The 223,519-nt window shown below is 66.7% G+C and carries 200 protein-coding genes, 3 tRNA genes, 3 pseudogenes and 1 riboswitch; of the genes and pseudogenes, 89 read left to right on the forward strand and 117 right to left on the reverse strand.

Annotated elements, in window-relative coordinates:
* Positions 1–442: 442 nt before the first annotated feature.
* The gene (locus POR01S_RS04800; RefSeq protein WP_042134108.1) at positions 443–1,036 is read left to right on the forward strand and encodes a DUF1349 domain-containing protein; all 594 of its coding nucleotides are present in this window, start codon (positions 443–445) and stop codon (positions 1,034–1,036) included.
* An 11-nt stretch (positions 1,037–1,047) separates the two neighbouring features.
* On the opposite strand, the gene POR01S_RS04805 is transcribed toward POR01S_RS04800, so the two are convergent.
* Positions 1,048–1,821 carry an L-iditol 2-dehydrogenase gene (locus POR01S_RS04805; protein WP_042134110.1) on the reverse strand — a complete coding sequence of 258 codons (774 nt, stop codon included), beginning with the start codon at positions 1,819–1,821 and terminating at the stop codon, positions 1,048–1,050.
* A gap of 60 nt (positions 1,822–1,881) precedes the next feature.
* Positions 1,882–3,189, reverse strand: a complete 1,308-nt coding sequence (locus tag POR01S_RS04810; RefSeq protein ID WP_042134112.1) for an ABC transporter substrate-binding protein — start codon at positions 3,187–3,189, stop codon at positions 1,882–1,884.
* A 248-nt stretch (positions 3,190–3,437) separates the two neighbouring features.
* Here POR01S_RS04810 and POR01S_RS04815 point away from each other — a divergent pair, with 248 nt between their 5' ends.
* Positions 3,438–4,352 (forward strand): AraC family transcriptional regulator, encoded by a 915-nt coding sequence (locus POR01S_RS04815; RefSeq protein ID WP_037007812.1) that lies wholly within the window; start codon positions 3,438–3,440, stop codon positions 4,350–4,352.
* A 92-nt stretch (positions 4,353–4,444) separates the two neighbouring features.
* Here POR01S_RS04815 and mgrA read toward each other — a convergent pair whose 3' ends face one another.
* From mgrA to POR01S_RS04845, 6 genes are all read right to left on the reverse strand, one after another.
* Positions 4,445–5,482, reverse strand: coding sequence for an L-glyceraldehyde 3-phosphate reductase (gene mgrA, locus POR01S_RS04820; RefSeq protein WP_007161728.1), 1,038 nt, complete (start codon positions 5,480–5,482; stop codon positions 4,445–4,447).
* 534 nt (positions 5,483–6,016) lie between these two features.
* A complete protein-coding gene (locus POR01S_RS04825) occupies positions 6,017–6,991 on the reverse strand; it encodes a 5-oxoprolinase subunit C family protein (protein WP_027602291.1) in 975 nt (324 codons plus the stop codon).
* Entirely contained in the window at positions 6,988–7,860 is an 873-nt protein-coding gene (locus POR01S_RS04830) for a 5-oxoprolinase subunit B family protein (RefSeq protein ID WP_042134115.1), read from the reverse strand. The genes POR01S_RS04825 and POR01S_RS04830 overlap by 4 nt, the downstream gene beginning before the upstream one ends.
* Positions 7,857–9,230, reverse strand: coding sequence for an acetyl-CoA carboxylase biotin carboxylase subunit (locus POR01S_RS04835; protein ID WP_042134117.1), 1,374 nt, complete (start codon positions 9,228–9,230; stop codon positions 7,857–7,859). Before POR01S_RS04835 ends, POR01S_RS04830 begins: the two co-directional genes overlap by 4 nt.
* Positions 9,227–9,478, reverse strand: coding sequence for an acetyl-CoA carboxylase (locus POR01S_RS04840; RefSeq protein WP_027599349.1), 252 nt, complete (start codon positions 9,476–9,478; stop codon positions 9,227–9,229). The genes POR01S_RS04835 and POR01S_RS04840 overlap by 4 nt, the downstream gene beginning before the upstream one ends.
* A gap of 93 nt (positions 9,479–9,571) precedes the next feature.
* Complete coding sequence (locus POR01S_RS04845; protein ID WP_027599348.1) at positions 9,572–10,336, reverse strand: 5-oxoprolinase subunit PxpA; 765 nt, start codon at positions 10,334–10,336, stop codon at positions 9,572–9,574.
* 118 nt (positions 10,337–10,454) lie between these two features.
* Here POR01S_RS04845 and POR01S_RS04850 point away from each other — a divergent pair, with 118 nt between their 5' ends.
* The 3 genes from POR01S_RS04850 (at position 10,455) to POR01S_RS04860 (ending at position 13,044) form a co-directional block, all read left to right on the forward strand.
* The gene (locus POR01S_RS04850; RefSeq protein WP_027602295.1) at positions 10,455–11,372 is read left to right on the forward strand and encodes a LysR family transcriptional regulator; all 918 of its coding nucleotides are present in this window, start codon (positions 10,455–10,457) and stop codon (positions 11,370–11,372) included.
* 137 nt (positions 11,373–11,509) lie between these two features.
* On the forward strand, positions 11,510–11,761 hold the full coding sequence (locus POR01S_RS04855) for a helix-turn-helix domain-containing protein (protein ID WP_007161735.1): 252 nt from the start codon (positions 11,510–11,512) through the stop codon (positions 11,759–11,761).
* Complete coding sequence (locus tag POR01S_RS04860) at positions 11,758–13,044, forward strand: HipA domain-containing protein (RefSeq protein ID WP_042134119.1); 1,287 nt, start codon at positions 11,758–11,760, stop codon at positions 13,042–13,044. The genes POR01S_RS04855 and POR01S_RS04860 overlap by 4 nt, the downstream gene beginning before the upstream one ends.
* Before the next feature lie 24 nt (positions 13,045–13,068).
* Here the strand turns inward: POR01S_RS04860 and POR01S_RS04865 are convergent, their stop codons facing one another.
* A complete protein-coding gene (locus POR01S_RS04865) occupies positions 13,069–13,467 on the reverse strand; it encodes a hypothetical protein (protein WP_042134120.1) in 399 nt (132 codons plus the stop codon).
* A gap of 34 nt (positions 13,468–13,501) precedes the next feature.
* On the reverse strand, positions 13,502–14,515 hold the full coding sequence (locus POR01S_RS04870; protein WP_007161738.1) for a 1-aminocyclopropane-1-carboxylate deaminase: 1,014 nt from the start codon (positions 14,513–14,515) through the stop codon (positions 13,502–13,504).
* 159 nt (positions 14,516–14,674) lie between these two features.
* Here POR01S_RS04870 and POR01S_RS04875 point away from each other — a divergent pair, with 159 nt between their 5' ends.
* The gene (locus POR01S_RS04875) at positions 14,675–15,145 is read left to right on the forward strand and encodes an Lrp/AsnC family transcriptional regulator (RefSeq protein WP_027599344.1); all 471 of its coding nucleotides are present in this window, start codon (positions 14,675–14,677) and stop codon (positions 15,143–15,145) included.
* A gap of 47 nt (positions 15,146–15,192) precedes the next feature.
* On the opposite strand, the gene POR01S_RS04880 is transcribed toward POR01S_RS04875, so the two are convergent.
* Positions 15,193–16,173 (reverse strand): LysR family transcriptional regulator, encoded by a 981-nt coding sequence (locus POR01S_RS04880; RefSeq protein ID WP_217996691.1) that lies wholly within the window; start codon positions 16,171–16,173, stop codon positions 15,193–15,195.
* Positions 16,174–16,307: 134 nt separating this feature from the next.
* Here POR01S_RS04880 and POR01S_RS04885 point away from each other — a divergent pair, with 134 nt between their 5' ends.
* The gene (locus tag POR01S_RS04885; protein ID WP_042134123.1) at positions 16,308–17,360 is read left to right on the forward strand and encodes a Gfo/Idh/MocA family protein; all 1,053 of its coding nucleotides are present in this window, start codon (positions 16,308–16,310) and stop codon (positions 17,358–17,360) included.
* 98 nt (positions 17,361–17,458) lie between these two features.
* Positions 17,459–17,620 (forward strand): annotated as a pseudogene (locus tag POR01S_RS23645) (MFS transporter); the annotation flags it as partial.
* Between the two features lie 40 nt (positions 17,621–17,660).
* On the opposite strand, the gene POR01S_RS04890 reads toward POR01S_RS23645, so the two are convergent.
* The 7 genes from POR01S_RS04890 to POR01S_RS04920 are packed head-to-tail and all read right to left on the reverse strand — an operon-like array spanning position 17,661 to position 25,590.
* Positions 17,661–18,815 carry a M20 family metallopeptidase gene (locus tag POR01S_RS04890; RefSeq protein WP_042134125.1) on the reverse strand — a complete coding sequence of 385 codons (1,155 nt, stop codon included), beginning with the start codon at positions 18,813–18,815 and terminating at the stop codon, positions 17,661–17,663.
* Entirely contained in the window at positions 18,815–20,209 is a 1,395-nt protein-coding gene (locus POR01S_RS04895) for a M20 family metallopeptidase (protein WP_042134126.1), read from the reverse strand. The genes POR01S_RS04890 and POR01S_RS04895 overlap by 1 nt, the downstream gene beginning before the upstream one ends.
* A gap of 14 nt (positions 20,210–20,223) precedes the next feature.
* The gene (locus POR01S_RS04900) at positions 20,224–21,186 is read right to left on the reverse strand and encodes an ABC transporter ATP-binding protein (protein ID WP_027602317.1); all 963 of its coding nucleotides are present in this window, start codon (positions 21,184–21,186) and stop codon (positions 20,224–20,226) included.
* On the reverse strand, positions 21,183–22,178 hold the full coding sequence (locus POR01S_RS04905) for an ABC transporter ATP-binding protein (protein ID WP_007161745.1): 996 nt from the start codon (positions 22,176–22,178) through the stop codon (positions 21,183–21,185). Before POR01S_RS04905 ends, POR01S_RS04900 begins: the two co-directional genes overlap by 4 nt.
* Positions 22,179–22,192: 14 nt before the next feature.
* Positions 22,193–23,095, reverse strand: a complete 903-nt coding sequence (locus POR01S_RS04910) for an ABC transporter permease (RefSeq protein ID WP_042134128.1) — start codon at positions 23,093–23,095, stop codon at positions 22,193–22,195.
* A gap of 8 nt (positions 23,096–23,103) precedes the next feature.
* Positions 23,104–24,021 carry an ABC transporter permease gene (locus tag POR01S_RS04915; protein ID WP_007161747.1) on the reverse strand — a complete coding sequence of 306 codons (918 nt, stop codon included), beginning with the start codon at positions 24,019–24,021 and terminating at the stop codon, positions 23,104–23,106.
* A gap of 48 nt (positions 24,022–24,069) precedes the next feature.
* On the reverse strand, positions 24,070–25,590 hold the full coding sequence (locus POR01S_RS04920) for an ABC transporter substrate-binding protein (RefSeq protein WP_042134130.1): 1,521 nt from the start codon (positions 25,588–25,590) through the stop codon (positions 24,070–24,072).
* A 171-nt stretch (positions 25,591–25,761) separates the two neighbouring features.
* On the opposite strand from POR01S_RS04920, the gene POR01S_RS04925 reads away from it, so the two are divergent.
* The 8 genes from POR01S_RS04925 to atzF all read left to right on the forward strand — a co-directional run bounded on the left by POR01S_RS04925 (position 25,762) and on the right by atzF (position 36,626).
* Complete coding sequence (locus POR01S_RS04925) at positions 25,762–26,667, forward strand: LysR family transcriptional regulator (protein WP_027599337.1); 906 nt, start codon at positions 25,762–25,764, stop codon at positions 26,665–26,667.
* 177 nt (positions 26,668–26,844) lie between these two features.
* Positions 26,845–26,944, forward strand: a riboswitch (guanidine-I (ykkC/yxkD leader).
* Positions 26,945–26,995: 51 nt separating this feature from the next.
* Positions 26,996–28,060, forward strand: a complete 1,065-nt coding sequence (locus POR01S_RS04930; RefSeq protein ID WP_042134133.1) for a putative urea ABC transporter substrate-binding protein — start codon at positions 26,996–26,998, stop codon at positions 28,058–28,060.
* A 23-nt stretch (positions 28,061–28,083) separates the two neighbouring features.
* On the forward strand, positions 28,084–28,896 hold the full coding sequence (locus POR01S_RS04935) for an ABC transporter permease (protein ID WP_027599335.1): 813 nt from the start codon (positions 28,084–28,086) through the stop codon (positions 28,894–28,896).
* Positions 28,896–29,654, forward strand: a complete 759-nt coding sequence (locus POR01S_RS04940; RefSeq protein ID WP_042134135.1) for an ABC transporter ATP-binding protein — start codon at positions 28,896–28,898, stop codon at positions 29,652–29,654. Before POR01S_RS04935 ends, POR01S_RS04940 begins: the two co-directional genes overlap by 1 nt.
* Before the next feature lie 11 nt (positions 29,655–29,665).
* On the forward strand, positions 29,666–30,376 hold the full coding sequence (locus POR01S_RS04945; protein WP_042134137.1) for an urea amidolyase associated protein UAAP1: 711 nt from the start codon (positions 29,666–29,668) through the stop codon (positions 30,374–30,376).
* Between the two features lie 9 nt (positions 30,377–30,385).
* Positions 30,386–31,021, forward strand: coding sequence for an urea amidolyase associated protein UAAP2 (locus POR01S_RS04950; RefSeq protein WP_027599332.1), 636 nt, complete (start codon positions 30,386–30,388; stop codon positions 31,019–31,021).
* A gap of 191 nt (positions 31,022–31,212) precedes the next feature.
* Positions 31,213–34,812, forward strand: a complete 3,600-nt coding sequence (uca, locus tag POR01S_RS04955) for an urea carboxylase (RefSeq protein ID WP_042134139.1) — start codon at positions 31,213–31,215, stop codon at positions 34,810–34,812.
* Between the two features lie 11 nt (positions 34,813–34,823).
* Positions 34,824–36,626, forward strand: coding sequence for an allophanate hydrolase (atzF, locus tag POR01S_RS04960; protein WP_042134140.1), 1,803 nt, complete (start codon positions 34,824–34,826; stop codon positions 36,624–36,626).
* A gap of 53 nt (positions 36,627–36,679) precedes the next feature.
* Here atzF and POR01S_RS04965 read toward each other — a convergent pair whose 3' ends face one another.
* The 9 genes from POR01S_RS04965 to urtA all read right to left on the reverse strand — a co-directional run bounded on the left by POR01S_RS04965 (position 36,680) and on the right by urtA (position 45,528).
* The gene (locus POR01S_RS04965; RefSeq protein WP_042134143.1) at positions 36,680–37,714 is read right to left on the reverse strand and encodes an AAA family ATPase; all 1,035 of its coding nucleotides are present in this window, start codon (positions 37,712–37,714) and stop codon (positions 36,680–36,682) included.
* 24 nt (positions 37,715–37,738) lie between these two features.
* On the reverse strand, positions 37,739–38,782 hold the full coding sequence (locus POR01S_RS04970) for an aliphatic amidase (protein ID WP_042134144.1): 1,044 nt from the start codon (positions 38,780–38,782) through the stop codon (positions 37,739–37,741).
* Between the two features lie 31 nt (positions 38,783–38,813).
* Positions 38,814–39,161, reverse strand: coding sequence for an FmdB family zinc ribbon protein (locus tag POR01S_RS04975; protein ID WP_042134146.1), 348 nt, complete (start codon positions 39,159–39,161; stop codon positions 38,814–38,816).
* 49 nt (positions 39,162–39,210) lie between these two features.
* Positions 39,211–40,440: a formamidase gene (gene fmdA / locus POR01S_RS04980; protein ID WP_042134148.1), complete on the reverse strand. Its 1,230-nt coding sequence runs from the start codon at positions 40,438–40,440 to the stop codon at positions 39,211–39,213.
* Positions 40,441–40,627: 187 nt separating this feature from the next.
* Positions 40,628–41,317: an urea ABC transporter ATP-binding subunit UrtE gene (gene urtE / locus POR01S_RS04985; protein ID WP_042134150.1), complete on the reverse strand. Its 690-nt coding sequence runs from the start codon at positions 41,315–41,317 to the stop codon at positions 40,628–40,630.
* Between the two features lie 50 nt (positions 41,318–41,367).
* On the reverse strand, positions 41,368–42,132 hold the full coding sequence (urtD, locus tag POR01S_RS04990; protein ID WP_042134151.1) for an urea ABC transporter ATP-binding protein UrtD: 765 nt from the start codon (positions 42,130–42,132) through the stop codon (positions 41,368–41,370).
* Complete coding sequence (gene urtC / locus POR01S_RS04995) at positions 42,129–43,292, reverse strand: urea ABC transporter permease subunit UrtC (protein ID WP_042134153.1); 1,164 nt, start codon at positions 43,290–43,292, stop codon at positions 42,129–42,131. Before urtC ends, urtD begins: the two co-directional genes overlap by 4 nt.
* Positions 43,293–43,302: 10 nt before the next feature.
* The gene (gene urtB, locus POR01S_RS05000; RefSeq protein ID WP_017640174.1) at positions 43,303–44,220 is read right to left on the reverse strand and encodes an urea ABC transporter permease subunit UrtB; all 918 of its coding nucleotides are present in this window, start codon (positions 44,218–44,220) and stop codon (positions 43,303–43,305) included.
* 63 nt (positions 44,221–44,283) lie between these two features.
* On the reverse strand, positions 44,284–45,528 hold the full coding sequence (gene urtA, locus POR01S_RS05005) for an urea ABC transporter substrate-binding protein (protein ID WP_042134156.1): 1,245 nt from the start codon (positions 45,526–45,528) through the stop codon (positions 44,284–44,286).
* 295 nt (positions 45,529–45,823) lie between these two features.
* Between urtA and POR01S_RS05010 the strand changes: the two genes are divergently transcribed.
* Positions 45,824–49,219, forward strand: a complete 3,396-nt coding sequence (locus POR01S_RS05010; protein ID WP_042134158.1) for a hybrid sensor histidine kinase/response regulator — start codon at positions 45,824–45,826, stop codon at positions 49,217–49,219.
* Entirely contained in the window at positions 49,216–49,872 is a 657-nt protein-coding gene (locus tag POR01S_RS05015; RefSeq protein WP_042134159.1) for a response regulator, read from the forward strand. Before POR01S_RS05010 ends, POR01S_RS05015 begins: the two co-directional genes overlap by 4 nt.
* 18 nt (positions 49,873–49,890) lie before the next feature.
* On the opposite strand, the gene POR01S_RS05020 is transcribed toward POR01S_RS05015, so the two are convergent.
* On the reverse strand, positions 49,891–50,343 hold the full coding sequence (locus POR01S_RS05020) for an Lrp/AsnC family transcriptional regulator (protein ID WP_042134162.1): 453 nt from the start codon (positions 50,341–50,343) through the stop codon (positions 49,891–49,893).
* A gap of 103 nt (positions 50,344–50,446) precedes the next feature.
* On the opposite strand from POR01S_RS05020, the gene POR01S_RS05025 reads away from it, so the two are divergent.
* The 12 genes from POR01S_RS05025 to POR01S_RS05080 all read left to right on the forward strand — a co-directional run bounded on the left by POR01S_RS05025 (position 50,447) and on the right by POR01S_RS05080 (position 61,291).
* Entirely contained in the window at positions 50,447–51,058 is a 612-nt protein-coding gene (locus POR01S_RS05025) for a LysE family translocator (protein ID WP_081875162.1), read from the forward strand.
* 42 nt (positions 51,059–51,100) lie between these two features.
* A complete protein-coding gene (locus POR01S_RS05030; RefSeq protein ID WP_042134163.1) occupies positions 51,101–51,352 on the forward strand; it encodes a Rossmann-fold NAD(P)-binding domain-containing protein in 252 nt (83 codons plus the stop codon).
* The gene (locus POR01S_RS05035; protein WP_042134165.1) at positions 51,333–51,764 is read left to right on the forward strand and encodes an SDR family oxidoreductase; all 432 of its coding nucleotides are present in this window, start codon (positions 51,333–51,335) and stop codon (positions 51,762–51,764) included. Before POR01S_RS05030 ends, POR01S_RS05035 begins: the two co-directional genes overlap by 20 nt.
* Before the next feature lie 103 nt (positions 51,765–51,867).
* Positions 51,868–52,731: a LysR substrate-binding domain-containing protein gene (locus POR01S_RS05040; RefSeq protein ID WP_042134167.1), complete on the forward strand. Its 864-nt coding sequence runs from the start codon at positions 51,868–51,870 to the stop codon at positions 52,729–52,731.
* A gap of 116 nt (positions 52,732–52,847) precedes the next feature.
* On the forward strand, positions 52,848–53,891 hold the full coding sequence (locus POR01S_RS05045) for a putative 2-aminoethylphosphonate ABC transporter ATP-binding protein (RefSeq protein WP_042134169.1): 1,044 nt from the start codon (positions 52,848–52,850) through the stop codon (positions 53,889–53,891).
* A complete protein-coding gene (locus POR01S_RS05050; RefSeq protein ID WP_042134171.1) occupies positions 53,888–55,594 on the forward strand; it encodes a putative 2-aminoethylphosphonate ABC transporter permease subunit in 1,707 nt (568 codons plus the stop codon). Before POR01S_RS05045 ends, POR01S_RS05050 begins: the two co-directional genes overlap by 4 nt.
* Before the next feature lie 17 nt (positions 55,595–55,611).
* Positions 55,612–56,439, forward strand: coding sequence for a phosphonoacetaldehyde hydrolase (phnX, locus tag POR01S_RS05055; RefSeq protein ID WP_042134173.1), 828 nt, complete (start codon positions 55,612–55,614; stop codon positions 56,437–56,439).
* A 26-nt stretch (positions 56,440–56,465) separates the two neighbouring features.
* On the forward strand, positions 56,466–57,485 hold the full coding sequence (locus POR01S_RS05060) for a putative 2-aminoethylphosphonate ABC transporter substrate-binding protein (protein ID WP_042134175.1): 1,020 nt from the start codon (positions 56,466–56,468) through the stop codon (positions 57,483–57,485).
* Positions 57,486–57,501: 16 nt separating this feature from the next.
* Positions 57,502–58,626, forward strand: coding sequence for a TIGR03364 family FAD-dependent oxidoreductase (locus POR01S_RS05065; RefSeq protein ID WP_042134176.1), 1,125 nt, complete (start codon positions 57,502–57,504; stop codon positions 58,624–58,626).
* Positions 58,627–58,765: 139 nt separating this feature from the next.
* On the forward strand, positions 58,766–60,106 hold the full coding sequence (locus tag POR01S_RS05070) for a tetratricopeptide repeat protein (protein ID WP_042134178.1): 1,341 nt from the start codon (positions 58,766–58,768) through the stop codon (positions 60,104–60,106).
* Between the two features lie 76 nt (positions 60,107–60,182).
* The gene (locus POR01S_RS05075; RefSeq protein ID WP_042134181.1) at positions 60,183–60,590 is read left to right on the forward strand and encodes an antitoxin Xre-like helix-turn-helix domain-containing protein; all 408 of its coding nucleotides are present in this window, start codon (positions 60,183–60,185) and stop codon (positions 60,588–60,590) included.
* On the forward strand, positions 60,584–61,291 hold the full coding sequence (locus POR01S_RS05080) for an RES family NAD+ phosphorylase (RefSeq protein ID WP_042134183.1): 708 nt from the start codon (positions 60,584–60,586) through the stop codon (positions 61,289–61,291). The genes POR01S_RS05075 and POR01S_RS05080 overlap by 7 nt, the downstream gene beginning before the upstream one ends.
* Positions 61,292–61,297: 6 nt before the next feature.
* Here POR01S_RS05080 and POR01S_RS05085 read toward each other — a convergent pair whose 3' ends face one another.
* From POR01S_RS05085 to POR01S_RS05100, 4 genes are read right to left on the reverse strand one after another with little or no spacing between them, the layout of a single operon-like run.
* Positions 61,298–62,665, reverse strand: a complete 1,368-nt coding sequence (locus POR01S_RS05085) for a glutamine synthetase family protein (RefSeq protein WP_042134185.1) — start codon at positions 62,663–62,665, stop codon at positions 61,298–61,300.
* The gene (locus tag POR01S_RS05090) at positions 62,662–64,062 is read right to left on the reverse strand and encodes an aspartate aminotransferase family protein (RefSeq protein ID WP_027599327.1); all 1,401 of its coding nucleotides are present in this window, start codon (positions 64,060–64,062) and stop codon (positions 62,662–62,664) included. The genes POR01S_RS05085 and POR01S_RS05090 overlap by 4 nt, the downstream gene beginning before the upstream one ends.
* 40 nt (positions 64,063–64,102) lie before the next feature.
* Positions 64,103–64,858 (reverse strand): SDR family NAD(P)-dependent oxidoreductase, encoded by a 756-nt coding sequence (locus tag POR01S_RS05095; RefSeq protein ID WP_027599326.1) that lies wholly within the window; start codon positions 64,856–64,858, stop codon positions 64,103–64,105.
* Position 64,859: 1 nt separating this feature from the next.
* Positions 64,860–65,636 carry an SDR family NAD(P)-dependent oxidoreductase gene (locus POR01S_RS05100; protein WP_042134187.1) on the reverse strand — a complete coding sequence of 259 codons (777 nt, stop codon included), beginning with the start codon at positions 65,634–65,636 and terminating at the stop codon, positions 64,860–64,862.
* Between the two features lie 85 nt (positions 65,637–65,721).
* Between POR01S_RS05100 and POR01S_RS05105 the strand changes: the two genes are divergently transcribed.
* On the forward strand, positions 65,722–66,618 hold the full coding sequence (locus POR01S_RS05105) for a LysR family transcriptional regulator (RefSeq protein ID WP_042134189.1): 897 nt from the start codon (positions 65,722–65,724) through the stop codon (positions 66,616–66,618).
* Between the two features lie 5 nt (positions 66,619–66,623).
* Here the strand turns inward: POR01S_RS05105 and POR01S_RS05110 are convergent, their stop codons facing one another.
* The 17 genes from POR01S_RS05110 to POR01S_RS05190 form a co-directional block, all read right to left on the reverse strand.
* Complete coding sequence (locus tag POR01S_RS05110; protein WP_042134191.1) at positions 66,624–67,235, reverse strand: RraA family protein; 612 nt, start codon at positions 67,233–67,235, stop codon at positions 66,624–66,626.
* Positions 67,220–68,005: an IucA/IucC family C-terminal-domain containing protein gene (locus POR01S_RS05115; RefSeq protein WP_042134193.1), complete on the reverse strand. Its 786-nt coding sequence runs from the start codon at positions 68,003–68,005 to the stop codon at positions 67,220–67,222. Before POR01S_RS05115 ends, POR01S_RS05110 begins: the two co-directional genes overlap by 16 nt.
* Positions 67,996–68,793, reverse strand: coding sequence for an ABC transporter ATP-binding protein (locus POR01S_RS05120; RefSeq protein ID WP_042134196.1), 798 nt, complete (start codon positions 68,791–68,793; stop codon positions 67,996–67,998). The genes POR01S_RS05115 and POR01S_RS05120 overlap by 10 nt, the downstream gene beginning before the upstream one ends.
* Positions 68,794–68,803: 10 nt before the next feature.
* Positions 68,804–69,835, reverse strand: coding sequence for a FecCD family ABC transporter permease (locus tag POR01S_RS05125; protein WP_042134198.1), 1,032 nt, complete (start codon positions 69,833–69,835; stop codon positions 68,804–68,806).
* Positions 69,825–70,826: a FecCD family ABC transporter permease gene (locus POR01S_RS05130; protein ID WP_042134200.1), complete on the reverse strand. Its 1,002-nt coding sequence runs from the start codon at positions 70,824–70,826 to the stop codon at positions 69,825–69,827. The genes POR01S_RS05125 and POR01S_RS05130 overlap by 11 nt, the downstream gene beginning before the upstream one ends.
* A complete protein-coding gene (locus POR01S_RS05135) occupies positions 70,823–71,740 on the reverse strand; it encodes an ABC transporter substrate-binding protein (RefSeq protein WP_042134202.1) in 918 nt (305 codons plus the stop codon). The genes POR01S_RS05130 and POR01S_RS05135 overlap by 4 nt, the downstream gene beginning before the upstream one ends.
* Positions 71,730–73,580, reverse strand: a complete 1,851-nt coding sequence (locus POR01S_RS05140; protein ID WP_042134205.1) for an IucA/IucC family protein — start codon at positions 73,578–73,580, stop codon at positions 71,730–71,732. The genes POR01S_RS05135 and POR01S_RS05140 overlap by 11 nt, the downstream gene beginning before the upstream one ends.
* On the reverse strand, positions 73,577–74,353 hold the full coding sequence (locus tag POR01S_RS05145; RefSeq protein ID WP_042134208.1) for an HpcH/HpaI aldolase family protein: 777 nt from the start codon (positions 74,351–74,353) through the stop codon (positions 73,577–73,579). Before POR01S_RS05145 ends, POR01S_RS05140 begins: the two co-directional genes overlap by 4 nt.
* Positions 74,347–76,188, reverse strand: coding sequence for an IucA/IucC family protein (locus POR01S_RS05150; protein WP_042134210.1), 1,842 nt, complete (start codon positions 76,186–76,188; stop codon positions 74,347–74,349). The genes POR01S_RS05145 and POR01S_RS05150 overlap by 7 nt, the downstream gene beginning before the upstream one ends.
* Positions 76,185–77,591 (reverse strand): DHA2 family efflux MFS transporter permease subunit, encoded by a 1,407-nt coding sequence (locus tag POR01S_RS05155; protein ID WP_042134212.1) that lies wholly within the window; start codon positions 77,589–77,591, stop codon positions 76,185–76,187. Before POR01S_RS05155 ends, POR01S_RS05150 begins: the two co-directional genes overlap by 4 nt.
* Complete coding sequence (locus POR01S_RS05160; RefSeq protein WP_042134214.1) at positions 77,588–78,796, reverse strand: type III PLP-dependent enzyme; 1,209 nt, start codon at positions 78,794–78,796, stop codon at positions 77,588–77,590. The genes POR01S_RS05155 and POR01S_RS05160 overlap by 4 nt, the downstream gene beginning before the upstream one ends.
* The gene (locus tag POR01S_RS05165; RefSeq protein ID WP_042134216.1) at positions 78,789–80,561 is read right to left on the reverse strand and encodes an IucA/IucC family protein; all 1,773 of its coding nucleotides are present in this window, start codon (positions 80,559–80,561) and stop codon (positions 78,789–78,791) included. The genes POR01S_RS05160 and POR01S_RS05165 overlap by 8 nt, the downstream gene beginning before the upstream one ends.
* Positions 80,562–80,631: 70 nt before the next feature.
* On the reverse strand, positions 80,632–82,005 hold the full coding sequence (locus tag POR01S_RS05170) for a diaminobutyrate--2-oxoglutarate transaminase (RefSeq protein ID WP_042134218.1): 1,374 nt from the start codon (positions 82,003–82,005) through the stop codon (positions 80,632–80,634).
* Positions 82,006–82,333: 328 nt separating this feature from the next.
* On the reverse strand, positions 82,334–84,730 hold the full coding sequence (locus POR01S_RS05175; RefSeq protein WP_042134219.1) for a TonB-dependent receptor: 2,397 nt from the start codon (positions 84,728–84,730) through the stop codon (positions 82,334–82,336).
* Between the two features lie 71 nt (positions 84,731–84,801).
* On the reverse strand, positions 84,802–85,746 hold the full coding sequence (locus tag POR01S_RS05180) for a FecR domain-containing protein (protein ID WP_042134220.1): 945 nt from the start codon (positions 85,744–85,746) through the stop codon (positions 84,802–84,804).
* A complete protein-coding gene (locus POR01S_RS05185; RefSeq protein ID WP_027599308.1) occupies positions 85,740–86,252 on the reverse strand; it encodes a sigma-70 family RNA polymerase sigma factor in 513 nt (170 codons plus the stop codon). The genes POR01S_RS05180 and POR01S_RS05185 overlap by 7 nt, the downstream gene beginning before the upstream one ends.
* Before the next feature lie 130 nt (positions 86,253–86,382).
* A complete protein-coding gene (locus POR01S_RS05190; protein WP_042134222.1) occupies positions 86,383–87,312 on the reverse strand; it encodes a LysR family transcriptional regulator in 930 nt (309 codons plus the stop codon).
* 394 nt (positions 87,313–87,706) lie between these two features.
* Between POR01S_RS05190 and POR01S_RS05195 the strand changes: the two genes are divergently transcribed.
* The 11 genes from POR01S_RS05195 (at position 87,707) to POR01S_RS05245 (ending at position 99,380) form a co-directional block, all read left to right on the forward strand.
* Complete coding sequence (locus tag POR01S_RS05195; protein ID WP_042134454.1) at positions 87,707–89,227, forward strand: amino acid ABC transporter permease/ATP-binding protein; 1,521 nt, start codon at positions 87,707–87,709, stop codon at positions 89,225–89,227.
* A 29-nt stretch (positions 89,228–89,256) separates the two neighbouring features.
* Complete coding sequence (locus tag POR01S_RS05200) at positions 89,257–90,129, forward strand: phytanoyl-CoA dioxygenase family protein (protein WP_042134224.1); 873 nt, start codon at positions 89,257–89,259, stop codon at positions 90,127–90,129.
* 28 nt (positions 90,130–90,157) lie between these two features.
* Positions 90,158–90,997, forward strand: a complete 840-nt coding sequence (locus POR01S_RS05205) for an ABC transporter substrate-binding protein (protein WP_027599304.1) — start codon at positions 90,158–90,160, stop codon at positions 90,995–90,997.
* Positions 90,998–91,016: 19 nt separating this feature from the next.
* Positions 91,017–91,748, forward strand: coding sequence for a class II aldolase and adducin N-terminal domain-containing protein (locus POR01S_RS05210; RefSeq protein WP_042134226.1), 732 nt, complete (start codon positions 91,017–91,019; stop codon positions 91,746–91,748).
* Between the two features lie 80 nt (positions 91,749–91,828).
* The gene (locus tag POR01S_RS05215; protein ID WP_042134228.1) at positions 91,829–93,121 is read left to right on the forward strand and encodes a flavin-containing monooxygenase; all 1,293 of its coding nucleotides are present in this window, start codon (positions 91,829–91,831) and stop codon (positions 93,119–93,121) included.
* A 30-nt stretch (positions 93,122–93,151) separates the two neighbouring features.
* On the forward strand, positions 93,152–93,568 hold the full coding sequence (locus POR01S_RS05220; RefSeq protein ID WP_042134230.1) for a RidA family protein: 417 nt from the start codon (positions 93,152–93,154) through the stop codon (positions 93,566–93,568).
* A 9-nt stretch (positions 93,569–93,577) separates the two neighbouring features.
* The gene (locus tag POR01S_RS05225; RefSeq protein ID WP_042134232.1) at positions 93,578–94,255 is read left to right on the forward strand and encodes a DUF1028 domain-containing protein; all 678 of its coding nucleotides are present in this window, start codon (positions 93,578–93,580) and stop codon (positions 94,253–94,255) included.
* Entirely contained in the window at positions 94,252–95,403 is a 1,152-nt protein-coding gene (gene argE, locus POR01S_RS05230) for an acetylornithine deacetylase (protein ID WP_042134235.1), read from the forward strand. Before POR01S_RS05225 ends, argE (POR01S_RS05230) begins: the two co-directional genes overlap by 4 nt.
* Positions 95,404–95,719: 316 nt before the next feature.
* Positions 95,720–96,331: a glutathione S-transferase family protein gene (locus tag POR01S_RS05235; RefSeq protein ID WP_042134237.1), complete on the forward strand. Its 612-nt coding sequence runs from the start codon at positions 95,720–95,722 to the stop codon at positions 96,329–96,331.
* 45 nt (positions 96,332–96,376) lie between these two features.
* A complete protein-coding gene (locus POR01S_RS05240) occupies positions 96,377–98,428 on the forward strand; it encodes a 2Fe-2S iron-sulfur cluster-binding protein (protein ID WP_042134239.1) in 2,052 nt (683 codons plus the stop codon).
* A gap of 61 nt (positions 98,429–98,489) precedes the next feature.
* Complete coding sequence (locus tag POR01S_RS05245; RefSeq protein ID WP_042134241.1) at positions 98,490–99,380, forward strand: LysR family transcriptional regulator; 891 nt, start codon at positions 98,490–98,492, stop codon at positions 99,378–99,380.
* A 5-nt stretch (positions 99,381–99,385) separates the two neighbouring features.
* On the opposite strand, the gene POR01S_RS05250 is transcribed toward POR01S_RS05245, so the two are convergent.
* Genes POR01S_RS05250 through POR01S_RS05260 form a run of 3 tightly spaced genes read right to left on the reverse strand, consistent with a single transcriptional unit; the run spans position 99,386 to position 102,388 of the window.
* Positions 99,386–100,843, reverse strand: a complete 1,458-nt coding sequence (locus POR01S_RS05250; RefSeq protein WP_042134242.1) for an aldehyde dehydrogenase family protein — start codon at positions 100,841–100,843, stop codon at positions 99,386–99,388.
* A gap of 29 nt (positions 100,844–100,872) precedes the next feature.
* Entirely contained in the window at positions 100,873–101,262 is a 390-nt protein-coding gene (locus POR01S_RS05255; RefSeq protein ID WP_042134245.1) for a RidA family protein, read from the reverse strand.
* Positions 101,252–102,388 carry a DSD1 family PLP-dependent enzyme gene (locus tag POR01S_RS05260; protein ID WP_042134247.1) on the reverse strand — a complete coding sequence of 379 codons (1,137 nt, stop codon included), beginning with the start codon at positions 102,386–102,388 and terminating at the stop codon, positions 101,252–101,254. The genes POR01S_RS05255 and POR01S_RS05260 overlap by 11 nt, the downstream gene beginning before the upstream one ends.
* Before the next feature lie 95 nt (positions 102,389–102,483).
* Here POR01S_RS05260 and POR01S_RS05265 point away from each other — a divergent pair, with 95 nt between their 5' ends.
* The 5 genes from POR01S_RS05265 to POR01S_RS05285 all read left to right on the forward strand — a co-directional run bounded on the left by POR01S_RS05265 (position 102,484) and on the right by POR01S_RS05285 (position 107,698).
* Complete coding sequence (locus POR01S_RS05265; protein WP_027599293.1) at positions 102,484–103,392, forward strand: LysR family transcriptional regulator; 909 nt, start codon at positions 102,484–102,486, stop codon at positions 103,390–103,392.
* Between the two features lie 143 nt (positions 103,393–103,535).
* Positions 103,536–104,999 carry an NAD-dependent succinate-semialdehyde dehydrogenase gene (locus POR01S_RS05270; RefSeq protein ID WP_042134249.1) on the forward strand — a complete coding sequence of 488 codons (1,464 nt, stop codon included), beginning with the start codon at positions 103,536–103,538 and terminating at the stop codon, positions 104,997–104,999.
* 143 nt (positions 105,000–105,142) lie between these two features.
* The gene (gene gabT, locus POR01S_RS05275) at positions 105,143–106,432 is read left to right on the forward strand and encodes a 4-aminobutyrate--2-oxoglutarate transaminase (protein WP_042134251.1); all 1,290 of its coding nucleotides are present in this window, start codon (positions 105,143–105,145) and stop codon (positions 106,430–106,432) included.
* 55 nt (positions 106,433–106,487) lie between these two features.
* The gene (locus POR01S_RS05280) at positions 106,488–107,177 is read left to right on the forward strand and encodes an HAD family hydrolase (protein ID WP_042134253.1); all 690 of its coding nucleotides are present in this window, start codon (positions 106,488–106,490) and stop codon (positions 107,175–107,177) included.
* Between the two features lie 29 nt (positions 107,178–107,206).
* Positions 107,207–107,698: an Lrp/AsnC family transcriptional regulator gene (locus tag POR01S_RS05285; RefSeq protein WP_007161776.1), complete on the forward strand. Its 492-nt coding sequence runs from the start codon at positions 107,207–107,209 to the stop codon at positions 107,696–107,698.
* Positions 107,699–107,750: 52 nt separating this feature from the next.
* Here the strand turns inward: POR01S_RS05285 and POR01S_RS05290 are convergent, their stop codons facing one another.
* Complete coding sequence (locus tag POR01S_RS05290; RefSeq protein ID WP_042134255.1) at positions 107,751–108,464, reverse strand: cupin domain-containing protein; 714 nt, start codon at positions 108,462–108,464, stop codon at positions 107,751–107,753.
* A gap of 231 nt (positions 108,465–108,695) precedes the next feature.
* Here POR01S_RS05290 and POR01S_RS05295 point away from each other — a divergent pair, with 231 nt between their 5' ends.
* Positions 108,696–109,622 carry a 2-hydroxyacid dehydrogenase gene (locus POR01S_RS05295; RefSeq protein ID WP_042134257.1) on the forward strand — a complete coding sequence of 309 codons (927 nt, stop codon included), beginning with the start codon at positions 108,696–108,698 and terminating at the stop codon, positions 109,620–109,622.
* A gap of 15 nt (positions 109,623–109,637) precedes the next feature.
* Here the strand turns inward: POR01S_RS05295 and argE (POR01S_RS05300) are convergent, their stop codons facing one another.
* The 11 genes from argE (POR01S_RS05300) to POR01S_RS05350 form a co-directional block, all read right to left on the reverse strand.
* Positions 109,638–110,789 carry an acetylornithine deacetylase gene (argE, locus tag POR01S_RS05300; RefSeq protein ID WP_042134259.1) on the reverse strand — a complete coding sequence of 384 codons (1,152 nt, stop codon included), beginning with the start codon at positions 110,787–110,789 and terminating at the stop codon, positions 109,638–109,640.
* Positions 110,786–111,943, reverse strand: a complete 1,158-nt coding sequence (locus POR01S_RS05305) for an NAD(P)/FAD-dependent oxidoreductase (protein ID WP_042134261.1) — start codon at positions 111,941–111,943, stop codon at positions 110,786–110,788. The genes argE (POR01S_RS05300) and POR01S_RS05305 overlap by 4 nt, the downstream gene beginning before the upstream one ends.
* A complete protein-coding gene (locus tag POR01S_RS05310; protein WP_042134263.1) occupies positions 111,940–113,355 on the reverse strand; it encodes an FAD/NAD(P)-dependent oxidoreductase in 1,416 nt (471 codons plus the stop codon). The genes POR01S_RS05305 and POR01S_RS05310 overlap by 4 nt, the downstream gene beginning before the upstream one ends.
* The gene (locus POR01S_RS05315) at positions 113,340–113,645 is read right to left on the reverse strand and encodes a (2Fe-2S)-binding protein (protein ID WP_027599284.1); all 306 of its coding nucleotides are present in this window, start codon (positions 113,643–113,645) and stop codon (positions 113,340–113,342) included. Before POR01S_RS05315 ends, POR01S_RS05310 begins: the two co-directional genes overlap by 16 nt.
* On the reverse strand, positions 113,642–115,486 hold the full coding sequence (locus POR01S_RS05320; RefSeq protein ID WP_042134265.1) for an ABC transporter ATP-binding protein: 1,845 nt from the start codon (positions 115,484–115,486) through the stop codon (positions 113,642–113,644). Before POR01S_RS05320 ends, POR01S_RS05315 begins: the two co-directional genes overlap by 4 nt.
* A gap of 1 nt (position 115,487) precedes the next feature.
* Positions 115,488–116,390, reverse strand: a complete 903-nt coding sequence (locus tag POR01S_RS05325; protein ID WP_027599282.1) for an ABC transporter permease — start codon at positions 116,388–116,390, stop codon at positions 115,488–115,490.
* Positions 116,387–117,343, reverse strand: a complete 957-nt coding sequence (locus POR01S_RS05330; RefSeq protein ID WP_027602371.1) for an ABC transporter permease — start codon at positions 117,341–117,343, stop codon at positions 116,387–116,389. Before POR01S_RS05330 ends, POR01S_RS05325 begins: the two co-directional genes overlap by 4 nt.
* A 71-nt stretch (positions 117,344–117,414) precedes the next feature.
* A complete protein-coding gene (locus tag POR01S_RS05335; RefSeq protein WP_027602372.1) occupies positions 117,415–119,052 on the reverse strand; it encodes an ABC transporter substrate-binding protein in 1,638 nt (545 codons plus the stop codon).
* A gap of 439 nt (positions 119,053–119,491) precedes the next feature.
* A complete protein-coding gene (locus POR01S_RS05340; RefSeq protein ID WP_042134267.1) occupies positions 119,492–120,784 on the reverse strand; it encodes an NAD(P)/FAD-dependent oxidoreductase in 1,293 nt (430 codons plus the stop codon).
* A 27-nt stretch (positions 120,785–120,811) separates the two neighbouring features.
* The gene (locus POR01S_RS05345; RefSeq protein ID WP_027599278.1) at positions 120,812–121,483 is read right to left on the reverse strand and encodes a haloacid dehalogenase type II; all 672 of its coding nucleotides are present in this window, start codon (positions 121,481–121,483) and stop codon (positions 120,812–120,814) included.
* Between the two features lie 308 nt (positions 121,484–121,791).
* Positions 121,792–123,267: an aldehyde dehydrogenase family protein gene (locus POR01S_RS05350; protein WP_027602373.1), complete on the reverse strand. Its 1,476-nt coding sequence runs from the start codon at positions 123,265–123,267 to the stop codon at positions 121,792–121,794.
* A gap of 183 nt (positions 123,268–123,450) precedes the next feature.
* Between POR01S_RS05350 and POR01S_RS05355 the strand changes: the two genes are divergently transcribed.
* Positions 123,451–124,293, forward strand: coding sequence for a GNAT family N-acetyltransferase (locus POR01S_RS05355; RefSeq protein ID WP_042134270.1), 843 nt, complete (start codon positions 123,451–123,453; stop codon positions 124,291–124,293).
* Between the two features lie 162 nt (positions 124,294–124,455).
* On the opposite strand, the gene POR01S_RS05360 is transcribed toward POR01S_RS05355, so the two are convergent.
* The 7 genes from POR01S_RS05360 to POR01S_RS05390 form a co-directional block, all read right to left on the reverse strand.
* Positions 124,456–124,971, reverse strand: a complete 516-nt coding sequence (locus POR01S_RS05360) for an Lrp/AsnC family transcriptional regulator (protein ID WP_042134271.1) — start codon at positions 124,969–124,971, stop codon at positions 124,456–124,458.
* 23 nt (positions 124,972–124,994) lie between these two features.
* On the reverse strand, positions 124,995–126,350 hold the full coding sequence (locus POR01S_RS05365) for an aspartate aminotransferase family protein (protein WP_042134273.1): 1,356 nt from the start codon (positions 126,348–126,350) through the stop codon (positions 124,995–124,997).
* Entirely contained in the window at positions 126,334–127,431 is a 1,098-nt protein-coding gene (locus POR01S_RS05370; RefSeq protein WP_042134275.1) for a phosphotransferase, read from the reverse strand. The genes POR01S_RS05365 and POR01S_RS05370 overlap by 17 nt, the downstream gene beginning before the upstream one ends.
* Positions 127,428–128,129: a haloacid dehalogenase type II gene (locus POR01S_RS05375; protein ID WP_042134277.1), complete on the reverse strand. Its 702-nt coding sequence runs from the start codon at positions 128,127–128,129 to the stop codon at positions 127,428–127,430. The genes POR01S_RS05370 and POR01S_RS05375 overlap by 4 nt, the downstream gene beginning before the upstream one ends.
* A gap of 157 nt (positions 128,130–128,286) precedes the next feature.
* Positions 128,287–128,688, reverse strand: coding sequence for a hypothetical protein (locus POR01S_RS05380; RefSeq protein ID WP_027599272.1), 402 nt, complete (start codon positions 128,686–128,688; stop codon positions 128,287–128,289).
* Between the two features lie 69 nt (positions 128,689–128,757).
* Positions 128,758–130,092 carry a dicarboxylate/amino acid:cation symporter gene (locus POR01S_RS05385; protein ID WP_042134279.1) on the reverse strand — a complete coding sequence of 445 codons (1,335 nt, stop codon included), beginning with the start codon at positions 130,090–130,092 and terminating at the stop codon, positions 128,758–128,760.
* Between the two features lie 111 nt (positions 130,093–130,203).
* Complete coding sequence (locus POR01S_RS05390; RefSeq protein WP_042134281.1) at positions 130,204–131,262, reverse strand: tartrate dehydrogenase; 1,059 nt, start codon at positions 131,260–131,262, stop codon at positions 130,204–130,206.
* Positions 131,263–131,386: 124 nt separating this feature from the next.
* Here POR01S_RS05390 and POR01S_RS05395 point away from each other — a divergent pair, with 124 nt between their 5' ends.
* Complete coding sequence (locus tag POR01S_RS05395; RefSeq protein WP_027599269.1) at positions 131,387–132,310, forward strand: LysR family transcriptional regulator; 924 nt, start codon at positions 131,387–131,389, stop codon at positions 132,308–132,310.
* A 6-nt stretch (positions 132,311–132,316) separates the two neighbouring features.
* On the opposite strand, the gene POR01S_RS05400 is transcribed toward POR01S_RS05395, so the two are convergent.
* The 6 genes from POR01S_RS05400 to hmgA all read right to left on the reverse strand — a co-directional run bounded on the left by POR01S_RS05400 (position 132,317) and on the right by hmgA (position 139,318).
* On the reverse strand, positions 132,317–133,453 hold the full coding sequence (locus POR01S_RS05400) for a glycerate kinase (protein WP_042134283.1): 1,137 nt from the start codon (positions 133,451–133,453) through the stop codon (positions 132,317–132,319).
* A gap of 82 nt (positions 133,454–133,535) precedes the next feature.
* Positions 133,536–134,630: a CdaR family transcriptional regulator gene (locus tag POR01S_RS05405; protein ID WP_042134285.1), complete on the reverse strand. Its 1,095-nt coding sequence runs from the start codon at positions 134,628–134,630 to the stop codon at positions 133,536–133,538.
* 93 nt (positions 134,631–134,723) lie between these two features.
* A complete protein-coding gene (gene hppD, locus POR01S_RS05410; RefSeq protein ID WP_042134288.1) occupies positions 134,724–135,803 on the reverse strand; it encodes a 4-hydroxyphenylpyruvate dioxygenase in 1,080 nt (359 codons plus the stop codon).
* Positions 135,804–135,940: 137 nt separating this feature from the next.
* Complete coding sequence (maiA, locus tag POR01S_RS05415; RefSeq protein ID WP_042134290.1) at positions 135,941–136,579, reverse strand: maleylacetoacetate isomerase; 639 nt, start codon at positions 136,577–136,579, stop codon at positions 135,941–135,943.
* Between the two features lie 121 nt (positions 136,580–136,700).
* Positions 136,701–137,999: a fumarylacetoacetase gene (fahA, locus tag POR01S_RS05420; protein ID WP_042134292.1), complete on the reverse strand. Its 1,299-nt coding sequence runs from the start codon at positions 137,997–137,999 to the stop codon at positions 136,701–136,703.
* Positions 137,996–139,318 carry a homogentisate 1,2-dioxygenase gene (hmgA, locus tag POR01S_RS05425; RefSeq protein ID WP_042134294.1) on the reverse strand — a complete coding sequence of 441 codons (1,323 nt, stop codon included), beginning with the start codon at positions 139,316–139,318 and terminating at the stop codon, positions 137,996–137,998. Before hmgA ends, fahA begins: the two co-directional genes overlap by 4 nt.
* 98 nt (positions 139,319–139,416) lie before the next feature.
* Here hmgA and POR01S_RS05430 point away from each other — a divergent pair, with 98 nt between their 5' ends.
* Together POR01S_RS05430 and POR01S_RS05435 are read left to right on the forward strand one after the other, a co-directional pair.
* Complete coding sequence (locus tag POR01S_RS05430) at positions 139,417–140,196, forward strand: IclR family transcriptional regulator (protein ID WP_042134295.1); 780 nt, start codon at positions 139,417–139,419, stop codon at positions 140,194–140,196.
* A 168-nt stretch (positions 140,197–140,364) separates the two neighbouring features.
* The gene (locus tag POR01S_RS05435) at positions 140,365–141,396 is read left to right on the forward strand and encodes a GGDEF domain-containing protein (protein WP_042134297.1); all 1,032 of its coding nucleotides are present in this window, start codon (positions 140,365–140,367) and stop codon (positions 141,394–141,396) included.
* A 12-nt stretch (positions 141,397–141,408) separates the two neighbouring features.
* Here POR01S_RS05435 and POR01S_RS24230 read toward each other — a convergent pair whose 3' ends face one another.
* Together POR01S_RS24230 and POR01S_RS24235 are read right to left on the reverse strand one after the other, a co-directional pair.
* Positions 141,409–142,272, reverse strand: coding sequence for a methyl-accepting chemotaxis protein (locus POR01S_RS24230; RefSeq protein ID WP_439709722.1), 864 nt, complete (start codon positions 142,270–142,272; stop codon positions 141,409–141,411).
* A pseudogene (locus POR01S_RS24235) lies at positions 142,264–143,079 on the reverse strand (MCP four helix bundle domain-containing protein); the annotation flags it as partial. The gene POR01S_RS24230 and the pseudogene POR01S_RS24235, both read right to left, overlap by 9 nt.
* Positions 143,080–143,240: 161 nt before the next feature.
* Here POR01S_RS24235 and POR01S_RS05445 point away from each other — a divergent pair.
* A complete protein-coding gene (locus POR01S_RS05445; protein ID WP_042134302.1) occupies positions 143,241–144,431 on the forward strand; it encodes an MFS transporter in 1,191 nt (396 codons plus the stop codon).
* Here POR01S_RS05445 and POR01S_RS05450 read toward each other — a convergent pair.
* Together POR01S_RS05450 and POR01S_RS05455 are read right to left on the reverse strand one after the other, a co-directional pair.
* Complete coding sequence (locus POR01S_RS05450; RefSeq protein WP_027599258.1) at positions 144,428–144,691, reverse strand: hypothetical protein; 264 nt, start codon at positions 144,689–144,691, stop codon at positions 144,428–144,430. The two genes, POR01S_RS05445 and POR01S_RS05450, sit on opposite strands and share 4 nt — an antisense overlap.
* A gap of 50 nt (positions 144,692–144,741) precedes the next feature.
* A complete protein-coding gene (locus tag POR01S_RS05455) occupies positions 144,742–145,194 on the reverse strand; it encodes a MarR family winged helix-turn-helix transcriptional regulator (protein WP_007161805.1) in 453 nt (150 codons plus the stop codon).
* Between the two features lie 176 nt (positions 145,195–145,370).
* Between POR01S_RS05455 and POR01S_RS05460 the strand changes: the two genes are divergently transcribed.
* Together POR01S_RS05460 and POR01S_RS05465 are read left to right on the forward strand one after the other, a co-directional pair.
* Positions 145,371–146,603 (forward strand): MFS transporter, encoded by a 1,233-nt coding sequence (locus tag POR01S_RS05460; protein WP_042134304.1) that lies wholly within the window; start codon positions 145,371–145,373, stop codon positions 146,601–146,603.
* Between the two features lie 89 nt (positions 146,604–146,692).
* Positions 146,693–147,349, forward strand: a complete 657-nt coding sequence (locus POR01S_RS05465) for an ion channel (protein WP_027602391.1) — start codon at positions 146,693–146,695, stop codon at positions 147,347–147,349.
* Here the strand turns inward: POR01S_RS05465 and solA are convergent.
* The 9 genes from solA to POR01S_RS05510 all read right to left on the reverse strand — a co-directional run bounded on the left by solA (position 147,346) and on the right by POR01S_RS05510 (position 157,335).
* On the reverse strand, positions 147,346–148,515 hold the full coding sequence (solA, locus tag POR01S_RS05470; RefSeq protein ID WP_042134306.1) for an N-methyl-L-tryptophan oxidase: 1,170 nt from the start codon (positions 148,513–148,515) through the stop codon (positions 147,346–147,348). The genes POR01S_RS05465 and solA overlap by 4 nt on opposite strands.
* A 287-nt stretch (positions 148,516–148,802) precedes the next feature.
* Positions 148,803–150,086 carry a C4-dicarboxylate TRAP transporter large permease protein DctM gene (gene dctM / locus POR01S_RS05475; RefSeq protein ID WP_027599254.1) on the reverse strand — a complete coding sequence of 428 codons (1,284 nt, stop codon included), beginning with the start codon at positions 150,084–150,086 and terminating at the stop codon, positions 148,803–148,805.
* The gene (locus POR01S_RS05480) at positions 150,083–150,724 is read right to left on the reverse strand and encodes a TRAP transporter small permease (protein ID WP_027599253.1); all 642 of its coding nucleotides are present in this window, start codon (positions 150,722–150,724) and stop codon (positions 150,083–150,085) included. Before POR01S_RS05480 ends, dctM begins: the two co-directional genes overlap by 4 nt.
* Positions 150,725–150,779: 55 nt before the next feature.
* Positions 150,780–151,781, reverse strand: a complete 1,002-nt coding sequence (locus tag POR01S_RS05485; RefSeq protein ID WP_027602393.1) for a TRAP transporter substrate-binding protein — start codon at positions 151,779–151,781, stop codon at positions 150,780–150,782.
* A gap of 69 nt (positions 151,782–151,850) precedes the next feature.
* Positions 151,851–152,735: an HpcH/HpaI aldolase/citrate lyase family protein gene (locus POR01S_RS05490; protein WP_042134308.1), complete on the reverse strand. Its 885-nt coding sequence runs from the start codon at positions 152,733–152,735 to the stop codon at positions 151,851–151,853.
* Positions 152,732–153,931, reverse strand: coding sequence for a CaiB/BaiF CoA transferase family protein (locus POR01S_RS05495; RefSeq protein ID WP_042134310.1), 1,200 nt, complete (start codon positions 153,929–153,931; stop codon positions 152,732–152,734). Before POR01S_RS05495 ends, POR01S_RS05490 begins: the two co-directional genes overlap by 4 nt.
* A gap of 16 nt (positions 153,932–153,947) precedes the next feature.
* Positions 153,948–155,297 (reverse strand): MmgE/PrpD family protein, encoded by a 1,350-nt coding sequence (locus POR01S_RS05500; RefSeq protein ID WP_042134313.1) that lies wholly within the window; start codon positions 155,295–155,297, stop codon positions 153,948–153,950.
* Between the two features lie 10 nt (positions 155,298–155,307).
* On the reverse strand, positions 155,308–156,471 hold the full coding sequence (locus POR01S_RS05505) for an acyl-CoA dehydrogenase family protein (RefSeq protein WP_042134315.1): 1,164 nt from the start codon (positions 156,469–156,471) through the stop codon (positions 155,308–155,310).
* A 36-nt stretch (positions 156,472–156,507) separates the two neighbouring features.
* Positions 156,508–157,335 (reverse strand): HTD2 family dehydratase, encoded by an 828-nt coding sequence (locus POR01S_RS05510; RefSeq protein ID WP_042134317.1) that lies wholly within the window; start codon positions 157,333–157,335, stop codon positions 156,508–156,510.
* A gap of 124 nt (positions 157,336–157,459) precedes the next feature.
* On the opposite strand from POR01S_RS05510, the gene POR01S_RS05515 reads away from it, so the two are divergent.
* Positions 157,460–158,374: a LysR substrate-binding domain-containing protein gene (locus POR01S_RS05515; protein WP_042134319.1), complete on the forward strand. Its 915-nt coding sequence runs from the start codon at positions 157,460–157,462 to the stop codon at positions 158,372–158,374.
* A gap of 183 nt (positions 158,375–158,557) precedes the next feature.
* On the opposite strand, the gene POR01S_RS05520 is transcribed toward POR01S_RS05515, so the two are convergent.
* Positions 158,558–159,556: a fatty acid desaturase gene (locus tag POR01S_RS05520; RefSeq protein ID WP_081875164.1), complete on the reverse strand. Its 999-nt coding sequence runs from the start codon at positions 159,554–159,556 to the stop codon at positions 158,558–158,560.
* Positions 159,557–160,188: 632 nt separating this feature from the next.
* Here POR01S_RS05520 and POR01S_RS05525 point away from each other — a divergent pair.
* Both POR01S_RS05525 and POR01S_RS23965 read left to right on the forward strand, forming a co-directional pair.
* Entirely contained in the window at positions 160,189–161,412 is a 1,224-nt protein-coding gene (locus POR01S_RS05525; RefSeq protein ID WP_042134321.1) for an acyl-CoA dehydrogenase family protein, read from the forward strand.
* Positions 161,413–161,516: 104 nt separating this feature from the next.
* A complete protein-coding gene (locus POR01S_RS23965; RefSeq protein WP_255211796.1) occupies positions 161,517–161,651 on the forward strand; it encodes a hypothetical protein in 135 nt (44 codons plus the stop codon).
* A 43-nt stretch (positions 161,652–161,694) separates the two neighbouring features.
* On the opposite strand, the gene tauD is transcribed toward POR01S_RS23965, so the two are convergent.
* From tauD to POR01S_RS05550, 5 genes are all read right to left on the reverse strand, one after another.
* Positions 161,695–162,546: a taurine dioxygenase gene (gene tauD, locus POR01S_RS05530; RefSeq protein ID WP_042134325.1), complete on the reverse strand. Its 852-nt coding sequence runs from the start codon at positions 162,544–162,546 to the stop codon at positions 161,695–161,697.
* A 10-nt stretch (positions 162,547–162,556) separates the two neighbouring features.
* Positions 162,557–163,372, reverse strand: a complete 816-nt coding sequence (gene tauC / locus POR01S_RS05535; RefSeq protein ID WP_042134326.1) for a taurine ABC transporter permease TauC — start codon at positions 163,370–163,372, stop codon at positions 162,557–162,559.
* Positions 163,362–164,150, reverse strand: a complete 789-nt coding sequence (locus POR01S_RS05540; RefSeq protein ID WP_042134330.1) for a taurine ABC transporter ATP-binding protein — start codon at positions 164,148–164,150, stop codon at positions 163,362–163,364. Before POR01S_RS05540 ends, tauC begins: the two co-directional genes overlap by 11 nt.
* A 68-nt stretch (positions 164,151–164,218) precedes the next feature.
* The gene (gene tauA, locus POR01S_RS05545) at positions 164,219–165,205 is read right to left on the reverse strand and encodes a taurine ABC transporter substrate-binding protein (RefSeq protein WP_042134332.1); all 987 of its coding nucleotides are present in this window, start codon (positions 165,203–165,205) and stop codon (positions 164,219–164,221) included.
* Between the two features lie 205 nt (positions 165,206–165,410).
* Positions 165,411–165,782: a response regulator gene (locus tag POR01S_RS05550; protein WP_027599241.1), complete on the reverse strand. Its 372-nt coding sequence runs from the start codon at positions 165,780–165,782 to the stop codon at positions 165,411–165,413.
* A gap of 337 nt (positions 165,783–166,119) precedes the next feature.
* On the opposite strand from POR01S_RS05550, the gene POR01S_RS05555 reads away from it, so the two are divergent.
* The 10 genes from POR01S_RS05555 to POR01S_RS05600 all read left to right on the forward strand — a co-directional run bounded on the left by POR01S_RS05555 (position 166,120) and on the right by POR01S_RS05600 (position 181,993).
* Entirely contained in the window at positions 166,120–167,241 is a 1,122-nt protein-coding gene (locus tag POR01S_RS05555) for a mechanosensitive ion channel family protein (protein WP_037007798.1), read from the forward strand.
* A 348-nt stretch (positions 167,242–167,589) separates the two neighbouring features.
* A complete protein-coding gene (gene glgA, locus POR01S_RS05560) occupies positions 167,590–169,173 on the forward strand; it encodes a glycogen synthase GlgA (RefSeq protein WP_042134458.1) in 1,584 nt (527 codons plus the stop codon).
* Positions 169,174–169,332: 159 nt separating this feature from the next.
* A complete protein-coding gene (gene treZ, locus POR01S_RS05565) occupies positions 169,333–171,138 on the forward strand; it encodes a malto-oligosyltrehalose trehalohydrolase (protein WP_081875165.1) in 1,806 nt (601 codons plus the stop codon).
* A complete protein-coding gene (gene malQ, locus POR01S_RS05570; RefSeq protein ID WP_042134334.1) occupies positions 171,135–173,201 on the forward strand; it encodes a 4-alpha-glucanotransferase in 2,067 nt (688 codons plus the stop codon). The genes treZ and malQ overlap by 4 nt, the downstream gene beginning before the upstream one ends.
* Positions 173,198–176,005, forward strand: a complete 2,808-nt coding sequence (treY, locus tag POR01S_RS05575; RefSeq protein WP_042134336.1) for a malto-oligosyltrehalose synthase — start codon at positions 173,198–173,200, stop codon at positions 176,003–176,005. The genes malQ and treY overlap by 4 nt, the downstream gene beginning before the upstream one ends.
* The gene (locus tag POR01S_RS05580) at positions 176,002–176,508 is read left to right on the forward strand and encodes a DUF2934 domain-containing protein (RefSeq protein WP_027602408.1); all 507 of its coding nucleotides are present in this window, start codon (positions 176,002–176,004) and stop codon (positions 176,506–176,508) included. Before treY ends, POR01S_RS05580 begins: the two co-directional genes overlap by 4 nt.
* A gap of 250 nt (positions 176,509–176,758) precedes the next feature.
* Positions 176,759–178,948 (forward strand): glycogen debranching protein GlgX, encoded by a 2,190-nt coding sequence (gene glgX, locus POR01S_RS05585; RefSeq protein WP_244898821.1) that lies wholly within the window; start codon positions 176,759–176,761, stop codon positions 178,946–178,948.
* On the forward strand, positions 178,945–179,706 hold the full coding sequence (locus POR01S_RS05590; RefSeq protein WP_007161821.1) for an endonuclease/exonuclease/phosphatase family protein: 762 nt from the start codon (positions 178,945–178,947) through the stop codon (positions 179,704–179,706). The genes glgX and POR01S_RS05590 overlap by 4 nt, the downstream gene beginning before the upstream one ends.
* Positions 179,703–180,950 carry a cardiolipin synthase ClsB gene (clsB, locus tag POR01S_RS05595; protein ID WP_042134338.1) on the forward strand — a complete coding sequence of 416 codons (1,248 nt, stop codon included), beginning with the start codon at positions 179,703–179,705 and terminating at the stop codon, positions 180,948–180,950. Before POR01S_RS05590 ends, clsB begins: the two co-directional genes overlap by 4 nt.
* Positions 180,947–181,993 (forward strand): lysylphosphatidylglycerol synthase transmembrane domain-containing protein, encoded by a 1,047-nt coding sequence (locus POR01S_RS05600; RefSeq protein WP_037007058.1) that lies wholly within the window; start codon positions 180,947–180,949, stop codon positions 181,991–181,993. The genes clsB and POR01S_RS05600 overlap by 4 nt, the downstream gene beginning before the upstream one ends.
* 8 nt (positions 181,994–182,001) lie before the next feature.
* Here the strand turns inward: POR01S_RS05600 and POR01S_RS05605 are convergent, their stop codons facing one another.
* The 8 genes and pseudogenes from POR01S_RS05605 to POR01S_RS05635 form a co-directional block, all read right to left on the reverse strand.
* Complete coding sequence (locus POR01S_RS05605; RefSeq protein WP_027599231.1) at positions 182,002–182,727, reverse strand: polysaccharide lyase family 7 protein; 726 nt, start codon at positions 182,725–182,727, stop codon at positions 182,002–182,004.
* 89 nt (positions 182,728–182,816) lie between these two features.
* Complete coding sequence (gene glgB, locus POR01S_RS05610; RefSeq protein ID WP_042134341.1) at positions 182,817–185,036, reverse strand: 1,4-alpha-glucan branching protein GlgB; 2,220 nt, start codon at positions 185,034–185,036, stop codon at positions 182,817–182,819.
* Entirely contained in the window at positions 185,033–188,362 is a 3,330-nt protein-coding gene (gene treS, locus POR01S_RS05615; RefSeq protein WP_007161826.1) for a maltose alpha-D-glucosyltransferase, read from the reverse strand. The genes glgB and treS overlap by 4 nt, the downstream gene beginning before the upstream one ends.
* 133 nt (positions 188,363–188,495) lie before the next feature.
* On the reverse strand, positions 188,496–190,499 hold the full coding sequence (locus tag POR01S_RS05620; RefSeq protein ID WP_042134343.1) for an alpha-1,4-glucan--maltose-1-phosphate maltosyltransferase: 2,004 nt from the start codon (positions 190,497–190,499) through the stop codon (positions 188,496–188,498).
* Between the two features lie 456 nt (positions 190,500–190,955).
* On the reverse strand, positions 190,956–191,786 hold the full coding sequence (gene nadE, locus POR01S_RS05625) for an NAD(+) synthase (RefSeq protein WP_027599227.1): 831 nt from the start codon (positions 191,784–191,786) through the stop codon (positions 190,956–190,958).
* Positions 191,783–192,292, reverse strand: coding sequence for a CinA family protein (locus POR01S_RS23970; protein ID WP_027599226.1), 510 nt, complete (start codon positions 192,290–192,292; stop codon positions 191,783–191,785). Before POR01S_RS23970 ends, nadE begins: the two co-directional genes overlap by 4 nt.
* A gap of 165 nt (positions 192,293–192,457) precedes the next feature.
* A pseudogene (locus tag POR01S_RS23975) lies at positions 192,458–192,940 on the reverse strand (nucleotidyltransferase family protein); the annotation flags it as partial.
* 2 nt (positions 192,941–192,942) lie between these two features.
* Complete coding sequence (locus POR01S_RS05635) at positions 192,943–193,932, reverse strand: XdhC family protein (RefSeq protein ID WP_027602416.1); 990 nt, start codon at positions 193,930–193,932, stop codon at positions 192,943–192,945.
* A gap of 143 nt (positions 193,933–194,075) precedes the next feature.
* On the opposite strand from POR01S_RS05635, the gene ku reads away from it, so the two are divergent.
* The 6 genes from ku (at position 194,076) to POR01S_RS05665 (ending at position 200,656) form a co-directional block, all read left to right on the forward strand.
* On the forward strand, positions 194,076–194,951 hold the full coding sequence (gene ku, locus POR01S_RS05640; RefSeq protein ID WP_042134346.1) for a non-homologous end joining protein Ku: 876 nt from the start codon (positions 194,076–194,078) through the stop codon (positions 194,949–194,951).
* Between the two features lie 11 nt (positions 194,952–194,962).
* Entirely contained in the window at positions 194,963–197,530 is a 2,568-nt protein-coding gene (gene ligD / locus POR01S_RS05645) for a DNA ligase D (protein WP_042134347.1), read from the forward strand.
* 117 nt (positions 197,531–197,647) lie between these two features.
* Complete coding sequence (locus POR01S_RS05650) at positions 197,648–198,658, forward strand: acyl-CoA dehydrogenase family protein (RefSeq protein WP_376781447.1); 1,011 nt, start codon at positions 197,648–197,650, stop codon at positions 198,656–198,658.
* Positions 198,646–199,407, forward strand: coding sequence for a PIG-L deacetylase family protein (locus POR01S_RS05655; RefSeq protein ID WP_255211797.1), 762 nt, complete (start codon positions 198,646–198,648; stop codon positions 199,405–199,407). The genes POR01S_RS05650 and POR01S_RS05655 overlap by 13 nt, the downstream gene beginning before the upstream one ends.
* Before the next feature lie 8 nt (positions 199,408–199,415).
* A complete protein-coding gene (locus POR01S_RS05660; RefSeq protein ID WP_077173015.1) occupies positions 199,416–200,003 on the forward strand; it encodes a class I SAM-dependent methyltransferase in 588 nt (195 codons plus the stop codon).
* Complete coding sequence (locus tag POR01S_RS05665) at positions 200,000–200,656, forward strand: glycosyltransferase family 2 protein (RefSeq protein WP_027599219.1); 657 nt, start codon at positions 200,000–200,002, stop codon at positions 200,654–200,656. The genes POR01S_RS05660 and POR01S_RS05665 overlap by 4 nt, the downstream gene beginning before the upstream one ends.
* Here POR01S_RS05665 and POR01S_RS05670 read toward each other — a convergent pair whose 3' ends face one another.
* Positions 200,657–201,451, reverse strand: coding sequence for an AraC family transcriptional regulator (locus tag POR01S_RS05670; protein WP_081875168.1), 795 nt, complete (start codon positions 201,449–201,451; stop codon positions 200,657–200,659).
* 76 nt (positions 201,452–201,527) lie between these two features.
* Here POR01S_RS05670 and POR01S_RS05675 point away from each other — a divergent pair, with 76 nt between their 5' ends.
* The gene (locus POR01S_RS05675; protein WP_042134352.1) at positions 201,528–202,538 is read left to right on the forward strand and encodes a bile acid:sodium symporter family protein; all 1,011 of its coding nucleotides are present in this window, start codon (positions 201,528–201,530) and stop codon (positions 202,536–202,538) included.
* Between the two features lie 24 nt (positions 202,539–202,562).
* On the opposite strand, the gene gorA is transcribed toward POR01S_RS05675, so the two are convergent.
* Together gorA and galU are read right to left on the reverse strand one after the other, a co-directional pair.
* Positions 202,563–203,936, reverse strand: a complete 1,374-nt coding sequence (gorA, locus tag POR01S_RS05680) for a glutathione-disulfide reductase (RefSeq protein ID WP_042134354.1) — start codon at positions 203,934–203,936, stop codon at positions 202,563–202,565.
* Positions 203,937–204,062: 126 nt separating this feature from the next.
* The gene (galU, locus tag POR01S_RS05685; protein WP_007161840.1) at positions 204,063–204,893 is read right to left on the reverse strand and encodes a UTP--glucose-1-phosphate uridylyltransferase GalU; all 831 of its coding nucleotides are present in this window, start codon (positions 204,891–204,893) and stop codon (positions 204,063–204,065) included.
* A gap of 239 nt (positions 204,894–205,132) precedes the next feature.
* Here galU and POR01S_RS05690 point away from each other — a divergent pair, with 239 nt between their 5' ends.
* Together POR01S_RS05690 and POR01S_RS05695 are read left to right on the forward strand one after the other, a co-directional pair.
* Entirely contained in the window at positions 205,133–205,615 is a 483-nt protein-coding gene (locus POR01S_RS05690) for a hypothetical protein (protein ID WP_231501019.1), read from the forward strand.
* Between the two features lie 150 nt (positions 205,616–205,765).
* A complete protein-coding gene (locus tag POR01S_RS05695) occupies positions 205,766–206,140 on the forward strand; it encodes a hypothetical protein (RefSeq protein ID WP_042134356.1) in 375 nt (124 codons plus the stop codon).
* On the opposite strand, the gene POR01S_RS05700 is transcribed toward POR01S_RS05695, so the two are convergent.
* The 3 genes from POR01S_RS05700 to POR01S_RS05710 form a co-directional block, all read right to left on the reverse strand.
* Positions 206,106–206,462 carry an antibiotic biosynthesis monooxygenase family protein gene (locus tag POR01S_RS05700; protein ID WP_042134358.1) on the reverse strand — a complete coding sequence of 119 codons (357 nt, stop codon included), beginning with the start codon at positions 206,460–206,462 and terminating at the stop codon, positions 206,106–206,108. The genes POR01S_RS05695 and POR01S_RS05700 overlap by 35 nt on opposite strands.
* Positions 206,459–207,163 carry a CTP synthase C-terminal region-related (seleno)protein gene (locus POR01S_RS05705; RefSeq protein WP_042134360.1) on the reverse strand — a complete coding sequence of 235 codons (705 nt, stop codon included), beginning with the start codon at positions 207,161–207,163 and terminating at the stop codon, positions 206,459–206,461. The genes POR01S_RS05700 and POR01S_RS05705 overlap by 4 nt, the downstream gene beginning before the upstream one ends.
* A gap of 177 nt (positions 207,164–207,340) precedes the next feature.
* Complete coding sequence (locus POR01S_RS05710) at positions 207,341–208,378, reverse strand: NADP(H)-dependent aldo-keto reductase (RefSeq protein WP_042134361.1); 1,038 nt, start codon at positions 208,376–208,378, stop codon at positions 207,341–207,343.
* Positions 208,379–208,581: 203 nt separating this feature from the next.
* On the opposite strand from POR01S_RS05710, the gene POR01S_RS05715 reads away from it, so the two are divergent.
* The 6 genes from POR01S_RS05715 to tcyN all read left to right on the forward strand — a co-directional run bounded on the left by POR01S_RS05715 (position 208,582) and on the right by tcyN (position 213,946).
* Positions 208,582–209,721 (forward strand): glutathione-independent formaldehyde dehydrogenase, encoded by a 1,140-nt coding sequence (locus POR01S_RS05715; RefSeq protein ID WP_042134364.1) that lies wholly within the window; start codon positions 208,582–208,584, stop codon positions 209,719–209,721.
* Between the two features lie 167 nt (positions 209,722–209,888).
* Positions 209,889–210,542: a 7-cyano-7-deazaguanine/7-aminomethyl-7-deazaguanine transporter gene (locus POR01S_RS05720; RefSeq protein ID WP_042134366.1), complete on the forward strand. Its 654-nt coding sequence runs from the start codon at positions 209,889–209,891 to the stop codon at positions 210,540–210,542.
* Between the two features lie 69 nt (positions 210,543–210,611).
* Positions 210,612–211,604 carry a D-cysteine desulfhydrase gene (locus POR01S_RS05725; RefSeq protein WP_042134368.1) on the forward strand — a complete coding sequence of 331 codons (993 nt, stop codon included), beginning with the start codon at positions 210,612–210,614 and terminating at the stop codon, positions 211,602–211,604.
* A gap of 112 nt (positions 211,605–211,716) precedes the next feature.
* Positions 211,717–212,514: a cystine ABC transporter substrate-binding protein gene (tcyJ, locus tag POR01S_RS05730; protein ID WP_042134370.1), complete on the forward strand. Its 798-nt coding sequence runs from the start codon at positions 211,717–211,719 to the stop codon at positions 212,512–212,514.
* Positions 212,511–213,185 (forward strand): cystine ABC transporter permease, encoded by a 675-nt coding sequence (tcyL, locus tag POR01S_RS05735; protein WP_027599207.1) that lies wholly within the window; start codon positions 212,511–212,513, stop codon positions 213,183–213,185. The genes tcyJ and tcyL overlap by 4 nt, the downstream gene beginning before the upstream one ends.
* Complete coding sequence (gene tcyN / locus POR01S_RS05740) at positions 213,182–213,946, forward strand: L-cystine ABC transporter ATP-binding protein TcyN (protein WP_042134373.1); 765 nt, start codon at positions 213,182–213,184, stop codon at positions 213,944–213,946. The genes tcyL and tcyN overlap by 4 nt, the downstream gene beginning before the upstream one ends.
* On the opposite strand, the gene epsC is transcribed toward tcyN, so the two are convergent.
* Positions 213,937–214,881: a serine O-acetyltransferase EpsC gene (gene epsC / locus POR01S_RS05745; RefSeq protein ID WP_007161852.1), complete on the reverse strand. Its 945-nt coding sequence runs from the start codon at positions 214,879–214,881 to the stop codon at positions 213,937–213,939. The genes tcyN and epsC overlap by 10 nt on opposite strands.
* Before the next feature lie 116 nt (positions 214,882–214,997).
* On the opposite strand from epsC, the gene sseA reads away from it, so the two are divergent.
* The 6 genes from sseA to POR01S_RS05775 all read left to right on the forward strand — a co-directional run bounded on the left by sseA (position 214,998) and on the right by POR01S_RS05775 (position 219,703).
* Positions 214,998–215,849, forward strand: a complete 852-nt coding sequence (sseA, locus tag POR01S_RS05750) for a 3-mercaptopyruvate sulfurtransferase (protein WP_042134375.1) — start codon at positions 214,998–215,000, stop codon at positions 215,847–215,849.
* A 157-nt stretch (positions 215,850–216,006) separates the two neighbouring features.
* Positions 216,007–216,570 (forward strand): alkyl hydroperoxide reductase subunit C, encoded by a 564-nt coding sequence (gene ahpC, locus POR01S_RS05755; protein ID WP_007161854.1) that lies wholly within the window; start codon positions 216,007–216,009, stop codon positions 216,568–216,570.
* A gap of 83 nt (positions 216,571–216,653) precedes the next feature.
* On the forward strand, positions 216,654–218,213 hold the full coding sequence (ahpF, locus tag POR01S_RS05760; protein WP_042134377.1) for an alkyl hydroperoxide reductase subunit F: 1,560 nt from the start codon (positions 216,654–216,656) through the stop codon (positions 218,211–218,213).
* 213 nt (positions 218,214–218,426) lie between these two features.
* Positions 218,427–219,092 carry a gamma-glutamylcyclotransferase gene (locus POR01S_RS05765; RefSeq protein WP_042134379.1) on the forward strand — a complete coding sequence of 222 codons (666 nt, stop codon included), beginning with the start codon at positions 218,427–218,429 and terminating at the stop codon, positions 219,090–219,092.
* Positions 219,089–219,316, forward strand: coding sequence for a TIGR02450 family Trp-rich protein (locus POR01S_RS05770; protein ID WP_007161857.1), 228 nt, complete (start codon positions 219,089–219,091; stop codon positions 219,314–219,316). Before POR01S_RS05765 ends, POR01S_RS05770 begins: the two co-directional genes overlap by 4 nt.
* Before the next feature lie 126 nt (positions 219,317–219,442).
* Positions 219,443–219,703, forward strand: coding sequence for a hypothetical protein (locus POR01S_RS05775; RefSeq protein ID WP_007161858.1), 261 nt, complete (start codon positions 219,443–219,445; stop codon positions 219,701–219,703).
* 42 nt (positions 219,704–219,745) lie between these two features.
* On the opposite strand, the gene POR01S_RS05780 is transcribed toward POR01S_RS05775, so the two are convergent.
* The 6 genes from POR01S_RS05780 to gacA all read right to left on the reverse strand — a co-directional run bounded on the left by POR01S_RS05780 (position 219,746) and on the right by gacA (position 223,251).
* Positions 219,746–219,832, reverse strand: a tRNA-Leu gene (locus POR01S_RS05780).
* A gap of 107 nt (positions 219,833–219,939) precedes the next feature.
* Positions 219,940–220,013: transfer RNA gene (locus POR01S_RS05785), tRNA-Cys, on the reverse strand.
* A 36-nt stretch (positions 220,014–220,049) separates the two neighbouring features.
* Positions 220,050–220,125, reverse strand: a tRNA-Gly gene (locus tag POR01S_RS05790).
* 61 nt (positions 220,126–220,186) lie between these two features.
* The gene (pgsA, locus tag POR01S_RS05795; RefSeq protein WP_007161859.1) at positions 220,187–220,747 is read right to left on the reverse strand and encodes a CDP-diacylglycerol--glycerol-3-phosphate 3-phosphatidyltransferase; all 561 of its coding nucleotides are present in this window, start codon (positions 220,745–220,747) and stop codon (positions 220,187–220,189) included.
* 31 nt (positions 220,748–220,778) lie between these two features.
* Entirely contained in the window at positions 220,779–222,605 is a 1,827-nt protein-coding gene (gene uvrC / locus POR01S_RS05800) for an excinuclease ABC subunit UvrC (RefSeq protein WP_027599190.1), read from the reverse strand.
* Between the two features lies 1 nt (position 222,606).
* Entirely contained in the window at positions 222,607–223,251 is a 645-nt protein-coding gene (gene gacA, locus POR01S_RS05805) for a response regulator transcription factor GacA (protein WP_027599189.1), read from the reverse strand.
* Positions 223,252–223,519: the final 268 nt, after the last annotated feature.

The following is a 223,519-nucleotide window of genomic DNA, read 5'->3' on the forward strand; positions in this document are numbered from 1 at the left end:
GAGAAACCCAGGATTTTCAACGACTTATGAATGTTGGCACGGCGAGTGCTTTATTACTGGCACAAGAACAACAAGATGCGCCGCTAACCGCCCACAACAAGAACAAGACGGCCAAGGCTCGCGAACCGATCATTTTGGAACGCTCCAGAGCAACCAAAGTAATCTGTTCACTTCCCACCTCGTTGGTGGGGCGTACTAAAGATCGATGACGTCGACGTCCGACAACAAATACAAGAGGACAGCAGACGTACTTGAACAGGGGAGCCTCAGGGCTCCCTTTTTTCATGCCTGCAAAAAAGTCGCTGGAGGGCAGGTAATGGCCCCTGGCACAGCGCTCAGCACTCTGCTCGTGGTCCTCGCAGTACGATTTACCGTCTGGCTTTGGCGCATCGGGCATCCGTGATCTATCGTGAGCGCAGCCCATCCGCCATGGATACCTGTCATGACCCTTGCGAAGACCCTGCCTGCCCATTGGCTGAACGAGCCGACGCGCTGGTCCGATACGGACGGCCTGCTGCATATCAGCACCGATCGCGAGACCGACTTCTGGCAGAAGACCCAATACGGCTTCGAACGTGACAGCGGACATTTCCGGGGTTATGCGGCCGGCGCGGACTTCACCGTGCAGGTGCGGATCACCGGGACCTTTACCGAGCTGTACGACCAGGCCGGCCTGATGGTGCGGCAGGGCAGCGAGCGCTGGTGCAAGACCGGGCTCGAGATCAACGATGGCATCGCCCATCTGGGCAGCGTCCTCACCCTGGGGCATTCCGACTGGGCCCTCGGGCCGATGCCGGATGCGGTCAGGGGATTCTGGTTGCGCATGACGCTGAACGCCGAGGTGCTGCGCCTCCAGTATTCCCTGGATGGGCAGACCTGGCCGCTGTTGCGGCTGTGCCGCTTCGCGAGCGAAGAGGGTGCGGCCCTGCAGGTCGGGCCCTATTGCTGTTCGCCGCAGCGCGAGGGCCTGGAGGTCAGCTTTGCCGACCTGCAGATCGGGCCGGCGATCGTCAAGGAACTGCACGACCTAAGCTGACCGCGAGGCGATCAGCTCATCCAGTTGCCGCCGTCGACGTTGTAGGTCTGGGCCACCACGAAGTCGCTGTCACTGGATGCCAGGAACAGCGCCATGCCGACCAGGTCCTCGGCGGTTCCCATCCGGCCGTAGGGCACGGCTTCGCCGACCAGGCGCTTCTTCTCGCCCAGCGGTCGTTGCTCGTAATGGGCGAAGAGGGCGTCCACACCTTCCCAATGCTCGCCATCGACCACGCCCGGGGCGATGGCATTGACGTTGATGCGGTGCTTGATGAGGTCGAGGCCGGCCGACTGGGTCAGGCTGATCACCGCCGCCTTGGTCGCGCAATAGACCGCAACCAGGGCTTCGCCGCGGCGACCGGCCTGACTGGCCATGTTGATGATCTTGCCGCCATGCCCCTGGGCGATCATCTGCCGGGCAGCGGCCTGCAGGGTGAAAAGGGGGCCGGCCACGTTGATGGCGAACAGCCGGTCATAGCTTTCCCGCGAGATCTCGACGATGGGCGCCAGGTCGAACAGGGCGGCGTTGTTGACCAGGATGTCGAGCTTGCCGGCGGTAGCGACCACCTGGGCGATGGCCATGTCGATGGAGGCCTGGTCGGTGACGTCCATGGCCAGGGCGTAGGCGCGCTCGCCCAGTTCCTCGGCCGTTTCGCGGGCTCTTTCGATGTTGATGTCGGCGATGGCCACCGTCGCGCCTTCCTTGATGTAGGCCTGGGCGAAGGCCTTGCCGATCCCGCGCGCGGCGCCGGTGATCAGGGCGCTTTTTCCTTCCAGTCTGTTCATGGTCTTGGCTCCAATCGAGAGAAGCCGACCGCGCGGTCGGCTTTTTGGGGTAGAAAGGGATTACTTGAGATAGCCCGCGCGTTTCATCTCGCGGGTCGTCGAGGTCTGGGCCGCGTTGAGGGCCTGTTCGACGCTCATCTGGCCGGTGAGGGCAGCCGAGAACAGCTTGCCGACCGAGGTGCCGATGGCCTGGAATTCGGGAATGGTCACGTACTGGATGCCGACGTAGGGCACCGGCTTGGCCGAGGGATGGGCCGGGTCGGCGTGCTGCATCATTTCCAGGGTGATCTTGGCGAAGGGCGCAGCGCTCAGGTAGGCCTGGCTGTAGGTGGACTGGCGAGTGCCCGGCGGGACGTTGGAGATGCCGTCCTGCTCGGCCACCAGCTGGATGTATTCCTTGGAAGTCGCCCAGGTGATGAAGGTCTTGGCCGCCTCCTTGTGCTTGGCGCTCGCCGGGATCGCCAGCGACCAGGCATACAGCCAGGACGAGCCCTTGTCGGTGACCTCATGGGGCGAGGCGGCGAAGCCGACCTCGTCCGCCACCTTGCTCTGGCTCTTGTCGGTGGTGAAGGAGCCGGCGACGCTGGCATCCACCCAGAGCGCGCACTTGCCGCTGTTGAACAGCGCCAGGTTCTCGTTAAAGCCGTTGCTGGAGGCGCCGGGCGGGCCGTACTTCTTCATGTTGTCGACATAGAAGTTGGCCGCTGCCGTCCACTCGGGACTGGTCAGTTCGGGGTGCCACTGCTCATCGAACCAGCGCGCGCCGAAGGCATTGCCCATCAGGCTGAGCAGCGCGACGTTTTCCCCCCAGCCGGCCTTGCCCCTCAGGCAGAGGCCGTATTGCTCCTTGTCCGGCTGGTTGAGCTGGCTTGCGAACGCGGCGAGTTGCGACCAGGTCGGCTTGTCGGGCATCTGCAGGCCGGCGGCCTTGAACAGGTCCTTGCGGTAGTAGGTGACGGTGCTTTCGCCATAGAACGGCAGGGCATAGAGATGGTTGTTGACCGACAGCCCCTGGCGGACCGCCGGGAAGATGTCTTCGACGTCATAGCTGGCAGGCAGGTTGTCGAGCGGCTCCAGCCAGTTCTTGGCCCCCCAGAGCGGGGTTTCGTAGGTGCCGATGGTCAGGACATCGAATTGGCCACCACCGGTAGTGATGTCGGTGGTCAGTCGCTGCCGCAGCACGTTTTCTTCGAGCACCACCCAGTTGAGCTTGATGTCGGGGTGCTGTTGTTCGAACACCTGGGACAGCCGCTGCATGCGCACCATGTCGCTGTTGTTGACGGTGGCAACGGTGACCGATTCGACGGCCTGGGCAATACCGGTCAACCCGAGACCGGCCAACAGCAGCAAGGCGATAGGGCGCTTCATCTTCTTCTCTCCGTGACTGCCACAACGGGCAGCTTGTTGTTGTTATCAATGACTGGCCGCCGATATAAATCTGATCTCGACAGCGCAGCTGGAGAGGATTACAACAGCAGGGCCAAGCCGCTGGCTAACCTGGCACTGACCGATTACCGATACATTTTTGACCTGGATCGCCGAGCGCACCGAGGTCAAAAAAGCATCGATAGCCAGGCCGGCCGGTGCGGGCCTACAAGAACGAGCAGAGGTGCATCATGAAGGCGACCGCCTTCCTCGAGGCGCGGCCGGCAGAGCTGGAAGTGATCTTCGCCGCGCCCGACCAGAGCTTTCGCTGGTACGAGCACGACTATCCCTACGCCTTGGCGCGCTGGAATCATCATCCGGAATACGAGATCCACCTGATCCGCCAGGGCAGCGGCCGGCTGCTGGCCGGCGACTATGTCGGGCCCTTTGCCGCAGGTCATGTGGCCATGATCGGGCCGGATCTACCGCACGACTGGATCGGTGATCTGCCACCCGGCGAGGTGCTCGCGGGCCGTGACGTGGTCATCCAGTTCAACGGCGAACTGTTGCGCTCGCTGAGCGCCGTGGCGCCGGAACTGGGCGATTATCTGCCGTTGCTGGAACAGGCCCGACGCGGCCTGGAGTTCAGCGGCGACACGGCCCGCGAAGCGGCTGCCTTGATCGAGGCGATCGGCCAGGCCCAGGGCGCCGAGCGGCTACTCAGGCTGTTCGCCTTGCTGGGCTTACTGTGCCGGGCGCCGGGAAGCGAGAGGCTCGTCCTGGCCAGTGCCTGTTATGCGCCGGCGCTGGATGCCCGCAGTTCCGCACGGGTGCATCAGGCCTTCGACTATCTGCTGAGCGAACTCACCGAGGACATCCGGCTGCCGGTGATCGCCAGGCGCGTCGGCATGAGCGAGGCGGGGTTTTCACGCTTCTTCAAGAAGGTCACCGGCCACGGTTTCATCGAACTGGCGCGCAAGCTGCGCATCCAGCGAGCCTGTCGGCTGCTGCTGCAGGCGGAGCTGTCCATCGCCGCCATCTGTTTCGAGGTGGGCTATTCCAACCTGTCCAATTTCAACCGGCATTTCCGCAACGAGACCGGACGGACGCCCAGTCAGTATCGCCAGGAGCAAATCGGAACCCGGCGTCAGCAGCCGCATGGGTGAGGGCGGGCGAGGGTGGTCATGCCCTGGGCCGGTAGGCGCTCATAGAGGTAGGCGTACCTGGCCCTGGAGCGCCAGATACGCCGAACACAGCCTTATTCCGCGCTGGACGGCTTGGCCCAGAGGTTGATGTCGCCTTCGACCGCATGGGTGTCGATCTCGGCCAGTTCCTCGGCGGTAAAGCTCAGGTTGTCCAGGGCCGCGACGTTTTCCACGATCTGTTCGGGCCGACTGGCGCCGATCAGGGCGCTGGTGATGCGCGGATCGCGCAGGGTCCAGGCCAGGGCCAGCTGCGCCAGACTCTGGCCGCGGCGCTTGGCGATGGCATCCAGGGCGCGGACCCGGGCCAGGTTCTCGGCAGACAGATGGCCTTGCTGCAGCGACTGGCCACCGGGCTGATTGACCCGGGCTTCGGCCGGAACGCCATTGAGGTACTTGTCGGTCAGCAAGCCCTGGGCCAGTGGCGTAAAGGCGATCACGCCGCTGCCGATTTCCTCGGTCGCATCCAGCAGATCCTTTTCGATCCAGCGATTGAGCAGGTTGTAGGCCGGCTGGTGGATAAGCAGCGGGATCTTCCAGTCGGCCAGCAGCTTGGCCATTTCCCGGGTCTTGGTCCCCGAATAGGAGCTGATGCCGATATAGAGCGCCTTGCCTTGCTGGACCGCGGTGGCCAGGGCGCTGGCAGTTTCTTCCAGCGGCGTGTGTTCGTCGAAACGGTGCGAATAGAAGATGTCGACGTAATCCAGGCCCAGGCGCTTGAGGCTCTGGTCCAGGCTGGCCAGCACGTATTTGCGCGAGCCGCCACCTTGGCCATAGGGCCCGGGCCACATGTCCCAGCCGGCCTTGCTGGAGATGATGAGTTCGTCGCGATAGGCGGCGAAGTCTTCGCGCAGCAACCGACCGAAATTGATTTCGGCGCTGCCATAGGGCGGCCCGTAATTGTTGGCCAGGTCGAAGTGATTGATGCCCAGATCGAAGGCGGTACGCAGCAAGGCACGCTGACGATCCAGCGGCGTGGTGTCGCCGAAGTTGTGCCAGAGGCCCAGCGACAGCGCCGGCAGCACGAGACCGCTGCGACCCACGCGGCGGTATGGAATACGGTCATAGCGATCGGAAGCGGCTTGATAAGCCATTCAAAACTCCTCGGGATGGAATACTTGTTGGAAACCCAGGACATTCGCGCGTGGTGACACAGGCGGAGGCGCGACCATCGAAAAAGAGCTCCGGGAACGGACGCCATCCGATTAAAGCTGTCGACGGCATCTTGTACAAACGGCCGCTGCGGATTTTGCGCTGCAGGTGTGCGGTAAGCGGCGATCTGAATTCCTGAAGCGGTCATGTCTGGCAAACTGGCAAGGCGGTAGCGGATTTCAGAAAGCCGCCAGCGTGAAAAGGCAGACACTCGGGTGCAGCGCTCCATAACCATAACTTCGCATAATGTATATTATGTTAAATTGGATATGGACCTAGACTGACAACTGCCCTTTGCCATCCCCTCCAGTCTTTGACCTTATCCCTGATTCGGCCACCTGCTTCGACTCCGGCTTCCCTACCCTGGCCCTGTTGATCAGCGATCAGGATCTCCTTGCATGACGATCCTGAAAACGCGTCCGTTGCGAACGACGCCTTCAGGATCTCTCGACTGATCACCGGCTGCCATCGAGTCCCTAGCTCGCCAACAGCTGCTCCAGTCGCTGCAGGCGCTCCTTGTACACACGCCGTGCGGCCAACGCGTCCTCCAGGGTTACCGCCACGAATCGCGCCTTCTGGTTGGGCTGCAGCTGGCCGATCAGATCCAGGTCGCTGCTGATGACCGTGCCGATCATGGCGTAGCCGCCACCCGACACGGCGTCTCGGTGCAGGACGATGGGTTCGAGGCCGGCCGGTACCTGGATCGAGCCGATGGGATAACAGCTGTCGACGATATTGGACGGATCCGAGCCGGCGCCAAAGGGTTGTTCGCGCGGCGTGAATTGCAACGGCCGGCCGCCCTTGAATCTGTAGCCGATTCGATCGGCTTCGGAGCCCACCGTCCAGGTATCGGCGAAGAACGCCTCGGCGGCGTCCGCAGTCAGGCGGTGATGATAGAGACCCGGAACGACCCGCAGGGTCACCTCGCCACCGCAAGCCGACACCAGGTCGACTGGCAACCGGACGCCAGGCTTGGCGCCTGTCGCCGGGGTTCCGACAGTCAGTTCGTCACCCGCGGCGAGCCTTCGGCCCTGGAAGCCACCGAGGCCGCCCAGGGTGTACGTCGAGCGACTGCCCAGCACCTCGGGCACGGCGAAACCGCCCGCCACGGCCAGATAGCCACGGGCGCCGGCCTTGAGGTAATCGAACTTGAGCACCTGGCCGGCGCGCACGCTGAAGGCTTCGTCCAGTGGCATTTCGGCGCCGTCCAGGCGTGGCGTCATGCGCGCGCCGCTCAGGGCAACCAGGGCGTCTTCGGTAAAGTGCAGCTCCGGGCCGAGCAAGGTGCATTCCAGGGCGGCGGCGCCGGGTGCGTTGCCCACCAGCAGATTGGCCGCGCGCAAGGCATAGCTGTCCATGGCCCCGGACGGCGGGATGCCCAGGTGGTAGTAGCCTTCGCGACCAAGATCCTGGATCGAGGTGGCCAGGCCGGGTTTGAGTACCTTGATCATGCCGGCTCCTCCATTAGGGTGCGCGGATAGCCACGGGGATCATCGAGAAAGGCGTCCAGGGAAAAGTCCACCGGACGGATATTCAGGGTGAAGCTACCCTCCTCTACCTCGGCCAGCATCCGGTCGTATTCGGCGCGGTCGATGGCGCGGAAACGGACGATGTCGCCGGGCCGGAAGAACACCATGTGGTCCTGCAGGTAATCGAGGCGCTGGGCCGGCTCGTAGATGGGCGCCGGCGTCACGCCAAACATCTGGTAGCCGCCGGCGCCTCGTACCGAATAGATGCAGCCGAAGCAGCCGCCGTGGCCGAGGGTCTGCTTGGGCGTGTCGGTGCGGGGTCGCAGGTACTTGGGAACCTGCAGCTGCCGCTCGGCCTCGACCATCTGGAACATGAACGGCAATCCGGCGACGAAGCCCACCATGGAGACGAACCAGGGCGCGCCGCTGTGGGCCGCGATGAAGGCCTCGACATCGGCCAGGCCGTTGATACGCGCGGCGTATTCCAGATCGGTAGCGGTCGGATCCTGGTGGCGATCGCGAAAGCGCATCAGCGTCTCGTGGGTCCAGGGGTCGTTGTAGAGCACCGGGATCTCGATCAGCCGCGTGGCCAGTTGGCGCTCGGCCACCGCCTGGTCTTCCACGCCCTGGACGGCGGCCAGCAGCCGGTCGGGCGGCAGGACATCGGGATCGAAGCGGATCTGGAAGGAGGCATTGGCCAGGCAGATGTCGTGGATGCCGGGCAATTGCAGCGCCTGCACCGCACGGGTCATGGCCAGGCCACGGAAAAACGCCTCCAGGGACATGCTTTCGGACAATTCGACGAACAGGTGCTCGTCGCCGCCGAAGCTATAGCGGATCGCAGTCGTCATGCGGGAATCTCCTCGGCCAACCAGTGTTCCAGGGTACCGGTGTCGAAGCGGGCTTCGATCACCCAAGGTTCGTCCAGCAGGCGGCGATGCAGACTGGCGGTGGTAGCCATGCCGGTCAGACGCAACTGGTCCAGCGCCTGGCGAGCACGGGCCAGGGCCTCGCCGCGATCGGCGCCATGGGCGATGAGCTTGGCCAGCAGCGAGTCGTAATAAGGCGGCACTCGGTAGCCTGCATAGAGATGACTGTCGACGCGGATGCCCGGACCCTGCGGCCAGGCGAGCTGCTCGACGGTCCCGGGGCTGGGAAAGAAATTGCGCGCCGGATCTTCGGCGTTGAGTCTCAGCTCGATGGCGGCGCCCTGCAGATGGATGTCTTCCTGGCGCAGCCCCAGGGGTTCACCTCCGGCGATGCGCAACATGGCCTGGACCAGATCGATGCCGGTGACCATCTCGGAGACCGGATGCTCCACCTGGATGCGGGTATTCATCTCGATGAAGAAGAACTCGCCGCGGGCTTCGTCGAACAGGTATTCCAGGGTGCCGGCGCCCCGATAGCCGAGGCTTTCGGCCAGGCGTACCGCGCTGGCGCAAAGGGTCTCGCGCTGGGCGGCGCTCAGGACCGGCGATGGCGCCTCTTCCAGCAGCTTCTGCCGGCGCCGCTGCAGCGAGCATTCGCGCTCGAACAGATGCACGGCGCGCTGGCCATCGCCAAGGATCTGCACCTCTATATGCCGAGCGCGCTCGATGAAGCGCTCCAGATAGAGGGCGCCGCTGCCAAAGGCGGTCTGGGCTTCACGCTGGGCGATGGGAAACTCCCGCGCCAGCTCGGCGGCGTCGCGCGCCAGGCGGATGCCCCGGCCGCCTCCCCCGGCCGATGCCTTGATCAGCAGCGGATAGCCCACCGTCGCGGCTGCCGCTATGGCAGCCTCTATATCGGCCGGTTCGCCGGCAGAGCCCGGTACCACCGGGACGCCAGCCGCCAGCGCGGTGCGGCGCGCCTCGGCCTTGTCGCCCATGCGGCGGATGATGTCACCCGAAGGGCCGACGAAGATGGCACCGGCCTCCTCCACCGCATCGGCAAAGGCAGCGTTCTCGGCCAGAAAGCCATAGCCGGGATGCACCGCATCGGCGCCGCTGTCTCGCAAGGCCGTGAGCAGAGCCTCTATATTGAGGTAGCTGCGATCCGCCCGCGCCGGGCCGATCACCACCACGGCATCGGCCTGGCGCGCCGCCAGCGAATCCCGGTCAGCCTCGCTGCAGGCCAGTACCGTCTCGATGTCCAGCGCCTTGGCGGCACGCAGGATACGGACGGCGATCTCGCCGCGATTGGCCACCAGCAGACGGCGGATGCCGCCCCCTGTCGTATTCACGAGGCGGCCCCGTTCAGGGTGGCCAGCAACTGACCCGGCTCGACCGGATCCCCGTCCTCGACGGCGAAGGCCGTCAGGGTCCCGGCGACCTCGGCGTGAACCTCGGAGAATTGCTTCATCACCTCGACCAGGCCGATCACGGTGCCGGCGGTGACGGTTTCCCCGACATCCACATAGGGCGCCGCATCGGGCGTGGGTTTGCGATAGAACGTTCCGGGCAGGGGCGAGAGCACCGAATGTTCGGCCATGACGATTCCTCTTCTAGGCAATGTTGTCGGAAAGGCAGGCGTAGCTAAGGGCAGGAGGACCCGGCGTCTTGGCGCCGGTGTCCGCATGGAAAACTAGCCGGCGCCCGGGGCGCGGATGGCGATGCCGGCGGCCTCCAGGCGCTGGCGGATGGCCTGGGCCAGGCCCAGCGCCCCGGGGGTGTCGCTGTGCAGGCAGATGGATTCGAAGGCCACCTCGACCTCGCCTCCCTCCACCGTGGCGACCCGTCCCTGCTGGCAGGCTTTGAGCACCCGGTCGGCCACCGCCTGAGGATCCAGCGCGCCCATGCGCCGGACCAGGACGATGGAGCCGCTGGCGTCGTAGTCCCGGTCGGCATAGAACTCGCGTACCAGGGGCTGGCCCAGCTCGCGACCGATTCGCCAGGTGGCCGAATCGGGCAAGCAATAGAGCAGCAGCCCGGGTTCGAGGCGTTGCAGCGTCTCCACCAGCAGCCGGGCCGCCGCCTCGTCCCGGGCCAGGTGCATGAACAGCGCACCATGGGGCTTGAGGTGCTGCAGCCGCAGGCCATGCAGCCGGGCGAATTCACGCAGGGCGCCCAGCTGATAGACGATATCGGCCACCAGTTCGTCGGCGGGCATCTGCAGGGGCCGACGGCCGAACCCCACCAGGTCGCGATAGCCCGGATGGGCGCCGATGGCCACGTTGCGGGCCTTGGCCTGCTGCACGGTGCGCTGCATGAGGCCGGGATCGCCGGCATGGAAGCCGGTGGCGATATTGGCCGAGCTGACCAGGTCGAGCAGCTGGTCGTCCACGCCGTCGCCCAGCGTCCAGGCGCCAAAGCCCTCGCCCATGTCGGAATTGAAGTCCACCTCGATCATTGCGGTATTCCCTGGCAGCGGTGCGTTGTCCTCGACCTTAGGACTGCCCTGCCCCCTTGGGAAGATTTATTATCCAAAGCCCAGCGTTCGGAAAAATCGATACCTCAGGACAGTCGCCATGGCCCTCACCCTGCGCCAACTCCGTTATTTCACCGCGACGGCAGAACTGGGGCAGATCTCCCAGGCGGCCATCCACCTGAACATTTCCCAGTCGGCGGTGACCAGCGCCATCCAGGAACTGGAGGGCCTGCTGAGCACCAGTCTGTTCGTCCGTTCGGCGCAAGGGATGGCGCTGACCGATGCCGGTCGGCATTTCCTCAACCATGCCTACGGTATTCTGCGCGGCGTCGACGACGCCCTCAGCAGCGCCCTGCCCGATCACCGCGCCAGCGGCGAGTTGCGCATTGCCGCCAGCTATACGGTGATCGGCTACTTCCTCCCCCACCACCTGCAACGCCTGGCACAGCTCTATCCCGAGGTGACGGTGGCGGTACACGAGCAGGAGCGCCAGGCCATCGAAGAGGCGCTGCTGGACAGGCGCATCGACATGGCGGTGGTGCTGACCGCCAACCTGACCCACGAGGACATCGTCTCCGAGACGCTCTTCAATTCCGAACGCCGGCTCTGGCTGCCCAGTGGCCATCCCTTGCGCGATCGACCCAACGTCAGCCTGGCGGATGTCGCCCGCGAGCCCTATGTCCTGCTGACCGTCGACGAGGCCGAACAGAGCGCCATGCGCTATTGGCGCCAGGCCGGTCATGAGCCCCAGGTGCGGTTGCGTACCAGTTCGGTGGAGGCCGTGCGCAGCATGGTGGCCAACGGCAGCGGTGTCGCCATTCTTTCCGATCTGGTCTATCGGCCCTGGTCGCTGGAGGGCAAACGGCTGGAGACCCGCACCCTGGTAGAGCCCATTACGCCCATGAGCGTGGGGCTGGCCTGGCATAGGGAGCATCCGCTGACGCCGGCCATGCAGGCCTTTCGCAGCTACTTCCACAGCGCCTTCCTGGCGCCCCAGCAACTGGGCGCGCGACGGTGATTGCAGGGACAAATCCTCACGAGCGAAAGGATTCGATCCGTATAACCGTCTGAATAGCTAAAATCCTCACGATCTTGAGGATTGCACCGGCTATCCCTTTGGCGTTAGCCTGATCCTCACACTCGTGAGGATAAATCATGCAGGTGCTACTCAAGAATGCCGCCGACCTCGGTGCCCTCGTCCGCCAGGCGCGCAAGGCCCAGGCCCTGCGCCAGGACGACGCCGCCGGTAGCCTCGGCGTCAGTGAAAACTTTCTCGGCAAGGTCGAGCGCGGCGGCGAAACCGTCCAGTGGGGCAAGCTGTTTCAGGTACTGGAAGGCCTGGGCGTGCGCCTGATCGTGGATCTGCCCCCCGAGGTGGAAGCCCAGCCGGATACCCGGACACCATGAGGCGTGAACTCCTGGCCTGGATCGACGACCAGCTGGTGGGTCGGCTGGCTGACGAGAACGGTATCTGGTCGTTCCAGTACGAATCCGGTTGGCAGGCCTTCGGACTCTGTCCGCAATTGCCCTTGCAGCCAGAGCCGCTGATCGATGGCAGTTCGCAGCGACCGGTGCAGTGGTACTTCGACAACCTGCTACCCGAGGAAGGCCAGCGGCAACTGCTCGCCCAGGATGCGCGCCTGGAGGCCGCCGATGCCTTCGCCCTGCTCAGCTGGTACGGCGCCGAGTCCGCCGGCTCCCTTACCCTGCTCGCCGAAGGCCAGCGCCTGCCACCGGGGGATCGCCGCCCCCTGAGCGACGCCGACCTCTCCCGACGGATCAAGGCCATGCCGCAGCTGCCACTGACCCACGAGGCGCACAAGCGCATGTCGCTGGCCGGCGCCCAGCACAAGCTGGCGGTGATCCTTGATGAGCAGGGGCTGCAGGAACCCGTGGGCGCCCTGCCCTCGACCCATATCCTCAAGCCGGACCATCCCCACGAGGCCTTCGCCCATTCGGTGATCAATGAGTGGTTCACCATGCGCCTGGCGGGTATGGCCGGGCTGATCGTTCCTGCCGTCGAGCGCCGCTACGTACCCGAACCGGTCTATCTGATCAAGCGCTTCGACCGCGTCCGCACCCCGGGGGGCTGGCAGCGACGCCATGGCATCGACGCCTGCCAGGTGCTGGGGCTGGATCGTCATTTCAAGTACCAGGCAGGCAGCGTGGAGCGGTTGGCCGAGCTGGCACGGCTATGCGAAGCGCCCGCCGTGACCCGGACGCGGCTGTTCAATTGGCTGGCGTTCAACGTGCTGGTGGGCAATACCGATGCCCATCTGAAGAATCTCGGCTTTCTGGTCTCACCGCGGGGACTCGCCCTGGCGCCCTGCTATGACCTGCTCTGTACGGCGGTATACGAGAGTCGCGCCTTCGACCAGCAGCGCTGGCCGGACGTGACCACCCTCGCCTGGCCGATCCTCGGTGAAAACCGGCTGGCGGCCGTCGACCGCGAGCGATTGCTGGATGCCGCCGAGGTGCTGGGTATCAAGCGCTCGCCGGCCGCCGCCCAGTTGCAACGCCTGCGCCAGCGCCTGCCCTCCCAGGCCCAGCAGTTGCTGGAACAGACCGAGCGGGAGAATCAGGTTCTAGCCGCCACGCGACCGGAGTTGCGGGCAGTCTTCGCCGGCGAGTTGCGCTGCCTGCGGGCGATCAGGGCGCTGATCGCCGAACAGGTCGAGCGGCTGGCCTGACGGACCTGCTGCTGACGGCTACGCTCAAAGCGGCAACACCGCCAGCAGCCGCTCGCGTCTGAGCTGCTGCAGGCGAGCGATCAGCTCGCCCGTAGGCGTGCCACCAGTGAACCTTTGCAGGCGCTGACCGGCGACCGATCCCAGCCATTCCAGCTCGTTAACGCCTTCCGGCTCGACCGCCAGCAGCAGGCAGTCACCGCCCAGCCGGGACAACAACCCCACGATCCGGCTGCGTGGACCCTGCGCCAGCCACTCCTCGTGCAACCCGACGGCGCCCTCCAGTTGCAGCACCGGGAGGTCGCTGCAACCGGGCAAGCCGCTGCGCAATTCAGCCGTCACCGCAGGGTCGAGATCGCCATGCAGGATGACCAGCGCCACGGCCGGTCGAAGGTCGTCTACCGCTGTCCAGGGTTGGCTCGTCATGCTGGACCTCCTCGTGACCGGTCGAAGCCTGGGCTCAGGCGAAGGCGTTGTGATAGGCGTTGAGCGCCGGTGCGCCCCCGAGGTGAACATAGAGCACCCGGCTGCCCTTGGCGATCTCCCCACTGCGCGCCATGGCGATCAGCCCGGCCATGGATTTGCCCTCGTAGACCGGGTCGGTGAGCATCCCCTCCATCTGCGCGGTGTAGCGGATGGCCTCGACGGTGGGGCCATCCGGCAGGCCGTAGTCGGGGCCGCAGAAACGCGGCTCGATGATGACGTCCTCGTCGCGAATCTCCTTGTCCAGGCCAATCATCTCGGCGGTGTTGCGCGCGATCTTGGTCACCGCGGCGCGGGTCATCCCGGCGTCCGCCGCCGTGTCGATACCGATCAGGCGACGCTCGCGCTCCTGGGCGCGAAAGCCCACCACCATGCCGCCCTGGGTCGAACCGGTACAGGTGGCCGTGACCACGGTATCGAAGAAGAGGCCCTGGTCGCGCTCCTGCGCCGCCAGCTCGTCGGCGAAATGGGCATAGCCGAGGCCCCCCAGGGGATGGTCCGAGGCGCCGGCGGGAATGGCGTAGGGCTTGCCGCCTTCACGCCGCACCTCGTCCAGGGCGCGCTCCCAGGTCGCCTTCACCGCGGTGGAATAGCCCTCGCCTTCCAGCAGCGTCTGGGCGCCCATCAGCCGCGACAGCAGGATGTTGCCGACCTTGTCGTAGACCGGGTCTTCCCACTTGGTCCATTCCTCCTGGACCAGCCGGCACTTCATGCCCAGCACCGCGGCGACGGCGGCGACCTGGCGCGTGTGGTTGGACTGGATGTTGCCGATGGACACCAGGGTATCGCAGCCCTGCGCCAGGGCATCGGCGGCCAGCCATTCCAGCTTGCGCACCTTGTTGCCGCCATAGGCGAGACCGGAGGAAACGTCGTCACGCTTGGCCCAGAGTTCGATACCGAGGTCCTTCGACATGCGCTCCAGCTTGTGCAGGGGCGACGGGAAATAACCGAGCTTGACGCGGGGAAAACGCTTTTCGAGATCCAGGGACATAGCAGCGACTCCAGTGGTGAGAGAACGCCTTCAATGCTAGGGAAAACGTTGAAAAAGGTGCTTTCGAATGAGCGGTACGAAATCTGCTTTCCTTTTGGCTACCTCGATTTCCTCCCATAGACGTTCTTCCAGAGACCACTTTTCAAGGAGAATCTTTCGATGAGCGAAGCTGCGGAACTTACCTCGGTCGAACGCAAGATCCTGCGCGCTCTGCAACAGGACGGACGGCTCAGCAATGCCGAGCTGGCGCGCCAGGTTTCCCTGAGCCCGAGCGCCTGCTGGAACCACACGCGCAAGCTGTTCGAGAGCGGGATCATCACCGGTGTCAGGGCCCATGTGGATCCCAAGGCGGTGCAACGGGAGACCGCGGTGCTGGTGGGCGTGGTGCTGGACAGGTCGACCCCCGAATCCTTCCAGGCCTTCGAGGCAGCTGCACGCGCCCTGCCCCCGGTGCTGGAGTGCTACCTGGTGGCCGGCGACGTGGATTACTTCATCAAGCTCAGGGTCAAGGACATCGCGGCTTTCAATCGCCTGCACAGCGAGCGGCTGATCGCCCTACCCGGCGTGCGCCAGGTGCGCACCTTTTTCGTGCTGAACGAGATCAAGACCGATGGATTGTTGCCCATCTGATTAGGCGGGTGGCGCCTAGGGAGGGACGGGTACCGAGCGGCGCCCGTTCAGTACACCGTTGCCTGCGTGCTGTTGGTATCAGTGCCGGGCCCTGACAACCCGTTGGCCGTGGTCTCAGCCAAGAGTGCGTACGGGCCGGAACTCAGGTGATCACTCAAGAACTCCAGGCAGACCCTGATCTTCATAGACCCGGAAGCCCGAATCGTGGTGACGGCGGATACGTCAGCCGGCTGGTAATGTTCAGGTAGGACACGGACAAGCGTGCCATTTCTGATGCTCGGCGCCACGTCCCAGGTCGATGCCATGATGATGCCGAATCCTTCATGGGCCCACTCCCGAACGACATCACTGTGATTGGATGCCATTGGCCCTGTCACCTTTACCGACTCAAGGCCATTTGGCCCCTCCAGCCGCCATACACCGAAACTCTGATCCCTGCCACGAAACAATAGACAATCGTGGCGTTGAAGGTCGCTTAGCGCGGTTGGGCAGCCTCGTTCTTCCAGATAGCTCGGAGCGGCACAGAGAATCCGTTGGCTGTCTGCAATCTTGTGAACAATCAGGTTCTGCTCGTTGACTTCACCCACTCGGATATCGATGTCGAACTGCTCTGCAACCAAGTCAGTTCGACGGTCAACCAGCTCGAGCCAAACCTCCAACTTGGGGTAGCGTTTCCTGAGCAAGGCCAGAACAGGTGCGATGTGAAAGCGCCCCATCCGTTGGCTCGTGCTGATACGCAGCGTGCCTCTGGGTTCGACGCGGTCACCCAGCGACGTTTCAAGCATTCCATTGACGTTGTCCATGATCGTCTGTGCCCAGACAAGCATCGTCTCGCCATCCCTGGTGATCGAAACCCGCCTGGTTGTCCGGTTGAAAAGCTTGCAGCTCAGCGTCTCTTCCAGCGCCAGAACACGCTTGCTGACGTGAGCGGGAGAGATCCCAAGCTCTGTGCCAGCGGCGCTAAAACTGCCGCGTTTGGCAATCACGGAGAACAGGAGCAGATCCCTCAGGCAGGGATCATTGTTCACTAGTGGAGAATTCTGATTTTCCATGAAGGACAATTATAGCATTTGGAGTTGATAGTAGCCTTGATCCTGGCAGATCGAATCGCGACCCCAATTGCGTCGCGATTTACAACAATAACGCTCGCGAAGATCAAAGCATGTCCAAAATCAGAATTGCGGTAGCCGGTGCCGGCCTCATCGGGCGCCGCCATATCGAACTCATCAAGGCGAGTCCTTCTTGTGAACTGGCAGCGGTTGTCGATCCGCTTGAAATCGATGCCCAATACCTGGATTCACTAGGCGTCACGCACTATGCAGATCTTTCTGCCTGCTTCGCCGAAGACAAGCCTGACGGCGTAATTCTTGCCACACCTAACGCTCTACACGTCGAACAGACCCTGCAATGCATTGAGGCGGGTGTTGCCGCGCTGATCGAGAAGCCGGTGGCGCATAGCGTTGCGGAAGGTAAGCGGTTACTCGCGGTCGCCGACGCAACGGGTGCCAGGCTGCTAGTAGGTCATCATCGGGCGCATAGCCCCATCCTTGCCAAGGCGCGAGAGGTCATACGCGACGACATCCTGGGAGAGATAGTTGCTGTTCAAGGCAGCGCTTTATTCTACAAACCAGATGACTACTTCGACGCTGCCATCTGGCGGCGCCAGGAAGGCGGCGGCCCCATTCTGATCAACATGATCCATGAAATAGGCAACTTGCGTTCGCTGTGCGGCGAGATTGTTGCCGTTCAGGCGATGCAGTCCAGCGCAGCGCGCGGGTTTCCCGTCGAAGATACCGTGTGCATCGGCCTGCGCTTTGAGAGTGGAGCTCTCGGTTCCTTCTTGCTTTCCGACAGCTCTGGATGCGCCCGCAGCTGGGAACAAACATCGCAGGAAAACGCGAGCTATCCATCCTACGAAGATGAGGACTGCTACGTCATCAGTGGGAAAAACGGCTCGTTGTCAGTGCCCACTATGCGTCTCAAATACTACGAAAGGGTCGAAGACAGATCCTGGTGGAAGCCCTTCCAAACAGGCGTTGCTGGTGTTGAGCGCCACGACCCGCTTGAGATCCAGCTTGAGCACTTCTGCAACGTCATACGAGGCACGGAATCGCCACTGGTTTCTGTGCGCGACGGCCTGCGGAATCTCATCATCACCGAGGCTATCTCAGCAGCCGCGAAGAGCGGCTCGATCATGGAAATCGGCCCTATCTAAGTCTTTGGCATAGCGTCTAGTCATGCGCTGCCTTACGGGTACCACGGCTGTTTTCGCCGCCCTGCCCCATCTATAAAAACAATAACTGGAGTATTCAGATGAGCACGGCAACCGAGACAGAACAGCACCCTTCCAAGCAGGCCAGGAAGGCCACCGCGAGTGGTTGGATTGGCTCCGCTTTGGAATGCTACGACCTTTTCATTTATGCCCAAGCAGCAGCATTGATCTTTCCCCAGCTCTTTTTCCCTTCGCCTGATCCGAGCAGCCCTAAACATTGCCAAGAACTGAAGCGGCTCGTCATCAGACCTTTACGGCGAGGGCGAGGATGGTGGCGACCAGCGCCTGGGTGCGCGGAACCAGGGTGTCGAGCACCAGGAATTCGGCATCGGTATGCACCTTGCCACCGACCGGGCCCAGGCCACAGAGGGTGGGCACACCCAGGCTTGCGGTAAAGCCGGAATCGGCGCAACCACCGGTGAACTCCCCCTCCACGCTGAAGCCGATTGCCTGCGCTTCGCGCTGGTAGAGCGCCAGCAGGTCACGGCTCAGGTGCTCTTCCATGGGCAGGAACAGGCCGGTGATGGTGACGCTGGCCCGGGTTCCCGGCAGCTCTTCTTCGGCAACGATGGCCTCGATGCGCGCCTGCAGTTCGGGCCAGTCGGCCAGGGCCACGAAGCGCACGTCCAGCCGCGCGGTGGCGCTGGGCGCGACAGTGTTGCTGGACGTGCCGCCCTCGATGAGGCCGACGTTGGTGGTGATGCCGCGCCCGTAGTCGGTCAGGGCATGCAACTTGATCACCTTGAGCGCCAGGGCCTGGATCGCGCTGGCGCCCTCGGCGTGGTTGACCCCGGCGTGAGCGGCGCGGCCGTTCACCCTGAGGGTCAGGCTGGCACCGCCCTTGCGCGCCTTGACCACGTTGCCGCTGACCCGTCCGGGCTCGCAGTTCAGTACCGCCCGGGCCGCGCGCGCCGCGGCTTCCAGATGAGGACGCGCCGTGCCGGAGCCGATCTCCTCGTCACCGGTGTAGAGCACCCGTACCGGGAATGGCAGCTCGCCGGCACGCTTGAGCGCGCGCAAGGCGAAGCAACTCGCCACCAGGCCACCCTTCATGTCCGCGACACCGGGGCCGTAGGCCTGGCGGGCATCCTGGGTGAAGCCGCGGCTGGCCACGGTGCCCGGCGGAAAGACGGTGTCGCGATGGCCCAGCAGCAGCACCGCGGCGCCCGTGGCAGGCCCCACCTGGGCGGCGAGGATGTCACCGAAGTCGGTCACCGGCGTCCGGGCGACCTCGATGCCATCCTCGGCCAGGGCGGCGGTGAGCACGGCACCGACGGCATCCACGCCGGCCTTGTCGTAGCTGTTGGAATCGGTATCGACCAGGCGTTGCAGCAGGCGGGTCATCGGCTCGCGCTGGGTGGCGAGCCACTCCAGGGCGGCGGTCTTGGCAAGGGACATCAGCTGCGGCTCCAGCGATCGCCCAGGTCCCAGAACAGCCCGGCCATGAGTTGCAGCCCCTGCCGCACGACCGGGGCCAGGAGATGCTCGTTGGGCGCGTGCTGAGAGCAGGCGGGATAGGAATGGGGTACCCAGAGGGTGGGCAGTTCGAGGATGTCGGCAAAGATGTCATTGGGCAAGCCACCGCCGAAATTGGGCAGCAAGGCGGGCTTTTCGCCCAGGGTGTGGGTCAGGGACGTCAGGGCCCAGTCCACCCAGGGATTCTCCGGGTCCAGCCGCGAGGCGTGGAGGATCTCGTCCTTGGCACGGGTGACGCGCACCGCGGCGAAACCCCGCTCGGCCAGGTGCGCCTCGATCAGCGGAATGAAGGTCGTGCAGTCGCAGCCGGCGACGAAGCGGATCTGGCAGTGGGCACGCGCAGTACCAGGAATGGCATTGACCGGTGCCTCGGGGTTGCCGGTGGTGAAGGCCAGCAGTTCGAAGGTGTTCCAGCCGTAGACACGTTCGGCCGGGGTCAGACCGGGCTCGCCCCAGTGGGGATCGATGGCCGGATCGCCCGGCGCGCCGCCCACCTCGATGTCGGCCAGGGCACGGCGCACCGGTGCGGGCAGCTCGGTGGGCTTGAGCCCCGCGACCTGGATCTGGCCCTGGGCATCCACCAGGCTGGCCAGGGCATGGGCGAGGATGATCCCGGGATTGGCCAGCAGCCCGCCCCAGTTGCCGGAGTGATGGCCGCCTTCGCGCAGGTCCAGATGCAGGTCGAAGTTGAAGGTGCCCCGGGCACCCAGGAATAGCGTGGGCCTGGATGCCGAGACCCGCGGACCGTCGGAGGCGATGAACAGGTCAGCGGCAAGGGCCTGGCGCTGCTCCTGGCAGAAGGTGCGCAACCCGACCGAGCCGATCTCCTCGCCCATTTCCAGCAGCAGCTTGACGTTGTAGCCCAGGCGCCCGCCGCGCGCGGCGATCACCTGCTCCAGCGCCGCCAGGTTGAGCAGGTGCTGGCCCTTGTTGTCGGCGGTACCGCGGCCATACCAGCGCTCGCCCTGCTCCACCAGCGTCCAGGGCGCGAGGCCTTCGCGCCAGCGGCTGGCATCGCCGCGCACCACGTCGCCGTGGCCATAGCTGAGCAGGGTCGGCAGCGTCGGGTCCTCGATCCGCTCGGCGATCAGCAAGGGCCCCTTGCCGGCGACCGGGTTGTCCAGCCGGCGACTGGTGAAGCCGAGACTGGCCACGTAGGGGGCGATGAAGTCATCCAGGTAGCGGCCCAGCTCCGCCTGGCGCTCGGGTTCCTGGCTTTCGGTGGGATGGGCCACGGCGGTGGCGAGCCGGGCACGGAAGGCGCCGCTGTCGAAGTGCGCGGCGGCAAGCTCAAGGGCATGGGTACGGCTGGTCATGACGGACTCCGGGGTCAGGCGGGTTCGGGCAGATGGCAGCGCTTGCTGCCGCCGGGGATGGTTTCGCGTTCCGGATAGCGCTCGGCGCAGGGGCCGAAGCAGCGCGGGCAGCGGGGATGGAAGGCGCAGCCGCTGGGCGGCGAGATGGGATTGGGAAAGCTGCCGCCCAGGCCCAGCGCCGGGAGCCCCAGCGCTGGATCAGGGGTCAGCACCGCGTCCAGCAGCGCCCGGGTATAGGGATGCGCCGGCTGGGCGAACAGCGCCGCCCGCTCCCGCTCTTCGACGATCTTGCCGAGGTACATCACCGCCACCCGGTCGGCCAGGTGTTCCACCACCGCCAGGTTGTGGCTGATGAGCAGATAGGTCAGGCCGAATTCTCGCTTGAGTTCCAGCAGCAGGTTGAGGATCTGCGCCTGCACCGAGACGTCCAGCGCCGAGGTGGGCTCGTCGCAGATCAGCACGTCCGGGCGCATCACCAGGGCGCGGGCGATGGCCACCCGCTGGCGCTGGCCGCCACTGAGCTGACCGGGATGGCTGTCGGCCGCGCGGCGCGGCAAGCCCACCACGTCGAGCATCTCCGCGACCCGCCGTTGCTGCTCGGCGGGCGTGCCCAGGCCATGCACCTGGAGCGGCAGCGCCACGATCTGGCGCACCGTCTTGCGCGGATTGAGCGACGAATAAGGGTCCTGGAAGATCGGCTGGATGTGCCGGGCCATGCGCTTGCGGTCCACCCCGCGCAGGTGCTCGCCGCCGACCAGGATGTCGCCGCTGGTGGGCGCCAGCAGCCCCAGCAGCAGTTTGGCCAGGGTACTCTTGCCGCACCCCGACTCCCCCACCAGCCCCAGGGTCTCGCCGCGATAGAGTCGCAGCGAGATGCCATCCACCGCCTTGAGGGTGGCGGGCGGGCGGAACAGGCCGCGACCCAGGGTGAATTCGCGGCGGATGTCGCACAGCTCCAGGGCGATCTCGCGGCTCATCGCACACCTCCGACCCGGCGCAGGGGTTCGCTGGGCAGGGCGAAATGACAACGCGCCAGGTGCGCGCCCTCCTCCAGCAAGGGCACGCTGTCGGCGCAGGCCGCCACCGCCTGCGGGCATCTGTTGCGAAAGGCGCAGCCGTGCTGCTCGCCGACCAGGCTGGGTACCAGGCCGGGAATGGCGCCCAGCGGCTGCCCGGGACGGGTCCGGCCCGGAACCGGGATGCTCGCCAGCAGGCCACGGGTATAGGGGTGTCGCGGCGCGGCGAAGAGTTCGGCGGCCGGTGCCTGCTCGACGATCTGGCCGGCATACATCACGGCCACCCGGTCGGCGATGCGCGCTACCAGGCCCAGGTCGTGGGTGATGAAGACAATGGCCGTACCGAATTCCCGCTGCAGGTCGCGCAGCAGGTGCAGGATCTGCGCCTGGATGGTGACGTCCAGCGCCGTGGTGGGTTCGTCGGCGATGATGAGGTCCGGCTCGCAGAGCAGCGCCATGGCTATGACCACCCGCTGGCGCAGTCCGCCGCTGAGCTGGTGCGGATACTGGCGCAGGCGTTCGCCGGCGTTGCTGATGCCGACCTTTTCCAGCATGGCCTCGGCGCGGGCCCAGGCGGCCTTGCGGTCCAGCTTGCGGTGGCGGCGCAGCACCTCGGCGAGCTGGTCGCCGATGCTGTAGGCCGGATTGAGGGCGGTCATGGGCTCCTGGAAGATCATCGCCAGGCGATTGCCGCGCAGGTCGCGCATGCCCCTTTCACCCAGCGTCAGCAGGTCGTGCTCGCCCAGCGTCAGCCGCGCCGCCTGGCGCCGGGCCTGGCGCGGCAGGAGATCCATCAGCGCCAGGGAGGTTAGCGACTTGCCGCAGCCGGATTCGCCCACCAGGCAGAGCATCTCGCCCCGCTCCACCTGCAGGTCCAGGCCGCGCACGGCGTGCAGGGTGTCGTCCCCCAGGGGAATGTCGATGCGCAGGTCTTTAACGTCGAGCAGTGCCATGGTCAGTCCTCCGCTTAGTTGCGCCCGCTGGGCGCGGCAAGATCCCGGATGCCGTCGCCGACCAGGTTGATGGCCAGCACCAGCAGCATCAGGGCGATCCCGGGGATGGCGATCACCCAGGGCGAAAAGAACATGTAGGGCTTGCCTTCGGCGATCATCAGCCCCCAGGACGGCAACGGCGGCTGCACGCCCACGCCGAGAAAGGACAGGGTCGCCTCCAGCAGGATGGCGTGGGCCATCTCCAGGGTGATCACCACGATCAGCGCGCCCAGCAGGTTGGGCAGGATCTCGCCGACGATGACCCGCCAGGGCGAACAGCCAAGGGCCTGGGCAGCGGCGACGTATTCGGCGTCGCGGATCTGCTGCACCGCGGCGCGCACCACCACGGCGAAGCGATCCCACAGCAGGCAGCCGAGCAGGATCACCACCACCTTCAGCGAGCCGCCCACCAGCGAGGCGGCGGCCAGGGCCACCATCACCACCGGCAGGGCCAGGCGGGTGGTCACCAGGTAGCTCACCAGGGCATCGACCTTGCCACAGTAATAGCCGGCGAGCACCCCGAGCAGGGTACCGATGGCGCCGGAAATGAGCGCCGCGGCCAGGCCGATGAACAGCGAGATGCGGGCGCCATAGAGCAGGCGGGACAGGTAGTCGCGGCCGAGCTTGTCGGTGCCCAGCGGATGGGCCCAGGTGCCCTTGGCCATCCATACCGGTGGCTTCATCCGCTGCATCACGTCCTGGGCATAGGGGTCGTGGGGCGCCAGCCAGGGTGCGGCCAGGGCGGCGAACACGATGATGACCAGCAGCACGGCGCCGAGGGCGAAGCCGCGGTGGCCGAACCAGCGGCGCAGCTGGCGACCCAGGGTCGGACGCGGGGGCAGATAGTCGTCGAGCACGAAGGGATTGGCGACGGTCATGGGGCCTCCTAGCGCACGCGAATGCGCGGGTCGAGCAAGGCGTTGAGCAGATCGGCCAGCAGCGTCAGCACGATGTAGATCAACGCGATCAAGAGAACGATGGCCTGCACCACCGGGAAGTCGTTGCGGGCGATGGCGTCCCAGGCCAGCTGGCCAATGCCCTGCAGGGAGAACACCGCCTCGATCACCACCGAGCCGCCCAGCATGAAGCCGAACTCCACCGCGGCCAGGGCCACCACCGGGATCAGCGCATTGCGCAGGGCGTGCTTGAACAGCACCCGCGCTGGACTCAGGCCCTTGGCCCGGGCGGTGCGGATGTAGTCGGCGCCCAGCACGTCGAGCATCCCGGCGCGGGTCAGGCGCATCAGCGAGGGGGTGGCGTAGTAGCCCAGGGCGATCGCCGGCAGGATGAAGTGCTGCCAGCTGGTATTGCCGGACACCGGCAGCCACTTGAGGGTCACGGCGAAGACGACGATCAGCACCAGGGCGAACCAGAAGCTGGGCATCGCCTGGCCAAAGGTCGCCAGGGTCAGCGCCAGGCGGTCGATCCAGGTGTCGCGCTTGACCGCGGCCAGCACCCCGAGCGGGATGGCGATGAGCAGCGCCACCAGCAGCGCGATGGCGCCCAGGGTCAGGGTGATGGGCAGGCGACTGGCGATGAGATCCCGCACCGACTCCTGGAAGAAAAACGACTGCCCCAGGTCCAGCCGCAGCAACTGCCCGACCCACTCGACGTACTGGGTCGCCAGGGGTTTATCGAGTCCGTGCTGATGACGCACCACCTCGATCTGTTCGGCGGTGGCTTCGGGGCCGGCGATGGCGGTGGCCAGGTCGCCGGACAGGTGCAGCAGGAAGAAGCTGATGAGGGAAACGGTAAAGGCCACGGCCAGGGCGATACCCAGGCGGCGCAGGAGGTATGCGGACATGCTCGGCTCCTCGGCTAGGAGCGCCCCCGTGCGGGGCGCCGGGACGGATCAGTTCCAGTGGGCCAGGGCGAATCGCGGCAATTCGTCCGGATAGGGCTGGAAGGCCAGGTCCGAGGTGAAGGCGTAGTTGATGGAATAGTTGAACACCGGTGCCCAGTAGGCCTGCTCGGCGATCCGCTGCAGCGCCTTGCGGTAGTTCTCCTTGCGCACGGCCGGGTCCATGGCTGTGTCAGCCACCTTGAGCCAGTCGATCACCTGGGGATCCTTGGCCACGTCGTCGGCATTGCCCTTGAAATACACTCCCGTGGCCGCCGAGGCATCGGCGATGGAGAAGGAGCCCCAGGCGAGAAAGGCCATGGGCACCTTGCCGGCGCGCTGCTGGTCACGCAGCGCGGCGTATTTCAGATAGCGCAGCTTGGCGTCGATGCCCACCGCGCGCAGGTCGCCGATCAGCGCCTCGACCACGTCGCGGTCGCGGTAGGCGAAGATCTCGGTGCTGAAACCGTTGGGGTAGCCAGCGGCCTTGAGCAGCGCCTTGGCCTTGGCCGGGTCGTAGGGGTAGCCCGGCACCGCCTTGGCGTCGCAACCGAATTGCTCCGGATAGCAGGCCACCTGCAGCGGCTGGCTGCCGCCCCCCATGAGCTGACTGGCGATGGCTTTGCGGTTGATCGCGTAGTTGACCGCCTGGCGCACCTCGGCTTTGGCAAAGGGCGAATCCGGGCTGGAGGCGCCCTGGGCATCCATGCTGAGGAAGCCGATCCTCATGCTGGCCCCGCTTTCCACCGTGAGATTGGGCGCGGCCTTGAGTTGCTCGGCCTGGTCCGGCGCCACGCGCCAGGCCCAGTCGATGCCGCCGGTCATGAGTTCGGCGAGTCGGGTTTCGGCGTCGGGAATGACGCGGAACTGGATATGGCCGATGCGTGGCTGCCCCTGGGGGCTGTCCTTGAAGTAGTCGGGATTGCGTTCCAGCGTGACGCCCTGGCCGCTGGTGACCGCGACGATGCGATAGGGTCCGGTACCCACCGGCTTCTGCGCGAAGCCCGCCAGGCCTACTTTCTGGAAATACTTGCCGGGATAGATGGGCAAGGGATTGGCCAGGTATTCCAGCGCGGCTGGAAACGGCTGCTTGAGGTGCAGGCGGACCTTGTATTCGCCCAACTTCTCGGCGCTCTTGATCCAGTTGACGTTCTGCTGGGTGACCACCTTGCCCTCGGGCGAGGCCACGTAGTTGAAGGTGAAGACCACGTCATCGGCGGTGAAGGGATCGCCGTTGTGGAAGGTCACGCCCTGGCGCAGATCGAAGTCGAGGGTCAGCGGATCGACCTGCTGCCAGTGGGTGGCCAGCATCGGCTTGTATTCGCCGGTCTGGGGGGCGCGGTAGATCAGGGTGTCCCAGGCCAGGTGGGCGAGGATGACGCCTTCACGGGCATCGTTGTGATAGGGGCTGACGTTTTCGGGTTCGGTGTCGGAGGCGTAGACCAGGGTGTCGTTGGCCTTGCCGGCGAAGGCCTGGCCCTGGGCCAGGAAGAGGGAAAACGCGATGCCACAAGCGAAACCTTTGAGTCCCATGCCGTCTGTCTCCGGGGCGGTGGTTGGTCAAAGGCAGGTCCGCGAAGCGCGGGGAAGGAGTTCTTGCTGAAGCCTGTTATTGGTCTCTTGACCCGACTCTAGGTCTTGCCATCCCATGCCACAAGCAGAATATTTAGATGCAAGCCATGCCTTTTCGGCAAAGGAGGCTCCATGCAGCCCTACGGAATCCAGTCCACCGCCCTGCGCTATTTCCTCGAGGTGGTGCGTTGCGGCTCCATCAGCGAAGCCTCCCAACGGCTCAATGTCGCGGCCAGTGCCGTGAGTCGCCAGATCGCCAAGCTGGAACGCGAACTGGAGACGCCGCTGCTCGAACGCCGTGCTCGCGGGGTGGTGCCCAGCGCCGCCGGGGAGCGTCTGGCGGTGCATGCGCGAAAAGCGCAGCTGGCCAGCGAACAGGTCGCGGCCGAACTGCGCGGCCTGGCCGACCTGCGCCGCGGTCAGGTGCGCCTGGCCACCACCGAAGGCTTTTCGCTGGACTTCCTGCCCGAGGTGATCGCCGCCTTTCGCCAGGGCTACGCCGGCATCCACTTTTCCCTGGAGGTCTGCGCCCCCGCCGTGGTGACCCGCCGCGTCCAGGAAGGCGATGCCGACCTGGGGCTGACCTTCAGCCTGAGGCCCGAGCCGGATATCCGCGTCGAGGCCACCCTGAGTGGCGCCATCAAGGCGATCGTGGTTCCCGACCACCCGCTCGCCAGCCGCACCGGCCTGGCCCTGGTCGATCTGCAGCCCTATCCCCTGGCGCTGCCGACGCCGGACACGACGATCCGCCAGCTGTTCGACATCTGCTGTGGCGTCCAGGGCCTGTCCTTCGAGCCGGTGCTGGTGAGCAACAACATGCAGGCGCTCTATCGCTTCGCCGCGCTGGGCGCAGGGGTCGGCCTGTTCAGCGAGTTGAGCCTGCGCAGCCGGTTGCGCGAAGGTCAACTGGTGGCCCTGCCCTTGCTGGACGAGGGCCTGGCGGCACGGCGGATCGAGTTGCAGAGCATGGCGGGTCGCGAATTGCCACCGGCGGTCAATGCCTTCCGCCACGCGCTGATCGCGGCGCTGGGGCGCTGAGTCAAAGCGGTGCATCAAGCCACTACGATGCACTGCAACGGGGCGGCGCGACCGATAGCGCACCGCCGTCATGGCAAAGAACCAGCATGGCACGGGGCCTGGAGGCAACTGGCACGCATCTGGCAAAGACCATAGCGTGCAGGAGCACCGGTCAGCCGGTTTGATGCACCACAATCTGCAATGGATGACTAGGGTTCCGACTCGCTCGTGCGGGTGTCTGGTCCGAGAGTCGTCGACCTCTGATGGGGTTACACGGCGGGACAAAAGCCCGGGAGACACAGCGCCAGTCGCGTGCTCCTGTCCCGTCGTCCATCCTATTGGAGGTCCCATGCGCCATCCCCTGCTCGCCTCGCTCGTTCTCGGTTGTTCCCTGCTGCTTGGTGCCACCGCTCAGGCGGCGCCGCGCGACGACTTCAAGGTGTGCTGGACGATCTATGCCGGCTGGATGCCCTGGGGCGAAGCCCAGGCCCAGGGCATCATCGACAAGTGGGCCAAGAAATACGGCATCCACGTCGAGGTCGTGCAGCTCAACGACTACGTCGAATCCATCAATCAATACACCACCGGCCAGTTCGATGGTTGCGCCATGACCAACATGGACGCCCTGACCATTCCGGCCGCGGGCGGCGTGGACAGCACGGCGCTGATCGTCAGCGACTACTCCAACGGCAACGACGGCGTGGTGATGAAGGGCAAGGGCAAGACCCTGGCCGACCTCAAGGGCCAGCAGGTCAACCTGGTGCAATTCTCCGTCTCCCACTACCTGCTGGCGCGGGCGCTGCAGAGCGTGGGGCTGAGCGAAAGGGACCTGACCACCGTCAACACCTCGGATGCCGACATGGTGGCCGCCTTCCAGACGCCCGACGTGCGCAACGTGGTGACCTGGAATCCGCTGCTGGCCGAGGTCAAGGCCCAGCCCGACACCACCGAGGTGTTCGATTCCAGCAAGATTCCCGGCGAAATCCTCGACATGCTGGTGGTGAACACCGCCACGCTCAAGGATAACCCCGCCCTGGGCAAGGCGCTGACCGGTGCCTGGTTCGAGATGATGGCACTGATGCAGGCCCACGATGCCAAGGGCAAGGCCGCCCTGGAGGCCATGGCCAAGGCCTCGGGCACCGATCTCGCCGGCTTCCAGGCGCAGCTGGACAAGACCCGGCTGTTCGCCACGCCCGCCGAGGCCCTGGCCTTCGTCAAGGACCCCGCGCTGCCCACCACCATGCAGCGCATCGCCCACTTCTCCTTCGAACACGGCCTGCTGGGCCAGGGCGCGCCCAGCGCCGAGGCCATCGGCATCGCCTATCCGGGTGGCAAGACCAGCGGGGACGCGGGCAATCTCAAGCTGCGCTTCGATCCGACCTTCGTACAGCTGGCCGCCGACGGCAAGCTCTGAGCCCCGCCGCGAGGACGACGCCCATGCGCTTCATCAATCGGCATCCCGATCGGGGTGGCCGGCTCCTGCTGGTCCTGCTGCCCTTCGCCCTGCTCGCCCTGCTCTATCTGGTGGGCTCGGCCACCCGGCTGGCGGAAAATCCCAACGACAAGCTGCTGCCCAGCGTGGCGCAGATGGCCGATGCGGTGCAGCGCCTGGCCTTTACCGCCGACGTGCGCACCGGGGGTTATCCGTTCTGGCAGGACACCCTGGCCAGCCTGCAACGCCTGGGGCTGGGCCTGGGGATCGCCGCGCTGATCGCCTTGGTGGTGGGCATCGCCGCGGGCAGCCTGCCCCTAGTCGGCGCGCCGCTGTCGCCACTGGTGACGGTGCTCTCGATGATCCCGCCCCTGGCGATCCTGCCGATTCTCTTCATCGTCTTCGGCCTGGGCGAACTGGCCAAGGTGATGCTGATCGTAGTGGGCGTCACCCCGGTGCTGATCCGTGAGCTCGACCAGCGCGCCCGGGAGTTGCCCCGCGAGCTGCTGATCAAGGCCCAGACCCTGGGCGCCAACAGCTGGACGGTGATCCTGCGCCTGGTGCTGCCGCAACTGCTGCCGCGCCTGCTCATCGCCCTGCGGCTGCAGCTGGGCGCCGCCTGGCTGTTTCTCATCGCGGCCGAGGCCATCGCCGCCACCGATGGCCTGGGCTATCGCATCTTTCTGGTGCGGCGCTACCTGGCCATGGACGTGATCCTGCCCTATGTGGCCTGGATCACCCTGCTGGCCTGGCTGCTGGACGCCGGTCTGCGCCTGCTGACGCGACGCGCCTTTCCCTGGTACGGGGAGGGTCGCTGATGATCGAGGTCCGCAATCTCTGGCAACGCTACGGCGAGCAGGTGGTGCTCGAAGGCCTCAACCTGCAGGTGCGCGAAGGCGAATTCTGCGCCCTGGTCGGTGCCTCCGGCTGCGGCAAGTCCACCTTCCTGCGCCTGCTGCTCGGTCAGGAGCGCCCCAGCCGGGGCGAGATCCGCATCGATGGTCAGCCGCTGTCGGCGGAACCGGATCCCGAGCGGGGCGTGGTCTTTCAGCGCTATTCGGTCTTTCCCCACCTGAGCGTGCTGGACAACGTCGCCCTGGGCCTGGAATTGCCCAGGTCCCCGCTGCTCGGCCGGCTGCTGGGTACGGCCAAGCGCCAGGCCCGGGAACAGGCCGCCGCCCTGCTCGAGCGCGTCGGCCTGGGCCAGGCGCTGGGCAAGTACCCGGGGCAGCTGTCCGGCGGCATGCAGCAGCGCCTCGCCATCGCCCAGGCGCTGATCGTCCGGCCGCGCATCCTGCTCCTGGACGAGCCCTTCGGCGCCCTCGACCCCGGCATCCGCAAGGACATGCACGCCCTGCTGCTGGAGCTCTGGCACGAGCGCCCGCTCACGGTGTTCATGGTCACCCATGACCTGCACGAGGGCTTCAGCCTGGCCACCCGGGTGCTGGTGTTCGACAAGGTCCGCCAGGACCCGCAAGCCCCCGGTGCCTATGGCGCCCGCATCACCTACGACCTGCCCCTGACCGCCAAGACCCCGCCCGTACATGCGGCCGGGACGCGGCCGACCCTTATCTGACGAGGTTGCCCATGACTGAAGAACTGCTCTACCAGGAACGCGTCCCCGGCGGCGGTACCGCCTCCTTCATCCTGCGCCGCGGCCAGACCCTGCGCCTGACCGACGTGGAAGGCGGCGCCAATGTCAGCCTGCTGCTGTTCAATGCCGATGACCGCAGCGAGCGGCTGAATCTGCCGGATACCCTCAAGGGCCAGCACACCGCCCGTCTCACCGCCGGACACTGCCTCTATTCTGACATGGGACGGGTGCTGGCGGCCGTGGTACGCGACACCTGCGGCTGGCACGACAGCTTCGGCGGCGTGGCCAATGCCGCCGAGGTGGCCGAGAAATACGGCGCGGGTCGCTACCAGGAGTTGCGCAACGGCTTCCACCGCAACGGCACCGACAACCTGCTGGTGGAGCTGGCCAAGTGGGGCCTGGGGCTGGAAGACCTGCTGATGACCCTGAATCTGTTCAGCCGGGTGGACGTGGATACCGAGGGCGCCTTTGCCTTCGTGCCCGGCAACTCCCGCGCCGGCGATCTGGTCGAGCTCTATGCGCCCATGAACACCCTGGTGGTGCTCACCGCCCTACAGCATCCGCTGGACCCGGATCCGGTCTATGCGCCGCGCCCGGTCGATCTCGCCCAGTTGCGCGCCGCGCCCGACATGGCCGAGCGCTGCCGCACCTCGCGCCCGGAAAACGAGCGCGCCTTCCAGAACACCGCCCGCTACTTCCTCTGAGGCCCCGCCATGAATCTGATCGCCAGCACCAAACGCCCGGAAGATGCCAGCTACCGCGCCGTCCTGCCGGCCGGAGCGCCCTACCTCAAGGAGGTCAAGGCCGGCCAGACCCTGCGCATCCATGACCTGGAAGGCAACCAGGCGGTGGACACCCTCTTCTACGCCGCCGCCAATCCCCAGGAGCGCTACGATCCCCAGCGCACCCTGAGACGCCAGGGCCGGGTCTATCTGTCGACCGGCAGCGTGCTCTATTCCAACCTGGGCAATCCGCTGCTGACCATCGTCGCCGACACCTGTGGCCGCCACGACACCCTGGGCGGCGCCTGTTCCCAGGAGAGCAACACGGTGCGCTACGCCCTGGACCGCCGGCAGATGCACAGCTGCCGCGACAACTTCCTCTGCGCCGGTGGCCATGACGGGCGCCTGGGCAAGCGCGACATCGGCGCCAACATCAACTTCTTCATGAACGTGCCGGTGACCGCGGATGGCGGCCTGACCTTCGCCGATGGCATCTCCGGCGCCGGCAAGTACGTGGAATTGCGCGCCGAGACCGACGTCATCCTGCTGATCTCCAACTGCCCGCAGTTGAACAATCCCTGCAACGGCTGGAATCCCACCCCGGCAGAGGTGCTGCTATGGGACTGACCCGCGTACGCCAGCTCTGGCAGTGGCTGCGGCCGCACCTCTATCGGCTGTGTGAAGTCCGCGCCGGACGCTACGGCTACCGCGGCAAGCGCTAGACGCCGACTGACCCACCGCCCTCGCGCGGCCTCTTGGGGACGACCCCGAGAGCTTTTATCTGGCGGGACGGCCCGCCGCCTTCGAGGACGCCTCGAATGTTCACCACCCTGCTCATCGCCAACCGTGGCGCCATCAGCTGCCGGATCCAGCGCACCCTCCGCGACCTGGGCGTCGCCGCGGTCGCCGTCTACAGCGAAGCCGATCGCGCCAGCCGCCATGTCAGCGAGGCCGACCAGGCCTTCAGCCTGGGCGAAGGCGCCGCCGCGGCCACCTACCTGGACACCGCCAAGCTGCTCGAGGTCGCGCGCCAGAGCGGCGCCCAGGCCATCCACCCCGGTTATGGCTTCCTCTCCGAGAACGCCGCCTTCGCCGAAGCCTGCGAAGCCGCCGGAATCGCCTTCGTCGGTCCCACCCCCGAGCAACTGCGCACCTTTGGACTCAAGCACACGGCGCGAGCCCTGGCGCGCGCCCAGGGCGTACCGCTGCTGGAGGGCACCGAGCTGCTGGAGACCCCGGAGGCGGCCCTGGCGGCCGCGCGTGCGATCAGCTATCCGGTGATGCTCAAGAGCACTGCCGGCGGTGGCGGCATCGGCATGCGCGTGTGCCGCACGGACACTGAACTCGCCGAGGCCTTCGACGCCGTGCGCCGGCTGGGCCAGAACAACTTCAGCGACGCCGGCGTCTTCCTGGAGAAATACATCGAGCGGGCGCGGCACCTGGAGGTGCAGGTGTTCGGCGATGGTCAGGGCGAGGTCCTGGCGCTGGGCGTGCGCGATTGCTCGATACAGCGCCGCAACCAGAAGGTGCTGGAGGAAACCCCGGCGCCCAACCTGCCGGCCGGCATGGCCGAGGCGCTCTGCGCCGCCGCGCTGGAGCTGGCGCGCGCGGTGCGCTATCGCAGCGCCGGTACCGTGGAGTTCGTCTACGACAGCGCCGCCGACCGTTTCTACTTCCTCGAGGTGAACACCCGGCTGCAGGTCGAGCACGGCGTCACCGAGCAGGTCTGGGGCGTGGACCTGGTGCGCTGGATGATCGAACTGGCCGCCGGCGACCTGCCGCCGCTGGCAACCCTCGCCGCGGGGCTGCAGCCCCAGGGCCATGCCATCCAGGCGCGACTCTATGCCGAAGACCCGGGTCGCGACTTCCAGCCCAGCCCGGGCCTGCTGACCCAGGTCGACTTTCCACCGGCGGATGGCCGGGCGCTGCGCCTGGACACCTGGGTCGAGGCCGGCTGCGAGATCCCGCCCTATTTCGATCCGCTGGTGGCCAAGGTCATCGCCTGGGCCCCGGACCGGGACTCGGCTCGGCAGCGTCTCGACCAGGCCCTGGCCGCAACCCGGCTCTATGGCGTGGAAACCAACGGCGACTACCTGCGGCAGATCCTCGCCGCCGCGCCCTTCGCCAGCGGCCAGCCCTGGACCCGCTGCCTGGAAGGCCTGACCTACCAGGCCACCACCCTGGAGGTGCTCAGCGCCGGCACCCAGACCACGGTGCAGGACGCCCCCGGACGCCTCGGCTACTGGTCGGTGGGCATTCCCCCTTCCGGCCCCATGGACGACCGCGCCCTGCGCCTGGGCAATCGCCTGCTCGGCAACGACGGCCGCGCGGCCGCCCTGGAAATCACCCTGGCCGGCCCGACCCTCAGATTCAACACCGAGGCCGTGGTGGCGGTCACCGGCGCGGCGCTGCCGATCCTGCTGGATGACCAGCCCCAGGCCATGGACAGCGTCTTTCGCGTACCCGCGGGTGCCATCCTGCAACTGGGCGCCGTCACCGGTGCCGGCGCCCGCAGCTATCTCTGCCTGAAAGGCGGTCTGGACCTGCCCGAATACCTGGGCAGCCGCAGCACCTTCACTCTCGGTCAATTCGGCGGCCACGGTGGCCGCGCCCTGCGCGCCGGTGACGTGCTGCACCTGCACCCGCTGACCGACGCGCACACGGAGGCCCGGCTACCCGCCGCCCTGACCACCCAGCTCGCCGAGACCCGCACCCTGCGCGTCATCTATGGCCCCCATGGTGCACCGGACTATTTCAGCCCGGCCTATCTGGACCTCTTTCTCGCCACCGACTGGGAGGTGCACTTCAACTCCAGCCGCACCGGTGTGCGCCTGATCGGGCCCAAGCCGGAATGGACCCGCGAAGACGGCGGCGAAGCCGGTCTGCACCCCTCCAACATCCACGACAATCCCTATGCGGTCGGCGCCGTGGACTTCACCGGCGACATGCCGGTCATCCTCGGCCCGGACGGCCCCAGCCTGGGCGGCTTCGTCTGCCCGGTCACGGTGATCGAAGCCGATCTCTGGCAACTGGGCCAGCTCAAGGCCGGTGACCGGGTGCGCTTCCTGCCGGTGCACCTGGCCACCGCACGGCGTCTGCAGCTGGCACGCCTGGCCGAGGAAAGCAGCTTGCAGCCGCAGGCGGAGATCGCCATCGCTCCCGAGCGCGGCGATCCCGTGGTGCTGGACCTGGGCCAGGGCGCCGAGCGCCTGGTGGCGCGGCTTTCCGGGGATACCCATCTGCTGCTGGAGATCGGCCCACCGGAGCTGGACCTCGCCCTGCGCTTTCGTGGCCACGGCCTGATGCAGGCGCTGGCCGCCCTGGCGCTGCCCGGGCTGTGCGAGCTCACCCCGGGCATCCGCTCGCTGCAGGTGCACTACCAGCCCGAAGCCCTGCCCCTGGCCGAGTTGCTGGAGGCGGTCAGTCGCTGCTGGCAGGCGCTGGGCGATGCCCAGGACCTGCGGGTACCCTCGCGCATCGTCCATCTGCCGCTGTCCTGGGACGATCCGGCCTGCCGCCTGGCCATCGAGAAATACACCACCACGGTACGCAAGGACGCCCCCTGGTGCCCGAGCAACCTGGAGTTCATCCGCCGGGTGAATGACCTGGAGTCGCTGGAGGCGGTCAAGCGCATCGTCTTCGACGCCAGCTACCTGGTGATGGGCCTGGGCGATGTCTATCTGGGTGCACCGGTGGCTACCCCCCTTGATCCGCGCCACCGGCTGGTGACCACCAAGTACAACCCGGCGCGCACCTGGACCGCGGAAAATTCGGTGGGCATTGGCGGCGCCTATCTGTGCGTCTATGGCATGGAAGGCCCCGGCGGCTACCAGTTCGTCGGGCGCACCCTGCAGATGTGGAATCGCTATCGCGAAGTCGAGGCCTTCCACGGCCAACCCTATCTGCTGCGCTTCTTCGATCAGATCCGCTTCTATGAAGTCTCGGCGGAGGAATTGCTGCGCATCCGCGCCGACTTCCCCCTGGGTCGGGTACCTCTGCGCATCGAAGAGAGCGAACTGTCCCTGGCCGACTACCAGGCCTTTCTGGCCCGCGAAGCCGAGGGCATCGCCACCTTTCGCGGGCGCCAGCAGAGCGCCTTCGCCGCGGAGCGGCAACGCTGGATCGACTCCGGCCAGGCGCATTTCGACAGCCAGGAAGCCGCCGTCGAAGCGACCGAAGACGCCCCCCTCGCCAGCCACCAATTGGCCCTGGAAAGTCCGGTGGCCGGCAATCTCTGGCAGGCCCAGGTGCAACCGGGCGATCAGGTGGAAGCCGGCCAGCCGCTGCTGATCCTGGAGTCCATGAAGATGGAAATCCCGCTGCTCGCCCCCTGCAGCGGCCGGATCCACGACCTGCAGGTCCAGCCCGGCTCGCCGATCCGCGCCGGCCAGCGCCTGCTGGTCATCGACAAGACGTGAAGGAAGCCACCATGACATTCGATCTGCGCCTCGACACCCTGAGCGCCGCCTATGCCGCCGGTACCCAGACACCACGAGTCCTCATCGCTGAACTGCTGGAAAGAGCCGCCCAGCTCAATCCCGAGTACCGGCTGTTCATCCACCTGCTGACCCCGGCCGAGCTGGAGCCCTATCTCGCCGCCCTGGACGACCGCGATCCCGCCGAGCTGCCGCTCTATGGCATCCCCTTCGCCATCAAGGACAACATCGACCTCGCCGGCATCCCCACCACGGCGGCCTGCCCGGCCTATGCCTATGTGCCCGAGCGCTCGGCGACCCTGGTGGAGCAGCTGGTCGCCCTGGGCGCCGTGCCCCTCGGCAAGTGCAATCTCGACCAGTTCGCCACCGGCCTCAACGGCACCCGTTCGCCCTATGGCGCCTGCCGCAACAGCGTCCACCCGGCCTATCCTTCCGGCGGCTCCAGTGCCGGCTCGGCCCTGGCCGTGGCCCTGGGCGTCGCCAGCTTCGCCCTGGGCACCGACACCGCCGGGTCGGGGCGCGTACCCGCGGGGCTGAACAACCTGGTGGGCCTCAAGGGCAGCAAGGGATTGCTGTCCACCGCCGGCGTGGTGCCCGCCTGCCAGACCCTGGATTGCGTGACCTTCTTTACCGCCACCGCCGCCGAAGCCAGCACCCTGCTGGCGCTCACCGCCCGCCTCGATCCGCGCGACCCCTACAGCCGCGCCAATGCGCAGTGGAACGACGCCAGTGCCTTCGGCCGCCCGCGGCCCTTTCGCTTCGGCGTCCCGACCCAGCTGGAATTCCTCGGCTGCCCGGAAAGCCCGGCGCTGTTCGCGGCCGCCAAGGCGCAATTGGAAGCCCTGGGTGGCGAAGCCGTGCCGCTGGATCTTGCGCCCTTCCTGGAAGCCGCGCGCCTGCTCTATGAGGGTCCCTGGGTGGCCGAGCGCTACAGCGTGGCCGGCGACCTGATCGAGGCCGAACCGGACGCGGTGCTGCCGGTGATCCGCGCCGTGCTGGAAAAGGCGCCCGGCACCACGGCAGTGGACGCTTTTCGCGCCGGCTATCGCCTGCAGGCATTGAAAGCCCAGTGCGATGCCCTGCTGGCCGAGCTGGATTGCGTGCTCACCCCCACCTATCCGCGGCCGGTGACCCTGGCCGAACTGGCCGCCGAGCCGGTCGCCCGCAACGCCGACCTGGGCTACTACACCAACTTCATGAACCTGCTGGACTACGCCGCCGTGGCCGTGCCAGCCGGTGTCATGACCAATGGACTGCCCTGGGGCGTGACGCTGTTCGGCCGGGTCTTCACCGACCAGTACCTGCTGAGCCTGGCCGCGGCCCTGCAGGACGCCCAGGGCCTGCCCCTGGTTGGCGGCGCCCTCCCAGGCGCCAGCCTGCCGGCACGCCCTGCCCGCCATGACCGCGCCCGCCTGGTGGTCTGCGGTGCCCACCTGCAGGGACTGCCGCTCAACGGCCAGTTGCTCGCCCGCGGCGGCCGACGCCTCGCCCTGACCCGGAGCGCGCCGCACTATCGCCTCCACGCCCTGGCCGGCGGCCCGCCGCTCCGTCCCGGCATGGTCCGGGTCGCCGAAGACGGCGCCGCCATCGAGGTGGAAGTCTGGGAGCTGCCCAGCAGCGAACTGGGCAGCTTTCTCACCGGCATCCCCGCCCCGCTCGGCCTGGGCAAGGTGGAATTGGCCGATGGCAGTTGGGAAACCGGCTTCATCTGCGAGCCCTACGGCCTGGCCGGCGCCGAGGACATTACCGACCATGGTGGGTGGCGGGCGTGGTTGGCAAGTCGCAGCGCCCACTAGCGCAGCCCCAGGCTCGGGAACCCGGATCGGGTCCCGAGCCCGGTGGGAAGTCCTCAGCCGGCGTCTACCTCACGTACCACCAGACGCTCCCCCTCCTGGATCGCCAGCAACCGGACGGCCAGCGGCTGCGCCAGCAGACAGTCTGCCACTGCCGGCTCCAATAGCCGGCGCAGCCGCCGGACCAGATCGCGCGCGCCGAAGCGGACATCGTGACCACGCGTCAGGAAGGCCCTGGCGCTGTCGTGCAACTCCAGGCTTTTTCCCCGGCGGCCCAGACGCTGATTGAGCTTGTCCAGCTCGATGGCGAGCAGCCCGGGTAGCCAATCCTGGTCGATGTGCTCGAAGGCCAGGATCCGCTCGATACGATTGAGAAATTCCGGATCGAAGTGCCCATGCAGCGCCTCTTCCAGGATCGCGCCGGGATCCGCCGACAGCTTGAGCCAACGACGCCAGCCGCGCGCGAAGCGGGCATGCTGCTGCTGGACGGCGCGGGCGCCCAGGTTGCTGGTCATGAAGATGAGGCTGTTGCGAAAGTCCAGGCGCTTGCTGCCGGCGCTGAGCACCAGTTGGCCGCTGTCGAGCACGTTCAGCAGGGTACGGATGACCTGGCGATCGGCCTTTTCCAGCTCGTCGAACAGCACGATGCCAGGGCGGCCGTAGCTGCCGGCGATAGCCTCGGCATCGAACAGCGTGGTGCCTTCCTTGCTGCCCACGTAGCCGGGCGGCGCGCCGGCCAGGGCCGCAGCATAGTGCTCCTGGGCCAGGGTGTTCATGTCGATGCGGCAGAGGGCGTCCGCGCGGCCGTGGATGGCCTGGGCCAGCAGACGGACGATCTCGGTCTTGCCGACGCCGGTGGGTCCAAGGAACAGACTGACACCCAGGGGCCTTTCCGGATCGCCGATGTCGGCCTTGACCACCTTGAGCAGGGCTTCCACCTCATCGAGCACTCTGGCCTGGCCCAGGATGCGCGCTCGCAGCAGGGCCATGACCGCTGCCGGCTCGAACAGGAAGCGCGAGGGCAAAGGCCCCTGTCCCTCTCGGGCGAGCTGGCCACGGTTATGCTCGATCAGGTCATTGACGAAAGGCATGGCTCGCTCCTCGCGCCGCCAGCGCTAACCCAGCTGACGTTCCTGACCGGGATGCGGCAGCTCGCCCACCGGGCAGTCCGCCACCCCGATGGTGGAGCGAGTCATCCGCTCGACGTCCGCCTGGGCCTTCTGCGCATCCAGCACCCAGGTGCGATAGAAGTCGAAGGGACAGTCGGCCACGCCCTTGTCGCCATCGCCGGAGTTGTAGATCCCGGTGTAGCCGCGATGCAGCAACTTGAACAGGTGGTTCTGCGACTGGTCGTTCGCGCGCGCATCGCGGATCTGCGACACCGAAAGCTGGGCGTACTGGATGCCCATCTCCTCCTCCCCGCATTCGCCCAGGGTGCGGCCATCGAAGCCGATCAGCGCCGAATGGCCGAAGTAGCTGTACACCCCGTCGAAGCCGGTGGCGTTGGCCACCGCCACGTAGCAGTTGTTGGCCCAGGCCATGGTCTTGGCCATCAGTACCTGCTGCTCCTTGGCCGGGTACATGTAGCCCTGGCAGCGCACGATCAGCTCGGCGCCCTTCATCGCACAGTCGCGCCAGATTTCCGGGTAGTTGCCGTCATCGCAGATGATCAGGCTGATCTTCAGGCCCTTGGGACCTTCGCTGACATAGGTGCGGTCACCGGGATACCAGCCTTCGATGGGGCACCAGGGAATACACTTGCGGTACTTCTGCACGATCTCGCCCTGGTCATTGATCAGCACCAGGGTGTTGTACGGGGCCTTGTGCGGGTGCTCCTCGTGCCGCTCGCCGGTGAGGGAAAAGATCCCCCAGGTCCTGGCCTCGCGGCAGGCGGCGGCGAAGATCGCCGTCTCCTCGCCGGGAATGGTCGCGGCGGTGGCCATCATCTCGTCGCGGTCGTACATGATCCCCATGGTGCTGTATTCGGGGAACACCACCAGGTCCATGCCCGGCAGGCCGAGCTTCATGCCCTTGATCATCGCAGCGATCTGCTGGGCGTTGGCCAGCACCTCCGCCTTGCTGTGCAGGCGCGGCATCCGGTAGTTGACGACAGCTACGCCGACGGTGTCGGGGCTGCTGGAAATATCGCCATGGCGCATTGGGTTGCTCCTCGAAGGGATGACGCGGAGATCAGTGACTGATCATCCAGGGCCGATTGGACGGACTGGTCTTCAGCCCATGGGGATTGGCCTTGCTGCGCGCCACCGGCTTGCTCGGGGCGCAGCAACTGCAGCCGGCACCGTGGCTGCGCTTGGCCTTGTATTCCTCCAGCGATTGGGGGGCGTGGCGCGCACGTTCGTTGGTCTCGTGGGCACGGCGCTGGCCCCCGGCCAAGGTAGCCAGGCCGGGGGCACTGAGGATCACCCGAGGGCTGGGCGCGGCACAGTCGGGGCAGTTGCAAGGATCGTCGCGCTGGGCCATGGGCCGCAGCAGGGTGAAGTCACCGCAGTGCGGGCAGTCGTATTCGTAGATCGGCATGGCGAACTCCTGGCGGGCTGGGCACGGCGGAGGGCCGCGCCCGGGCGGCTCACTTGTCGTAGGCGATGGGCATGTCGATGCTGCCGTCCAGGTAGCGGGTAGGCCCGGCGGCAGTGGGGTTGATGTCGAATTCGAAGATGTCCGTCGGCAGCCAGAGGGTGGCGCAGGCGTTGGGAATGTCGACCACCCCGCTGATGTGGCCCTGAACCGGCGCCGAGCCCAGCAGCGAATAACCCTGGGCGCCGCTGTAGCCGAACTTCTTCAGGTACTCGATGGCATTCAGGCAGGCCTGCTGGTACGCCAGGTTGACGTCCAGGTAGTGCTGCTTGCCGGCGTCATCCACCGAGATGCCTTCGAAGATCAGGAAGTTGTTGTAGGTGGGCACGATGGGGCTGGGCTTGAAGATGGGATTCCTGATGCCGTACTTGGCCATGCCGCCCTTGATCAGCTCGACCTTCATGTGCACCCAGCCGGCCATCTCGATGGCGCCGCAAAAGGTGATCTCGCCGTCGCCCTGGCTGAAGTGCAAATCGCCCACCGAAAGGCCTGCGCCTTCCACATAGACGGGGAAGAAGATCTTCGAGCCCCGCGACAGGTCCTTGATGTCGCAGTTACCGCCATGCTCGCGCGGCGGCACGGTGCGTGCGCCGGTAGCGGCTGCCGCGTCGCGGGCCGCGCCAGTGAGCTTGCCCATGTGAGCGGTCGCGGCGAACGGCGGGTTGGCCAGGGGCGGTACCCGGGTCGGATTGCTGTCGATCAGCTCCTGCTCGCGGGCATTCCAGGCGGCCAGCAGCTTGGGATCCGGCAGGCAGCCGATCAGGCCCGGGTGAATCAGGCCGGCGAAGCGCACCCCCGGGATGTGGCGGCTCCTGGTGAACATGCCCTCGAAGTCCCAGATGGATTTCTGCGCCGATGGAAAGTAATCGGTGAGAAAGCCACCGCCGTTCTGCTTGGAAAAGAAGCCGTTGAAGCCCCACTGCGACTCGGCCTTGGCGCCGATGTCGAGCAGATCGACCACCAGCAGGTCGCCCGGCTCGGCGCCCTTCACGCCCACCGGCCCGGACAGGTAGTGCACGGTCGACAGGTCGACATCGCGCACGTCGCTGGCATCGTCGTCGTTCTTGATCGCGCCGCCGGTCCAGTCGTAGGTTTCCAGGATGAAGTCGTCACCCGGCTTGACCCAGCAGGCCATGGGGATGTCCGGATGCCAGCGGTTGTGGACGTTTTCGTTGTCGGTGGCGGCCTGGTTGAGGTCGACCTGGATCAGGGTGTCGGTCATCGCGCAGCTCCTGGCTGTTGGCGGTAGCGGGAGGGTTCCGGCTCAGTCTCGGGGCTGGGGTCGGGGCTGCAAATACGTTGGATGACGTAGGCGCAAGCCCAGGCGGGACGAGGCGCAGCTGACGTTTCGCGGGCATGCGCGAAGCGGCCGCCGTGCTGCTGCAGGGCGGCCGCGCAGAGCGCCGGAGTCAGACCGACAGATAGCGGCTGATGGTCGCCTCGTCGACCTTGTCGCGGGTTTCCTCGACCACGAAGCGGCCCTTCTCGATCACCAGGAAGCGGTCGGCGATGTCGAGGGTAAAGGACAGCACCTGCTCGGAGACCACGATGGTCAGGTCACGCATGCTGCGGATCTCCTTCAGGGTGCGGGCGATGTCCTTGATGATCGAGGGCTGGATGCCCTCGGTCGGCTCATCCAGTAGCAGCACCTTGGGATTGGTGGCCAGGGCGCGGGCGATCGCCAGTTGTTGCTGCTGGCCACCGGAGAGGTTGCCACCCTTGCGCTGGCGCATCTCGTGCAGCACGGGGAAGAGCGCATAGAGGTCGTCCGGTACCCGGCCCCGGGCCGAGGCCGGCAGGCCGGTCTGGATGTTTTCCAGCACCGTCATATGGGAAAAGATCATCCGCCCCTGGGGCACGTAGGCTATGCCGCGCTCGACCCGCTGGTGAGTTTCCAGTGCCGATACGTCTTGCCCGTCCACTGACACGCTGCCACTCCAGCTCGGCAGAATGCCCATCAGGCTGCGGAACAGGGTGCTCTTGCCCATGCCGTTGCGGCCCATGACGGCGACGATTTCCTTGTGCGCCACGTCCAGGCTGAGGTCGTGGAGGATGCGGCTCTGACCGTAGCCGGAGACGAGGTTCTGGATGGTGAACATGACCGGGATCTCCCGTGATCGACTGCAGGAAAAGGGCTGGAGGCGAAGGCTCAGTGCCCCAGGTACACCTCGATGACCTTGGGATTGCTCTGCACCGCCTCCATGCTGCCTTCGGCCAGCACCTTGCCCTGGTGCAGCACCGTGACCTTGTGGGCGATGCTCTTGACGAATTCCATGTCGTGCTCGATGACCAGCACCGAGCGCCCCTCGCTGATGCGGTTGAGCAGCTCGGCGGTCTGGGCCCGTTCGGACACGCTCATGCCCGCCACCGGCTCGTCGAGCATCAGGAGTTCCGGGTCCTGCATCAGCAGCATGCCGATCTCCAGCCACTGCTTCTGACCGTGGGAGAGCAGATCGGCCTGCTGGTGCAGCAGGTCGGCGAGAAAGATCTCCGCGGCCACCGCCTGCACCCGCGCGATCACCGCGGCGCTGCGCTTGAAGAACAGCGCGCCGAACACCTTGCGGCCTTCGGGATAGGACATCTCCAGGTTCTCGAACACCGTGAGATTCTCGTAGATCGAGGGGTTCTGGAACTTGCGGCCGACACCTGCGCGAACGATGTCGAATTCCTTCATCCGGGTCAGTTCCCGACCGTTGAATTCGATGCTGCCGGCGGTGGCGCGGGTCTTGCCGCAGATCAGGTCCAGTACCGTGGTCTTGCCGGCGCCATTGGGGCCGATCACCACGTGCACCTCGTTGCGGTCGACATAGAGATTGAGGTCGTTCACCGCCTTGAAGCCGTCGAAGGAGACGGTCAGGCCTTCGATGGCCAGTACCGGCTTGGCGAGCTGGAAACCGACGGGACTGGTATTCATGGCGTGGTCTCCAGGCGGGAGGCTTTGGTTGCCGTGGGTGGCGCTGACGAGGCGGCGGGCGCGCCCGCCGGCTGGCGTTTCAGACGCGCCACCAGACGCTGGCCATGGCTCTTCCACAGCCCGGCCAGGCCATTGGGGAAATAGAGGACGACCACGATGAAGAGCCCACCCATCAGGTACAGCCAGAGCTCGGGGAAGGACTCGGAAAAGTAGGTCTTGCCGAAATTCACCAGCAGCGCGCCGTACACCGCGCCCAGCAAGGACAGCCGCCCGCCGACCGCGGCGAAGATGACCATCTCGATGGAGGGCACGATGCCGACGAAGGACGGCGACATGAAGCCCACCTGCAGGGCGAACATGGCACCGCCCACCGCGGAAAAGGCCGCGGCCAGGCAGAACACGAAGATCTTGAAGCTGGCCACGTCGTAGCCGGAGAAGCGCACCCGCTCCTCCTTGTCGCGCATGGCCACCAGCAGCCGGCCCAGCTTGGAGGCCAGCACGAAGCGGGCGAGCAGGATGCAGCCGAACAGCAGGGCCGCGTTGACGAAGTAGAGCACCACCTTGGCGCTGTCCGAACGGATGTCCCAGCCCAGCAGCGTCTTCAGGTCGGTGATGCCGTTGACCCCGCCGGTGAGGCCCTGCTGACCGATGATGAGAATGGTCAGGATGGCGGCGATGGCCTGGGTGACGATGGAAAAATACACGTCCCCTACCCGCCGCTTGAACATCGCCAGGCCGATGATGAAAGCCAGCAACACCGGGACCGCGATCACCGCCAACAGGGTGAAGCCGAAGCTGTGGAACGGCTGCCAGAGCCAGGGCAGTTCGGTGATCTGGTTCCAGTCCATGAAGTCCGGGATGCCGGGCGTGGACTGGATCCGGGTGCTCTCCGGGTCCGAGGCCTCCAGTTTGAGGAACATCGCCATGCAATAGCCGCCGAGGCCGAAGAAGATGCCCTGCCCCAGGCTGAGGATGCCGCCATAGCCCCAGCAGAGCACCAGCCCGACCGCGACGAAGGCATAGGTCAGGTATTTGCCGACCATGCTCAGGCGGAAGATATCCAGGGTCAGCGGAAACACCAGCAGGATCAGCGCGGCCAGTACCAGCAGGCCGAAGGCGCCCTGCCGGCCACCGAGCAGGTTGTCGATTGCCTTGTTCATCATGGACTCCCTACTTGCGGACTTTTGCCGAGAACAGCCCCTGGGGCCGCAGCATCAGGATGAGGATCACCGCCGACAGGGTCAGCACCTTGGCCATGGAACCGGACAGGAAGAATTCCAGCAGCGACTGCGCCTGGGCGATGCCAAAGGCCGAGGCGATGGTGCCGAGCAGGCTGGCTGCCCCACCAAAGACCACCACCAGGAAGGTATCGACGATGTACAGCGAGCCCGAGGTCGGGCCGATGGAGCCGATGGTGGTGAAGGCCGCGCCCGCCACCCCGGCTACGCCGCAGCCCAGGGCGAAGGTCAGGCGATCCACGCGGCGGGTGTTGATGCCCACGGCGCGCGCCATCACCCGGTTCTGCATGGTGGCGCGCACCTGCAGCCCCCAGCGCGAGCGATACAGCATGAAGAACAGGGTCAGGGTCAGCAGCGCGGTCACGACCATGACGAACAAGCCGTTCTTGGGGATGTCGATGCTGGCGGTCGGACTCCAGGAGCCCATGATCCATTCCGGCAGTTCGGCGCTGACCTCGCGGGCGCCGAAGACCGAACGAAACACCTGCTGCAGGATCAGCGACAGGCCCCAGGTGGCCAGCAGGGTGTCCAGCGGGCGCTGGTAGAGCCGGCTGATCATTGCCCACTCCACCAGCCAGCCGATGGCCCCGGCGACGAAGAACGCCAGGATCAGCGCGAAAAAGAAGTAATAGGGCTGCAAGGCCGGAAACAGGTGCAGGGTCAGCGAAGACATCACGTAGGTGGTGTAGGCCCCCACGGTGAGAAATTCGCCGTGGGCCATGTTGATCACGCCCATCTGCCCGAAGATGATCGCCAGTCCCAGCGCCATCAGCAGCAACACGCAGAACACCGAAAGGCCGTTGAAGCCCTGCATCACGGCGATCGCGCCGAAGTCGGATAAGCTTTCCATGGAGATCTCCCCGCGAAGGTGGACGGAGGCGTCGGTGAGGCGACGCCTCCGGTCAGGCAAGGCTTATTGGTAGCCTTTGGGGAAGGGATTGGGCTCGATCAGATCGGCGGATTCGTGGACCACCTTGAAGGTGCCGTCCGGCTGGATCTGGCCGATACGCGAGCGACTCCAGAGGTGATGGTTCTCGTGGACCTTCACATAGCCTTCCGGGGCGGTTTTCAGCTCCAGGCCCGGAGACGCCGCAACCACCTTGTCGACATCGAAGCTGCCGGCCTTCTCCACCGCCATTTTCCACAGCCAGGGACCGAGATAGGCCGCCTGGGTGACGTCGCCCACCACCGCATCCTTGCCGTACTTGGCCTTGAAGGCCTCGACGAAGGCCTTGTTGTTGGGATTGTCCAGGGTCTGGAAATACTTCATCGAGGAGTAGAAGCCGGCCATGTTCTCGCCGCCGATGCCGAGCATCTCATCCTCGGTCACCGAAAGGGTCAGCAGATTCTGCTTGGCCGAGGTGATCCCAGCCGCCTTTAACTGCTTGTAGAAGGCGACGTTGGAGCCCCCGACGACCGCGGCAAAGACCACATCGGGCTTTTTCAGCTTGATCTTGTTGGTCAGGGAGCCGAACTGGGTGCCGCCCAGCGGGTAGTACTCCTCCCCCACCACCTCGCCATGCAGCACGTTCTCGATGTGCTTGCGGGCGATCTTCATCGAGGTCCGCGGCCAGATGTAGTCCGAGCCCACCAGGTAGAAGGTCTTGGCGCCCTTCTCCTTGGCCAGCCAGTCCAGCGCCGAGAGAATCTGCTGGGTGGCTTCCTGGCCGGTGTAGAAGACGTTCTTCGACTGCTCGAGGCCCTCGTAGAAGGTCGGGTAGTAGAGCAGGCCGTTGTCCTTTTCGAAGATCGGCAGCACCGCCTTGCGCGACGCCGAGGTCCAGCAGCCGAACACCGCCGCGACCTTGTCGGCTTCCAGCAGCTTCTTGGCCTTTTCGGCGAAGGTCGGCCAGTCGGAGGCGCCGTCTTCCTGGATGATCTTGACCTGCCGCCCGAGCACCCCGCCCTGGGCGTTGATCTGCTCGATGGCCAGCCGCTCGGCCTGGATGGCCCCGGTCTCGGAGATGGCCATGGTGCCGGTGGCGGAATGCAACTGGCCGACGGTCACGGTGGTATCGGTCACGGCAAGACCCGTGGTATTGGCGGCGTCCGCCATCACGCCCTGACTGAACACGCTGGCTGCCAACAGGGACAATGCCGCGGCGCCCAGTGCCAGGCGTCGCGGAAGACTGGATTTCACGCCCGCTGATCTGTGCATCTTGTCGCTCCTCTAGGTGATGTGCCGGTCGCCCCCGGGGACCGGGACTGCGGCTTGCGCTGCGGAGCAAGGATGAGCTGGGACAGCCGGCCCGGAACATACGCAGGATGACGTAACGGCCTACGTCATCTGACGTACAGCCCGCTGCAACGCCCTGAGGCATGCTCTGTCTGTCGCGCGCCCGCGCGGGGCACGCCAAGCCGGGCAGACCGTGGCCACGGAGGGGCAGGACGCCAGGACGACCGAGGCATGGAACTTGCCTGAACACCGCCACGCAGACCCCAGGAGCCCTGCCGTGCAGCAGACCGGGACGCAACGCATCGCCAAGATCCGCAGGGACTACAACAGCTGGGTGGCCGACGAGACGCTGGAAGACTACGCCCTGCGCTACACGCCCCGGTCGTTTCGCAAGTGGTCGGAATTCCGCATCGCCAACACCGCCTTGGCCGCCGTGTCCTTTCTGGCCCTGGAAGCCATCGGCGGCGCCCTGGCGATCAGCTATGGCTTCACCAATACCCTCTGGGCGGTGCTGGCGGCGAGCCTGGTGATCTTTCTCACCGCGCTGCCGATCAGCTACTACGCGGCGCGCTACGGGGTGGACATGGACCTGCTGACCCGGGGCGCCGGCTTCGGCTACATCGGCTCGACCATCACCTCGCTGATCTACGCCAGCTTCACCTTTCTGTTCTTCGCCCTGGAAGCGGCGATCATGGCGCTGGCCCTGGAACTGTACTTCCGCATTCCGCTGGCCCTGGCCTATGTCATCTGCTCGATCATCGTCATCCCCCTGGTGACCTATGGCATCACCCTGATCAATCGCCTGCAGCTCTGGAGCCAGCCGCTCTGGCTGATTCTGCTGCTGTTGCCCTATGCCATCGTCATCGCCAAGAATCCCGGGGCCCTGGCGGACTGGACCACCTTCGCCGGTCGCGAGGGCGAGGCCGGGGCCTTCAACCTGCTGTCCTTCAGCGCCGCCTGTACCGTGGCCCTCGCCCTGGTGACCCAGGTGGGCGAACAGGTCGACTACCTGCGCTTTCTGCCGGAAAAGACCGCGCAGAATCGCCGGCGCTGGTGGGCGGCGCTGCTGATGGCCGGTCCCGGCTGGATAGTGCCTGGCGCCCTGAAGATGCTGGCCGGCGCCTTTCTGGCCTTTCTCGCCCTGCAGCACGAGATTCCCCTGGAGCGCGCCGCCGAACCCACCCAGATGTACCTGGTCGCCTTCGGCTACGTGTTCGCCTCGCCTGGCTGGGCCATGGGGGCCATGGTGCTGTTCGTCATCGTCAGCCAGGTCAAGATCAACCTGACCAATGCCTACGCCGGCTCTCTGGCCTGGTCCAACTTCTTCGCCCGGGTCACCCACAGCCACCCGGGACGGGTAGTCTGGCTGGTGTTCAACGTGCTGATCGCACTGATGCTGATGGAGCTGGGGGTGTTCGAGGCCATCCAGGAGGTGCTCGGGCTCTATGCCAACATCGCCATCGCCTGGATCGGCGCCGTGGTCGCCGACCTGGTGATCAACAAGCCTCTGGGGCTGTCGCCCCGGCACATAGAATTCAAACGGGCGCACCTCTACGACATCAACCCGGTCGGCGTCGGCGCCATGCTGCTCGCCTCGCTGCTTTCCGGTCTGGCCCATGCGGGGCTGTTCGGCGCCCTGGCCCAGGCTGCCTCGCCCCTGGTGTCCCTGGTCTCCGCCCTGATCTGCGCGCCGCTGCTGGCCTGGCTCACCCGGGGTCGCTACTACATCGCCCGGACCAGCGTGCTGAAATTGCTGCACCCCGCGCAGGTCCATCTGGAATGCGTGCTCTGCACCAACGCCTTCGAGCGCGAAGACATCGCCTTCTGCCCTGCCTACGGCGCGCCCATCTGCTCGCTCTGCTGCGCCCTGGATGCGCGCTGTGGCGATCTCTGCAAACCCAGGGCGCGCCTGGCCGAGCAGGTCGACACCCTGCTGCGCTGGCTGCTGCCGAACACCTCGGTGCCGCGCCTGCATACCCGCCTGGCGCACTACCTGGGCGTGCTGCTGGTCTTGGTCGGGCTGATGTTCTGCGCCCTGGCGCTGATCTACAGCCAGGTTTCCCAGGGCTTGCAGGTCGATGAACGCCACCTGTTGTATCAGGGCTTCTTCAAAGCCTTCATGGTGCTCACGCTGTTTGCCGGCGCCCTCGCCTGGTGGGTGGTGCTGACCCGCGAGAGCCGCCATGTGGCGCTGGAGGAATCGAACCGGCAGACCGCGCTGCTGATGCAGGAGATCGAGGCGCACCGCAAGACCGACGAAGCCCTGCAGCGGGCCAAGGAGGCCTCGGAAGCCGCCAATGCCGCGAAGAGCCGCTATGTCACGGGCTTGTCCCACGAATTACGCACGCCGCTGAACAGCATCCTCGGCTACACCCAGATCCTGCAGCGCGATCCGGCCAGCAGCCACCGTCAGTTGGACTCCCTGGCCACCATCTACCGCAATGGCTCGCACCTGCTCTCGCTGATCGACGGCCTGCTCGACGTGGCTCGGATCGAAGCGGGCAAGCTGCAGCTAGAACCCTCGGAAATCCCCTTTCCGGAATTTCTCGAACAGCTGCAGCAGATGTTCACCCCCCAGGCCCAGGACAAGGGCCTGAGCTTTGCCCTCGAGGTCGACGGACGCCTGCCCGCCGTGGTGCGTGGCGATGAAAAGCGGGTGCGGCAGATCCTCATCAATCTGCTCGGCAACGCCGTGCGCTACACCGACCAGGGCGGCGTGATCATGGCGGTCACCTACGCGCGGGAAACCGCCACCTTCGAGGTCATCGACAGCGGCCTGGGCATCGCCGCGGAACAGCTGGAGCGGCTGTTCCAACCCTTCGAACGGGGCGATCCGCTGCGCCAGGACAACGGCCTGGGACTGGGCCTGACCATCACCCGCATGCTAGTGACGCTGATGGGCGGCGCCCTGGACGTGACCAGCACACCCGGCCAGGGCACCCGCTTCGTGGTGCGCCTGTTCCTGTCCGAAGTGCGGGTGCCCCGGGCGCTGGTTCACGTCGAACACAGCATCAGCGGCTATCAGGGCCCGCGGCGCCGGGTGCTGCTGGTGGACGACCATCTGGATCACCGCCGGGTGCTGGCCGGCATGCTCGAACCTTTGGGCTTCGAACTGGCGGAGGCCGCCAATGGCCAGGACGCCATCCGCCAGGTCGCCCTGTGGCAGCCGGATCTCATCCTCATGGATCTTTCCATGCCGCTGCTGGACGGGCTGGAGACCAGCGCGCTGATCCGCCGCCACGGCCTGTCCAGGGCGCCGATCATCGTCATTTCCGCCAATGCCTTCGCCGTCGATCGCGAACGCAGCACCGCGGCCGCCTGCGACGATTACCTGGCCAAACCGGTCCATACGCCGCAGCTGCTGGAAAAGATCAGGACGCACCTGGACCTGACCTGGCTGGAGCGGACCGCCGAACCGCCTGGCAGGCGATCGGTGTCGCTCCAATCACCGAGCGTTGCCAATCTGAAAGCGTTACAGGAGCTGGGTGCGCTGGGCTATGTGAAAGGCATCCACGCCTGCCTGGATCGAATCGAACGCGAGGAGCCAGCCAGCGCTGTCTATGTCGATACCCTGCGCGCACTGGTCAAACGCTTTCAGCTCAACGACTTCAACCGCCGGGTCAAAGACGCGCTGCAGCCGGCCGACCTGCCCCTGGAAGGAGAGAATCCATGACCGCCGCCCTACCGCCCAGCGTGGTGCTGATCGTCGACGACACCCCGGACAACCTCGCCCTGCTCTCCGACGCCCTGGACGCCAGCGGCTACATGGTGCTGGTGGCCCTGGACGGCGCCAGTGCCCTGGAGCGCATGCAGCGCCGCCGACCGGACGTGGTGCTACTGGATGCCATGATGCCCGGCCTGGATGGCTTCGAGACCTGTCGACGCATAAAGGCCCAGGCCGAACTGGCTGATATCCCGGTGCTGTTCATGACCGCCCTGACCGAAACCGAGCATGTGGTGGAGGCCTTCGCCGCGGGCGGCATCGACTACGTGACCAAGCCACTCAAGACCGATGAGGTCCTGGCACGGGTCGCGGCCCACCTGCGCACGGCGCGCGAACTCCAGGCGGCGCGCAGCCTGCCAGCGAGCCGCCCGCACGCCAGGACCGCGCTGGACCTGGCGCCGCTCAGCAGCCGCTACCAGCTGACCGGGCGCGAGGTCGAGGTGCTGCACTGGGTCGCCTGCGGCAAGACCAATCGCGACATCGGCGACATCCTCGGCCTCTCGCCCCGCACGGTGAACAAGCACCTGGAGCACGTCTACGTGAAACTCGGCGTGGAGACCCGTACCGCGACGGCCACATTGGCCATTGCGGCGTGTCGGTAGAAAAGAAACGAGGCGACGCTAGGCACGCTCGTCCTTGGCCGTGTCCATGACGATGTAGCTGACCACCGAGTTCACGTGCGGCAGCACGCCAAGTACCTGGGTATGGAAAGCGCGGTAGGCCAGCATGTCGGCCACCTCCACCCGCAGCAGGTACTCCACAGCGCCGGTGACGGTGTGGCACTCCACCACGGCGGCCGAATCGCTGATGGCCGCCTCGAAGGCATCCAGCTCTTCGCGACCATGGCAGGACATGCCCACGGCGACGTAGACGATGAAGCCGATGCCCATCCGCGTGCGGTCCACCACCGCCCGATAGCCCTTGATGATCCCGGAGCGTTCCAGCTCCTGCACCCGCCGCAGGCAGGCCGAAGGTGACAGGCCGACCCGCTCGGCCAGCTTCACGTTGGTCTGGCGCGCATCCTTTTCCAGCTCACGCAATATTCGACGGTCAAGACGGTCCAGATCAGTCATTCATTGCACCCGAGAAGTCTTATTACTTATTTATGCAATCTTAAACCGATGAGTGCGCAATAAAATAGCCATCCAATATCGTCACTCCACAACAATCTTGTCCATGACTGACCTCAGCGTTCTCCTGCCCTTCCTCCTTTTCGGCCTCATCATGACCGCTACGCCCGGACCCAATAACGCCCTGGTACTGGCCAGTGGCGCTCAGGTCGGGATACGCCGGACCCTGCCCCTGGTCCTCGGCATCGCCCTTGGCGTGGGCCTGCAGCTGGTGGTAATCGGCCTTGGGCTGGGCGCGTTTTTCCTGGCCCTGCCAGGGCTGCATCTGCTGGTGAGTGCCTTGGGACTCGGCTACCTCCTGCTATTGGCCTGGCGGATCGCGCGCAGTGGTCCGATCCGGCTCGACGCGGAACCTGCCGCGCCCATGGGATTGCTCGCCGGCGCGGCCTTTCAGTGGATCAATCCCAAGGCGTGGACGGTGTCGATCAGTACAGCGGCAGCCTATATCCCGGTCGAGCATCACGCCCCGAACGTGATACTGGCCGCACTGCTGCTGGCCATGCTGAGTCTTCCTGGCGTCGGTGTCTGGGCGCTGGTCGGCAGTGCGCTGCGCGGATGGCTCGCGGATGCGCGGCGCGCGCGCCGCTTCAACCTGGGCATGGCAGTCGCGCTGCTGGTATCGACCTTGCCACCGCTCTACCAATTGTTCGCCGCCTGAGTCTTCGCGAACGTCGCGCGCCTTCATACAGGAAACCGCCTAGTGTCCTGCCATACCCGCACCGCCCTTGTCTGCGAAGGTCACCAGGGCCTCGGCGGCCTTATCGCCGAAGCCTTGATCCGCAATGGTGTTAGGGTGATTCGGGCGTCCAGTGACCCCCTGGGCGCCGCCCAGACCGATAGTGTGCAGCTGGATTTCCTCATGCCCGCGTCGGTACGTCATTGCGCCGAGCACCTCGCGGCGATCGGCTGCCAACCGGACATCCTGGTGCTCAATGCCCCCTGCGCTGCCTGACGGCTACAGTGCCGGGCTGGACGACGCTGCCTGGGCGCGGGCGTGCCAGCTGTTGTGGACCGGACCTCTCGCGCTGGTAGGCCGGCTGCTACCGGGAATGCTCCAAGGTGGCAACGGCAGGCTGATCTGGCTCACCTCCTGCGCGGCGCATCGCTTCGTCGCGGGACAGGCCATCGCAACCTCGTTGCAGAGCGGCATCCATGGGCTGATACGCACCCTGGCCGCCGAATACGATGCCCAGGGCCTTAAGGTCAACGCCCTCATCCCGACCGCCAGGTCGTCACCAACCGCGCTGGCAGGCCAGCAGACCGCCTCCCTCGCCTTTGCTCGCTATGTGGCCTTTCTCGCCTCGGATGCGGCCGCCTACGTATCGGGGCAGTTGCTGGTCGCCGACGTGGATGCCGTCCCGTAGCTCAGCCGCAGCGGGTGGACTGCCTCTTCCGGGCCTGCGATCAGGCGGCTAAGGTGTGTGCCTCGTCCCTTTCCGTAGTCGTCTTTCCGGAGCCTGACCAACCATGCTCAGCCAGGAGCTCAAGGCGTTTCACATGGTCGCTCGGCTGGGCAGCATCACCCAGGCGGCCAAGAAGCTTGGCCTGAGCCAGCCGACGGTGACCACCCAGATCCGCAACCTGGAAGCCCATTACGGCATCGAGCTGTTCCATCGCGGCGGCCGGCGGCTGATGCTCAGCGAGGTAGGGGTGCAGTTGCTGCCCAGGGTGCAGGAGCTCCTGCAACGCGAAGCCGACATCGACTTCCTGCTCCGCAACAGCGGCCAGCTGCAGGGCAGATTACGTCTCGCCGCCACCGCGCCCTATTACATGCTGGATCTGCTGAGCGCCTTCCGGGCGCGTCATCCGCACATCGAGGTGACCCTGACCATCGGCAACTCGCAGCAGGTGGTGGAGGCGCTGGAAGACTATCGCGTCGATCTGGCGGCGTCATCGCAACTGGAGCAGGACCCGCGCTTCAGTCGGCTGGTCCTGGGCGAGGATCCGCTGGTACTGACGGTGCACCGCAGCCATCCCCTGGCCGGACGCCACCTTTTACCGCCCGCCGCCCTGGCCGGTGAGTGCCTGCTGTGTCGCGAAGCGGGTTCCGTCACCCGCCAGCTCACCGAGCGTTGGCTGGCGGCGGCCGGCGTGCAATTGGGCAGCCTGCTGGAGATCGGCAGTCGCGAATCGATCCGCGAGGCGGCGCTGCGTGGCCTCGGGGTGGCGGTGATCGCCCGGCACGAGGTGCCGGATCATCCCGCCCTGCGGGTGATCGAGCTGGAGCAAGCGCCCACCATCACCGAATACCTCTATTGCCTCAAGGAGCGACGCCAGGCACGTCTGCCAGCGGCCTTTCTCGCCGTGGCCCGGGAACGCGCCCAGCGCTGACCGGCGCTACCCAAATTCGCCGATACCACTATCGGCAGGTTTGGCTCAACTGCCATCAAGGCGTCGCGCCCGGCGCCCAGCATTGACCTCGTCTCCCGCTACCCGAGGTCACCGCCATGGCTACCGTCGATCTACGCCTGACTGGACTGCACAAGCGCTTCGAAGACTTCGTGGCGCTGGACGGCGTCGACCTGGAGGTCACTGCCGGCGAGCTGGTCTGCCTGCTCGGACCCTCCGGCTGCGGCAAGACCACCCTGCTGCGCTGCATCGCCGGGCTGGAGCGACAGGACGCCGGACACATCCTCTTCGGCGGACGCGACGTCTCGCGGCTGCCGCCGCAAGCCCGCGACTACGGCATCCTGTTCCAGTCCTATGCGCTGTTCCCCCACCTCGACGTGGCTGCCAACATCGCCTATGGCTTGCAGGGCTGGTCAAGAGCGGACATTCGTGCGCGGGTGGCCGAATTGCTGGAGCTGGTCGACCTCGGCGGTAGCGAGCGCAAGCATCCCGGCCAGTTGTCCGGCGGCCAGCAGCAAAGAGTCGCCCTCGCCCGGGCGCTGGCGCCCCGCCCTTCGCTGTTGCTGCTGGACGAGCCGCTGTCGGCGCTGGACGCCCAGGTCCGCGAGCGCCTGTGCGGCGAGTTGCGCGCCCTGCAGCGCCGACTCGGCATCACCACCCTGATGGTCACCCACGACCAGGACGAAGCCCTGCTGATGGCCGATCGCATCGCGGTGCTCAACCGGGGCCGGGTCGAGCAATACGCCGCCCCGGACATCCTCTATCGCCAACCGGCGAGCCCCTTCGTCGCCGCCTTCATCGGCCAGGGCAATTGGCTGCCCTTCGAGGGGCGCGCAGGCGTCGCCTGGATCGGCGAGCGCGCACTCCAGGTGGCGACGGCCCTGCCCACGGGGCCAGGGCGGCTGTTCTGCCGACCGGAGGCGATCCAGGTCAATCCGCCGACGCCTCAGCCCAATCTGCTAGCGGGTCGGGTGCGGGAGCGGGTGTTTCTTGGCAATCGCTGCCGCCTGGGCTTCGAACTGGATAGCCTGCCCGGCGTGCCGCTGACCGCCGAACTGCCGCCGGAGGCGGCCAGCCTGCTGCCCGGCGGCGCTCTGAACGTCGCCCTGCCCCCGCATGCCCTGCAGGTGTTCGCCCCATGATCCTCGCCCGGCGTCTTGCCCTGCCGCGTCTCTCGCGCCGCCCCGCCAGCGATCTGGCCGACCGGGTCTTCGTCCTGGGTGGCCAGGGCCTGCTGCTGGTCCTGCTCCTGCTCGCCGTGGTGCTGCCGCTGCTGGCCATCTTCTGGCGCGGCCTGGCCGGCGATCCGGGTCAGGGCGGCGGCCTGCCCAGTGCACTGGAGTTCCTTGTCAGCGCGCACTTCCGCTGGTTGCTGGGCAACAGTCTGGCCACTGCCGGCACGGTGGTCGCCCTGGTGGTGCCGGTGGCCTATCTGTTCGCCTATGCCCTGCAGCGCGCCTGTCTGCCGGCCAAGACACTCTGGCGGGGCTTGTCGCTGTTACCGCTGCTGGCGCCGTCCATGCTGCCCGGCATCGCGCTGATCTACCTGTTCGGTAACCAGGGGCTGCTGCGCGGACTGGTAGCCGACAACATCTACGGCTTCTGGGGAATCGTTCTGGGCCAGGCGCTCTATACCTTTCCCCATGCGCTCATGGTCCTGCTCGGGAGCCTGGCGCTGGCCGATGCGCGGCTGTTCGACGCCGCCACCAGCCTGGGTGCCTCGCCCTGGCGGGCCTTTCGTACCCTGGTGTGGCCGGCGACCCGCCAGGGTGTGTTTGCCGCGAGCTGCCTGGTGCTGAGCCTCTGCATCACCGATTTCGGCGTGCCGGTGGTGGTGGGTGGCAACTACCAGACCCTGGCACTGGAAGCCTACAAGGTGGTCATGGGCCAGCAGCAATTCGGCCGCGGCGCCCTGATCGGTCTCTGCCTGTTACTGCCGGCGCTGCTCAGCTTCGCCGTGGATCTCTGGCTGCGCCGCCAGCGCGGTGCCCTGGATGGTCGAGCACAGGTCTACCGCCCGCGACCGGCGCCACTGCGCGACGGCGGCCTGCTCCTGCTGGTGGTGCTGGTCTGCACCCTGCTGGTCGGGGTCTTCGGCACCGCGGTCTATTCGTCGCTGGTGCGCTTCTGGCCCTACGACCTGTCCCTGTCGCTGCACAACTACGCCTTTTCCGACCTGCCGGGCGGTTGGCAGGCCTATGGCAACAGCCTGGTCCTGGCCAGCAGCAGCGCCCTGCTGGGCGGACTGCTGATCTTCACCAGCACCTACCTGCTGGAAAAGACGCCCCAGACCGCCCTGACCCGTCTGTTGCGGCTGCTGTGCTTCATCCCCATGGCGGTACCCGGGCTGGTACTGGGACTGGGGTACGTCTTCTTCTACAACCTGCCGGCCAATCCGCTGCACGGGCTCTATGGCGGCCTGCCGCTGCTGGCGGTCTGTACGGTGGCGCACTTCCTCACCACGGCCCAGCTCACCGCCGCCACCGCCCAGCGCCAGCTGGATGACGAGTTCGAAGCCGTCGCCCGCTCGCTCAAGGTGCCCCTGGCCCTGCACTTCCTGCGGGTGACCCTGCCGCTGTGCCTGCCGGCGCTGCTGGACAGCATCCGCTACCTGTTCGTCTCGGCCATGACCACGGTATCCGCCGCCATCTTCCTCTACAGCCCCGACAGCCTGCTGGCCGCCATCGCCGTGCTCAATCTGGACGATGCCGGCAACGTCGGCGGCGCCGCCGCCATGGCCACCCTGATCCTGCTCACCAGCGCCGGCGTCTCGCTGCTGCTCGCCGGACTCTCCCGCGGGCTGCTGCGCCACACCCAGGCCTGGCGCGCCCCCACCGCTTCCTGACCCCAAGGACCTCGCCCATGGACTATCAAGCCCCCACCCGCCTGCAGGCCGCCATCCTGGACTGGGCCGGCACCGTGATCGACTTCGGCTCCTTCGCGCCCACGCGCATCTTCGTCGAGGCCTTCGCCGAATTCGACGTCGAACTCAGCCTCGCTGAGGCCCGAGTGCCCATGGGCCTGGGCAAGTGGGATCACATCCGCGCGCTCTGCGATCAGCCTGCGGTGGCCGAGCGCTTCGCCCGCCGCTTCGGCCGCCTGCCCAGCGATGCCGACGTGACGGCGCTCTACGAGCGCTTCATGCCCTTGCAGATCGCCCGGGTCGCCGAGCATTCGGCGCTGATTCCCGGCGCCCTGGAGGCCATCGCCGCCCTGCGCGCCCGCGGGCTGAAAATCGGCAGCTGCTCCGGCTATCCGCGCGCGGTAATGACCCGGGTAAATGAACTGGCCGCCGCGGCGGGCTATCGACCCGATCACGTGGTGGCCGCCGACGAGGTGCCCAAGGCCCGTCCCGGACCGGCCCAGGCGCTGGCCAACGTCATCGCCCTGGGCATCGACGACGTCGCCGCCTGCGTCAAGGTCGACGACACCGCGCCCGGCCTGCTCGAAGGCCGTCGCGCCGGGATGTGGACGGTCGCGCTGCGCTGCTCCGGCAATCACCTGGGCCTGTCCTGGGAGGACTACCAGGCCCTGCCCGCCGCGCGCCTGACCGCGGAGCGCACGCGGATCGACGCCCTGCTCGCCCCCAGTCGTCCGCACTACCAGATCGACACCCTTGCCGAGTTGCCGGTGGTGGTGGCCGACATCGACACCCGCCTGGCCCGGGGCGAAAGCCCTCAGGCCAGCTGACCAGCCCTTCCCGAGGAGATCCGACCATGTTCCTGCGTACCGCCCTGGCCGCTACCCTGGCCTGCGCCTGGCTGCTACCCGCCCAGGCCGCCACCGAACTCACTGTCTACAGTGCCCTGGAGGTCGAGCAGCTAAAGCCTTACCAGGAGGCCTTCGAAGCCCAGCATCCGGACATCCACCTCAAGTGGGTACGGGACTCCACCGGCATCGTCACGGCCAAGCTGCTCGCCGAGAAGGATCGCCCCCAGGCCGATGTCATCTGGGGCCTGGCCGCCTCGAGCCTGGCGATCCTGGAAAAGCAGGGACTGCTGCAGCCCTATGCGCCGCAGAACCTGGCGCAGATCGGGGCGCGCTATCGCGACGCGGCCAATCCGCCGGCGTGGGTGGGCATGGATGTCTGGGCAGCGACCCTCTGCGTGAACCGCGTCGAGGCGGAGCGCCAGGGCCTGCCGCTGCCCAAGACCTGGGAAGACCTCACCCGTCCCGAGTACCAGGGCAAGATCGTGATGCCCAACCCGGCTTCCTCCGGCACCGGCTACTTGGACGTCAGCGCCTGGCTGCAAATGTTCGGCGAGGCCAAGGGCTGGGACTACATGGATCGCCTGCACCGGAACATCGGCCAATACACCCATTCCGGCTCCAAGCCCTGCAAGCAGGCGGCAGCCGGCGAGTTTCCCATCGGCATTTCCTTCGAATACCCGGCGGTGCAACTCAAGCGCAAGGGCGCGCCCCTGGAGATCGTGCTACCCGCCGAGGGCCTGGGTTGGGAGATCGAGGCGACCGCCATCGTCAAGGGCACCGAGCATCTGGAGGCGGCGCGCAAACTGGCTGATTTCTCGGCGAGCTCGGCGGCCATGAATCTCTACAAGGCCAATTTCGCCGTCCTGGCACAACCCGGTATCGCCACGCCCATGGCCGAGCTTCCCGCCAACTACGAGCAGCGCCTGGCCCCCAATGACTTCGCCTGGGCCGCACAGAACCGCGAGCGCATCCTCGCCGAATGGCGCCAGCGCTACGACGGCAAATCCGAACCGCGCAAACCTTGAATCCGGGAGTCTTCTCATGAGTCAGCACGAATGTGATCTGCTGGTGGTCGGTGCCGGTATCCTCGGCCTGGCCCACGCCTGGGCCGCGGTTCGCCGCGGCCTCAGGGTAAGGGTCATCGAACGCAGCCATACGCCGCTCGGCGCATCCATCCGCAACTTCGGCCAGGCCCTGGTCACCGGTCAGGCGCCCGGCAACATGCTGGAGCTGGCGCAACGCTCGCAAAGGCTCTGGGCCGAACTGGCGGGTGCGGCGGGACTATCCCTGCTGCAGCGCGGATCCCTGCTGTTCGCCCGCACCCCTGCCGAAGAAGCCCTGCTCGACGCCTTCTGCGCCGGCCGCGCCCGGGAGCTGGGCTATCGTGTCGAGCTGCTGCGCGGCGCAGCGCTCGACCACCTCTACCAGGGCCGCTTCGCCCACCACCGCGCCGCCCTCCATGGCCTGGACGATCAGCAGCTCCATTCCCGCGCGGCGCTGCCGCAGATCGTCGAGTTCCTGCGCGGCCTGGGGGTGGAATTTCATTTCTCCACCCTGGTACGCGATGTGACACCGGGCGCAGCCCTGACAACTGCGGGCCGTTTCACCGCCGGCCACATCCTGGTCTGCTCGGGACACGACTACCAGACGCTGCTGGCCGAGCAACTGGCGACCCTGGAACCCCAGGTCTGCCGTCTGCAAATGCTGCGCGCCCGCTGTACCCGTCCACTGGATCTGCAGCACGCGGTGCTGACCGGGCTGAGTTGCGTGCACTACGGCGCCTTCGCCGATCTGCCGGAAGCCGCGGCGATCCGCGCGGAAATCCGCCAGCAACAACCGGAACTGGCGACCCTGGGCATCCACCTGCTGATGAGTCCCACCCCACAGGGCGACCTCATCATTGGCGATTCCCACGACTACGGCAGCGATGCGTCGCCCTTCAACGCCGAACACGTCGATCGTCTGCTGCTGGAATTGGCGGAACAGACGCTGGGCGACCGCCTGGAGGTGCTGGAGCGCTGGCAAGGCGTCTACGGTGCCCGTGGACCCGGGCCCTACAGCGTGCTGGAGGTCGATCCGCAGATCACCGCCGTATTGATGCATACCGGGCTCGGCATGAGCATCGGCCTGGCGCTGGGGGAGCGAACGATCGCCGAGTTGTTCTGAGCCCCCACCGGTATGAGGCGTTCTCACGCCCTGCGCCAATGAGCTGCAGTACCCTTCGGACGCGGGGCCTGCTATCTAGGCAGCATGAGCCGTCACGGCATGCTGCCGAAAACCCCCGTTCCGTTAGTCCAGGTTGAAGATGCCTTCCTTTCCCACCGACCGCTACGACCTTCTACTGTCCACCCCTTCCACTCACGCCGCCGAGCGCTACCAGGCCGGTGTCGACCTGCTGCTGTCGCTCTGGCCCGGGGCGGCCGAGGCGCTGGACGAGGCGATCGCGGCCGATCCTGATTTCGCGCTGGCGCTGGCAACACGGGCGCGGCTGCAGCTGATCGACAACCAGGCCGGCGCGGCCCGGGAGACCATCGCGCGGGCGCAGCGGCTGGTCGAGCGGCTTGGCACGGAGCGCGAGCGCAGCCATGTCGAGGTCCTGCGGCGACTGATCGGCGGGGAAGGCGCGCGGGCGCTGCAGGGCGCGCTGGAACATGCCGAGCGCTGGCCACGCGACATCCTGATCCTTGGCCTGCCGCTGGGGGCCTTTGGCTTGCTGGCGTTTTCCGGGCGGGCCGATCATAACCAGGCGCGGGTCGACCTCTGCGAACGCCATGCCCGCCATTTCGCCGCGGACGACTGGTGGTTCCTGACCTACCGCGGCTGGTCCCATGGCGAGAACGGCGATGTGGTCCGCGGTCGAGTGCTCACCGAGCGGGCGCTCGAGCTGCGCCGCCACAACGTCAATGCGGCCCATGCCCTGACCCATGTCCTGCACGAATCCGGCGACAGCCAGGCCACGCAGGCCCTGATCGCCGGCTGGCTGCCCGAGTATCCGCGCCACGGCACCCTGCATGGGCATATCGCCTGGCATGGCGCCCTGGTGGCCCTGGAACAGGGTGACAGCCAGGGCGCGCTGGACCTCTATCAGCGCTTCGTGGCGCCGGCGGCGTCCACCGCCGGCCCGCTCAATCGGGTCAGCGACAACGCCTCCTTTCTCTGGCGCCTGGGACTCTATGGCCATGAGGTGCCCGCCGAGCTCTGGCAGGCCACCGCCGCCAGTGCGGAGGGGCTGTTCCAGCAACCGGGACTGGCCTTCGCCGACGTCCATATGGCGCTGATCGCCGCAGCGATCGGGGATCGTCTGGCGGTGGAAGCCCGTATCGCTGGACTGGAAAGCCGCCTGCGCGACGGCGGCCTGGCCGCCGGACCGGTAGTCCCCCTGCTCTGCCGCGCCCTGCTGGCTTTTGCCGAGGAGGACTACCCAGGTTGCGCCCGGCTGCTGGAACCGCTGCGCGGGGACGTCGCCCGCATCGGCGGCAGTGGCGCCCAGCGCGAGGTCATCGAAGACACCCTGCTGGTTGCGCTCATGCGCGCCGGGGAGCACGCCAAGGCGCTCGCCCTGCTGGACGAGCGTCTGCATCGACGGTCCTCGCGGCGGGATGAGCAATGGCGGACGGCATTGGAGAGTCGCAAGCGCGACCACTAGAGAAGACGAGACCGACGGACTTTATCTGCAGACACAATATTGATATATTTAAATCTGCAGATTGAGGAGCATTGCCATGCTACAGGCGGCCATCGCGACAGCTGACTTTTCGAAGAGCCAAGGTACCGTTGGCCTCAGGACAGCGCTCAACATCCTCGACAGGTGGCAGGCCTCCAGCGAACAAAGCTGCCGCATCCTGCGTATCTCACGCAGCACCTATGCGCGCGCACTGCAGAAGGATCCGGCGTGGTCGGTCAGCCTGGATACCGATCAAGTGCAACGTATCAGCCTGGTTCTGAACATTCATTCCGCCTTGCGCGTGGTCTTCGACAATCCGGAAAACGTCTATGGCTTCGTCGCCATGGGCAACCACAACGACTTCTTCAATGGCCGGTCGCCCCTGGAGATCATGGCCCAGGGCGATATGATCGCCCTGTACGAAACCTTCCGGCGTATCGACGTGCTGCGAGGTGCAGGGTGGTAAAGCTGGAGGATCTGCCGCTGCTCAAGGGCGCGCCTCTGCAGGGACACCGGCTGGTCAACTCCAAGTTTCCACCCATCGCTCTATTCGATGACGTAGCCGATACCGAAGATTTCGAAACGCTCTACCAACTCCAGGCGCTGACCAACCCGCGTCTGCAGAACGAGCTGGGACGTCTGGAGCTGATCCCGCGTGACCAGATTCCCTTCGGCATTCCTGGCTGTTCCTATGCAACGGCCCCCTTCACCCACGTCAACCCTGCAGGTACACGCTTCAGCGATGGCAGCTTCGGCGTTCTTTATCTTGCCGATCACGCCGATACGGCGCTGGCCGAGGTTCGCCATCACCAGGAAGCCTATTGGTCGAAGGTGCCGACGCTGAAGTACGAGCGCTTCGTCTTCCGCAATCTGACGGTGAGCTTTTCCGACCAGGGACTGCGCGACGCCCTGGTGCTGGACGCCGCCGATCCCATCTATGAGCCCGACGACTATGGTGCGGCGCGCAGCCTGGGCGCCGCCGCCAAACGCACTGGCTGCCCGGGGCTGCGCTATCGCTCGGTACGCCGTGCCGCGGGTCATTGCTGGGCGCTACTGACTCCCCGGCTGGTCACCGCTGTCATCCAGGCGGCGCCGGTCGAGATGATCTGGAACGGCGGCATCATCGCCATCAACCGCATCACCGCCGTGCCGGGCGAGGCTGGCTGACCGCCCTCACGCGTGGGTCAGATACCAGCGCCAGTCCTGCTCGCCCACCTCGGCCATGAATTGCCGGTACTCCGCGCGCTTGATGGCGAGGTACACCTCGATGAAGCGCTCCCCCAGTGCCTCCCGGATCCAGCTGGAGCGCTCCAGCGCCTGTAGCGCGGTCAGCCAGTCGGTGGGCAGGAAGTCGGTGGCCTGCTCGTAGCCATTGCCGACAGTGGCCGGCCCCGGATCGCGTTCGTCACGGATGCCTTCATGGATGGCGGCGAGGATGGCCGCGGCCGCCAGATAGGGATTGGCATCGGCGCCACAGATGCGGTGCTCGATGTGGCGACCGCTGGCCGGACCGCCGGGTACGCGCAGGGACACGCTGCGGTTGTTGACCCCCCAGCTCTTGGCCAGCGGCGCATAGCTGTTGGCCTGGAAGCGGCGGTAGGAGTTGGCGTTGGGACAGAAGATCGCCAGGGCATCCAGCATCCGGTGCTGCATGCCACCGATGGAGTGGCGCAGCAGCGGCGTGCCCTGAGGGTCTTCGCTGGCATAGAGGTTGTTGCCCGCGGCGTCGGCGAGGCTGACGTGCAGGTGCAGGCCACTGCCGGCCTGGTCGCCGAACGGCTTGGCCATGAAGCAGGCCTGCAGGCCATGACGGTTAGCGACCCCCTTGACCAGGCGCTTGTAGCGAATGCCCTCGTCGATGGCCTGAAGGGCATCGACGCGGTGCAGCAGGGTCAATTCGAGCTGGCCGGGGGCGTATTCGGAGATGGCCGTGCGCACCGGCAGGCCCTGCACCTCGCAGGCGGCGTAGAGGTCGTCGAGAAAGGGCTGCAGCTGCTCCAGTTCGTAGACCCCATAGACCTGCGGCGAGCCGGGTCGTACGCCATTCATCTGCAGCGCCGGTTGCGGCCGGCCCTGGGCGTCGCGGGTGCGGTCGAGCAGATAGAACTCCAGCTCCACCGCCATCACCGGCTGGAAGCCGTCGGCCTGCAGCCGCTCGATCACCCGTACCAGGGCATGCCGGGGATCGGCGGGGGTGGCCGGCAGGCCCTGGGTCGGGTGCATGCTCACCTGCACCTGGCCGGTCGGGGTGCTGCGCCAGGGTTGCAGGGTCAGGCTGCCGGGCAGCGGATAGGTCCAGCAGTCGACATCGGCGACCTCCCAGACCAGGCCGGTGGCCTCGACGTCCTCCCCCTGCAGGGTCAGCGCCAGGATGGAGCTGGGCAGCGGCCGGCCCTCCTCGTAGATGGCCAGCAATTCGTCACGGTGCAGCAGCTTGCCGCGCGGCACGCCATTGGCGTCGATCAGCATGAGTTCGATGCTGCGCACCTCGGGGTGGGCGGCGAGGAAGTCACGGGCTTCCTGGGCGTCGGCGAAGTTCATGGCTGACACTCCCGGGCGCTGGGCAACGCCAGGAGCTCGCCAAGAGCCTGGTCGAGGGTGGCCAGCAGGCGGTCGACGTCCGCCGCTTCGAGATCCGGGCAGCACAGGGTCATGTTGTGGAAGGGGGTGATGAGGATGCCCCGGTTGATCAGGTAGAGGTGCAGCGCCTGCTGCAGGCTGTCGTGGAAGGCGGCTTCCGCCTCGGCGCCGGTGGTGGGCGGCGTGGCGCAGAATTGGAATTCGCAGCGGGCGCCCAGCTCCGTCACCGACCAGGCCAGGCCATGGCGGGCGATCACCTCGCGCAGGCCGGCGGCCAGTCGCGCCGCCAGCGGCAGCATCCGTGCATAGGCGGCCGGGGTCATGACCTCTTCCAAGCTGACGCGCAGGCAGCGCATGGCCAGGGCATTGGCCGACAGCGTCGTGCCCATGCCGCTGTGCCCATGGCCGTGGCTGGTCTCGCTGGCATGCTGCTGCGCCAGGCGCATGGCCTGCGCCATCTCGTGGCTGCAGCCATAGGCCGAACAGGGCACGCCACCGGCGATGGGCTTGCCGAAGGTGATGAAGTCCGGCTGGAGATTCCAGGCACGGGTGCAGCCGCCGGGACCGGTGGACAGGGTATGGGTCTCGTCGATGATCAGCAGGGTGCCGTACTGCCGGGTCAGGGCGCGGACCTGCTCCATGAACCCCGGGGCGGGCAGCACCATGCCGATGTTGGTCATGGCCGGCTCGCAGATCAGCGCGGCGACGTCGCCTTTCGCCAGTGCCGCCTCCAGCGCCGCGAGGTCGTTGAAGGGCACCGCCCGGCTGGTCTCGGCCAGGTTGTGGGCCTGGCCGATCAGGCCGCCGCGGTGCACGGTACGCCCCTCCTGATGGCGCACCATGACATCGTCGACGGTGCCGTGATAGCAGCCGTCGAACACCAGCAGCATCTTGCGATTGGTGATGGCGCGCGCCCAGCGGATGACATAGCGGTTGGCATCGGTGGCGGTGGTCGCTACCTGCCAAAATGGCAGGCCGAAGCGCTCGGCGAGCAGTTCCCCGGCGACCACGGCATCCTCGCCGGGCAGCATGGTGGTGAGTCCGCGGGCGCCCTGCTCGGCCAGGGCCCGGGCGATGGGCGCCGGTGAATGGCCGAACATGCTGCCGGTGTCGCCCAGGCAGAAGTCGATATATTCGTGGCCATCGACGTCATGGAAGCGCGAGCCCTGGGCATGGCTGACGAACAGCGCACTGGGCATCGACCAGTCGTTCATCCAGTGCATGGGCACACCGCCGAACAGCGAGTGCCGGGCGCGCTCGGCCAGGGCCAGGGACTTGGGATTGCGCGCCAGGAAGCGCTCGCGTTCGGCCGCGACGAAGCTCTGCACGGCGGCTTCGCTGATACCACTGGTGGTCATTTCGGACTCCTCTTGGGGTGGAGGGCGAATCGGCTCGGGCTCAGTGCCCGGCCGAGACGCCGCAATCGATGGCCAGGTCTGCGCCGGTGATGGAGCGGGCGGCGGGTTGGCACAGGAAAAAGGCCAGCTCGGCGACCTCCTCGGGCTGGATGAAGCGCGCCGCTTCACCTTGCGGATACTTGGCCAACAGGTCCTGCAGGTAGGCGGCGGGATTGCCGTCGCCATAGCGCTCGGCCTGAAAGCTCAGCATGGGCGTCGCCACATCGCCGGGGGAGATGCTGTTGCAGCGCACCCCGCTGGGCGCCAGATCCAGGGCCAGGGCCTTGGTCATCAGGGTCACCGCCCCCTTGCTGGCGCAGTAGACGGCGGCATTGCGATTGCCCTGGCGACCGGCATCGCTGCTCAGGTTGACGATGGCGCCCCGGGTGTCCCGCAGCGCGGGAATGGCCGCGGCGCAGAGAAAGAAGCTGGCCTTCAGATTGACGTCCAGCACCAGGTCGAAGTCTTCCTCGCTGAAGGTCTCGGCTGGGCCTTCGCGCCAGACACCGGCGCAATTGACCAAGGCGTCGAGCCGACCGAGGCGGTTGAGGGCGCTGGCGACCACCTCCCGGCTGGCGCTGGCCTGGCGCAGGTCGGCGGCGTGCTGGCCGGCAAGGCCACCTTCGGCCTCGAGCGCCGCCAGGGCCGCGCCATCGAGATCGGTACCGAAGACCCGCCAGCCGGCCTGCAGAAAGTGCGCACGCACCGCCTGGCCGATGCCCCCCAAAACCCCGCTGATCAGCACGACTGGCTGCATGTCAGGCCCCCTTGTTTTCGATGCGGCTGTTGCCACCGTCCACCACTAGGTATTCCCCGGTGATGTAGCTGGCCTCGGACGAAGCCAGGAAGGCCACCGCCGCGGCGACCTCGGCGGGACGACCGGCGCGGCCCACGGGCACCCGGGTCGCGGCCTGCAATTCTTCCGGCAGGCTGGAGGCGGTCTCGATCCAGCCGGGCGCCACGGCGTTGACCGTGATGCCCTGCCCGGCCACCTCCAGCGCCAGACTCATGTTCATGCCGACCATGGCCGCCTTGGCCGCGCTGTAGGCCGCGGCCTGCGGAATGCCCGCCCGGGTGCCGGTGGCGGAACTGACGTGGACGATGCGGCCATAGCCGCGCGCCTGCATGCCGGGCAATACGGCGCGGGTCAGCAAGAAGGCCGTGGTCAGGTTGCGCGCCAAGGTCAGATTCCAGTCGGCCAGAGTCATCCGCGCCACCTCGACCAGGGGCTCGGGACTGCCCTGCATGGCCATGCCGGCATTGTTGACCAGGATGTCGATACGGCCCCAGCGCGCCTCGGCCCACTGGCAGAACTCGCCAACGGCCGTCTCCTCGGTGAGATCCAGCGCCCGGCCTTCGGCGGTGAAGCCGGCGGCGCGCAACTCCGCCACCCGCTCGGCGATCCGGGCGCTGCTGGCGGTGACGATCAACCGCGCCCCCGCCGCGCCCAGGCGCCGGGCGATCGCCATGCCGATACCGGATTCGCTGCCGGCACCACTGATCAGGGCCACCTGGCCCGCCATCGACTCGCTCATGTGGCTGTCTCCGTTGTGGTCTGCTGGACTCTAAGCCGGTCTGACTGATACAAAAAGACGATCGTTATCAACGAAATTGACAACCATGGCCTTTACCAGCGAAGCGCTCCGGGTCTTTCTCGCCGTGATCGACGAGGGCTCCTTTTCCGCCGCGGCTCGCGTCCTGGGGCGGGTGCCCTCCGCGGTGAATATGGCGATCTCCCAACTGGAAGCCGAGCTGGACCTGGTGCTGTTCGATCGCGCCACCCGGAAGGCCTTGCCGACCCCCGCCGCGCGCGCCCTCGAACCCCAGGCGCGGCAGGTGGCCAGCCAGCTCACGTTGCTCGACGCCCATGCCCTGCAATTGCACGCAGGCCTTGAGCGGCGCTTCGTGCTGGTGATGGCGCCGGAGTTGCAGACCGGCGCCTGGAGCCGCCCGCTGGTGACCCTGGCCGAGGAATTTCCGGCCTTGGAAATCGAGATCCGCTCGGCCGCCCGCGCCGAGGCGATCCGCCTGCTGCACGAGGGCAGCGTGGACATGGCGCTGATCTTCGAGCGCCCGGGCATCAACGCGCTGGAAGGTTTCGCCGAGGCTGGGAGCCAGTTGCTCACAGCGGTGGCCGCGCCCGGCTATCCCGCCTCCCGCCAGGATCGGCCACTGGGCGAAACGCTGATGGCCGATACCCGCCAGATCGTGGCGGCCGGGGGCGACCGTAATGCCTCGGACCCGCAGATCGTGCTGTCGCAACGGGTCTGGCTGACCGACAGCTACCTGGCGACGCTGGACCTGGTGCAGGCCGGGCTGGGCTGGGCCTATCTGCCCCACCCGCTGGTGCGGCCGCTGATCGCCGCCGGCCTGCTCGAGCAGGTGCAATTCGACAACATGGCCAGCCAGATCCGCCGCTGGATCGACGTCATCTGGATCAAGAATCGCCCCCTGGGCCTGGGCGCGCGCCGCTACCTAGAGTTGTTGCGCGAGCAGATCGGCACCAAGCCGGAATAGCGGCTTCAGCGCCCTTCGGTCAGCCGCTGTAGCAGCTGCGCGCGCCGTGCCTGGTCCGCGGCCTCCTTGGCCAGCGCACCGGGCAGCAAGGCTGCGGCCCGCGCGGGCGACAGGACGAACAGGCCATCGTCGTCTCCGAGGGCCAGGTCACCGGGGCAGACGCGGGTCTCGCCGAGCTGCAGTTCGACGTTCAATTCGCCCAGCGCCTCGCCACCCTGGGTGGTGACGGCGCTGATACGGCGGTGGAAGACCGGCAGGCCGAGTTGACGAAGCGCCTGGACGTCGGTGATGGCGCCATTCACCACCACGCCGGCCAGGCCCTTGATCAAGGCGGCCAGGGTGCGCAATTCGCCCCAGCAGGCGCAGTGGGGATCGCCCACGGCCTCGATCACCAGGACGTCGCCCGGGCGACTGGCGATCAGAGCCTCGCGCAACAGGGCGCCATGGGGTAAGGGAATGCGCGCCGTCACCACCCGGCCCAGCAGACGCGTATTGGCCACCACCGGCATGAGTTCGGGCAGATAGCCCGTGCGCCCGAGATGGCCCAGGGTCGAGGCGGCTACCTCGGCGTACCCGGCGATCAGTTCGGCCGGCAGCTCGCTCAGGGGGCCGGGCATGCGGCCTCCCGGGGGCGGATCAGCGGGCAGTTGCTGCAGTATTCGGCGGGCGCCGTGGCCTGGTAGTAGAAGCAGCAGGTGCGCCGGAAGCGAACGGGGCGCCCAAGGGTATTGGCCGTCGCAGGCCGGCGGAACTGCGCCAGCGGATTGGTCTCCAGCCCAAGTTCCGCCGGCGTCGCCGCCAGCAGCCAGGCGAAATCCTCGGCGCAGCGGGCGCGAATGGCCGGATCATCGAGTTCGGCGAGGCGCCGGTCGTACAGCGAATAGAGCCGCACCGCGGCGTTCTCCCAGAGGATGCGGGGCGAGACGCGGCCAACCCGCGCCAGAGTCTCCCAGAGCGGCCGCAGCAGCTCGCCGAACAGGGTGCGGGCCAGTAGTGCTCGGGCCGTGGCGTGATCCTCCAAGGCGGGCAGCGGCCGGGTATCGCTCAACGGCAGGGCCGATCGCCAGCGCCCCTGGACGTGGCCATCCTCGATCCAGACATTGCCCGGCGTCAGGTCCAGGCACCGGTCATAGGCCGACAGGGCCTGGAAGGCCACCCCGGTGGTGAGAAAGCCCAGCCGTTTGGTCAACAGCGACGCCGCGACCCGCCGGGTAGGCGCTGCCATCCGCTCCGCCAGGTCGTCGAGCAACTCGGCGCAGCGTGCGGCGTCCAGCCAGGCGGCCACCGGCTGGCTGTGCTGCCCGTCGCGCTCACTGGCTTCGCGCAGGCCGAAGGTGGCGCGCAACTCGTCCCGCTGGGCGCTGTCGAGGGCGGGCCTCAGGCACATGGCGGTACCTCGCGACCAAAGGGAATGCACAGCGGCGTGCCGAAATAGGGATCGGCGATGATCCGGCATTCCAGGGCGAACACTTCCCGGACCAGGGCTTCCGTCAATACCTCTGCGGGTGCGCCCTGGGCGAAGGCACGACGCTGATGGACGGCGACCAGGTGATCGGCGTAGCGGCAGGCGAGATTGAGATCGTGTAGCACCATGACGATGGTCTTGCCCTCCTCCCGATTCAGCTGACGTAGCAGGTCCAGCACCTCGATCTGGTGCGCCAGGTCCAGGTAGGTGGTGGGCTCGTCCAGCAGCAGGCAATCGGTGTCCTGGGCCAGGGTCAGGGCGATCCAGGCGCGTTGGCGCTGACCGCCGGAGAGGTCGTCCACCGGCCGCTCCGCCAACGCCAGCAGGTCGGTGAGGCGCAGCGCCTTGTCCACCGCCGCGGCATCGTCCGCCGACCATTGGCGCATCCAGTTCTGGTAGGGATAGCGGCCCAGGCTCACCAGTTGCCGCACGCTTATGCCCTCGGGCGCCACCGGGGTCTGTGGCAGGACCGCCAGTTGCCGGGCCAGGGCGGCGGTGGACTGCCGGTGGATGTCCTGGCCGTCGAGCAGCACCTGGCCCTGGCGCGGTTCCAGCAGCCGGGCGCAGGCCTTGAGCAGGGTGCTCTTGCCGGAGCCGTTGCTGCCGATGAGAACCGAGACACGCCCCGGCGATAATTCGAGGTCGAGGGCCTCGATGATGGTCTGGGTGCCGTAGCCGAGGGTCAGGCCGCGGCTGGCCAGGGTTGCCATGAAGACTCCTTCAGGGACGCTGCCGGATCAGCAGGTAGAGGAAAAAGGGCGCCCCCAGGGCGGCGACGAAGATGCCGGCCGGCAGATCCAGGGGCAGGAACAGGGTACGACCCAGGAGGTCGGCGAGCATCACCAGCAACGCCCCCGCCAGGGCCGCCATCAGCGCCTGAGCGGCGAAACCCGCGGGCAGCAGGCGGCGGGCGATATGGGGCGCGATGAGCCCGACGAAGGCGATGGCGCCCCCCCAGGCGATGGCGACGCCGGCCAGGGCCACGGCCAGCGCCAGCAAAGCCGCGCGCTGCCGCTGCAGGCGCACCCCGAGGCCGCGGGCCAGGTCGTCGTCGAGTTGCGCCAGCACGGCGTGGCGCGCCAGGGCCGCCAGCGGCAGCAACAGGACCAGCCACCACAGCCCCAGGGCGCGCACCTCCGGCCAGCTGGCGCCATAGACGCTGCCGGTCAGCCAGACGTAGGCGGACAGCGTGGTGGTCAGCGGACTGAACACCAGCAGGAAGGTGGTGGCCGCGGCGAGCATGGCCGACACCCCTACCCCCACCAGCACCAGCCGCAACGGCGAGGCGCCATGGTTCCAGGCCAGGCCATAGACCAGCAGCGCCGCCAGGCCCGCACCGAGCATCGCGGCCAGCGGCAGAGCATGGGGCCCCAGGCTGCCGGCCAGAACCGCCAGATAGAAGACCGCCCCGGCGCTGGCGCCACTGGTGATGCCCAGCAGGTCCGGCGAGGCCAGGGGATTGCGCACCAGGCCCTGCAGCAGCAGGCCGGACACCGCCAGGGCGCTGCCGACCAGGGCGGCCAGCAACGCCCGCGGCAGGCGCAGCTGCATGACGATGAAGCTCAGGCCGCCATGCGCGTCGTCGGCCAAGGCGGCCAGCACCTGGGTGGGCGTCAACCAGACCTTGCCCAGGCAGAGGCACAGCAGCAAGGCCGCCAGGGCCACCAGCGCGGCGACGGCGAGCCGCCCCAGGGTGGCCGGGGCCAGGCGGCGGGAGAAACGGCCGAGCCGCCAGACGATCTCAGCGGCCATGACGGCCTCCTCGACGCGCCAGATGGATGAAGAAGGGCCCGCCGAACAGCGCGGTCATGATGCCCACGGGTACCTCCTGGGGCAGGATCACCACCCGCGCCAGGCTGTCGGCCAGCACCAGCAGCAGGGCCCCGCCCAGGGCGCAGCCGGGGATCAGCCAGCGATGCTCGTGTCGCGCGCGGGCCAACAGCCCGCGTACCAGGTGCGGCACCATCAGGCCGATGAAGCCGATGTTGCCAGCCAGGGCCACGGCGCTGCCGGCCAGGCAGATCACCAGCACCCCGGCCAGCAACCGGATCAGGCCGATGGGCTGGCCCAGGCCACGGGCCAGGTCGTCACCGGCGACCAGCACATCGAGCTGCCCGGCCAGGACCCCGGCGGCGGCCAGGGCCAGCAGGCTGAACACCAGCAGGGGCGCAGCCGTGGCGAGGTTGCGCTCACCCACCGAACCGGCCAGCCAGAACAGCACGCTGTCCAGGCCTTCCTGGTTGATCACCAGCAGCGCCTGGCTGAAGGCGGTAAACAGGGCCGCCAGGGCGGCGCCGGCCAGCACGATGCGCAGCGGTGTCAGGCGCGCCTGGCCCCGGTTGCCCAGGGTCCAGACCAGGCTGCCGGCCACCGCCGCGCCCAGCAGCGCGCAGAGTATCCAGCTTTCGGTGCTGGACAGCCCCAGCAGGGTGATGCCCAGCACCAGGGCGAAGGTGGCGCCGGCGTTGATGCCGAACAGCCCCGGCGAAGCCAGGGGATTGCGCGTCATGGCCTGCATCAGGGCGCCGGCCACCGCCAGATTGGCACCCACCACCAGGGCGACCAGCAGGCGCGTCAGCCGAGTGGTGTTGACCAGGGTGGCGTCCAGCCCCAGCGAGGGATCCTGCACCAGGGCCGCCACTACGCTAGTGGGCGCGATCCAGCGGGCGCCCACCGAGAGACTCAGCACGGCGATCAACGCCAGGGCCAGGGCGAGCAGCAGCAGTCTGAGGGGTGCGCTCATGCGGCCCCCTGTTCGGCCAGGACGCGCTGGATGTCGTCCAGCAGCAGATTCGCCGCCAGTATGCCGCCGCCCAGGCTCCAGGCCACCCCATCGACCCGCCAGACCTGACCGCGCCGGGGTGCGCTCAGGCGCTGCCAAAGCGGATGCTCCACCAGACGCTCGTAGTTGCGCTGCACCGCGGCCTGGTCGGCGCGCAGGAAGATGAAGAAGACGTCGGCCTCCACCACCGGCAGGCTTTCCCGGGAAGTCAGCTTGATCGAGGGCGCGGTGCTGCCCTGGCTGGCCGCCGGCCAGGCGAAGCCCAGCTCGCTGAGTACCCGCCCGGCGAAGCTGTCGGGCAGATAGCTGCGCAGGTGATCGGCGCGCACGTCCAGCACCGCCACCGTCGGCGGCCACTGGGGCCCGTAGTGCCGTTGCAGTGCCTCGCGCAGGTGGGCGATGCGCGCCTGCCAGGCCTGCAGCAGGGCCGTGGCCTCCGCTTCACGCCCCGCGGCGGTGCCCAGGGCCAGTAGGGTCTGCTTGAATTCGAAGACCTCCTCCAGCATCACCACCGGGCACAACTGCTGCAGCAAGGGTGCGATCCGGCCATGGCGAAAGCGCGAGGCGACGATCAGGTCCGGCGCCAGCAGCGCCAGGTCCTCCAGACTCGGCTGGGTTTCCAGGCCCAGCGAGGGCACCCCTGCCAGCGCCGGGCGCAGGTAGCGATAGACCGGTTTCTCGCTCCAGGACTCCACAACCCCGCAAGGCCTGAGCCCCAGGGCCACGGCGCTGTCGGTGGCGCCCTGGAACAGCGTGGCCACCCGGGTTGGCTGCGCGCGGGCCACGCCCGGCTGCAGCGCCAGGCCGGTGGCGAGCACGCCGCCGAGCCCGAGCAGGCGGCGGCGGGTTATTACAGAGGAAACACTAGGGGGCATGGCTCACCTGATGAAAGGGATTGACCACCCTGCCCTTGCCGAACGGCATGCTGCCGGGCCCACCGGCCCGCTCGATCATCGGGCGCAGCAGCCACTTCTGCGGCCAGTCCGGTGCCTCGAACAGCGTCTCCCGAAGCAGTGCCCGAGCCTCGGCGTCGAAGTCCAGGGCTGCGATGCGCTCCTCCAGCACCTCGCGCAGCAGCGTCCAGGCGGCGGTCAGCGGGACAGCGTAGCAGCTCGCGACGGTCTCGAAGATGGCCCTGAGGTTGACTTGGATGCCCAGGGTCTGGAACCAGAACAGCAGGTCGCGCGGATGCTCGTGATAGAGCGTCTGGGCATGACCGGGCTTGATCCGGTACTGCGGATCGGCCAGCCCCTGGCGCTCCAGCCAGGGCACGTACAGGCGCAGGGAATCGTGGTCGCGTAGCAGCAGACCCTGGATGCGTCCGGCGCGCCAGACCAGCACGGCGTTCTGCCCGTGCACCTCGCCGAGCAGGCCGAGGCGGAACAGCCGCAGGTTGAGATCGATGAAGCTGTGGCACAGCTCACCCAGCAACAGCTGGACATTGGCCGGGGTCGGCGCCAGCGCCCGGGCCGCGAGCCAGTCGTCGAAGAAATGCCGACGGCTGCCCGGCAGTGGCGTACCGAGCGCGGCCATGGGCAGCAGGCGGCAATCGGGATCGGCCAGCAGCGCCGCGGGATAGCCGCGCACCATGGCCGATAGATGCCGCGGTGCCTCGTCGAACAGGGTCGCTGCCGGTGGCATGAAGGCCCACCAGCGAGACTCGTCGCACAGGTGCAGGCTCTCGGCGAGCACCGGGTCCAGGGCGCGCGCCTGGCGCAGCAAGGCTTCGCTGCGCGAGCCGTTGATCATCTTCACCGCCGGCAGGTAGCGCGAGGCGCCCAGGGAATGCACCGCCATGGGCAACTTCAGCTGGGTCACGCCCGCGCCCTCCTCCATCAGCATGGATCGCAGCGACGAGGTCGCGTGGCAGCGAGCGCCGGCGTAGTCCAGCTGCTGGCAGACGCCGCTGGCGAAGGCCTCGTCCAGCCGACCCGGCAGACCCTCGGCGAGTTGCCAGGGGTGTACCGGCAGCGCCACGTGAGTCGCCGCCAGGCCGCGCTGCTGCAATTCGGCCTGCAATTCGGCCAGCGCCGCCGGGGTCAGCAAGTCGGCCCCCGGTCCCTGGGAAGCGGCCGCCACACCCTCTCCGCACAGCAGCTGATCGCGGCGCACCGCGACCCAGGCCAGGCGCACGGGTTGGCCGAATTCGGCCTGGTAGGCCTGGTAGTCGGCGTCGCTCAGCCCCAGCTTGGCCTTGGCCAGGGGGTGATAGGGTCGATCCCGCAGAGCCGCCCAGCGTTCCAGTTGCAGGAAGGCGGCCTTACCGTCGCCCTCCAGCAGCGGACCCGGGACCAGGGGTTGTTCCAGGGACAGCCGGGTCTGCCGCAGACTGGTGGCCAGGGTCTCGCGCAACAGCGCGATGCCCCGCGCCTGCTCTGGATCGGCGGCCACCTCGGCGAACACCAGGGTGACGAAGGCATCCGGCGTGAGGGTGCTCCAGGCGTCGCCCTGGCGCGCCAAGATCGGCGTACCGGGCACCTTCACCCAGGCCTGGGTAATGCCCGGGCGCACCCGCGCGGCGATGAAACGCTGCTCGCGGGAATCGCAGCAGCACTCCCAGAGGCGCTCCTCCGGGGCGGCCGGCTGCAGCGCGGCGGGATGTTCCGTGGTCGCGGCCGCCAGGGTCACAGGCATGGGGGCGAAGACGTCTTCGGCCAGCAGGCAGTCGAACAGGTCCTGCAGGATCAGGTCGGTGGCGAGGGTCTGGGCGTTCATGGGGATTCTCCGCAGGAATGGGCGGTCAGGCGGGCCTGCAGGGCCCGAAAGGCGATGCCGCGCTCGTCGCCGAGCACGAAGGTGGTGACGCCCCGGGCGCGCCAGAGGTCGAGGTCCTCCGGCTGCCGGGGGATGGCGCAGTAGGGTGTGCCCTGCCGCTGGGCGGCGGCCCAGGTCTGGCGCAGGGCTTCCTGCACCTCGGGATCGGCGAGGCGCCAGGGGCGGCCGAGGGACTGCGACAGGTCCGCCGCTCCTTCGAGCAGCAGGTCCACCCCGGGCACCGCGGCGATCTCAGCCGCCCGGGCGACGCCCGCGGCGCTCTCGATCATGGCGACTATCAGGATCTGCGCATTGGCGCGGTTCACGTAGTCGGCCAGGCTGGTCTTGCCGAAGGAGCCCGGGCGACCGGCGTTGAGGCTGCGCTCGCCCTCCGGGTGGTATTTGCAGGCGCGCACCGCGGCGGCCAGCACCGCCGGGTCCTCCACGCAAGGCAGCACGATCCCCTGGGCCCCGGCATCGAGCAGGCGCAAGAGGCGCTTGGGCTCGGCATCCGGCACCCGCACCAGCGGCGTGAGGTCGTAGCTCTCGGCGGTGCGGATCATGTTCTCCAGGGTTTCCGGATTGATCAGCACGTGCTCCATGTCGATGATCACGAAGTCGTAGCCGGCTTCGGCGATCAGCTCGATGCTGGCGGGCATGGGCAGCGAGGCGAACAGGCCGTGGCTGGGCGTACCGGCCGCCAGGGCGGCCTTGAGTCGATTGCGCCTCAGCATGCGGCGGGCCGATAGGGATGCAGGGGGTTGGCCACCGCCTTGAAGCGCCGCTCGCCGTCACCCAGCAGGCGCCGCTTGGTCAGCTCCTCCACCTCGAAGGTGGGGGCGAAGACGTCGAACAGCGCATAGCGGTCCCGGTGCTGGGGATGGGCGCGCTGGTAGTCGAGGATGACCGTGGCGGTCGCCTGCCAGAAGTCGGCCTCGGCCAGGGCGAAGTGCTGACGCAGGAACACCGCCAGCTCGCCCAGGGCGATGAAGAAGAAGGCATCGCAGGTGAAGTCGCGCACCGCCGCCACGTCCTCGGTGAGGATGAAGGAGTTGCGGTTGATCCGCGCATGGCTCGCCGGCAAGGGCTCCAGGGTCGGGCGCAATTCCGGGCGCGCCAGATGGCGCTCGGCGTAGCGCACACCATCGTGGAAGTCCTTGAGGGCGATGCGCAGCGGCCAGCCGTCGCGGTGGATCAGCACGATATTCTGGCCATGGGACTCCATGCCGATGCCTTCGGCATGGAGCATGTGCATGAGGGGCGTCACCGTGACCCTGAGCAGCTGCCGCAGCCAGGCGTCGAGGCCGTGGCGCTCGATCCAGGCGGCGACGAAGGGCCATGGCGCGCCCTGGCCGTAGCGATTCTCCACCTGAGTCAGGCCGTTGAAGGGTACCGCCTGTTCATCCGCGCGCAGATAGGCATGGATGCTCTCGCGCCAGACGGCGCCGAGGGTGCCGTAGACCTGCCCCGCCCGGCTGACCGGCAACGCACGACTGTCGTAGGCGGCGCCGGCGATCTCGCCGAGCACCACGAAGTCCAGGTCGCGGGCCGTGGCATCGGTTGCGATCAGGCGCTGCAGCCAGTCGGTGATGAGTGGGCCGTTGAGCACCGTGTGGCGCGCCAGGATGCGGGTGCTGGAGGTATTGGTCAGGCACATCGCCAGCTTGACGTAGGGCCGCTCGGGCGCGCTGCGATTGGCCAGGGTGCGGATGGACTGCTGGGCCGCGTACTGGTCGCGGGAGGTGCCCAGGTAGAGCAACTCGCCGCTCACCAGTTCGGGCTGAAACAGCGCGGCCAGGTGCTGCTCCCACTGCCAGGGATGCACCGGGATCAACTGGTAGTCGTCCAACGCCCGACCCTGTTCGCGCCACTCGGCGGCCAGGGCCGTCCAGCGCTCCACCCCGAACTCCGCGGCGATGAAGGCCGGAAAGTCCAGGCGGCCGGAGTGCCCCACCGAGGCCCGCGCGCGCGCCAGGGCCAGCCAGACCAGCTGGATCGGCTCGCCGAATTCCGGTCCGTAGCGGCGATTCTCGGCCAGGGAGAAGCCGATGCGCGACTTGTAGCAGGGGTGGTAGCCATGGGCGTCCATGAAGTGCCGCTCCAGGGCGTCCACGTCCAGCTCGTGGGCCGGGCGGGCGGGACGGTAGTCCTGGCGGCGGGACTGCAGATCCTTGAGCAGCGTCTGCTCCAGCTCCTGGACGAAGCGCGGCCACAGCGGCGAGTCGCTCTGCTCGCCGAGCAATTCGGCCAGGGTCTCGTGCAGCGTCGGCGCGCGGCTCCCCTGGGCATCCTGGCGCACTAGCTGCTGCGGATCCAGGCGGATCAGGCCGAAGCTGGCATCTGCGGGCGCATAGCCCAAGTACTGCACGGGTGTGCCATCGGCGGCGGTACCGGCCAGGCGATACGCTGCCAGCCCCTCGGCCAGCGGCTGGACCTCGGCCCTGAGCACCTCTTCGTAGATCAGCGTCTGCAGCAGCTGCGCCACCACGCGCTGCTCGACCTGGCGATAGAGAGCGGCATCGGCGGGCGACGGCCAGGGCTGCGCGGCAAGTGAAAGCTGAGCGGTCATGAGTACCTCCGAACGGAAAGGGGTTGAGCGGCGGGAAAGCGCCAGGCCCAGGGCAGTGCCAGCAGGATGAACAGGCCGGTGGCGATGAAGGCGTCCTGGATGGCGACGCCGGTGGCGGCCTGGCGCGGGCCCCAGCCGGCCGCGCCGCCCAGGCGCAGTTCCAGCCACAGGGAGGCGGCCACCACGGCCACCGAGGACACCAGGCGCCGGGCGATGTTGTTCATGGCCGCGCCCTGGGTGACCTGGGCATCCGGCAGGCTGTTGAGGCCTGCGGTGGTGGCCGGCATGTAGGACAGCCCCAGACCGACGCCCCGCAGCACCATCAGCGCGTAGATCCAGGCGAGTCCGGCATGGCTGCCGACCACACCGAGGGCCAGGGTGGCGAGACCGCTGAGCGCCAGCCCGGTGGCGATCACCCCGCGGGGTCCGCGGCGGTCGAGCAGGCGACCGCCGACCTGGCCGAACAGCGCCGCCGCCAGGGCGGTGCAGAGCAGCGCCAGGCCGGTCCATAGGGCGCTATGGCCCAGCACCAGCTGGACCAGCAGCGGCAGCAGCACCAGGCATTCGAACATGCCCACCGCCTGGACCACGGCGATGATGACGCTGGCCCGATAGCCGCGCAGGGCGAACAGGCGCAGCGGCAGCAGCGGCTGGCTGCGTCGCAGTTGCAACCGGACGAAGACCAGCAGGCACAGGACGCCGGCGGCCAGCGCGAGCAGATTGAGGGGGTCGGCCAGCGCCGCCAGCTCGCGCAGCCGGCCAAGGGTTACCAGCAGCAGCCCCAGGCCACTGGCGATCAGCAGGTAGCCGGCCAGGTCGAAGGGCTTGCGTTCGCGGGGGCCATCCGCGGGCAGCACCACCTGCCCTATGGCCAGGGCCAGCAGGCCCACCGGGACGTTGAGCAAGAACAGGGCGCGCCAGTCGAACACCTCCAGCAGCAGACTGCCGCACAACGGCCCCACCGCCGGCGCCAGCATCACCGCCCCACCCCACCAGCCGGTCACCCGGCCACGCTCCTCCTTGGGATAGACGGAAAAGATGATGCCCAGCGCCAGGGGAATCATCAGGCCGCTGGCTACCCCCTGGACCATCCGCGCCAGCAGCACGCCGGCGATGGAATCGGCCAGGGCGCCCAGCGCCGAGCCGGCGATGAAGGCCAGCAGCCCGAGGCGATAGAGTCGCCGCCGGCCGATGCGCCCGGCGAGAAAGCCGGTCAGCGGCATGGTGATGCCCATGGCTACCATGAAGCCGGCGACGATCCAGCTAGCCAGCAGCGGACCCAGGTCGAAGGCGGCGATGAAGGCCGGCAGCGCCGGATTGAGCGCGGTATTGGCCAGGCTGACGGTGACCGTGCCCAGCAGCACGTTCACCGCCACCCAGACCCGCGGGATCGCAACGCTCACGCCGGGACACTCCCGTTGCCGGCGAGGAACAGCTGCCGCGGGCGCGGATGGCAGAGGAAATCCGCGTGGGAGATGTTGTAGCCATAGGCGCCGGCCAGGGGCATCACCAGCAGGTCGCCGACCCGGACCTCACCCAGCGGCTGGCCGCGGCTGAGGATGTCCTTGGGGGTACAGAGCTGCCCCACCACTGTCCAGGCCTTGCCTCCAGTCGCGGTCGCCCGCCCCTCGCGGGGCAGGTGCAGCACCGGATGATCGTGCCCCTGGGCCACCGGCAGGCGGAACTGGTGGGTCCCGCCGCGACAGACCAGGAAGTGCTGGCCGTGGCTGGTCTTGGTATCCAGCACCTCCATGGCGTAGTAGCCGCAGAAGGCCGCGAGGAAACGTCCCGGTTCGAAGCGGATCAGCGGCGGCTGCGCCTGTTCGGCCAAGCGGGCGCGCAGGTGCCCGCACAGCCGCGCCCAGTCGAATCGCCGGCCTTCGCGATAGTCCACCCCAATGCCGCCACCGACGTTGAGCCGCACCACGCTTTCCGGGCGCCGGGCCAGGCCGCGCCAGTGCGGCCAGCGCTGCAGGTAGAAGTCCAGCAGTTGCAGATGGCGCTCCACCGAGTGCTGGTGCGACAGGGCATGCACATGGAAGCCCTGCAGCTGCAGGTGGCTGGCCGCCTCTACCGCCGCCACCGCGGCGTGCAGATCGGCTTCGTCGAAGCCGAAGGGCGTCGCCGTGCCGGCCATGGCCAGGGTGCTGGTCAGCCCGGCCGGCAATTGCGGATTGATGCGGATGTACACCGGCTGCAGCCGTCCCAGGGAAAGCGCCAGGCGTTGCAGGCGCTGGATCTCGCCGAGGCTCTCCAGGTGGATGGCTTCGACCCCGGCGCTCAGGGCGGTGCGCAGGTCGGAATCCAGCTTGCCCGGACCGGAGAAGATGAACGGCTTGCGCTGCGGGCAGGCGGCGAGGCGATCGATCTCGCCCCCGGAGGAGACCTCGAAGCCGTGCACCAGCGGCGCCAGGGCCGCCAGGACCGGTGCCTCGCTGTTGGCCTTGATGGCGTAGTACAGCTCCACGCCCGGGGGCAATTCGGCCATCAGCGCGGCGACGTGCCGCCGCAGGGCGTCGAGGTCATAGACGAAGGCCGCCAGGGGATCGCCGGACTGCGCCTGGGCCTCCACCAGGGCGGCGCGGACCGCGGCAGGTAGCTCAGCCATGACGCACCTCCGCGCCCCAGGGGCAAGGCAACTGCACGTAGCCGGCGTGGCGATCGGCCTGGGCGGCGAGGCGCACCTTGAGATTGGTCTTGCAGGGAATCGGCTGGCCGGCGATCAGCGCATCCAGCTCGGGCGCGGCGCGTTGCAGGTCCCGGCGGATGGCGATCAGCTCGGCTTCCACCTGCCGCCACAGGCGCGGCGCCAGGTGCGGACGCTCCCAGCTCAGCGCCAGCACCGCCTCGGCGAGGTTGTTGACGAACAGGCAATAGGCGATGCGCCGCCAGCCCTGGTCGCGACTGTAGAGCAACGACTGGCGCACCCGGGGCTGGACGTGGGCGTCCAGGGCCTCGGCGCCGAGGGTATCGGTCAGCTTGATGCCTTCGAAGTCGCGCAGCAGCAGTCGGACGGGCCGACCGTTGTCATGCACCAGCACGCAATTCTGCAGGTGCGGCTCCAGCACCACGCCGTGCTCGAAGAACAGCCGCAGCACCGGCCCCAGCAGCAGCCGCTGGTAGTCCTGGAACCAGGCCAGCCGGGTTTCGTCGCTGACCGGCTGGCTGCCGCAGCGGCTGAGGAAGTCCTGCAGCAGCGGCTGCAGGCGGGTGTCGCGGGCGAACAGGGTGCCGGCCAGCAGGCAGCAGTCGGCGCCATGCTCCAGGCAGAAATTCTCGCGCAGGATGGCGCCGGTCTGCTCGCGGAACCAGCGCTCGTCCTCGGCACTGGCGGCCGGCGGCGCCCAGCTCAGGGCACCCGGCTCGCGCACCATGTCCAGCCCCGCCACCCGCCCCTGCAGGCGCTGCATGAGGCGGTCGACGATCAGGGTGCTCTGCAGTTCGTACCAGGCGTTCTTGCGCACGCAATTGGTGATGCGCACGTTGAGCGAGCCCTTGATGAAGAAGGCATGGCCTGGGCGGTACCAGGTGCGCATGGAGGCGGTGGGACTGGCCAGGGCGCCGCTGGCGCCGAGGTCGCGGATCACCCCCTGGCTGACCAGCGCCTGGACCCGGGGATCGCCGAGGAACAGCTGCGCCTGGACCGGGTGCAGCACGATGCGCGCCCGCTCAGGGGCGGCCTGCGCCTGGTCCACGAAGCCCTGCAGCACCTGGGCGTCGCTCAGGCCGTTGCCGGCCACCTGCAAGCCGGCGCGGGGCACCTCCAGCACGTGCATGGCGGTGCTGGTGTGCAGCTCCGGGGCATAGGCCTCGGCCGGCAGGGGCTCCGGCCAGCGCCGTGCCTTGGGTGCCGGGTGATTGGGATGGCCGAACCACAGCCCCTGCTCGCTGGCCAGGTAGTCGCTGAGCGGCGCGGGATGGCGCGAGACCTGCACGTGGTCGACGATGGCCGCGGTCAGGTGCTGGCTCTGCAGGACCTGCTGCAGCAATTCGCCATTGTGGGCGCCGGCGAGTTCTTCGCAGGCCTCCAGCAGAAAATCGATGAAGGCGGCGAAGTCCGGGCAATGCCAGGCCTGGTTCCCGCGCCGGACATAGATATCGGAGAGATAGCGCTGGCTGCCGAGTTCATCCTGCCGATCGACGACGAGGAAGAACTGGCGGTCGCCGGGAAAGGCGATCAGCAGGGGCACGCCGCCGTCTTGCAACCAGCCGAGATAGTTGGCCGGGGCGATACCGCGCCGGTCTTCCGGCCAGGCATAAGACAGGCACCGCTCCGGCAGGGCGAATTCCTTGATGAGGCAATTCATCAGGGCGTGGGAAGACGCCAGCTCGCTGACGATGCGGGAAAGCAGCGTGGATTCTAGAGAAGTCATGGCAGTGTCCAAGAGGTTGCGCGTCCCTGCGGGCGATCCGGTGTCACGGCACTCGGGTGGTGCCTTGTGCTCAGCCACGGGGCTCGGCCAGGGCCGCCACGAGGGCCGCCTCCAGGCGTTCGAGCAGCACCAGGCAATGGCTTTCCTGGAGGATCAGCGGCGGCAGCAGCCGCACCACGTTGCCGTCCCGGCCGCCGCGTTCGAGCAGCAGTCCCTGGGCGAAACAGTGGCGCTGGATGGCCGCCGCCAGGGCGGGATCGGCCGGCAGGCTGCCGAGCGCATCCGCCGCGCCACCCGCCTCGACGATTTCCAGGCCCAGCATCAGCCCCAGCCCGCGGACATTGCCGATCGCGGGGAAACGCTCGCGTAGCCGCTCCAGATGGCGCCTGAGCCAGCCCCCGAGCTGGGCCGCATGGCTGACCAGGCCGTCGCGCTCGATGACCTCCAGGGTGGCGAGCCCGGTGGCCATGGCCAGCTGGTTGCCGCGGAAGGTGCCGGTATGGCCACCGGGCTCCCAGGCGTCGAACTCCCGCCGAATCGCCAGCAGGGCCAGCGGCAGGCCACCGCCCACGGCCTTGGACAGCACCAGGATGTCCGGCTCGATGCCGGCATGCTGGCAGGCGAACAGCGCGCCGGTGCGGCCGAAACCGGTCTGGACCTCGTCGACGATGAGCAGGATGCCGTGCTCCCGGGTGACCTGCCGCAGGGTCCGCAGCCAGGCCACCGGTGCGGGATTGACGCCGCCCTCCCCCTGCACCGCCTCGACGATCACCGCCGCCGGCCGGCAGACGCCGCTTTCCACGTCGCCGAAGAATCTTTCCAGATAGCGCGCCAGGGCCGCGACGCCCTGCTCGCCGCCCAGCCCCAGCGGGCAGCGGTACTCGTGGGGATAGGGCAAAAATTGCACCCCGGGCATCAGCCCGGCCACCCCCTGCTTGGGCGAGAGATTGCCGGTCACCGCCAGGGCGCCGTGGGTCATGCCGTGGTAGCCCCCGGAAAAGGCGACCACGTTGCTGCGTCCGGTGACGCGCTTGGCCAGCTTCAGCGCCGCCTCCACCGCATCGGCACCGGACGGACCGCAGAATTGCAGGCAGTAGTCTTCCGCGCGGCCCGGCAGCAGGCCCAGCAGGCGCTCGCTGAAGGCATCCTTGAGAGGCGTGGTGAGATCCAGGCTGTGCATCGGCAGGCCGCTGCCGAGAAAATCGGTGATGGCCTCGGTGACGGCCGGATGGTTGTGCCCCAGGGCCAGAGTGCCGGCTCCGGCCAGGCAATCCAGGTAAGTCTTGCCTTCGACGTCGGTCACCCAGATCCCGGCGGCCTTGGCGATGGCCAGCGGCAGCTTGCGGGGGTAGCTGCGGACCCTGGATTCGAAGCGCGCCTGGCGAGCGAGAAAGAAGGCGTTGTCGGCTGTTGCGGTATCGCGACTGAGGGATGGTTGAAGCATGGCGTCAGACCTCTGGACGTTTATCTTCGTAAACGATAATCAGTTTCATTCTCATCCTTCAACCGCCATTCCCGAAAAAGATCGAGTCTTTGAAGTCGCGCCACTTTCACCAAAATGCGGGCGATAAAGGGCCCGAACGCCCGGCGGGTCCGCCCTTGAAATCACGTGCCAAAACGCCTGATAGGCAGCTGTTCCCGCTCTGTATGCCGCTCACTCCTGCCGATGAATGACGCCTGAGGGGCCACCGTTCTGCCCCCGTTGGCGATGCGCGGAAGTCGCCCCTGCGCCGGGCGGCGACACGCCTAGCGCAGGGGTGGATAACGCCTGCTCAGAACGCCAGGGTGGTGGAAAAGACCAGGGTCCGCGGCGTGGAGATGGTCAGGCCCGGTTCGCTGTCGTCCGAGGCGCCGGCGGAGGCCCAGTAGCGCTCGTTCATCACGTTTTCCACCGAGGCACGCACGGTCACGCGGGTGGCGTCGACCTTGAAGGCGTAGCGCGCTCCCACGTCGAAGCGATGCCAGGCGTCGATTTCCTTGCTGTTGGCCTGGTCCAGGTACTGGGAGCTGGTGTAGATCCCCCGTCCGGTCAGGGTCAGGCCCGGCACCGCCGGGATGTCCAGTTCGGCGCCGAGGTTGGCATTGAGTCTGGGCGTGGCCGGGGCGCGGTTGCCATCGAAGGAGCCGCCGACGGTGTCCTTGAGTTCGCTGTCGATGTACATCAGGCCGCCGAGCACGCGGAAGCCGGCCAGCGGCTCGCCGAACACGCTCAGCTCCACCCCGTCGTTGACGCGCTTGCCGTTGGGACCGAAGACGCGGCTGGTGGCATTGGTCTCGTAGGCCGGCTGCTTGATGCGGAAGGCGCTGGCGGTCAGGGCCACCGCGCCGAAGTCGTACTTGGCCCCCACTTCCGCCTGGCGGCTGATGAAGGGCGGGAAGATCTCGTCCTCGTTCAGCGCGGTGGACGGCGCGATCTTGCCCTGGCTGAGGCCTTCCATGTAGTTGGCATAGAGCGACAGCCGCTCGGTGGCCTTGAACAGCACGCCCGCCGAGGGCGAGACCTTTTCCTCGTCGTAGGCGGTGGGTTGCTTCACGCCATCGGACCAGTCGTCCACCTTGACCCGCTGCCAGCGGGCGCCCAGGGTGACCAGCAGGCGGTCGTCGAAGAAGCCCAGGGTGTCGGCCAGGGCCACGCCACTGAAGCGGTTCTCGGTGTAGTCCTTGCCGTCGGAGCGGGTCTGGACGCCCGGCGCGGGCAGGTTACTGGGGTTGTACAGGTTGCTCGGCCCACTGGCATAGCGACCGCCGCCGTTCTCGAAGTCCATGTAGAAGTAGTCGGCGCTGACATTGAGTTCATGGCTGACCGGTCCGGTCTGCAGCCATTTGCGCGCGCCCAGGTTGGCGGTGCGCACGTTCTCGTCGCGGGTGAAATCGCGCGGCTGGACGCTGAAATCGCCAGCGTTGTTGGTGATGGAGACGTTGTGGCGGAGGAAGTCGTGATCGCTGCGGCGCGCGCCCACGGCGCCATAGACCATCAGCGAGTCGTCGACGTCGAATTCGCCGCGCAGGGCGCCGAAGGTGTCCTTGGTCTGGGCGCGGGTCCAGCGCTGGGCATAGTTGTGGCGCACGTCGTCGGCATCGGGTACCCGGGCGTTGGCCCCCACCAGCACCCGCTCCTGGGGCGCGTCGGTGTCGCGTTCGGTGTGGCCGAGATCGAGGCCCAGGCGCAGGCGCTCCACGCGATAGTCCAGGCCGAGCACGCCCATCTGGCGATCGACGTGCTGGTGATCCCAGGTGGTGTCGCCCGCTTGCTTGACACCGTTGAAGCGCAGGCCGAAGCGATTGTCCTCGCCGAAGCGACGACCGATGTCCACGGCCCCGCCCACCTGGCTGTCGGACGCGTAGCTGCCGGTGATTTCGGTGATGGGCTGATCGGTGGCGCGCTTGGGCACCACGTTGATGCCGCCGCCGACGCTGCCGCGGGGCGAGATGCCGTTGAGCAGCTGGCTCGGCCCCTTGAGGATGTCGACCCGCTCGGCCATCTCCATGTCGATGGAATAGGTCGGCAGCACGCCATAGAGACCGTTGTAGGCCACATCGCTGTTGAACAGGCTGAAACCGCGGATGGTGAATTGCTCGAAGCGACCACCCGACGGATTGGTGGAGCGCACCGAGGGGTCGCTGGCGATCAGGTCGGTCAGGGTGCGGGCCTGGAGATTCTGCACGGTCTGGGCGGTGTAGGACGTCTGGCTGAAGGGCGTGTCCATGAAGTCGCGATTGCCCAGCAACCCCTGGGAGCCTTGCCGCGCGACCTGGCCACCGGCGTAGGGGGCGTCGTCCGCCTGCAGGCTGGAGGCGACGATGGAGGTACTGGCCAGCTCCTGGACACCACTGTCCTGGGGGGCCGGCGCCAGGGTGAAGTCACGCTCACCCAGCGGCTGCAGCCGCAGCCCTGAGCCGGCCAGCAGCCGGCTGAAGCCCTCCTCCACGCCAAAGTCGCCATTGAGCCCAGCGCTGGCGCGCTTGCCCACCAGTCCCGGATCCACCGCCAGGTTGACGCCGGACTCCGCGGCGAAGCGCGTCAGCGCCTGGGCGAGACTGCCCGCGGGAATCTCGTAATGCCGGCGGGCCGCCTCCTGGGCCAGGGCCGAAGCGGCCCACCAGGGAGTACCGCTCAACGCCACCAGCAAGCCCGTGCGCAGCAACGGACGCAATACCAACGTCACCATCGAATCCCCCTCCTTTTGGTTGTCCTATGCCGTTAATGACCGACAGGTACGAAAAAGGGGACAGACTTTTTTCAGACGGTGACCGAACGGGGTATCAGGGTCACCCAGAAGCGGGTACGCCACTGCAGTTCCACCGGCAGCGTCGCGGCCAGCAGCGTCAGTACCCGGTCGGTATCGGCCAGCTGGAAGCTGCCGGTGACCCTGAGATTGGCCACCGCGGGATCCCAGCGCAGCAGGCCAGGACGATAGCGACTGAATTGCTGCAGGAATTCGCCCAGGGGTTGGTCCTGGGCGATCAGCACGCCCTGGCGCCAGCTCAGCAGGGTCGGCGAAAACGGCTCGATGGCGCCGATGCCCAGGGTACTCAGGCGCAACTGCTGGCCCTTGCCCAACGCCAGCCCGAGGCCCATCAGCGGCCGCACCTCGACGCTGCCGCTGACCACGCGCACGTCGCAGCCTTCATCGTCCTGCTGCACGCAGACCTCGGCCTGTTCCACCGTCAGGGTGCCGAAGCGGGTATCCAGCGTCAGCGCCTGGGTACCGGGTACGCGCAGCGAGAGCTCGCCGCGCACCAGGGTCAGGCGCCGCCGGGTCTGATCCAGGTCCACGGCGGTCGCGGTATTGAGTTGCAGCAGGCTGCCATCCGCCAGGGTCAGGCTGCGGCGTTCGCCCGTGGCGGTACTGAGATCGGCGGTCCAGGCGTCCAGCGGCAATTCCCGGCTCAGCCACCAGCCGGTCGGTACCACCACCGCCAGGCCCAGCAACTGGCGCAGGGCGGTACGCCGAGTGCGCTCGGCCGGCTGCAGACTGGCCATGGCCAGCCGCGACGGCACCGCGGCGAAGCGCTGTTGCAGCTGCAGGGCCGCCTGCCAGGCGCGCTCGTGCTCGGGATGGGCCTGGCGCCACGCCTGCAGCTGCTGCCGCTCGCGCTCGCCGGCGGCGCCGGACTCCAGCAGCGCCAGCCATTCCGCGGCCTCGCGGATCGCCCGCCGCCGCCGGTCCTGGCCGCTCAGCACAACTCCGCCAGCAGGCAATGCTCGTAGGCCTGCGCCATGTATCTCTTGATGGTGCGCTCGGAGACGTGCAGGCGTTCGGCGATCTCGCGGTAGGTGAGGTCCTCGAGCTGGCTGAGCAGGAAGGCCCGCCGCACCGCGGCGGGCAGGCCATCGAGCAGCTCGTCCAGCGCCTGCAGGGTTTCCAGCAGCAGCCAACGCTGCTCGGGCGACGGCACGCAGGCTTCGGGCAATGCCATCAGGGCATCGAGGTAGGCCTGCTCGAGGCTTTTGCGCCGCTGGAAATTGATCAGCAGGCGTTTGCCGATGGTCACCAGATAGGCCCGCGGCTCCTGCAGTTCACCGAGCACTTCGGGATTGCGCAACAGCCGCAGAAAGGCTTCCTGGCTGAGATCGGCCGCATCCCATTCGCTGCCCAGCCGCCGGCGCAACCAGGCCTGCAGCCACCCGCTGTGGTCGAGATAGAGCCGATGAAGGTGACGCGTGGACGCGAGAGCCATATCACTCATGACGGGTGCTACCTGCTCGTCGATGCTTAGATGATATTGATTCTACTTTACATGGATCATCCAGGACCAGTCCGGAGCCGTCTATTCCCTGCGCTTTCGCCCGAAAGCTGGGCAGTGGCCAGCATGGGCGTCAGCCCACCAGGGTTTCCGCGGGCGCAGGCGAGAGATCGACGCTCCGGCAGTAGTCCATGAACAGCCGCGTCGCCTTGGTCGGTTCGTTGTTGCGCAGGTAGGCCATGATGAAGGTGGAGGCCGGCATGTCGTCGTGGATGTTGACCTGGGCCAGGCGCTTGCCGTCGTAGGTCAGGTCGGTGGTCGGCCGGGTGACCAGCACGGAAAAGCCCAGGCCCTGCCCCACCATGCAGCGCACCATCTCGATGGAGGGCGAGCTGTAGGCCACGTTGGGGTGGTAGCCCTTCTCCCTGAAGATGTCGATGAAGTAGTTACGGCTGGGCACCACGTCCAGCAGGATCATGGGCTCGCGACTCAGCTCCTTGAGGGTCACCGCCTTCTTGCCGGCCAGGGGATGGGCGATGGGCAACAGCGCATAGGGCTTGTGCGGTGCATTGAGCTTTTCCTTGGTGATGGAATCACCCAGCTCCAGGTCGTAGAGAAACACCAGGTCGAAGCGTCCGCGGTGCACCCCGTGCATCAATTCGTGCTGCTCGCCATCGTGCAGCTGGATGGTGATCTCGGGATAGAGCCGCTTGAAACCTGCGACCAGCTTGGGCAGATAGAGCGGCGCCGCGGATTCGAAGCAGCCGATGGCCACGGTGCCCGAAACCAGCTCGTTTTCCGCCTTGGCGTTCTGTTCCAGTTCCTGGGACAGCCGCAACAGTTCCTTGGCCTTTTCATACAGCCGACGGCCACTGGCGGTGAGCGAAACGCCCTGGGCGTGATGGCGAATAAACAACTTCTGCTCGAAACTTTCTTCGAGGTTCTTGATGGCGACGGAGATCGACGGCTGGGATATATGCAGTTGTCGCGCGGCCTCGACGATGCTGTCTTCCTCGACCACCGCGACGAAATAGCGAAGTTGCCTCAGGGTAAAACGCGTCATGGCTCATCCATAGGATAAAACTTTGCAGAACGCATATCTGCATAGAGCAATCTGCCGAAGCGAAAGCCATGCCATCCGCCTGAATGCCACCGCGCGGCCCGCCTTTAGCGGTGCTGCACGCGCTGTGACGTGCCGACGAAAGCCCCTGCCGCACGGGTTAAAACGCACCAAAAGACTGCACTTCGAGTGCTTATGATTGCATCTTGCCCTGCCTTGGGGCGTATAGCGCGCAGAACAAGATGCCGCCTTCCACTACTTAGGAAAAGCCTATGCAACGACCTGTAATTTGTTAATTGACGATGAGTCTGGCGGACGCCAATTCTGTTCCTGGCAACAGTGCGAACGCTTCAGGAAAGTTCGCACTTTCTTTGAAATGGCGACGGGTTGGCTCACCATGACTTTCGACTGGAACTACATGTTCAGCCTCATTGGCGACACTCAATTCTGGCTGGCAACCTGGACGGTCATCAAACTCAGCACCCTCACCTGGATCATCAGCATCGCCCTGGGCTTCTTCATCGCCCTGGCGAAACAGTCACGGTATCCGGCGCTCAGCCTGCCTGCTCGCGGTTACATCTGGTTCTTTCGCAGCGTGCCGCTGCTGGTGCTGCTGATCTTCATCTACAACCTGCCCCAGGCGCTGCCGGCGACCTCGGTGGTGCTCGCGGATCCCTTCTGGGCCGGCCTGATCGGCCTGGTCATCAGCGAAACGGCCTATGTCGCCGAGATCCACCGCGGCGGCCTGCTGTCGATTCCCAAGGGCCAGGGCGAGGCGGCCCGGGCGCTGGGCCTGCGCTTTCTCGGCACCCAGTGGCGCATCGTCATCCCCCAGGCCCTGCGCGTGGCCCTGCCGTCGCTGGCCAACGAATACATCTCCATCGTCAAGCTCAGCTCGCTGGTCTCGGTGATCTCCCTCACCGAGATCCTGATGGTCGGCCAGCGGCTCTATTCGCAGAACTTCCTGGTCATGGACACCATGGTGGCGGTGGCCTTCTACTACGTGCTGATCGTCACCCTGTTCGACTTCCTGCTCAAACGCCTGGAGCGCTTTCTCGACGTCACCCAGCGCAAGGTGGTGCGGACCCCCGATGCCCAGGTGCTGGCCCTGGCCAACCAGGCCTCGACCGCCAGCGCCAGGCCGCAGTGGGATGCCGGCATCCCGGCGCTGCAGGCGGCGCGGCTGCACAAGGCCTACAACGACGTCGAGGTGCTGGGTTCGGTCAACCTGCGCATCCAGCCCGGCGAGGTGGTCTCGGTGATCGGCCCATCGGGCTCGGGCAAGACCACCCTGATCCGCCTGCTCAACGGCCTGGAGCAACTGGACAACGGCGAGATCCGCATCAACGGCCAGCCCTTCATCCACCTGCACAAGGACGGCGCCCAGAAGCCCCGCTTCGTCGAGCACAGCGAGCATCGCCTGGACATCGGCATGGTGTTCCAGAGCTTCAACCTCTTTCCCCACCTCACGGTGCTGGACAACCTGCTGCTCGCGCCGCGCTATCACCGCCTGGATGCTCCCGCGGCGCTCAAGCAGCAGGCCTATGCCCTGCTGCACAAGGTCGGGATGCTCGACCACGCCTGGAAGTATCCGCACCAGCTGTCCGGTGGCCAGCAGCAGCGCGTGGCCATCGCCCGGGCGCTGATGATGCGACCGCAGATCATGCTGTTCGACGAGCCCACCTCGGCGCTGGATCCGGAAAAGGTCAACGAGGTGCTGCAGGTGATCGAGGCCCTGGCCCAGGAGGGCATCACCATGGTGATCGTCACCCACGAGATGAACTTCGCCTTCAAGGTCTCGGACCGCATCGTGTTCATGGAAAAGGGCCGCGTGGTCTGCGACGACGCGCCCGCGGTACTGCGTAACGGCCAGCATCCGCGCGTCGAGGCCTTCCTCAAGGACGTGTCCCTGGCTTGACCCCCACCCTTGGCTTCTGGAGAACAGAGATGATCGAGCAAGCGCAAATAGACAGCTTCCACCGAGACGGCTACCTGGTGGTCGAGAACCTGCTGACGGCCGCGGAGATCGCCGCCCTGCAGAGCGACTTCGAACGCTGGGTGGAAGACAGTCGGAGCCACACCGAGGCCTGGGGCGAGACCCAGGACGGCCGGGCCCGCTTCGACGTGGAGCTGGACCACCGTCCCGACCACCCCTCCCTGCGTCGGGTCAGCTCGCCGACCGAAATCTCCGCGGCCTATCGCCAGGTCGCCTTCACCTCGCGGATGGCCCAGGTCGCGGCTCAACTGATCGGCGGCAGCGGCACGAGATTCCACCACAGCAAGATCAATTCGAAGCTGCCGCACACCGCCACCCAGGTGAAGTGGCACCAGGATTTCCTGTTCACGCCCCACAGCAATGATGACGTGGTCACCGCGCTGCTGATGGTGAGCGAGGTGACCCCGGAGAACGGTCCCCTCACCGTCATCCCCGGCAGCCACCGGGGTCCGCTCTGGTCGCACTGGCAGGACGGTCGTTTCACCGGCGCGGTCGACGACAACGTGGTGGCCGAGCATTGCGGCGAGCCCGTCGCCTGCTTTGGCCCGGCCGGCTCGGTGTGCTTCATGCACACCCGCCTGCTGCACGCCTCCAGCCCCAACCAGACCGAACTGCCGCGCACCCTGTTCATCAGCGTCTACGCCGCCGAGGACGCCCTGCCCTTTGGCGAGAATCCGCTGCCCAGCGAGCACGCCGGGGTGCTGGTGGCCGGCCAGGAAAGCGGACTGGTGCGCAGCGTGGCCAACAGCGTGCGGCTGCCGCAGAAACCCCGCGGCGCGTCCTTCTTCGTCCAGCAGGCCGGGCTCGACCAGGCTGCCGTTTGATCTTTCCTACCGCTCAAGGAGTTTCGCCATGCAAAGATTCAGCAGCGCCTCGCTTCGCATCCTCTCCACCGCCGTACTGGGCGCCGGCCTGGCGCTGGTCTCCAGCCTGGCCTCGGCCGACTTCCTGCAGCCGGGCAAGCTGGTCGCCGGTTCCGACCTGACCTTCTTCCCCTACGAATACGTGCAGGACAACAAGCCGGCCGGCTTCGACATCGAATTCGTCGACGGCCTGGCGAAGTTCATGGGCCGCTCCGTGGAGACGATCGACACCCGCTTCCCCAACCTCATCACCGGGCTGCAGGGTGGCCGCTTCGACATCACCAACTCCTCGATGTACATCACCGCGGACCGCCTCAAGGTGATCGACATGATCCCCTACCTGAAGAGCGGCGAGTCGATCATCGCGCTAAAGGGCAGCAGCTATCAGCCCAAGAAGCCGGAAGACTTCTGCGGCCACAAGATCGGTTCCATGGGCGCCACCTCCTGGCTGCAGCAGCTGCACAAGCTGTCCGACGAGTACTGCGTGAAGAACGGCCTCAAGCCCATCGCCGTGAGCGAATACGGCACCGATCCCCAGACCACCCAGGCACTGCTGTCCAAGGCCGTGGAGGCGCAGATCACCGACGCCGCCGTGGCCCGTGGCCTGGTGGAAAAGCTCGGCAATCGCGTGGTGATCTCCTCGGACACCCTGATCTATCCGGTGCTCAACGGCTTTGGCGTGAAAAAGGGCAACGACGCGGTCAAGACCGCCCTGGTGGATGCACTCAAGCAATACAGCGCCACCCCGGAGTACGCCGCGCTGCTGAAGAAATACAACTTCCAGGCGCCCACCGAGGCGGACATCGCCGCCCTGATGCCCAAGCCCTGAGCCTTACGGAGTCACGACCATGGCACTTTCTCACGAGGAACGGCTGCGCATCGATCTGGCGGCGACCTTTCGCGTCATCGCCCACCTCGGCATGCACGAAGCCGTCGCCAACCACTTCAGCGCCGCCGTCTCCGCCGACGGCAAGCGCTTCCTGATCAATCCGAAGTGGAAGCACTTCTCGCGCATCCGCGCCAGTGACCTGCTGCTGCTCGATGCGGACGATCCGCAGGGCGCCGAGCGGCCGGACGTGGATCGGACGGCCTGGTCGATCCACGGGCAGATCCATCGCCTGCTGCCGGAGGCCCGGGTGGTGCTCCACCTGCACCCGGTCTACACCACGGCGGTGGCCTGCCTGGCCAGGCCCGAGGTGCCGCCTATCGACCAGAATACCGCGCGCTACTTCAACCGTATCGCGGTGGACGAACTCTACGGCGGCATGGCCGACACCGAGGCCGAGGGCGCGCGCCTGGCCGGGTTGCTGGATGGCAAGCAGCGGCTGCTGATGGGCAATCACGGCGTCATGGTGATCGCCCCCACCATCGGCCAGGCCTTCGACGACATCTGGACCCTGGAGCGGGCCTGCCAGATCCTGGTCACCGCCTGGTCCACCGGCCAGCCGCTCAAGGTGCTGTCCGCCGAGGTCGCCGAAAAGACCGCCCGCGCCTGGGAAGGCATCACCGACTTCTCCGAGCAGCACTTCGCCGAGATGAAAGAACTGATGATCCAGCAGGACCCCTCCGTGCTGGATTGATCGTCGCGGAGCCTCTGCGCTCCGCCTTCCTACTGCTTAGATGACGGCCGCGCCCTGCGGAGCGGCCGAAGGGTACCCTCATGTCCACATTACCGACCACGATCGACACCCTGGTGATAGGCGCTGGCCAAGCCGGCGTCGCCATGAGCGAGCACCTGGGGCGCCTCGGCATCGAGCACCTGGTGCTGGAAAAGAACCGCATCGCCGAAGCCTGGCGCACCGGTCGCTGGGATTCCCTGGTGGCCAACGGTCCGGCCTGGCATGACCGCTTCCCCGGGCTGGAATTCCAGACTCCGCCGGATGGCTTTCCCGGCAAGGACGAGATCGCCGCCTACTTCGAGACCTATGCCCGGCAGATCGGCGCGCCCATCCGCACCGGCGTCGCCGTCACCCGGGTGACCCGCCAGACCGGCCAGGCGGGCTTTCTGGTGGAAACCTCGGCGGGCAGCTTGAATGCCCAGCGGGTGGTGGTGGCCACCGGCCCCTTCCAGAAGCCGGTGATCCCGGCCATCGCACCAACGGACGAGCGGCTCTACCAGATCCACTCCGCCCATTACTTCAATCCCCAGCAACTGCCCGACGGCGCAGTGCTGGTGGTGGGCGCCGGCTCCTCGGGGGTGCAGATCGCCGAGGAATTGCTGCGCGCCGGCAAGCGCGTCTATCTCTCCGTCGGCCCCCACGACCGGCCGCCGCGGGCCTATCGCGGTCGCGACTTCTGCTGGTGGCTGGGCGTGCTCGGCCTGTGGGATACCGAGACCATGCAGCCGGGTCGCGAACACGTGACCATCGCCGTGAGTGGCGCCCGCGGCGGCCATACCGTGGATTTCCGCCGCCTGGCCCAGGCCGGCATGACCCTGGTGGGCCTCACCGACACCTTCACCGACGGTGTCGTGCGCTTCCGCCCGGACCTCAAGCAGAACCTCGACGCCGGCGACGCCAACTACCTGTCCCTGCTCGACGCCGCGGACGCCTATGCCGCCCGCCATGGCCTTGACCTGCCCGAAGAGCCCTCAGCCCGCGAACGGGTGGCGGACGCCGCCTGCATCCGCGAACCGCTCAGGGAACTGGACCTCCAGGCCGCGGGCGTCAGCTCGGTGATCTGGGCCACCGGCTACGCCACCGATTTCAGCTGGCTACAGGTGGATACCTTTGGCGACAACGGCAAGCCCAAACATCAACGCGGGGTCGGCGCCGAGCCGGGCATCTACTTCGTCGGTCTGCCCTGGCTCAGCCGCCGCGGCTCGGCCTTCATCTGGGGCTGCTGGCACGACGCCCGCCATGTGGCCGACCAGATCGCCATCCAGCGCCGCTACCAGGACTACCGCCCGAGCGTCGAGACGACCGTCCACACCCAGCAGTCGCGTAGCGCCTGACGCCCTTATCGAGATCCGGAGACTCCCCGCATGGCCACCCCGACCCATACCCGCATCCGCATGTTCAACACCAAGGACACCTACCCCAACCAGAGCCTGGACAACGACCTCTGCCAGGCCGTGCGTGCCGGCAACACCGTCTATGTGCGCGGTCAGGTGGGCACCGATTTCGACGGCAAGCTGGTCGGGCTGGGCGATCCCCGCGCCCAGGCCGAGCAGGCGATGAAGAACGTCAAGCAACTGCTGGAAGAAGCCGGCAGCGACCTCAGCCATATCGTCAAGACCACCACCTACCTGACCGATCCGCGCTATCGCGAGCCGGTGTACCAGGAGGTCGGCAAGTGGCTCAAGGGCATCTTCCCCATCTCCACCGGTCTGGTGGTATCCGCCCTGGGGCAGCCCCAGTGGCTGATGGAGATCGACGTCATCGCCGTGATCCCCGACTGAGGCGCCGCCATGACCTTTTCCCTTACCGCCCGCTGCGCCGCCACCGGCCGGTTCGGCATCGCCATCAGTTCGTCGAGCATCGCCGTGGGCGCCCGCTGCCCCTGGCTGCAGCCCGGTGTCGGCGCGGTCAGCTCGCAGAACATAACCCTGCCAGCCCTGGGACCGCGCACCCTGGAGCGCCTGGCGCAAGGTCTGACACCCGCCGCGGCCCTGGCCGAGAGCCTGGCCGGCGATGGCTACGCCGAATATCGCCAGGTGACCGTCATCGACGCCCAGGGCCGCAGTGCCCATCACAGCGGTGCCCATACCCTGGGCGTGCACCAGGCCTTGAGCGGCCTGAACTGCGTGGGCGCCGGCAACATGCTGGCCAGCCCCGCGGTGGTGGAGGCGCTGGTGGCGAGCTTCGAAGCCACCCAGGGCGCCCTCGCCGAGCGCCTGTTGCTGGCCATGCAGGCGGCGATGGCCGCCGGTGGCGAGGCCGGTCCGGTGCATTCGGCGGCGCTGCTGGTGGTGGGCGAGCCCAGCTGGCCCATCGTCAATCTGCGCGTCGACTGGGCCGAGACCGACCCCATTGGCGAGCTGGCGGCCCTGTGGCGCGCCTATGAACCCCAGTTGCAGGACTATCTCGACCGCGCGGTGCGTCCGGATCTCGCCCCCGGCTACGGCGTGCCGGGAGACGACCGATGAGCGCCAGCCAGGAGTTGCTGGCGCAGCTGGTGGCCTTCGACACCACCAGTCGCGAATCCAACCTGGCACTGATCGACTTCGTCGCCGGCTACCTGGATGGCTTCGGCGTACCCTACGAACTGATCCATAACGCCGAGGGCACCAAGGCCAATCTCTTCGCCACCCTGGGGCCGGCGGACGTACCGGGCATCGTGCTCTCGGGCCATACCGACGTGGTGCCGGTGGACGGCCAGGCCTGGACCCGCCCCGCCTTCGAACTCAGTGAAGAAGAAGGCAGGCTCTATGGCCGCGGCACTGCCGACATGAAGGGCTTTCTGGCCTGCCTGCTGGCGCTAGTGCCCGCGGCCAGCCGCGCGGCCCTGCGCCGCCCGCTGCACCTGGCGCTGTCCTATGACGAGGAAGTCGGCTGCCTCGGCGTGCGTAGCCTGCTGGACCAGCTGGCCCAGCGCCCGGTCAAGCCGCTGCTGTGCCTGATCGGCGAACCCACCGAGCTCAAGCCCGTGCTCGGCCACAAGGGCAAGGTGGCCATGCGCTGCCAGGTGCACGGCGCGGCCTGTCATTCGGCCTATGCGCCCGAGGGCGTCAATGCCGTCGAATACGCCGCGCGTCTGGTCGTCGAACTCGGCCGGCTCGGCGAGGCGCTCAAGGCCTCGGAAGACCAGGATCCACGCTTCGATCCGCCCTTCTCCACGGTGCAGACCGGCCTGATCACCGGCGGCCAGGCGCTGAACGTCGTGCCAGAGGACTGCACCTTCGATTTCGAGATCCGCGCCCTGCCCGCCCAGGATCCCTATCAGGCGATCCACCAGCTCCAGGCCCATGCCGAGGCGACGCTGCTGCCGGCCATGCGCGCCATCAGCGGTCAGAGCGCCATCCGCTTTACCGAGCTGTCGAGCTATCCCGGCCTGGATACCGCCGTCGAAAGCGAGGCGGCCGAATGGGTCGCGCAATTCTGTGGCTCCCACGACTTCGGCACGGTGGCCTTCGGCACCGAAGGCGGTCTGTTCGCCGCGGCCGGCATCCCCACCGTGGTCTGCGGCCCCGGCAGCATGACCCAGGGGCACAAGCCCGACGAATTCGTCACCCAGGCGCAGCTGGACGGCTGCGATGCCATGTTGGGGCGGGTGCTGGCCTTCGCTTGTCGCTAGGTCCTGTACGAAATGTGCCTGCGCTCGGTGATGCTTCGTTGAAAAAGGCCTGGATCGCCAGCCCGGTCGCAATGCTCATTTACCGGTCGTAAACTCGAGCGCGAGCCCGGTCCGCTTCCTCAGCCTTTTTCGTGGGGCCGCCTAGGCCTCGCCTGACCTTCGCTCGGCGACTTTTCGTACAGAACCTAACCTGATCATTCCATTTTGCGGAATGCTGAACTGACGAGAAGGCCGATTCCCACGAAAGCGCTCTGACCCCAAGCTGGCAGCACGAATCGGGACCACCCTCGGCCCGATGCCTGCCAGGAGTTGGATCATGAAGCTCTACCACCTGCCGTTATCCGGTCATGCCCATCGCGCCGTGCTGTTCGCCTCGTTGCTGGGCCTCGCGCCCGAAATGGTCGAGGTCGACCTCGCGGCCGGCGAGCACCGCACCCCGGCGTTCCTCGCCCTCAACCCCTTCGGCCAGGTGCCGGTGCTGGAGGACGATGGCGTGATCGTCGCCGACTCCAACGCCATCCTCGTCTACCTGGCGAAGAAACTGGGCCGCACCGACTGGCTGCCGGAAGACCCGGCCGGGGCCGCCGCCGTCCAGCGCTGGCTGTCGGTGGCCGCGGGCGAACTGGCCTATGGCCCGGCAGCGGCGCGGCTGATCACGGTATTCGGTTCCCGCCTGAATCCCGAGGAAGTCATCGCCCGCGCCCATGTCCTGTTGGCGCGCTTGGAAGTCCATCTGGCCAACCGCGACTGGCTGGCCGCCGATCACCCGACCATCGCCGACGTCGCCCTCTACAGCTATCTGGCCGGAGCGCCGGAAGGCAACGTGGACCTGGCGCCCTACATCGCTGTGCGAGCCTTCCTGCAGCGGCTGGAAGCCCTGCCGGGCTTCGTGCCCTTCCCGCAGACGGCTGCCGGTCTGCGCGCCTGAAGCAGCTGGGTCACCCGCCTTCCCCCATCGCGAGGAGCCACCTCGATGAGCACGCCCCTGAACGCTCTGCCCACCTGGCACCCCGGCGAAACCGCCCTGCAGGAGCGCGTCGGCGTCCGCCAGCGGATGGCCGAGGTCGGCCCGCGGGTGATCCGCAGCTTCATGCCCGACCAGCATCGCGCCTTCTACCAGCAACTGCCCTTCCTGGTGCTGGGTAGCGTGGATGCGACCGGCGCGGCCTGGGCGACGATCCTGGAAGGCGCGCCGGGCTTCGTCAGCGCTCCGACGCCAACGCGGCTGGACATCACGGCCAGCCTAGCGGCAGGGGATCCGGCCGGCACCGGCCTGGCGGATGGCGCCGCCGTGGGATTGCTGGGCATCGAGCTGCACACTCGGCGGCGCAACCGCGTCAATGGCGAGGTCGAGCTGACGCCCCGGGGCCTGCGGCTGACCGTGGACCAGAGCTTCGGCAACTGCCCGCGCTACATCCAGCTGCGCGACCTGCAACCCAACCAACCACCGGATCAGACGCCCGCTCCGGCCGTCGAACCCCTGGAGACGCTGGATGAGGCGGCACGCCAGCTGATCGAAGGGACCGATATCTTCTTCGTCGCCTCCTATGCCGAGCAGGAGGGCCGGCGCCGGGTGGACGTTTCCCACCGTGGCGGCAAGCCGGGCTTCGTCCGGGTGGATGCCGAGGGCGTGCTGACCATTCCCGACTTCAACGGCAACCTGTTCTTCAACACCCTGGGCAACATCGCCGTCAACGGCCAGGCCGGACTGCTGTTCGTCGACGACGAGCGCGGCGACCTGCTGCAGTTGAGCGGCACCGCCGAGGTGCTGTTCGACTCGCCGGAGATCGCCGCCTTCGAGGGCGCCGAACGCCTCTGGACCTTTCGCCCGCAACGTATCGTCCGTCGCCGCGGCACCCTGACCCTGCGCTGGCAGGCGCGGGCCGGGGGCGAGTCGGACAGCAACCAGCTGACCGGCAGCTGGGCGCAGGCGCGCGAGCGCCTGCTGAGCCGTGAACTCGGCAACCGCTGGCGACCCTTGCGCGTCATCCGCATCGTCGAGGAGAGCGCCACCATCCGCTCCCTCCATCTCGCCGCGGCGGACGGCACCGCCTTGCCGCCCGCCCAGGCCGGCCAGTTCCTGCCGGTACGCCTCACTCCAGTCGCCGGCCAGGCCCCGGCGCTGCGTAGCTATAGCCTCTCCAGCGCGCCGGCCGACGGGCACTACCGCATCAGCGTCAAGCGCGAGGGGCTGGTGTCCACCTGGCTGCACGACCGGCTGCGCGAGGGCGATCTGCTCGACACGCGTCCGCCGGCGGGAGAGTTCACCCTGACCGCCGCCGACCAGTCCCTGGTTCTGCTGGCGGCCGGCATCGGCATCACCCCGCTGCTGGCGATGCTCAGGCACCTGGTCCACGAAGGACGCCGGACCCAGCGCCAGCGCCCGATCACCCTCTTCTACGGCGCCCGGTCGAAGGCCGAGCGCGCCTTCGATGCGGAACTGGCCGAATTGGTGGCCACCGCCGGAGGCTCGCTGCGCCTGGTGCGGGCGCTGAGCGATACCCGCGGGGCCGTGGCGGATACCGACTACGAGGTGGCCGGACGGATCGACCTGGGCGTGCTGGGCCGCTTCCTGCCCTTCGGCGATCACACCTTCTACCTCTGCGGCCCTGCGGCCTTCACCCAGGCACTGTACGACGGCCTGCGTGGTTACGGCATCGAGGACGCCCGCATCCATGCCGAAGCCTTCGGCCCGGCGGCGCTGCGCCGCATTCAGCCCCTGGAAGCGGCGGCTCCCGTGCGTCCAGCCGCGGCCACGGACAGCGTGCCGGTGGTCTTCACCGCCTCGCTCAAGGAAGCGCGCTGGACACCTGCAGCGGGCTCGCTGCTGGAGCTGGCCGAAGCCCGAGGCCTCGACCCCGCCTTCAGCTGCCGCGAAGGTCATTGCGGCAGCTGCCGGACACGGCTGCTCGGTGGTGCCGTCACCTATGCGCGGGAGCCAGTGGCGCGGGTCGCCGACGGCGAGGCGTTGCTGTGCTGCGCGGTGCCGGCGGCTGGCACCGACCGCCTGGAGCTCGATCTGTGATCCGTGCCGCCTGAAGTTGACTACCATGGAGCCTGGTCGACAAGACAGGACGGCGAGGCAGATGGATCGTTGGCAGGCGATGCGCGTGTTCGTGAAGGTGGCGGAAACCGAGAGTTTCGCCCGTACCGCCCGGGAGCTGCACCTGAGCGCACCGGCGGTGACCCGCCTGGTGGCGGCGCTGGAGGAGCTGGTCGGCGCGCGCCTGCTGGTGCGCACCACCCGTTCGGTCAGGCCCACCGAAGCCGGCGCCCGCTACCTGCAGGATTGCCGACGCATCCTCGCCGACATCGCCGAGGCGGAGCTGGCCGCGGCCGGCCACTACGCCAAGCCGGTCGGCACCCTGACCATCACCGCCCCGCTGCTGTTCGGGCAGCTGCACGTGCTGCCGCTGCTGCTGGACTATCTCGAACGCTATCCGCAGATGCGCGCCCGCACCTTCTTCGTCGACCGGCCGGTGAACATCGTCGAGGAAGGGATGGACGTCGCCCTGCGCATCGGTCACCTGCCCGATTCGGGCTTCACCGCCATCCAGGTCGGCCGCGTGCGCCGGGTGGTCTGCGCCGCCCCCGCCTATCTGCAGGCCCAGGGCGTGCCCGCTACCCCTGCCGCGCTGCGTGAGCACCGCATCCTGGTGTCCCACAGCGCCTGGTCATCACCGGAATGGCGCTTTGCCGGTGGGCAACGGGTGAGCGTCGATCCGCTGCTGCACTGCAACACCAACGAGGCCGCCATCAGCGCGGCCAGGGCCGGTCGCGGCCTCACCCGGGTCCTGCACTACCAGATCGCGCCGGCCCTGGCCGAAGGCACGCTGCAGATCGTCCTCGCCGAGCACGAGGAAGTGCCGCTGCCGATCCACCTCATTTACCCCGAAGGCCGCCAGGCACCGGCCAAGGTACGGGCCTTCATCGACCTGGCGGTGGCGGCGCTCAGGGACAATCCGCTGTTCGCCTGACACCCTCAGTGGCCGAGGATCGCCTTGGTCTCCAGGTACTCCTCCAGGCCGTGGACGCCATATTCGCGCCCGTTGCCGGAACGCTTGTAGCCGCCGAAGGGTGCCCAGGGGTTCCAGGCCGGATAGTTGAGATGGACCTGCCCGGCGCGCAGACGGGCCGCTACCGCGGCGACCTGGTCAGGGTCCCGACCCTGGACGTGGGCGCTGAGGCCATAGCGGCTGTCGTTGGCGATGGCGATGGCCTGGTCGAGCGAGCTGTAGGGCAGCAGGCAGAGCACCGGCCCGAAGATTTCCTCCTGGGCGATGCGCATCCCCGAGGTGACCGCCGAAAACACCGTGGGGCGCGCATAGAAGCCGGTGGTGCAGCCATCCGGGCGCCCCGGTCCGCCGCAGACCAGCCTGGCGCCCTCTGCCAGACCGCTCTCGATCAGCGCCTGCACCCGGGCGAACTGGGCGCCATTGGCCAGCGGGCCGAGGGTCGTCGCGGGCGCCTGGGGGTCACCGACCACGAGGCCCGCCACGGTGGCTGCCGCCAGGCGCTCCACCTCGGTCAGCCGGGCCTGAGGCACCAGCATCCGCGTCGGCGCGCTGCAGGATTGGCCGCTGTTGCGGAAGGCCGCCAGCACGCCCTTGGCCACCGCCTCCGGCAGATCGGTATCGGGCAGCAGCAGGTTGGGCGACTTGCCGCCCAGCTCCTGGGTCACGCGCTTGACCGTAAGGGCGGCGGCCTGGGCCACCAGGACCCCGGCGCGATTGGAGCCGGTGATGGAAATCATGTCGACATCGGGATGCTCGGCCAGCGCCGCGCCGACGGTGGGGCCGTCGCCGTTGACCAGGTTGAACACCCCCGCCGGGATCCCCGCGTCATGAACCGCCTGGGCGAACAGCAGGGCGCTCAGCGGGGCCAGTTCACTGGGCTTGAGCACCACCGTGCAGCCGGCGGCCAGCGCCGGCGCGACCTTGGCGGTGATCTGGTAGAGCGGCCAGTTCCAGGGCGTGATGAGCGCGCAGACGCCGATGGGCTCACGCCTGAGACGCAAGGCACCGTCGGCGCGCTCGAAGGCGTAGTCGCTCACCACCTCGCGTGCCACGCGCAGGTGTTCCAGGGCCAGGGGCACCTGCAGGGCCCGGGCCGCGGCGAGGGGCGCACCCATCTCCCGTGAAATCACCTGGGCGAAGGTGTCGGCACGCTGTGCCAGCAGGGTCTGCAGGCGCTCCAGCCGTTGGGCGCGAGCGGCCGGCGTCTGCCCGGACCAGGCGTCGAAGGCGCCGCGGGCGGCCTGCACCGCCTGGTCGACTTCCGCGGCGCCGCCAAGGGCCACCTCGGCGAGCGCGCGTTCGGTCGCGGGATCCGTCACCGTGGCGCGGGCGGCGCCAGGCACCGGCACCCAGCGGCCGGCGAGATAACAGCAGCGGGTCACTTGGGGATCGATCAACGTTTGCAACGAAGGGTCCAGCAGCATGAGGGGAGCTCCCAGATGGCGACGGGCGATCAGTCGGCGCGCGCCAGCGCCTCGATCTCGACGAGATAACCATGGTGCAACTGCGGCACCGGCACCACCGCCCGCGCCGGCCAGTGTTCGCCCAGGAATCCGGCATAGAGGCGGTCGAAGGTAGGCCAGTGCTCGATGCCGACAACATAGACGGTCACCTTGAGCAGATCCTGCGGCCCCCGCCCTGCCGCGGCCAGGATGGCGCAGAGGTTGTCCAGGGCGATCTGGGCCTGCTCAGCGAAACTCGCCGCGACCGCATGGCTGCCGTCGGGTCGTACCGGCAGTTGCCCGGATACATGGAGCAGCCCCTGGTAGGCCACCGCCTGGGAATAGTGGCCGCCCGGTAGCGCCGCGGCCGCGGTCTGGATGAAACGCGTATCAGCGGCCATGCAGGCGACTCCAGGGGGTGACCGCGCCGCTGGCGTCCACGGCGTGATAGCGCTCGAACTGGCCGCCGGTGGCGCAGGCATGGTTGGGCAGGATGCGCAGGCGGCTGCCCACCGGGAAGCGCTGCTCCAGATCATCTGGGCAGCCCCCGGCGAAGCTGACGATGCCATGCTCCTGGTTGGCACCGGTCAGCAGGGCCCCTTCGAGCCAGCGGCCGTCCAGGGTGCAGACCTGGCCATAGCTGAAGTCACGCCGCTGCCGCTGGGTGCCCCGGTCGCGACTGAGGGCCATCCAGCCGGCGTCCACCAGCACCCAGCCTTTCTCCACCTGATGGCCGATCACCGTGGTCAGGACGCTCAGCGCCAGATCCTCGGCCTGGCAGATGCCGACGTTATGCATCACTAGGTCCTGGAAGACGTAGACCCCGGCGCGGACCTCGGTAACCCCGGTCAGATCCAGGGCCGACAGCGCCGTGGGCGTCGAGCCAATACTGACCTGCGGACAGGCCAGGCCCTGGGCACGCAGCCGCTCGGCCGCCGCCACGCAACAGGCGCGCTCCTGCTCGGCCAGGGCCTGCAGCGCCTGGGGGTCGTCCAGCTCGTAGCTGGAGCCGGCATGGGTGAGCACCCCCGCCAGGCGCATGCCACCCGCGCTCAGCAGCTCGGCGATCTGCACCAGCCGGGGATCGTCCGGTTGCAGGCCCGCGCGATGTCCATCGCAGTCGATCTCCAGCCAGACCTCGAAGGCTTCGTCGTAGCGCTGGCCGGCCGCGACGATGGCCTGGGCCCCGGCCAGGCTGTCGGTCAGGATGCCTAGCCGACAACCCTGCCGCCGCAGCGTGCTGACCTGTTCCAGCCGCGCCGGGGCAATGGCCACGGCGTAGAGCACGTCGGTGATGCCCAGGGCGAAACAGGCTTCGGCCTCCTGGAGAGTGGAGACGGTCACGCCCTGGGCGCCCGCCGCCAGTTGCCGGCGGATGACCGCCTCGCTCTTGCTGGTCTTCACATGGGGCCGCAGGCGGACGCCGAGGGCGTCCATGCGCGCCTGCATGAGGTGGATGTTGTGCATCATCCGAGCTTCGTCGATGAGCGCGGCAGGGGTATCGAGGGTGAGCAGGGAAAGGGTCATGGCAAGGACTCGACCGGTGGGCAATGGGCGAACTGTAGCCGCCCTTCGTTAACCTGTGATTCAATCCTGCTGATGCATTCCTTTAGTCCAGATTAATGATCGCCATTGAAGACCTGCGCCTGGTGGTACTCCTGGCCCGCTGTGATTCCCTCAGCGCGGCGGCGCGCGCCCTCAACGTGTCGCCGCCCGCGCTCTCTACCCGCCTGCGCAAGCTGGAGGCACGGCTGGGGGTGGCCCTGGCCAATCGCGATGCCCGGCGGCTGAGTCTGACCCCCGACGGCGAGCGCTTCGCCCAGCAATGCAGCGAACTGCTCGAACGTCTGGAGGCCTTGCCCGACACCTTCGCCCGCCAGGATCGGCAGCTGGTGGGCACCCTGCGCCTCGCCGCGCCCTTCGGCTACGGCCGCCAGCGCATCGCCCCGCTGCTGGCGCGCTTCGCCGTGTTGCATCCGCAGCTACGCCTGCAACTGGACCTGCGCGAGACCCCCTGGCCCGACCGGCACGACAGCGATGCGGTCATTCATATCGGCGCCATCGACGACAGCTCCTGGATCGCCAAGACCCTGGCCCACAACGAACGCTGGCTGTGCGCCAGTCCGACCTACCTGGAGCAGCACGGCCTGCCGCAGGGGCCCAGGGCGCTGCTGCAGCACCGCTGCATCTGCATCCGCGAGAACGACGAGGACGTGACCCTCTGGCAACTGCGCAACGACCAGGAGCGCCAGACGCTGCGCATCGAACCGGCGCTGCTCACCAACGATGGCAGCGTGGCCCGACGCTGGGCCGAACAGGGTCTGGGCATCGTGCTGCGTTCCCAGTGGGACGTCGCCGATGCCATCGCACGCGGCGCCCTGGTCCGGCTGCTGCCGGAGTGGCGCTTCGACAGCGCGCCCATCACCCTCCTGGTCCCCGCCCGCAAACAGCGCAGTGCCCGCCTCCAGGCGCTGGCCAACTTCCTCGACCTGGCGGTGAAGGGGCTGGACGCGGGCGCTGACCCTCAGTAGCGGCAGGCCAGGAAGCCACCGCAGAAAGTGCGGCAACGTCGCCGCGAACGCGTTCGGCGCCGGGTCACAGCGGTCGATTTCGGCATTCGCCACCGCCACCCCTCCCTAGACTCAGGGCCTGACCTGCCACTGGGAGCGCCACCATGCCGCTGCACCTCGATCTGCGGGATCCCCGCCTGTTCAAAGCTTCCGCCTATGTCGACGGCCACTGGATCGCCGCCGACAACGGCGCCACCTTTGCCGTGGACAACCCCGCCACCGGCGAGACCCTCGCCCAGGTCGCCGCCCTGGAGGCTGGGGAAACCGCCCGTGCCATCGCCGCGGCGGAAGCGGCCTGGCCGGCCTGGCGCGAGCGTCCGGCCGCCGAACGCGCCGCGCTGCTGGAGCGCTGGCATGCGCTGATGCTGGAGCACCAGGAAGACCTGGCCCTACTGATGACCCTGGAACAGGGCAAGCCGCTGGCCGAGGCCCGTGGCGAGATCGCCTATGGCGCCAGCTTCGTCAAATGGTTCGCCGAGGAAGCCCGACGCAGCTTTGGCGATATCCTGCCCGCACCGGCCCGGGATCGCCGGGTGCTGGTGCTGCGGCAACCGGTGGGGGTCGCTGCCGCCATCACCCCATGGAATTTCCCCAACGCCATGATCACCCGCAAGGCCGCCCCGGCGCTCGCCGCCGGCTGCCCGGTGGTGATCAAGCCCTCGGATCTCACCCCGCTGTCGGCCCTGGCGCTGGCCGAACTGGCCGATCGCGCCGGCTTTCCGCCCGGCGTATTCAACGTGGTCACCGGGATGCCCGCCGGCATCGGCGGTGAACTGACCGGCAATCCGGCGGTGCGCAAGCTGTCCTTTACCGGCTCCACACGCATCGGCCAGCTGCTGCTGGCACAGTGCGCGGCCACGGTGAAGCGCACCAGCATGGAACTGGGCGGCAATGCGCCCTTCATCGTCTTCGATGACGCCGACCTGGATCTCGCCATCGCCGGGGTGCTGCAGAGCAAATTCCGCAACGCCGGCCAGACCTGCGTCTGCGCCAACCGCATCCTGGTGCAGGACGGCATCCACGACCGTTTCGCCGAGCGGCTCGCTGCCGAGGTGGCCAAGTTCAAGGTGGGCAACGGCCTGGAGGCCGGCGTGACCCTCGGTCCGCTGATCAATCGCCTGGCGGTGGACAAGGTCGCGCGTCATGTCGACGACGCCCTGACCCTGGGCGCCAAGGCCCTGTTCGGCGGCTTGCCCAGCGGTCGCGACCAGTTCGTCGCCCCCACGGTGCTTACCGGCGCCACGGCGGACATGCTGCTGGCCCGCGAGGAGACCTTCGGCCCGGTGGCGCCGCTGTTCCGCTTCCGCGACGAAGCCGAGGCGCTGGCGCTGGCCAATGCCACGCCCTATGGCCTGGGCGCCTACTACTACACCCAGGACCTGCGCCGCGCCTGGCGTGTCGGCGAGCAGCTGGAATTCGGCATGGTGGCGCTCAACACCGGCACCCTGTCGATGGAGGTCGCGCCCTTCGGGGGAGTGAAGCAATCCGGCCTGGGCCGCGAAGGCTCGCACCTGGGGCTGGACGAGTACCTGGAAGTGAAAGCCTGGCACCTCGGCGGCCTCGACTGAAAGCCACCGGCGGCAGGCAACCGAAAATGCCGCCACCCCCAAGCAAAACAGCCGATCACGATGCCGGGGCCGGCAACTTCAGCGTTACCGACCCTGCGGCCTGCGTAGGCTGGAACTCTCGCCCCTGCCTGGAGTATCGCTGCATGAATTCCGCTGCCAAAGCCACCGACCGCCTGCTGGGTCTTCGCGAACAAGGCGTTCCCCGCGGCATCATCACCGCCCATCCCGTCGTGGTGGCCCGCGCCCAGGGCAGCGAAGTCTGGGACGTGGACGGTCGCCGCTACCTCGATTTCGTCGGCGGCATCGGCGTGCTCAATGTCGGTCACAACCACCCACGGGTGGTGGAGGCCGTGCGCCGTCAGGTCGGGGAGATCTCCCACGCCAGCTTCCAGGTAATGGCCTACGAGCCCTACCTGGAGCTGGCCAATCGTCTCAACACCCTCATCGGCAACGGCGAAGCCTACAAGACGCTGCTGCTGACCTCCGGCGCCGAAGCCGTGGAAAATGCCATCAAGATCGCCCGCGCCCACACCAAAAGGCCCGGAGTGATCGCCTTTCGCGGCGGCTTCCACGGTCGCACCCTGCTCGGCGTGACCCTCACCGGCTTCGCCCAGCCCTACAAGCAGAACTTCGGCCCCTTCCCCGGTGACATCTACCACGCGCCCTACCCCGATGCCTTCCGCGGAGTGGACAGCCAGCAGGCCCTGGCCGGCTTGCGCGAGGTCTTCGCCACCCAGGTCGCGCCCGACCAGGTGGCCGCGATTCTGATCGAACCGGTGCAGGGCGACGGCGGCTTCCGCCCGGCGCCGGTGGAATTCCTCCAGGCGCTGCGCGCCCTCTGCGACCAGCACGGCATCGTGCTCATCGCCGACGAGATCCAGACCGGCTTCGGCCGCACCGGCAGCCTCTTCGCCTTCCAGCAGACCGGCGTCCAGCCCGATCTGGTGACGGTGGCCAAGAGCCTGGCCGGGGGCCTGCCGCTCTCCGGAGTGGTCGGGCGCGCCGCCATCATGGACGCGCCCCTGCCCGGCGGTCTCGGCGGCACCTATGGCGGCAACGCCCTGGCCTGCGCCGCGGCCCTGGCGGTGCTGGACGTATTCGAGGAAGAGGACCTGGTCGCCCGTGGCGTCGCCCTCGGCGAGCAGCTGCGCAGCGGTCTGCTCGCGCTGCAGCGACGGCATCCACGCATCGGCGAGGTGCGCGGCCGCGGCTTCATGCTGGCGGTGGAGATGGTCGGCGCCGATGGCCACAGCCCGGACGCTGCCCTCGCCCAGCAGGTCATCGACGGCGCCCGCCACGCGGGCCTGCTGGTGATCAAGTGCGGTGTCGAACGCAACGTCATCCGCTTCCTGGCACCGCTGGTGACCACCGAGGCGCAACTGGCCGAAGCCTTGCACATGTTCGGCCAAGCCCTCGCCCAGGCCGGTGCCTGAGGTTGAACGTAACGCCGCCTGGCATCGGCAGAGCGGCGCCAAGGGGAAACCGACCATGAGAATCACGCGTTACCAGGCCATAGGCTTTTCCTGCTACGGCACCCTCGTCGACCGCGAAGGGGGCATCCTCGAAGCCCTGCGCCCCCTTGTGGCGCAGGCGGGCCTCAGCACCCATCCCGACTGGCTGCTCGGCAGCTATCACCGCCTCGCCCGCGAGTTGCGCCAGGCCACGCCCAACGCCAGCCAGACCAGTCTGCACCTGCGTATCCACCAGCGTCTGGCGCAAGAGTTGCAGCAGGAAGCCGACCTGGATGCCAGCGTGGCCTTTGGAAACGCCACGTCGTGCTGGCCGGTGTTCGAGGATGCGCCGGGCGCGCTGCAGTACCTGAGCAAGTTCTATCGATTGGTGTTGCTGGCCTCGCCCGATGACGGCGACGCCGCAGCGGTCACGGCGCGGCTGCCCGAGGTGTTCGCCGCCGTGATCCCCAACCGCGGCGGCGATCTGCGCCTGGCGCTGGACAACACCCTGGAGGAGCTTGGCCTGGCGCGCGGGGATCTGCTGCCGATAAGAGGCAGCGAACCGGACGACCCCTGGAACCCCCTGGTGGATTTTCCGCTGTGTACCTTGCGCCGTGATCGCTCGCGGCCCTGGAACCTTTCACGGCAGGCCCTGGATGGCACGCGGTGCGAGTACGCGAGTCTCGCCGACCTGGTGCATGCGCATCAGACCGCCCTGCGTGCCTAGCCTGACGTTCACGACTGCGAGGAACGACGATGGACGCCGCAACAAAACTGGACCGCATCGACATCAACATCCTGGTGCAACTGCAGAAGGATGGCCGGATGACCAATGTCAGTCTCGCCGAAGCCGTGGGCCTCTCCCCCAGTCCCTGCCTGCAGCGCGTCAAGCGCCTGGAGGCGGCCGGCTACATCAGCGGCTACGAAGCCCACGTCAACCTCGCCAAGATCGCCAACTCGGTGACGGTCTTCACCGAGGTCACCCTTTCCGACCACAAGCGCGCCGACTTCGTGAAGTTCGAGTCCTTCATCCGCGGGGTCGACGAGATCCTCGAATGCCACCTCATCAGCGGCGGCTACGACTACCTGCTGCGCTTCATGTGCAGCAGCATCGGCCACTACCAGGAGCTGATGGAATCCATCCTCGACCGCAACGTCGGCATCGAGAAGTACTTCAGCTACATCGTCATCAAGTCGCCGGTGGTCAAGAACGCCCTGCCGCTGCGCAGCCTGATCAAGGCCGGCTGACCCCCCTCGCCGCGACGCTCCGCCAGCATCCCGCTGCCGGAGCGCCCTCTTCTCAGCGCAGGATGCAATAGAGCTTGCGCACCCGCTCCCGACTGTCCCAGGCCATCGGCGTATTAGCCGGTACCAGCACCGCCTCGCCCGCGTTGACCGTGCAGGTCGCTTCGCCCTCGACCGCGAGGGTCACGGCGCCGGCATAGAGCAGCATCAGCTCGCAGTGGGGATTGCTCACCGCCTTGCGCGTATAGGCCGTGCACTCCCACATCCCGACCCGCAGGGCCCCGCCACCGCTTTCGAACAGGTCGCAGCCGGTGGCCGTGGGCTCGGGACTGAGCAGTACGCTGGCCGCTGGCGGCGGCGAGGGTTCGCGCGGCGCCGAGGGATCCAGCAGCACGGGTGCCTGAGGCATGGGGCCTTCGCTGGCCCGGCCGGGAAAGGCCATGAACAGACGCCGCAATTCGCCGCCGTGACGCCAGCGGCAGCTCAGGCCACGCGGCAGGATGAAGGCATCGCCGGCCTTGAGGTGCAGGGCATTCCCCTCCCATTCCAGCTGCAACTCCCCGGCCTCGATGAGGCTGACTTCCACCCAGGGGTAGTCGTCCAGCCGGCAATCGGCGGAATGGGCGACGGCGCTGCCCATCACATAGCCCAGGTGGCCATCGTGCAGGTGCAATTCGCGGCCGGCGGCCAGGGGATCATCGTGCAGCGGCTGGAGCGCCCGGGGCAGCTGGCGGTCACCGGGCGGCTGGCAATAGTGCAGCAAAGGCATGGCGGATCCTCACGTCGAGAGGCGCGGCAGGGGCGCCGCGGACCCGGCCAGTATCGACTCGCAGGGCACCGGGGTTATGGCGTTTGCGCCCTGGGCCGGCACAGAAGCTGCCGTTTTTCCCAGATGCGGCGCAGTTTCCACCGCACCACCGATCATGGCGGCGGCAGCGGAGAATTCGGGACAAACTACCGCACGCTTGCGCCATCCTTGAGCTTTGCCGGAGACCTCCCCATGACGCTGCTCTACAAGGCCGATCCCGAACGTGGCCAGGCCTGGCGACGCCTGTTCCAGGAACGCGCGCCCGATATCGCCTTCCGCCAGTGGCCGGACGTGGGCAATCCCGAAGAAGTCCGCTACCTGGCCTGCTGGCAACCGCCGGAAGACCTGGCCAACCGCTTTCCCAACCTGGAGGTGCTGTTCGCCACCTCGGCCGGCGTCGACCAGTTCGACCTGAACCTGTTGCCGCCAGCGCTGCCCGTGGTGCGGATGCTGGATCCCGGCATCGTCGCCGGCATGGTGGAGTACGCCACCCTCATGGTGCTGGCGCTGCATCGCCAGTTGCCTCTCTATCTCGACCAGCAGGCCGCGGGACGCTGGCAGGAACATGCCCTGGTAACGGCGAACAACAGACGCGTCGGCGTGCTGGGTCTGGGCCAGATCGGCCAGGCGGTGCTGGAGCGGCTCGCCACCTTCGGCTTCCAGCTCTCGGGCTGGTCGCGCTCGCCCCATGAGCTGCCGGGGGTGCGCTGCCATGCCGGCGCCGAGCAGCTGCCGGCGTTCCTGGCCGATTGCGAGATCCTCATCTGCCTGCTGCCGCTGACCGGGGAGACCCGCGGCCTCCTCGACGCCCGCCTGTTCGCCGCCCTGCCCCGCGGCGCCAGCCTGATCAACCTCGGCCGTGGCGCCCAGCTGGTGGAAGCCGACCTGCTGGCGGCGCTGGACAGCGGTCAGCTGAGCCAGGCGGTGCTGGACGTGGTGGAGCCGGAACCGCCGGCAGCCGACCATCCCTTCTGGCAGCATCCGCGGATCTGGCTGACGCCCCACGTGGGCGCCATGACGGTGCCGGAAACGGCGTTCACCGTGCTGCTGGACAATATCCGCCGCCATCAGCGCGGTGAGCCCATGCAGGGTCTGGTGGATCGCCAGCGGGGCTACTGAAGAGACCGGGTGGCCTCAACCCAGGGCCACCCGCAACCGCCCAAGCAAGGCGTCACAGGCAGCGAGCTGGCTCAGTTCGACATACTCGTCCGGCTTGTGCGCCTGCTCGATGCTGCCGGGGCCGCAGACCACCACCGGGGTGTCCAGCCGGCTGGCGAAAAGGCCACCCTCGGTGCCGAAAGCCACCTTGAGCTGGGTGGTGCCCGGCTCGACCAGGGTCTGCAGGAAGCGCACGGCTTCGACGCTGGGATGGGTATCCAGTCCCGGATAAGCGTTGACCGTCTCGATCTCGATGGCGGCCTTGTCCGAGGTTTGCCGTGCCTCCCGGACCAGGCTGTCCGCCGTTTCCTGCAGCGCGGCGACCAGGATGGCGGGATCGTCCGCCGGCAGGTGACGGATCTCGAAGTCCAGGGTGCAGAGGTTGGGCACGATGTTCAGCGCCTTGCCGCCATCGATCCGCCCGACATGCAGGGTGGTGTAGGGAATGTCGTAGGCCGCGTCGTGGGCGCCCTCTTCCGCCAGACGCCGCTGGCTGGCGCGCAGGGCGCCGACCAGGTCGCTGGCCAGGTGAATGGCGTTGACGTGCAGCGGCGCCAGGGAGGAATGGCCCTCCTGACCATGGCAGTGGGCGCGCAGCGCAGCCTTGCCCTTGTGGCCGAGGGCGACCTGCAGGTCCGTGGGCTCGCCGACGATGCAGAGGAAGGGGCGCACCGGCGCCAGTTCCAGCACATCCAGCAGGCGGCGCACCCCGACGCAGCCGATCTCTTCGTCGTGGGACAGGGCCAGTTGCAGCGGTCGCTTCAGGGGCTCACCCCGGGCGGCGGCCAGCAGGGCCACCACGGCGCAGGCGACGAAGCCCTTCATGTCGCAGGCACCGCGCCCATAGATCCGACCGTCCTTCAGGGTTCCCTCGAACGGTGGCAGGGTCCAGGCCTGGCCGGCCACGGGCACCACGTCGGTATGCCCGGAGAGCAGCACGCCGGGCACGTCGCTCGGGCCGACGCTGGCGAAGAGATTGGCCTTGCGCCCGCTCTCGTCGAGCACCAGGCGGCAGGCGATGCCGGCAGCCTCCAGCAGACCCTGCACATGCTGGATCAGCGCCAGGTTGGAGTCGGCGGAAACGGTGGGAAAGCCGATCAGGGTGCGCAGCAGGTCCTGGCTGTTCATCCGGCGAGACTCTCGCTGCGGGGTTGCGCGAAGCGGCCGATGTCGAAGGCCGCCAGCGGCGTCTCGGTACGGCCGGTGGCGATCAGTTCGGCCATGGTGTCGCCCACGCCCGGGCCAAGCTGGAAGCCGGCGCCGCAGAAGCCGAAGGCGTAATAGAGACCGTCCACCTGGCTGCTCGGGCCCATGATCGGCAGGTCGTCGGCGATATAGCCTTCCACCCCGCTCCAGGTGCGGATCACGTTGACCCTGGCCAGGGCCGGCGCCAGGCGGCGCAGCTGGGTGAGCTGATTGAGCAGGCCATGGGGCTCGGCGCGGGCCAGACGGGTGTCCAGATCCGGGCGGGAGCGGAAGCAGCCGCCGAAGATCACGTTGCCGCGCGGGATCTGGCGGAAGTAGATGGTCTCGCTCACCAGCGGTGAAGAGACGCCCACCGCCTCCTTGAAGGCATAGGGCAAGGGCTCGGTGACGCCCATCTGGGGGCCATGGGTCTCGATGGGCACCGGCTCGCCGAACTGGCTCGACAACCGACTGCCCCAGGCTCCGGCGGTGATCAGCAGCCGCGGCGCCCGATAACGGCGGCCGTCGGCGGCCTGCACCAGGAAATCGCCGTCCGGCTTGGTGACCTGGGTGATCTCCACCCCTTCCTGCAGATTGACGCCCTCGCGCACCCCGGCGCGGGCAAAGGCCGGCGCGGCCAGGCGCGGATTGGCATGGCCATCGTGGGGCGCATAGGAGCCGGCCACCACCTCGGGGCCCAGGTAGGGAAACTTCTCGTGCAGGGCCGCGCCTTCGAGCACCTCCAGATCGAGGGCGGCGGTCTCCGGCGCCCGGGCATACTCGTGCAGCATGGCGATGCGACCGGGATCGTAGACCACCCGCAGATGGCCGCCGGGGATGAATTCCAGGTCATCGCCGATCAGCTCGGGCAGGCGACCCCAGAGGCCGCGGGAACGGTTGGACAGCGCCACCTGGGTCAGGTAGCGGCCCTGCCGGCGGACGTTGCCGAAATTGGTGCCGCTGGCGAAGCGCCCGACCTGGTCGCGCTCCAGCAGGAGCACCGACAGGCCCCGGCGGCGCAGGAAGAAGGCGCTGGCGCTGCCCATGATGCCGGCGCCGACGACGATGACGTCCGCGCGGTTGGCGGTCTGGTTCATGACGAAAGCTCCTCTTCGCTGGTGACGATGCCCAGCGGCAATGGCCGGACCGGTGCCTGGCCGCGCAGGCGGCCAACGGTTTCCACCGGCACCCCGGATTCGGCGGCGATGATCTCGGCGCCGGCCTGGGCGCAATAGCGACCCTGGCAGCGACCCATGCCGACGCGACTGAAGGCCTTGGCCCGATTGGCTTCCTGGGCACCCTTCTCGCGCACTACGGCGCGCAACTCTCCGGCGGTGATGCCCTCGCAGCGGCAGACCACCGCGGTATCCGGCAGGCTGGCCATCTGTTTCGCGGGCCAGGGAAAGGCCTCGGCCAGGCCCAGGCGAAAGCGCTCCTGCACCGTCAGCGCCTCGCGGCAGCGCTCGGCGAGGCCAGCGGGCGGGGTGCGACCGAGATCGGTCAGGACCGCGCAGGCGGCCAGTTGCCCGGCCAGCTCCGCCCCGTCGGCGCCCCGTACCCGGGCGCCATCGCCGGCGGCATAGACCCCCGGCGTGGAGGTGCGGCCGTCGGCATCCAGTTGCAGCACCCATTGGCCAGTGGCGCGCTCGAATTCGAAGGCGCAGCGGGCGAGATCGCCCAGCTGGGTCTCGGGGCGCAGGTGATAACCCAGGCCCACGGCGTCGCCCGCCACCTCCTGGCGCAGGCCACGTGCATCGGCGAAGGCCACGCCGCGCACGCCCTGTTCGGCATCGCCGAGGATCTCCAGCGGGGTGACGCCAAAGTGCAGCGGCACCCCAGCGCGCTTGAGCGAGGCCATGAGTTGCACGCCCTTCCAGGCCACGCCCGGGCGGGCCAGCAGTTTGGGCGTGGCCTGGGCGCGCAGGCGCAGCGGCGCGGTGTCGAGGACCGCGGCCACCGTGGCGCCGGCCTGCTGGTATTGGGCGGCGACCAGGTAGAGCAAGGGGCCGCTGCCCAGAAAGATCACCCGCCGGCCAATGGATACCGCCTGGGCCTTGAGGGCGATCTGGGCGCCACCGAGGGTATAGGTGCCGGCCAGGTTCCAGCCCGGTACCGGCAGCAGGCGGTCACCGGCCCCGGTGCAGAGCACCAGGGCATCGAAGTCCAGGGTGCGCTGGCGATTGCCCTGCACCGTGTAGAGGGTGCGCTCGTGCAGGTGCCAGGCCAGGGTGTCGGGGCGGTAGTCGAGGCGTCCGCGCAAGCCGTCGAAGGTGCGGTGCAGGCTTTCGGCCTTGCCCGCCTCGCTGCCGTAGAGAGTGGCATAGGGACGCTGGAAGCCCTCGGGCTGGCGCCGATAGATCTGGCCGCCGTCGCGGCGATTCTCGTCGATCACCACCGGGATAATGCCGGCAGCCAGCAGGGTTTCCGCGCAGCGCACGCCGGCCGGACCGGCCCCGACGATGACCACCCGCGGCGGGTTGCCGCCCCCTTTCGTTAGGCCCGATTCCATACCGCCTCCGGTTGCGTGGTGAGGATCTGCAGGCCTTCGCGGACCTCGGTGCCGCAGGCGCGCAGGCGCTCGCCGTCGGCGGTCCAGACCCAGCAATCCTGGCAGGCGCCCATCAGGCAGAAACCGGCGCGGCGCTCGTCGCCGAATTCCGACCGGCGCAGTGCCGGACCATTGGCCAGCAAGGCGACCATCAGGGTGTCGCCGGCCAGCGCCGTGACCGGCAGGCCATCGACGCTGAGGCTGACCTGGGGCCGGCCGGTCTCGCCGAGTCGCTGAAAGCGAGAAGTCATGCGCGAACTCCTTGGGTGTGCAGCAGGGCGCCACCCTGCAGGCGCTGCAGGGTCTCGCCATCATGATGACAGAGGATGCGGTTGCCCCCGGCGAGGGTCTGGGGCCGGGGCGGCACCCGGTCGCAACGGCCTTCGAGCCGTACCGGGCAGCGCTGCAGGAAGCTGCAGAGCCGGCCACTGGCGGGCGGCGACGAAACCAGGGGGACCGCGGTACGGATGGGTTGCTCTTCCAGCCAGCCCTGGCGCAGCGCCGGTACCGAGGCGGTGAGCAACTCGGTGTAGGGATGCAGCGGCGGATGCTGCAGCGTGGTCGGGGTGCCCAGCTCCACAGGCTGGCCGGCATAGAGCACCAGCACCTCGTCGCAGAGACTGCGGACCGTGGAGATGTCGTGGCTGATGAACAGATAGGCCAGCCCCAGCTCACGGCGCAATTCGGCGAGCAGATCGAGAATGGCGGCGCCGACCACGGTATCCAGCGCCGAGGTGACCTCGTCGCAGAGGATCAGTTCGGGTTCGGCGGCCAGTGCCCGAGCCAGGTTGACCCGCTGCTTCTGGCCACCGGACAACTCGCCCGGACGCCGGCTGGCGAGGCTGGCCGGCAGTTGTACCCGGTCGAGCAACTCGCGGACCTTGCGCTGGCGGGTGGCCTTGTCGAAGGCGTGATAGGTCTCCAGCGGGCGCATGAGGATGCGCTCCACGCTGTGGGCCGGATTGAGCGCCGTGTCGGCATTCTGGTAGACCAGCTGCACCCGGCGGAACTGCTCGCGGGTGCGGCCGTCCAGACCGGGCGGCAGCCATTCGCCACCCAGGCGCACGCTGCCCTGGGCCGGCGGCAGCAGGCCGGCGATCACCCGCGCCAGGGTCGACTTGCCCGAACCGGATTCGCCGATCACGCCCAGGGCCTGGCCAGCGCCGATGCGCAGGTCGATGCCCTCCAGCACCCGGTAGCGCGGCAGGCCATCGGCGCCGATGGGGCCGTAGCCGGCCACCAGGTCCTTGACCTCCAGCACCGGGGCGGCGGTCTCCACGGTGGGCAGGCCACGTTCCGCCAGGGGTTCCGGCCGGGCCGCGGCCAACAGGCTGCGGGTGTAGGGATGGCGGGCGCTGGCCAGCAGGCGCTCGGTGCGGCGATTCTCATAGACCTCGCCGCCGTTGAGCACCAGGATGCGGTCGGCCATCTGGGCCACCACGGCCAGGTCGTGGGAGACGTAGATGGCGGTCACGCCCCGCTCGCGCACCACCTGCTTGAAGACGCGCAGCACCTCGATCTGGGTGGTGACGTCCAGCGCCGTGGTGGGTTCGTCGAGGATCACCAGGGTCGGATCGGTGATCAGCGCCATGGCCGCCATCAGCCGCTGCAACTGGCCGCCCGAGACCTGGTGCGGATAGCGCTGGCCGATGTGCTCGGGATCCGGCAGCGCCAGCTCCTTGAACAGCTGCAGCGCCCGCGCCTCGGCTTCCCGACGCGTCAGGACGCCATGGATCAGCGCGCTTTCGATGATCTGCTCCATCAGCCGCCGCGACGGATTGAAGGCCGCCGCCGCGCTCTGGGCGATGTAGGCCACGGTGCGGCCACGCAGCCGGCGCAGGCCCGCGGCGTCCAGCTCCAGCACCTGGGTATCGCCGACGCGGATAGAGCCGCCGGCCAGTCGGCAGCCGGCGCGGGCATAGCCGAGCAGCGACAGGGCGATGGTGGTCTTGCCCGAGCCGGATTCTCCGATCAGCGCCAGCACCTCGCCCTTGGCCAGGTTGAAGCCGACGTCCTTGACGATGGTGGTTTCGCTGCCGTCTTCGCCCTGGGCGACCACGCGCAGGTCTTTGACTTCTACCAGCAATTCCATCTCAGCGCCCTCCCCGGCGCCGCGCGCCGAACCGGTCGATGAGCAGGTTGACGCCCACGGTCAGGGTGCCGATGGCCAGCGCCGGCATCAGCACCGCCGGGGCACCGTCGGCCAGCCCGCCAATGTTTTCCCGCACCAGGGAGCCGAGGTCGGCGTTCGGCGGTTGCACGCCGAGGCCGAGAAAGCTCATGCCGCTGAGCAGCAGCACGATGTAGACGAATCTCAGGCCCAGGTCGGTCAGCAGCGGCAGGCGCATGTTGGGCAGCATCTCGCGCAGGGCGATGTACAGCCGGCCTTCGCCACGGGTGCGGGCAACCTGGACGTACTCCAGCTCGGTGAGATTCATCGCCAGGCTGCGGGCGATGCGATAGCAGCCGGGGGCATAGCCCACCACCGCCATGACGATCAGCAGTGGCACCGAGGAGCCGAAGGCCGAGACCATCACCAGCGCCAGCATCTTGCTCGGCAGCGAGATCAGCGCATCGATCAGCCGCGACAGCGGCTCGTCCACCCAGCGTCCGGACAGCGCCGCCAGCAGACCGAGGCCGGTACCCAGGACGCAGGCCAGCACCGCCGCCACCAGCGCCAGCCCCACGGTGAAGCGGGCGCCGTCGAGGATGCGACTGAGCACGTCGCGGCCCAGGTAGTCGGTGCCCAGCAGGTGCGCAGGGCTATAGCTGGCCAGCACCGCGCTGTCGCCCAGGGCGCCCGGGTCATAGGGCGCCAGCCAGACGCCGAACAGGGCGATGAACAGCCAGAAGGCCACCAGGACGCCGCCGATGATGCCGGTCAGGGACCAGCGGGTGCGCCGACGGGTCCGCGGCGGTGACAGCTGGGCGTCGAGCGTCTTGCCATCCACCGGCACGACGGACGCGGCACGTACGGGAATCACGGGTCGGGTCATAGCGTTCTCAGCCTCGGATTGGACAGGATGGCGCAGAGATCCGCCAGGGTCATGAGCACCAGGTAGGCGCAGCAGAACAGCATGGCGCAGGCCTGGATCAGCGGCAGGTCGCGACTGGCGACGCCGTCCACCATCAGCTGGGCGATGCCCGGGTAGTTGAAGATGGTCTCGACGATCACCACCCCGCCCATCAGGTAGGAAAGACTCAGGGCGATGGAATTGGCGATGGGCCCCACCGCATTGGGCAAGGCATGGCGCAGGACGGCGCGCACCGGACCGACGCCCTTGAGCCGGGCCATCTCCACATAGGGACTCTGCAGTTGCTCCACCAGGGCGGCGCGGGTCATCCGCGCCATCTGCGCGACGATCACGCAGCACAGGGTGCCCACCGGCAGCGCATAGGCGCGCAGGAAGTCCAGGGGGCCGTCGATGTCATGGGCGAAGGTCAGCGCCGAGGTCCACTGCAGGTGCACGGCGAAGACCAGCACTGCCAGGGTCGCCACCAGGAATTCCGGCACCGCGACGATGCCCAGGGTAAAGACGTTGAGGGCGCGGTCCAGGCGACCGCCGGCGTTCATCGCCGAGACGATGCCCAGGCCCAGCGCCAGGGGTACCGACACCAGGGCGGTGACCCCGGCCAGCATCAGGGAGCCGCCCAGTCGATCGCCGATCATGGTGGAGATGGGCATCTGGCTGGCCAGCGACTGGCCGAGATCACCGTGCAGGAGGCCGCTCAGCCAGTGGACGTAGCGCAGCAGCGCCGGCTGGTCGAGGCCCATCTGGGCCCGCAGCGCGGCGACCTGCTCGGGTAGCGCGAACTGGCCCAGCGCCTGCTGCGCGGCATCGCCCGGCAACAGCGCGGAGACGAAGAACACCAGCAACGAGACGATGAGCAGGGTCAGCAACCCGCCCCCGAGGCGTCTGGCGATGAGGGAAAAGACGGAAAGGTCCAAAGCCACCTCCTGCTTGAGCGTGGAGCGGCGAGCCGGTCGCTGAGGAGCGACTCGCCGTGAGGCAACGAGCGTCAGGCCTCCAGCCAGACGTGCTCGGCGAACATGTAACCCATGAAGCCACCGATGGGGATGATTCCGTAGCCACCGAGCTTGGGCGAATGGGCATCGATGGAGCTGGTGAAGATCGGCAGGCCGATGCCGCTGTGCTGGTGGATCAGCAGCTGCATGTCGGCGTACATCTGCTTGCGCTTGGCGACATCCGTCTCGCCGCGGGAGGCCACCAGCAACTGGTCGAACTGTTCGTTCTTCCAGCCGGATTCGTTCCAGGGCGCATCGGACTTGAAGAATTGCGACAGCAGGATGTTGGCGGTGGGCCGGGCGTTGATGTTGCCGAAGCCCAGCGGGTCCTTCATCCAGTGGTTGTCCCAGTAGCCGTCGGCGCTGACCCGATTGACCATCAGGTTGAGGCCGGCCTGGCGCGCCGACTGCTGCAGCACCAGGGCCATCTCGTTAGCGTTGTCGGCGGCGGTGGAGGTCACCAGTGGCATCCGCGCGCCGGCGATGCCGGCCTTCTGGAAGAGAAACTTGGCCTTGTCCGGATCGTAGGGCCGCTGGGGCAGATCCGCCGCGTAATAGGGTGTGCCCGGCATGATCGGCTGGTCGTTGCCGATGGTGCCGTAGCCGAGGAACACCGACTTGAGGATCTGCTCGCGGTCGAACAGCAGCTTCATGCCCTCGACCACGTTGGGATCGTTGAACGGCCGGTTGGGAATGCGCATGATCAGGTCGGTGTAGCCACCCGAGGTGTTGGCCACCACCTTGAGCTTGCCGCTCTGCTTGAGACGTTCGGCGGAGCGCGGATCCACCGACACGGTGAGCTGGACGTCGCCGGCCAGCAGGGCGTTGACCCGCGAGGGCTCGTCGCCGATGCCGATCAGCTCGATCTCGTCCAGATAGGGCTTGCCGGACTTCCAGTAGTTTTCGTTGCGCACGCCCACGGTGCGCACGCCCGGCTTGAATTCCTTGACCTTGAAGGGCCCGGTGCCGTTGGCGGTGGAGAAATCCTTGGTGCCGTCGGCGATGATCAGGAACGGCGAGATGGCCAGCACCGCGGGCAGCTCGGAGTTCGGCGACACCAGGCGGATGCGCACCTCGTCGGGGGCCACCGCGGTGACCTCGGCGAACTGGTCGGCCAGGGCCTTGACCTTGGAACCCACCGCCGGGTCCTTGTGGCGCAACAGCGAGTAGACGACGTCGGCGCTGTCGAAGGTCTTGCCGTTGTGGAATTGCACACCCTGGCGCAGCTTGATCGTCCAGGTCAGGGCGTCCTGGGTATCGAAACTGGTGGCCAGCGCCATCTGGGGTTCGAGGTGGCTGTCGAAGACGGTCAGGCCGTTGTAGAAGAAGTATTGCCGGGCATAGTCGCCCGAGAAAGCGCCGCGGGCCGGATCGAGCGTATCGGCGGTGGACGACCCGGCCGCTGCGGCGCGCACCCGACCGCCACGGCGCGGGGTGCCGGTGACCGCATCTTCTGCGGCGAACGCCTGGCCGTCACGGCCGAGCAGACCACCCACCCCGGTCGCCAGCAACCCGGCGGCGCCCAGCAGGCGCAGCGCATCGCGCCGCGACAGCCCCCGATGCAGGGCCTCGAAGGCCCGAACGCTTTCAGCAGCTCCTATCAGGGGACTTCCAGTCTTTTTCTCGGTCATGTCGGCTCGCTCGTTGGGGGCTCGGTCACCAGTCCGTACACCCCTCCCCGGGCGCACGGCGCTGTCCTCTTGGCCGCCTTGTCATGCGGCCTGGTTCATTACAGCACCGGCCCCTCGCCGATTACCGTCGAATTGCCCCTGCGGCGAGACAGAAAAGACCGTTTTGACCAAGCCGCTCAGCATTGTTTGCGGTGTGCGTCGCGACGGCGCATCAGGGCCCGCCATGCCCGTCTTTGGCGCGCTGGCGCGGCGTTTCGCTTGGGGTGGCGGAGCGCGGTGCGGACCGCGACGGGAGACTGGATGGCTGCGAAAAACCTGCGGTGGCAGCAGGTTCTGCGCAGCGCCGCCGGTTTGCGCCCGCCGGGCTGCGGAAACGCAAAACCGCCCGCGCGGGCACTACGCGTGGCAGGACCCGGGCGGGCGGTTGCGGGAGCGACGGCTAGTGCAGGCGATCCTGGACCCGGTAATACAGCCCTACCAGCGGCAGGAACCACGGCTTGCCGAAATGCCCGGGAATGGCCGGCCAGTCCAGTACCCGCCAGGGATTGGCCTGGCTGCGGCCCTCCAGCACCTCGGCCATCACCCGGCCCATGTGCACCGACATCTGCACCCCGTGGCCGCTGTAGCCCATGGCGTAGAACAGGCCATCCTGCTCGCCGGCGCGGGGCAGACGGTCGGCGGTCATGTCCACCAGGCCGCCCCAGCAATAGTCGATGGGCGTCTGGGCCAGGCTGGGAAACAGCTGGCCCAGGGCGTTGCGCAGCACGGCGCCGCTCTTGGCGTCCTGGCGCGGATCGGACAGGGCGAAACGCGCCCGCCCTCCAAAGATCAGCCGGTGATCCGGCGTGGTGCGGAAATAGTTGCCGATGATGCGGCTGGTGACATAGGTGCGCCGATTGGGCAGCAGTTCGTCCAGCTGCGCCTTGGGCAGCGGCGCCGTGGCAATGATGAAGCTGCCCACCGAGGCGATGCGGCGGCGAAACCACTGGAAGGGGCCGACGCTGGCGTTGCCCGTGGCCACCAGCACCTGGCGGGCGCGCAACTCGCCCTTGGCGCTGATCACCCGAAAGCTGCCATCGGGCAGGCGCTGCAGATCGCTCACCGCCGCGCCCTCGTATACCTGGGCGCCCCGTCGCACCGCCGCATCGGCCAGCCCTACGCCGAAGCGCCCCATGTGCATCTGGGCACCGTTGTGCTGCAGCAGCCCCCCATGGAAATCATCTGACGCCACCTCGACCCGCACCTGGGCCGCGCTGAGCAATTCGACCTGCGGATCCACCTCCTGGCGGATCAGTTCGCAGGTACGCGCGAGGTTGTCGTAGTGCTGCGGCTTGGCCGCCAGTTTGAGCTTGCCGGCCTTGTGGAAGTCGCAGGCGATGCCTTCTTCGGCGATCACCGCCTCCACGCTGGCCACCGCATCGGCATAGGCCTGGTAGAAGGCCCGGGCTTTTTCGGCGCCCAGGCTGGCGTGCAGGGCCGCGTAGTCCTGGGCGACGCCGGTGTTGCAGTGGCCGCCGTTGCGCCCGGAGGCTTCGCCGATCACCCGACCGGCCTCCAGCACCGCCACGCTGGCACCGCGCCGGCGCAGGGCGACGGCCGCGGAGAGCCCGGTGAAGCCGCCGCCGATGATGGCGACATCCACCTCGCCCGCCACCGGCCCCGGGGTGGCCCCGGTAAAGCCCGGCGCGGTCGCGAGCCAGTAGGAATCGGACGATGCTGGGCCAAGACTCATGGGCAGGCGCTCCGGCAGCTCAGGGGGTTATTCGAGACCGACGACCGCGGCCAGGCCGCCGATGTCCTTGATCTCGGTGTTGCGGTAGAACGGCGTGCTCGGCTCATGGCCGCGATTCACGAACACCTTGTTCTTGATGTTCATGTAGTCGGCCGGAATGAGGTCGTAGCGAAAGCTCGACGACACGTGCAGCACGTCTTCCGGGCCGCAGCCGAGGTTGTCCAGCATGTATTCGAAGGCCTGCAGGCGCGGCTTGTAGGCCTGGCCCTGCTCGGCGGTGAAGACCCGGTGGAAGGGCACGCCCAGCTTGTCGACGTTGGACATGATCTGCTCGTCGGCGGCGTTGGAATAGATCACCAGCGGGATCTTGTCGGCGATCTTGGCCAGGCCCGCGGTCACGTCCGGATGCGGCCCCCAGCTCGGCACCGCCTCGTAGTAGGCATTGGCCTCGGCGTCGGTGAAGGAGATGCCCCAGCGCTTGCAGGTACGCTCCACCGCCGAGTACAGCACTTCCGAATAGGGTTTCCAGGCGCCCAGCACCTCGTCGAAGCGATAGCCGTTGAAGTCCTTGCAGAACTGGTCCATCGCCTCGGCCGGAATGCGGTCGGCGAACATCTCGCGGGCCATGTCGGACATGCGGAAACGGGTCAGGGTGCCGTAGCAGTCGAAGGTGATGTACTTGGGCCGAAAGGCGGTCATGGCAAGAGTCCTTTGACAGGGGTCGTGAGTGAGAGGCCGGGGCGCCAGTGGCGTCCCTGGCAAGCATTACAGCACCGGCGGGCCTGACAGTTGTCCGCTTTCAGGCGCCGCGGGAGACAGAAAAAACCGTTTTAGCGGTAGGGCCCAGCATTGTTTGCGGCGACCTCAGGCTTTGGCCGAAAAGTGCCTGCGCTCGGCCATGCTGCGTTAAAAATCATCTCGGAATGCTCATTTACCATTCGTAAACTCCGCTTCCTCGCTGATTTTTGCCTTGCCTGACCATCGCTCAGCGACTTTTCGGCCAAGCCTCAGGAGTGCTCCAGATCGATCAGTACGCTCTTGCTGCGCAGGGTCGCCTCATAGGCGGCGCGGCCCAGGTCCTTGCCGATGCCGGAGCGCTTGTAGCCGCCGGTGGGAATGATCCAGTCGTGGCTGCGGCCATAGCGATTGACCCAGACGGTACCGGCTTCCAGCGCCCGCGTCAGGCGCAACGCCCGGCCGAGATCGGCGGTGTGCACCCCGGCGGCCAGGCCGTAGGTGGGGTGGTCGGCCAGGGCCAGGGCCTCAGCTTCGTCGTCGAACACCTGCACGGTCAGCACCGGGCCAAAGATCTCTTCGCGCACCGCGGGATTGTCGGCCTCGACCCCGGTGATCAGCGTCGGCTGATAGTAGGCGCCGCCCATGCCCTCCTCCAGGGCACCACCAACCAGGATCTCCGCGCCGGCCGCCCGACTGCGCGAGACGATGTCCTGGATGCGCTGGCCCTGGCGGTGGGAAATGATCGGCGCCAGGGTGGCCTCCGCCGACCAGGTCGGCCCCGGGCGCAAGGCGGCGAAGGCCGCCTGGATGCCCTCCAGCATCGGCTCCAGGGCGGCCCGTTGCACCAGCAGCCGCGAGCCCGAAACGCACACCTGGCCGGCGTTGCCGGTGATGGCGGCGGCCACGCTGCGGGCGGTACGGGCCAGATCCGGGGCATCGGCGAACACCAGCTGCGGACTCTTGCCGCCCAGCTCCAGGGTCACCGGCTTGGGCCCGCTCTCCGCGCAGGCGGTCATGATGGCGGTACCGGTTCCGGTGGAGCCGGTAAAGGTGACCTTGCCGATGCGCGGATGGCGGCACAGGGCATCACCGGTGGTCCGGCCATCGCCCTGGACCACGCTGAGGATGCCGGCCGGCAGCCCCGCCAGGACGGCCAATTCGGCCAGGCGCAGAATGGAGAACGGCGTCAGCTCCGACGGCTTGATCACCACGGCATTGCCGGCGGCGAGCGCCGGCGCCATCTTCCAGCCGGCCATGCTCAGGGGGAAATTCCAGGGCGCGACGGCGCCCACCACGCCATAGGGCTCGGTGATCTGCAGCCCCAGGTGACTGGTGGCGGTGGCCGCCACCTCGCCGCCGTGCTTGTCGGCGAATTCGGCGAAGAAGCGGATGCCCTCGGCCACATAGGGGATGTCCCAGGCCAGCACCTCGCGCAGCGGACGGGTCGAACCCACCGCTTCCAGCGGGCCGAGGATCTCGCCATCGGCTTCGACCAGATCGGCCCAGCGGCGCATCACCCGCGCCCGCTCGCGCGGCGGCCGGCTGGCCCAGTCACTGGCCTTCCAGGCGCGCCAGGTGCCCTCCACCACCTCGTCCACCAGGTCCGCCGAGGCGCACGGCAGGCCGCTCTGGAAGCCGCCATCGGAAGGCCGGAACACCTCCAGTTCGGCGCGGGCGTCGCGGATGCGCCCCCCGCTGAAATGGGCACAACGAACCGCTATTGCTCTGGGGTCGAACGAGGCCATGGCGCGCTCCGCTAGGGCTGTGGGCTTGGCCCCATGCTAGGCGCGCGGGTCGCCATCTTTTGCCGAACTGGCAGGGGCCTTCGGCGCTGCGCAGTGGCGCATCCACCCCTCGGCAACCGAATCTGCCGTCGCGGCTTGCTAGGCTGACGCCTGAATCAGCCAGACCCGAATCGGAGCCCTGCCGTGTCCCACGCCACCCTAAGACCCCTGCGCGAAACCGACCTCGCCACCGCTCACCAGCTGTCCCAGGCGCTGCACTGGCCCCATCGCCCGGAAGACTGGCAGTGCCTGTTCCACACCGGCGAAGGCCTGGTTCTGGAAGACGACCAGGGCGTGTTCGGCACCGGATTCTGCGTGCCCCAGGGCGACTTCGCCACCATCGGCCTGGTGATCGTCGCCGACAGCCACCAGGGCCAGGGCCATGGCCGCCGCCTCATGGACGGCCTGCTGCAACTGGCCGGCAACCGCACGCCCCTGCTGGTCGCCACCCTGCGCGGCGCGCCGCTCTACCGCAGCCAGGGCTTCGATTCCTATGAGCGCATCTATCAGCACCAGGTGGCGAGTCTGCCGGCCATGGCTGAACGTCAGCCACTGGAAGACCAGGTCCGTGAGCTGAGTCCGGCAGCGGCGCCGCAGCTGGAGACCCTCGCCCAGGCGGCTACCGGCCTGGACCGCAGCGCCCTGCTGCAGGAATTGCTGCCCCAGGCCGAGCGCATCGTCGGCTTTGAGCAGGAGGGCCAGTTGCGCGGCTTCGCCCTGCTGCGCCCCTACGGCCGCGGCCTGTCGGTCGGCCCGGTGATCGCCGAATCCACCGACCAGGCCAAGGCGCTGATCCTCGCCCTGCTGCGCCACGCCGAAGGGCAATACGTGAGATTCGACGTGACGGCCCGCAGCGGTCTCAATCCCTGGCTGAGCGACATCGGCGTTCCCCAGGTCGATGAGGTCGAGCAGATGGCCCGGGGCAAGGCGCCGCTGTCCCGCGATGGCCTGGATCAGTTCGCGCTGCTGACTCAGGCGCTGGGCTGAGCGACCGTGGCCTCGCGCGAGCGGTATCACCGCGGCCAGCGCCGGCGGTCGCCTGACCGCTCTGCTGGGCGAAATCGGCGACCACCCCCTTACCCGTCCAGCCCCGCAGGCGCCCTCAGGGCACAGCCGTCTGCACCGTCAGGCCAGGGTTCCAGACGCTGGCTAGCGTCCTTCATCCGCCCAGCTGGGCCGCTCATTGACGAGGGTTTCCAAGGGATAGCCGCCTTGGCGAAGGGGCTGGCGCAGGACGATGCGGCTGGCAAATTTCTCGATACCGATATTGTCCTCCAGCAGTCGATCCATCAGGGCCTGCAACCAGTTGATGCTCGGCACTACGATCTTGAGCAGATAGTCGTAGCCGCCACTCACGTTGTGGCACTCGACGATCTCCTGATACCGGGTGATTCCGTCTTCAAAGGTGCGAAAGTCGGCAGGTCGATGGCTGCTGAGGGTGACCTCGGAAAAGACGATGACATGACTGCCCACCTTCTCCAGGGCGATATCGGCGTGATAGCCGCGGATCACCCCGGTCTCCTGCAGTCGCTTAGTGCGAAGCAGGCAGGGACTCTCGCTCAGCGATATCGCGGAAGAAAGCTCGACATTCGAACAGCGTCCCTCGCGTTGCAGATACACGAGAATCTTGATATCGAACGCATCGAGGGACGCCGGAGGTTGCATGGGTCTGCCTTGAACGGTGAGCGCTAGACGCGGGGAACTGCAGAGTGCGCTTCGGTCAGCGCCGCGTCGAGCGTCTCTATCACCAGGCCGGCCTGTTCCGCGGTGAGCACCAGGGGGGGGCGAATCTTCAGTACGTTGTGGCCCATGGCGCAGCCGCTGAGCAGGACACCCTTGTCGCGCATCAGGTTGACCACCCGGGTCGTCAAGGCTCGATCCGGCTCTCTTGTCAGCCGATCGGACACGAGCTCCACGCCGACGAACATGCCTACCCCCCGCACATCGCCGATGGCCGCGTGCCGGTGGGCGAGCGCCGCGATACCCTCTCGCAGGAGCGTGCCCACCTCGGCGGCATGCTGCACCAGGCGTTCCTTCTCGATCGTGTCGAGCACCGCCAAGGCGGCGGCGCAGGACACGTTATTGCCCCCGAAGGTATTGAAATACCGGGAGTTCCTACCAAACTCGGCGAGGACGTCAGCGGTGGCCAGCAGCCCGGCGACCGGTTGTCCGTTGCCCATCGGCTTGCCCAGGGTGACGATATCCGGGATCACACCGTGACGCTGAAAGCCCCACAGGTGCTCGCCGGTCCTGCCAAAGCCCGGCTGGACTTCGTCGGCGATGAAGATACCAACGGCCCGCTTGATCGCCTCGACCGCGCCCTTCAGCAGACCCGCCGGCTCGGGCAGGATGCCATCGCTGGTAAAGATCGAGTCCACGATCAGCGCCGCCGGCTTGATGCCGTGCCGTTGCAGGTCGCGGATCGCCGCTTCGACGTCGCGGGTGAAGCGCTCAGCGACATCCACCGCGCCGGCATGGTAGGCGCGCGGCGCCGGTACCAGCCGCACGTGGGCGCCGAGGTCCACCGTGACGCCCAGCGACGGCGAGAATTTCGCGACCGCATCGGTGAAGCCGTGATAGGCGGTCTCGGTAACGATCACGCCCGTGCCCCCCGTGCGCACCTGGGCGATCCGATAGGCGACGTCGTTTGCCTCGCTCCCGGTGCAGGTGAGCATGAGGTGCGCCAGCTCGGTCTCGGGCACGGTGGCGAGTAGGCGCTCGGCCAGTTCGAGAATGGTGTCGTGCAGATAACGGGTATTGGTGGCGAGGGTCTGCACCTGCCGGCAGATCGCCTCGGTCACCGCGGGGTGGCAATGGCCGAGCGAGGCGACATTGTTGTAGGCGTCCAGATAGCGGCGGCCCTCCGGATCGATCAGCCAGGCGCCCTCGCCCCGCACGATATGCAGGGGATGCTCGTACATCAGCCGATAGGCCGGCCCGAGCAGGGCGTCGCGGCGTTCGATCAGGGCGGCCGTCGCGGCGTTCAGTTTGACGCGGCCCGGTATGTAGGCGTTGACCATGTTGAGGTCAGGGGTGCTGTTCATGGCTTTGTCCTGTGCGTACGTCGGTAAGTAACAGCTCGCGTGCCTGATCTCGAGACAGATCGGCCAGCAAGGTCAGTGCCTCCCACGAGGCCGCGTTGTGGCGCATGATGTAGTCGTAGTTTTCCGGGTAGCGCCTGGCCCGCCATTCCGAGATCAGCACGGTGATCAGGTGACGCGTCGCCATGAGGTCGGCAACGATCTCCTGCTCGCTTTCGTCGAGCGGCAGCGTGGCGTGATAGGCGCCGAGGAATTGCGCGGGGCCCAGGAGTGGATCGGCAGGGCCGCTCCCGGCAGGGCCACTCATGTGGAAGGCAGCGGCGGTGGCGACCTCGCCCACCAGGGGCGCATGCAGCATGTCGCCGAAGTCTATGACTCCGATGATGCGCTCGTGGTCCTGGGGCGCCGCCAGCACGTTGTAGAGGTGGTAGTCGTTGTGGATGACCTGGGCCCTCAGGTGCGGCAACAGTGGCAGCACGTGCCGGTTGAAACGCGCCATGAACGTCCTGACCAGGGCGCGGCGCGGGCCTTCTTCGATGCTATCGACCTTGGCCGCCAGGCGATGGGCTGTGGCAACGTTCCACAGCAGATCGTGGGTCGCGGACGGGTGCTCGAAGTCGCGCAAGGCGAGGTTCAATTCGGCCAGGAAGGTGCCCATCGCTCGGCGCTGGGTAGCGGTACGGCGGGTATCGCGGACCTGCACACCGTCGAGATAGGTCAGCATCCGCACAGAGGTCGCCGATCCGTCCGGGAGCACCAGGGTAGCGTGCGTCTGCCCTCCCAGCGTCCGCACCACCCGAGGTACCGGAAGGCTGGGCGCCACGCAGCAAATATGGTCGAGCGCGGCGATCTGAAAATCCACCACCGCCAGGGATTCGGACGGATTGCTGATCTTGACCACGTAGCGCTCGCCCGCCGCCGTCTCCACACGGCAATTCTGATCCCGCTCACCCAACAGCAGGTCGACCCGGCCATCGATACCGTAGAGACGCCGAACGAGCTGCTGCACCTCGTCCGGCGCGAGGGTCGGTGGTGGCGTCTCCATGGTCGCCGAGACGCCTGGCTGTGCGGTGGCGACCATCATCCCTGCCTCGGCGAGGCGGTCTCGGCGAGGCCTGGCAGACCGAGCAGCCCCGGAAGCTGGCGGATATCGGTCAGGCGCTCGACGCCATAGCCGTCGCAGGCCGGCTCATGCCCGCGGTCGATGAAGGCCCTGGCCATGAAGCCCAGATCCGCGGCCGTCATCAGGTCGTAACGGAAGCTCGAAGAGACATGCATCATGTCCTGCGGCCCGCAGCCCAGCTGCTCGAACATGTACTCGAATACCTGCGCCCTCGGCTTGTAGGCGCGTGCCTCTTCCGCCGTGTAGACCGCGTGAAAATCCGCCTGCAGGTGGGCGACGCTGGCGGGAATCAGATCGACCATGGAGTTCGACAGGATCACCAGCGGTACCTGCGGGGCGATGGCCTTGAGCGTCTCGACGACATGCGGATGCGGCTGCCAGGTGGGCACGGCCTGGTACAGAGCCAGCGCATCGGCCGCGCGATAGTCCACGCCGTGCTTGGCGCAGGCGCGCTGAATGGCGTTTTCCACTACCTCGAAAAAGGGCTTCCAATCGCCCAGGACTTCATCGAGGCGATAGAAACGGAAACTGTCGAGGAAGGCTGGCATCCGCTCGCTCGGCACACGATCCGCGAACAGCCGCTTCGCGGTGGGTCCCATTTCGAAGTTGATGAGCGTGCCATAGCAGTCGAAGCTGATGAATTTCGGCTTGTACGTCATGTGTCGCGAACTCCAGCGCCTGGGTGAGGGGTGATGCCTCAAGCTTAGGGAGTTCGCGCCCGCTGGGATGCTCTAGAACAGGGACGCTCAGGCAGATTCCTGCGCAAATCGGCGCCTGCTGGCAGGATCTGCGGGGGGCTTTCCGACGACTCGCCGGTCAACGCCACTCGCATCCCGCTACGCGGTTGCAACTGGTACGGGCGCGGTCGCCCTGGGACGTGGAGAAGCGACTGATGACGTTCCAGCCCAGCTGCCGGGTGCGGCCCAGCCAGAGGTTGCCGTCGCTGGTCAGGCCGCTGAAGAACTGCAGTCGTCCCAGGCGGGTGCTGGTCTGCGCCCATGACAGACCCGAAACCGGATCGTAGCCCCGCATCAGGGTGTCGTTGCCCTGGACCGCCACCCCGTACCAACCCCCCTGCCCGTCCTGGCAACGCAACACGAAGGCGCTGCGCACGCAGGTGTTGGCCGGTTTGAGACTGGGAATGGCCGCCTGGACGGCAGGTACCAGCAGCAGAGCCGCGGCCAGCAGGCCGGTACGCAGGAGCGCAGACGAGGTCATGGCGGTAATCGGTCGGGAGCGGGACGCCCAGCATGAGGTAAATCCCGCAGCCCGACCAGCACTGGCGTGCTAGAGCGCCTTGCGACCCAGACTGGACAGGGCCGGCTCGGCCATCGCCACGCCTTCCTGAGCCTCCGGCTCCGAAGCGGGAATTGCCTGGCCATCCAGCGCGGCGTTGAGCCGTCCCATGTCCAACGCTCCCACCCAGCGCGCGATAACCAGCGTGGCTACGCCATTGCCAATGGTATTGGTGATCGCTCGAGCCTCGGACATGAAGCGGTCTACACCCAGTAGCAGCACCATGCCGGCCACCGGGATGGTGCCAAGACTGGCGAGGGTCGCCGCCAGGGTGATGAAACCGGAACCGGTGACGCCGGCCGAACCCTTGGACGTGAGCATCAACACAGCCATGATGATGAGCTGGTCGGTCAGGCTCAGCGGCGTGTTGGTGGCCTGGGCGATGAAGGTCGCGGCGGCGGTGTAGTAGATGGCCTGGCCGTCCGGGTTGAAGGTCAGGCCGGAGGGGATGACCATGCCGGCCACTGGCTTCGAACAGCCGGCGTTTTCCATCTTGCGGATCATCTGCGGCAGTACCGATTCCGACGAACTGGTGCCCAGCACGGTGAACAGCTCTTCCTTGAGGTACCTGAGCAGCTTCCACAGGCTGAAGCCGGCGACGCGGCAGATCGGGCCCAGCACCAGGGCGACGAACAGGATGCAAGTAATGTAGAAGCAGGCCATCAGCTTGCCCAGGGAGAACAGCGAGCCGAAGCCGTACTTGCCGATGGTGAAGGCGATGGCGCCAAAGGCCCCCAGCGGCGCCAGGCGCATCAAGATGTTGACGATGCCGAACATGCCGTGCATCAGGCTATCGAGGGTGCGGATGATCGGCTTGCCCTTGTCGCCGCAACGCGCCAGGGCCACACCGAGCAGGATGGAGAACAATAGGATCTGCAGGATGTTGCCCTTGGCGAAGGCATCCCCGAGGGTGTTGGGGATGATCTGCATCATGAAGGCGATGAAGGATTCATGCTTGGCGGCCTCGGTGTAGCTGGCGATGGCGGAACTGTCGAGGGTGGCTGGATCGATGTTCATGCCAGCGCCGGGCTTGAAGGTATCGACCACTACCAGCCCGACGATCAGTGCCAGGGTCGAGACCACCTCGAAGTAGATGAAGGCGCGGATGCCCACCCGGCCCAGCTCCTTCATGTCGTTCATCTTGGCGATACCGGTGACCACGGTAAGGAAGATCACCGGCGCGAGCAGCATCTTGATCAGCTTGATGAAGGCATCGCCGATGGGTTTGAGCGAGGTGGCGAAGTCCGGGTAAAAGACGCCGAGCAAGGCGCCGGCAATGACCGCGATGACGACCTGGACGTAGAGTTTTCCGAGTAGGCGCTTCATGGGATATCCATTGTTGTTCTTGTAATGGAAGCGACCGCGCCGGCGGGCGGTCGCCCGTGAAAGTGCTGAGGCCTTCCCACCCGCTGGCTCGCCGCGGGTGGGAACGCCGAGCTAGCGGGCGATCAGCTCCAGCACGGCGTCGGTGACCTGGCGCGTGGTGGCCGTACCGCCCAGGTCTGGCGTGTGCAGGCCGCTGGCGGTGACCTCCTCGATGGCCCGCATCAGATGGGCACTGGCCTCGCGCTCGCCTAGGTGGTCGAGCATCAGCGCCGCGGTCCAGAAGGTAGCGATAGGGTTGGCGACGCCCTTGCCGGTGATGTCGAAGGCTGAGCCGTGGATGGGCTCGAACATCGAGGGAAAGCTCCGGTCGGGGTTGAGATTGGCGGTAGGCGCGATACCTAGGCTGCCGGAGAGCGCTGCAGCCAGATCCGAGAGGATGTCGGCGTGGAGGTTGGTGGCGACAATCACGTCCAGGTTGCCGGGCTTGAGCACCATGGTGGTGGTCACCGCATCCACCAGCTCACGGGTAGTGCGCACGTCCGGATAATCCTTGGCCACCTCGGCGAACACCTCGTCCCACAACACCATGCCGTGGCGTTGGGCGTTGGACTTGGTGACCAGCGTCAGGTGCTTGGCCGGGCGGCTGCGGGCCAATTCGAAGGCGAATCTATGGATACGCTCGACGCCAACGCGGGTGAAGGTGGAGACCTCGGTGGCTACCTCGATGGGCAACCCCTGGTGGACCCGACCACCGCTGCCGGAGTATTCGCCCTCGGAATTCTCCCGCACGATCACCCAGTCAATGGCCTGCCCGTTGGTCAGCGGACTTTTAACCCCGGGTAACACCCGCGCCGGCCGCACGTTGGCGTATTGGTCGAAGCCCTGGCAGATCGGCAGCCGCAGGCCCCAGAGGGAAATATGATCCGGCACCTTCTGGCTTCCTACCGCGCCGAAAAAGATGGCATCGGCCTGCTTGATCTCGTCCAGCCCCCCTTCCGGGATGTAGTGACCATGCTGCAGGTAGTACTCCGAATCCCAGGGGTAGTGGCTGACATCAAAGGCGAAACTGCCCAGGCGCCTGGCCAGGCCTTCGAGGACCTCGAGGCCGGCGGCAATGACTTCGACCCCGATACCGTCTCCGGGAATGGCTGCGATCTTGTAGTTCTTCATGGCTGGGCCCTGTGCTCTGGTTCGTTGGATGAGACGCCGACTGGCAGCGCTGGGCCGAGTATAGGTAGTGAAACCTGAGCTAAGATTCACCTGAACTCATCACTTACGTGAACTGAGGTTGATAATGAGTCGCCCCCAGGATTTGACCTTTTTTCACCAACTGGCCCAGCAGGGCAACCTGGCCGCCACGGCTCGCGAGCTGGGCATCACGCCCTCTGCAATCAGTAAACGACTGACCGCACTGGAAAAACGGCTAGGCGTTCGGCTCGTCAACCGGACCACTCGCTCCCTGGGTCTCACGCCCGAGGGTGAGCTTTATTTCCGCCATGCCGGACGCATTCTCGGTGACATCGAAGCAGTGGAAGACATGGTCGCCAGTCGCCGGAGCCAGCCCAAAGGCCTGCTGAGGATCAACGCTTCCCTGGGCTTTGGCAGACGCTACATAGGCCCGGCGCTGGCAGCCTTCATCGACCGCTACCCGGAGGTGGAGACCCAACTGCTGCTCAGCGACCATCCCATGGAACTGGCTGCCCATGGTCTGGACCTGGGCATCCGCTTCGGCGTGGCCCCGGATGCGGGCTATCACGCCCGACGCATCGCCAGCAATCGCCGATTGCTCTGCGCCTCACCGCTTTATCTGGAGCGCTACGGTGCACCGCAACGGTTGCAGGATCTGGCAACGCACAACTGCATCTTCCTGCGACAGAACGACAGCATCCACGGCGTCTGGGAGTTTCTCGAAGGGTCGCGCACCCGCAGCATCAAGGTCCGCAGCAACCTGAGCTGCAACGATGGTGAGGTGGCGCTGAACTGGGCACTCGAGGGCCGCGGCATCCTGCTTCGGGCGGAATGGGACATCGCCCGCTACGTGCGTAGCGGGCGGCTACGTCGGGTTCTGGAGGACGCCAGACCGCCTTCGGCAGATGTTTATGCGGTCTATTCTGAACACCATCACCTATCGGCCAAGGTGCGCCACTTCATCGACTTCCTGGTGGAACGCTTTCAGCGTATCGACCACCTCGAAGACCCGGCCAGCGAAGTCGACTGATCGCTCTCAGCTCTGCGCCGCCTGCCACAGCCGACCGATATCGCGAGCGGTGCGTTCCAGCAGCCCTTCGGCCTGGGCCAGGGCCTCTTCCAGGCTGAGCGGGCCCGGTACCAGACTGAAGGCAGCGGCGAGGCCCTGCTGATAGAGGGCGTCGTAGCCTTCGCCCAGCGAGCCGGCCACGGCCACCACCGGCACGCCGTGGCGCTGGGCCAGGCGCAGGACGCCCGCCGGAGTCTTGCCCCTCAGGGTCTGGCCGTCCAGCCGCCCTTCCCCGGTCACTGCCAGATCGGCGCCCTCCAGGGCTTCTTCCAGACCTACCAGCTCCGCGACCACCTCGATGCCGGGCCGAAAGGTGGCCTGGAGAAAGGCCAGGGCGGCAAAGCCGACCCCACCGGCGGCGCCGGCACCCGGCTGCTCGCTGACATCACGGCCCAGGGTCGCGGCGGTGACCGTGGCGAAATGCGCCAGGGCCGCGTCCAGCTCCCGCACCTGCTCGGGGGAGGCGCCCTTCTGCGGCCCGAAGATCTGGCTGGCTCCCTGGGGACCACAGAGCGGATTGTCGACGTCGGCGGCGATGACCACCTCCACCGCCGCCAGGCGCGGATGCAGGTCCGTCAGGTCCAGGCTGGCCAGGGAGGCCAGCGCCGCACCGCCCGGTGCCAGCGCCTGGCCCTGCCCGTCCAGCAGCCGGACGCCCAGGGCCTGGAGTACGCCCGCGCCGCCGTCGTTGGTGGCGCTGCCACCGATGGCCAGCACCAGGCGCTCGGCGCCGGCATCCAGGGCGGCGCGCAGGAGCTCGCCGGTCCCGTGGGAGGTGGCGACCCGCACGTCGCGGCGGGCCTTGGGCACCAGTTCCAGACCGCTGGCACTGGCCATCTCGACCAAGGCGGTGCGCTGCTCGGCCAGCCAGCCCCAGCGGGCAGTCACCGGCTCGCCCAGGGGACCGGTCACCCGCACCTCGCGCACCTCGCCGCCGGTCGCGGCGAGTACGGCATCCAGGGTGCCTTCGCCGCCGTCGCCCAGGGGACATTCGCGGATTTCCGCCGTTGGCAGCGCCTGGCGCAGGCCACGGGCCAGGGCGCTGGCGACCCCGGCGGCGGACAGGCTTTCCTTGAAGGAATCGGGAGCGATGACGATTTTCATGGGGCGATTCTCCGTTGTTATGCGCCGAGTGTTTCCTGGATCGGGCACGGCAGCAACAGGACAGACGCCCAGTCTCGACAGGTCAGGACTGTGAATTCGCCCAGCCCTGATCCCATAGCAGCAAGGCGCAATACAGTTCGGCGGCGTCGGCGAAACGGCGTGGATCCCGTCCGGTCAGCGCCTGGATCCGCTCCAGTCGATGCCGCAGCCCATTGCGATGCAGCCCCAGCGCCTCGGCGCAGGCCTGGGGGCTGGCGTCCTCGGCGAACCAGCTGCGCAGCGTCGCCAGCAGCTGGCCGTCGCGATCGGCGCGGCGCAGTCTTGCCAGCGGTTCCAGCAGCCAGGCGCCGCGAGCGCACTCGGCCTGGCCCTGCAGCCAGGTCGGCAGGGCCAGGTCGTCCAGCGTCACCCGGATGAGGTCGGGCAGCAGGCGCCTGGCGACTGCCAGCAGGTCCAGCGCCCGCCGGGTCGTCTCGGCCAGCCCCGTCCAGGGTCGCGGCTCGGGGATCCAGACGCTGCGCTGCAACGACCAGCCCTGCCCCGGCAGTTCCTCCAGCAGCGCCTCGGGCGCCTGCGCGCCGGGTCGATACCACAGCCATTGCCGCTCTTCATGGGGCAGGCACCAGCTATGGACACTGCGCTGCTGTGCCCAGTCGCCAAAACCCGGCGCCGGCACGGCGAACTCCAGCAGCAGCACGTCCCGCGGCAGGACCGGCTTCAGGCCGAGCAGCGTGGCATGGCGCCCCAGTTCGGGTGCGGCGCCGGGCGCGAGCAGCTGCCGCAGCAGCGGCGTGGTCATGCGCGCGGTCGCGGGCGGCTGCCCTGCCGCCTGCTCAATCAGCATTTCCGCGGTCAGGCGCAGGAGTTCGGCGGGCAGGCGCAGCTGCTCGGCGTCCTCCCCGGACACGCCAAGCACGCCCACCAGCTCGCCCTGGTGATACAGCGGCAGATTGATACCGGCCTGGGCCCCCGCCAACGCCGCGGCAGCGCTGGCATCCAGCGCCACCGCGCGGCCTTCGGCGATGACCTGCCGCGCCCCGGCATGGTGGCTGAACAGCCGCGCCGGATCGCCCGAGCCGATGATCAACCCGGACGCATCCATGACATTGACGTTGCCGGGCAGGATGCGCATGGCGCGTTCGACGATTTCCTGCGCCAGGGTCTGGCTCAGCTCCATGGCCACCTCGGAGGTTGAAGGACGCCGGCATGGCGCGCCGTCACCTTAGAGGCGCCTCCACCGCTGGGCAAGCCGGTGGAGCCACGGGAGGGGCTACTCCGAGGTGCTCAGCACGCCACGGCGCACCTGGTCGCGCTCGATGGATTCGAACAGGGCCTTGAAGTTGCCCTCGCCAAAGCCGGTATCGCCCTTGCGCTGGATGAATTCGAAGAATACCGGCCCCAGCAGGGTCTGGGAGAATATCTGCAGCAGCAGGCGACGCTCCCCACCTTCGGAGGTACCGTCGAGCAGGATGCCGCGGGCTTTCAGCTCTTCCACCGGTTCGCCATGGTTGGGCACCCGGCCTTCGAGCATCTCGTAGTAGGTCTCCGGCGGCGCGGTCATGAAGCGGGTACCAGAGGCCCTGAGCCGATCCCAGGTGGCCACCAGGTCATCGGTGAGAAAGGCCACGTGCTGGATGCCCTCGCCGTTGAACTGCATGAGGAATTCCTCGATCTGCCCGGCCCCCTTGGAGGATTCCTCATTGAGCGGGATACGCACCAGGCCGTCCGGCGCGGTCATGGCCTTGGAGGTCAGCCCGGTGTACTCGCCCTTGATGTCGAAGTAGCGCAACTCGCGGAAATTGAACAGTCGCTCGTAGAAGTCTGCCCAGTAGGCCATGCGCCCGCGATAGACGTTGTGGGTCAGGTGATCGATCACCTTGAGACCAGCCCCCACCGGCTTGCGCTCGACTCCCTCCAGGAACACGAAGTCGATGTCGTAGATCGAGCTGCCCTCCTCGTAGCGATCGATGAGGTACAGCGGCGCGCCGCCGATACCCTTGATCGCCGGCAGGCGCAATTCCATCGGCCCGGTGGGCATGTCCACCGCCTGGGCGCCCAGCTCCAGCGCCTTGGCATAGGCGTGGTGGGAGTCGCGGCAGCGAAAGGCCATGCCGCAGACCGAGGGGCCGTGTTCGGCGGCGAAATAGGCGGCATGGCCGGTCTTTTCGCGATTGACGATGGCGTTGATGTCGCCCTGGCGAAACAGCACCACGTCCTTGGATCGGTGGTTGGCGACGTGAGTGAAGCCCAGGCTTTCCAGCACGGGTTCGATGACGTTGGGCGTGGGCGAGGCGAATTCGATGAACTCGAAACCCATGAGGCCCATGGGATTTTCAAACAGATCGGCCATGATTGGCTCCTTGACGGGTGACGTGACGGTCGTGGTCGGTAACCTGGGCTAGCAGCCCGTCAAGGGCGGCGCGCAGGAAATGCCACGCACGCTGCGCGCCAGGAAATCACCCAGGATGAGCTGACAGCCGAGCAGCTTCATGAGGCCACCCGCACCGGGGCATCGGGCTGCGCCTCGGGGTGTGCCTGCTGGAAGGCCGGATGCGCGCCAGCCAGGGCCTCTACCCGCTGGACGCGCGGATAGGACGCCAGGTCCACCTGGAAACGCCGCGCCGCATAGAGTTGGGGCAGCAGATAGACATCCGCCAGCCCCACCTCACCGAAACAGAAGCCACTGGAGCCGATCTGCGCCTCCACCGCCGCCAGGCCCTCACCGATCCAGTACGAGATCCAGTCGAGCACGGCCGGCTCTTCCAGGCCCAGCCCGCGCAGGCGGTTGAGCACCGAGACGTTGTGCAGCGGATGGACATCGCAGGCGATCAGGGCGGCGACACCCCGATGGCGGGCGCGCAGCAGCGGATCGGCCGGCAGCAAGGGCACGGCCGGATAGCGCTCTTCCAGGTATTCGAGGATAGCGGGCGACTGGATCAGCACCTCGCCGCTGTCGAGGCGCAGGCTGGGCAGCCGCCCCTGGGCATTGAGCGCCCGGTAGGGCGGCTGGTGCTGCGCGCCCGACAGCAGATTGACCGGTACGGCTCGGTAGTCCAACCCCTTCAGCGCCAGAGCCAGGCGGACCCGATAGGACGAGGTGGAACGGTAATAGGTGAAGAGGTCCATCGACACTGCCCCGCGCTTGCCTGTCGGCTTCTTATTATGCGTAAGCTGATTACGTTAAGTGGAATCTGCGCCGGCCCGGATGGCTTGTCAATGCCGCCCGGGCCGGCCAATACCCGCTCGCCTAGTCGGCCGCCACTACCCGACCGAGACATTCGCCGAAGCCGATCGTGGGCAGCCCGGGCCGCTGGCAGCGCGCCCGGAGGATGACCTCATCACCGTCTTCCAGAAAGGTACGGGTCTCGCCGCCTGGCAGCTGCAGCGGCTGCTTGCCGCCCTGGGTGAGCTCCAGCAGGCTGCCGCAGCTGTCGGCGTCCGGCCCGGACAGGGTGCCCGAACCAAAGAAGTCGCCGGGCTGCAGGGCGCAGCCATTGACGGTGTGATGGGCCACCATCTGCGCCACCGTCCAGTACATGTTCAGGGTGTTGCTCAGGGCGATCCGCTGGGCGGGGTGCCCCTGCTCCGCCATGCGCGGCGTGCGCAGCAGCACTTCCAGCTCGATGTCCAGGGCCCCCTGGGCCTGGTCATGCTCGTCGTACAGATAGGGCAAGGGCTGGGGATCCCCGGCGGGTCGTGCCGGCTGCGCCTGGCGATAAGGGGCCAGGGCTTCCGCGGTGACGACCCACGGCGACAGGGTGCTGGCGAAACTCTTCGACAGGAAGGGCCCCAGGGGCTGGTATTCCCAGGCCTGGATATCCCGCGCCGACCAGTCGTTGAGCAGGCAGAAGCCGGCGATATGCTCGGCGGCGTCACCGATGGCGATGGACTCGCCCTGGGCGTTGCCCGGACCGATCCAGATGCCCAGCTCCAGTTCGTAGTCCAGCCGCCGACAGGGGCCGAAGACCGGGGCGTCCTGTCCAGGCGGCAGCGTCTGGCCCTTGGGTCGCCGGAACGCCTCGCCAGAGACCCCAAGGGTCGAGGCGCGGCCGTGGTAGGCGATGGGCACGTGCTTGTAGTTGGGCAGCAGCGGATTGTCCGGGCGGAACAGCCGGCCGATCTGGGTGGCGTGGTGGATGCCGACATAGAAGTCGGTGTAGTCGCCGACCCGCGCGGGCAGGTGCATCCGGCAGGCGCTCTGGGGCACCAGCAGGTGTTCGCCCAGCTCCTCGAGGTGCTCGCGTTGCGGATGGTCGGCGCGCAGCAGCGCCTGCACGGCCTGGCGCAAGGCGATCCGCGCCGGCCGGCCGGCGGCGAAGAAGGCATTGAGCGTCTCCCGGGCAGCCAGTTCGGCGGCCCGCTGGGCTTCGCCACGGAACAGCCCGGCTTCGAGGGCGAAGCCCAGGTCGAGGATGAAGTCACCCACCGCCACGCCGCCGCGGGGCGTCTCTTCGCCGCGACTGAACACACCCAGCGGCAGGTTGTGCAGGGAAAAATCCGCATGGCCGTTGGCCGAGGCCACCCAGCTGGGCGATTCGTGGGTCATGCCGATTCTCCCGCGCCGGGCGCGACAAAGGTCTTGGTGAGGCCTGCCCAGCAGGCGTCGTAGTCGGGCTGCAGCAGCGGCGAGGCCAGGGCGTAACGGGTCGGCCGCAGGACACGGCCGGTTTCGAACATGAAGGCCATGGTGTTCTCGATCCTGTGCGGTCGGAGGTCGGCGGCGATGGCATTCCGGGTGGACACCTCGTCCGGGCCATGGGCGCTCATGCAGCTGTGCAGGGAGGCGCCGCCCGGCGCGAAGCCATCGGCCTTGGCGTCGTAGGCGCCCTGGATCAGGCCCATGAATTCGTTCATCAGGTTGCGATGGAACCAGGGCGGCCTGAAGGTGTTTTCCGCGACCATCCAGCGTGGCGGAAAGATCACGAAGTCGATATTGGTCACCCCCTCGCTGGCGCCCGGGGCCGTCAGCACGGTGAAGATCGACGGATCGGGATGATCGAAACTCACCGTACCCAGGGTATTGAAGTGGCGCAGGTCGTATTTGTAGGGCACGTTGTTGCCATGCCAGGCGACCACGTCCAGCGGCGAGTGATCCAGCTCGGTCTCCCAGAGTTCGCCGAGGAATTTCTGCACCAGCCGGGTGGGTCCCTCCAGATCCTCGAAGCGGGCCACGGGTGCCTGGAAATCCCGCGGATTGGCCAGACCGTTGCTGCCGATCGGGCCCAGCTCGGGCAGCCGCAGGGATCGCCCGTGGTTTTCGCAGACATAACCTCGTATCGGTTCGCCCGCCGCTACCTCGACGCGGAATTTCAGGCCGCGTGGAATCACCGCGATCTCCAGCGGTTCGAGGCGCAGCAGGCCCAACTCGGTCACCAGCTCCAGGCGTCCCTGCTCAGGCACGATCAGCAATTCCCCGTCGGCGTCGTAGAAGACGCCGGTCATGCTGGCATTGGCGGCATAGCGATAGAGGCTGACGCCTTCGGCCTGATCGGCTGCGGCGGTGGCGACGATCCGCTCCAGGCCGGCGAGAAAATCGGTGGCGACTGCCGGGATCGGCAAGGGATTCCAGCGCAGGCGATTGGGCGTGGGGGCGCCCAGTTCCGCGCCGGTCAACTGGACGGTGCGGCGCTGAAAGCGGCCATGGGCGGCCGACGGCCGGAGCCGATACAGCCAGGAGCGTCGGGCCTCGTGGCGCGGCACGGTAAAGGCCGTGCCGGAAAGTTGCTCGGCATAGAGACCGAAGGGCGCGCGTTGCGGCGAGTTCTGCCCGATGGGCAGGGCACCCGGCAGCGCCTCGGAGCTGAAGTGATTGCCAAAGCCGGACTGGTAGCTCACTGGCGGTGCTACTTGTTCTTGTTGGTTCAACGGGGCCACCCATTATGCGTAACAGGTTTACGCAAAAAGTAAATTGAACCTGGCGGAGCGTCAAGCTATAACGCTGCCTTTCCACGGCGAGCGAATCGATGACAGACATTCCCGAAGCAGCACCCCCACGGCGGCAGAAGGTGCAGGCGGCCGAGGTCGGCACCGATATCCTCAAAGCCCTCGCCGAGCTGGCACCCTCCACGTCCCTGTCGCGCCTGGCCAGCCACCTGGACATGCCCGCCAGCAAGGTGCATCGCTACCTGCAGGCGCTGATCGCCAGCGGTTTCGCCGAGCAGGATCCACGAACCAATCACTACGGACTCGGCCAGGCCGCCCTCTTCGTCGGTCTGGCCGCCCTGGGTCGACTGGATGTAGTGAAGCTGGCGGCGCCGGTGCTGGCCCACCTGCGCGACGAGGTCGGCGAGACCTGCTTTCTAGCGGTCTGGGGCAACAAGGGCCCGACGGTGGTGCTGGTGGAACAGGCGGTGCGCGCCGTCACCCTGGTGACCCAGGTCGGTTCGGTGCTGCCGTTACTGGGCTCGTCCACCGGCCTGGTGTTCAACACCTTCCTGCCGGATGCCGAGACCGCGGCGTTGCGTGCGGAAGAGTTGCGCCAACCGGCTGCGCCCAGCGCCGCGACCCTGGCGGAGGCCGCTCGCCAGCTAAGGGAAACCCATATCCAGCCGGTGCACGGCCTGCTGATGGCGGGGGTCAATGCCCTCTCCGCGCCACTGCTAGGAGCCGGCGGCCGGCTGGCCGGCGTGCTGACCGTGGTCGGTGCCGCGCCAGGCTTCCAGGCCGAGGTCGAAAGCGCCGCCGCGCTGCATCTGCGGGCAGCCGCCCAGGCTATCAGCGGGCGGCTGGGTGGAAAGCTCTGACGATTGGCGTCGCAGTGCAGCTTTCAGGAGCGCCGATGGTCGCGGCGGCGCTCCGCTTGATCCTTTCTACCCTCCATTCGGCTAAAGGATCCCCCAGACTGGCCGTTTGCCATTAAGCTTACTGTTAGCGCGTTTATCATTGGCGCACTGCTTTATGGTGATCCCTTCATGACTGCTCTTTCCTATCGTGATCGCAACCAGGCTCTCAACGACTCCCTGGGCAAATTCTGGCAGGTCGCCAAACCCGTGGTTCAGGCGGCCATGGCCATTCATGTCGCGTTGCTGGTCGTTTTCATCCTGCTCGACCAGATCCTGATGGCCTGGGCCAACGTGCTCAGCATCGCCGCCTACGTGGGCTGTCTGGCCGCCCTGCGCCAGCGACGCTATCGCATCGCCAGCCTGACCATGAGTTGCGAGATCGTCGCCCACGCCTGGATCGCCACCTGGCAACTCGGCTGGGACAGCAACTTCCACTACTACGTGCTGTGCATCCTGCCGATCGTCATCTACAACTACCGCACCGCGCCGATCCGCCATCTGCTGCTGGTCTCCGGCATCCTGGTGACCCTGGCGGGCGGCTATCTGCTGCACCCACCCGCCACCCTCGCGCCCCTGGCGATGAAGCTGTTCGGCACCATCAACATCATCAGCGCCCTGGGGCTGCTGCTCTACGGCACTGGCGCCTCCTTCCACCACAGCACCAAGATGCAGCTGGACCTGCTGCACTCCGCCAGCCACGACAGCCTCACCAACCTCTACAACCGGCGGCGGATTCTCGACCAGGCGGAAAAGCACAGTGGCGTGAGTGGCAGCCTCATCCTCTTCGACGTCGATCACTTCAAGCACATCAACGACCGCTTCGGCCACGACTGCGGCGATCTGGTGCTGCAGGGGATCGCCGACGTCATCCGCCGCGAGGTGCGCCATTCCGATCTGGCGGCGCGCTGGGGTGGCGAGGAATTCCTGGTGCTGCTGCCCCAGGCGCGAACCGAGGTGGCCTGGGGGGTGGCGGAACGCATCCGCCAGCGCCTGACCGAGGTCACCGAATCACTCGAACGCGGTCCCGCGCGGGTCACGGCCACCCTGGCGGTCTGCGAGATTCGCGACTGCGAAGCCTTCGCCAGCGCCCTGGAGCGCGCCGACCAGGCGCTCTACCGGGGCAAACAGGAAGGCCGCGACCGGGTGATGCTGGCGGCCTGAGCCCCGTCCGCCCTAGACCACGAAGCGCTGCAGGGCACCGTGCAGATCGGCGGCCAGGGCGGACAGCTGCTGGCTGCTGGCACTGGTCTGCTGGGCGCCGGCGGCGGTCTGGTTCGCCGCGTCGCGGATCAGCGTCAGATTGCGATCGACCGCCGCCGTGGTAGCCGTCTGCTCTTCGGTGGCCGCGGCGATGGCGTCATTGCGCTGGCCGATGGCGGTGATGGCCTGAGTGATGCCTTCCAGCACCTGCCAGGTGGCCTCGGCCTGGTCGCGGGTATGGCTGGCCTGGAGGCGACTCTGATCCAGGGCGATCACGGTCTTCTCGCTGACCTGCTGCATGCCGCCGATCAGGCCTTCGATCTCGCGGGTGGAGTCGCCCGTACGGCTGGCCAGCCCACGCACCTCGTCGGCCACCACGGCAAAGCCACGCCCGGCTTCCCCGGCACGGGCCGCCTCGATGGCGGCGTTGAGCGCCAGCAGGTTGGTCTGCTCGGCGACGTTGCGGATCACGTCGAGCATCTTGCTGATGCCCTTGGACTGCGCGGCCAGCTGGTCCGCCTGGTTGGCCGCATCGTCCACATTACCCACCAGCTGGGTGATGGCGGCCAGCGTCTGCTTGACCTGCGCCTGCCCCTGCTTGGCCTGATCGACACAGCGCTGCGATTCGGCGGAGGTGGAGGTCGCGTGCTCGCACACCGCCTGGACCGCCTGATTGAGCTGGGTGACGGCATTGGCCGCATGCTGGATATCGGTCGTCTGCTGCTCCAGGTTGCGGCAGCTGTCATCCATCACGGCGCTCACCTGGGTCGAGGCCGAGGCCAGCTGCTCGGAGGCATTGCCGGTGTGGGCCAGCACCTCGCGCAGATTGCCCTGCATACGCTCCAGCGCCAGCAGCAGCATGGCCGCCTCGTCGCGTCCCTCGGGCTGGATGTTCTGCCGGAGGTCACCCGCGGCGATGCCGCCGGAGATGTCGAGCGCCTGGCGCAGCGGCTGCACCACGCTGCGGGTCAGGCGCCAGGCCAGCAGTAGCAGAAGCAGAATGGCACCACCTATGACCGACCAGACGATGGCGCGGGCCTGGACGAACTGGGCGTTGGCCACCTCCTTGGCCTGGGCGGCGCCCTGCTTGTTCAATTCGCGCAGGAGTTGCACCTGCATGTCCATCAGATCGCCCTTGAGGCCGACCACGGTATCCAGCTGTACCCGCGCGGCCGGGATCTGCTGCTGCTCGATCAGCCGCACCTCCTCGCGCAGCCCTTCCACGAAGGGCTGGTAGGCGTCGTGCAGCGCCTTGATCGAGTCACCCTCGGTCGCGTCGGTGACGACCGGCGCATAATCCCGGAACAGCTGGTCGGTCTCGTTGACCAGTTGCTCCAGGGTGACGCGGCTCATGGCCACGGCGCCCGGATCCTCGGCATTGAGCAACACCACCGAGGCCTGGTTGCGCAACTTGCCGAGGTTGATCGCCAGGGAATCGGCAATGGCGATGCTGGGCAGCCAGTCCTGCTCCATGCTCAGGGCCTGTCGGCGCAGCTGCTGCATTTCCCACAGCGAAAAGCTGCCCAGCCCGGCGAGCAGCACGGCCGCAAAGGTAAAGGAACACAGCATCCGCGGGCCGGTCTTGAGTGTTCGCAACCAGGAGCGGCGGGACAGACGGCGAAAGGGGGCAAGGATACGAAGCATGGGGGCGTCACTGCATGAAGACGGTCAAGCACAGGAGCCTAGGCAAGCAAGATGTCGGACTGATTACAAAATGCCTTCATCCAGATAAATCTGACGATTGCGGCAAAAGATAACTGGGGCTAAGGTCCGCCCCTCTGTCCGCCAACCCGCCCGCCGCTGTCATGACTACCCCTACCGCCAAGGCTTCGTCCTTCCAGATCCTGCTGCTCGGCATCGCCCAGATCCTCGTCTGGGGCGGCTCCTTTTTCATTCTCGCGGTGCTCGCCGATCCGGTGGTCCGGGAAACCGGCTGGTCCCGGCAGTGGGTCTATGGCGGACTTTCCCTCGGGGTGCTGGTGTCCGGCCTGCTGGCACCGGCGTGCGGCCGCCTGATCGCCCGCCAGGGGGGCCGCACCTTGCTGTCGCTGAGCGGCCTGGGGGTGGCGGCCGGGCTGGTGCTGATGGCCAGCGCCCAGCAGTTGCCGGTGTTTCTGCTCGCCTGGGTGGTGATGGGCATCGGCATGGCCGCCGGTCTGTACGATGCGCTGTTCGCCACCCTGGGCACCTGCTACGGCACCCAGGCCCGTTCGGCCATCAGCGGTATCACCCTCGTATCGGGCTTCTGCACCGCCATCACCTGGCCCGTTGCCGCCTTCCTGGTCAGTCACCTCGGCTGGCGCGGTGCCTGCCTGGCCTATGCGGCCGTCCTGTTGCTGACGATCTGGCCGCTCTATCGCCGCGCCCTGCCCGCACCGGTCCTCGCCACCCAGGCACCCCGGACCGGCCAGGCGGCATCGGCCGTGCCGGTCAACCGGGCGCTCTACACCGTGCTCACGGCACTCTTCACCCTGGGCGCGATGCTGATGACGGCCATTTCCGTCCAGCTGATCACCCTCCTGCAGGGGCTCGGCTACAGCCTGGCGAGTGCGGTGGCGCTGAGCACCTGCCTGGGGCCGAGCCAGGTGGCCTCGCGGATCATCGACCTGCTCAACCGCAATGGTCACCCGTTGTGGACGGCCCTGGCCTCGGTGGTCTGCACGGCCGCCGGCCTGCTGTTGGTGACCCTGGGGCCTGGCCTGGTCTGGGTGACGGTCGTGGGTCTGGTGATCTTCGGTGCGGGCAATGGCCTGCGGGCGATCATTCGGGGCGCCCTGCCGCTGGCGCTCTGGAATCCGGCGGAATACGCCACCGTCCTGGGCCGCATGGCGCGCCCGGCGCTACTCGGCCAGGCGGCCACGCCCCTGCTCTGCGGCTATGTGCTGGAACATCACGGCCCCCAGGCGGTGCTGGCCCTGCTCTGCCTGCTGGCGCTGATCAACGTGGCCCTGGTCGCCTGGCTGTTCAGAGCGCTGTTCGGCCGTGCCCCGGCCTAGTCGCAGGCGATTTCCAGAGGGACCAGGCGCAGCTTGATACCGGTGCGGCGCAGGGTAAGGATATCGCCCTCGCGCTGTCCGACCTCGTCGCCCAGGGTACTGCGGAGCGTCTCGCCGAGCAGCCGCGCATAGGTCCGCGGGTCCTCGCCTTGACAGCTCTCGGCGATATGCAGCTCGCCCTGGAGCAACTTGCCGGCCGTGCGCCCGCTGGTGAGATCCACAAGCAGGTAATCCTGGTCGGGCTGATAGTTGAAGGTCATACGAATTCCCCGGCGACTGTAGCCATGGGAACCGATCAGGGCGGGTTGGTTCAGGACGTCGGGTTGCCTTCCTCGTCCAGGCGGTTGCGCAACATGACCAGGGTCTCGCGCAGATCGTCCAGCCCGGCATCGCCCAGCGCGCAGACCTGCCGCACCCGGCTGTTGACGCCGTTGGCCTGGTCACGCAGCGAGCGACCCGCTGGCGTCAGTTCGATCGACAGGTTGCGCTCGTCCTCGGCGCTGCGCCGGCGCGTGACCAGCCCGGCCGCTTCCAGGCGCTTGACCACGGGGGTCAGGGCACCGGAATCCTGCCGCAGTCGATTGGACAGTTCCTTGAGCGTGAGGCCGTCATGCTCCCAGAGCACCAGCATGATCAGGTACTGCGGGAAGGTCAGGCCCATGCTCTCCAGCAGGGGTTTGTAGAGTTGCGTCATCGCCAGCGAAGCCGAATACAGGGAAAAGCACAGTTGCTGGTCAAGGAGCAGTGGATCTTTGGCTGTCATGGGATCTGCCATTACAAAACGTGAAAAGAGTGGAAGGTGCAAGCGCCCCAACGCGAGCCGAAAGGCCGCCTGGCGTGAGTTCGGTTGCCGGAAACATCCGGTAACTGGCACTGGATTCCGATACCACAGGATGCCACAGTGAGCGGCTGGACATAAATAATAAGGGTAATACCTGCATGGCCGTTTCCTCTGCCACGCCAGCCGTTCCTGGCGAAACCCCCACCGCCGCCCTGCCCGGCGCCTCGCCGATGGTGGCGGGCATTCTGGCCTCCTGTGCTCTGGCCCACCTGATCAACGACCTGATCCAGTCCGTCCTGCCCTCGATCTATCCCATGCTCAAGGATAGTTATGGTCTGACGTTTACCCAGATCGGTCTGATCACCCTGGCCTTCCAGATCACCGCCTCGCTGCTGCAACCCTGGATCGGCTTCCATACCGACCGCCATCCTAAACCCTATCTGCTGCCCGCCGGCATGGTCTGTACCCTGATTGGTGTACTGCTGCTCGCCTTTGTCGGCAGCTTTCCCGCGATCCTGGCCGCCTCGGCGCTGATCGGCGTCGGCTCCTCGACCTTCCATCCGGAAACCTCGCGGGTAGCGCGCCTGGCGTCGGGCGGTCGCTTCGGCCTGGCGCAATCCACCTTCCAGGTCGGCGGCAACGCCGGCACCGCCATCGGCCCCCTGCTGGCCGCCGCCATCGTCATTCCCTATGGCCAGACGCATGTCGCCTGGTTCGCGCTCTTCGCGCTGTTCGCCATCGGCGTGCAGTACGGACTGTCGCGCTGGTATCGCAATCACCTGCGCAGCGCCAAGGGGCGCAAGGCCGCCGCGGTCAGCCATGGCCTGTCGCGCGGTCGGGTGACCTTCGCGCTGATCGTGCTGGCGCTGCTGGTGTTCTCCAAGTACATCTACATGGCCAGCATCACCAGCTATTTCACCTTCTATCTCATCGAGCGCTTCGGCCTCTCAGTCGCCAGCTCCCAACTGCACCTCTTCCTCTTCCTGGGTGCGGTCGCGGCCGGTACCTTCTTCGGCGGCCCCATCGGCGATCGCATCGGCCGCAAGGCGGTCATCTGGTTCTCGATTCTGGGCGCGGCGCCCTTCACCCTCGCCCTGCCCTACGTCGACCTGTTCTGGACCAGCGTGCTCAGCGTCATCATCGGCTTCATCCTGGCCTCGGCCTTTTCGGCGATCGTGGTGTACGCCCAGGAACTGGTCCCGGGCAACGTGGGCATGATCGCCGGCATCTTCTTCGGCCTGATGTTCGGCGTCAGTGCCATCGCCGCCGCGGGCCTGGGCAACCTCGCGGACCACCACGGCATCGAATACGTCTACCAGCTGTGCTCCTACATGCCGCTGCTCGGGATCCTCACCCTCCTGCTGCCCTCCACCCGCCGCAAGGCGGCCTGAGGTGCAGGCCACGGGAGCGCAAGGCTCCCGTGGCGAAGCGCTGCGCCACCCGCTACGCTGGCCGCCCCTGAGTCTTTCGCCGAGTCGCGATGAAGAGTCCCCTGCACTACCTGGTCCGTTATCCTTCCGCCAACCTGCTGTTCATCCAGCTCCTCGGCCTGCTGCTCTACCCGCTGGTGGAACAGGAAGAGCATGGCCGCGCCATCATCGGCGCCTTCGGCATCATCGTCCTGGCCACCGCCCTGCGCATGGTGCGGCGCAGTCCGACCATCCAGTGGCTGGGGTTCATCCTCGCCGGCTGCATCCTGGTGCTCACGGTGCTGGTGGAATGGCACGGCAATCCCCACCTGGTGGTATCCCTGGCCATTCTTGACTCGGTCTTCTACTTCTATGCGGCAGGCAGTCTCATCGCCTACATGATGGAAGACCAGCGCGCGACCACCGATGAACTCTTTGCCGTGGGTGCGACCTTCACCCTGCTGGCCTGGGCCTTCGCCCACGCCTACTCGGCCTGTCAGATCCTGCAGCCCAACAGCTTCACCGCGGCCAACGACCCCCTGGCTGCGCGGACCTGGACCGAGCTGCTCTATGTCAGCTTCGCCATCCTCTCCGGCGTCGGCCTGAGCGATATCTATCCGATCAAGCCGATGGCGCGCTCGCTGGTGATGCTCGGCCAATTCTCCGGCGTCATGTACATCGCCCTGGTGGTGACGCGACTGGTCACCCTGACGGTGCGCAGCCGCTAGCCGAATCGCGCGAGGCTGAAGCTGTCGAGATCAATGTCGCTGCGCCCGGTGGTCACCCGCTGGGCGAGCGCCTCGCCCAGCGCCGCCGAATGCTTGAAACCATGCCCCGAGCAGGCGCTGACCACGGTCACGCCCGGCAGCGCCGGATGTTCGTCGACGATGAATCCGAAGTCGGGTGTCACGGTGTAGGCGCAGACCGCGCTGCGCACCGCCCGGTCTGCAAGACCGCCAACCCACCTTCCCACTTGATCACTGAACAGCTTGCTCGATTCTTCCGGGTGAATCGACCGATCAATGCCTGTTGGGGTGGTATTATTCCGGTACTGCTCCGTGGCGACCTTGACGGCGTTTTCGCCTGGCAAGGGAGGAAAGCCGTAGAAGAGATCGCTGTCACCACTGCCATGGGCGAGGATGAAGCTGGGTGAATCCGCCGGAAAGAGCCCGGGCCTGGCGACTTCGAACCAGTGCAGCGTCTGCCGACAGACGCGCAGCAGCCGGTCGAAAGGTGCGCCCAGCAATTCAGCGCTCCACATGCCGGCGGCGACGATGACCCGCTTCGCCCGCCAGCGGCCTTGCGCCGAATGCAGCAATACGCCCTGCTCGTCCGCTTCCAGGCGCTCGATGACGGTATCGGTATGGACCTGGGCGCCCCGCTCGCGCGCCCCGTCCAGTTGCGCCTGGATACAGGCTTCCGGATAGAGATAACCGCCGCCTGGTTCGAAATAGCCCAGGGCATCGTCTGCCACGCGAAATTGCGGAAAGCGCTGGCGAATGGCGGCGCCGTCCCAGGCTTCATGAGGGATCCCGTACTGGCGTGCCAGCTCCAGGGTGGCCCGGGTGAAGTCCGGGCGGCCATGATGGGAGGTCGCCGTCGCGGTGGCGGTCATGATCAGCACCCCGCATTGCTCGAACAGCCGGACGCCCCGCTCCGCCTCCAGCTCGCGCCAGAGGTGCTGCGAACGTATCGCCAGCGGTACATAGGCCGCGCCCTCGCCTACGGCCTGGCGGGTGATGCGGGTGGCGCCGTGGCTGGAGCCCAGGTCGTGGGGCGGCGCATAGCGATCGATGCCCGCGACCCGGACCCCACGCTTCGCCAGCTGGTAGAGCGTGGCCGCCCCCATGGCGCCCAGGCCCAGGACAATGACGTCATGAGTCGCGCTGGTCATCTTATCCCCTGCTCTTTTTCGCTTATCGAGCGGCGAACGCTAGCAGGGCGAGCTGTCCAGGGCCAAGGGCGGAGTCAGCAATGGGCGGTCATCGTCTCCATAAGGTGTTTGCGCGAGAAGAGTCGAACGGTAGAAGCTCACCCTATTTGGGGTGGTATTGAGCAACGATCGATGCAGGCCGTGTAGCGACGAGGACGGTTCCGGCAAATCGTGCTATGCGTGGTGCCGCCTCAACCACCAGGTGAAGAGTCCGGTTGCCAGACTCTTCACCTGGTCACCCCCCTACCTCAGGTCATGCCCAACCAATTCGGCAAGGCCAGGGACAGATAAGGCACATAGGTCACCAGGATGAGGAAGGCCAGCATCACCAGCAGCCAGGGGGAAACGGCCCGGATGGTCGTGGTGAGCGGCATGCCGGTCACCGCTGAGGTGACGAACAGATTGAGGCCCGTCGGCGGCGTGATCAGCCCGATCTCCATGTTGACCACCATGATGATCCCCAGATGGATCGGATCGATCCCGAGCTGCACGGCGATCGGGAACAGGATGGGGGCCAGGATCAGGATGATCGCCGACGGCTCCATGAAGGTGCCCGCGATCAGCAGCACAATGTTCACCACGATCAGGAATTCCATCGGCGAGAAGCCCTGGTCCACCACCCAGCGGGTGATCGACTGGGGAATCTGCTCGGTGGTCAGGACATGGGCGAAGAGCATGGCGTTGGCGATGATGAACATCAGCACCACGGACAGCTTGGCCGCGTCGATCAGCACCCGATGGCACTGCCGCAGCTGCATGTCCTTGTGCACGAAGACCGCGACGATGGCCGCATAGATCGCCGAGACCGCCGCCGCTTCCGTGGGCGTGAACATGCCGGAATAGATGCCGCCAAGGATGATCACGATCAGCATCAAGCCCCAGATGGCGCGCCGTCCGGTCCGCAGCACCTCCTTGAAGGAAGCTCGCGGTAGCGCCGGAATGTTCTTGATGCGGGCGATGATGTAGATGGTCACCATCAGCACCAGGCCCAGCAGCAACCCCGGCACCACCCCCGCCATGAACAGCTTGCCCACCGAGGATTCGGTGGCCGTCGCATAGACCACCATGACGATGGAGGGCGGGATGAGGATCCCCAGGGTGCCGGCATTGCAGACGATGCCGGCGGCGAATTCGCGCTTGTAGCCCGAACGGACCATGCCGGCGATGACGATGGAGCCCACCGCGGCCACGGTGGCTGGCGACGATCCGCAGAGGGCGGCGAACAGCATGCAGGCCAGGATCGCGGCGATGGCCAAGCCGCCCCGGATATGGCCGACGCAGGCGTTGGCGAACTCGATCAGCCGATGAGCCACCCCACCCGTGGTCATGAAGGCTCCGGCCAGGAGAAAGAACGGGATCGCCATCAGGGTGTAGTGCTCGCTGGTCTCGAACAGCTTGATGGCCAGCGAGCGCACCGAGTCGTTGCTGAACAGCAGGATGGTGAGGGCACCGGAAAGCCCCAGGGAGACGGCCACCGGAATGCCGATGAACATGAGGGCGAACAGCGCCAGGAACAGGAAGGTAATGGTCATGGCTGGCGCTCCGTGCCGTGCTGGCCGTCGACGAGTCGGAGGGCATCCTCGGCTTCGCTATGGCCCCCGAAGCCGCTCTGCTCGTTGCGCAGAATGCGCAGGAACACCTCGACGAAGCGGATCAGCATCAGGGCGAAGCCGATCGGAACGATCATGACGATATGCCACTGACGCAGACCGAAGCGGTCGAGATCCTCGGCGCCGATGTTGGCGTTCATCAGCGCCGCTACCCATTGTTGGCTGGAATAGGTCATCAGCCCGCAATAGAAGATACAGATGCCGACCGCCAGCAAGGCCACCGCCTTGCGCAAGGCGGGCGGAAAGGTCTTGACCAGCAGATCGACCCCCAGGTGAGCGCCGATGCGCACGCCCCAGGCCAGACCGATGAAAATTAGCCAGCCGAACACCGCCTTGGTCAGGGCGATGCTCCAGGTCATTTCCTGGGAGACGAAGAGCAGGCCGTCCCCCATGGCCAACAGGGGTTCTTCCAGGAAGGCGCTGCGATCGGCCAGATAATAGAAAACGGCGTATACATTGTTGACCACCACGTAGACGAAGGTGATCAGGGTCATGACCGCCAGCAGGAAGGCGACGAGCGCTTCCTCCAGCCGGCACCAGAGACGGGTCACGGCAGACATACGAACCTCCAACAGGCACTGACAGGGGGCGAAAGAAGGACGCGCTCGCGGGTCTTCAGCTGGCCTTGTTGGCGTTGACGGCTGCCTCGATCACCTCGCTGCCGATCTCTCCTTCGAACTTCTTCCAGACCGGCTGCATGGCCTTGCGCCACTCCTCGCGTTGCGCGGGAGTCAGTTCGATGATCTCGCTGGTGCCGGCTTTGGCGATGGCGCCGCGAGCCTCGTCATTGAGTGCCTTGGCCTGACGGTTCACCTCCAGGGTGACCTCGCCCATCACCTTATTGAGCTCGGTGCGCACGTCCTCGGGCAAGCCCTGCCAGAACGTGGTGTTGGTGATCACCATGTAGTCGATCAGGCCGTGGTTGGACTCGGTGAAATAGGGCTGGACCTCATGGATCTTCTGGCTGAAGTAGTTGGACCAGGTGTTTTCCGTGCCATTGACGACCCCGGTCTGCAGGCCCTGATACACCTCGGCGAAACTCATCTTGCGCGGCGCGGCGCGCAAGGCCTTGAACTGCTCATCGAGGACGGCGGAGGCCTGGACCCGGAACTTCAGACCGCGGGCATCCCTGGGTTCACGCAGCGGCTTGTTGGCCGAGAGCACCTTGAGGCCGTTGTGCCAATAGGCCAGACCGGTGATGCCCTTGCCCTCCATGCTGGTCAGCAGCGCCTTGCCCTGGGGCCCGGCCTGGAAGCGGTCGACCGCGGCCATGTCATCGAACAGGAAGGGCAGATCGAAGACCTGCACCGCCTTGGCGTAATGCTCGAATTTGGCCAGCGAGGGGGCGAGCATCTGGACGTCGCCCAGCAGCAGGGCCTCCATCTCCTTGCCGTCGCCGAACAGCGAGGAGTTGGGGTAGACCTCCACCTTCACCCGGCCGGGCAGGCGCTCTTCCGCCAGCTTCTTGAACAGCACGGCGCCCTGCCCCTTGGGCGTGTGCTCGGCGACCACATGGGCGAACTTGATGGTGATGGGCGCTTCATCCGCCGCGTACAGCGAACCGGCGAAGGAAAACACGGCGGCACAGAACAGCGTCTTGAACGGAAACGTGGGCATGGCGACACCTCATCTTGTTTTTGTAATCAGGTCGGGGTTATTAAACGCGCCCCCTCCGCGGGGCGGAATTCAGCATTGCCCAACAGGGCCTTCAGCTCCGCCTAACACGGGAGCCGCCTTTTCCAGGCGTCCGAGCAGACGGCGCGCGCGCCCTATCACGGGCGCATCGATCATCTTTCCGTCGACGACGAAGACCCCCTGCTCATCCTGACTCGCTGCGATCACCCGCTGCGCCCAGTCGATTTCCGTGGCCGTCGGCGCCAGGGTGCCATGCACCACGGCGACCTGGCGGGGATGAATGCACAACAGCCCGGCGAAACCCTGGTCACGGGCACTGGCGGTGGCCGCCGCCAGCCCGGTCAGGTCATCGATGGCCGGAAAGACGCTGTCCAGGGGTGCGGGCAACCCGGCCAGTCGGCCTTCCAGCAGGAGTCGAAAGCGTGCCTGGTCCAGCAGCCGTTCCGCTGCCGCGGTACCGCTTTCCAAGCCGAGATCCAGGCCCAGATCCAGACCGCCGAGCACCAGGCGCTCCACCCCGGCAGCCCCGGCGATCTCCTTGAGTCGATCCAGACCCCGGGCGCTCTCGATGATCGGCCAGACGGGCTTGCCCGTCTCGGCATGGACGCGGTCGACCTGGGCGGCGCTTTCCGCCTTGGGCAGGACGATTCCGCGCACCTGCCCCAGGCGTTGGCACAGCGCCAGGTCGTCGCCATGCGCCGGGTGGGCGGCGGCATTGATGCGGATCCAGACCCGGAAGTCAGGCGCGGCGAGCAGTGCCTGTTCGAGGGCGTCACGTGCGGCCGTCTTGGCGGCTTCGGCGACCGCATCCTCCAGGTCCACGATCACCACATCGGCACCACTCGCCAGGGCCTTGCCGATTCGCTCCGGGCGCGTCGCCGGGACGAACAGGGCGGAGCGAGGATCGGCGGGAAGCGTGTCGGCGCCGGGGATCATGGCGCACCTCGCTGGGGCGCCGCGGCCAGGGCTACGGGGTCATACCCCAGCTCCCGCAATACCGCTTCGGTGTGCTCGCCCAGCGCGGGAATCGGATCCATCCGCGGCTCGAAGGCACTGTTGCTCGCCGGTGGCAACAGGGCGGGCAAGGGACCGGCCGGGCTGCCAACCTCACGCCAGCGATCGCGCTCGCGCAGCTGGGGATGCGCCCAGACCGCCGCCATGTCATTCACCTGGGCATTGGCGATCTGCGCCTGCTCCAGACGGGCGATGACCTCTGCGGTCTCGAGCTGGGCGAACGCTTCGACGATCAGGTCGCGCAGCGCGCCGCGATTCGCCGAGCGTTTGAAGTTGGCGGAAAATCGCGGATCCGTGGCCAGCTCCGGTTGCAACAGCACCTGCTCGCAGAAGAGCTGCCACTCCCGCTCGTTCTGCAGGCCCAGCATCACCGTGCCGCCATCGCCCGCGGGAAAGGGCCCGTAGGGGTAGATGGTGGAATGGGCGGCGCCGGCGCGTGCGGGCGGCGGCATGCCGGCATAGGCGTAATACAGCGGATAGCCCATCCACTCCACCAGGCTCTCCAGCATGCTGACCTCGACGCGACTGCCCTCCCCCGTCCGCTCCCGCAACAGCAGCGCCGACAGGATGCCACTGTAGGCATACATGCCGGCCGCGATGTCGGCGATGGAGCAGCCTGCCTTGGCCAGCTGGTCATCGTCAGGTCCCCCCGTCACCGAGAGAAAACCCGCCTCGCTCTGAATCAACAGGTCGTAGGCTTTCTTGCGTTCATAGCTGCCACCGCCGCCATAGCCGGACACGTCGCAGACGATCAGCCGAGGAAAGCGCGCGTGCAGGACGTCGAAATCCAGCCCCAGCCGACTGGCCGCGCCCGGCGCCAGGTTCTGCAAGAGGACGTCCGCCTTGGCGAGCAGCCCGTCCAGCACGGCGAGGGCGTCGTCCTGTTTGAGATCCAGGGCCACGCTCTCCTTGGAGCGATTGGTCCAGACGAAGTGGGAGGCGAGTCCGGCGACACGCTCGTCGTAGCCGCGGGCGAAATCGCCACTGCCCGGCCGCTCGATCTTGATGACGCGGGCGCCCAGGTCGGCCAGTTGCCGGGAGCAGAACGGGGCCGCGATCGCATGTTCGAGACTCACGACCGTGATGCCATCCAGAGGACGAGGTTTTTCGACAGCCATCTTGGTTCACTCCAGGTCAGGTGAAGCAGTAGAGATCCACGCACTCGTGCAGCCGCCAGGCCCGGGCGATCAGGGCCTCGGCATCGGCGGGCGTGCGCTTGCCGGAGAAGGCGACCAGCCGGCGGAATTTGTCTTCCAGTTCAGCCCTGTCGAGGGTATTGCCGGGATCGCCCTTGGGCTCGTCGATCCGTCCCTGCAGAACAGCGCCCTGGCGGGTCGTCACCTCGACCCTGCCCAGCCAACGCTGGGGATAGGCGGCGTCGACCTCGGGGTCCAGCCGCATGCCGACGCGTGCGCGGAAGGCCGCGACCGCGGGATCGTTCAGCGCGGCAGTCGCGAAATCACCCAGTTGCGCCTGGCCGTGGACGGCGATCAACCCCAGTACCGTGCCCATGGAAAACTTCGCCTGGTGCACGGTACGCGGCACCTCGACGCGACCGAGCACGTCCAGGGCGCCCTGGTGGACCCGCGCCGTCACCTGGGCGATGTCGTCGGGCGCCAGGCGTTCGCGCTGCATCAGGTCCAGCAGGGCATCGGCCGCAGGGTGGGTATGGCGGCAGGACGCATGGAACTTGAAGGAGGTTTCCAGCAAGGCCCAGCGCTGTCCCAGGCGATCGCTCAGCCGGCGGGCGTCGGCGTCAGTGGAGAGACCGGCGGCCAGGCCCTGCTCGCCCTCCAGGATGTTGCGCGCACCGGTCAACCCCTGCGCTGTGAGATAAGCCGCCAGCAGCCCATCCGCCGCCGCCTTGGCGGTATGCAGCTGCTTGGAATCCGCCGCGTCGCGCAGGAACTCCCAGAGCCCTGCCGCCTGGGTGCCCGCGTTGCCGAGCACCTGGATGAATTGCTCCCGGTCGAAGTCCAGCAGCTTGCCCACCGCCACCGCCGCGGCCAGGGTGCCCACGGTGGCCGTGGTATGGAAGATCCGATAGTGCGAGCGCCCGAGGAATTCTCCGATGCGGATACCTGCCTCATAGCCGGCGACCGCGGCGAGGATCAGCTCCTGTCCGCTCTTTCCCAGGTCCTGGGCCGCGGCCAGTGCGGCGGAAAAGACCACCGTGGCCGGATGCAGCACCGAGCTGTTGTGCAGATCATCCTGCTCCACCAGATGAGAGGCGGCGCCATTGACCAGCGCGGCGAAGTAGGCTGAGGTGCCGTAGGGCGCGACCAGTACCCGGGCACGCCCCTCGGTGGGGCCCATGCTCTGGGCATAGGCATGGAACAGCGGTATGGGATGGCTGCCATCGCTGGCCAGCACCGAGCCCAGCCAGTCGAGAAACAGCTCTTCGGTCCGCGTCACGACGCTGGCCGGCAGATCCGCATAGGCCAGCTCGCCGAGAAAGGCCGCCAGACGTTCGGTATGGGTCATGGCGGTCACCCTAGAAGGAGCGCGGCAGTTCGAGCAGGTGCTCGGCCACGTAGGAAAGAATGAGGTTGGTGGAGATCGGAGCGACCTGGTACAGGCGCGTCTCGCGAAACTTGCGCTCGACGTCGTACTCGGTGGCGAAGCCGAAGCCTCCGTGCGTTTGCAGACAGGCGTTGGCCGCCTCCCAGCTGGCCTTGGCCGCCAGGTACTTGGCCATGTTGGCCGCCGCGCCGGCGTTTTCGCCGCGGTCGTACAGGTCGCAGGCGTGCCAGCGCATCAGATCCGCGGCTTCGATTTCGATATGGGCCTCGGCGATGGGAAACTGCACGCCCTGGTTCTGCCCGATGGGGCGACCGAACACCACCCGGTCGCGGGCATAGTGACGGGCCTTGTCGACGAACCACCGGCCATCGCCGATGCATTCCGCGGCGATCAGGGTGCGTTCGGCATTGAGACCGTCCAGGATGTAGCGAAACCCCTTGCCCTCCTCCCCGATGAGGTTGCTGGCAGGAATTTCCAGCTCGTCGAAGAACAGCTCGTTGGTCTCGTGATTGACCATGTTGGGGATGGGCCGAACGGTCAGCCCCTTGCCGATGGCCTCGCGCAGATCCACCAGAAAGATGGACATCCCCTCGGACTTGCGCTGGACGGCTTCCAGCGGCGTGGTCCGCGCCAGTAGGATCATCAGATCGGAATGCTGCACCCGGGAGATCCACACCTTCTGCCCATTGATCACATAGCGATCGCCCCTGCGCACCGCCGTGGTCTTGATCTTGGTGGTATCGGTGCCGGTGGTGGGCTCGGTGACGCCCATGGACTGGAGGCGCAGCTCGCCGCTGGCCAGCCGTGGCAGATAGGCGCTCTTCTGCTCGTCGCTGCCGTTTCGCAGCAGGGTGAACATGTTGTACATCTGCCCATGGATGGTGCCGGAATTGCCGCCGCAGCGATTCACCTCCTCCAGAATGATGGACGCCTCGGCCAGGCCCAGCCCCGAGCCGCCATAGGCTTCCGGAATCATGGCGGACAGCCAGCCCGCCTCGGTCATCGCCCGGACGAAGTCCTGGGGAAAGCCCTTCTGCTCATCAATGTGGCGCCAGTACTCGGCCGGGAAGCCGGCGCAGAGGCCACGGACGCCGCCGCGAATGGCAGAGAATTCTTCTTGTCGTTCGTCCAGCATGGGAGTTTCTCTCTTGTCGTTATAGGGGCACCGCTGTCACTCGAATCGCAGCTGAGCCACCTGGGCTGCACCGTCGCCATTTCCAGCCCACAGCTCCGCCTCGCCGGGCGCGATGACCTGACCACTGAGCGTGAAGGGAGCGGGCGCGATCAGCGGACGAACGCCGCGATAGCTGAACTGCCGTATCCGCGCGGTCGGATGAGCGCGACGGAAGCTGCGCAGCGACAGGGTCGCGATGAGCGGGCCATGGACGACCAGACCGGCATAGCCCTCCTGCTGGGTCGCGTAGGGCCAGTCGTAGTGGATGCGATGACCGTTGAAGGTCACCGCCGAATAGCGGAACAGCAACGTCGGCTCGGGTACCACCGACTCCGCCCAGCTGCCGAGCGCAATGGCTTCGCCGCTGCCGGCCTTGGGCGCACCGGGCTCGCGATAGACCAGGTCCTGCTCTTCGCGCAGCACCAGTTCGTCCTGTTGGAAATAACGGTGCTCCACGGTCACGAACAGCAGGCTGCCGCTACGGCCCGTCTTCTCCTCGACGCGCAGCAGCGTCGAGACGCAGCGCGCCCGCTCGCCAACGTGCAGCGCGCCGAGAAAGTCCAGGCGCCCGCCTGCCCACATGCGATTACGCCCTTCCGCCGGCGGCAGGAAGGTACCGCGCGCCGCATGCCCATCGGGCCCGAGCTGGGCCCCTGCCACCGGGTTGTCGAAGAAGGCCCAGTGCCAGAGCGGCGGCAGCGCCTCGCCCGCCGCCAATGGCGGCTCATCGAAGGTGTGGGCGATGCGCGCGACTTGGCGTTGCCCCAGAAAATCCTCTGTTTCGAGGGTTCGTCCCACCCAGGCAGTGGCTGACGTCGCGTTCATGCTTGACTCCCATCGATAGGCTCATCGCCAGCTTGCGGGGAGTTGTTTCGTTCTGTGAATTTACATTTGCGTAATCCGGCATTCGGCTAGGCTGAACGCCAAAAAACGCACGGAGCACGCGAGCATGCATTTCGACCTGGCTGACCTGCGGCTTTTCATCCATATCGCCGAGTCGCCCAGCCTGACCCAGGGCGCACGCCGCGCGGCCCTGTCGCCGGCCGCCGCCAGCGCGCGAGTGAAGGCCCTCGAAAGCCAGTTCGGCATTCGCCTGCTCTACCGTGACAGTCGCGGCGTCGAGCTCACGCCAGCGGGTCAGCGCCTGCTGAAGCATGCCCGTCTCATCATGCGCCAGGTCGACTTTCTCAAAGGCGAATTCACCGAGTACCGCAGTGATGCCACCGGCCATATCCGCATCTTCGCCAACACGACCGCGGTCACCGAGTTCCTCCCCGGATTGCTCGCCGTCTATCTCGCGGATCGCCCGGGCGTGACGGTGGATCTGCAGGAGCGCCTCAATCGTGACATCGTCAGGGGGGTGATCGACGGGGCAGCGGATCTGGGCATCACCGCCGGACTGATCGAAGCGAGCAATCTGCAGATCCTGCCCTACAGCATGGATCGCCTGACGCTGGTCGTGCCCACCGGGCATCCCCTGGCCAGCCAGCCCCAGGTCACCTTGCGAGAGACCCTGGACTACCAGCATATCTGTCTGCGCGAGGGCACCAGCCTGCTGAATTTCCTGCGGGATCAGGTGGAACGTCTCGGTGCCACCCTGAATCTGCGTATCCAGCTCTCCAGTTTCGAGGCCGTGTGCCGTATGGTCGAAGCCAAGGTGGGCATCGGCATCCTGCCGGAATCCGCCGCCCGGCATCATGGCCGAAGCATGGCGATCCGGACGGTGAGGATCGAGGAACCCTGGGCGGTTCGCGAGCGAAACATTCTGGTCAGGGATCTGGAGGCACTCCCGGAAAGCGTCCGCGCCCTGGTCAGGCTCCTGCAGGATTCCGCGGGGAGTTCCGACGCCCCAGGACATCTGTAAACGCGCTCCTTCCCCAGGCGTCAACAGGCTTCCCAGGCAGCGGCTGGTGCCCGAACTGGCGGCGCTGCTCCATCAGCCCTTCTGAACCGCCCGGCATCGCAACGATCTGGCTTGGTCTCGCCTTGATTACCCGGGCAGGGAGAATCAATCCCAAAGCGATCCAAAAAAGAGGGGTGGTATTATCTAGCGGCAGGCAGATATCAATGAAGGCTGACCGGCCGGGAGATGGCTGGGAGGCCTTGCTTCAGCGCCGGGATGCCTGGGTGCATCCACGGCTCGCCAGGCGAAACGTCGACCCAGCTCGCGATAGCCGGAAAACACGAAGCCTCCGCTGCGCGCCTGATAGGCACTGCGCCTGGCGCGGTAGACCCGCGGAATCAGATACCAGGGCAAGCCCGGCAGATCGTGGTGGACCAGGTGCAGGGTATTGTTGAGAAACAGCCAGCGCAGCGCCCCGCCGCTCTCGTTGAGCACGCACCTTTGCGCCGGATCCAGCGCCGGGCGGTGTTCGTAGAAGGACCTGATCAGCGCCAGGGCCAGCGCCGGCCAGGCCACTCCCAGCACATAGATCGCCAGGGGCATGCCAGACAGCCCGTGGATCGCCAGGAGCAGCCCTGCACAGAGTGTCAGGTGGATCAGCCAGACACCCAGCACGCCCCGCTCGCCACGCCGGCAGCGGCGTACTTCGAACTCCAGCATGCCGTGCAGCGACAGCACCGGTCCCACCAGAACACGCCCGAGCAAGGTCTTGTCCAGCCAGAGCAACGCCCGTCCGGCCTGCCCTCTTCGCTCCCAGACCTCGCCATCCACATAGCGGCTCTCGGGATCCAGGTCAGGGTCGGTGAGGTTCTCGCGTCGATGGTGCGCCAGATGGCTGTCCCGATAGAGCGGAAAGGGAAACCAGAGGCCGAGGGGTGGATAGGCCAGCAGGGCATTTACCCGGGGCCAGCGCGTAGGATGACCGTGAATCAACTCGTGCTGCAGCGACTGGTGCAGCACGACGACCAGAATCAGCGGTGGCAGGGTCCAGTAGCCAAGCAGCGGCCAGGCCAGGACGAGCAGGAGCCAGCTTGCGTAGACCCCTGCGACCAGCCCCCAGGTAGGCCATTCGCTGCGGGCGGTGAACGTATGCAGGAGCAATTTGACCAGGCGGCGATGCCGCGTATCGAGATAGACAGTCACTACAGGGCCCTGATAGCCAGAAATCAAAGCCGACCTTAGAAAAAGAGCATCCCGAAGTGAAATATCGTTAAGGCATTACTTCATGAACAAGTGGTTGTCCGCTGCCTTCAGCCATGCAATGGCTCAATACTCAACGTCTTGCCGCGATAATTCCGCAGCCCATCTAACGATCATTCAAGCGACCAATAAAATCATAAGCTTATAAAAATTATCCACACCAAGACCCAACTGTTGCGGGAACAACACTTCTGGCAAGGAATAATTCGAGACATATCCTTAGCACTTTTGACAACTGGCCAATGGCTCGAAGTGCCTTTTAGACTTGAGCCAACTCTGCACTTGTCAAAGTCCGCCATGTTTTTATCCAGCAAGATGCTCCGTACGGGTGAACCTGCACCCACTTCCCCGATAAAGATTCATGCGAGGCCGGCGGGCAGGCAGCAAGACGAATGGGCTCCGTCCACCCGCTACCGTCCCGCAGCGCCGGTAGCGGTCCTGAAAACCTTGGGCCGCCGTCTGCTGGCGGCGATCGCCCTGATCGGCCACACCCGCGCCGCCCAGGCCGAGATGGCCCGTCTCGGTCTCGCCCGTCCCGAATCTCTCCCGACAGCATTAGAAGGATCTCCATTCCCATGAGCATCATTTCCGCAGGCTGGGGCGCCGGCCCTTCCGCGCGCCATGCCGACCTCTCCGCGCGCTTTCAGCCGCTGTTCCAGCGCATCCGCGCGGGCGCCATCCAACGCGAGGTGCAGCGGCGGCTGCCGGTCGAAGAGCTGGACTGGCTGAAGGCGGCGGGCTTCACCGCCCTGCGGCTGCCGGTCGAGCACGGCGGCGCGGGCGTCACCCTGCCGGAACTGTTCGCCCTGCTCATCGAACTGGGCGAGGCGGATTCCAATCTGGTCCAGGCCCTGCGCGGCCACATGGGCTTTGTCGAGGGCCTGCTCAACAGCGACGACCCGGCGCGCCGCAGCCGCTGGTTCGCGCGCATCGCTGCCGGCGAGACAATAGGTCCGGCGTCCAGCGAAGTCGGCGATGCCCGGCGCGCCGAGTTCAGCACCCGCGTACGCCGCGAGGGCGACGCCCTGCTGCTCTCCGGCACCAAGTTCTATACCACCGGTTCGCTCTATGCCGACTGGATCGACGTGGGCGCCACCGACGAGGCCGGCAATCGCGTCATGGTCACCGTCCGCCGCGATGCCCCCGGCGTCGAGGTGGTGGATGACTGGAATGGCTTCGGCCAGACCCTGACCGCCAGCGGCACGGCGACCTTCACCAATGTGCGCGTAGAGCCTGCGGACGTGGTGGCGGTGGGCGAGCGCTTCCGCTATTCACCCGGCTTCTTCCAGGTCTTTCACCTCGCCAATCTGGCGGGCCTGGGACGGGCCATGAGCAGCGAGGTAGCGGCCGCGGTCGCCGCTCGCACCCGCACCTTCACCATCGGCAACGCCGACCGTGTCAGCCAGGATCCCCAGGTGCTGGCCGTGGTAGGCCAGGTACGCAGCGCGGCCTACTGCGCCGGGGTGATCGCCCTGAAGAACGCCGAGGCCTTGCAGCGGGTGCATGACCTCAGGCAGACGGACGACCAGGCCGCCGAGGATCGCGCGGTGGCGCTGGCCGAACTGGAAGTCTGCCAATCGCTCAATGTGGTGACGGACCTGATCATCGAGGCCTCCGGACGCCTGTTCGACGCCCTGGGCGCCTCGGCCACGCTGAGACCCCAGGGTCTGGATCGCTTCTGGCGCAATGCCCGCACCCTCGCCTCCCACAATCCGCGCATCTACAAGGATCGAATCGTCGGCGACTTCGCGGTCAACGGCACCCCCCCGCCGCCGCAGTGGAAGATCGGCGTCGCCTAGGCCGCCGAACCGGCCGGAAACCCCGACGAGAGCCGCCCTGCCCGGCTGGCCGCCGCCCCCGGCGATGCTTTAAGCTCGCCGGCCTTACCCCCTGGAGCGGTGTCATGGAAAGGTCTCGCAGCAATCGTCAGGCCATGTGGAAGGCCATCAAGGATCCGCGCTTCATCCCGGTCGCGGTGGCGGCCGTGTGCATCGTGCTGTTCTTCGTATTCGGGCTGATCGACGTCCTGGGCAACTGATCTTCCGCCGGGACGCCGGCCTATCCCTGCTGCGGACAGGCCATCATCCCTGCTCGCCCGGCCCGCGGGGACGGTCGCCCAGGATGGTCGCCCGGTGCATCACGCGCCGCTGCGGACGATAGTCGTCACAGGCGTAGTGCTGGGTGATGCGGTTGTCCCAGAAGGCCAGATCGCCCGCCTGCCACTGCCAGCGCACCTGGAATTCAGGTCGGGCGGCATGGGCGAACAGCAATTGCAGCAGCGCCTCGCTCTCGGCTTCTTCCAGCTCGACGATCCGGGTGGTGAAGCCGGCGCTGACGAACAGCCCCTTGACCCCGGTCTCCGGGTGCACCCTCACCACCGGATGACGCACCGGCGGGTTGGCCGCGCGTGCCGCATTGAAACGCTGCAAGCCTTCCGGCGTCTGGCCGAAGCGCTCCAGCGGAAAGGATTTGCTCAGGTCGTGCCAGGCACTGAGACCGTCGAGCAGCCCGCGAAGCGGTGCGGACAGCGCCGCATAGGCCGCGGAATTGCTCGCCCAGAGGGTATCGCCGCCATAGGCAGGCACCTGGCGCGCGCTGAGCAGCGACCCCAGCGGCGGCGTCTGGATGAAGGTCACATCCGTATGCCAGAGCGCGTTGTCCCTCAGGTCGTTCAACTCGGTATCCAGCACCAGGATTTCCGGCTGCTCGGGATGCTTGGGATAGATCGGGTGGATGTGCAGATCGCCGAAATGAGCCGCCACGTCCCGTTGCTGGCGTGGCGTCAGCAATTGGTCACGCAGAAACAGCACCTTATGCTCCAGCAGCCCCTGGTGGAGTGCCGTGTGGCTGGCGGCGTCCAGGGGCTCGCGCAGATCCATGCCATGGACGCGTGCCCCGAGGGCGGGGCTCAGACGTTCGAAGGTAAGGGGCATGGACGTCTCCCTACTGCCAGCCGGCATAGCGCCGCTGCAGGGCGCGCAGGCCCAGTTCGATGGACAGGGCGATGCTGGCGATCAGCAGGATGCCCACCACCACCACGTCGGTGGCCATGAACTGGGCGGCCGATTGCACCATGAAGCCCAGGCCCCGATTGGCCGCGATCAACTCAGCGGCCACCAGGGTCGACCAGCCCACCCCCAGGGCGATCCGCAGGCCGGTGAGGATGTCGGGCAAGGCACTGGGCAGGATGACGTGCCGCACCACCTGCCCTCGCGAGGCGCCCAGGCAGCGCACTGCCTGGCGTCGCGCCGGATCGACCCGGCGCACCCCACCCACGGTGGCGATCAGCAAGGGCGCGAACAACGCCAGATAGATCAGCAGCACCTTGGACAGCTCGCCGATGCCGAACCAGATCACCATCAGCGGCAGGTAGGCCAGCGGTGGAATCGGCCGATAGAACTCCACCAGGGGGTCCAGCGCGGCGTTCAGGGTCGGGTTGAGGCCCATGGCGATGCCCAGGGGTACCGCGGTCAGCACGGCCGCCAGCAGCGCCGCCAGCACCCGCAGCAGGCTGGTGCCCAGGTGCTGCCAGAGGCTGGCATCCAGATAGCCGTCGGCGAGCAGTCCCTGCAGAGCGACCAGCAGTTGTTCGGGCGACGGCAGGAACAGGGTATCCACCCAACCCAGATGGGTCGCGCTCCACCAGAGCGTCGCCACGCCTGCCAGGGTGCCCAGCGCTACCACGCGGCGGCGGTCCAGGTGCAGTCGACGGCGTTCCCGGGTATCGCGCAGGGAGGTTGTCAGGGTGTCAGAGGACATGATCGGGAGACTCCTGCAGAAAGAGGTCGAGCAACTCCTGGCGCAGCTCGGCGAAAAGGGGATCGGCCTTGATCGCGCGAACGGGCTCCCCCGCCAGATGGCGGCGGGCGAAAGGCACCTCCAGGCGGCGGACGATGCGCGCGGGCGGTCCGTCCAGCACCAGCAGCTCGGTCGCCAGAAACAGCGCCTCGTCGACGCTGTGTGTGATGAGGAACAGACCCTTGCCGGTGCGTTTCCATACCTCCAGCAACAGCACCTGCATGCGTTCCCGGGTCAGGGCGTCGAGGGCGCCGAAGGGTTCGTCGAGCAGCAGGAAATCCGGGTCCACCGCCAGGGCGCGGGCCAGACCCAGGCGTTGGCGCTGACCACCCGAGAGTTCGCCGATGGCGTGCTCGGCATGCTGCGGCAGCCCCACCAGCTCGAGCATCTCGCGGGCCCTGGCCTCGCGCTCGGCACGACCCAGCCCGCGCAGGCGCAGGCCCAGGGCGACGTTGTCGAGCGCATTGAGCCAGGGCATCAGGGCGTCGTCCTGGAACACCACGCCGCGTTCGCCGCCCGGCCCTGCCAGGGTCCGGCCATCGAGCTGCACGCGCCCTTCATCCAGGGATTGAAAACCGGCGAGCACGTTGAGCAGGCTGGATTTGCCACAGCCGGACGGACCCAGCACGACCAGGGAGGCGCCCTTCTCCACCGCGAGGTCGAGACGCTGCAGGATCGGTTGACGACGGCCACGGCGGACGAATCCGAGGCTGGCCTGTTCCAGGGTGAGTCGACTCATGACCGGCTCCTGTCGGCTGGGAAAAAAAGCCCCTCCGGAGAGGGGCGAATCGTGGCGTGAGAGGATCGCTATTGAGCCTTGCGGACGTATTCGGCGCTGACATAGGGCGAGTAGTCGTCGAGCACCGTGGGAATGCGCTTCTGTTCCTTGAGAAATTCGGCGGTGTGGGCGATGGCCTTGGCCGTGCCGCCACCGAGCAGATCGGGCCCGAGTTGCGCCTGGGCATCCGGATAACGTGAGCCGGCCAGTAATTCGGGGATGTCCGCGGCGTCCGCGCCGGTCAGGCGAGCGATCTTTCTGGCCTGCTCGGACTGCGCATCCCACGCCTTGCCATGGGCCTGGTAGTCGGCGAAGGCCTGTAAGGTGACCTTGGCGTACTGGGCGATGATCTCGGGATGCTTTTCGGCGAAGTCCTTGCGCGCCACCCAGACCTCGAAGGTTGGCGCACCCCAGCTGCCCACCTGGGCGGCATCGGCGAGCACCTTCCCGTTCTTCTTGATCTCGCCCAGCGCGGGTGACCAGACGAAGGCGCCATCGATGTCACCGCGGCGCCAGGCAGCGGCGATCTCGGTAGGATTGAGGTTGACGATCTTGACCTTGGCCGGATCCACGCCCCAGTGTTTGAGGGCTCCCAGCAGGCTGTAGTGGGAGGTGGAGACGAAGGGCGTGGCGATGGTCTTGCCGACCAGTTGCTCGGGTCTGTCGATCCCGCTGCCATCGCGTACGACCAGGGCTTCGGCGGAATCGATTTGCGCGGAGACGAGGAAGGTCACCAGCGGCAGCTTGCGGGAGGTGGCCGCCGCCAGCGGGCTGGAGCCGAGATTGCCGATCTGCACGTCACCCGACGCCAGCGCGGCGACGACCTCGGGACCGCTGTTGAAACGGCGCCAGTCGATCTTCTGGCCAATCGCCTGATCGTAGCGGCCATCGGCCTGGGCGACCTTGGAGGGATCTACACCGGTCTGGTAGCCGACCACCAGATCGGCAGCGGTCGCCTGCACCGCGAGCGTTGCCAGGCCTGCAGCCAGCGCCAGGGATTTTAACAGCGAATTCATGAAGGCCTCCTTGTCGGCAGGCACGCCGGAGCGCGCCCTCGGCATCGACTCGATGCCTGTCGGAGGCCAAGCTAAACGATCTAAGTATCGTCAGATAAATAACGAAAAGGAATCAGCTTAGGCAGGGTGCTGGACGGTTGCGGACAGCGCCCGCTTCCACCACAAAGGAGAGTACGGCCTGGAACCAGGCCGCAGAAGGCAGCAATCAGCCCTTGCGCTGATTGAGGAAGCGGAAGCAGCCGGCCAGCAGGTCGTCGAAGCGCCAGGGCTTGGGCAGGTAGTAGATGTCCGGGGCGCGCTCGGGCTGCAGCTCTTCGAAATAGCCCGAAGAGACGATGATGGGCAGACCCGGCAGCTGCTGCTTGACGCGGCGCGCCAGCTCCAGGCCGTCGATGGCACCCGGCATACGGACGTCGGTGATCAGCAGATCAGGCGTCGGACGTGCACTCGACAGGTATTCCCAGGCTTGATCCGCGGTGCCGAAGGTGTGCACCTGAAAGCCTTCGCCTTCGAGCACCTCTTCCATCAGCCCGAGCAACATGTTCTCGTCTTCGACGACCACTACCACTGGTTTCATAAATCCGTCTCGATCTCCGCAGGTCCGCCATCTGACTGGACGTATCTCGTTGGGGCGCGAATTCTACTCCTATCCGGCGTCCGCTGCGCACTCTCCTCTGAGCTTAGACGCGAGGTGCGACATCCTGCCCCACTGATCGACAGAAAAAAGCCAGCACTGCGCAACAGGCATCGCGCCTATTGGGGTGGTATTACTACCCAGGAACCGTTTGCCGGACATCCGGGGAACCGTGGCGAAGCCCCTCAGTCGGAAAACAGGTGTCTCGAAAGGCTCCCCGCGATTCCGGCGCGTCAGCTTTTCTGGATCACGGGGAGCCGTCTGCCTGAGGAAATTGCGCATGACGGCCATCGACTGGACGGGTTGGCTCAACGCCCCCTGGATCACCACGCTGATCGCGGCGGGGGTCGCCCTGCTGATCAGCAGCGTCGCCCTGACCCTGGCGTTCGCGGCCATCCGCCGCCTGGCCAATCCCTTCCTGCTGGCGCGCAACCTGGTCAAGTACGCCGAGAAACCCGCGCGCCTGGCCGTGCCCCTGGTGGTGTTGCAAGGTGTCTGGAATTCCGCACCCGATGCCCTGCCGCTGTTGCGTGCCGTACAGCACCTCACCGGTCTGCTGAGCATCGCCGCCTTTACCTGGCTGGGCCTTCGAGCGGTCAAGGCCGTCGGCGCGACCATCGCCCTGCGCAATCCCGTGGATGTGGCGGACAACCTGCGGGCCAGGCGGATCCAGACGCAGAATCGGGTGCTGGTGCGCAGCCTCAGCTTCATCGTCCTGCTGGTGGGCATCGCCCTGATGCTGATGACCTTCCCGGCGGTTCGCCAGGTGGGGGCGAGCCTGCTCGCCTCGGCCGGGGTCGCGGGCCTGGTCGCGGGTATCGCTGCGCGACCGGTCCTGGGCAATCTCATCGCCGGCCTGCAGATCGCCGTGACCCAGCCGATCCGGCTGGACGATGTGGTCATCGTCGAAGGCGAATGGGGCCGGGTGGAAGAGATCACCGGCACCTACGTGGTGGTCCGCATCTGGGACGACCGCCGGCTGGTGGTCCCGCTGCAATACTTCATCGAGACGCCCTTCCAGAACTGGACGCGCTCGTCTTCCAGCCTGATCGGGTCAGTCTTCATATGGGTTGACTATTCCCTACCCCTGGCACCCATCCGCACCGAATTGGAACGCGCCTGTGCCGAGGTGCCCCATTTGTGGGATGGCCGTGTCTGCGTGCTGCAGGTGACCGATGCGTCCCACGATTCCATCCAGCTGCGCGTACTGGTGAGTTCGGGCGATTCCTCCAAGAACTGGGACCTGCGCTGCTTCGTGCGCGAGCGGCTGATTACCTACATCAATCGCGAATTCCCCCTCTGCCTGCCCAAGCTGCGGACCGAACTGGGACGCCGTGACGTCCACCCCGCGCCACTATCCGACGAAAGGCAAGAGCCGGTCGTTCGTCAGCCAGAAGTCTGATTTTTCGGCCAATTGTCGCGATCAGGTGACCATCAAGCGGTTCACCTGGCGGTTATTCAGAGGTGCCGGCCCGAACCGCGACGGCTTTCGGGCATGCATCTGGCAATACGAAGCAAGACCGCAACATTCGAGCGGGAAACTTGTGACGTTGTCCGTGAGTCAGTGCGAGAGCAATCTGGAAATCCGCGAAGCAGTTCTCGCCCAGATCCAGACATCTCAAGAAGAGGTGACCGGCAAAAAGGCTGTAGCAGCTCGGCTGTAGGCGTTTTTGAACCAGGAGCATCGAGCTTCAGGAAAGAAGCATTCAGGTAAACCTCAGTCTCGAACTTGCTGCATTGGGAGCGCACCATGGCAAATGCCGTCGTGGGGAAATTTGGGGCTCTGGAGCCCGTTGAAACTGCCACTCGCACCACCAGATCCAGCTCTCTCCGCAAGCGCACGGACGAGCCTCAGCTGACGCTGAGCTCCGTCGTCGAAAGTCGCAAACGCATTCTCTTCGTGACCCCGGAAATTTCCGACTTCGTCAAGGCCGGTGGCCTGGGCGAGGTATCGGGCGCCCTGCCGCGCGCCCTCGCCGCCTCCCACGACGTCCGGGTGTTGATCCCTGGCTATCGTCAGGTGATGGCCGCGATCAAGGATCGCGTGCAGATGGTTGGCCGCATCGCCGCCCGCGCCGCCATGCCGGCCTGCGAGATCGGTCGCGTCAATCTGGAAGACGGCCTGGTCGTCTATGTGCTGATCTGCCCCGAACTCTATGAGCGCCCGGGCAACCCCTATGGCGACCTGAACGGTGCCGACTGGGCCGACAACCACATCCGCTTCGGTCGCCTGGCCAGCGCTGCCGCCGACTTCGCCCTGGGCGACGCCTCCATTCGCTGGGTGCCGGACCTGCTGCACCTCAACGACTGGCAGACCGGCCTCGCCGCCGGCTACCTGCGCTGGAAGGGTGCCAGCACCCCGTGCCTGACAACCATCCACAACCTGGCGTACCAGGGTCTGTTCCCGGCGTCGGTCATGGCCGATCTGGACATCCCCGCCCACGCCTTCCAGATGGAGGGCCTGGAGTTCTGGGGCAAGGTGTCCTTTCTCAAGGCCGGTCTGGTCTATGCCGACCACATCACCACGGTCAGCCACACCTACGCCCAGGAAATCACCACCGCGAAATTCGGTTGCGGCCTCGAAGGCCTGCTGCAGGTCAAGGCCCGTGACGGCAAGCTGACCGGTCTGCTCAACGGTATCGACGATGGCTGGAGCGCCTGCAGTGACCCGCACCTGTGCCAGCAATTCACCGAATCGGACTGGGACGGCAAGGCGGTCAACGCCGCGCGCATTCGCGAGGAATTCGGCCTGGAGCCCTCCAACGGCCCGCTGTTCGCCGTGGTCTCCCGACTGGTCCAGCAGAAAGGCATCGACCTGACCATCGAGGCGGCCGATCACATCGTCGCCCGCGGTGGCCAGCTGATGATCATCGGTTGCGGCGAGCCGCACATCGAGCGCCAGGTACGGGCCCTGGCCCTGCGCCATCCCGGTCGCGTCAGTGCCCACATCGGCTTCTGCGAGACCGAGGCACGGCGCATGTACGCCGGGAGCGACTTCCTGCTGATGCCCTCGCGCTTCGAGCCGTGCGGTCTGAGCCAGATGTACGCCCAGCGCTTCGCCTCCCTGCCGATCGCCACCCGCACCGGCGGCCTGGCCGACAGCATCGAGGACGGCACCACCGGCTTCCTGTTCGCCCCACTGTCGCTGGAAAACTACATCAGCGCCATCGACCGCGCCCTGGGTGTGTTCGAACGTCAGGACCTCTTGCTGGCCATGCGTCATCGCGCCATGCAGGGCCCGTTCTTCTGGTCCGAATGCGCCAAGCCCTATGCCTCGCTGTACCTCGATCTGCTCCAGACCACCGCTCACCAGGAGCGTCACCTCGGCGCCTGAGGCGCAACCTGACTACCAAGCGCTTTTCCCTCGGCAAAAGGCCGACGAAAAGCGCTTTCCCCGCCTAACTTTGCGCAACTCTCACCGGTCATAACAGCAACTGCGGCCAACTGGGCCGCAGCGTCTTTTCTGCCGTCCGGTTTCGGGAGTTCTCTATCCATGACTGATATTTCGCGCGACGCAGCCGCGGTGACCGGGGGCTATGCCTGGCAGACCCGTGCCGGTGCCACTCTGGTGAACAAGGAACGCACCCTCTTCCACTTCTGGGCGCCCAGCGCCGACGCCGTGTCGGTGGTCCTGGAAGGTGGCATGACCCTTCCCATGGAAGCCGAGCAAGACGGCTGGTTCGCGGTGGAGGCCCAATGCGGTGCCGGCACCCGTTATCGCTACCAGATCAAGGACCTGCTGGTCCCCGACCCGGCCTCCCGCGCCCAGGCCGGCGATGTGCACGAGCCGAGCATTGTCATCGACCCGACCACCTACCACTGGCAGACCGTCGAGTGGCAGGGCCGTCCCTGGCACGAAAGCGTCATCTATGAATTGCACGTCGGCACCCTGGGTGGCTTCGCCGGCGTCGAGAAGCTGGTGCCGCGCCTGGCGGCACTGGGCGTCACCGCCATCGAGCTGATGCCGCTGTCGGAATTTCCCGGCGATCGCAACTGGGGCTATGACGGCGTGCTGCCCTATGCGGTGGAAGCCTCCTATGGCACCCCGGACGACCTCAAGTCGCTGATCGACACCGCCCACGGCCATGGCGTCATGGTCTACCTGGACGTGGTCTACAACCACTTCGGACCGGACGGCAACTACCTGCACGCCTATGCCGAGCGCTTCTTCCGCGAAGACATCCATACGCCCTGGGGCGCGGCCATCGATTTCCGCCAGGACGCGGTACGCCGCTACTTCATCGACAACGCCCTGATGTGGCTGATGGAATATCGCTTCGACGGCCTCAGATTCGATGCCGTCCACGCCATCAACGACAAGGGCTTCCTCGAAGAGATGGCCGAGGAGATCCGCAGCACCGTCGAGCCGGGTCGCCACATCCACCTGATGCTGGAGAACGAGGACAACACGGCCACGCTGCTGGGTGGCAAGCACTACAACGCGCAGTGGGCGGACGATTGGCACAACGTCATCCACCCCATGCTGACCGACGAGAACGAAGGCTACTACCAGGACTTCACCGAGGATGCCACGGCCAAGCTGGTGCGCTGCCTGGGCGAGGGCTTCATCTACCAGGGCGAGCAGACCCGCCATGGCAAGGCCCGTGGTGAACCCAGCAAGGACCTGCCGGCCTCGGCGTTCGTCATCTTCCTGCAGAACCACGATCAGGTCGGCAACCGCGCCTTCGGTGAACGCCTGACCCGTCTGGCGCCCGAGCCGGCGCTGAAGGCCGCCACTGCCCTGCTGCTGCTCAGCCCGATGATTCCGCTGCTGTTCATCGGTGAGGAATGGGGCAGCCGCCAACCCTTCCTGTTCTTCACCAGCCACAACGACGAGCTGGCCGAGCTGGTCCGCGACGGCCGTCGCAACGAATTCAAGGACTTCGATTTCTTCACCAGCGAAAAGCATCGCCAGCAGATCCCCGACCCGAACGCCGCCAAGACCTTCGAAGATTCCAAGCCCAATTTCGGCGAGGCCGATCAGCCCGATCACGCCGCCTGGCTGGGGCTGTATCGCGAGCTACTGGAAATCCGCCGCCGCGAACTCTTCCCGCGCCTGGAAGGTGCTCGCCCCATGGGCGCCGAAGCCCTGGCCGAGCGCGCCGTACGGGCGCGCTGGAGTCTCGCCGACGGCAGCCGCCTGACCATCGAACTCAACCTGAGCGACAAGGCCGTACCGGTGGACGAGGCTCCCCAGGGCGAGCTGTTGCACAGCAGTGACGCCAGCGCAACGCCGACCCGCGAGGACGGCACCCTGGCCGCTCACTCGGCACTGGTCTGGCTGGAGAAAAAGGCATGAGTGGAGATCGTCTGGAACAACTGGCGGAGGCCGCGGGCATCGCCATCGAATGGACCGCCTACGACGGCAAGCGCCAACGGGTGAGCCCCGAGGCGCTGCGCAATCTGCTCAAGGCCATCGAGTTGCCGGCGGACAGTGACGACGAGATCGACACCAGCTTGCGCAAGCTGGCCGAGGTGGGCGACAAGCACCATCTGCCGCCGCTCATCACGGCGGTGGTCGGCAAGCCGGTCGGGGCGCCGGACCAGTTCAAGCGTGGCGTCCGCTACCAGGTGCAGCTGGAAGATGGCGAGCGTCTGGACGGTCAGGTCGACGACCGCGGACAGCTGGCGCCGATCAGCGCCGCCGGTTATCACCAGGCCGAGGTCGATGGCGAAGCCCTGACCCTGGCCGTGGCGCCGGAACGCTGCTTCACCATCGCCGACGCCACCGGTAACGAGCAGGCCCGTCTCTGGGGGCTGGCCGTGCAGCTCTACAGCCTCAGGCGCGAAGGGGGCAGCGGCGCCGGCGATCTGCAGGGCCTGGTGCATTTCGCCAAGGCTGCGGGCAGCAAGGGCGCCGACGCCCTGGCCATCAGCCCGCTGCACGCCATGTTCAGCGCCGACGGCAGTCGCTACAGCCCCTACTCCCCGTCGAGTCGGGTGTTCTTCAACGTGCTCTATGCCGCGCCGGAGCTGGTCCTGGGTGCCGAGCCGGTGCGCCAGGCCATGCAGCGCGCCGGCCTGCAGGCCGAAGCCGAGCGCCTGGAGCAACTGGAACTGATCGACTGGCCGGCCCTGGCCAGGCTGCGGCTGCGCTTGCTGCGCACCCTGCACCTGGATTTCCGTACCGCTGGCGGTGAGCTGCGCGAGCGCTTCGAAGCCTTCCGCCGCGACGGTGGCGACGCCCTGGAAAACCATTGCCGCTTCGAAGCCCTGCATGCCTCCTTCACCCAGGGCGATGCCTCGCCCAGCTGGCAGCATTGGCCCCAGCAGTATCGCGATCCCAAGAATCCGGCCGTGGCCGAATTCGCCGAACGCCATGCCCAGGACGTGGAGTTCTATGCCTTCACCCAGTGGCTGGCCAGCGAAGGACTGTCCGCGGCCCAGGCGCAGTGCCGCGAAGCAGGCATGAAGATCGGCCTGATCGCCGACATCGCCGTAGGCGCCGACGGTGGCGGCAGCCAGGCCTGGAGTCGCCAGGAAGAGCTGCTGGCCTCGGTCACCGTGGGTTGTCCGCCGGATCTGCTCAACCAGAAGGGCCAGGGCTGGGGCATTTCCGCCTTCTCCCCCACCGGCATGGTCAAGCATGGCTTCCGCGCCTTCATCGAGATGCTCAGGGCCAACTTCGCCCATGCCGGCGGCGTGCGCATCGACCATGTGATGGGGCTGCAGCGCCTCTGGCTGGTGCCCGAGGGTGCCTCCCCGGCCGACGGCGCCTATCTCTCCTATCCGATCGACGACCTGCTGCGGCTGGTGGCGCTGGAATCCTGGCGCTATCGCTGCGTGGTCATGGGTGAAGACCTGGGCACCGTACCCGAGGGCTTTCGCGAGCGGCTGGCCGAGCGCGCCATCATGGGCATGCAGGTGCTGTTGTTCGAGCGCGATGGCGACGCCTTCAAGCCGGCCGCGCAGTGGTCGGACACGGCCATGGGCATGACCACCACCCACGACCTGCCGACCCTCACCGGCTGGTGGCAAGGCCGCGACGCCGACTGGCAGGAAGAACTCGGACTGCTGCCCGACGGCACCTCGCGCCAGGATCGTCTCGACGAGCGTGCCAAGGATCGTCAGCAGCTGGCCAAGGTGCTGAAGCTGGACGACACCCGGGAAAGCAATGTCGAGTCCGCCGTCGATGCCGCCATCGACTTCATCGGCCGCACCCCGGCGCCGCTGATCATCCTGCCGGTGGAAGACGCCCTGGGTCAGCTGGAGCAGGCCAACCTGCCCGGCACCACCAACGAACACCCCAACTGGCTGCGCCGCTGGGATGACCCCGCCGAGCGCCTGCTGGATGCCGCTACCCCTGAACGACGCCTACGCGTGCTGAGCACTGCTCGTAACAATCCGGAGAACACTCGATGAGTCGCTTGCGCGCTACCGTACGCCTGCAGTTCCACAAGGATTTCACCTTCGACGACGCCCTGCCCCTGGTGGAGTACTACGCCAAGCTGGGCATCAGTCATTTCTATGCCTCGCCCATCACCACCGCGCGCGCCGGTTCCGTGCACGGCTATGACGTGGTCGATCCGACCCGGGTCAACCCGGAGCTGGGCGGCGAAGAGGCGCTGCGGCGCCTGGTCGCCCGCCTGCGCGAACACGGCATGGGCCTGATCGCCGACTTCGTGCCCAACCACACCAACGTGGGCGGCTCGGAGAACGCCTGGTGGCTGGACATCCTCGAATGGGGTCGCCAGAGCCGCTACGCGGGCTTCTACGACATCAACTGGTACGGGCCCGACCCGGATCTGCAGGGCCAGGTGCTGCTGCCCTTCCTCGGTGACGCCTATGGCAACGTGCTGCAGGCCGGCGAACTCAAGCTGGTATTCGACGCCGAGCAAGGCGCCTTCCGCGTCGAGTACTACGCCCACCACTTTCCGATCAATCCGGGTACCTACGGCCAGATCCTGCGTGAGAGCGACCTGCCCCAGCTGAGTCTGTTCGCCGATGCCTTCTCGGCACGGGCCAAGGACCTGGAAGAAGCCCGCGGCGCCCAGCGCCAGTTGGCCGATGCCGCCAAGGACCCCGCCGTCGCCGCCGCCATCGACAAGGCGGTAGCCGCCTTCGACGGTAGCCAGCCGGCCAACCAGGAGCGGCTGCACGCCCTGCTGGAGAGTCAGCACTATCGCCTGGCCAGCTGGCGCACCGCCTCGGACGACATCAACTGGCGGCGCTTCTTCGACATCACCGAACTGGGCGGCCTGCGCATGGAGCGCCACGAGGTGTTCGAGGAAACCCATTCGCTGATCTTCCGCCTGATCAGCGAAGGCCTGCTCGACGGCCTGCGCCTGGATCACATCGATGGTCTGGCCAATCCGCGCGCCTATTGCCGCAAGCTGCGCCGTCGCGTCGACGACCTCTGCGCCAGCCGCAGCGGCGGTGCGCCGGAGGACGGCTTCCCCATCTACATCGAGAAGATCCTCGCCGAAGGCGAGCAGTTGCGGGAAGGCTGGGGCATCGACGGCACCACCGGCTACGAATTCATGAACGAGGTGTCGGCGGTGCAACACGCCGCCAGCGGCGAAGCCCCGCTGCGCCAGTTCTGGGCGGAGCGGACCGGCCGCACCGAGGACTTCCTCGAAGAGGTGCGGGAAGCGCGGCGCCTGGTGCTCACCACCGCGCTGAACAGCGAATTCGAATCGGCCGTGCATACCCTGCACCTGCTGGCGCAGCAGGATTGGCGCACCCGCGACACCAGTCAGGGCGCCATCCGCCGGGTGCTGCTGGAGCTGATCGTGCAGTTCAAGGTCTATCGCACCTACGCCGGCGCGGCGGGCTTCGTCGGCAACGACGCCCAGTGGTTCGATACCGCACTGGAAGCTGCCCGCCCCCACGTCAGCGAGGCGGAGCAACCACTGCTGGAACAGCTGCGCGCCTGGCTGGGTGGCGACGCCCCGCGTCACAAGCCCGTGGGCAGCGTGGCCCGGCGCGAGCAGCGTCGTGCCATCACCAAGTTCCAGCAACTCACCTCGCCGATCGCCGCCAAGGCGGTGGAAGACACGGCCTGCTATCGCTCCGCGCCGCTGCTGTCGCGCAATGACGTGGGCTTCGATCCGCAGCATTTCGCCCAGCCGGTCAGTGCCTTCCACCAGGCCAGCGGTTGGCGCGCCGAGCACTTCCCGCGCAACATGCTGACCACCGCGACCCACGACCACAAGCGTGGCGAAGACACCCGCGCGCGCCTGGCAGTGGTCTCGGAACGCCCGGACGCCTATATCGCCCAGGCCACCCGCTGGATGGAACAGGCCGCACCGTTGCGCGGCCAGTGGAACGACGCCCCGGCGCCGACGCCGGGCGATGAACTGATGCTTTACCAGACCCTGCTCGCCAGCTGGCCGCTGCAGCTCCAGGCCGACGACCAGAAGGGTCTGGAGGCCTATCTGGAGCGGCTGCTGCAGTGGCAGGAAAAGGCCCTGCGCGAAGAGAAGCTGGAGTCCGATTGGTGGGCGCCGAATGGCGACTACGAGGCGGCCTGCAAGGCCTTCCTGGAAGGTCTGCTCACCGACGACAACTACCGCGCCCTGCGCGGCGAGATCGTCACCGCGGTCCGCGAACTGGCTCCGGCCGGTGCGCTGAACGGCCTGGTGCAGATGCTGCTGCGCAATACCGCGCCCGGCGTGCCCGACCTCTACCAGGGTGGTGAATTCTGGGACTTCAGCCTGGTGGAGCCCGACAACCGCCGTGCCGTGGACTACGCCCCACGGCAGCAGGCGCTGGCCAAGCACGCTTCCGTCGAGGCTGCCCTGGATGCCTGGCAGAACGGCGAGATCAAGCAACAGGTACTGGCTGCCGTCCTGCAGCTGCGCAAGCAGCAGCCGCAGCTGTTCACCGAAGGTCGCTACCTGCCCCTGACCGTAGTGGGTGCCCATGCCGATCAGGTGCTGGCGTTCGCCCGGACCTGGGAGCAACAGGCGGTGATCGTCATCGTACCGGTGCATGCCTCCGACCTCATGCAGAACGATGGAAATCTCCGCTTTTCCGCAGAGGCCTGGCAGGACACCCGGATAAAACTTCCGGAAACCTTGTCCATGTACCGCTTTGGGGAAACTTTTGCCCCGGCATCTGTCCATGACCAGAAGAAAGAGCTTTCTGTCGGCGAGGTTCTGGCACGTTTTCCGCTTGGATTGCTCAGCACACAAGACATCACTCAAGGAGCCGCACCGCAATGACCCAAAAAGACGAACGCATCCAGCAGCTCGCCTATCAGATCTGGGAGTCCGAAGGACGGCCGGCCCACGAACACGATCGCCACTGGGAGATGGCGACTCGACTGTACGAAGCCGAACAGGAAGGCGTGGCCAAGAAGACCGCGGCCAAGAAGCCTCGCGCGACCAAGGCTGCGGCAGCGAGCGCGGAAAAGCCCGTTGCCAGCAAGCCCCGCACCACCGGCAAGACCAAGAGTGGCAGCGAGAAGGCCGCTACCGAAGCCGCAGCGGCCGGTGAGTCGGTAACCGAGAAGGTGGAATCGGCGGCCAAGAAGGTTGCCTCCAAGGTCAAGCAGGCGGTCAAGCCCAGTGCAGGCAAGACCGGCGCGAGCAAGACCACCGCCAGCAAGGCCAAGGCCGATGCCAATGTCGAGGCAACCGGCGTAGGTGTGGCGCCGGCCACGCCGAAGAAGCCGCGCGCGTCCCGCGCCAAGGCGGCCACGACCAAGCCCGCCGCCACCGAGTGATGTGATGTTTCGGCCTGGCCGTCCGGCCAGGCCTTCCCCCCGCCGCCTCGCTGCGGTGTCTGCGTTATCACTGTTTTCCTGATTTTTTCCTGAAAAAACAACGCTTTGTCGGTTCGCCATCAGGACTCGGAACTGCGCTGCGTCGGGCCTTTCATATGCAGGTAGCCGGATCTGTATCGATTCAGCCACCGGCAGGTATTGAGAGCCGAGTCAGAGCTACTTCCTTCCTAGCTATCCCGAGAGCGTCGAAATGACTTCAACCGAGTCCAACAAGCCGTTAACCGAAGCGACCACTTTCATCAGCAAGTCCAAGTCTCGTGTTCGTGAAGGGCTGCCCTACCCCCTGGGCGCCACCTGGGACGGCTCCGGCGTGAACTTCGCCATCTTTTCCGCCAACGCCACCAAGGTGGAACTCTGTCTCTTCGACGACGAAGGCAAGGAAGAAATCGAGCGTATCGAACTGCCGGAATTCACCAACGAGATCTGGCACGGCTATCTGCCCGACGCCCGTCCCGGCACCCTCTACGGCTATCGCGTGCATGGCCCGTACGAGCCGCAGAATGGCCATCGTTTCAACCACAACAAGCTGCTGATCGATCCTTATGCCAAGCAGATCGTGGGCGAGCTGGAGTGGAACGATGCCCTGTTCGGCTACACCATCGGCCACCCCGATGGCGACCTGTCCTTCGACGAGCGTGACAGCGCGCCCTTCATGCCGCGCTGCCGCGTCATCGACCCCGCCTTCACCTGGGGCAACACCACCCACCCGCGCGTGCCGCGTGATCGCACCGTGTTCTACGAGACCCACGTCCGTGGCTACACCATGCAGCACCCGGCCGTCCCGGAAAGCGCCCGCGGCACCTTTTCCGGTCTGCAGGAGAGCGAGGTCATCGACTACATCAAGTCGCTCGGCATCACCTCGGTCGAACTGATGCCGATCCACTACTTCCTCGATGACAACCACCTGCTGGAAAAGGGCCTGAGAAACTTCTGGGGCTACAACACCCTGGCCTTCTTCGCCCCGCACTCGCGCTACATGGCCAGCCAGTCCATCGGCGAATTCAAGGTGATGGTCGCGCGCATGCACAACGCCGGCCTCGAGGTCATCCTCGACGTGGTCTACAACCACACCGCCGAAGGCAACGAGATGGGCCCGACCCTCTCGCTCAAGGGCATCGACAACGCCAACTACTACCGCCTGATGCCCGATGATGCGCGCTACTACATCAACGACACCGGCACCGGCAACACCCTGAACATGAGCCACCCCTGCGTGCTGCAGATGGTGACCGACTCGCTGCGCTACTGGGCCACCGAGATGGGCGTGGACGGCTTCCGCTTCGACCTGGCCACCATCCTGGGTCGCGAGCCGGACGGCTTCGACGAGGGCGGCGGCTTCCTGCACGCCTGCCGTCAGGACCCGATCCTGGCCGAGACCAAGCTCATCGCCGAACCCTGGGACTGCGGCCCTGGCGGCTATCAGGTGGGCAACTTCCCGCCCGGCTGGATGGAGTGGAACGACACCTTCCGCGACACCGCCCGTGCCTTCTGGAAGGGTGACGAGGACAAGATCGGCGACTTCGCGAAGATCTTCCTGGGCTCCGGCGACAAGTTCAATCGTCGCGGTCGTAAGCCCTATTCGTCCGTGAACTTCGTGACCGCTCACGATGGCTTCACCCTGGCCGATACCGTGTCGTACAACGACAAGCACAACGAGGCCAACGGCGAAGACAACAACGACGGTCACTCCCACAACCTGTCGTGGAACTGTGGCGCCGAAGGCGAGACGGACGATCCGGAAATCATCGAGCTGCGCTATCGCCAGATGCGCAACCTGTTGGCCACCCTCTTCCTCTCCCAGGGCACGCCGATGCTGCTGGCCGGCGACGAATTCGCCCGGACCCAGGGCGGCAACAACAACGCCTACTGCCAGGACAGCGAGATCGGCTGGGTCAACTGGGAGATCAGCGAGAAGAGCGCCGAACTGCAGGAATACGTGCGCAACCTGATCGACCTGCGTCGTCGCTATCCGCTGCTGCGTCGTAGCCGCTTCTTCACCGGCGCCTACAACGAGGAACTGGGCGTCAAGGACGTCACCTGGCTGCAGCCCGGTGGCAGCGAGATGGGCGATGAGCAATGGCAGGACGGCAGCAACAAGTGCATGGGCATCCTCCTGGATGGTCGCGCTCAGCCGACCGGCATTCGTCGCAAGGGCGCGGATACCTCGCTGCTGATTCTGGTCAATGCTCATTATGACGTGGTGGATTTCACCCTGCCGGAAGTCCCCATGGGCGAGCATTGGTCCCTGCAGCTGGACACCAATCAGCCCGATCTGGATGCCGGCGACGTCTTCAATTTCGGAGATACCTATCAGGTCACCGGACGCTCGGTATTGCTGTTCGAGCTGACCCAGACCAAGCGGAGGAAGCGCCAGGCATGACGGACGCGCAACAGGGTTTTTCGTTCAAGGTCCTGACCATCAACACGCACAAGGGCTTCACGTCCTTCAACCGCAAGTTCATCTTGCCGGAATTGCGTGAGGCGGTGCGGACGGTGTCAGCGGACATTGTCTTCTTGCAGGAGGTGTTGGGTACCCACGAAAAGCACCCGTTGCGCTTCGAGAACTGGCCGGCGGCGCCGCAGTACGAGTTCCTGGCCGATTCCATGTGGACCGATTTCGCCTACGGGCGAAATGCGGTCTACCCGGATGGCCATCACGGTAATGCGGTGCTGTCGAAGTTTCCCATCGTCAGTTACGACAACTTCGACATTTCCATTGCCGGACCGGAAAAGCGCGGGATGCTGCATTGCGTCCTGCGTGTTCCGGATCAAGGTGTGGATCTGCACGTGATCTGCGTGCACCTGGGATTGCGGGAAAAGCACCGCCAGATGCAGATGAAGCTGATCTGCGAACACATCAATTCCCTGCCCAGCGACGCTCCTGTCGTGGTGGCGGGGGATTTCAACGACTGGCGCCAGAAGGCCAACGACATCCTTGGCCAGGGCGCGGGCCTCGAAGAGGTGTTCATGAAGACCGCGGGGCGCCTGCCCAAGACCTTCCCAGCAAAGCGTCCCCTGCTCTGCCTGGATCGCATCTATACCCGTAACGTCAGTGTCGGGCGCCCACAGGTGCTAGGCAATCAGCCGTGGTCGCACCTTTCCGACCACGCTCCCCTGGCTGCGGACTTCCACCTATGAACTTCGAATGGCGGGACGGAAACCGCATCGCCTTGCTGGAAAACGGCGAGGACTTCTTTCCGCGGGTCTTCGAGGCGATCCGCGAAGCCGAGCGCGAGGTGATCATCGAGACCTTCATCCTATTTTACGACAAGGTCGGCAAGGCCTTGCAGGAGGAGTTGGTCGCGGCGGCCAAGCGCGGTGTCCAGGTGGACATCACCGTGGATGCCTACGGCTCGCCGGACCTGCCGCAGGCCTTCATCGACGAGATGGTCCATGCCGGGGTGCGCTTTCGCTACTACGATCCGCGCCCCCTGGTTATGGGCATGAGGACCAACCTCTTCCGCCGCCTGCATCGCAAGATCGTGGTGGTGGACGCCCGCCTGGGTTTCATCGGCGGCATCAACTACTCCGCCGAACACCTGGGCGACTTCGGGCCCGAGGCCAAGCAGGATTATGCCGTCGAGGTCGAAGGCCCCATCGTCGACGACATCCACCGCTTCGCCCGCGACGCCATCAACTCCCCGGAGGAGACCCATCGCTGGTGGGGCAAGCGCTCGCAGAAGCCGGCCGACAATCGCAATCCCGGCAATGCCCAGGCGCTGCTGGTATTCCGCGACAACGACGAGCATCGTGCCGATATCGAAAAGCACTACCTGGAGATGCTGCGCAACGCCAAGCGCGAGGTGGTGATCGCCAATGCCTATTTCTTCCCCGGCTATCGGCTGCTCAGGGAGATGCGCAATGCGGCGCAGCGTGGCGTCCGCGTGGTGCTGATCGTCCAGGGCGAACCGGACATGGCCATCGTCAAGGTCGGCGCCCAGATGCTCTACAACTACCTGGTCAAGGCCGGGGTGGAGATCTACGAATATTGCCTGAGACCCCTGCACGGCAAGGTGGCGACCATGGACGAGCATTGGTCCACCGTGGGTTCGAGCAACCTCGACCCCCTGAGTCTCTCGCTCAATCTCGAATGCAACCTGATCTTCCACGACCATGCCTTCAACCGTGAATTGCGCGGTCGCCTGGAAACCCTGATCCAGAACCACTGCGAGCACGTCGACAGCAGCAAGGTGCCCAAGCGCACCTACTGGCACCTGGCCAAGACGATGCTGGTCTTTCACTTCCTGCGCCACTTTCCCGCCTGGGTCGGCTGGCTGCCCGGTCATACCCCCAAGATCGAACTGGTGAGTCCGCCGGTGCAGCCCGAGCTCGAAACCCAGGACCGGGTCGATTCCTCGATCTCAAGGTATCCGCAACGATGAGCAGCCACAGCGACACCCTGGACCACGCCGACGACGAGGCGGACCAGCAGGCCGCCGACAAGCCACAGAACAAGCACTGGGTGCTGGCCAAGAAGATCCTGACCTGGGTGTTCCTGATCGCGGTGGTGGTGCTGCTGGTGATCTATGCCCGCAAGGTCGACTGGGGCGAAGTCTGGAAGGTCTTTACCGGCTACAAGTGGACCACCCTGGCCATGGCCGGCGGCCTGGTGGTGCTGTCCTATATCATGTATGGCTGCTACGACCTGATCGGGCGCGCCTATTGCGGCCACAAGCTGGTCAAGCGCCAGGTGTTCCTGGTGTCCTTCATCTGCTACGCCTTTACCCTGACCCTAAGCACCTGGGTCGGCGGCATCGGCATGAGGTATCGCCTCTATTCGCGGCTGGGCCTCTCCAGCGGCACCATCACCCGGATCTTTTCCCTGAGCATCGCCACCAACTGGCTGGGATATGTCCTGCTCGCCGGCGGCATCTTCGTCAGCGGCGTGGTGGACATGCCGCCCAACTGGTTCGTCGGCGACACCACCTTGCGCCTGATCGGCTTTGGTCTACTGGCCTTCATCGTTTTCTACCTGGGCGTCTGCGCCTTCGCCAAGCAGCGCGAATGGACGGTGCGCAAGCAGCGCCTTGCCCTGCCCTCGCTGCGCATGGCCTGCCTGCAGCTGCTGGTGTCCTCGATCAACTGGATGGCCATGGCCGCCATTGTCTATCTCTTCCTCGGCCGTCAGGTGGACTATCTGCATGTACTCGGCGTCCTGCTGCTGTCCAGCATCGCCATGGTCATCGTGCATATCCCGGCCGGGGTCGGGGTGCTGGAGACGGTGTTCATCGCCCTGCTGGCCAACGACGGCCTCTCCCAGGGCAAGATCATCGCCGCCCTGCTCGGCTACCGGACGCTGTACTTCATCGTCCCGTTGCTGATCGCCGCCGTGCTCTACTTCGCCCTGGAGAGCCGCGCCAAGAAGCTCAAGGTCAGCAACGACCGCCGCGAAGAGCGCAAGCAGCAGGAAAAGCACGCCACCTAGGACGTGCCCTATCTGTTATTGGGCTGGTGCATGGAAATCAGCCGGTAGAACAGCACACGCCCGCCCTCGGTGGCGGGCCCTTCCCCATCGCGCAAGCGGGCGCCCGCCTTGAAATACAGGTGATGGCTGCTCCAAGCGCTGTCCAGTTGCAGACCCAGGTCTCCGTTGCGCGAACCGGCGCCATGGGCACGTACCGTGAGCACCCCGGTACGCGCCAGCTTGATGTCATAGCTGAAGCGACTGTTGAGCGGTAGATGCTCCAGCAGGATGACGTCCTTGGGACTGTCGGTGGGGCTTTCCCGCAACCGGGCGATGAGTTGGCCCTGCTCGACCTGTCCCTTGGCAGTGGCCGCGCTTTCCACGCGGTAGACCAGTTGCAACAGTGCCTGGGACGCTTCAGGCGCGGCGGTCTGGTCCTCGATCTGGCTGATGATGACCTCGGGGCGTGAGGGCACCTGCTGCACCGCCGCTTCGGCCTGCAGCAGGGCATCGGCCTCGCGATACTTCCAGGCATAGGCGCTGCCGTCCGGACGCGTTTCGCGCAACTCGGTGGCGGGATAGCTGTTGAAGGGTTGCGGGGTTCCGGTCACGGGGACCCAGAACAGCAGCGACCCTCCCTCACCACGCATGAGATAGGGGCTACGAAAGGCGCTGCTGTTGAGTTCGGCGGTCTGTACCTGGGCCACGGGCATGGGTACGGGAACCGTCAGATTCCATTCGGCGAGATCGATCATGGTGCTCTCGGTTGCCAGATGCCTGACAAGCATCGCCCAGAACGGGGATGCCTGTCAGCGCAGCGCGTCCCTTGCGGGACGCTCCCGGATCAGCCCTGCGGCTTGAACACCAGCACACCGAGGGGTGGCAACTGCAGATTCAGCGAGGCCGGCTGACCATGGGCGCCGATCTCCTCGGCGTTCACCCCACCGCCGTTGCCCAGGTTGGAACCACCGTAGCGCTCGGCGTCGCTGTTGAAGATCTCCTGCCAATGGCCCAGCGAGGGCACGCCCACCCGGTAGTCATGCCGCGGTACTGGCGTGAAGTTGGCGATCACCAGCAAGGGCCGCTGCTGAGCATCCTTGCGCAACCAGGCAAAGACGCTGTTGCCATTGTCGTCGCCGACCACCCAGTCGAAACCCTCGGGCAGGTGATCGCGCTCGTGCAGTGCCGGCTCATGGCGATAGAGCTGGTTGAGATCGGCCAGCAATTGCTGCACACCGCGGTGGGTGCCGTGCTCCAGGAGGAACCAGTCCAGCTCGCGGTCATGACTCCACTCGCGCCACTGGCCGAACTCGCAGCCCATGAACAGCAGCTTCTTGCCCGGGTGGGTCCACATGAAGCTCAGGTAGGTGCGCAGATTGGCGAACTTCTGCCAGACGTCCCCTGGCATCTTCTCGATCATCGAGCCCTTGCCGTGCACTACCTCGTCGTGGGAAATGGGCAGCATGAAGCGCTCGGACCAGGCGTACACCAGGCCAAAGGTCATCTGGTGGTGATGGTACTGGCGATAGACCGGATCCTCTTCCACATAGTGGAGGGTGTCGTTCATCCAGCCCATGTTCCACTTGAAGTCGAAGCCCAGGCCGCCTTCACTGACCGGTGCGCTCACACCCGGCCAGGACGTGGATTCCTCGGCGATCACCAGCGCACCCGGCGCCTCCTCGTGGACCACCTCGTTGAGGTGACGCAGGAAGGCGATGGTTTCCAGGTTCTCGCGACCGCCGTGGATGTTGGGGATCCACTCGCCGTGCTTGCGCGAATAGTCGCGGTAGAGCATGGAGGCCACGGCATCCACCCGCAGGCCGTCGATGTGGAAGTGCTTGAGCCAGTGCATGGCCGAGGCCAGCATGAAGCCGTGCACCTCATGGCGCCCCAGGTTGTAGATGTAGGTGTTCCAGTCCTGGTGGAAGCCTTCGAACGGATGCTCGTATTCATACAGCGCGGTGCCGTCGAAGCGGGCCAGGCCGTGTTCGTCGGTGGGGAAATGCGCCGGCACCCAGTCGAGGATGACGCCGATGTCGGCCTGGTGGCAGGCGTCGACGAAGGCGGCGAAATCCGCCGGGGTGCCAAAGCGCGAGGTGGGCGCGAACTGGCCGAGCGGCTGGTAGCCCCAGGAACCGCTGAAGGGGTGCTCCATGATCGGCAACAGCTCGATATGGGTGAAGCCCATCTCGCGGACATAGGGAATCAGGCGCTCGGCCAGTTCCCGCCAGTTGTACTGGCGCCCCTCGTCACCGCCTTCGCGGCGCCAGGACCCGGCGTGCAGTTCATAGACCGAGATCGGCGCTTCCACACCCTGCAGTTCGCGGCGGCGGGCCATCCAGTCCTGGTCGTGCCAGGTGAAGGGTTTGTTGTCGGCCACCACCGAGGCGGTGCGCGGCGGCAATTCCGCCGCCAGGGCGATGGGGTCAGCCTTGAGCGGCAACACGCCGTGCTGGCCGAGGATCTCATACTTGTAGGAAGTACCGACCGGCAGGCGCGGCACGAACAGCTCCCAGACGCCGCTGTTGGCGCGCAGGCGCATGGGCAGCCGGCGGCCGTCCCAGCTGTTGAAGTCGCCGACCACCGAGACGCGGCGGGCATTGGGGGCCCAGACTGCGAAGCGCACGCCCTCCACGCCGTCGACTTGGCAGCGCTGGGCGCCAAAGGTCTCGCCGAGGTTGCGGTGGCGGCCTTCGTTGAACAGATAGAGGTCGGTCTCCCCCAGCAGCAGACCGAAGGAATAGGGATCCTCGGTTTCCTGCACGCCGCTGGGCCAGCGGATGACCAGCTTGTAGGGCGCGGCGTATTCCAGCCGCGCGACGAACAGCCCGGGCACCCGCCCCGGCTGCATCTGGGCCAGGGGCCGACCGCTGACGCGATCGACCAGTTCCACGCCCAGGGCGTTGGGCAGGAAGGCGCGGACGATCACGCCCTCGCCATCGGGATGGGGACCGAGCACGGCGAAGGGATTGCCGTGCTCGCCGCGGGCCAGCGACTCGGCTTCGGCAGCCGAGAGCCGGGCGTCGTCCAGGGGAGCGACGGGAGCGGTGTTGTGATCGGTCATGCGCGGGCTCCGGACAAGAGGGTCTCGACGATGGCAGCGACGCCACGTAGCGGGATGTTGATCCAGGTGGGTCGGTTGGCAGCCTCGTAGCCTATCTCATACACCGCCTTCTCCAGGCTGTAGAGATCCAGCGCCGCCTGCTCGCCGCGCTCGCCCCACTGGTGGCCGATACCGGCCGCCGCAGCGCGATAGCCTTCCAGGAAGGCCGCGTAGGAGGCATTGCGATAGGTCTCCGCCGCCTTGGCACGCAGCTGCAGATGCTCTTCCGAGGTATCGGCGCCGGCGTTGCTCGACTGGGTGACCATGGCCGCCGCGTAGTCGAAGGAGCGCAGCACCCCGGCGACATCCTTGTGCGGACCGTACTTGCCGCGCCGCTCTTCCAGCGACCGCGCCGGCTCGCCTTCGAAGTCGATGAGGATGGCGTCGTCCTGGGCCACCAGCACCTGACCCAGGTGCAGATCTCCATGGACGCGGATGCGCAGACCGCCTTCGACATCCGCGGCCAGGGCCTCGATGCGCTTGGCCAGGGCTTCGCGCTTGCCGACCAGACCCTGCAGCAGCTCCTTGCCGGTGGCATCGAGCTTGTCGCTCATGCCCTGCAGGGTGTCCAGAGCACCGTCCACCTGGACGCGAACGCGGTGCGCCAGCTCCTTGGCCGCCTGGGCATCCACGGTTTCCGGCGCGAAGGCCGCGTCTTCGGTGGGCTGCGCCAGCACCAGGTGCATCTCGCCCAGGCGCTTGCCCAGCACGCCGGCGAAGGCCGCCAGATCGCCCATGGCAGTGAACTCGTTCTCCACGTCGGAGATGCCGCCGCTGAGCAGATCGCGGGTGACGCGATCCAGACCGTCCAGACTCCAGGTCCAGGCATCGCCCTGGTTGTGGATGTGCTGCTGCACCAGCATCAGCACGTGCGGGGTGCCATCCGGCGCGATGCGCTGGGCTACGGCATGGGTCGCGGCGATGTTGGCGAAGCCGGCCTGGGCCAGGTAGCGCCCCATCTCCACTTCCGGATGGATGCCCGGCGCCACCTTGCGGATCAGCTTGAGCATCAGGTGGTCGCCGACGATCAGCGAGCTGTTGGACTGCTCGACGCCCAGATGCTTGATCTCGATGTCCGGATCCAGCGCGAAGTCCTCGGGCTGGTCATAGACCTCGAAGCTCAGCTCGCCGGACGGCGAAGCGATCTTGGCGCCCTTGCGGAAGGCGTCAAACACGCCATGGACGAAGCTGGTCAGGGCGAAGGCATCGGTCACCAGGCCCACGCGCCGCACGTGGCGGATGCGCGACAGCGCCAGCTGGGTGGCCAGCGGACTGCAGTGCTGGTCCTCTTCGGCGAGGAAGCCCAGGGGCAGTGCATAGCGCTCTTCGCCCTTGGCATTGGTGACCACCACCTCGCTGAACATCACTGGCAGCTTGGGCGTGTTGATCTGGGCCGCATAGTCCAGGCGCACACTGGTGATGGCTTCGTCCTTGGAACCGAACCAGCGCCGCTTGGGCAGATAGACCGGCAGCACCTCCTCGAAGATGCGGCGCGGCTCGCCCTCCAGCAATTCCTGCAGGTGCCGCTTGATGACCACCGTCTGGTAGTCGGGCATCGGCGCCGGCGGCTCGGTGTGCCAGGCAGGCATCTGCTCGTTGCCGGCCAGGTAGAACCAGTAGAAGCCATAGGGCGGCAGGGTCAGCATGTAGGGCAGCTGGCCGATGGGCGGGAAGGCGCTGCCGCCGATCATTTCCACCGGCACCTGACCGGCGAAGCTGGACAGGTCCAGTTCCACCGCCTGGGCGGCGCGGGAGACGTTGGCCACGCAGAGAATGGTCTCGTGTTCGCCCTGGGCGTTGGTGAAGTCGCGCAGGTAGGCCAGGATGCGTCTGTTTGTGGGCGACAGCATCTTCAGGGTGCCGCGACCGAAGGCCTTCTGCTGCTTGCGCACGGCCAGCATGCGCCGCGTCCAGTTGAGCAGCGAATGGGGATCGCGGGACTGGGCCTCGACGTTGATCGCCTGGTAGCCATAGAGCGGATCCATGATCGATGGCAGCACCAGGCTGGCTGGGTCGGCGCGGGAGAAGCCGCCGTTGCGGTCGACCGACCACTGCATCGGGGTACGCACGCCGTCGCGGTCGCCCAGGTGGATGTTGTCACCCATGCCGATTTCGTCGCCGTAGTACATCGTCGGGGTGCCGGGCATCGACAGCAGCAGGCTGTTGAGCAGCTCGATACGCCGACGGTCGCGCTCCAGCAGGGGCGCCAGACGGCGCCGGATGCCGAGGTTGATGCGCGCGCGGCGATCCGAGGCGTAGTAGTTCCACAAATAGTCCCGCTCGCGGTCGGTCACCATCTCCAGGGTCAGTTCGTCGTGGTTGCGCAGGAAGATCGACCACTGGCAGTTGGCCGGGATCTCCGGGGTCTGGCGCAGGATGTCGGTGATGGGGAAGCGGTCTTCCTGGGCGATGGCCATGTACATCCGCGGCATCAGCGGGAAGTGGAAGGCCATGTGGCATTCGTCGCCATCGCCGAAGTACAGCTGGGTGTCTTCCGGCCACTGATTGGCCTCGGCCAGCAGCATGCGATCGGGATAGTTGGCGTCGATCTCGGCGCGGATTTCCTTGAGCACCGCGTGGGTCTCGGGCAGGTTCTCGTTATTGGTGCCGTCGCGTTCCACCAGGTAGGGGATGGCGTCCAGACGCAGGCCGTCGACCCCCATGTCCAGCCAGTACCTCATGATGGAGATCACCGCCTTCATCACCTGGGGATTGTCGAAGTTCAAGTCCGGCTGGTGCGAATAGAAGCGGTGCCAGAAGTACTGGCCGGCGACCGGGTCCCAGGTCCAGTTGGACTTCTCGGTGTCGAGGAAGATGATGCGGGTGCCGTCGTACTTCTGGTCGTCATCGGACCAGACGTAGAAGTTGCGTGCCGCCGAACCTTTCTTGGCGCGGCGGGCGCGCTGGAACCAGGGGTGCTGGTCGGAGGTGTGGTTGATGACCAGTTCTGTGATCACCCGCAGGCCACGGGCATGGGCCTCGGCGATGAACCTCTTGGCATCGGCCATGGTGCCGTAGTCGGGGTGGATGCCGCGGTATTCGGCGATGTCGTAGCCGTCGTCGCGCCGCGGCGAGGGATAGAACGGCAGCAGCCAGATGGTGTTGACGCCCAGGCTGGCGATGTAGTCGAGCTTCTCGATCAGGCCGGGGAAGTCACCGATGCCATCGTTGTTCGAGTCGAAGAAGGACTTCACATGCACCTGATAGATGACCGCGTCCTTGTACCAGAGCGGATCGTCGATGAAGGCAGCGGGTTTGCGGGAGCGAGCTTTATTGGGTTTTGCCATGTCGTCAGGTCCTTAACAGGGCGTCTGAATCGAATGCGTGTACCGGTCGTCCTTGCCGCCCGGCAGTGATGACGGCCGGGCCAGGCGGTGCGGATCTGTCCGCACCGCCTGGCCCGTGCCGCCCGAGGTAGCGCTAGTGGCCCGCCTGGATGCGCCAGATGCCGAAGGGCATCGACGGCTCCAGGCGCGTCCACTGGGTCTTGCCGTGCCAGGCCCAGCGGTGCCCGGTCATGAGGTCCTCGCCGTAGGTGGTGGCGTGGTCGTCGAGACCCAGCTCCCACAGCGGCAGTTCGAAGTGGCCTTCCTGGGCGTTGAAGGGATCCAGGTTGATGGCGATCAGGATGAAGTTGCCCAGGTCGTCGGTACGCTTGCCGAAATAGAGGATCTGGTCGTTCCAGCAGTTGTAGATCTTCAGCCCCAGGTGGGTCTGCAACGCCGGGTTCTGCCGGCGGATGCGGTTGAGCTGGGCGATCTCGCCCATGATGTTGCCGGGGGCGTAGAAGTCGCGCGGGCGCAGCTCGTATTTCTCCGAATCCAGGTACTCCTCCTTGCCCGGCGTGAGCGGCGCGCCCTCGCAGAGTTCGAAGCCGGCGTACATGCCCCACAGGCCCGAGCCCATGGTGGCCAGGGCGGCGCGGATCAGGAAGCCGGGCCGGCCGCTGGTCTGCAGGAAGCCCGGGTTGATGTCCGGCGTGTTGACGAAGAAGTTCGGCCGGTAGCAGTCACGTAGCGGGGCTTCGTTGAGCTGGGTGAAGTATTCAGTCAGCTCGGCCTTGGTGTTGCGCCAGGTGAAGTAGGTGTAGCTCTGGCTGTAACCGACCTTGCCCAGGCGCGCCATCATGGCCGGCTTGGTAAAGGCCTCGGCGAGAAACATGACATCGGCGTCACGACCGCGGATGTCGGCGATCAGCCACTCCCAGAACGGCAGCGGCTTGGTGTGGGGGTTGTCGACGCGGAAGATTTTCACGCCCTGCTCCACCCAATGCCAGACCACGTCGCGCAGCGCCAGCCAGAGATCCGGCACGGCATCCTTGGCATAGAAATCGACGTTGACGATGTCCTGGTACTTCTTCGGCGGATTCTCCGCATAGCGCATGGAGCCGTCCGGCCGCCAGGAGAACCAGCCCGGATGCTCCTTGAGCCAGGGGTGATCCGGCGAACACTGGATGGCGAAGTCCAGGGCGATCTCCAGGCCATGGTCGGCAGCGGCCGCCACCAGGGCGCGGAAGTCGTCCAGGGTACCCAGCTCGGGATGCACGGCGTCATGGCCGCCATCCGGGCTGCCGATGGCATAGGGACTGCCCGGCTGGTCCGCGCCCGCCCCCAGGGTGTTGTTCTTGCCCTTGCGGTGGGCCAGGCCGATCGGATGAATCGGCGGGAAATACAGCACATCGAAGCCCATGTCGCGTACGCGCGGCAATTCGCCGATCACGTTGCGGAAGGTGCCATGACGCTGGGGGTCGTCGGTGATGGAACGCGGAAAGAGTTCGTACCAGCTGGCGAATTCGGCGCGCAGGCGCTCAATGTCCAGCGGGTATTCGATGCTGTGGGTCAGGTGAACATAGGCATCCACTGGCGCCATGGCCTGGCTGGCCTCGCCGGCCAGAAGCACGGCGACCTTGTCGCCCTCGCTGCCGGCCTGGTCCAGCCGCTGCAGCAGCGCCTCCAGGGGACCGCGCTGCTCGCCTTCGGCGCGGGACAGGGCCTGCTCGACATGGATGCGGCCTTCCTGCAATTCCAGGTTCAGCCCCACACCCGCGGCGTACTTCTTCTCGATTTCGTAGCGATAGGTGCCCCAGACATCCCACCATGCCTGGACCACGAATTCGTAGCGACCCACCGCGGGCGGAGTGAAGCGGCCGCGCCAGAGATCGTTGGTTTCCAGGGTCAAGGGAGCCTGTTGCCAGTTCTCCTCGCCCTCCTGACGCCAGAGCACGCTGGCCGCCAGTTTGTCGTGGCCATCGGCGAAGATCTTGGCGGTCACCTCGACGACGCGCCCGGCGATGCCCTTGGCGGCGAACTGGCCATTGTCCACGGCCGGCGTGACCGACTCTATGGCGATGCGCGGGGTCTGGGCAGCGGTAGCGGGATCGAGGGAAAGCGTGGAAAAAGAACCGGGGAGATCGGTGTTCGACATCGAGCCTGACTCCATCTTGGGACGCGTGAAAGGTCGCAACGCGCAAGCGCTGCGACCTTGGTCATGAACCCGCTACTGCTTGGCTTGCCGCCAAAGAGGCCCGGCTGGCCGAACCCTTCAAGGGAATCGGTAACCCGTAGTGACACCCCTAGGGACGCCACTCCAGACAGCCGCGGCTCTACTGCAACCGGAAGCACTCACGCGGGTGTGTCTGAAAGAGTCTGAGCGCCGACGACGCGCAAAAGTTCAGCCAAACCGCAATGAACGACAGGCACGCAAAACTAGCCAAATCCCATAAATATCAGTTACTTAAAGTCAATAAATGAAGCTGTTTCTAACTTATCGACCAGCGCTACGGTGTTTGTTGAAGAGCACCGAAGCGCAAGCCGGAGTAAGGGTCGCCTTCAAGCCTATATTCGATAAATCACTTGAGCTACGATCTATAACCCCATGATTTTACTGATAAGGCGTATAGGGGAGATCGCGCTTGTGCGCGCTACGCCGGTAGGTATTGAGAATGATCTCCAGCGTGGCCGGGCTCACCGCCTTGCCTTCCAGGAAATCGTCGATCTCGGCGTAGGTGATGCCAAAGGCATCTTCATCGGCCTTGCCGGGCGAAAGGGATTCCAGATCGGCGGTCGGCACCTTGTGCACCAGCTCGTTGGGGGCGCCCAGCCATTCGGCCACCGCCCGCACCCGCCGCTTGTTGAGACCATGCAGAGGCGTGAGATCGCAGGCGCCATCGCCGAATTTGGTATAGAAGCCCATCAGGGCTTCCGCCGCGTGGTCGGTGCCTATCACCAGACCCCGGCGCGCGCCGGCCACCGCGTACTGGGCGATCATGCGCTGGCGCGCCTTGATGTTGCCCAGCGTGAAATCCTCGTGCAGTTCGTCATCGAAGGCCACGCGGGCTTCGCGCACCGAGGCGAGCATGGCGTCGCTGGCTGGCTTGATGTTGACGGTGTGGGTCTCGTCGGGCTGGATGAATTGCAGGGCGCGCTGGGCATCCGCCTCGTCACGCTGCACGCCATAGGGCAGGCGCATGGCGATGAACCTCAGGCGCGCATTGCCGCTCTCCTCGCGCGCCCGCTCCACCGCCAGCTGGGCCAGGCGACCGGCCGTGGAGGAATCCACGCCGCCACTGATGCCCAGCACATAGCTTTCCTGGCGGCTGTTCAGCAGATAGTCCTTGAGAAACTGGATGCGACGCTCCGCTTCCTCGGCCGGATCGAAATGCTCGGGTACCTGCAGGGCCTGGATGATGTCGCGCTGAAGGGCTTCGGTCATCGGGCGTTCTCCTCTGATTCGCGTTCGAGACGTTGATGATAGGGCACCACGGCGCCGAGGCTGTGCCGGGCCGCCGCCAGCTGCACGGCCTCACGGTCGCCGGAAAAATGCTGGGTTTCAGAATAGAGCACGATGTCGTCACCGACGCGGTAGCCCCAGGCAAAACAGACGGTCCCCTGAGGAATGCCGTCCGCCCCGCCCGGTCCGGCCAGCCCGGTATTGGCGATGGCCACCTGTGCCGGACTGTCGCGCAGGGCGCCAGCAGCCATCTCCCGCGCCACTTCCTCGCTGGTGAGGTTGTGCCGCTCGATGGTTTCCGGCCTGACGCCCAGCAGGCGCTGCTTGGCCTCGGGCGAATAGACGACGTAACCGGATTCGATGCAGCTGCCGCTGCCGGGTATCTCGGACAACAGTCCCACCACCTTGCCGGCCGTGCAGGATTCGGCCGTGGTGAGTTGCAGTTCGCGTGTCTTGAGATAGTCCAGCATGGACTCGATTTTGTTCATGAGTGCGTGTCCCCAAAAGCAGTTCTCCTCCGTTGGAAGAACGGCGAAATGGGGAAGTTCTCGGGTCAGTTGCCGGGTATTTTCCAGGTCGGCGGGCGTGTCGATGTCGCGATGGATACCGGCGTCCGCGATCTCCCGCTCTAGTACCGAACCCTCGCGCAGGAGCCGTTTCGCTCCCTCGTCGCCCGTGAGTTCGCCCAGCGCAGCGGCAAAATTCCGACCAAAGAGCACGGGATGGCCGCGCCGGCCCTGGTAAGCAGGGACGACGATGCGCCCGGGATGATGCAGCTCCAGCAGCTGGCGGGCCGTGGCGGGCTGCACGAAGGGCATGTCGCCCAGGGCGACCAGCCAGCCGGACGCCTCGGGCGTCCTTCGCACGGCCGCGGCCAGGCTGTCGCCCATGCCGGTGGTGGGCAGGCTGAGTACCGCCAGGCCTTCCTGCCGCGCCAGCGCGGCGCGCCAGGGGGCGCTGTCCGAGACCACGGCCAGGCACGGCAGACCCAGGCCTCGCCACAATCGAAAGGTCGCCTGCAACACCGTCAGCTCGGACGGACCGGGCAAGATGGCCTGCAGCTTGTCGCCTCCGCCGACGGCGCGGAACCGGCTTCCGGCACCCGCCGCGAGGATCAGCACCTGAACGCCGGGCATCCCTAGGCGACCTGCTCCACCGCCACCAGGGCGCGCTTCTTCTGGGTCAGGGCGATGCCGTTCTTGACCGCCACCACCTCCGCCAGCAGCGACAGGGCGATCTCTGGTGGCGTATGGCTGCCGATGTGCAGGCCGATGGGACCGTGCAGGCGATTGATCGCCGCCACCGGCACCTCCAGCTGCAGCAGCCGCTCCCGCCGCCGGTCGTTGTTGCGCAGCGAACCCAGGGCGCCAACGTAGAAGGCGTCGGATTGCAGCGCCGTCAGCAGCGCCAGGTCATCCAGGCGCGGATCGTGGGTCAGGGCCACCACCGCGGTGCGCTCGTCCGGGCGGATCGCCAGCACGGCATCGTCCGGCATGCCCGGGATGAAACGCGCCTGGCGCGTCTCCCAGCCCTGGCGGAATTCCTCGCGGGGATCGCAAACCAGCACCTCGAAATCGAGCATGGCGGCCATGTCGGCGACATAGAGCGACAGCTGACCGGCGCCGATCAGCAGCAGCCGCCAACGCGGTCCGTGTACCAGGCGCAGGCAGTGCTCGTCCAGGGCGACCGGCTCGTCGCGGGTGGTGCTGGAGATCCGCACCTTGCCGGTGGCCAGGTCCAGCTCGCGCAGGGCCAGTTCGTGGTCGTCACAGCGTTGCAGCAGTTGCTCGACCCAGCGCCAGTCACCGACCTGCTCCTGGACCAGGCGCAGGGTGCCCCCGCAGGGCAGTCCGAAGCGGGCGGCTTCGTCACCCGAGACGCCATAGGTGATGACCTCCGGACGCTCGCCAGCGAACTGGCCGGCGTGCAGCCGGGCGATCAGGTCGTCCTCGATGCAGCCACCCGACACGGAGCCGCATACCTGGCCGTCGTCACGCAGGGCCAGCATGGCGCCCGGCGGCCGCGGCGAGCTGCCCCAGGTCTGGACCACGGTGAACAGGCTGACGCCATGCCCTGCCCGTCGCCAGGCCAGGGTCATGCGCAAAACTTCTTGATCGACACTGTCCACGCCCTGCTCCTCTCTACCTTGCACCTGCGACGGCAAAATCGTCGTTCCGGGGGTAGAACCCAACAGCGGAGCGGGGTTCCCCAGGGCGGAACCCGGTGGATCGCCGGCCTATCCATAGGGGACACCCCAAGAGGAGAACGTCCATGCCCCGCTCGATCTGGAAAGGCGCCGTCAGCTTCGGCCTGGTGCACATCCCCGTGTCGGTCGTCTCGGCGACCCGGCAATCGGGCATCGACTTCGACTGGCTGGATGAACGCAGCCTCGACCCGGTGGGTTACAAGCGCATCAACAAGACTACCGGCAAGGAGGTCCCCAGCGAACACATCGTCAAGGGCATCGAGCACGGCAAGGGCAAGTACGTGGTGCTCAGCGAAGACGAGATCCACAACGCCCTGCCCGAGGCCACCCGCACCATCGATATCCTCACCTTCGTCGAGGCGCGGGAGATCTCCATCCTGCACTTCGAGAAGCCCTACTACCTGGCGCCGGACAAGAACGGCGAAAAGGTCTATGCCCTGCTTCGCGACACCCTGAGCGCCGCCGGCAAGGTGGGCGTGGCCAACCTGGTGATGCACTCCAAGCAGCACCTGGCGGTGATCATGCCGCTGGGCGATGCCCTGGTGCTCAACACCCTGCGCTGGGCCGACGAAGTGCGGTCCGCAGAAGACGTCGGGCTCGAGGGACTCGACGCCAAGGTCAGCAAGAAGGAAGTGGACATGGCCCAGCGCCTGGTGGACGACATGACCGAGCTATGGGACCCGGAGCAGTACCACGACACCTTCAAGGACAACGTCATGGCGCTGGTAGAGCGCAAGCTCAAGGACGGCAAGCTCGAAGCCGTCGCCGAGGAGCCCGAAGCCGAGGACAGCGGCGCCGACGTCATCGACCTTACCGAATTGCTGCGCCGCAGCCTGGGTGGCAAGAAGGACAAGGCCAAGGAGGCGCCCAAGTCCAAGAGCTCCGGCCGTTCGACCACCCGGCGTAGCCCTGCCGCCAGCCGCACCCGCAAGGCCAAGTGAGGAGCGCCGCCATGGCCAGCTCGACCAGCGAATACAACCGCAAGCGCAACTTCGACATCACCGCCGAGCCGCGTGACGAGGGCAGCTCCCGCCGGCGCAAGGCCAAGGGGGCCCTGACTTTCGTCATCCAGAAGCACGACGCGCGGCGCCTGCACTACGACTTCCGCCTGGAGCTGGATGGCACCCTCAAGAGCTGGGCGGTGCCCAAGGGTCCCAGCCTCGATCCCGGCGAAAAGCGCCTGGCGGTGCAGGTGGAGGACCACCCCCTCGCCTACGGCAGCTTCGAAGGCAGCATTCCCGAAGGCCAGTACGGCGCCGGCGATGTCATCGTCTGGGATCGTGGCGAGTGGGAGGCGGATGGCGATGCCGCCGAAGGCTATGCCGCGGGCAAGCTCAAGTTCGAACTCAGGGGTGAAAAGCTGCGCGGTCACTGGACCCTGGTGCGCACCCGGCTGCAGGGCCACAGCGACAAGCCGCAGTGGCTCTTGATCAAGGAGCGCGACGACCAGGCCCGCGACACCGCCGACTACGAGGTGACCGCTGCCGAACCCGACAGCGTGCTGAGCGACAAGACCCTGCCTCGGCTGGCGCAGTCCAAGGCCAAGGGCAAAACCTCCGCCAAAGCCAAGGCGACCAAAACGCCGACCCGCCAGCCCACGGCCAAGGCGCGCAAGGCCAAGCTGCCCGAGATCCTGGAAGCCCAGCTGGCCACCCTGGTCGACAGTCCGCCGGCCGGCGGCTGGCTGTACGAGGTGAAATACGACGGCTATCGGCTGCTCGCCCATATCGAGGGCGGCGAGGTGCGCCTCTTCACCCGCAGCGGCAACGACTGGACCGAGCGCCTGCCGGAGCAGGCCAGGGCCCTGGCCGCGCTGGGCCTGGAAAACGCCTGGCTGGACGGCGAGATCGTGGTCAACGACGCCCAGGGCGTCTCCAGCTTCCAGGCGCTGCAGAATGCCTTCGAGACTGGCAAGGCGACCCGCATCACCTATTACCTGTTCGACCTGCCCTATCTCAATGGCGCGGACCTGCGCGAGGTGCCGGTCGAGCAACGCCGCGAGTTGCTCGGCAAGCTGCTGGAAGAGAGCAACGACAGCGAGCTGCTGCGCTTCTCCGCCGCCTTCGAGGTGCCGGCCGATCGCATCCTGGCCAGTGCCTGCGAACTCGGGCTCGAAGGGGTCATCGGCAAGCGCCTGGGTAGCCCCTACCGTTCGCGGCGCAACAAGGACTGGATCAAGCTCAAGTGCGCCCACCGCCAGGAATTCATCATCGTCGGCTACACCCCGCCCAAGGGCGGCCGCCAGCACCTGGGCGCGCTGCTGGTGGCGCTGCACGATGACCAGGGCCAGCTGCACTATGCCGGCAAGGTCGGTACCGGCTTCACCGCGGCCGTGCTCAAGCAGCTGCACGCCCGCTTCCAGCCGTTGATCGTCGATGAGCCGCCGGTGGTGGATCCGCCCAAGGGCGCCGCCTATCGCGAAGTGACCTGGCTGCGGCCCGAGCAGCTGTGCGAGATCGCCTATGCCGAGCTGACCCAGGACCGCATCGTCCGCCAGGGCGTCTTCCACGGCCTGCGCGACGACAAGCCGGCCGAGGGCATCGGCTTGGAAGAGGCGACACCAGCCCGCGAGGCCGAGGCGCCGCGCCCGTCCGCCGCACGCCGTCCGTCTGCGGGCAAGCAGCAGGACGCCAGCGTCGCCGGGGTGCGCATCAGCCATCCCGAACGGGTCATCGACGAGGCCAGCGGCGCACGCAAGCTCGACATCGCGGGCTATTACGCCGCCGTCGCCGACTGGATCCTGCCGCATCTGGCCGACCGACCCGTGGCCCTGGTCCGGACGCCCGAGGGTATCGCCAGCGAGCAGATCTTCCAGAAGCACAAGCAGACCCTGGCGATCCCCCATATCCGCGAACTCGATCCGGCACTGGACCCGGGGCATGCGCCGCTGATGGTCATCGACAGTCGCGAGGCCCTCATCGGCGCGGCCCAGATGGGCACGGTGGAACTCCATACCTGGAACGCCACCGCCGACCGCATCGACCGGCCCGACCGCTTCATTCTCGATCTCGACCCTGATCCCGCCCTGCCCTGGTCGCGCATGCTGGAGGCGACGGGGCTGGTGCTGACCCTGCTCGACGAGCTGGAGCTGCAGGCCTTCGTCAAGACCAGCGGCGGTCGCGGCCTGCACCTGGTGGTGCCGCTGGATCGGCGCCAGGACTGGGACACCGTCAAGGCCTTCGCCCAGGCCGCGGCCCAGCACCTGGCCAACACCCTGCCCAAGCTCTTCGCCGCCAAGATGGGCGCCCAGAATCGCCAGGGGAAGATCTTCGTCGACTACCTGCGCAATCGCCATGGCGCCACCACGGTCAGCGCCTTTTCCCTGCGCGCCCGTCCCCACCTCGGCGTTTCGGTACCCATCGCCCGGGATGAGCTGGCGACCCTGGAGGCCAGCGACCAATGGCGCTTCGACTCCCTACTGGAACGCCTCGAAGGGCTCAAGGACGACCCCTGGGCCGGGTATGCCGAGATACGCCAGAGCCTTACCGCAGCGCGGCGCAAGCGGCTCGGCGTAGCGTAGCGATGCGCCTGCCGTCGGCAAGCGTACCGCCTAAGCGAAACCCCTTATCGCTGCCCGTGGTCTGCACTAACGAGCGCTGTCGTGGACAGCGCCGTCGCCAGCCACGGGATGGAGCCGATGTCGATCGATCTGGATAGCCTCCAGGACACCCTGGACGAGTGGGCCTATGACGAGGTCACTCCCGCACTGCTGCAACACCGACTCCAGATTCTCAACCAGCGCGGTCTCGACCGCCTGCCGTTGCCCGGCCAGGGTCAGACCCTGGACCGTTGGCGCGCCCTGGCCCAGGTCGCCCATCATGACCTGGGCCTGGTCAAGCTGTACGAAGGCCACACCGATGCCCTGGCCATCCTGAGCGAACTGGAGGGCTACGCTCCGCCCGAAAGCCTCTGGGGCGTCTGGGCCGCCGAGCCGCCCGATGCCCGCCTGCTGGTGCGCTACAGCGCCGACGGCGTGGTCACCCTGCACGGCCGGAAGTCCTGGTGCTCCGGCGCCTCCCTGGTCAGTCACGCCCTGGTCACCGCCTGGATGGACGATCATCCGATGCTGGTGGCGGTGGAAATGAAGCAACCCGGCGTCGAAGTCACCCAGGACGGCTGGCGGGCCATCGGCATGCAGCACACGGGTAGCGTCGACGTGCTGTTCGACGGGGCCGCCGGCGTGCTGGTCGGGGCCCCCGGTCGCTACCTGCACCGCCCCGGCTTCTGGCATGGCGGCGGCGGTATCGCCGCCTGCTGGTATGGCTCCGCCACCGCCCTGGCCGATACCCTGCGCGCTCACTGCAAGCGTCATCGCGAACCCCATGCCCTCGCTCACCTGGGCCATGTGGACGCCGCCCTGCTCGGCGCCGCCACTGCACTGCGCCAGGCCGCCGAGTGGCTGGACCTCAACCCCGAGGCGGACGCCCGTTATCCCGTCTGCCAGCTGCGGGCCCTGGTCGAGCAGTGTGCCGAAATCGTCATCCGCCATACCGGCCGCGCCTTTGGCGCCGCGCCGCTGTGCCGCGACGCCTATTGCGCCCGCCACATGGCGGACCTCCCCGTCTACCTGCGCCAGAGTCACGCCGAACGCGACCTGGCGGTGCTGGGTGACCTCAATCTGCTGGAGGGTGCCCCTTGGCAACTGTAGGCGATCGTCAGATTCAAGGAGCTGGCACCGCGCCCGAGGCGTGGCTGCAGTGGTCCGGCTTCGCCGAGATGCCGGCAATCGAGGCCTCGCAACTGGTCCCGCCCGGCCATCGCGCCGTGGTCGTCGCCCCGCACCCGGACGACGAGATCCTCGGCTGCGGCGGCCTGCTCTGCCAGTTGGGTGAACTGGGGCGTCGTCTGGCACTGGTGGCGGTCACCGACGGCGATGGCAGCCATCCGCAATCCACCCTCTGGCCGGCCACCCGCCTGCGCAACACCCGTCCACTGGAGACCCGCGAAGCCCTGCGCCGCCTGCATCTGGAGCGCGCCACCGTGACCCGCCTGGCGATACCGGACGGCCATGTAAGCGAGCAGGAAGCCGCCCTGCAGCAGCGGCTGGTGGAAATCCTCACGCCGGAAGACGTGGTCTTCGCCACCTGGCGATTGGATGGCCATCCCGATCACGAGGCGACCGGCCGCGCCGCCGTGGAAGCCTGCCGCCTGCGCGGTGCCCGCTGCATCGAGGTGCCGGTCTGGACCTGGCACTGGGCCGCCCCGGGCGATCCACGCGTGCCCTGGGAACGGGCGCGGCGCCTGGATTTGGAGGAAGACGTCCTGGCGCTGAAGAAGCGCGCGGTGAATGCCTTCGGCAGTCAGCTGACCGAGGACACGAGCACGGGACAGGGACCCATCCTGCCGCCTGCGGTAGTGGCCCGTCTCACCCGTGCCTGGGAGGTCTATCTGACGTGACCGTCTCCATGAGCTATTTCGATTCGCTGTACGCCAGCAGCGACGATCCCTGGGACTACCGCCATCGCTGGTACGAAGCGCGCAAGCGCGATCTGACCCTGGCCATGTTGCCGCACCGTCGTTACAGCCACGGCTACGAGCCTGGCTGCTCCACCGGTGAGCTGTCCCGGCGGCTGGCCGAGCGCTGCGAGCGGCTGCTGGTCAGCGACGGCAATGCCTCCGCGGTCGCCACCGCTCGCGAGCGCCTGGCCGATCAGGCTCATGTCGAGGTGCATCACCTGCTGCTGCCGGACGCCTGGCCGGCCGGCGCCTTCGATCTCATCGTCATCAGCGAGATCGGCTACTACCTCGGCGAGCCCGGCCTGGCTGCCCTCTTGGATCGCGCCCACAGCGCGCTGCTGCCCGGAGGGGTACTGCTCGGCTGTCACTGGCGCCATCCCATCGAAGGCTGCGCCCTGACCGGCGACCAGGTTCATGAGCGCATGGCCGCCCTGCCCGGCCTGCATCGCCTGAGCCACCTCGAAGAATCCGATTTCCTCCTCACCCTCTGGTCTTCCGACCCCACCTCCGTCGCCCGCCGGGAGCAGCTTCTATGATAGGTGCCGTGATACCCGCCCATAACGAAGAGCAACACGTCGAACGCTGCCTGCAATCGGTCCTGCGCGCCGCGCGGCATCCGGCCTTGCTAGGTGAACCCGTCGAGGTCGTCATCGTGCTGGACAGCTGCACCGACGGCACCGCCGACATCGTTCGCCGGCTGCCGGTCACCGCACTGGAAGTCTGGGCCTGCAACGTCGGCCTGACCCGGGCGACCGGCGCCGCCCACCTGATTCAGCTGGGCGCCCGCTGGCTGGCCTGCACCGATGCCGACTCAGAGGTGGCGCCGGACTGGTTCGCCGCCCAGCTCGCCTATGGCGCCGATGCCGTCTGTGGCGTGGTGGAGGTGGACGACTGGACCCCGCATTCCCCCGGCCTCAGGGCTCGCTACGAGGCGGCCTATCACGACCGCGAAGGCCATCAGCACATTCACGGCGCCAACTTCGGCATCTCCACGGCAGCCTATCTCCAGGCCGGCGGCTTTCCGTCCATGACGGTGGACGAGGACGTGACCCTGGTTACCGCGCTCCAGACCCAGGGTGCGCGTATCGCCTGGAGCAACAGCGTGCGGGTGCGCACCAGCTCGCGCCTGGACTGCCGGGCCCGCGGCGGTTTCGGCGACTACCTGAGCCTGCTCGGCGCCACTGCCTGACTAAACGCCCAGGGCGAAGGCCCCGGGCGTCGCGCCGAATTGCCGGCGAAAGGCGGCGATGAAGGCCGATGGGGAGTTGTAGCCGCAATCCAGCGCCACCTCCGTCACCGCAGCGCCCTGTTCCAGGCGTTCCAGGGCGCTGATCAGGCGCAACCGCTGGCGCCAGGTCCTGAAGGTCAACTCGGTATCGCGCAGGAACACCCGGCTCAGGGTCTTTTCCGAGGCGCCCAGCACCCCTGACCACTGCGCCAGGGTGCGATCGTCCGACGGATTGGCCGCCAGGGCCTCGCATAGCAGACGCAGCCGGCCATCCTGGGGCGCCGGCAGCGACAGTCCGACCTCGGGTGCCGCCTGCAACTGATCCAGCATCACCGACACCAGCCTTCCCTCGGGTCCCGCCTCGTCATATTCCCTGGCGAAGCCGCTGAAGGTCTTGATCAGTTCGCGGATCAGCGGGCTCACCGCCACCACCCGACACCGCTCGCCCACATAAGGCGCCGCCTCGGCCCCGACATAGAGGCTGCGCATCTCCGCCCTGGGCGAGGAGCGCACCTGATGCTCGACATCGGCGGCGATCCACACCGCCCGCTGCGGCGGTGCCACATAGCTGCCCTCGGCGGTGGTCACCGTGAGCACCCCCTTGATGGCATAGGAAAGCTGGCCCCAGGGATGCCGGTGCCAGGGTGTCCAGGCCGGTTGGGCCAGGGATTCCACGCGGGCATAGAGGCGCCGCGGCAGGTGCGCGAGTTCGGGCACGGGGCGTTCGACCGCAGACTGTCCGTTTGACGACATCATTGGGGCTTTTCGCGTTAGTCGGCTAGGTCAGGAGACGATAGCCTTGGGGCTATCCGCAGACAACCCGAGAGAGACCATGGCTCGTCCCCGCCTGATGCCCGACAATTTCACGCTGCTGCTGGTCGCCACGGTGATCCTGGCCAGCGTGCTGCCCTGCCAGGGCCTTGCCGCCCAGATTGCCAACGTGGTCACCAACATCGCCATCGGCCTGCTGTTCTTCCTGCACGGCGCCAAGCTGTCGCGCCAGGCACTGGTGGCTGGCATCACCCATTGGCGCCTGCACCTCCTGGTGTTCGCCTTCACCTTCGTCAGCTTTCCGCTGCTGGGCTGGGCGCTGCAGCCGCTGCTGGCCCCGCTGGTGACGCCGGAGCTCTATCTCGGCGTGCTGTTCATGTGCGCCCTGCCGGCCACGGTGCAGTCGTCCATCGCCTTCGTCTCCATGGCTCGCGGCAATGTCTCGGCCGCGGTCTGCAGTGCGTCCCTGTCCAGCCTGCTCGGGATCTTCCTCACCCCACTGCTGGTCCGGCTGCTGCTTGACGCCCACGGCGGCTCGGACGGCCAGAGCACCCTGGATGCCATCATCAAGATCTGCGTCCAGCTGCTGCTGCCCTTCGTCGCCGGCCAGCTGCTGCGTCCGGTGATCGGCCACTGGGTGGATCGCCACAAGGGCAAGCTCAAGTTCGTCGACCAGGGGTCCATCCTGCTGGTGGTCTACACCGCCTTCAGCGCCGCGGTCATCGAAGGCCTGTGGCGCGAGACGCCGATCCTGTCGCTGGTGGGCCTGGTGTTCATCTGCGCCACCCTGCTGACCATGGTCCTGCTCGCCACGCGCTACAGCGCCCGGCTGCTGGGCATGAGCAAGGAAGACGAGATCACCGTGGTCTTCTGCGGCTCCAAGAAGAGCCTGGCCACGGGGGTGCCCATGGCCAAGGTGCTGTTCGCCGGCAGCACCATGGGTCCGGTGCTGCTGCCGATCATGCTGTTCCACCAGATCCAGCTGATGGTCTGCGCGGTGCTGGCGCAGCGCTACGCCAGGCGCGAGACGGCGGAGGCCGCGCTCGTGGCGGCGGCCCCCGTGGCGAAGTGATCCCCGCGGTGGCGAGGCGCCCGTCTAGCGCGCCTCGTCCTCGCGAACCGGCTTGCGCATGGTGACCCACTCTTCCGCGGCGGTGGGATGGATGCCCAGGGTGTCGTCGAAGCAGGCCTTGGTCGCGCCCGCCTTGAGGGCGATGGCCAGGCACTGGATCTGCTCGCCGGCATCGGGGCCCACCATGTGGCAGCCCAGCACCTGGTCGCTGTCGGCATCCACCACCAGTTTCATCAGGGTGCGCTCCTGGACATCGGTCAGGCTGAGCTTGGTCGGCCGGAAGCTGCTCTGGAAGATCTTCAGCCGATGGCCACGCTCACGCGCCTCTTCTTCGCTCAGGCCGATGCTCGCCAGATTGGGCAGGCTGAAGACCGCGCTGGCGATCAGGTCGTAGTTCAGCGGGCGATAGCTATCCGGATCGAACAGATGGCGCGCCAGGGTCATGCCCTCGGCCAGGGCCACCGGGGTCAGCTGCACCCGGCCGATGACGTCGCCGATGGCGTAGATCGAAGGCTCCGCGGTCTGGAAGGTCTCGCCGACCTTGATGAAGCCTCGGTCGTCCAGGGCGACACCGGTGTTTTCCAGGCCCAGGTCGTCCAGCATCGGCCGGCGGCCGGTGGCATAGAAGACGCAATCGGCGTCCAGCACCCTACCGTCCTTGAGTGTCACCTGCAGGCTGCCATCGGCGGCCTTGTCGATCCGCGCCACATCGGCGTTGAATTGCAGGTCATGGCCGCGCTTCTGCATCTCGTCGCGCAGATGCTCGCGCACGCCCCGGTCGAAGCCGCGCAGGAACAGCTCCCGGCGATACAGCAGGGTCGTCTTGGCGCCGAGCCCCTGGAAGATCGAGGCGAATTCCACGGCGATGTAGCCGCCCCCCACCACCACCACCCGCTTGGGCAGCTCCGGCAGGTAGAAGGCCTCGTTGGAGGTGATGGCATGCTCGCGGCCGGGGAAGTCCGGCACGTCCGGCCAGCCCCCGGTGGCGATGAGGATGCGCTCGCAGCGATAGCGCTGGCCTTCCACCTCCACGGTATGGGGATCGAGGATGCGGGCATGGGCTTCCAGCAGGGTCACCCCGCTGTTGACCAGCAAGGCCCGATAGATGCCGTTTAGCCGGCGGATCTCGTGGTCCTTGCTGGCGACCAGGGTGTTCCAGTCGAAGGCCGGTACCTCGGCGTCCCAGCCGTAGCCTCGCGCCTGGCGGAATTCATCGCGAAAGGAAGCGCCGTAGATGAAGTATTTCTTGGGCATGCAGCCCACGTTCACACAGGTCCCGCCGAGGTAACGGCTTTCCGCCACCGCCACCCGGGCACCGAAGTCGGCCGCGAAGCGCGCGGCCCGTACCCCGCCCGAGCCGGCGCCGATCACGAAGAGGTCGAAATCATAGGTCGTCATGGAGCTCTCTCTTTTTGCTGCTGGCGACCAGCATAACGCAAGGCCACCCTGGGCAGCGGCCCGGCTGGCCAATCGCCAGAAACGACAAGGCCACCCGCAGGTGGCCTGGTCGACTGCACGTCAGGCTTAGAGGGCCTTGTACAGGTTCTCGAAGCAGAAGTTGGTGGCTTCGACGAAGCCTTCCGCGCTACCGCAGTCGAAACGCTGACCCTTGAACTTGTACGCCAGTACGCAACCGTCCTGCGCCTGCTTCATCAGGGCGTCGGTGATCTGGATCTCGCCACCCTTGCCCGGCTCGGTCTGCTCGATCAGGTCGAAGATGTCCGGGGTCAGGATGTAGCGGCCGATGATCGCCAGGTTGGAGGGAGCGTCTTCCGGCTTCGGCTTCTCGACCATGTTGTTCACGCGGTAGATGTCGTCACGGATCATCTCGCCGGCGATCACACCGTACTTGTTGGTCTCGTTGGCCGGGACTTCCTGGATGGCCACGATGGAGCAGCGGAACTGGTTGTACAGCTTGACCATCTGCTTGAGGACGCTGTCGCCTTCCAGGTTCAGGCAGAGGTCGTCCGCCAGGACCACGGCGAAGGGCTCGTCACCGATCAGCGGGCGGCCGGTCAGGATGGCGTGGCCCAGGCCCTTCATCTCCACCTGACGGGTGTAGGAGAAGGTGCAGTTGTCGATCAGCTTGCGAATGCCGACCAGGTACTTTTCCTTGTCGGTGTTCTTGATCTGGCTTTCCAGCTCATAGCTGATGTCGAAGTGGTCTTCCAGCGAGCGCTTGCCACGACCGGTAACGATCCCGATCTGATGCAGGCCAGCCTCCAGAGCTTCCTCCACGGCGTACTGCACCAGCGGCTTGTTCACAATGGGCAGCATTTCCTTGGGCATGGCTTTGGTCGCAGGGAGAAAACGAGTGCCATAGCCGGCTGCCGGAAACAGACATTTGGTGATCATGGGAGTCCTTTGATCTGTACGTGAAGGCAAAACGAACGGCGGTCTATCCAGCCGCTTGTCGCATACAATGCCCGAAGCGCGCGACGCTGGAAATAGCCAGGCATGGGCGCTCTGTGGACGTGCGGATACGACTCCAGGATTGCCTTCCGGTTCTGCGCAAAGCCGCAAAGAACTGCTATCGTCCAAAGTTTGGAACCAGCGTCACGACTCCGCGGATAGATCTCGACATGAAGAAATGGATGCTCCCGTTGCTGTGTGTTTCCCTCGCCGGCTGCTCCCTGGGCGGTCATCACGAGGCGGCGGACACGCGGCCGCTCAGCGCGGAACAGACCACCCTGCTGCGCCAGAACGACCTCTTGCAGGCCAAGCTGCTGGTCCTGGGTGGCAGCGAAGAACAGCTCAAGCTCGCGGATGCCCTGCTGCTGCGCAATGGCGGAACCAGCGCCGATGGCGAAGTGGAGTTCTATCGTGCGGTGATCGCCATCAAGCAGGGCCCGCAGACCGATGACGTCCTGGAATTGCTGAACGCCTCCGCCGATCATCGCTATCCGCTGGCCTATGCCCTGCTCTATCGGATGTATACCGATCCCTTCCTGGTGCCCGAGGCCGACCCGATCCAGGCGCAGACCTACAAGAGCGCCTACGGAGAGCTCGCGGTGGCCAAGAGTGGCTATCCGTCCTTCGACAAGGCCGTGGAAGTCACCCGCCAGCTGGCTCCCTGAACCCGCCTCTCTAGTCGGCCGCTTTGCGGCCGTTCACAGTCTGGCGCTGGCGAATGAGCAGCCGTTGACCTTTCCTGGATGTGAATGATGTCAACTGGCCGCATGACGGTAGCATCGAGCCTCTACCGTCCGCCGCCCAGAGCCATCTCCATGTCCTCGCTTGGCAAGCTGTCACCCGATATCGTTGCCGTCCGGACCGTGACGCAGCGGCTCGTCCTGCTGCTGATCGGGTTCTTCGCGCTGGCCATCCTGCTGACGCGGCTGCCGACCTTCATCAACGCCGCCAGCGGCGAGACCTGGCAGATTCGCGGCGGCCAGATTCCGCTGATGCAGTATCCCGCCATGCCGGAGCGCAGCGTGGTCGCCAACCGCCAGCTGATCGCCATGCTCAAACCGGGCGATCGCATCCTGGTTCTGGACAGCGCCCCCTTTCGCCCCTGGAAGAAGGTCATGCTGATCGGCGAAGAGAGTCGTATCGGCTGGATCCGTGTCACTCCGGCCCTGGGCGCGATCCGCCTGGAGTGACGCCAGGACCGGCGCGGCTCGACAGCAGGCGCATGACCCGGGTGTCATGCCAGCGATACCAGCGCGCCTGACCCAGCCGCTGCGCCTGCCGATGTTCCGGATGGGCGCCCCAGGCCGCGACGGCGGCCTCATCGGTCCAGTAGGACAGGGTAATGCCGAGGCCATCGGTGCCCCGCACCGATTCCATGCCCAGAAAGCCTGGCTGCGCCTGCGCCAGCTCCACCATGCGCGCCGCCATGGCCTCATAGTCGGGATCGTCGTCGGTGCGTTGCGAGACGAAGGCGATCACCACACAGTCCTCGGGCAATTCCGGCCGCTTCATGTCCCCAGGTTCCGCGCCGCGACCACCGCGTCCAGCCAGGCGCGCACCGCCGTGGGGACCCGACCGGCCAGCGCCTCGCGCTCGGGCTGATAGAGGGTGCCGAAATAACAGGGATGGGTCGTCAGCTCGAAGGCCACTGGCAGCTCTTCCTCATCCCAGGCGAGGACGCGCCAGCCGGCGTCGAGCAAAGCCGGCAGATAGGCGGGATTCACCCCGAAGCGACAGCGATAGGTGGCCTCGACCCGTTCGGCGCCGGCCGCCTCCGCCAGGCGCGACCCTGGCAGCAATCGGAGTTGATTCTGCACCTCGATGCGGGCGCAGCTCAGGGGCGTGAGCACCGCGCGGCTGGCCGACGGATCGTCTTCACCGTGGGCGGCGTCCGTCCAGCCCAGCACGGACTGGACGTACTCCAGCAACGCGTACTGCAGCCCGCCACAGGTCCCGAGAAAGGGAATCCGCTGTTCGCGCGCCGTGCGCAGAGTCGCCAGCACCCCTTCGCGATGGCGATAGGGACTCCCGGGGACGCACCAGAGGCCGTCGCAGTCGGCAAGGGCGCCATCGGCCTCGACCGTCGGCAGCCAGCGTGTCCGCAGCGTGACACCCAGCGCCGTGGCGGTCAGCGCCAGGGCCTGGGGGATGGCCTGGTGGGCCACGATGGAAGGGTCCTGGTCACCCAGGAGCACGATTTCGTACGACGTCATGACGGACACCTGCAGGCGTGAAAGGTCCGACCGACTCTAGGCCCTTGGGGCCGCGGTTTTAATAGGCGTTGCGGACAGCAGCCCTTGCGTCCCTGCCCTGTCGGTCACGGCCGCCTTTCGCCAGGCGCAAGGAAACGCCCGGTACAGCAGCTGTACCGGGCGCCGGATACCAGACGATCAGGGTGCCGGGTTGGGCTGGTCGACGTGGATGGCTTCGATGGCGGCCAGGGTTTCCTGGTCCAGCACCAGCTCGCTGCTCGCCAGATTGCTTTCCAGCTGGGCGAGCGAGGTGGCGCCGATGATGTTGCTGGTGACGAAGGGCCGACTGGTGACGAAGGCCAGGGCCATCTGCGCCGGATCCAGACTGCGCTCCCGGGCCAGTTCGACGTAGGCCTGGGCCGCGCGCTGCGTCTGGGGATTGCTGTAGCGCTGGAAGCGTTCGAAAAGGGTCAGTCGCGCCCCTTCCGGACGGGCGCCGTTCAGGTACTTGCCCGCGAGCACACCGAAGGCCAGCGGCGAATAGGCCAGCAAGCCGACCTGCTCGCGGATGGCCTGCTCGGCCAGCCCCACCTCGAAGCTGCGATTGAGCAGATTGTAGGGATTCTGGATGGAGACCACCCGCGGCCAGCCACGGGTCTCGCTCAGGTGCAGGAAGCGCTGCACGCCCCAGGGCGTTTCGTTGGACAGGCCGACATGGCGGACCTTGCCTGCCTTCACCAGGCCGTCGAGGGCCTCCAGGGTCTCCTCGATGGGTGTGAAGTCGGCATCGTTGTGCACATAGCCCAGCTGACCGAAGTAATTGGTCCGCCGATCCGGCCAGTGCAGCTGGTAGAGATCCAGGTAGTCGGTGTTGAGTCGCTTGAGACTGGCCTCCAGCGCGGCGGTGAGATTGGCCTTGGTAAAGGCCAGGCCACCGTCGCGGATGTAGTCCATGTCGCGGCCAGGACCGGCCGCCTTGCTGGCCAGCACCCAGTCGGCGCGGTCGCCGTGCTGGCGGAAATAGTTGCCGAGGATGGTCTCGGTGCGGGTATAGGTCTCGGCGCGCGGCGGCACCGGGTACATCTCGGCGGTATCCAGCAGGTTGACGCCGGCCGTCTTGGCGACCCGGATCTGCTCGAAGGCTTCTGCCTCGGTGTTCTGCTCGCCCCAGGTCATGGTACCCAGGGCAATGGCGCTCACCTTCAGCTCGGTTCGGCCCAAGGATCGATAGTGCATGGCAAGCCTCTTTCGCGGTTTAAACCGCAACGTTAGCAGGACTCCCAAGTGCAGCCCAACTCGTCTGACGATTTGAACTCTCGTCCGCTTGCCGATGCCCTCCCCTTGAGGCGACAGCCCAGGCTGCTCGCTGCTAGGGAAGACGCCCATCTACCCAAGCGGGTGCCCGTAGAGGACCGACGCGACACTCCGGAGTGCACATCATGAAAGCTGTGGTTTACCAGGGCCCACGCGACGTCGCGGTCAAGAACGTAGCCGATGCCAGCATCGAAAAACCCACCGACGTCCTCGTCAGGATCACCACCACCAACATCTGCGGTTCCGACCTGCACATGTACGAAGGCCGCACCAGCTTCGAAAGTGGCCGGGTCTTCGGCCACGAGAATCTCGGCGAGGTGGTCGAGGTCGGTCTCGGCGTTGATCGCATCAAGGTTGGCGACCGGGTCTGCCTGCCCTTCAACATCGGCTGCGGATTCTGCGAGAACTGCGAGCGCGGGCTGACCGGTTTCTGCCTCACCGCCAACCCGGGCGTCGCCGGTGCGGCCTACGGCTTCGCCGACATGGGCCCCTACCAGGGTGGCCAGGCGGAGTTGCTGCGGGTGCCCTACGCCGACTTCAACTGCCTGGTACTGCCCGAAGATGCCGCGGAACGCGAAGACGACTACGTGATGCTGTCCGACATCTTTCCCACCGGCTGGCATGCCACCGAGCTGGCCGGTCTGCGCCCGGGCGAATCCATCGCCATCTATGGCGCGGGCCCGGTCGGCCTCATGGCTGCCCACTCCGCCATGATCCGTGGCGCCTCCGAGGTCTATGTGGTCGACGACCAGCCGGATCGCCTGGCACTGGCGGAAAAGCTCGGCGCCAAGGCCATCCACGCCAAGGAAGGCGATGCGGTGGAGCAACTGCTCAACCTCACCCATGGGCACGGGACCGATCGCGGTTGCGAGTGCGTCGGCTACCAGTGCTGCGATCACCACGGGCACGAAGTCAATCACCTCACCATGAACAACCTGGTGGCGTCGACCCGCGCCACCGGTGGTATCGGGGTGGTCGGGGTGTTCGTGCCCCAGGACCCGGGCGGCCGGAACGACCTGGCCAAGCAAGGCAAGATGGCCTTCGACTTCGGCAACTTCTGGTTCAAGGGCCAGCAGATCCGCACCGGCCAGGCCAACGTCAAGAACTACAACCGCGAGCTGGCGCGGTTGATCCATGCGGGCAAGGCGCGACCCTCGCAGATCATCTCCCATCGCCTGAGCCTGGCCGAGGCGCCGGACGCCTATCGCCATTTCGATGCGCGGGATGATGGCTGGACCAAGGTGGTACTCAAGCCGGCCGCTTGAGGCGGTTCACCTTCCCAGGGAGCGCTCAGGAAGAGCCGCTCCCACCCGCCGGGCGCCGCCTGCAGCCAATCACTGGTGATAGGCCCCGGCTTTGGGCTAGGATGGCGCCGCCCCGAACTCCGGGGCCTGGGTTCCCTCACCCCAGGCACTTTCAAAAAGGCCCTCTCATGCTCGAACGTATAGCTTTCGCGCGCCGCACGGCGGTCGCCGCGCTCGTCGCCTTCCATATCCTCATCATCATCGCTAGCAACTACCTGGTGCAGTTGCCGCTGCAGCTGTTCGGCTGGCACACCACCTGGGGCGCCTTCAGCTTCCCCTTCATCTTTCTCGCCACCGACCTCACCGTGCGGCTGATGGGCAAGGCGCCCGCCCGCCAGGTGATCGCCCGGGTGATGATTCCGGCCCTGGTGGTTTCCTACGGGGTCTCGGTGCTGTTCCAGGACGGCAGTTTCCAGGGCTGGGCGGCGCTGGCCGCGGTCAACGTCTTCGTGCTGCGCATCTCCCTGGCCAGCTTCTGTGCCTATGTGCTCGGCCAACTGCTCGACATCCAGGTGTTCGACCGCCTGCGGCGCTCGCGCCACTGGTGGCTGGCGCCCACGGTCTCGACCCTGTTCGGCAACGCCCTCGACACCCTGGCCTTCTTTTCCATCGCCTTCTGGCGCAGCGACAACCCCTTCATGGCCAGTCACTGGCCGGAGATCGCCCTGGTCGACTACGGCGTCAAGCTGACGGTCAGCCTGCTGCTCTTCGTCCCGCTCTATGGCGTGCTGCTGCGTTCGCTGGTGCCCCAGGCCTGGGCGCGGCGTCCGGACCTCGCCTGAGGGCAGGATTGCCGCCAGGCACGGCCTGGCCCTAGAGTGATGCCCCCTTCAATTGCCCCGGGTTCCGCCATGCTCGCCACCGCCCTCGCCCGCTTTCCGCGCCTGACGCTGCAACCCTCGGTGACCCCGCTGGAGGTCCTGCCGCGGCTGTCAGCGGAGCTGGGCCGACCGGTCTACTGCAAGCGCGACGACACCACCAGCCTGGCCCTGGGCGGCAATAAGGTGCGCAAGCTGGAATACCTGGTCGCCGCGGCGCTGGCCGCCGGCGCCGACACCCTGGTGACCGCCGGCGCCATCCAGTCCAACCATGTGCGCCAGACCGCCGCCGTCGCCGCGCAACAGGGCCAGGGCTGCGTCGCCCTGCTGGAAAATCCCATCGCCACCGCGGACCCCGGCTACCTGCACGGCGGCAACCGCCTCCTGCTCGAACTCTTCGGCGCCGAGATCAGAGCCGTCGCGGCGCTCGATGATCCGTTGCGGCAGCTGGAAGCCGAAGCCGAGCGCCTGCGCCAGCAAGGGCGCAAGCCCTGGGTGATCCCCATTGGCGGCTCCAGCGCCCTGGGCGCCCTCGGCTACGTCCGTGCGGCCTTGGAACTCGACGCTCAGCTGCAGGAGCTACAGTTGCAACCCGCAGCCGTCATCCTCGCCTCCGGTAGTGCCGGCACCCAGGCCGGGCTGGACCTGGCCCTTCATCATCTGCGGCCAGAGCTGCCGGTGATCGGCGTCACCGTTTCCCGCACCCAGGCCGAGCAGCTGCCCAGGGTCGCCCTGCTGCGGCAGCAGTTGGCCGAGTTGCTGGGCGTCGCTCTACCTGAGAATCCTCCGCTCCTGCGTGACGGCTACTTCGGCCCGCGCTATGGCGAGCCCAATCCCGGCACCCTGGCCGCCATCCGCCGCCTGGGCCGGCTCGAAGGCCTGGTGCTGGACCCGGTCTACACCGGCAAGGCCATGGCGGGCCTGCTGGATATGGTCGCCAGCGGGGACCTCCCACCCGGCCCCCTGGTATTCCTGCACACCGGCGGCGCCCCGGGCACCTTCGCCTATGGCGACTGGTTGGCGTGATCGGCTAGCCAAGCCACAGGACGATGGCATAACGTCAGCAGTTTTCGGACTTGGGATGTCAGAACAGACACCCTCATAGTGGCGCACCCTCATAACCACAAGGATCTCTGCCATGCGCAAACCCCTCCCCCAGCGTCTGCTCCGTAGCGCCGCCCTGTTGCTCGCCCTGGGCCTGGCCCACCAGGCCACCGCCCAGGCCGAAGACCTCCTGCAGACCGTCAAGCAGCGCGGCGAACTGATCGTCGGCCTGGAGGGCACCTATCCGCCCTTCAGCTTCCAGAACGAACAGGGCCAGCTGACCGGCTTCGAAGTGGACTTCGCCAAGGCCCTGGCCAAGGAACTGGGTGTCGACGCCAAGATCCAGCCCGGCAAATGGGATGGTCTGCTCGCCGCCCTGGAATCTCGGCGTCTGGACGTGGTGATCAACCAGGTCACCATTAGCGAGGAGCGCAAGAAGAAATACGATTTCTCCACGCCCTACACCGTCTCCGGCATCCAGGCCCTGGTGCGCAAGGACGACGTCGACAGCATCAAGACCGCCGCCGACCTCGCCGGCAAGAAGGTCGGCGTCGGCCTGGGCACCAACTACGAGCAATGGCTGCGCCAGAACGTACCCAAGGCGGACGTGCGCACCTACGAAGACGATCCGACCAAGTACCAGGATCTGCGCGTCGGCCGCATCGACGCCATCCTCGTCGACCGCCTGGCCGCCCTGGAACTGCTGTCCAAGACCAAGGACAAGCTGGCCCTGGCCGGTGAGCCCTTCAGTCGCCAGGAGTCGGGCATCGCCGAACGCAAGGGTGATCCGCAATTCCATGCCGCGGTCGACCAGGCCATCGCCAAGCTGCGCGCCGATGGCACCCTGGCCAAGATCTCCGAGAAGTGGTTCAAGGCCGACGTCACCCAATGAGCGACACGCTACAGCTCCTGCTCGATTCGCTGCCCTTCCTGCTGAAGGGCGCGATCTGGACCGTGGTCCTGAGCCTCGGCGGCATGTTCTTCGGCCTGCTGCTGGGCTTCGGCCTGGCCCTGCTGCGCCGCTCGCCGAGCCTGCCGCTGCGTAGCCTGGCGCGGCTGTACATCTCGTTCTTCCGGGGTACGCCGCTGCTGGTGCAGCTGTTCGTCATCTACTACGGCCTGCCCGAACTGGGCCTGCAGCTCGATCCGCTGCCGGCCGCCCTGATCGGCTTTTCGCTGAACATGGCCGCCTACACCGCGGAGATCATCCGCTCGGCCATCGGCGCCATCGACCGCGGTCAGTGGGAAGCCGCCGCCAGCATCGGCATGACGCCGCTGCAGACCCTGAGGCGCGCCATCCTGCCCCAGGCGCTGCGCATCGCCCTGCCGCCACTGGGCAACAGCTTCATCTCGCTGGTCAAGGACACCTCGCTGGCGGCCACCATCCAGGTGCCGGAGCTGTTCCGCCAGGCCCAGCTGATCACCGCCCGCACCTTCGAGATCTTCAGCCTCTACCTGGCCGCGGCACTGCTCTACTGGGTCCTGGCCAGCCTGCTGTCCACCCTGCAGAACCGCCTCGAACGGCACTACGGGCGCCACATTAATGAACGAGGTCAGTCATGATCGAGGTGCAGGGGCTGTCCAAGTCCTTCCGGCAGCAGACAGTGCTGCAGTCCATCGACCTCGAGGTGGCCCAGGGCGAGGTGGTCGCGATCATCGGCCCCAGCGGTTCGGGCAAGACCACCCTGCTGCGCTGCCTCAATCTGCTGGAGACCCCGGAGGCCGGCAGCATCCGCCTGGGCGACCTGCGCATCGACGCCAGCCGACCGCTCAAGGGCCAGCAGCACGCCATCCGCCAGCTGCGCCAGCGCATGGGCTTCGTCTTCCAGAACTTCAATCTGTTTCCCCATCGCACCGCGCTGGAGAACGTGATCGAGGGCCCCATCATCGTCCAGGGCGAGGCGCGCGACACGGCCATCGCCCAGGGCCGTGAATGGCTGGCCAAGGTCGGCTTGGCCGACAAGGCCGATAGCTATCCCGGACAGCTATCGGGCGGCCAGCAGCAGCGGGTCGCCATCGCCCGGGCACTGGCCATGCGGCCCCAGGCCATCCTCTTCGATGAACCCACCTCGGCGCTGGATCCCGAGCGGGTCGGCGAGGTGCTGGAGACCATTCGCGGGCTGGCCCAGGAGGGTCGTACCCTGGTCATCGTCACCCACGAGATGGCCTTCGCGCGTGACGTCGCCCACCGGGTGCTGTTCATGGACGGCGGCCGCATCGTCGAACAGGGTCCGGCGGCCGAGTTGTTCAATCGGCCGCGTGAAGAACGCACCCGGCGCTTCCTGGCCAAGTTCGTTCGTGACAACGCCGCCGACTACTCCTGAGCCAGACCGGCGCAGCCCTGCAGGCTGGCCTGGCTGACGTTGCTGTTGGCCGGCACGCCATGGGTCAGCCAGACGTTGCCGCCGATGGTCGAGCCCTGGCCGATGGTGATGCGCCCGAGGATGGTCGCCCCGGCATAGATCACCACGTCGTCCTCGACGATCGGATGGCGCGGGTGGCCCTTCTTAAGGTTGCCCTCGGCATCGGCCGGGAAGCGCTTGGCGCCCAAAGTCACTGCCTGATAGATGCGTACCCGGTCGCCGATGATGCAGGTCTCGCCGATCACCACACCGGTGCCATGGTCGATGAAGAAGCCCTCGCCGATCTGGGCACCCGGGTGGATGTCGATCCCGGTCGCCGAGTGCGCCCGCTCGCTGACCATCCGCGCCAGCAACGGCAGGCCGCTGCGATAGAAGTGATGGGCGATGCGGTGATGGATCATGGCGTAGATGCCCGGGTAGCAGAGCAGCACCTCGTCCACGCTGCGCGCGGCGGGATCGCCCTGGTAGGCGGCGATCACGTCGGTATCCAGCAGGCGCCGCAGATCCGGCAGCGCCAGGGCGAAGGCCTGCACCAGCCGACGGGCCTCGTCGGCGCGATTGACGCCGTTCTCGCCACGCTGCTTGGCGAAATAGTCCAGTTCCAGCTTCGCCTGGATCACCAGGGCATTGAGCGCCCGCTCCAGTTCGAAACCGACATAGAAGTCCTCGCTTTCCTGGCGCAGCTGATCCGGCCCCAGGCGTAGCGGAAAGAGCGCACCGCTGAGGGATTCGATCACGCTGGCCATGACGCTGCGCGACGGCAGCTCGCGGCCGCTGAACTCGCGGAAACGCCCATGGGTCTCGCGCCATTGGCTGCGCGCCTCATGCAGTTCCCCGACGATGCGCCCGAGTTGCCAGTCGTTGCCGCCCGTGGATTGCCCGTTAAGTTCGCTCATAAGTCATCTATCCAGTTACCAGGCTGACGAGGATAAAGTATCCGCCGATCCCTGACAGCCCACGTCGCGCCAGGCGCGGTAAGCTGTCGTCCTTTGCCCATCAAGGAGCGCCACCCATGATCGCCTCCCCGCTGGTCACCGCTGCCTGGCTGCAGGAGCAACTCGGCCGTCCGGATCTGCTGATCCTCGATGCCAGTCTCTATCTGCCCAACGAACCCCAGATCGCCGACGAGACCTATCGGCAGCAGCACATCCCCGGCGCCCTGCGCTTCGATATCGAACACTTCTCCGATCCGGACACCGCGCTGCCGCACATGGTCCCCAGCGCGGGACGCTTCGCCCGCCTGGCCGGCGAACTGGGCGTCACCCCGGAGACTACCCTGGTCGTCTACGACCAGAAGGGCCTGTTCTCCGCCGCCCGGGCCTGGTGGCTGTTCCGCCTGTTCGGCCATGACCAGGTGATGGTGCTCGATGGCGGCCTGCCGCTCTGGCGTGAACAGGGCCTGCCGCTGGAGACCGGTGAAAACCTGCCCAACCCGCAGCCACCCTACCCCGTCATCTTCAACAATCGCCTGCTCTGCGGCCTGGGCGATGTGCAGACCGCGCTCAGCGTGGGCCAGACCCAGGTGCTCGACGCGCGTGGCGCCAAGCGCTTCACCGGCGAGGTAGCGGAGCCGCGCCCGGGCGTCGCCTCAGGTCATATGCCCGGCAGCCAGAATCTGCCCTACGACAGCCTGCTGACAGAAGATGGCACCCTGCTGCCACCCCAGGAGTTGCGCCAGCGCTTCCAGGCCCTGGGCATCGACGGCCTACATCCGGTGATCACCAGTTGCGGCAGTGGCGTCACCGCCGCGGTCCTGCTGCTCGCCTTGAGCGTCGCCGGCCTGCCGGATGGTCGGCTCTACGACGGCTCCTGGAGCGAATGGGGTCAGCATCCGGCCACGACCAAGGCGCTGGGCCCGGCCTGAGCCGAGCTAAGCCGCTGATTTTATTAAATACCTGTAGTATCCGATAGAGACGCCCAATCGCCGACATCGCCTTTAACAATGAGGTGAATCGTCAAAATGCGATTAGTATGCGTCCTATCGATTTCAACCCTGACTTAAACCCATCAAGGAGTCATCAATGTCCCTGATCAACACCGAAGTGAAGCCTTTCACCGCGACCGCCTACCACAACGGCAAATTCGTCCAGGTGACCGAGGCCGATCTGAAGGGCAAGTGGTCCGCCATCGTGTTCTACCCGGCCGACTTCACCTTCGTGTGCCCCACCGAGCTGGAAGACCTTGCTGACCTGTACCCCGAGTTCCAGAAGCTGGGCGTGGAGATCTACGGCGTGTCCTGCGACACCCACTTCGCGCACAAGGCCTGGCACGACACCTCGGAAGCCATCAAGAAGGTCAACTACCCGCTGGTAGGCGATCCCACCGCTCGCCTGGCACGCAACTTCGAAGTGCTGATCGAAGAAGAAGGCCTGGCCTTGCGCGGCACCTTCCTGATCAACCCGGAAGGCCAGATCAAGCTGTGCGAAATCCACGACAACGGCATCGGCCGTGACGCCAGCGAACTGCTGCGCAAGGTCCGCGCCGCCCAGTACGTCGCCAACCACCCGGGCGAAGTCTGCCCCGCCAAGTGGAAAGAAGGCGAAGCGACCCTGACCCCCTCGCTGGACCTGGTTGGCAAGATCTAACACCCGCCTGATCTAGCCCGAGCGCCCGGGCGCCTTGCCCGCGCGCTCTTTTTTTGCCCATTTTTTACGGAAGCCACGTCGCCATGTTGGACGCCAATCTGAAAGCCCAGCTCAAGACCTACCTCGAACGCGTCACGCGCCCCATCGAGATCGTCGCGTCCCTCGACGATGGCGCGAAGTCCCGTGAAATGCACAGCCTGCTGCAGGATATCGCCAGCCTGTCCGATCAGGTCAGCCTCAGCACCGACGGCACCGATGCCCGTCGCCCCTCCTTCGCCCTGCTGACCCCCGGTCAGAACATCGACCTGCGCTTCGCCGGTCTGCCCATGGGCCACGAATTCACCTCCCTGGTACTGGCCCTGCTGCAGGTGGGCGGTCATCCGTCCAAGGCCAGCCAGGACGTCATCGAGCAGGTCAAGGCGCTCGACGGCGACTACCAGTTCGAAACCTATTTCTCCCTCTCCTGCCAGAACTGCCCGGACGTGGTGCAGGCCCTGAACCTCATGGCCGTGCTCAATCCCCGGGTCAAGCACGTCGCCGTCGACGGCGCCCTGTTCCAGGACGAGGTCGAGCGCCGCCAGATCATGGCCGTGCCCAGCGTCTACCTGAACGGCGAACCCTTCGGCCAGGGCCGCATGGGTCTGGAAGAGATCGTCGCCAAGCTCGACACCGGTGCCGCCGCCCGCTCCGCCGACAAGCTCAATGCCAAGGACGCCTTCGACGTCCTGGTCATCGGGGGTGGCCCGGCTGGCGCGGCCGCTGCCGTCTATGCCGCACGCAAGGGCATCCGTACCGGCGTCGCCGCCGAGCGTTTCGGCGGCCAGGTACTGGATACCCTGGCCATCGAGAACTTCATCTCCATCAAGGAGACCGAAGGGCCGAAGCTGGCCATGGCGCTGGAAGAGCACGTCAAGCAGTACGAAGTCGACATCATGAACCTGCAGCGCGCCGAGCAGCTGATTCCGGCCCACGAAGCCGGCGGCCTGCACGAAGTCCGCTTCACCGATGGCGGCTCGCTCAAGGCCAAGACGCTGATCCTGGCCACCGGCGCCCGCTGGCGCGAAATGAACGTTCCCGGTGAGCGCGAATACCGCAACCGCGGCGTGGCCTACTGCCCGCACTGCGATGGCCCCCTGTTCAAGGGCAAGCGCGTCGCGGTGATCGGTGGCGGCAACTCGGGTGTCGAAGCGGCCATCGACCTCGCCGGCATCGTCGCCCAGGTCACCCTGATCGAGTACGACGGCCAGCTGCGTGCCGACGCCGTGCTGCAGCGCAAGCTGTTCAGCCTGCCCAACGTGACCGTCATCACCAGCGCCCTCACCAGCGAAGTCAAGGGCGATGGCCAGAAGGTCAACGGCCTGGTCTACAAGGATCGCAACTCCAGCGAGTTCCACCACATCGACCTGGAAGGCGTCTTCGTGCAGATCGGCCTGGTGCCCAATACCGACTGGCTCAAGGGTACCGTCGAGCTGTCGCCGCGCGGCGAGATCGAAGTTGACGCCCGCTGCCAGACCTCCCTGCCCGGCGTCTTCGCCGCGGGCGACGTCACCACCGTGCCCTACAAGCAGATCGTCATCGCCCTGGGCGAAGGCGCCAAGGCCTCCCTGGCCGCCTTCGATCACCTGATCCGCACCAGCGCCTGATCGATCTCACGCCCCCTTTCCCGCCCGGCACCTGCCGGGCTTTTTTTCGTCCGCCGTTTTCTGCGTCCACCTTGGCATGTTTCTCGCTGTGACCTAACCAGGCGTCATAAAGATGGGCACGAACGGTCTAGGAGTTCATCCCGGACTTTCGTTAGGATCCTAGGGCCGGGTTCCTGAACCTGGCAGCTACAGCGGTAGAGGACCAGGCGGCATATGCACAGACAGATTCCTTCCAGCATCCACGATTCCTATCCCCCCAAGCTCGCGCCCGCCACGCCGCTCACCCCTCCCGAGCTGGTGGCCTCCCTGGAAGCCACCCTGGCTCAACGCCAACCCGGCCCGGTCTGGCTGTTCGCCTACGGCTCGCTGATCTGGCGCCCCGAGTGCCCCGCCGTCGCCGTGCGCCGGGCGCGGGTGCACGGCTATCACCGCGGTCTCTATCTCTGGTCCCAGCTGCATCGCGGCACCCCCGAGCAACCCGGCCTGGTACTGGGCCTGGATCGCGGCGGCTCCTGCTCGGGCTTCGCCTACCAGCTGCCGGATGACCAACTGGACGACCACCTGCTGGCCCTCTGGAAGCGCGAGATGCCGGATGGGTCCTACCGCCCCCGCTGGCTGCAATGCCACCTGGAAGACGGCAGCAAGGTGCAGGCGCTCGGCTTCGTGCTGAAGCGCAATCTGCCCTGCTACGCCGGCAGCCTGCCCGATGACATCCTCAATCGCGTCCTGACCGAGGCCTGCGGCCACTTCGGCACCACCCTGGAATACGTCGAGCGCACCATCACGGCGCTCAGGGCCCACGCCATGCCCGATCGCAACCTGGAAGCCCTGCTGCAGCGCTATCGCAGTGCACCCCTGCTGGAGGCCATGCAGGGATGAAGCAACGTCAGATCAACCCCCACAAGCTGCTGCTCAGCAAATGGACGGCCGTCCAGCCACGCGAACGGCAAAAGCACTTCATCGTCACCCGGGTCCATACCCCGGAAGTCGAGACCGACCCCATCTCGCAGATAGATCTGCAAGCCGTTCTCACTCGTCGTACCTGGACGCTGGACTGGCACGAGTTGCAGGATGCAGAATGCTGGCTGCAAGGCTGGCAATGAAACTCCGAAAGCAGGGCCGGGATTTTGCGACTAGCATCGCGATATGACGGCACTTTTCTGCAAAGGTGAAACCCTGTAGCAGCCAATGCTGTCACAGTGCCACCTTTGAACAGGAAGCTTTTCCGGATGACCCTCTATGTCGAACTCGCCAGCGCCTTCAACACCCTCAAAGGCGGATTCGAGCCGTTGCGCTGCGTGATATCCACGCGTGATCAGCGCGCCTACGATGTCGAGGTCTTTTCCCGCAGCGGTCAGTCGGTACTGAATCGCCCTATCGCCCGCACCGAATTGCTCGACGCGGCCATGCTCGAAGCCTTCATCCTCGACAGCCGCTCACGTATCGAGCGCGATGCGGATGAAACGCCCTACTGGACGATTCCCTCCTAAACGAAAAAGGCCACTCGAACAGGAGTGGCCTTTTCATTTGGATGGTGCCCGAGGCCGGAATCGAACCGGCACGACGGTTAAGTCGAGGGATTTTAAGTCCCTTGTGTCTACCAGTTTCACCACTCGGGCAGAACCGAACCCTCAGACAAGCGGATTCGTAGAACCTGATCCAGTATTCATACATCCCTGGATGATGAAAAGCCCCGTAGACCTGGGATCTACGGGGCTCTCAATAGTGGAGGCCGAGGTCGGAATCGAACCGGCGTACACGGATTTGCAATCCGCTGCATGACCACTCTGCCACCCGGCCTCAAACCTGAATGTCTTGCGACACTCATGTAAAACATGGAGCGGGAAACGAGACTCGAACTCGCGACCCCGACCTTGGCAAGGTCGTGCTCTACCAACTGAGCTATTCCCGCTTGGTGACGGGCGCCATTCTATCTGAGCCACCCTTCATGTCAAGCCATTGATTCAAAAAACTTATTTCTTTTTCTCGGCGCTCATCAGATGCGGCCACGCCGCCATCAGATAGGTGCACATGGACCACAGGGTCAGGGCTGCTGCGACGATGAGCAACGCATAACCACTGATGACCCAGAAGGTCATCTGCGGCGGGTTGGCCAACAGGATGACCAGCGCCAGCATCTGCGCCGCCGTCTTCCACTTGCCCAGATTGGACACCGCGACCTGGGCCCGGGCGCCCAACTCGGCCATCCACTCCCGCAGCGCCGATACCACGATCTCGCGACCGACGATGATGACGGCAGGCAGCGTCAGCCAGGCATTGGCGTGCTCCTGCACCAGCAACACCAGGGCCACCGCGACGATGAGCTTGTCCGCTACCGGATCCAGGAAGGCACCGAAGGGCGTGCTCTGCCCCAGGCGCCGCGCCAGATAGCCATCCAGCCAGTCGGTCGCACAGGCGATGGCGAAGATGGTGCTGGCGGTCCAGTAACTCCAGTGGACTGGCAGATAGAACAGGATGACAAAGAGCGGAATGAGGAAGACGCGCAGTACGGTAAGCAGATTTGGAATATTCATTGGCGCGGCTGTTGGTGAACGTGAGGCGATTCTACTCGCTGTGCAAGGCCGCATAAATCTGCTCGGCCAGCTTTTTGCTAATGCTTGGCGCTTTGGCGATCTCTTCGATGCTCGCACGCTGCAGCTCACGGAGTCCGCCAAAGTGCTTGAGAAGCTCCTGCCGCCGCTTGGGCCCGATTCCGGCAACCTCCTCCAGCGATGACGTCCGGCGCGCCTTGCCGCGGCGTGCGCGGTGTCCGGTGATGGCGAATCGGTGCGCCTCGTCGCGAATCTGCTGAATGAGATGCAGCGCGGGCGAATGAGCCGGCAGGGTGAATTCGTTGGACGGATCGTCCAGATAGAGGACTTCGAGACCCGGCTTGCGGGTGACGCCCTTGGCGACGCCCAGCAGGACCAGATCCGGCACCGCCAACTCCCTGAGCACCTCACGGGCCATGGCCAGCTGGCCCTTGCCTCCATCCACCAGCAGGATGTCAGGCAGCTTGCCCTCGCCCGCCTTGAGCCGGCTGAAGCGGCGGGTCAACGCCTGATGCATGGCGGCATAGTCATCGCCGGCGGTTACACCCTCGATGTTGTAACGACGATAATCCGACTTGAGCGGTCCTTCCGGCCCGAAGACCACGCAGGACGCCACGGTCGCCTCGCCACTGGAATGACTGATATCGAAACACTCCAGCCGCTGAGGCGGTTCCGGCAGATCCAGCGCCTGCACCAGGGCATCGAAACGCACCCCCATGTGCTGCCGATTGGCCAGTCGCGTATTCAGCGCCTGCTCCGCATTGGTTACCGCCAACTGCTGCCAGCGGGCTCGGGTCCCCCGGACGCGATGAGCGATGACCAGCTGCCGCTTGTGAACCTCGGCAAAGGCATCGATCAGGGTAGCGAAGTCCTCGTGGACGGAATTCACGATGATCTCGTCCGGCAGATCCCGCTCCAGGTAGGCGAGGTAGTACTGCTCCAGGAAGGCGGCCAGCACTTCGCTGGAATCCTCCTCGATCCCTACCTCCGGGAAGAAATTCTTGCTGCCCAGCACTCGCCCGCCGCGTACGCTGACCAGGTGCACACAGGCACCGCCCGGATTGACGAGCGCGGCGATGACATCGACATCACCGGTGCCTCCCTCGATGCTCTGCTGATCCTGAACGCGTCGCACCAGGGCCACCTGATCACGCAACTCCGCCGCCCGCTCGAACTGCAGATTGACCGAGGCGCTTTCCATCTTGGCTTGCAGCTCTTCCGCCAGGGCATTGCTACGCCCTTCTAGAAACATGGCCGAATGACGGACGTCCTCGCCATATTCCTGCTCGCTGACGAGCGCCACGCAGGGGCCCTTGCATCTCTTGATCTGATACTGCAGGCAGGGCCGCGTACGATTGCGAAAGTAGTTGTCATCGCATTGCCGTACCTGAAAGGCTTTCTGCAGCAGATTGAGACTTTCGCGGATGGCACCGGCGCTGGGATAAGGACCGAAGTAGCGCCCCTTCCCTCTCTTCTCTCCACGGTGAATGGTCAGTCGCGGATACTGATCCTCAGTTGAGAGATAGACATAGGGGTAGGACTTATCATCCCTCAACAGGATGTTGTAGGGCGGGCGCCACTGCTTGATGAGATTCTGTTCCAGCAGGAGCGCTTCGGTCTCGTTGCCGGTGATGGTGGTCTCGATCTGAGCGATCTTGGACACCATGGAAGCCGTCTTGGGTGCCAAGCCGGTCTTTCTGAAATAGCTGGAAAGTCGGTTCTTGAGATTCTTGGCCTTACCAACATAGAGGAGCTTGCCGCCCTCATCGAACATCCGATAGACACCCGGACGTCCACTGCAACCGGATAGAAAGGCTGCAGCATCGAAAGATTGACTCATATCAACTCGTTGCATCTACCATGCCGTGGCGAACAGCCAACATGGCTAGTTCGACATCGCTGGTAATCGATAATTTCTCGAAGATCCGATAGCGATAGGTGTTGACGGTCTTCGGCGACAAACAGAGCTTGTCGGAAATGACCTGGACTTTCTGGCAACCTGCGATCATCAGCGCGATCTGAATCTCTCGCTCGGACAGCTGATCGAAGGGCGACGCTTCGGCCTTGGACTGAAAGGGTTTCAAGGCCAGCTGCTGGGCGATCTGCGCACTGATGTAACGCCGACCGGCGAAGGCCTGCTTGATGGCGGTGATCATCTCTTCGATGTCGGCACCCTTGGTCAGATACCCTGCAGCACCCGCCTGGAGCAGACGCGTCGGAAAAGGATCTTCCTCGCAGGCCGTGACGACCACCACCTTCAGGTCGGGTCGGCTGCGCAGGAGCTTGCGGGTAGCTTCCAGCCCACCGATACCGGGCATCCGGACGTCCATCAGGACTACATCCGGCTCGAGCTCACGGGCCAGCATCAGTGCATTTTCGCCACTGTCTGCCTGGCCGACGACCTGGATTCCTGCCACATCCGCCAACATCCGTACGATGCCGGTACGAACAAGATCATGATCGTCGACAACTAGCACCTTGATCAAAATCGAATCCCCTTCGCTTGCGCTTTCATCGCTTGCGTCACCTAAACAACTATCCGCTGGCCCTACCCGTTAAGGAATAGGATCCTAGGCTACGCTATAAATTTGATTGGTCATGCAAAGAAAAAAGGGGTACGACGCTTCGCACCCCTTGCCTGCCGGCCTTAGGCCATTGGGCATTGTATACCGAAAAGAGCTGGAGAAATGAAGCAGATCGGAATCATTCCCGGTCAGGTTACCAATGGTTCGCCGAGGTGTTGGCTCAATCCGC

Source organism: Pseudomonas oryzihabitans NBRC 102199 (assembly GCF_000730625.1).
Lineage (GTDB): Bacteria > Pseudomonadota > Gammaproteobacteria > Pseudomonadales > Pseudomonadaceae > Chryseomonas > Chryseomonas oryzihabitans.

Bases quoted from the DNA above. Each gene is read 5' to 3' on its own strand.
- POR01S_RS04800 (WP_042134108.1), top strand. From the start codon at position 443: ATGACCCTTGCGAAGACCCTGCCTGCCCATTGGCTGAACGAGCCGACG.
- POR01S_RS04805 (WP_042134110.1), bottom strand. From the start codon at position 1,821: ATGAACAGACTGGAAGGAAAAAGCGCCCTGATCACCGGCGCCGCGCGC.
- POR01S_RS04810 (WP_042134112.1), bottom strand. From the start codon at position 3,189: ATGAAGCGCCCTATCGCCTTGCTGCTGTTGGCCGGTCTCGGGTTGACC.
- POR01S_RS04815 (WP_037007812.1), top strand. From the start codon at position 3,438: ATGAAGGCGACCGCCTTCCTCGAGGCGCGGCCGGCAGAGCTGGAAGTG.
- mgrA (WP_007161728.1), bottom strand. From the start codon at position 5,482: ATGGCTTATCAAGCCGCTTCCGATCGCTATGACCGTATTCCATACCGC.
- POR01S_RS04825 (WP_027602291.1), bottom strand. From the start codon at position 6,991: ATGATCAAGGTACTCAAACCCGGCCTGGCCACCTCGATCCAGGATCTT.
- POR01S_RS04830 (WP_042134115.1), bottom strand. From the start codon at position 7,860: ATGACGACTGCGATCCGCTATAGCTTCGGCGGCGACGAGCACCTGTTC.
- POR01S_RS04840 (WP_027599349.1), bottom strand. From the start codon at position 9,478: ATGGCCGAACATTCGGTGCTCTCGCCCCTGCCCGGAACGTTCTATCGC.
- POR01S_RS04845 (WP_027599348.1), bottom strand. From the start codon at position 10,336: ATGATCGAGGTGGACTTCAATTCCGACATGGGCGAGGGCTTTGGCGCC.
- POR01S_RS04850 (WP_027602295.1), top strand. From the start codon at position 10,455: ATGGCCCTCACCCTGCGCCAACTCCGTTATTTCACCGCGACGGCAGAA.
- POR01S_RS04855 (WP_007161735.1), top strand. From the start codon at position 11,510: ATGCAGGTGCTACTCAAGAATGCCGCCGACCTCGGTGCCCTCGTCCGC.
- POR01S_RS04860 (WP_042134119.1), top strand. From the start codon at position 11,758: ATGAGGCGTGAACTCCTGGCCTGGATCGACGACCAGCTGGTGGGTCGG.
- POR01S_RS04865 (WP_042134120.1), bottom strand. From the start codon at position 13,467: ATGACGAGCCAACCCTGGACAGCGGTAGACGACCTTCGACCGGCCGTG.
- POR01S_RS04870 (WP_007161738.1), bottom strand. From the start codon at position 14,515: ATGTCCCTGGATCTCGAAAAGCGTTTTCCCCGCGTCAAGCTCGGTTAT.
- POR01S_RS04875 (WP_027599344.1), top strand. From the start codon at position 14,675: ATGAGCGAAGCTGCGGAACTTACCTCGGTCGAACGCAAGATCCTGCGC.
- POR01S_RS04885 (WP_042134123.1), top strand. From the start codon at position 16,308: ATGTCCAAAATCAGAATTGCGGTAGCCGGTGCCGGCCTCATCGGGCGC.
- POR01S_RS04890 (WP_042134125.1), bottom strand. From the start codon at position 18,815: ATGTCCCTTGCCAAGACCGCCGCCCTGGAGTGGCTCGCCACCCAGCGC.
- POR01S_RS04895 (WP_042134126.1), bottom strand. From the start codon at position 20,209: ATGACCAGCCGTACCCATGCCCTTGAGCTTGCCGCCGCGCACTTCGAC.
- POR01S_RS04900 (WP_027602317.1), bottom strand. From the start codon at position 21,186: ATGAGCCGCGAGATCGCCCTGGAGCTGTGCGACATCCGCCGCGAATTC.
- POR01S_RS04905 (WP_007161745.1), bottom strand. From the start codon at position 22,178: ATGGCACTGCTCGACGTTAAAGACCTGCGCATCGACATTCCCCTGGGG.
- POR01S_RS04910 (WP_042134128.1), bottom strand. From the start codon at position 23,095: ATGACCGTCGCCAATCCCTTCGTGCTCGACGACTATCTGCCCCCGCGT.
- POR01S_RS04915 (WP_007161747.1), bottom strand. From the start codon at position 24,021: ATGTCCGCATACCTCCTGCGCCGCCTGGGTATCGCCCTGGCCGTGGCC.
- POR01S_RS04920 (WP_042134130.1), bottom strand. From the start codon at position 25,590: ATGGGACTCAAAGGTTTCGCTTGTGGCATCGCGTTTTCCCTCTTCCTG.
- POR01S_RS04925 (WP_027599337.1), top strand. From the start codon at position 25,762: ATGCAGCCCTACGGAATCCAGTCCACCGCCCTGCGCTATTTCCTCGAG.
- POR01S_RS04930 (WP_042134133.1), top strand. From the start codon at position 26,996: ATGCGCCATCCCCTGCTCGCCTCGCTCGTTCTCGGTTGTTCCCTGCTG.
- POR01S_RS04935 (WP_027599335.1), top strand. From the start codon at position 28,084: ATGCGCTTCATCAATCGGCATCCCGATCGGGGTGGCCGGCTCCTGCTG.
- POR01S_RS04940 (WP_042134135.1), top strand. From the start codon at position 28,896: ATGATCGAGGTCCGCAATCTCTGGCAACGCTACGGCGAGCAGGTGGTG.
- POR01S_RS04945 (WP_042134137.1), top strand. From the start codon at position 29,666: ATGACTGAAGAACTGCTCTACCAGGAACGCGTCCCCGGCGGCGGTACC.
- POR01S_RS04950 (WP_027599332.1), top strand. From the start codon at position 30,386: ATGAATCTGATCGCCAGCACCAAACGCCCGGAAGATGCCAGCTACCGC.
- uca (WP_042134139.1), top strand. From the start codon at position 31,213: ATGTTCACCACCCTGCTCATCGCCAACCGTGGCGCCATCAGCTGCCGG.
- atzF (WP_042134140.1), top strand. From the start codon at position 34,824: ATGACATTCGATCTGCGCCTCGACACCCTGAGCGCCGCCTATGCCGCC.
- POR01S_RS04965 (WP_042134143.1), bottom strand. From the start codon at position 37,714: ATGCCTTTCGTCAATGACCTGATCGAGCATAACCGTGGCCAGCTCGCC.
- POR01S_RS04970 (WP_042134144.1), bottom strand. From the start codon at position 38,782: ATGCGCCATGGCGATATTTCCAGCAGCCCCGACACCGTCGGCGTAGCT.
- POR01S_RS04975 (WP_042134146.1), bottom strand. From the start codon at position 39,161: ATGCCGATCTACGAATACGACTGCCCGCACTGCGGTGACTTCACCCTG.
- fmdA (WP_042134148.1), bottom strand. From the start codon at position 40,440: ATGACCGACACCCTGATCCAGGTCGACCTCAACCAGGCCGCCACCGAC.
- urtE (WP_042134150.1), bottom strand. From the start codon at position 41,317: ATGTTCACCATCCAGAACCTCGTCTCCGGCTACGGTCAGAGCCGCATC.
- urtD (WP_042134151.1), bottom strand. From the start codon at position 42,132: ATGAATACCAGTCCCGTCGGTTTCCAGCTCGCCAAGCCGGTACTGGCC.
- urtC (WP_042134153.1), bottom strand. From the start codon at position 43,292: ATGAACAAGGCAATCGACAACCTGCTCGGTGGCCGGCAGGGCGCCTTC.
- urtB (WP_017640174.1), bottom strand. From the start codon at position 44,220: ATGGAAAGCTTATCCGACTTCGGCGCGATCGCCGTGATGCAGGGCTTC.
- urtA (WP_042134156.1), bottom strand. From the start codon at position 45,528: ATGCACAGATCAGCGGGCGTGAAATCCAGTCTTCCGCGACGCCTGGCA.
- POR01S_RS05015 (WP_042134159.1), top strand. From the start codon at position 49,216: ATGACCGCCGCCCTACCGCCCAGCGTGGTGCTGATCGTCGACGACACC.
- POR01S_RS05020 (WP_042134162.1), bottom strand. From the start codon at position 50,343: ATGACTGATCTGGACCGTCTTGACCGTCGAATATTGCGTGAGCTGGAA.
- POR01S_RS05025 (WP_081875162.1), top strand. From the start codon at position 50,447: ATGACTGACCTCAGCGTTCTCCTGCCCTTCCTCCTTTTCGGCCTCATC.
- POR01S_RS05035 (WP_042134165.1), top strand. From the start codon at position 51,333: ATGCCCCCTGCGCTGCCTGACGGCTACAGTGCCGGGCTGGACGACGCT.
- POR01S_RS05040 (WP_042134167.1), top strand. From the start codon at position 51,868: ATGCTCAGCCAGGAGCTCAAGGCGTTTCACATGGTCGCTCGGCTGGGC.
- POR01S_RS05045 (WP_042134169.1), top strand. From the start codon at position 52,848: ATGGCTACCGTCGATCTACGCCTGACTGGACTGCACAAGCGCTTCGAA.
- POR01S_RS05050 (WP_042134171.1), top strand. From the start codon at position 53,888: ATGATCCTCGCCCGGCGTCTTGCCCTGCCGCGTCTCTCGCGCCGCCCC.
- phnX (WP_042134173.1), top strand. From the start codon at position 55,612: ATGGACTATCAAGCCCCCACCCGCCTGCAGGCCGCCATCCTGGACTGG.
- POR01S_RS05060 (WP_042134175.1), top strand. From the start codon at position 56,466: ATGTTCCTGCGTACCGCCCTGGCCGCTACCCTGGCCTGCGCCTGGCTG.
- POR01S_RS05065 (WP_042134176.1), top strand. From the start codon at position 57,502: ATGAGTCAGCACGAATGTGATCTGCTGGTGGTCGGTGCCGGTATCCTC.
- POR01S_RS05070 (WP_042134178.1), top strand. From the start codon at position 58,766: ATGCCTTCCTTTCCCACCGACCGCTACGACCTTCTACTGTCCACCCCT.
- POR01S_RS05075 (WP_042134181.1), top strand. From the start codon at position 60,183: ATGCTACAGGCGGCCATCGCGACAGCTGACTTTTCGAAGAGCCAAGGT.
- POR01S_RS05085 (WP_042134185.1), bottom strand. From the start codon at position 62,665: ATGAACTTCGCCGACGCCCAGGAAGCCCGTGACTTCCTCGCCGCCCAC.
- POR01S_RS05090 (WP_027599327.1), bottom strand. From the start codon at position 64,062: ATGACCACCAGTGGTATCAGCGAAGCCGCCGTGCAGAGCTTCGTCGCG.
- POR01S_RS05095 (WP_027599326.1), bottom strand. From the start codon at position 64,858: ATGCAGCCAGTCGTGCTGATCAGCGGGGTTTTGGGGGGCATCGGCCAG.
- POR01S_RS05100 (WP_042134187.1), bottom strand. From the start codon at position 65,636: ATGAGCGAGTCGATGGCGGGCCAGGTGGCCCTGATCAGTGGTGCCGGC.
- POR01S_RS05105 (WP_042134189.1), top strand. From the start codon at position 65,722: ATGGCCTTTACCAGCGAAGCGCTCCGGGTCTTTCTCGCCGTGATCGAC.
- POR01S_RS05110 (WP_042134191.1), bottom strand. From the start codon at position 67,235: ATGCCCGGCCCCCTGAGCGAGCTGCCGGCCGAACTGATCGCCGGGTAC.
- POR01S_RS05115 (WP_042134193.1), bottom strand. From the start codon at position 68,005: ATGTGCCTGAGGCCCGCCCTCGACAGCGCCCAGCGGGACGAGTTGCGC.
- POR01S_RS05120 (WP_042134196.1), bottom strand. From the start codon at position 68,793: ATGGCAACCCTGGCCAGCCGCGGCCTGACCCTCGGCTACGGCACCCAG.
- POR01S_RS05125 (WP_042134198.1), bottom strand. From the start codon at position 69,835: ATGGCCGCTGAGATCGTCTGGCGGCTCGGCCGTTTCTCCCGCCGCCTG.
- POR01S_RS05130 (WP_042134200.1), bottom strand. From the start codon at position 70,826: ATGAGCGCACCCCTCAGACTGCTGCTGCTCGCCCTGGCCCTGGCGTTG.
- POR01S_RS05135 (WP_042134202.1), bottom strand. From the start codon at position 71,740: ATGCCCCCTAGTGTTTCCTCTGTAATAACCCGCCGCCGCCTGCTCGGG.
- POR01S_RS05140 (WP_042134205.1), bottom strand. From the start codon at position 73,580: ATGAACGCCCAGACCCTCGCCACCGACCTGATCCTGCAGGACCTGTTC.
- POR01S_RS05145 (WP_042134208.1), bottom strand. From the start codon at position 74,353: ATGCTGAGGCGCAATCGACTCAAGGCCGCCCTGGCGGCCGGTACGCCC.
- POR01S_RS05150 (WP_042134210.1), bottom strand. From the start codon at position 76,188: ATGACCGCTCAGCTTTCACTTGCCGCGCAGCCCTGGCCGTCGCCCGCC.
- POR01S_RS05160 (WP_042134214.1), bottom strand. From the start codon at position 78,796: ATGGCTGAGCTACCTGCCGCGGTCCGCGCCGCCCTGGTGGAGGCCCAG.
- POR01S_RS05165 (WP_042134216.1), bottom strand. From the start codon at position 80,561: ATGACTTCTCTAGAATCCACGCTGCTTTCCCGCATCGTCAGCGAGCTG.
- POR01S_RS05170 (WP_042134218.1), bottom strand. From the start codon at position 82,005: ATGCTTCAACCATCCCTCAGTCGCGATACCGCAACAGCCGACAACGCC.
- POR01S_RS05175 (WP_042134219.1), bottom strand. From the start codon at position 84,730: ATGGTGACGTTGGTATTGCGTCCGTTGCTGCGCACGGGCTTGCTGGTG.
- POR01S_RS05185 (WP_027599308.1), bottom strand. From the start codon at position 86,252: ATGAGTGATATGGCTCTCGCGTCCACGCGTCACCTTCATCGGCTCTAT.
- POR01S_RS05190 (WP_042134222.1), bottom strand. From the start codon at position 87,312: ATGACGCGTTTTACCCTGAGGCAACTTCGCTATTTCGTCGCGGTGGTC.
- POR01S_RS05195 (WP_042134454.1), top strand. From the start codon at position 87,707: ATGACTTTCGACTGGAACTACATGTTCAGCCTCATTGGCGACACTCAA.
- POR01S_RS05200 (WP_042134224.1), top strand. From the start codon at position 89,257: ATGATCGAGCAAGCGCAAATAGACAGCTTCCACCGAGACGGCTACCTG.
- POR01S_RS05205 (WP_027599304.1), top strand. From the start codon at position 90,158: ATGCAAAGATTCAGCAGCGCCTCGCTTCGCATCCTCTCCACCGCCGTA.
- POR01S_RS05210 (WP_042134226.1), top strand. From the start codon at position 91,017: ATGGCACTTTCTCACGAGGAACGGCTGCGCATCGATCTGGCGGCGACC.
- POR01S_RS05215 (WP_042134228.1), top strand. From the start codon at position 91,829: ATGTCCACATTACCGACCACGATCGACACCCTGGTGATAGGCGCTGGC.
- POR01S_RS05220 (WP_042134230.1), top strand. From the start codon at position 93,152: ATGGCCACCCCGACCCATACCCGCATCCGCATGTTCAACACCAAGGAC.
- POR01S_RS05225 (WP_042134232.1), top strand. From the start codon at position 93,578: ATGACCTTTTCCCTTACCGCCCGCTGCGCCGCCACCGGCCGGTTCGGC.
- argE (WP_042134235.1), top strand. From the start codon at position 94,252: ATGAGCGCCAGCCAGGAGTTGCTGGCGCAGCTGGTGGCCTTCGACACC.
- POR01S_RS05235 (WP_042134237.1), top strand. From the start codon at position 95,720: ATGAAGCTCTACCACCTGCCGTTATCCGGTCATGCCCATCGCGCCGTG.
- POR01S_RS05240 (WP_042134239.1), top strand. From the start codon at position 96,377: ATGAGCACGCCCCTGAACGCTCTGCCCACCTGGCACCCCGGCGAAACC.
- POR01S_RS05245 (WP_042134241.1), top strand. From the start codon at position 98,490: ATGGATCGTTGGCAGGCGATGCGCGTGTTCGTGAAGGTGGCGGAAACC.
- POR01S_RS05250 (WP_042134242.1), bottom strand. From the start codon at position 100,843: ATGCTGCTGGACCCTTCGTTGCAAACGTTGATCGATCCCCAAGTGACC.
- POR01S_RS05255 (WP_042134245.1), bottom strand. From the start codon at position 101,262: ATGGCCGCTGATACGCGTTTCATCCAGACCGCGGCCGCGGCGCTACCG.
- POR01S_RS05260 (WP_042134247.1), bottom strand. From the start codon at position 102,388: ATGACCCTTTCCCTGCTCACCCTCGATACCCCTGCCGCGCTCATCGAC.
- POR01S_RS05265 (WP_027599293.1), top strand. From the start codon at position 102,484: ATGATCGCCATTGAAGACCTGCGCCTGGTGGTACTCCTGGCCCGCTGT.
- POR01S_RS05270 (WP_042134249.1), top strand. From the start codon at position 103,536: ATGCCGCTGCACCTCGATCTGCGGGATCCCCGCCTGTTCAAAGCTTCC.
- gabT (WP_042134251.1), top strand. From the start codon at position 105,143: ATGAATTCCGCTGCCAAAGCCACCGACCGCCTGCTGGGTCTTCGCGAA.
- POR01S_RS05280 (WP_042134253.1), top strand. From the start codon at position 106,488: ATGAGAATCACGCGTTACCAGGCCATAGGCTTTTCCTGCTACGGCACC.
- POR01S_RS05285 (WP_007161776.1), top strand. From the start codon at position 107,207: ATGGACGCCGCAACAAAACTGGACCGCATCGACATCAACATCCTGGTG.
- POR01S_RS05290 (WP_042134255.1), bottom strand. From the start codon at position 108,464: ATGCCTTTGCTGCACTATTGCCAGCCGCCCGGTGACCGCCAGCTGCCC.
- POR01S_RS05295 (WP_042134257.1), top strand. From the start codon at position 108,696: ATGACGCTGCTCTACAAGGCCGATCCCGAACGTGGCCAGGCCTGGCGA.
- argE (WP_042134259.1), bottom strand. From the start codon at position 110,789: ATGAACAGCCAGGACCTGCTGCGCACCCTGATCGGCTTTCCCACCGTT.
- POR01S_RS05305 (WP_042134261.1), bottom strand. From the start codon at position 111,943: ATGAACCAGACCGCCAACCGCGCGGACGTCATCGTCGTCGGCGCCGGC.
- POR01S_RS05310 (WP_042134263.1), bottom strand. From the start codon at position 113,355: ATGGAATCGGGCCTAACGAAAGGGGGCGGCAACCCGCCGCGGGTGGTC.
- POR01S_RS05315 (WP_027599284.1), bottom strand. From the start codon at position 113,645: ATGACTTCTCGCTTTCAGCGACTCGGCGAGACCGGCCGGCCCCAGGTC.
- POR01S_RS05320 (WP_042134265.1), bottom strand. From the start codon at position 115,486: ATGGAATTGCTGGTAGAAGTCAAAGACCTGCGCGTGGTCGCCCAGGGC.
- POR01S_RS05325 (WP_027599282.1), bottom strand. From the start codon at position 116,390: ATGACCCGACCCGTGATTCCCGTACGTGCCGCGTCCGTCGTGCCGGTG.
- POR01S_RS05335 (WP_027602372.1), bottom strand. From the start codon at position 119,052: ATGACCGAGAAAAAGACTGGAAGTCCCCTGATAGGAGCTGCTGAAAGC.
- POR01S_RS05340 (WP_042134267.1), bottom strand. From the start codon at position 120,784: ATGAGTCTTGGCCCAGCATCGTCCGATTCCTACTGGCTCGCGACCGCG.
- POR01S_RS05345 (WP_027599278.1), bottom strand. From the start codon at position 121,483: ATGACCGCCTTTCGGCCCAAGTACATCACCTTCGACTGCTACGGCACC.
- POR01S_RS05350 (WP_027602373.1), bottom strand. From the start codon at position 123,267: ATGGCCTCGTTCGACCCCAGAGCAATAGCGGTTCGTTGTGCCCATTTC.
- POR01S_RS05360 (WP_042134271.1), bottom strand. From the start codon at position 124,971: ATGCAACCTCCGGCGTCCCTCGATGCGTTCGATATCAAGATTCTCGTG.
- POR01S_RS05365 (WP_042134273.1), bottom strand. From the start codon at position 126,350: ATGAACAGCACCCCTGACCTCAACATGGTCAACGCCTACATACCGGGC.
- POR01S_RS05370 (WP_042134275.1), bottom strand. From the start codon at position 127,431: ATGATGGTCGCCACCGCACAGCCAGGCGTCTCGGCGACCATGGAGACG.
- POR01S_RS05375 (WP_042134277.1), bottom strand. From the start codon at position 128,129: ATGACGTACAAGCCGAAATTCATCAGCTTCGACTGCTATGGCACGCTC.
- POR01S_RS05380 (WP_027599272.1), bottom strand. From the start codon at position 128,688: ATGACCTCGTCTGCGCTCCTGCGTACCGGCCTGCTGGCCGCGGCTCTG.
- POR01S_RS05385 (WP_042134279.1), bottom strand. From the start codon at position 130,092: ATGAAGCGCCTACTCGGAAAACTCTACGTCCAGGTCGTCATCGCGGTC.
- POR01S_RS05390 (WP_042134281.1), bottom strand. From the start codon at position 131,262: ATGAAGAACTACAAGATCGCAGCCATTCCCGGAGACGGTATCGGGGTC.
- POR01S_RS05395 (WP_027599269.1), top strand. From the start codon at position 131,387: ATGAGTCGCCCCCAGGATTTGACCTTTTTTCACCAACTGGCCCAGCAG.
- POR01S_RS05400 (WP_042134283.1), bottom strand. From the start codon at position 133,453: ATGAAAATCGTCATCGCTCCCGATTCCTTCAAGGAAAGCCTGTCCGCC.
- POR01S_RS05405 (WP_042134285.1), bottom strand. From the start codon at position 134,630: ATGGAGCTGAGCCAGACCCTGGCGCAGGAAATCGTCGAACGCGCCATG.
- hppD (WP_042134288.1), bottom strand. From the start codon at position 135,803: ATGGCCGATCTGTTTGAAAATCCCATGGGCCTCATGGGTTTCGAGTTC.
- maiA (WP_042134290.1), bottom strand. From the start codon at position 136,579: ATGGACCTCTTCACCTATTACCGTTCCACCTCGTCCTATCGGGTCCGC.
- fahA (WP_042134292.1), bottom strand. From the start codon at position 137,999: ATGACCCACGAATCGCCCAGCTGGGTGGCCTCGGCCAACGGCCATGCG.
- POR01S_RS05430 (WP_042134295.1), top strand. From the start codon at position 139,417: ATGACAGACATTCCCGAAGCAGCACCCCCACGGCGGCAGAAGGTGCAG.
- POR01S_RS05435 (WP_042134297.1), top strand. From the start codon at position 140,365: ATGACTGCTCTTTCCTATCGTGATCGCAACCAGGCTCTCAACGACTCC.
- POR01S_RS24230 (WP_439709722.1), bottom strand. From the start codon at position 142,272: ATGCAGGGCAATCTGCGCGAGGTGCTGGCCCACACCGGCAATGCCTCC.
- POR01S_RS05445 (WP_042134302.1), top strand. From the start codon at position 143,241: ATGACTACCCCTACCGCCAAGGCTTCGTCCTTCCAGATCCTGCTGCTC.
- POR01S_RS05450 (WP_027599258.1), bottom strand. From the start codon at position 144,691: ATGACCTTCAACTATCAGCCCGACCAGGATTACCTGCTTGTGGATCTC.
- POR01S_RS05455 (WP_007161805.1), bottom strand. From the start codon at position 145,194: ATGACAGCCAAAGATCCACTGCTCCTTGACCAGCAACTGTGCTTTTCC.
- POR01S_RS05460 (WP_042134304.1), top strand. From the start codon at position 145,371: ATGGCCGTTTCCTCTGCCACGCCAGCCGTTCCTGGCGAAACCCCCACC.
- POR01S_RS05465 (WP_027602391.1), top strand. From the start codon at position 146,693: ATGAAGAGTCCCCTGCACTACCTGGTCCGTTATCCTTCCGCCAACCTG.
- solA (WP_042134306.1), bottom strand. From the start codon at position 148,515: ATGACCAGCGCGACTCATGACGTCATTGTCCTGGGCCTGGGCGCCATG.
- dctM (WP_027599254.1), bottom strand. From the start codon at position 150,086: ATGACCATTACCTTCCTGTTCCTGGCGCTGTTCGCCCTCATGTTCATC.
- POR01S_RS05480 (WP_027599253.1), bottom strand. From the start codon at position 150,724: ATGTCTGCCGTGACCCGTCTCTGGTGCCGGCTGGAGGAAGCGCTCGTC.
- POR01S_RS05485 (WP_027602393.1), bottom strand. From the start codon at position 151,781: ATGCCCACGTTTCCGTTCAAGACGCTGTTCTGTGCCGCCGTGTTTTCC.
- POR01S_RS05490 (WP_042134308.1), bottom strand. From the start codon at position 152,735: ATGATCCCCGGCGCCGACACGCTTCCCGCCGATCCTCGCTCCGCCCTG.
- POR01S_RS05495 (WP_042134310.1), bottom strand. From the start codon at position 153,931: ATGGCTGTCGAAAAACCTCGTCCTCTGGATGGCATCACGGTCGTGAGT.
- POR01S_RS05500 (WP_042134313.1), bottom strand. From the start codon at position 155,297: ATGACCCATACCGAACGTCTGGCGGCCTTTCTCGGCGAGCTGGCCTAT.
- POR01S_RS05505 (WP_042134315.1), bottom strand. From the start codon at position 156,471: ATGCTGGACGAACGACAAGAAGAATTCTCTGCCATTCGCGGCGGCGTC.
- POR01S_RS05510 (WP_042134317.1), bottom strand. From the start codon at position 157,335: ATGAACGCGACGTCAGCCACTGCCTGGGTGGGACGAACCCTCGAAACA.
- POR01S_RS05515 (WP_042134319.1), top strand. From the start codon at position 157,460: ATGCATTTCGACCTGGCTGACCTGCGGCTTTTCATCCATATCGCCGAG.
- POR01S_RS05525 (WP_042134321.1), top strand. From the start codon at position 160,189: ATGAGCATCATTTCCGCAGGCTGGGGCGCCGGCCCTTCCGCGCGCCAT.
- POR01S_RS23965 (WP_255211796.1), top strand. From the start codon at position 161,517: ATGGAAAGGTCTCGCAGCAATCGTCAGGCCATGTGGAAGGCCATCAAG.
- tauD (WP_042134325.1), bottom strand. From the start codon at position 162,546: ATGCCCCTTACCTTCGAACGTCTGAGCCCCGCCCTCGGGGCACGCGTC.
- tauC (WP_042134326.1), bottom strand. From the start codon at position 163,372: ATGTCCTCTGACACCCTGACAACCTCCCTGCGCGATACCCGGGAACGC.
- POR01S_RS05540 (WP_042134330.1), bottom strand. From the start codon at position 164,150: ATGAGTCGACTCACCCTGGAACAGGCCAGCCTCGGATTCGTCCGCCGT.
- tauA (WP_042134332.1), bottom strand. From the start codon at position 165,205: ATGAATTCGCTGTTAAAATCCCTGGCGCTGGCTGCAGGCCTGGCAACG.
- POR01S_RS05550 (WP_027599241.1), bottom strand. From the start codon at position 165,782: ATGAAACCAGTGGTAGTGGTCGTCGAAGACGAGAACATGTTGCTCGGG.
- POR01S_RS05555 (WP_037007798.1), top strand. From the start codon at position 166,120: ATGACGGCCATCGACTGGACGGGTTGGCTCAACGCCCCCTGGATCACC.
- glgA (WP_042134458.1), top strand. From the start codon at position 167,590: ATGGCAAATGCCGTCGTGGGGAAATTTGGGGCTCTGGAGCCCGTTGAA.
- treZ (WP_081875165.1), top strand. From the start codon at position 169,333: ATGACTGATATTTCGCGCGACGCAGCCGCGGTGACCGGGGGCTATGCC.
- malQ (WP_042134334.1), top strand. From the start codon at position 171,135: ATGAGTGGAGATCGTCTGGAACAACTGGCGGAGGCCGCGGGCATCGCC.
- treY (WP_042134336.1), top strand. From the start codon at position 173,198: ATGAGTCGCTTGCGCGCTACCGTACGCCTGCAGTTCCACAAGGATTTC.
- POR01S_RS05580 (WP_027602408.1), top strand. From the start codon at position 176,002: ATGACCCAAAAAGACGAACGCATCCAGCAGCTCGCCTATCAGATCTGG.
- glgX (WP_244898821.1), top strand. From the start codon at position 176,759: ATGACTTCAACCGAGTCCAACAAGCCGTTAACCGAAGCGACCACTTTC.
- POR01S_RS05590 (WP_007161821.1), top strand. From the start codon at position 178,945: ATGACGGACGCGCAACAGGGTTTTTCGTTCAAGGTCCTGACCATCAAC.
- clsB (WP_042134338.1), top strand. From the start codon at position 179,703: ATGAACTTCGAATGGCGGGACGGAAACCGCATCGCCTTGCTGGAAAAC.
- POR01S_RS05600 (WP_037007058.1), top strand. From the start codon at position 180,947: ATGAGCAGCCACAGCGACACCCTGGACCACGCCGACGACGAGGCGGAC.
- POR01S_RS05605 (WP_027599231.1), bottom strand. From the start codon at position 182,727: ATGATCGATCTCGCCGAATGGAATCTGACGGTTCCCGTACCCATGCCC.
- glgB (WP_042134341.1), bottom strand. From the start codon at position 185,036: ATGACCGATCACAACACCGCTCCCGTCGCTCCCCTGGACGACGCCCGG.
- treS (WP_007161826.1), bottom strand. From the start codon at position 188,362: ATGGCAAAACCCAATAAAGCTCGCTCCCGCAAACCCGCTGCCTTCATC.
- POR01S_RS05620 (WP_042134343.1), bottom strand. From the start codon at position 190,499: ATGTCGAACACCGATCTCCCCGGTTCTTTTTCCACGCTTTCCCTCGAT.
- nadE (WP_027599227.1), bottom strand. From the start codon at position 191,786: ATGACCGAAGCCCTTCAGCGCGACATCATCCAGGCCCTGCAGGTACCC.
- POR01S_RS23970 (WP_027599226.1), bottom strand. From the start codon at position 192,292: ATGAACAAAATCGAGTCCATGCTGGACTATCTCAAGACACGCGAACTG.
- ku (WP_042134346.1), top strand. From the start codon at position 194,076: ATGCCCCGCTCGATCTGGAAAGGCGCCGTCAGCTTCGGCCTGGTGCAC.
- ligD (WP_042134347.1), top strand. From the start codon at position 194,963: ATGGCCAGCTCGACCAGCGAATACAACCGCAAGCGCAACTTCGACATC.
- POR01S_RS05650 (WP_376781447.1), top strand. From the start codon at position 197,648: ATGTCGATCGATCTGGATAGCCTCCAGGACACCCTGGACGAGTGGGCC.
- POR01S_RS05660 (WP_077173015.1), top strand. From the start codon at position 199,416: ATGAGCTATTTCGATTCGCTGTACGCCAGCAGCGACGATCCCTGGGAC.
- POR01S_RS05665 (WP_027599219.1), top strand. From the start codon at position 200,000: ATGATAGGTGCCGTGATACCCGCCCATAACGAAGAGCAACACGTCGAA.
- POR01S_RS05670 (WP_081875168.1), bottom strand. From the start codon at position 201,451: ATGATGTCGTCAAACGGACAGTCTGCGGTCGAACGCCCCGTGCCCGAA.
- POR01S_RS05675 (WP_042134352.1), top strand. From the start codon at position 201,528: ATGGCTCGTCCCCGCCTGATGCCCGACAATTTCACGCTGCTGCTGGTC.
- gorA (WP_042134354.1), bottom strand. From the start codon at position 203,936: ATGACGACCTATGATTTCGACCTCTTCGTGATCGGCGCCGGCTCGGGC.
- galU (WP_007161840.1), bottom strand. From the start codon at position 204,893: ATGATCACCAAATGTCTGTTTCCGGCAGCCGGCTATGGCACTCGTTTT.
- POR01S_RS05690 (WP_231501019.1), top strand. From the start codon at position 205,133: ATGCTCCCGTTGCTGTGTGTTTCCCTCGCCGGCTGCTCCCTGGGCGGT.
- POR01S_RS05695 (WP_042134356.1), top strand. From the start codon at position 205,766: ATGTCCTCGCTTGGCAAGCTGTCACCCGATATCGTTGCCGTCCGGACC.
- POR01S_RS05700 (WP_042134358.1), bottom strand. From the start codon at position 206,462: ATGAAGCGGCCGGAATTGCCCGAGGACTGTGTGGTGATCGCCTTCGTC.
- POR01S_RS05705 (WP_042134360.1), bottom strand. From the start codon at position 207,163: ATGACGTCGTACGAAATCGTGCTCCTGGGTGACCAGGACCCTTCCATC.
- POR01S_RS05710 (WP_042134361.1), bottom strand. From the start codon at position 208,378: ATGCACTATCGATCCTTGGGCCGAACCGAGCTGAAGGTGAGCGCCATT.
- POR01S_RS05715 (WP_042134364.1), top strand. From the start codon at position 208,582: ATGAAAGCTGTGGTTTACCAGGGCCCACGCGACGTCGCGGTCAAGAAC.
- POR01S_RS05720 (WP_042134366.1), top strand. From the start codon at position 209,889: ATGCTCGAACGTATAGCTTTCGCGCGCCGCACGGCGGTCGCCGCGCTC.
- POR01S_RS05725 (WP_042134368.1), top strand. From the start codon at position 210,612: ATGCTCGCCACCGCCCTCGCCCGCTTTCCGCGCCTGACGCTGCAACCC.
- tcyJ (WP_042134370.1), top strand. From the start codon at position 211,717: ATGCGCAAACCCCTCCCCCAGCGTCTGCTCCGTAGCGCCGCCCTGTTG.
- tcyL (WP_027599207.1), top strand. From the start codon at position 212,511: ATGAGCGACACGCTACAGCTCCTGCTCGATTCGCTGCCCTTCCTGCTG.
- tcyN (WP_042134373.1), top strand. From the start codon at position 213,182: ATGATCGAGGTGCAGGGGCTGTCCAAGTCCTTCCGGCAGCAGACAGTG.
- epsC (WP_007161852.1), bottom strand. From the start codon at position 214,881: ATGAGCGAACTTAACGGGCAATCCACGGGCGGCAACGACTGGCAACTC.
- sseA (WP_042134375.1), top strand. From the start codon at position 214,998: ATGATCGCCTCCCCGCTGGTCACCGCTGCCTGGCTGCAGGAGCAACTC.
- ahpC (WP_007161854.1), top strand. From the start codon at position 216,007: ATGTCCCTGATCAACACCGAAGTGAAGCCTTTCACCGCGACCGCCTAC.
- ahpF (WP_042134377.1), top strand. From the start codon at position 216,654: ATGTTGGACGCCAATCTGAAAGCCCAGCTCAAGACCTACCTCGAACGC.
- POR01S_RS05765 (WP_042134379.1), top strand. From the start codon at position 218,427: ATGCACAGACAGATTCCTTCCAGCATCCACGATTCCTATCCCCCCAAG.
- POR01S_RS05770 (WP_007161857.1), top strand. From the start codon at position 219,089: ATGAAGCAACGTCAGATCAACCCCCACAAGCTGCTGCTCAGCAAATGG.
- POR01S_RS05775 (WP_007161858.1), top strand. From the start codon at position 219,443: ATGACCCTCTATGTCGAACTCGCCAGCGCCTTCAACACCCTCAAAGGC.
- pgsA (WP_007161859.1), bottom strand. From the start codon at position 220,747: ATGAATATTCCAAATCTGCTTACCGTACTGCGCGTCTTCCTCATTCCG.
- uvrC (WP_027599190.1), bottom strand. From the start codon at position 222,605: ATGAGTCAATCTTTCGATGCTGCAGCCTTTCTATCCGGTTGCAGTGGA.